General features: G+C 43.0%; 190 protein-coding genes, 3 tRNA genes and 1 pseudogene (2 of these 194 only partly in view). 119 read left to right on the top strand and 75 right to left on the bottom strand.

The window, feature by feature from the left end; genetic code table 11:
• Positions 1 to 216 carry the start of an ArsO family NAD(P)H-dependent flavin-containing monooxygenase gene (locus JMY00_RS01200; protein ID WP_201578792.1) on the bottom strand. The gene continues 891 nt to the left of window position 1, outside the view, so 216 of the gene's 1,107 nt are visible here — the first part of the coding sequence; it begins with the start codon at positions 214 to 216; its stop codon lies off the left edge, out of view.
• Between the two features lie 123 nt (positions 217 to 339).
• A complete protein-coding gene (gene uvrA / locus JMY00_RS01195; RefSeq protein ID WP_201578791.1) occupies positions 340 to 3,234 on the bottom strand; it encodes an excinuclease ABC subunit UvrA in 2,895 nt (964 codons plus the stop codon).
• A gap of 669 nt (positions 3,235 to 3,903) precedes the next feature.
• Between uvrA and JMY00_RS01190 the strand changes: the two genes are divergently transcribed.
• The 11 genes from JMY00_RS01190 to JMY00_RS01140 all read left to right on the top strand — a co-directional run bounded on the left by JMY00_RS01190 (position 3,904) and on the right by JMY00_RS01140 (position 16,897).
• On the top strand, positions 3,904 to 5,268 hold the full coding sequence (locus JMY00_RS01190; protein ID WP_201578790.1) for an MFS transporter: 1,365 nt from the start codon (positions 3,904 to 3,906) through the stop codon (positions 5,266 to 5,268).
• Positions 5,269 to 5,397: 129 nt separating this feature from the next.
• Positions 5,398 to 6,009, top strand: a complete 612-nt coding sequence (locus JMY00_RS01185) for a DUF3833 domain-containing protein (RefSeq protein ID WP_201578789.1) — start codon at positions 5,398 to 5,400, stop codon at positions 6,007 to 6,009.
• A gap of 309 nt (positions 6,010 to 6,318) precedes the next feature.
• A complete protein-coding gene (gene ssb / locus JMY00_RS01180) occupies positions 6,319 to 6,942 on the top strand; it encodes a single-stranded DNA-binding protein (protein ID WP_101204383.1) in 624 nt (207 codons plus the stop codon).
• Between the two features lie 1,078 nt (positions 6,943 to 8,020).
• Positions 8,021 to 8,344: an H-NS histone family protein gene (locus JMY00_RS01175; RefSeq protein WP_101204384.1), complete on the top strand. Its 324-nt coding sequence runs from the start codon at positions 8,021 to 8,023 to the stop codon at positions 8,342 to 8,344.
• Between the two features lie 229 nt (positions 8,345 to 8,573).
• The gene (gspN, locus tag JMY00_RS01170) at positions 8,574 to 9,401 is read left to right on the top strand and encodes a type II secretion system protein N (RefSeq protein WP_201578788.1); all 828 of its coding nucleotides are present in this window, start codon (positions 8,574 to 8,576) and stop codon (positions 9,399 to 9,401) included.
• Complete coding sequence (locus JMY00_RS01165) at positions 9,402 to 10,307, top strand: type II secretion system protein N (protein ID WP_201578787.1); 906 nt, start codon at positions 9,402 to 9,404, stop codon at positions 10,305 to 10,307.
• A 77-nt stretch (positions 10,308 to 10,384) separates the two neighbouring features.
• Positions 10,385 to 12,628 (top strand): type II secretion system secretin GspD, encoded by a 2,244-nt coding sequence (gspD, locus tag JMY00_RS01160; RefSeq protein ID WP_201578786.1) that lies wholly within the window; start codon positions 10,385 to 10,387, stop codon positions 12,626 to 12,628.
• Positions 12,629 to 12,832: 204 nt separating this feature from the next.
• Entirely contained in the window at positions 12,833 to 13,009 is a 177-nt protein-coding gene (locus JMY00_RS01155) for a hypothetical protein (protein ID WP_201578785.1), read from the top strand.
• A 161-nt stretch (positions 13,010 to 13,170) separates the two neighbouring features.
• On the top strand, positions 13,171 to 14,103 hold the full coding sequence (locus tag JMY00_RS01150) for a TatD family hydrolase (protein ID WP_201578821.1): 933 nt from the start codon (positions 13,171 to 13,173) through the stop codon (positions 14,101 to 14,103).
• A 100-nt stretch (positions 14,104 to 14,203) separates the two neighbouring features.
• The gene (locus JMY00_RS01145; RefSeq protein WP_201578784.1) at positions 14,204 to 15,064 is read left to right on the top strand and encodes a tRNA threonylcarbamoyladenosine dehydratase; all 861 of its coding nucleotides are present in this window, start codon (positions 14,204 to 14,206) and stop codon (positions 15,062 to 15,064) included.
• A 30-nt stretch (positions 15,065 to 15,094) separates the two neighbouring features.
• Positions 15,095 to 16,897: a GAF domain-containing hybrid sensor histidine kinase/response regulator gene (locus tag JMY00_RS01140; RefSeq protein WP_201578783.1), complete on the top strand. Its 1,803-nt coding sequence runs from the start codon at positions 15,095 to 15,097 to the stop codon at positions 16,895 to 16,897.
• Between the two features lie 157 nt (positions 16,898 to 17,054).
• On the opposite strand, the gene efp is transcribed toward JMY00_RS01140, so the two are convergent.
• Complete coding sequence (gene efp / locus JMY00_RS01135; RefSeq protein ID WP_160022040.1) at positions 17,055 to 17,627, bottom strand: elongation factor P; 573 nt, start codon at positions 17,625 to 17,627, stop codon at positions 17,055 to 17,057.
• Between the two features lie 160 nt (positions 17,628 to 17,787).
• On the opposite strand from efp, the gene epmB reads away from it, so the two are divergent.
• From epmB to JMY00_RS01095, 8 genes are all read left to right on the top strand, one after another.
• Entirely contained in the window at positions 17,788 to 18,795 is a 1,008-nt protein-coding gene (epmB, locus tag JMY00_RS01130) for an EF-P beta-lysylation protein EpmB (RefSeq protein WP_201578782.1), read from the top strand.
• A gap of 389 nt (positions 18,796 to 19,184) precedes the next feature.
• A complete protein-coding gene (locus JMY00_RS01125; protein WP_201578781.1) occupies positions 19,185 to 20,942 on the top strand; it encodes a hypothetical protein in 1,758 nt (585 codons plus the stop codon).
• 322 nt (positions 20,943 to 21,264) lie between these two features.
• A complete protein-coding gene (locus JMY00_RS01120) occupies positions 21,265 to 23,352 on the top strand; it encodes a GGDEF domain-containing phosphodiesterase (protein ID WP_201578780.1) in 2,088 nt (695 codons plus the stop codon).
• Positions 23,353 to 23,440: 88 nt separating this feature from the next.
• The gene (locus tag JMY00_RS01115) at positions 23,441 to 23,875 is read left to right on the top strand and encodes a c-type cytochrome (protein ID WP_240990611.1); all 435 of its coding nucleotides are present in this window, start codon (positions 23,441 to 23,443) and stop codon (positions 23,873 to 23,875) included.
• 42 nt (positions 23,876 to 23,917) lie between these two features.
• Positions 23,918 to 24,943: a MoxR family ATPase gene (locus JMY00_RS01110; protein WP_201578778.1), complete on the top strand. Its 1,026-nt coding sequence runs from the start codon at positions 23,918 to 23,920 to the stop codon at positions 24,941 to 24,943.
• Between the two features lie 253 nt (positions 24,944 to 25,196).
• Entirely contained in the window at positions 25,197 to 26,213 is a 1,017-nt protein-coding gene (locus tag JMY00_RS01105; RefSeq protein WP_201578777.1) for a DUF58 domain-containing protein, read from the top strand.
• The gene (locus tag JMY00_RS01100) at positions 26,210 to 28,474 is read left to right on the top strand and encodes a DUF3488 and transglutaminase-like domain-containing protein (RefSeq protein ID WP_201578776.1); all 2,265 of its coding nucleotides are present in this window, start codon (positions 26,210 to 26,212) and stop codon (positions 28,472 to 28,474) included. The genes JMY00_RS01105 and JMY00_RS01100 overlap by 4 nt, the downstream gene beginning before the upstream one ends.
• Positions 28,475 to 28,569: 95 nt before the next feature.
• Complete coding sequence (locus JMY00_RS01095; RefSeq protein ID WP_201578775.1) at positions 28,570 to 28,857, top strand: DUF4031 domain-containing protein; 288 nt, start codon at positions 28,570 to 28,572, stop codon at positions 28,855 to 28,857.
• A gap of 89 nt (positions 28,858 to 28,946) precedes the next feature.
• Here the strand turns inward: JMY00_RS01095 and JMY00_RS01090 are convergent, their stop codons facing one another.
• Both JMY00_RS01090 and JMY00_RS01085 read right to left on the bottom strand, forming a co-directional pair.
• Positions 28,947 to 29,465, bottom strand: coding sequence for a DUF302 domain-containing protein (locus JMY00_RS01090; RefSeq protein WP_201578774.1), 519 nt, complete (start codon positions 29,463 to 29,465; stop codon positions 28,947 to 28,949).
• 111 nt (positions 29,466 to 29,576) lie between these two features.
• Positions 29,577 to 30,497, bottom strand: coding sequence for a LysR family transcriptional regulator (locus tag JMY00_RS01085; protein ID WP_201578773.1), 921 nt, complete (start codon positions 30,495 to 30,497; stop codon positions 29,577 to 29,579).
• A gap of 292 nt (positions 30,498 to 30,789) precedes the next feature.
• Here JMY00_RS01085 and JMY00_RS01080 point away from each other — a divergent pair, with 292 nt between their 5' ends.
• On the top strand, positions 30,790 to 31,920 hold the full coding sequence (locus tag JMY00_RS01080; protein WP_057761290.1) for an S-(hydroxymethyl)glutathione dehydrogenase/class III alcohol dehydrogenase: 1,131 nt from the start codon (positions 30,790 to 30,792) through the stop codon (positions 31,918 to 31,920).
• 123 nt (positions 31,921 to 32,043) lie between these two features.
• Here the strand turns inward: JMY00_RS01080 and JMY00_RS01075 are convergent, their stop codons facing one another.
• Together JMY00_RS01075 and JMY00_RS01070 are read right to left on the bottom strand one after the other, a co-directional pair.
• A complete protein-coding gene (locus tag JMY00_RS01075) occupies positions 32,044 to 32,739 on the bottom strand; it encodes a haloacid dehalogenase type II (protein WP_201578772.1) in 696 nt (231 codons plus the stop codon).
• Positions 32,740 to 32,783: 44 nt separating this feature from the next.
• Positions 32,784 to 33,437 carry a DsbA family oxidoreductase gene (locus JMY00_RS01070; protein WP_057761286.1) on the bottom strand — a complete coding sequence of 218 codons (654 nt, stop codon included), beginning with the start codon at positions 33,435 to 33,437 and terminating at the stop codon, positions 32,784 to 32,786.
• Between the two features lie 391 nt (positions 33,438 to 33,828).
• Here JMY00_RS01070 and nfsB point away from each other — a divergent pair, with 391 nt between their 5' ends.
• From nfsB to JMY00_RS01035, 7 genes are all read left to right on the top strand, one after another.
• Entirely contained in the window at positions 33,829 to 34,485 is a 657-nt protein-coding gene (gene nfsB / locus JMY00_RS01065) for an oxygen-insensitive NAD(P)H nitroreductase (RefSeq protein ID WP_201578771.1), read from the top strand.
• Between the two features lie 335 nt (positions 34,486 to 34,820).
• Positions 34,821 to 35,492 carry a 2Fe-2S iron-sulfur cluster-binding protein gene (locus JMY00_RS01060; RefSeq protein WP_201578770.1) on the top strand — a complete coding sequence of 224 codons (672 nt, stop codon included), beginning with the start codon at positions 34,821 to 34,823 and terminating at the stop codon, positions 35,490 to 35,492.
• On the top strand, positions 35,489 to 36,481 hold the full coding sequence (locus JMY00_RS01055) for a xanthine dehydrogenase family protein subunit M (protein ID WP_201578769.1): 993 nt from the start codon (positions 35,489 to 35,491) through the stop codon (positions 36,479 to 36,481). Before JMY00_RS01060 ends, JMY00_RS01055 begins: the two co-directional genes overlap by 4 nt.
• Positions 36,482 to 36,483: 2 nt before the next feature.
• Positions 36,484 to 38,922 carry a xanthine dehydrogenase family protein molybdopterin-binding subunit gene (locus JMY00_RS01050; RefSeq protein WP_201578768.1) on the top strand — a complete coding sequence of 813 codons (2,439 nt, stop codon included), beginning with the start codon at positions 36,484 to 36,486 and terminating at the stop codon, positions 38,920 to 38,922.
• Between the two features lie 111 nt (positions 38,923 to 39,033).
• Positions 39,034 to 40,347, top strand: coding sequence for an XdhC/CoxI family protein (locus JMY00_RS01045; RefSeq protein ID WP_201578767.1), 1,314 nt, complete (start codon positions 39,034 to 39,036; stop codon positions 40,345 to 40,347).
• On the top strand, positions 40,344 to 41,048 hold the full coding sequence (locus JMY00_RS01040) for a nucleotidyltransferase family protein (protein WP_201578766.1): 705 nt from the start codon (positions 40,344 to 40,346) through the stop codon (positions 41,046 to 41,048). The genes JMY00_RS01045 and JMY00_RS01040 overlap by 4 nt, the downstream gene beginning before the upstream one ends.
• Positions 41,049 to 41,075: 27 nt before the next feature.
• Complete coding sequence (locus tag JMY00_RS01035; protein WP_201578765.1) at positions 41,076 to 41,651, top strand: GNAT family N-acetyltransferase; 576 nt, start codon at positions 41,076 to 41,078, stop codon at positions 41,649 to 41,651.
• A gap of 19 nt (positions 41,652 to 41,670) precedes the next feature.
• Here the strand turns inward: JMY00_RS01035 and JMY00_RS01030 are convergent, their stop codons facing one another.
• From JMY00_RS01030 to JMY00_RS01005, 6 genes are all read right to left on the bottom strand, one after another.
• The gene (locus JMY00_RS01030) at positions 41,671 to 42,351 is read right to left on the bottom strand and encodes a histidine kinase (protein ID WP_201578764.1); all 681 of its coding nucleotides are present in this window, start codon (positions 42,349 to 42,351) and stop codon (positions 41,671 to 41,673) included.
• A 419-nt stretch (positions 42,352 to 42,770) separates the two neighbouring features.
• Positions 42,771 to 43,385, bottom strand: coding sequence for a hypothetical protein (locus tag JMY00_RS01025; protein WP_201578763.1), 615 nt, complete (start codon positions 43,383 to 43,385; stop codon positions 42,771 to 42,773).
• Between the two features lie 140 nt (positions 43,386 to 43,525).
• A complete protein-coding gene (locus JMY00_RS01020; protein ID WP_201578762.1) occupies positions 43,526 to 44,149 on the bottom strand; it encodes a hypothetical protein in 624 nt (207 codons plus the stop codon).
• Between the two features lie 138 nt (positions 44,150 to 44,287).
• Positions 44,288 to 45,037, bottom strand: coding sequence for a PhnD/SsuA/transferrin family substrate-binding protein (locus tag JMY00_RS01015; RefSeq protein WP_201578761.1), 750 nt, complete (start codon positions 45,035 to 45,037; stop codon positions 44,288 to 44,290).
• Positions 45,038 to 45,040: 3 nt separating this feature from the next.
• Positions 45,041 to 45,535 (bottom strand): PAS domain-containing protein, encoded by a 495-nt coding sequence (locus JMY00_RS01010; protein ID WP_101205202.1) that lies wholly within the window; start codon positions 45,533 to 45,535, stop codon positions 45,041 to 45,043.
• 177 nt (positions 45,536 to 45,712) lie between these two features.
• Positions 45,713 to 46,075, bottom strand: a complete 363-nt coding sequence (locus tag JMY00_RS01005; protein ID WP_010201036.1) for a roadblock/LC7 domain-containing protein — start codon at positions 46,073 to 46,075, stop codon at positions 45,713 to 45,715.
• A 622-nt stretch (positions 46,076 to 46,697) separates the two neighbouring features.
• On the opposite strand from JMY00_RS01005, the gene gdhA reads away from it, so the two are divergent.
• Positions 46,698 to 48,044 carry an NADP-specific glutamate dehydrogenase gene (gdhA, locus tag JMY00_RS01000; protein WP_201578760.1) on the top strand — a complete coding sequence of 449 codons (1,347 nt, stop codon included), beginning with the start codon at positions 46,698 to 46,700 and terminating at the stop codon, positions 48,042 to 48,044.
• 114 nt (positions 48,045 to 48,158) lie between these two features.
• On the opposite strand, the gene hutI is transcribed toward gdhA, so the two are convergent.
• The 4 genes from hutI to hutU form a co-directional block, all read right to left on the bottom strand.
• Positions 48,159 to 49,499 (bottom strand): imidazolonepropionase, encoded by a 1,341-nt coding sequence (gene hutI, locus JMY00_RS00995; RefSeq protein WP_201578759.1) that lies wholly within the window; start codon positions 49,497 to 49,499, stop codon positions 48,159 to 48,161.
• A gap of 47 nt (positions 49,500 to 49,546) precedes the next feature.
• Complete coding sequence (gene hutG, locus JMY00_RS00990; RefSeq protein WP_201578758.1) at positions 49,547 to 50,611, bottom strand: formimidoylglutamase; 1,065 nt, start codon at positions 50,609 to 50,611, stop codon at positions 49,547 to 49,549.
• Between the two features lie 23 nt (positions 50,612 to 50,634).
• On the bottom strand, positions 50,635 to 52,197 hold the full coding sequence (gene hutH, locus JMY00_RS00985) for a histidine ammonia-lyase (RefSeq protein WP_201578757.1): 1,563 nt from the start codon (positions 52,195 to 52,197) through the stop codon (positions 50,635 to 50,637).
• Positions 52,198 to 52,259: 62 nt separating this feature from the next.
• Positions 52,260 to 53,978: a urocanate hydratase gene (gene hutU / locus JMY00_RS00980; RefSeq protein WP_240990610.1), complete on the bottom strand. Its 1,719-nt coding sequence runs from the start codon at positions 53,976 to 53,978 to the stop codon at positions 52,260 to 52,262.
• 347 nt (positions 53,979 to 54,325) lie between these two features.
• Between hutU and JMY00_RS00975 the strand changes: the two genes are divergently transcribed.
• The 4 genes from JMY00_RS00975 to JMY00_RS00960 all read left to right on the top strand — a co-directional run bounded on the left by JMY00_RS00975 (position 54,326) and on the right by JMY00_RS00960 (position 58,126).
• Positions 54,326 to 55,099 (top strand): UTRA domain-containing protein, encoded by a 774-nt coding sequence (locus tag JMY00_RS00975; protein ID WP_201578756.1) that lies wholly within the window; start codon positions 54,326 to 54,328, stop codon positions 55,097 to 55,099.
• Between the two features lie 447 nt (positions 55,100 to 55,546).
• On the top strand, positions 55,547 to 56,383 hold the full coding sequence (locus JMY00_RS00970; RefSeq protein ID WP_057761253.1) for an amino acid ABC transporter substrate-binding protein: 837 nt from the start codon (positions 55,547 to 55,549) through the stop codon (positions 56,381 to 56,383).
• A gap of 14 nt (positions 56,384 to 56,397) precedes the next feature.
• On the top strand, positions 56,398 to 57,141 hold the full coding sequence (locus tag JMY00_RS00965; RefSeq protein ID WP_057762590.1) for an amino acid ABC transporter permease: 744 nt from the start codon (positions 56,398 to 56,400) through the stop codon (positions 57,139 to 57,141).
• Between the two features lie 241 nt (positions 57,142 to 57,382).
• A complete protein-coding gene (locus JMY00_RS00960; protein WP_201578755.1) occupies positions 57,383 to 58,126 on the top strand; it encodes an amino acid ABC transporter ATP-binding protein in 744 nt (247 codons plus the stop codon).
• 113 nt (positions 58,127 to 58,239) lie between these two features.
• Here the strand turns inward: JMY00_RS00960 and JMY00_RS00955 are convergent, their stop codons facing one another.
• The 5 genes from JMY00_RS00955 to JMY00_RS00935 all read right to left on the bottom strand — a co-directional run bounded on the left by JMY00_RS00955 (position 58,240) and on the right by JMY00_RS00935 (position 62,746).
• Positions 58,240 to 59,193, bottom strand: a complete 954-nt coding sequence (locus tag JMY00_RS00955) for an EamA family transporter (protein ID WP_201548183.1) — start codon at positions 59,191 to 59,193, stop codon at positions 58,240 to 58,242.
• Between the two features lie 298 nt (positions 59,194 to 59,491).
• Positions 59,492 to 60,238 carry a lysozyme inhibitor LprI family protein gene (locus tag JMY00_RS00950; protein ID WP_201578754.1) on the bottom strand — a complete coding sequence of 249 codons (747 nt, stop codon included), beginning with the start codon at positions 60,236 to 60,238 and terminating at the stop codon, positions 59,492 to 59,494.
• A 6-nt stretch (positions 60,239 to 60,244) separates the two neighbouring features.
• Complete coding sequence (locus JMY00_RS00945) at positions 60,245 to 60,892, bottom strand: aminodeoxychorismate/anthranilate synthase component II (RefSeq protein ID WP_201578753.1); 648 nt, start codon at positions 60,890 to 60,892, stop codon at positions 60,245 to 60,247.
• A gap of 72 nt (positions 60,893 to 60,964) precedes the next feature.
• Positions 60,965 to 62,383 (bottom strand): anthranilate synthase component I family protein, encoded by a 1,419-nt coding sequence (locus JMY00_RS00940; protein WP_201578752.1) that lies wholly within the window; start codon positions 62,381 to 62,383, stop codon positions 60,965 to 60,967.
• Positions 62,384 to 62,470: 87 nt separating this feature from the next.
• On the bottom strand, positions 62,471 to 62,746 hold the full coding sequence (locus JMY00_RS00935) for a Trp family transcriptional regulator (RefSeq protein WP_201578751.1): 276 nt from the start codon (positions 62,744 to 62,746) through the stop codon (positions 62,471 to 62,473).
• Positions 62,747 to 63,241: 495 nt separating this feature from the next.
• On the opposite strand from JMY00_RS00935, the gene JMY00_RS00930 reads away from it, so the two are divergent.
• The 3 genes from JMY00_RS00930 (at position 63,242) to JMY00_RS00920 (ending at position 70,027) form a co-directional block, all read left to right on the top strand.
• Positions 63,242 to 65,329, top strand: a complete 2,088-nt coding sequence (locus JMY00_RS00930; protein ID WP_201578750.1) for a TonB-dependent receptor — start codon at positions 63,242 to 63,244, stop codon at positions 65,327 to 65,329.
• 899 nt (positions 65,330 to 66,228) lie between these two features.
• On the top strand, positions 66,229 to 68,532 hold the full coding sequence (locus JMY00_RS00925; protein ID WP_201578749.1) for a FepA family TonB-dependent siderophore receptor: 2,304 nt from the start codon (positions 66,229 to 66,231) through the stop codon (positions 68,530 to 68,532).
• 163 nt (positions 68,533 to 68,695) lie between these two features.
• Complete coding sequence (locus JMY00_RS00920; RefSeq protein ID WP_201578748.1) at positions 68,696 to 70,027, top strand: PepSY-associated TM helix domain-containing protein; 1,332 nt, start codon at positions 68,696 to 68,698, stop codon at positions 70,025 to 70,027.
• A gap of 433 nt (positions 70,028 to 70,460) precedes the next feature.
• On the opposite strand, the gene JMY00_RS00915 is transcribed toward JMY00_RS00920, so the two are convergent.
• The 4 genes from JMY00_RS00915 to JMY00_RS00900 all read right to left on the bottom strand — a co-directional run bounded on the left by JMY00_RS00915 (position 70,461) and on the right by JMY00_RS00900 (position 74,710).
• Complete coding sequence (locus JMY00_RS00915) at positions 70,461 to 71,231, bottom strand: ATP-binding cassette domain-containing protein (RefSeq protein WP_057761234.1); 771 nt, start codon at positions 71,229 to 71,231, stop codon at positions 70,461 to 70,463.
• 77 nt (positions 71,232 to 71,308) lie between these two features.
• The gene (locus JMY00_RS00910) at positions 71,309 to 72,394 is read right to left on the bottom strand and encodes an iron chelate uptake ABC transporter family permease subunit (RefSeq protein WP_201578747.1); all 1,086 of its coding nucleotides are present in this window, start codon (positions 72,392 to 72,394) and stop codon (positions 71,309 to 71,311) included.
• Between the two features lie 96 nt (positions 72,395 to 72,490).
• The gene (locus JMY00_RS00905) at positions 72,491 to 73,429 is read right to left on the bottom strand and encodes an iron chelate uptake ABC transporter family permease subunit (RefSeq protein ID WP_101211980.1); all 939 of its coding nucleotides are present in this window, start codon (positions 73,427 to 73,429) and stop codon (positions 72,491 to 72,493) included.
• 228 nt (positions 73,430 to 73,657) lie between these two features.
• Complete coding sequence (locus tag JMY00_RS00900; RefSeq protein ID WP_201578746.1) at positions 73,658 to 74,710, bottom strand: ABC transporter substrate-binding protein; 1,053 nt, start codon at positions 74,708 to 74,710, stop codon at positions 73,658 to 73,660.
• A gap of 484 nt (positions 74,711 to 75,194) precedes the next feature.
• Between JMY00_RS00900 and JMY00_RS00895 the strand changes: the two genes are divergently transcribed.
• From JMY00_RS00895 to JMY00_RS00885, 3 genes are all read left to right on the top strand, one after another.
• On the top strand, positions 75,195 to 76,154 hold the full coding sequence (locus JMY00_RS00895; protein WP_201578745.1) for an energy transducer TonB: 960 nt from the start codon (positions 75,195 to 75,197) through the stop codon (positions 76,152 to 76,154).
• Positions 76,155 to 76,262: 108 nt separating this feature from the next.
• Positions 76,263 to 76,952, top strand: coding sequence for a MotA/TolQ/ExbB proton channel family protein (locus tag JMY00_RS00890; RefSeq protein WP_201578744.1), 690 nt, complete (start codon positions 76,263 to 76,265; stop codon positions 76,950 to 76,952).
• A gap of 141 nt (positions 76,953 to 77,093) precedes the next feature.
• Positions 77,094 to 77,495: a biopolymer transporter ExbD gene (locus JMY00_RS00885; protein ID WP_201578743.1), complete on the top strand. Its 402-nt coding sequence runs from the start codon at positions 77,094 to 77,096 to the stop codon at positions 77,493 to 77,495.
• 225 nt (positions 77,496 to 77,720) lie between these two features.
• Here JMY00_RS00885 and JMY00_RS00880 read toward each other — a convergent pair whose 3' ends face one another.
• Positions 77,721 to 78,260 carry a DUF2799 domain-containing protein gene (locus tag JMY00_RS00880; protein ID WP_240990608.1) on the bottom strand — a complete coding sequence of 180 codons (540 nt, stop codon included), beginning with the start codon at positions 78,258 to 78,260 and terminating at the stop codon, positions 77,721 to 77,723.
• Positions 78,261 to 78,617: 357 nt separating this feature from the next.
• Here JMY00_RS00880 and JMY00_RS00875 point away from each other — a divergent pair, with 357 nt between their 5' ends.
• On the top strand, positions 78,618 to 79,214 hold the full coding sequence (locus tag JMY00_RS00875) for a hypothetical protein (protein ID WP_101205178.1): 597 nt from the start codon (positions 78,618 to 78,620) through the stop codon (positions 79,212 to 79,214).
• 283 nt (positions 79,215 to 79,497) lie between these two features.
• Positions 79,498 to 82,164: a type I DNA topoisomerase gene (gene topA, locus JMY00_RS00870; RefSeq protein WP_201578742.1), complete on the top strand. Its 2,667-nt coding sequence runs from the start codon at positions 79,498 to 79,500 to the stop codon at positions 82,162 to 82,164.
• Between the two features lie 226 nt (positions 82,165 to 82,390).
• Here the strand turns inward: topA and JMY00_RS00865 are convergent, their stop codons facing one another.
• From JMY00_RS00865 to lon, 3 genes are all read right to left on the bottom strand, one after another.
• Positions 82,391 to 82,948 (bottom strand): superoxide dismutase family protein, encoded by a 558-nt coding sequence (locus JMY00_RS00865; protein WP_201578741.1) that lies wholly within the window; start codon positions 82,946 to 82,948, stop codon positions 82,391 to 82,393.
• A gap of 195 nt (positions 82,949 to 83,143) precedes the next feature.
• Complete coding sequence (locus tag JMY00_RS00860) at positions 83,144 to 84,274, bottom strand: META domain-containing protein (protein ID WP_201578740.1); 1,131 nt, start codon at positions 84,272 to 84,274, stop codon at positions 83,144 to 83,146.
• Positions 84,275 to 84,416: 142 nt separating this feature from the next.
• The gene (lon, locus tag JMY00_RS00855) at positions 84,417 to 87,020 is read right to left on the bottom strand and encodes an endopeptidase La (RefSeq protein ID WP_240990607.1); all 2,604 of its coding nucleotides are present in this window, start codon (positions 87,018 to 87,020) and stop codon (positions 84,417 to 84,419) included.
• Positions 87,021 to 87,454: 434 nt separating this feature from the next.
• Here lon and JMY00_RS00850 point away from each other — a divergent pair, with 434 nt between their 5' ends.
• Positions 87,455 to 88,816 carry a Na+/H+ antiporter NhaC family protein gene (locus JMY00_RS00850; RefSeq protein WP_240990606.1) on the top strand — a complete coding sequence of 454 codons (1,362 nt, stop codon included), beginning with the start codon at positions 87,455 to 87,457 and terminating at the stop codon, positions 88,814 to 88,816.
• Positions 88,817 to 88,914: 98 nt separating this feature from the next.
• Here JMY00_RS00850 and JMY00_RS00845 read toward each other — a convergent pair whose 3' ends face one another.
• Together JMY00_RS00845 and JMY00_RS00840 are read right to left on the bottom strand one after the other, a co-directional pair.
• Entirely contained in the window at positions 88,915 to 89,169 is a 255-nt protein-coding gene (locus tag JMY00_RS00845; protein WP_201578739.1) for a hypothetical protein, read from the bottom strand.
• The gene (locus JMY00_RS00840; RefSeq protein WP_240990605.1) at positions 89,169 to 89,909 is read right to left on the bottom strand and encodes a 5-formyltetrahydrofolate cyclo-ligase; all 741 of its coding nucleotides are present in this window, start codon (positions 89,907 to 89,909) and stop codon (positions 89,169 to 89,171) included. Before JMY00_RS00840 ends, JMY00_RS00845 begins: the two co-directional genes overlap by 1 nt.
• A 212-nt stretch (positions 89,910 to 90,121) precedes the next feature.
• Between JMY00_RS00840 and fumC the strand changes: the two genes are divergently transcribed.
• Positions 90,122 to 91,525: a class II fumarate hydratase gene (gene fumC, locus JMY00_RS00835; RefSeq protein WP_102092240.1), complete on the top strand. Its 1,404-nt coding sequence runs from the start codon at positions 90,122 to 90,124 to the stop codon at positions 91,523 to 91,525.
• A 262-nt stretch (positions 91,526 to 91,787) separates the two neighbouring features.
• Positions 91,788 to 92,462 (top strand): tetratricopeptide repeat protein, encoded by a 675-nt coding sequence (locus JMY00_RS00830; protein WP_201578738.1) that lies wholly within the window; start codon positions 91,788 to 91,790, stop codon positions 92,460 to 92,462.
• Positions 92,463 to 92,597: 135 nt separating this feature from the next.
• On the opposite strand, the gene JMY00_RS00825 is transcribed toward JMY00_RS00830, so the two are convergent.
• From JMY00_RS00825 to JMY00_RS00805, 5 genes are all read right to left on the bottom strand, one after another.
• A complete protein-coding gene (locus JMY00_RS00825; RefSeq protein WP_201578737.1) occupies positions 92,598 to 92,873 on the bottom strand; it encodes a hypothetical protein in 276 nt (91 codons plus the stop codon).
• A 111-nt stretch (positions 92,874 to 92,984) separates the two neighbouring features.
• Positions 92,985 to 93,797, bottom strand: a complete 813-nt coding sequence (locus JMY00_RS00820; protein WP_114700496.1) for a MipA/OmpV family protein — start codon at positions 93,795 to 93,797, stop codon at positions 92,985 to 92,987.
• Between the two features lie 147 nt (positions 93,798 to 93,944).
• Positions 93,945 to 95,030 carry a rhomboid family intramembrane serine protease gene (locus JMY00_RS00815; RefSeq protein WP_201578736.1) on the bottom strand — a complete coding sequence of 362 codons (1,086 nt, stop codon included), beginning with the start codon at positions 95,028 to 95,030 and terminating at the stop codon, positions 93,945 to 93,947.
• A gap of 163 nt (positions 95,031 to 95,193) precedes the next feature.
• A complete protein-coding gene (locus JMY00_RS00810; protein ID WP_201578735.1) occupies positions 95,194 to 96,393 on the bottom strand; it encodes an alpha-hydroxy acid oxidase in 1,200 nt (399 codons plus the stop codon).
• A 56-nt stretch (positions 96,394 to 96,449) separates the two neighbouring features.
• The gene (locus tag JMY00_RS00805; RefSeq protein ID WP_201578734.1) at positions 96,450 to 96,758 is read right to left on the bottom strand and encodes a glutaredoxin family protein; all 309 of its coding nucleotides are present in this window, start codon (positions 96,756 to 96,758) and stop codon (positions 96,450 to 96,452) included.
• Between the two features lie 297 nt (positions 96,759 to 97,055).
• On the opposite strand from JMY00_RS00805, the gene mtgA reads away from it, so the two are divergent.
• From mtgA to JMY00_RS00775, 6 genes are all read left to right on the top strand, one after another.
• On the top strand, positions 97,056 to 97,745 hold the full coding sequence (mtgA, locus tag JMY00_RS00800) for a monofunctional biosynthetic peptidoglycan transglycosylase (RefSeq protein WP_201578733.1): 690 nt from the start codon (positions 97,056 to 97,058) through the stop codon (positions 97,743 to 97,745).
• A 185-nt stretch (positions 97,746 to 97,930) separates the two neighbouring features.
• A complete protein-coding gene (ppk1, locus tag JMY00_RS00795; protein ID WP_201578814.1) occupies positions 97,931 to 100,129 on the top strand; it encodes a polyphosphate kinase 1 in 2,199 nt (732 codons plus the stop codon).
• Between the two features lie 316 nt (positions 100,130 to 100,445).
• Entirely contained in the window at positions 100,446 to 100,616 is a 171-nt protein-coding gene (locus tag JMY00_RS00790) for a hypothetical protein (RefSeq protein WP_185156594.1), read from the top strand.
• 63 nt (positions 100,617 to 100,679) lie between these two features.
• Positions 100,680 to 100,937: a hypothetical protein gene (locus JMY00_RS00785; RefSeq protein ID WP_240990604.1), complete on the top strand. Its 258-nt coding sequence runs from the start codon at positions 100,680 to 100,682 to the stop codon at positions 100,935 to 100,937.
• Between the two features lie 67 nt (positions 100,938 to 101,004).
• Positions 101,005 to 101,331, top strand: coding sequence for a hypothetical protein (locus JMY00_RS00780; protein ID WP_102092250.1), 327 nt, complete (start codon positions 101,005 to 101,007; stop codon positions 101,329 to 101,331).
• A 72-nt stretch (positions 101,332 to 101,403) separates the two neighbouring features.
• The gene (locus JMY00_RS00775; protein WP_102092251.1) at positions 101,404 to 101,604 is read left to right on the top strand and encodes a hypothetical protein; all 201 of its coding nucleotides are present in this window, start codon (positions 101,404 to 101,406) and stop codon (positions 101,602 to 101,604) included.
• A gap of 177 nt (positions 101,605 to 101,781) precedes the next feature.
• Here the strand turns inward: JMY00_RS00775 and JMY00_RS00770 are convergent, their stop codons facing one another.
• Positions 101,782 to 102,579, bottom strand: a complete 798-nt coding sequence (locus tag JMY00_RS00770) for a tRNA-(ms[2]io[6]A)-hydroxylase (RefSeq protein ID WP_240990603.1) — start codon at positions 102,577 to 102,579, stop codon at positions 101,782 to 101,784.
• A gap of 551 nt (positions 102,580 to 103,130) precedes the next feature.
• Here JMY00_RS00770 and JMY00_RS00765 point away from each other — a divergent pair.
• From JMY00_RS00765 to JMY00_RS00715, 11 genes are all read left to right on the top strand, one after another.
• Entirely contained in the window at positions 103,131 to 105,329 is a 2,199-nt protein-coding gene (locus JMY00_RS00765) for a malate synthase G (RefSeq protein ID WP_201578732.1), read from the top strand.
• Between the two features lie 610 nt (positions 105,330 to 105,939).
• Positions 105,940 to 106,992 (top strand): porin, encoded by a 1,053-nt coding sequence (locus JMY00_RS00760; protein WP_201578731.1) that lies wholly within the window; start codon positions 105,940 to 105,942, stop codon positions 106,990 to 106,992.
• A gap of 195 nt (positions 106,993 to 107,187) precedes the next feature.
• On the top strand, positions 107,188 to 108,822 hold the full coding sequence (locus tag JMY00_RS00755) for a CTP synthase (protein WP_201578730.1): 1,635 nt from the start codon (positions 107,188 to 107,190) through the stop codon (positions 108,820 to 108,822).
• Between the two features lie 215 nt (positions 108,823 to 109,037).
• The gene (gene kdsA, locus JMY00_RS00750; protein ID WP_201578729.1) at positions 109,038 to 109,913 is read left to right on the top strand and encodes a 3-deoxy-8-phosphooctulonate synthase; all 876 of its coding nucleotides are present in this window, start codon (positions 109,038 to 109,040) and stop codon (positions 109,911 to 109,913) included.
• A 36-nt stretch (positions 109,914 to 109,949) separates the two neighbouring features.
• Entirely contained in the window at positions 109,950 to 110,207 is a 258-nt protein-coding gene (locus tag JMY00_RS00745; RefSeq protein ID WP_201578728.1) for a heavy-metal-associated domain-containing protein, read from the top strand.
• Between the two features lie 268 nt (positions 110,208 to 110,475).
• Entirely contained in the window at positions 110,476 to 110,700 is a 225-nt protein-coding gene (locus JMY00_RS00740; RefSeq protein WP_201578727.1) for a cation transporter, read from the top strand.
• Between the two features lie 236 nt (positions 110,701 to 110,936).
• Positions 110,937 to 113,294, top strand: a complete 2,358-nt coding sequence (locus JMY00_RS00735) for a cation-translocating P-type ATPase (RefSeq protein ID WP_201578726.1) — start codon at positions 110,937 to 110,939, stop codon at positions 113,292 to 113,294.
• A gap of 326 nt (positions 113,295 to 113,620) precedes the next feature.
• Positions 113,621 to 114,937, top strand: coding sequence for a phosphopyruvate hydratase (gene eno, locus JMY00_RS00730; RefSeq protein WP_201578725.1), 1,317 nt, complete (start codon positions 113,621 to 113,623; stop codon positions 114,935 to 114,937).
• A gap of 166 nt (positions 114,938 to 115,103) precedes the next feature.
• The gene (locus tag JMY00_RS00725; protein WP_201548212.1) at positions 115,104 to 115,412 is read left to right on the top strand and encodes a septum formation initiator family protein; all 309 of its coding nucleotides are present in this window, start codon (positions 115,104 to 115,106) and stop codon (positions 115,410 to 115,412) included.
• Between the two features lie 167 nt (positions 115,413 to 115,579).
• On the top strand, positions 115,580 to 116,308 hold the full coding sequence (gene ispD / locus JMY00_RS00720; RefSeq protein ID WP_240990602.1) for a 2-C-methyl-D-erythritol 4-phosphate cytidylyltransferase: 729 nt from the start codon (positions 115,580 to 115,582) through the stop codon (positions 116,306 to 116,308).
• A gap of 431 nt (positions 116,309 to 116,739) precedes the next feature.
• Entirely contained in the window at positions 116,740 to 117,348 is a 609-nt protein-coding gene (locus tag JMY00_RS00715; protein ID WP_201578723.1) for a BLUF domain-containing protein, read from the top strand.
• 239 nt (positions 117,349 to 117,587) lie between these two features.
• Here the strand turns inward: JMY00_RS00715 and JMY00_RS00710 are convergent.
• The 3 genes from JMY00_RS00710 to pyrC all read right to left on the bottom strand — a co-directional run bounded on the left by JMY00_RS00710 (position 117,588) and on the right by pyrC (position 120,217).
• Positions 117,588 to 117,663: transfer RNA gene (locus JMY00_RS00710), tRNA-Glu, on the bottom strand.
• 533 nt (positions 117,664 to 118,196) lie between these two features.
• Complete coding sequence (gene rnt / locus JMY00_RS00705; protein WP_179797889.1) at positions 118,197 to 118,856, bottom strand: ribonuclease T; 660 nt, start codon at positions 118,854 to 118,856, stop codon at positions 118,197 to 118,199.
• A gap of 290 nt (positions 118,857 to 119,146) precedes the next feature.
• The gene (gene pyrC / locus JMY00_RS00700; protein WP_201548215.1) at positions 119,147 to 120,217 is read right to left on the bottom strand and encodes a dihydroorotase; all 1,071 of its coding nucleotides are present in this window, start codon (positions 120,215 to 120,217) and stop codon (positions 119,147 to 119,149) included.
• Positions 120,218 to 120,552: 335 nt separating this feature from the next.
• Here pyrC and JMY00_RS00695 point away from each other — a divergent pair, with 335 nt between their 5' ends.
• On the top strand, positions 120,553 to 121,791 hold the full coding sequence (locus JMY00_RS00695; RefSeq protein ID WP_057761167.1) for an argininosuccinate synthase: 1,239 nt from the start codon (positions 120,553 to 120,555) through the stop codon (positions 121,789 to 121,791).
• A 144-nt stretch (positions 121,792 to 121,935) separates the two neighbouring features.
• Here the strand turns inward: JMY00_RS00695 and JMY00_RS00690 are convergent, their stop codons facing one another.
• Complete coding sequence (locus JMY00_RS00690; protein WP_201578722.1) at positions 121,936 to 123,204, bottom strand: hypothetical protein; 1,269 nt, start codon at positions 123,202 to 123,204, stop codon at positions 121,936 to 121,938.
• A 140-nt stretch (positions 123,205 to 123,344) separates the two neighbouring features.
• On the opposite strand from JMY00_RS00690, the gene JMY00_RS00685 reads away from it, so the two are divergent.
• Entirely contained in the window at positions 123,345 to 123,860 is a 516-nt protein-coding gene (locus JMY00_RS00685; RefSeq protein WP_201578721.1) for a L,D-transpeptidase, read from the top strand.
• Between the two features lie 148 nt (positions 123,861 to 124,008).
• On the opposite strand, the gene JMY00_RS00680 is transcribed toward JMY00_RS00685, so the two are convergent.
• Positions 124,009 to 125,595: a CYTH and CHAD domain-containing protein gene (locus JMY00_RS00680; protein WP_201578720.1), complete on the bottom strand. Its 1,587-nt coding sequence runs from the start codon at positions 125,593 to 125,595 to the stop codon at positions 124,009 to 124,011.
• 153 nt (positions 125,596 to 125,748) lie between these two features.
• Positions 125,749 to 127,335 carry an isocitrate lyase gene (locus JMY00_RS00675; RefSeq protein WP_101206309.1) on the bottom strand — a complete coding sequence of 529 codons (1,587 nt, stop codon included), beginning with the start codon at positions 127,333 to 127,335 and terminating at the stop codon, positions 125,749 to 125,751.
• A 683-nt stretch (positions 127,336 to 128,018) separates the two neighbouring features.
• Between JMY00_RS00675 and JMY00_RS00670 the strand changes: the two genes are divergently transcribed.
• Complete coding sequence (locus JMY00_RS00670) at positions 128,019 to 129,008, top strand: LysR family transcriptional regulator (RefSeq protein WP_102078583.1); 990 nt, start codon at positions 128,019 to 128,021, stop codon at positions 129,006 to 129,008.
• A 402-nt stretch (positions 129,009 to 129,410) separates the two neighbouring features.
• Complete coding sequence (locus JMY00_RS00665; RefSeq protein WP_201578719.1) at positions 129,411 to 130,784, top strand: NAD-dependent succinate-semialdehyde dehydrogenase; 1,374 nt, start codon at positions 129,411 to 129,413, stop codon at positions 130,782 to 130,784.
• A gap of 161 nt (positions 130,785 to 130,945) precedes the next feature.
• On the opposite strand, the gene purN is transcribed toward JMY00_RS00665, so the two are convergent.
• Together purN and purM are read right to left on the bottom strand one after the other, a co-directional pair.
• Positions 130,946 to 131,638, bottom strand: coding sequence for a phosphoribosylglycinamide formyltransferase (gene purN, locus JMY00_RS00660; protein ID WP_201578718.1), 693 nt, complete (start codon positions 131,636 to 131,638; stop codon positions 130,946 to 130,948).
• Complete coding sequence (gene purM, locus JMY00_RS00655) at positions 131,638 to 132,699, bottom strand: phosphoribosylformylglycinamidine cyclo-ligase (RefSeq protein WP_201578717.1); 1,062 nt, start codon at positions 132,697 to 132,699, stop codon at positions 131,638 to 131,640. Before purM ends, purN begins: the two co-directional genes overlap by 1 nt.
• 497 nt (positions 132,700 to 133,196) lie before the next feature.
• Between purM and JMY00_RS00650 the strand changes: the two genes are divergently transcribed.
• The 3 genes from JMY00_RS00650 (at position 133,197) to JMY00_RS00640 (ending at position 136,212) form a co-directional block, all read left to right on the top strand.
• Complete coding sequence (locus tag JMY00_RS00650) at positions 133,197 to 134,303, top strand: AI-2E family transporter (RefSeq protein WP_160022555.1); 1,107 nt, start codon at positions 133,197 to 133,199, stop codon at positions 134,301 to 134,303.
• A 328-nt stretch (positions 134,304 to 134,631) separates the two neighbouring features.
• Positions 134,632 to 135,435, top strand: coding sequence for a DnaA regulatory inactivator Hda (gene hda, locus JMY00_RS00645; RefSeq protein ID WP_102093670.1), 804 nt, complete (start codon positions 134,632 to 134,634; stop codon positions 135,433 to 135,435).
• Between the two features lie 72 nt (positions 135,436 to 135,507).
• Entirely contained in the window at positions 135,508 to 136,212 is a 705-nt protein-coding gene (locus JMY00_RS00640) for a DUF2057 family protein (RefSeq protein ID WP_201578716.1), read from the top strand.
• Positions 136,213 to 136,331: 119 nt separating this feature from the next.
• On the opposite strand, the gene JMY00_RS00635 is transcribed toward JMY00_RS00640, so the two are convergent.
• Both JMY00_RS00635 and JMY00_RS00630 read right to left on the bottom strand, forming a co-directional pair.
• Positions 136,332 to 136,817: a Dps family protein gene (locus JMY00_RS00635; RefSeq protein ID WP_201578715.1), complete on the bottom strand. Its 486-nt coding sequence runs from the start codon at positions 136,815 to 136,817 to the stop codon at positions 136,332 to 136,334.
• Positions 136,818 to 137,073: 256 nt separating this feature from the next.
• Positions 137,074 to 137,733, bottom strand: a complete 660-nt coding sequence (locus JMY00_RS00630; protein WP_201578714.1) for a YcxB family protein — start codon at positions 137,731 to 137,733, stop codon at positions 137,074 to 137,076.
• Positions 137,734 to 138,218: 485 nt separating this feature from the next.
• Here JMY00_RS00630 and serS point away from each other — a divergent pair, with 485 nt between their 5' ends.
• From serS to JMY00_RS00600, 6 genes are all read left to right on the top strand, one after another.
• A complete protein-coding gene (serS, locus tag JMY00_RS00625; RefSeq protein WP_201578713.1) occupies positions 138,219 to 139,505 on the top strand; it encodes a serine--tRNA ligase in 1,287 nt (428 codons plus the stop codon).
• Between the two features lie 13 nt (positions 139,506 to 139,518).
• A complete protein-coding gene (locus JMY00_RS00620) occupies positions 139,519 to 139,899 on the top strand; it encodes a hypothetical protein (protein ID WP_201578712.1) in 381 nt (126 codons plus the stop codon).
• A 93-nt stretch (positions 139,900 to 139,992) separates the two neighbouring features.
• Positions 139,993 to 141,990 (top strand): transketolase, encoded by a 1,998-nt coding sequence (tkt, locus tag JMY00_RS00615; protein WP_201578711.1) that lies wholly within the window; start codon positions 139,993 to 139,995, stop codon positions 141,988 to 141,990.
• Positions 141,991 to 142,237: 247 nt separating this feature from the next.
• Complete coding sequence (locus tag JMY00_RS00610) at positions 142,238 to 142,657, top strand: hypothetical protein (RefSeq protein WP_201578710.1); 420 nt, start codon at positions 142,238 to 142,240, stop codon at positions 142,655 to 142,657.
• A 54-nt stretch (positions 142,658 to 142,711) separates the two neighbouring features.
• Positions 142,712 to 143,110, top strand: a complete 399-nt coding sequence (locus JMY00_RS00605; protein ID WP_201578709.1) for a hypothetical protein — start codon at positions 142,712 to 142,714, stop codon at positions 143,108 to 143,110.
• Positions 143,111 to 143,183: 73 nt separating this feature from the next.
• Positions 143,184 to 144,230, top strand: coding sequence for an NERD domain-containing protein (locus JMY00_RS00600; RefSeq protein WP_201578708.1), 1,047 nt, complete (start codon positions 143,184 to 143,186; stop codon positions 144,228 to 144,230).
• A gap of 27 nt (positions 144,231 to 144,257) precedes the next feature.
• Here JMY00_RS00600 and JMY00_RS00595 read toward each other — a convergent pair whose 3' ends face one another.
• The 8 genes from JMY00_RS00595 to JMY00_RS00560 all read right to left on the bottom strand — a co-directional run bounded on the left by JMY00_RS00595 (position 144,258) and on the right by JMY00_RS00560 (position 154,483).
• Positions 144,258 to 145,229 (bottom strand): peptide ABC transporter ATP-binding protein, encoded by a 972-nt coding sequence (locus JMY00_RS00595; RefSeq protein ID WP_102093680.1) that lies wholly within the window; start codon positions 145,227 to 145,229, stop codon positions 144,258 to 144,260.
• Entirely contained in the window at positions 145,226 to 146,293 is a 1,068-nt protein-coding gene (locus JMY00_RS00590) for an ABC transporter ATP-binding protein (RefSeq protein WP_201578707.1), read from the bottom strand. The genes JMY00_RS00595 and JMY00_RS00590 overlap by 4 nt, the downstream gene beginning before the upstream one ends.
• Position 146,294: 1 nt before the next feature.
• On the bottom strand, positions 146,295 to 147,209 hold the full coding sequence (locus JMY00_RS00585; protein ID WP_057761128.1) for an ABC transporter permease subunit: 915 nt from the start codon (positions 147,207 to 147,209) through the stop codon (positions 146,295 to 146,297).
• Positions 147,210 to 147,342: 133 nt separating this feature from the next.
• Entirely contained in the window at positions 147,343 to 148,359 is a 1,017-nt protein-coding gene (locus JMY00_RS00580) for an ABC transporter permease subunit (protein WP_057761126.1), read from the bottom strand.
• A 195-nt stretch (positions 148,360 to 148,554) separates the two neighbouring features.
• Positions 148,555 to 150,195 (bottom strand): ABC transporter substrate-binding protein, encoded by a 1,641-nt coding sequence (locus tag JMY00_RS00575; RefSeq protein ID WP_201578706.1) that lies wholly within the window; start codon positions 150,193 to 150,195, stop codon positions 148,555 to 148,557.
• A 459-nt stretch (positions 150,196 to 150,654) separates the two neighbouring features.
• A complete protein-coding gene (locus tag JMY00_RS00570) occupies positions 150,655 to 152,283 on the bottom strand; it encodes a GMC family oxidoreductase N-terminal domain-containing protein (protein WP_201578705.1) in 1,629 nt (542 codons plus the stop codon).
• A gap of 190 nt (positions 152,284 to 152,473) precedes the next feature.
• Entirely contained in the window at positions 152,474 to 152,800 is a 327-nt protein-coding gene (locus tag JMY00_RS00565) for a DUF779 domain-containing protein (RefSeq protein ID WP_201578704.1), read from the bottom strand.
• Positions 152,801 to 152,956: 156 nt separating this feature from the next.
• A complete protein-coding gene (locus JMY00_RS00560; protein WP_114700459.1) occupies positions 152,957 to 154,483 on the bottom strand; it encodes an aldehyde dehydrogenase family protein in 1,527 nt (508 codons plus the stop codon).
• A gap of 326 nt (positions 154,484 to 154,809) precedes the next feature.
• Here JMY00_RS00560 and JMY00_RS00555 point away from each other — a divergent pair, with 326 nt between their 5' ends.
• The 3 genes from JMY00_RS00555 (at position 154,810) to JMY00_RS00545 (ending at position 158,238) form a co-directional block, all read left to right on the top strand.
• Complete coding sequence (locus JMY00_RS00555; RefSeq protein WP_201578703.1) at positions 154,810 to 156,747, top strand: AAA family ATPase; 1,938 nt, start codon at positions 154,810 to 154,812, stop codon at positions 156,745 to 156,747.
• A gap of 159 nt (positions 156,748 to 156,906) precedes the next feature.
• Positions 156,907 to 158,055 carry a glyceraldehyde-3-phosphate dehydrogenase gene (locus JMY00_RS00550; RefSeq protein ID WP_240990612.1) on the top strand — a complete coding sequence of 383 codons (1,149 nt, stop codon included), beginning with the start codon at positions 156,907 to 156,909 and terminating at the stop codon, positions 158,053 to 158,055.
• 92 nt (positions 158,056 to 158,147) lie between these two features.
• Positions 158,148 to 158,238, top strand: a tRNA-Ser gene (locus JMY00_RS00545).
• Positions 158,239 to 158,343: 105 nt separating this feature from the next.
• Here the strand turns inward: JMY00_RS00545 and JMY00_RS00540 are convergent.
• The 3 genes from JMY00_RS00540 to JMY00_RS00530 all read right to left on the bottom strand — a co-directional run bounded on the left by JMY00_RS00540 (position 158,344) and on the right by JMY00_RS00530 (position 159,993).
• Entirely contained in the window at positions 158,344 to 159,075 is a 732-nt protein-coding gene (locus JMY00_RS00540) for a hypothetical protein (protein ID WP_201578702.1), read from the bottom strand.
• A 322-nt stretch (positions 159,076 to 159,397) separates the two neighbouring features.
• On the bottom strand, positions 159,398 to 159,727 hold the full coding sequence (locus tag JMY00_RS00535; RefSeq protein WP_057761113.1) for a hypothetical protein: 330 nt from the start codon (positions 159,725 to 159,727) through the stop codon (positions 159,398 to 159,400).
• Between the two features lie 190 nt (positions 159,728 to 159,917).
• A tRNA-Asn gene (locus tag JMY00_RS00530) sits at positions 159,918 to 159,993 on the bottom strand.
• Between the two features lie 488 nt (positions 159,994 to 160,481).
• Between JMY00_RS00530 and JMY00_RS00525 the strand changes: the two genes are divergently transcribed.
• From JMY00_RS00525 to JMY00_RS00455, 15 genes are all read left to right on the top strand, one after another.
• The gene (locus JMY00_RS00525) at positions 160,482 to 160,826 is read left to right on the top strand and encodes a multidrug efflux SMR transporter (RefSeq protein WP_201578701.1); all 345 of its coding nucleotides are present in this window, start codon (positions 160,482 to 160,484) and stop codon (positions 160,824 to 160,826) included.
• Position 160,827: 1 nt separating this feature from the next.
• A complete protein-coding gene (locus tag JMY00_RS00520) occupies positions 160,828 to 161,406 on the top strand; it encodes a TetR/AcrR family transcriptional regulator (RefSeq protein ID WP_240990601.1) in 579 nt (192 codons plus the stop codon).
• Between the two features lie 117 nt (positions 161,407 to 161,523).
• The gene (gene betB / locus JMY00_RS00515) at positions 161,524 to 163,026 is read left to right on the top strand and encodes a betaine-aldehyde dehydrogenase (RefSeq protein WP_201578700.1); all 1,503 of its coding nucleotides are present in this window, start codon (positions 161,524 to 161,526) and stop codon (positions 163,024 to 163,026) included.
• A 118-nt stretch (positions 163,027 to 163,144) separates the two neighbouring features.
• Entirely contained in the window at positions 163,145 to 164,845 is a 1,701-nt protein-coding gene (gene betA / locus JMY00_RS00510) for a choline dehydrogenase (protein ID WP_201578699.1), read from the top strand.
• A gap of 292 nt (positions 164,846 to 165,137) precedes the next feature.
• Positions 165,138 to 167,183 carry a choline BCCT transporter BetT gene (betT, locus tag JMY00_RS00505; RefSeq protein WP_201578698.1) on the top strand — a complete coding sequence of 682 codons (2,046 nt, stop codon included), beginning with the start codon at positions 165,138 to 165,140 and terminating at the stop codon, positions 167,181 to 167,183.
• 221 nt (positions 167,184 to 167,404) lie between these two features.
• A complete protein-coding gene (locus tag JMY00_RS00500) occupies positions 167,405 to 167,893 on the top strand; it encodes a M48 family metallopeptidase (protein WP_057761101.1) in 489 nt (162 codons plus the stop codon).
• Between the two features lie 432 nt (positions 167,894 to 168,325).
• Positions 168,326 to 168,748 carry a tetratricopeptide repeat protein gene (locus tag JMY00_RS00495; RefSeq protein ID WP_201578697.1) on the top strand — a complete coding sequence of 141 codons (423 nt, stop codon included), beginning with the start codon at positions 168,326 to 168,328 and terminating at the stop codon, positions 168,746 to 168,748.
• 131 nt (positions 168,749 to 168,879) lie between these two features.
• Complete coding sequence (locus JMY00_RS00490) at positions 168,880 to 170,034, top strand: FAD-dependent oxidoreductase (RefSeq protein WP_201578696.1); 1,155 nt, start codon at positions 168,880 to 168,882, stop codon at positions 170,032 to 170,034.
• Between the two features lie 78 nt (positions 170,035 to 170,112).
• On the top strand, positions 170,113 to 171,051 hold the full coding sequence (locus tag JMY00_RS00485; RefSeq protein ID WP_201578695.1) for a DMT family transporter: 939 nt from the start codon (positions 170,113 to 170,115) through the stop codon (positions 171,049 to 171,051).
• A 212-nt stretch (positions 171,052 to 171,263) separates the two neighbouring features.
• The gene (locus JMY00_RS00480; protein WP_201578694.1) at positions 171,264 to 173,024 is read left to right on the top strand and encodes a potassium transporter TrkG; all 1,761 of its coding nucleotides are present in this window, start codon (positions 171,264 to 171,266) and stop codon (positions 173,022 to 173,024) included.
• Between the two features lie 89 nt (positions 173,025 to 173,113).
• Positions 173,114 to 173,815, top strand: coding sequence for a TrkA family potassium uptake protein (locus tag JMY00_RS00475; RefSeq protein ID WP_057761091.1), 702 nt, complete (start codon positions 173,114 to 173,116; stop codon positions 173,813 to 173,815).
• A gap of 44 nt (positions 173,816 to 173,859) precedes the next feature.
• Positions 173,860 to 174,402, top strand: coding sequence for a DUF3124 domain-containing protein (locus tag JMY00_RS00470; protein WP_201578693.1), 543 nt, complete (start codon positions 173,860 to 173,862; stop codon positions 174,400 to 174,402).
• Between the two features lie 62 nt (positions 174,403 to 174,464).
• Positions 174,465 to 174,878, top strand: a complete 414-nt coding sequence (locus JMY00_RS00465; protein ID WP_201578692.1) for a PaaI family thioesterase — start codon at positions 174,465 to 174,467, stop codon at positions 174,876 to 174,878.
• Positions 174,879 to 175,477: 599 nt separating this feature from the next.
• Positions 175,478 to 176,455, top strand: coding sequence for an OmpA family protein (locus tag JMY00_RS00460; RefSeq protein WP_201578691.1), 978 nt, complete (start codon positions 175,478 to 175,480; stop codon positions 176,453 to 176,455).
• Positions 176,456 to 176,546: 91 nt separating this feature from the next.
• Positions 176,547 to 186,905, top strand: coding sequence for a VCBS domain-containing protein (locus JMY00_RS00455; protein ID WP_201578690.1), 10,359 nt, complete (start codon positions 176,547 to 176,549; stop codon positions 186,903 to 186,905).
• A gap of 169 nt (positions 186,906 to 187,074) precedes the next feature.
• On the opposite strand, the gene JMY00_RS00450 is transcribed toward JMY00_RS00455, so the two are convergent.
• The 10 genes from JMY00_RS00450 to JMY00_RS00405 form a co-directional block, all read right to left on the bottom strand.
• Positions 187,075 to 187,695, bottom strand: coding sequence for a cytochrome c (locus tag JMY00_RS00450; protein WP_201578809.1), 621 nt, complete (start codon positions 187,693 to 187,695; stop codon positions 187,075 to 187,077).
• A gap of 171 nt (positions 187,696 to 187,866) precedes the next feature.
• On the bottom strand, positions 187,867 to 189,468 hold the full coding sequence (locus JMY00_RS00445; RefSeq protein ID WP_201578689.1) for a flavin monoamine oxidase family protein: 1,602 nt from the start codon (positions 189,466 to 189,468) through the stop codon (positions 187,867 to 187,869).
• 70 nt (positions 189,469 to 189,538) lie between these two features.
• The gene (locus tag JMY00_RS00440; RefSeq protein WP_346764992.1) at positions 189,539 to 190,912 is read right to left on the bottom strand and encodes a cytochrome c; all 1,374 of its coding nucleotides are present in this window, start codon (positions 190,910 to 190,912) and stop codon (positions 189,539 to 189,541) included.
• Between the two features lie 123 nt (positions 190,913 to 191,035).
• Positions 191,036 to 191,650, bottom strand: coding sequence for a YceI family protein (locus JMY00_RS00435; RefSeq protein WP_201578687.1), 615 nt, complete (start codon positions 191,648 to 191,650; stop codon positions 191,036 to 191,038).
• A gap of 272 nt (positions 191,651 to 191,922) precedes the next feature.
• The gene (locus tag JMY00_RS00430) at positions 191,923 to 192,747 is read right to left on the bottom strand and encodes a PAP2 family lipid A phosphatase (protein WP_201578686.1); all 825 of its coding nucleotides are present in this window, start codon (positions 192,745 to 192,747) and stop codon (positions 191,923 to 191,925) included.
• A 118-nt stretch (positions 192,748 to 192,865) separates the two neighbouring features.
• Positions 192,866 to 193,339 (bottom strand): diacylglycerol kinase, encoded by a 474-nt coding sequence (locus JMY00_RS00425; protein ID WP_201578685.1) that lies wholly within the window; start codon positions 193,337 to 193,339, stop codon positions 192,866 to 192,868.
• A 177-nt stretch (positions 193,340 to 193,516) separates the two neighbouring features.
• Positions 193,517 to 194,863 (bottom strand): HAMP domain-containing sensor histidine kinase, encoded by a 1,347-nt coding sequence (locus tag JMY00_RS00420; RefSeq protein ID WP_201578684.1) that lies wholly within the window; start codon positions 194,861 to 194,863, stop codon positions 193,517 to 193,519.
• Positions 194,864 to 194,990: 127 nt separating this feature from the next.
• Positions 194,991 to 195,686 (bottom strand): response regulator transcription factor, encoded by a 696-nt coding sequence (locus JMY00_RS00415; protein WP_201578683.1) that lies wholly within the window; start codon positions 195,684 to 195,686, stop codon positions 194,991 to 194,993.
• Between the two features lie 106 nt (positions 195,687 to 195,792).
• Positions 195,793 to 197,511: a phosphoethanolamine--lipid A transferase gene (locus JMY00_RS00410; protein ID WP_201578682.1), complete on the bottom strand. Its 1,719-nt coding sequence runs from the start codon at positions 197,509 to 197,511 to the stop codon at positions 195,793 to 195,795.
• Between the two features lie 141 nt (positions 197,512 to 197,652).
• The gene (locus JMY00_RS00405) at positions 197,653 to 198,342 is read right to left on the bottom strand and encodes a Crp/Fnr family transcriptional regulator (protein ID WP_201578681.1); all 690 of its coding nucleotides are present in this window, start codon (positions 198,340 to 198,342) and stop codon (positions 197,653 to 197,655) included.
• 85 nt (positions 198,343 to 198,427) lie between these two features.
• On the opposite strand from JMY00_RS00405, the gene JMY00_RS00400 reads away from it, so the two are divergent.
• The 3 genes from JMY00_RS00400 (at position 198,428) to JMY00_RS00390 (ending at position 201,631) form a co-directional block, all read left to right on the top strand.
• Positions 198,428 to 199,219: a class II aldolase/adducin family protein gene (locus JMY00_RS00400; RefSeq protein ID WP_240990600.1), complete on the top strand. Its 792-nt coding sequence runs from the start codon at positions 198,428 to 198,430 to the stop codon at positions 199,217 to 199,219.
• Between the two features lie 7 nt (positions 199,220 to 199,226).
• On the top strand, positions 199,227 to 200,099 hold the full coding sequence (locus tag JMY00_RS00395; protein ID WP_201578680.1) for an alpha/beta fold hydrolase: 873 nt from the start codon (positions 199,227 to 199,229) through the stop codon (positions 200,097 to 200,099).
• 578 nt (positions 200,100 to 200,677) lie between these two features.
• Positions 200,678 to 201,631: an Imm49 family immunity protein gene (locus JMY00_RS00390; protein ID WP_201578679.1), complete on the top strand. Its 954-nt coding sequence runs from the start codon at positions 200,678 to 200,680 to the stop codon at positions 201,629 to 201,631.
• 309 nt (positions 201,632 to 201,940) lie between these two features.
• Here JMY00_RS00390 and truC read toward each other — a convergent pair whose 3' ends face one another.
• On the bottom strand, positions 201,941 to 202,714 hold the full coding sequence (gene truC / locus JMY00_RS00385) for a tRNA pseudouridine(65) synthase TruC (RefSeq protein ID WP_240990599.1): 774 nt from the start codon (positions 202,712 to 202,714) through the stop codon (positions 201,941 to 201,943).
• A 268-nt stretch (positions 202,715 to 202,982) separates the two neighbouring features.
• Between truC and JMY00_RS00380 the strand changes: the two genes are divergently transcribed.
• Positions 202,983 to 203,921 (top strand): pirin-like C-terminal cupin domain-containing protein, encoded by a 939-nt coding sequence (locus JMY00_RS00380; RefSeq protein WP_201578678.1) that lies wholly within the window; start codon positions 202,983 to 202,985, stop codon positions 203,919 to 203,921.
• A 228-nt stretch (positions 203,922 to 204,149) separates the two neighbouring features.
• On the opposite strand, the gene JMY00_RS00375 is transcribed toward JMY00_RS00380, so the two are convergent.
• Positions 204,150 to 204,428: a peptidylprolyl isomerase gene (locus tag JMY00_RS00375; protein WP_102078430.1), complete on the bottom strand. Its 279-nt coding sequence runs from the start codon at positions 204,426 to 204,428 to the stop codon at positions 204,150 to 204,152.
• Between the two features lie 273 nt (positions 204,429 to 204,701).
• Positions 204,702 to 205,337, bottom strand: coding sequence for a TetR family transcriptional regulator C-terminal domain-containing protein (locus tag JMY00_RS00370; protein WP_240990598.1), 636 nt, complete (start codon positions 205,335 to 205,337; stop codon positions 204,702 to 204,704).
• A 499-nt stretch (positions 205,338 to 205,836) separates the two neighbouring features.
• Here JMY00_RS00370 and rutA point away from each other — a divergent pair, with 499 nt between their 5' ends.
• The 9 genes and pseudogenes from rutA (at position 205,837) to JMY00_RS00325 (ending at position 214,070) form a co-directional block, all read left to right on the top strand.
• Positions 205,837 to 206,940 (top strand): pyrimidine utilization protein A, encoded by a 1,104-nt coding sequence (gene rutA, locus JMY00_RS00365; protein WP_201578676.1) that lies wholly within the window; start codon positions 205,837 to 205,839, stop codon positions 206,938 to 206,940.
• Positions 206,941 to 206,954: 14 nt separating this feature from the next.
• The gene (gene rutB, locus JMY00_RS00360; RefSeq protein ID WP_201578675.1) at positions 206,955 to 207,674 is read left to right on the top strand and encodes a pyrimidine utilization protein B; all 720 of its coding nucleotides are present in this window, start codon (positions 206,955 to 206,957) and stop codon (positions 207,672 to 207,674) included.
• A gap of 75 nt (positions 207,675 to 207,749) precedes the next feature.
• The gene (rutC, locus tag JMY00_RS00355; RefSeq protein WP_057761062.1) at positions 207,750 to 208,133 is read left to right on the top strand and encodes a pyrimidine utilization protein C; all 384 of its coding nucleotides are present in this window, start codon (positions 207,750 to 207,752) and stop codon (positions 208,131 to 208,133) included.
• Between the two features lie 132 nt (positions 208,134 to 208,265).
• Positions 208,266 to 208,847, top strand: coding sequence for an NADH-dependent FMN reductase RutF (rutF, locus tag JMY00_RS00350; protein WP_191114002.1), 582 nt, complete (start codon positions 208,266 to 208,268; stop codon positions 208,845 to 208,847).
• A 35-nt stretch (positions 208,848 to 208,882) separates the two neighbouring features.
• Complete coding sequence (locus tag JMY00_RS00345) at positions 208,883 to 210,241, top strand: solute carrier family 23 protein (RefSeq protein ID WP_201578674.1); 1,359 nt, start codon at positions 208,883 to 208,885, stop codon at positions 210,239 to 210,241.
• A 39-nt stretch (positions 210,242 to 210,280) separates the two neighbouring features.
• Complete coding sequence (locus JMY00_RS00340; protein WP_201578673.1) at positions 210,281 to 211,780, top strand: CoA-acylating methylmalonate-semialdehyde dehydrogenase; 1,500 nt, start codon at positions 210,281 to 210,283, stop codon at positions 211,778 to 211,780.
• 109 nt (positions 211,781 to 211,889) lie between these two features.
• Positions 211,890 to 212,507, top strand: a pseudogene (gene ribB, locus JMY00_RS00335) (3,4-dihydroxy-2-butanone-4-phosphate synthase); the annotation flags it as partial.
• A 171-nt stretch (positions 212,508 to 212,678) separates the two neighbouring features.
• Complete coding sequence (gene rutD, locus JMY00_RS00330) at positions 212,679 to 213,455, top strand: pyrimidine utilization protein D (protein ID WP_201578671.1); 777 nt, start codon at positions 212,679 to 212,681, stop codon at positions 213,453 to 213,455.
• Between the two features lie 18 nt (positions 213,456 to 213,473).
• Entirely contained in the window at positions 213,474 to 214,070 is a 597-nt protein-coding gene (locus JMY00_RS00325; RefSeq protein ID WP_201578670.1) for a malonic semialdehyde reductase, read from the top strand.
• 328 nt (positions 214,071 to 214,398) lie between these two features.
• Here the strand turns inward: JMY00_RS00325 and JMY00_RS00320 are convergent, their stop codons facing one another.
• Entirely contained in the window at positions 214,399 to 214,830 is a 432-nt protein-coding gene (locus JMY00_RS00320) for an Lrp/AsnC family transcriptional regulator (RefSeq protein WP_057761040.1), read from the bottom strand.
• A gap of 168 nt (positions 214,831 to 214,998) precedes the next feature.
• Between JMY00_RS00320 and JMY00_RS00315 the strand changes: the two genes are divergently transcribed.
• The 5 genes from JMY00_RS00315 (at position 214,999) to map (ending at position 219,828) form a co-directional block, all read left to right on the top strand.
• Positions 214,999 to 216,093: an ornithine cyclodeaminase gene (locus tag JMY00_RS00315; protein ID WP_201578669.1), complete on the top strand. Its 1,095-nt coding sequence runs from the start codon at positions 214,999 to 215,001 to the stop codon at positions 216,091 to 216,093.
• Between the two features lie 29 nt (positions 216,094 to 216,122).
• A complete protein-coding gene (locus JMY00_RS00310) occupies positions 216,123 to 217,139 on the top strand; it encodes an arginase (protein WP_240990597.1) in 1,017 nt (338 codons plus the stop codon).
• Positions 217,140 to 217,235: 96 nt separating this feature from the next.
• Positions 217,236 to 218,639 carry a YjiH family protein gene (locus tag JMY00_RS00305; RefSeq protein ID WP_201578668.1) on the top strand — a complete coding sequence of 468 codons (1,404 nt, stop codon included), beginning with the start codon at positions 217,236 to 217,238 and terminating at the stop codon, positions 218,637 to 218,639.
• Between the two features lie 216 nt (positions 218,640 to 218,855).
• A complete protein-coding gene (locus tag JMY00_RS00300; protein WP_057761037.1) occupies positions 218,856 to 219,062 on the top strand; it encodes a ParD-like family protein in 207 nt (68 codons plus the stop codon).
• A complete protein-coding gene (gene map / locus JMY00_RS00295; RefSeq protein ID WP_201578667.1) occupies positions 219,055 to 219,828 on the top strand; it encodes a type I methionyl aminopeptidase in 774 nt (257 codons plus the stop codon). Before JMY00_RS00300 ends, map begins: the two co-directional genes overlap by 8 nt.
• Positions 219,829 to 220,015: 187 nt before the next feature.
• Here map and JMY00_RS00290 read toward each other — a convergent pair whose 3' ends face one another.
• Positions 220,016 to 221,674: an isovaleryl-CoA dehydrogenase gene (locus JMY00_RS00290; protein WP_201578666.1), complete on the bottom strand. Its 1,659-nt coding sequence runs from the start codon at positions 221,672 to 221,674 to the stop codon at positions 220,016 to 220,018.
• Between the two features lie 107 nt (positions 221,675 to 221,781).
• Between JMY00_RS00290 and JMY00_RS00285 the strand changes: the two genes are divergently transcribed.
• Positions 221,782 to 222,585, top strand: coding sequence for a PaaX family transcriptional regulator (locus tag JMY00_RS00285; protein WP_240990596.1), 804 nt, complete (start codon positions 221,782 to 221,784; stop codon positions 222,583 to 222,585).
• A 476-nt stretch (positions 222,586 to 223,061) separates the two neighbouring features.
• Here the strand turns inward: JMY00_RS00285 and JMY00_RS00280 are convergent, their stop codons facing one another.
• Positions 223,062 to 223,730 carry a GntR family transcriptional regulator gene (locus tag JMY00_RS00280; RefSeq protein ID WP_201578665.1) on the bottom strand — a complete coding sequence of 223 codons (669 nt, stop codon included), beginning with the start codon at positions 223,728 to 223,730 and terminating at the stop codon, positions 223,062 to 223,064.
• A 299-nt stretch (positions 223,731 to 224,029) separates the two neighbouring features.
• Here JMY00_RS00280 and madL point away from each other — a divergent pair, with 299 nt between their 5' ends.
• The 9 genes from madL to mdcH form a co-directional block, all read left to right on the top strand.
• The gene (madL, locus tag JMY00_RS00275) at positions 224,030 to 224,437 is read left to right on the top strand and encodes a malonate transporter subunit MadL (protein ID WP_201578664.1); all 408 of its coding nucleotides are present in this window, start codon (positions 224,030 to 224,032) and stop codon (positions 224,435 to 224,437) included.
• 67 nt (positions 224,438 to 224,504) lie between these two features.
• Positions 224,505 to 225,263: a malonate transporter subunit MadM gene (gene madM / locus JMY00_RS00270; protein ID WP_201578663.1), complete on the top strand. Its 759-nt coding sequence runs from the start codon at positions 224,505 to 224,507 to the stop codon at positions 225,261 to 225,263.
• Positions 225,264 to 225,284: 21 nt separating this feature from the next.
• Complete coding sequence (mdcA, locus tag JMY00_RS00265; protein ID WP_201578662.1) at positions 225,285 to 226,940, top strand: malonate decarboxylase subunit alpha; 1,656 nt, start codon at positions 225,285 to 225,287, stop codon at positions 226,938 to 226,940.
• A gap of 27 nt (positions 226,941 to 226,967) precedes the next feature.
• The gene (gene mdcC, locus JMY00_RS00260; RefSeq protein WP_201578661.1) at positions 226,968 to 227,285 is read left to right on the top strand and encodes a malonate decarboxylase acyl carrier protein; all 318 of its coding nucleotides are present in this window, start codon (positions 226,968 to 226,970) and stop codon (positions 227,283 to 227,285) included.
• Positions 227,278 to 228,165, top strand: coding sequence for a biotin-independent malonate decarboxylase subunit beta (locus JMY00_RS00255; RefSeq protein ID WP_201578660.1), 888 nt, complete (start codon positions 227,278 to 227,280; stop codon positions 228,163 to 228,165). Before mdcC ends, JMY00_RS00255 begins: the two co-directional genes overlap by 8 nt.
• 4 nt (positions 228,166 to 228,169) lie before the next feature.
• Positions 228,170 to 228,886, top strand: a complete 717-nt coding sequence (gene mdcE / locus JMY00_RS00250) for a biotin-independent malonate decarboxylase subunit gamma (protein WP_201578659.1) — start codon at positions 228,170 to 228,172, stop codon at positions 228,884 to 228,886.
• 65 nt (positions 228,887 to 228,951) lie between these two features.
• Positions 228,952 to 229,686: a malonate decarboxylase holo-[acyl-carrier-protein] synthase gene (mdcG, locus tag JMY00_RS00245; RefSeq protein ID WP_201578658.1), complete on the top strand. Its 735-nt coding sequence runs from the start codon at positions 228,952 to 228,954 to the stop codon at positions 229,684 to 229,686.
• Positions 229,610 to 230,500, top strand: coding sequence for a triphosphoribosyl-dephospho-CoA synthase MdcB (gene mdcB, locus JMY00_RS00240; RefSeq protein ID WP_240990595.1), 891 nt, complete (start codon positions 229,610 to 229,612; stop codon positions 230,498 to 230,500). Before mdcG ends, mdcB begins: the two co-directional genes overlap by 77 nt.
• Positions 230,478 to 230,686 carry the beginning of a malonate decarboxylase subunit epsilon gene (gene mdcH, locus JMY00_RS00235; protein WP_201578656.1) on the top strand. Its footprint extends 715 nt past the window's final position, so 209 of the gene's 924 nt are visible here — the first part of the coding sequence; its start codon is at positions 230,478 to 230,480; its stop codon lies off the right edge, out of view. Before mdcB ends, mdcH begins: the two co-directional genes overlap by 23 nt.

Genomic DNA, 230,686 nt, shown 5'->3' with positions numbered 1-230,686 from the left:
ACCGGGTAATGAGCTGACTGTTGCTGGCGAGAACAGGCGTAATGATGGCCAAAAGTGTTGCCAAGCGCCACCGCTCTTGGGTTGCTTGTCTATGATAATAAAGTCGAGGGTTTGTTTTCGGTTGGCACGTTTCAGATAGTAGCCAACCGCTAAGCCGGCTTGACCGCCACCGATGACGATGACGTCGAATATTTTAGTGGCTGGTTTGGATGACATGGTTACCTCATATTTATTATTAGATATCACAATAATCTAACACGAATAAAGCAGCTTTCTAACCCACAAAAAAGGCCCTCCCACAAGGACGGCCTTTTTATAATTTAAACACTCAAACACAATTTACGACGCTCTCTCAAGCATTGGCTTTAAGAACTCACCAGTATATGAGCCTTTTACTTCCGCCACTTCCTCAGGCGTACCTTCAGCGATAATCAGTCCGCCACCTTTACCACCTTCAGGGCCAAGGTCAATCACCCAATCCGCCGTTTTGATAACGTCAAGATTGTGTTCGATGACCACGATGGTATTACCTTTATCGCGTAGAGTATGCAAGATATTGAGCAGCTTATCGATATCATGGAAATGCAAACCTGTGGTTGGTTCATCCAAGATATAGAGCGTCTGTCCCGTATCACGTTTGGCAAGCTCACGCGCCAGTTTGACACGTTGCGCCTCACCACCTGATAGCGTTGGCGCAGACTGACCCAAGCGAATATAGCTCAGACCGACATCCATCAATGCTTGCAGGCGACGATAAATGGCTGGTATCGCTGAGAAGAACTCAACGGCATCTTCAACGGTCATATCAAGCACGTCGGCGATGGTTTTGCCTTTATAGTGAATCTCTAGCGTCTCGCGATTGTAGCGCTTGCCCTCACAGGTATCACATGGCACATACATATCAGGCAAGAAATGCATCTCAACTTTGATGAGACCATCACCTTGGCACATCTCACAGCGTCCGCCTTTCACGTTGAAACTAAAGCGACCAGGCTTATAACCGCGGGCACGCGCTTCTTGCGTCTGGGCAAACATCTCACGCACAGGGGTAAACACGCCAGTATAAGTTGCTGGGTTTGAGCGCGGTGTACGACCAATTGGGCTTTGATCAATATCGACCATTTTGTCCAAATGCTCAAGACCGCTAATGCTTTCAAATTTATCGGCAATCAGCGTTGAGGCGTTGTTTAACTGAGTCGCTGCCAATGGCATAAGCGTACGGTTAATCAACGTTGATTTACCCGAACCTGAGACACCCGTCACACAAGTCATGATACCAACAGGAATGGTCAAATCCACATCGTGTAGGTTGTTACCTGACGCGCCTTTCAGCTCGATGGTCATCGGTACTTTCTTGGCTTTGGCTTTACCCTTGACTTCGACATCAATGGTTTTGGCTTTATGGCGGACAGTTGGAATCTCGATTTTCTTCTTACCAGACATATATTGCCCAGTCAGCGATTCTTTGTTTGCCATGATGTCATCGACCGTACCTTGAGCGATAATATGACCACCGTGTACGCCTGCACCGATACCGATATCGATGACGTGATCTGCTTGGCGAATCGCATCTTCGTCATGTTCTACGACCAGTACCGTATTGCCCAAGTCACGCAAGCGCGTTAGGGTTTTGAGCAAGCGATCATTGTCACGCTGATGCAGACCGATTGATGGCTCATCAAGTACATACATCACGCCCATTAGACCTGCACCGATTTGGCTCGCCAGACGAATACGCTGTGCTTCACCGCCTGATAATGTCTCGGCAGAGCGAGCAAGTGTTAGATAGTCCAGTCCAACGCTGACGAGGAAGTTTAAGCGCTCATTAATCTCTTTAAATATTTTTTCTGCGACTTCACCTTTATGACCGCCAATCTTTAGCGTTTTATAATAATCCGCCGCATCACCGATAGACAGCTTGACGATTTCTGCAATGGTCTGGTCATCAACACGGACGTTACGTGAGATTTCATTCAGACGCGCGCCGTCACAGACGTTACAAGTGGTATCGGCTAGATACTTGGCCAGCTCATCACGGACTAGATTGCTTTGGGTCTTAGCATAACGACGCTCAAGATAAGGCAAGACCCCTTCAAACGGTATGGTTTTATTGGTTTTGCGCCCGCGCTCATCGGTAAAGTTAAAGGTTAGCTTCTCTTTACCTGAGCCTTGCATAATCAGATCTTGCTGCTCTTTTGTCAGCGTTTGCCAAGGCGCGTCCATATCGATTTTGAAGTGCTTGCAGACGGTAGAGAGCAGACCGAAGTAATAAGCATGACGCTTATCCCAACCGTTTATCGCACCTTGATTGAGTGATTTTTCATGATGGGTAATCAGCTTTTCAGCGGCGAAGTATTGACGCTTACCAAGGCCATCACAGCTTGGACATGCACCATATGGATTGTTAAAACTGAACATGCGTGGCTCAAGCTCAGGCACCGCGCGATCACAGACAGGGCATGAATGCTTGGCTGACATCACTTGATTGTCGCTGCCATCTTCCTTTGGATTACCATCCATAAAGTGTAGGGTCACTAGCCCTTGACCAAGGCGTAACGCAGTCTCAAGACTCTCCGCCACACGGTTGCCCAAGTCATCACGGACTTTAAAGCGATCGACTACGACCTCGATAGTATGCTTTTTCTTTTTATCAAGCGTCGGTAGCTCATCCGTATCGTAGACATCACCATCGACACGGACGCGGACAAAGCCCTGACCAATCAGCTGCTCGAGCAATACGGTATGCTCACCTTTACGCTCACGTATCACAGGCGCTAGGATCATCAGCTTAGTATCAGCAGGTAGCGACATGACTTGATCGACCATTTCAGTCACTGACTGGGCGACCATGGGCTCATTATGCTCAGGGCAAAAAGGCGTGCCGATACGCGCATATAATAGACGCAAGTAATCGTAGATTTCGGTAATCGTACCAACGGTCGAGCGTGGGTTATGGTTGGTTGATTTTTGCTCGATAGCAATCGCAGGGGATAGACCCTCGATACTATCGACGTCAGGTTTCTCCATTTGCGAGAGGAACTGACGCGCGTATGCCGATAAACTCTCGACATAACGACGTTGCCCTTCGGCATATAGCGTGTCAAATGCCAACGAAGATTTACCAGAGCCAGATAGGCCAGTAATTACCACGAATTTATCTCGTGGAATGTCTAAATCGATGTTTTTTAAATTATGAGTACGTGCGCCGCGTATTGCGATATGGTCATGTGCCATCGGTTACAGGTTTCCTATTTGCTAAAAGGGGATTGGGAAATATCTCAAGTCAAAAAGTAAATATAGATCAGTAAAGTGGTTGGTTAAAACGTGAATAATTCTAAATTTATGATGTTGTTATAAGTAGTGTCGTTATAAAAGGTACATACATTGATAAGGTAAAAGTTATGCCAGCCTAGCTATTCATTTTTTATTATTGTTTGGCTTTATGTTGCTTGTCGCTCCTACCACTGTTTTTTATAGGACTAAACAAATCTAAATCAAATCAGTGTTAAGTAACAGGCATCGTTTGTTATGGTTTTGACCAAAAATGTCATTTTATAGAAGCGTTCATCGTTACGTAGATATGGTGAGTGAGCCGTTAATTGTGCTGACAACGTTTTACTTTATTGTCATGGTGACAGCATTATTCAAGGTGTGACTGTGCATCTGATGCACTTGGTAACAAAATAATCTCGTAATATGAATGGCTTGGGTTGAGGGCGCATACGTTACTGCACCAGTAAGACAAAAGTCTCGGCAACCAAACGGCGAATGTCTTATACTAGGGGGCTTGATTTATAGGCCAATGCCTTGATAAACCAGTAGTGATAAATCATGGTATGGCGCAAGTGTTAGTCGCGAAAGATAGCAATGAGCAACCAGCAATGATCAACCAGTGAGGCAAGTATGAATAGCGTAGAGAAACGGGCAATCCTCGGAGTCGGTGGCATCTTTGCCTTACGTATGATTGGCTTGTTTATGATTGTGCCGGTATTTTCTGTCTACGGTGACAATTATGCACACGCGACGCCATTTTTGATTGGTTTGGCCGTTGGTATTTATGGCTTAGGGCAGGCTATATTTCAGATACCGATGAGTTTGGCTGCTGATAAATTCCCGCGTAAGCCTATTATCTTTTTGGGATTGATACTGTTCGCTGTCGGCGGCATGATTGCGGCAAATGCGACGGATATTTATGAAGTCATCATTGGTCGAGCGCTGGCGGGTAGTGGTGCGGTCTCTGCTGTGCTTATGGCGTTACTGGCTGATGTGACTCGTGAAGAGATGCGTACCAAAGCGATGGCCACGATGGGTCTGACGATTGCGACCTCTATTATGCTTGCCTTTGCTTTTGGTCCATTGTTAGTCGGCTCGCTCGGTATCTCTGGGCTGTTTTGGCTAACATCAGGGTTTGCTATTTTGGCGATGCTGCTATTGGTGGTGGTACCGACGCCTATGCGCGTGCTCAAGCACAACCTAGATAACAAAACCATCGGTCAACAGTTAGCGACTGTTCTCAAGATTGGTGATCTTAACCGCTTACATATCGGTATCTTTGCGCTACATCTGACGATGACGGCGATATTTGTGATATTGCCGCACCAGCTCAGTGACGTACTTGGCTTGTCAGTACGTCAGCAAGGCATGGTTTATTTGCCGCTGTTATTCATTGGCTTCGCCATCGCGATACCTTTTATCATCATCGCTGAAAAGAAACGCAAAATGCGTCAGGTGTTTTTGGGTGCGATTGCGTTAATGACCGCCGCTTTAGCATTGCTAGCGCTTGGTAGTCAGGTCGGTGTTGGTATCATATTGGGTTTGCTACTGTACTTTATGGGCTTTAACTTACTTGAGGCGACGATTCCCTCATGGATATCTAAGCGCGCACCAGTCGCCAATAAAGCGACCGCGATGGGGCTTAATTCCTCTAGTCAGTTCTTTGGAGCATTTGTAGGTGGTGCAATGGGTGGTCTGTTATTAAACCAGCCTAATTTGTTGGCATGGGGCATACTGGCTATTATTATGGGTGCCGCACTGCTTATCATCATTCCCATTTCTCAACCACCTTACCTATCGAGCACGACGGTTACTATTCCTAAAGATATCAATATCCAAGACTGGTCACGACAAATGCTGGCAGTAGATGGTGTTGATGAGTTGGTCGTAATGGCAAAAGAGCAAGTCGCCTATTTGAAGTTAGATAAAACACAGTTGACGGATGATTCTCGTCAACAGCTATCGAGTTTGGCGCAAAGTCCGCTAGATATATAGCAGCTTTATACTTGTAGTTGTATACGGAAGTGAAGCCAAATAGCAAAAATTGCACAGACAGCAATTTCATAAACCATCAGTATCAATAAGTAGAAACTAACTATTTATCTCTATTTAAAAGGAATTAATATGAGTAAATTTAAGATGTTGTCTGGTAATGTCATCGAAGGTAGAAAGAAGGTGCATCGCTCAATAGCCAAGTTAACCGTAGGTCTTGGTTTATCAGCCATGCTATTAACTTCTGGTTGTGCTACGCAAAATATTCAGGCGTATCAGAACACCACACCGACGCTCGACATGCATGAGTTTTTTTCGGGTCAAATCGATGGTTGGGGTATGTTCCAAGGTCGAAATGGCGAAGTCAAAAAGCGCTTTTATGTTGATATTGATGCAACCCATGAGGGAGATGATGTCATTGTCTTAAACGAGAAGTTCTCGTGGGCAGATGGCACGAAATCGCAACGTATATGGCGCCTGACTGAGCAGGCAGATGGTAGTTGGAAAGGTGTGGCAGGTGATGTCATTGGTGAGGCAACAGGGCAAGTGGTTGGCAATACGTTGCACTGGAATTACTTATTAGAGTTACCTGTCGAGGACAAAACCTATAAAGTGACGTTCGATGATTGGATGTATCTTATCAATGAAGATGTCATGCTCAATCGCTCAGTGATGAAAAAATTCGGCATAGAGCTGGGTAGCGTGACGTTAAGTATGCATCGTAAGCCTTCTGATGCGAACTAGAAATCACTTAATAATAAGTAAGGTGCTATGCAATATCGATAAAGGTAGACGGTGTTCTTTAGCGTCTTAAAATGGCAAAATAGCAGCATATTTATCTATTACCTGTTATTTATTGGACTCTATAATATCGACTAGTATATCAAGATAGAGTATCTAAGCGACATAGACTGACGTGCACCATAGGTAGCCTATAGATATTTCGATAAAAATTGGTTAAAGTAAAATTATACAATTGATAGTGTCAAATGATGCTATCAGATAATGATTAAAACAGTTTATTAAATTATTCATAAGTAAAAGGACGGTATCATGCGCGGAGTCAATAAAGTTATCATCATCGGTAACCTCGGAGCAGATCCTGAGGCACGCCAATTCAGCAATGGCGGTAGCGTAACCAATATCTCGGTTGCGACATCAGAGCAGTGGACAGACAAACAAAGCGGCGAAAAAAGAGAAGCGACAGAGTGGCATCGTATCGCACTTTTTAACCGTCTAGGTGAAATCGCAGCGCAATACCTGCGTAAAGGCAGCAAAGTCTATATCGAAGGTAGTTTGCGTACACGTAAATACCAAGACCAAAGTGGTCAAGACCGTTATATTACTGAGATTCGTGCTGAACAAATGCAGATGCTCGATGGTCAAACTGGCGGCGGTCAGGGTGGAGATAGCTTTGGTGGTCAAAACCAAGGTCAGAGTGGCGGCTATAATAATCAAGGTGGCCAAAACAACCAGAATAACTTTGGTCAGCAAGCAAATAATCAAATGGCACATCAAGGCGGCTACAACCAACCAGCGGCTCAAGGTGGTCAGAATAGCTTTAACAATCAGGCGCCTGCTCAGCAAAACCAGTTCAATCAGCCAGCACAGAAACCTGCACAATCTAAGCCTACAGCAATGCCAGATGGCCCTGTAGATGATGACATTCCGTTCTAAATCATATAAGAAAGAAAGTGTAAAGGTGTATTGATATTTATTATCTTATAACTCTTTGATAGCAAGCATTAAAAAAGCCCTGCAACTGCAGGGCTTTTTTAATGCTTGCTATAGTTGATTCAATTTAAAAGAGATACAGGGCAACTGAGTGCAGATGTAACTGTGATACTTCAAACGAGGTTAAAACTGTAGCTCTTTTATAGAGGATTAACTATATCCAAAATATAATTCAGTTAATACTTTTTAACGTAGCTAAACTAATTTTTTATTAAAAATTTTTTTAATTTATTTAGTATGCTCTTAATCTGTAAACGATTAAACTTAAGTTTAATCAGTATTGGTTTAATACTATTAATTTTTACATTAGTTAATATGCTTACTACCTTCTATACTCTATATTGACCGTTTATACCAAAAAATAATTATGATTAGTGACGTTTGGTTTTAAAAATTGCTATACTGAATCTATATGGCGTATAGTTAATATATATTGATCGTCTCTAAATAAAATAAATTTCGATGATAATAGCCAAAGTTTTACTTGTTTCTTATTAATAAATCGAAAGCTATTTGGATAATAGATCTTTATATGAAATGGTTATATTCTTCGGAACGTACCATAGGAACAACATAGCAAGTTATAGAGTTAATGCAAAACTATCTCCAAGATTAGCAGTATTTGAGAGTATAGTGTACGAACTTACTACTCTATTATTTTAACAGTAGATTTTTGTCGAAATATTATTGTGAAATTCTAGCACTAGTCAAAATACTAGATTTTTTTTTATTAGAAACTGCTTTCAAAGCTATAATAGCAATATATAAAGCATGGTGACTTATGTGTTTAGATTTATCTAAAACTAATTTTATTTAAAATGGATACAATGAGCATCTATCACTATATGTTTTCTATTTATAATAGATTGTTCGGGTTGTTATTAGAAATTAAATACTCTTTAGAATTAATTATATTTTATGAATAGTCTTAATTGCTAACGAACGATTTGTTCTCCGCATATTTTCACGAAAAACAATACCTCAATAGAGGCCACACTCTTATTTTATAATTGGATTTATTATGAGCAAAAATAACGCAATTGATTTAGAAAATTTGAACGTAGATGAGTTACGTGCTATCACTGAAAACGCTCAACAACTTATCGCCAAAAAACAACATCAACGTTTGTATGATGCCTATATGCAGTTCGAGCAGATTGCAGAAGATAGCAATGCAACGATCGAAGAGATACTGAAAGCTGGTGAAAAGTTAGAGAAAAAACGCAGTATTAAATATCGTAATACTGATGACCATAGTGAAACTTGGACTGGCCGTGGTCGTAAGCCAACGTGGTTGGTTGAAGCGCTAGCAGCAGGTCGTGATATCGAAGATTTTGCTATTTAATTAGCTGTTTTCTTATAAAGTTAATTTCTGTGAGCCAGCTTGAAATTGCTATTGATAATGGTGTATTTACAACCATTTAGCGATAGATAGAGCTGTTTTTCAGAAATTAAAAGCCAGTATCTTTACTGCCAGTATTTTGGCAAAAAGATACTGGCTTTTTTTCTGTCATCTATATGCAATTGTTTGTTATGATAATGACGTTTTTGTCTTATATAAGAGTTGTACGACTGTGGCCCAAGTATCTGAGTTTTCTCATAAACGTCCCCGTAAGCTCTGGTGGCTAGTTGGGTTTGTGTTGTTTGCGCTATTTGCTGTGTTGCAAATGCCAGCAGCATGGTTACTTGAGAAATACGCGCCAGATACGCCTTATGTCCAGCATGTATCTGGCAATGTATGGCAAGGTGCTGCCATTTGGCAATTGCCTATGTCATCGTCGTCGCTTACAGGTATGGCAGAATGGTCATGGCAGCCTTGGCAGTTACTCATAGGTAAGCTAGGTGCGGATGTTAATATCCACTCAGCACAGACACGCCTGAATGGACAAGTTAAACTTGGTCTGAGCTCATGGCAAGTTGACAACATGAGTGGAAAAATTGCACCTGAGACGCTAGCGAGTGTGGTCAATTGGCAGCTGCCGAATACCCCTATTCAGGTAAATAATGTATCGCTAACGCGTCAGGCTAATAAAAGTGACGCATCTAGTAGTGAGCCTGCTAAAAACGCTGGCGGATTTAGTGCAGCAGATGGCCAATTGACTTGGGTTGGTGGCGAAGTAGGCTATCCTAGTGGTGGCAAAGTTTTTTATATTACGATGCCTGCTCTAAGAGCTGAGCTTAGTACAGAGCAAAAAAACAATAGAGATCTGCTCCATATTAATTTGCTGAATAATCAAGATAAGCGTTTGGGAGATCTGTATCTCGACAGCGATAATATGCTCGATGTCAGTTTGACGCAGCGCTTGCTAGAGAATATGCCTGAGTATAAAGGACAAGCCCCCCAAGATACGCCAGTTGTCAGTGTTCGCCAGCCATTGTTAGCTGGTTTGGGGGCGAACTAAATGCTTAATATTGCCGCAAGCCTAAAACCTGTTATCAATACTCTCAATCGCTTTTCAGGTTGGCTATTGTTGTTAGCCATTGCTTGGCTATGTTGGACAGCGGCCCGCCTTTTATGGCTATTGCTAGCAGCGCCTTTAGCACCTGCATTGCCTTTAGCAACTCTACAGAATAGTGCCAAATCTACCAACGATTATAGTGGCTTGTTTGCAATCTTTGCTGATCCCGATCCTGTTACCGCAGCCGTGCAACCACCTCCCAACATTGAGCTCAAAGGCGTCCTACTAGCCATACCTGAGAGCATGTCTTCCGCCTTATTGAATGTCAATGGCGAAGTCAAAAATTACCGCATCGGTGATGGGCTAAAGGACAGCGATTATACGCTCGTCGCTGTTGACTGGAATTCAGTTATCATCGCTGATGCTAACGATAAAGAAACCGTTATTAAAATGCCAGAGGCGATGCCATTAGACCAAAGTGATATGCTAGCAAGCGGAATAAGTAACCAGCGTTTGCCAAACAATAGTATGTTGCCTACAGCGCCCCAGCCAGTACAAAATGCTGTTCCTGAGGCAGAAGGGACAACTGGCGCAGACACTTCAAGTAATCCCCAGTCGGCTATCGAAGAAGCAGTTACGGCTTTGCAAGAAAACCCCGCCAGTTATCTAAGTAGAATGGGGGTGATGGCATCAGGTGAAAGTTACCAAGTCACAGCGGCGATGCCTGCTGGCCTACGTAATCGTTTAGGGCTAGAGCCAGGCGATAAGGTACTGACTGTCAACGGACAGAGCGTGGGTAATAACCCAGCGCAAGATGCTGGTGTACTTCAGCAAGTACAGCAAGCAGGTGAAGCGCAGATAGAGGTTCAACGTGGTGAGCAAGTTATTACGATTCGCCAGCAGTTCTAGCAAGGTAGGTTTTTAGCAAAATTGCTCCTTAAAAATTCAGCACATAGTAAGCAATATCACTGTAGGTAATCATCAATATGGTAAGTTTTCAGAATTTTTCAGCCACGCATTTGTACCGTAGCCTGCAGCGTTTGATGCGCCTGTGTCGTCCACTTTGTCTGGCAGTGCCATTATGGGCTGCTGGTGTTGGTCTTGCCAATGCTGAGAGCTGGAAAGTCAATTTACAAGACGCTGATATCAAAGCTTTTATCAATGAAGTTGCGACCATCACCGATCAAAACTTTGTTCTTGATCCACGTATCAATGGCAACGTCACAGTCATCTCCAATAAAGCCCTGTCCCGTGATGAGATTTATCAGTTATTTCTGAGCGTGATGCAAGTGAATGGTATTGCCGCGATTGAATCGGGAACGACGACAAAACTGGTGCCAGATAATATTGCTAAGCAATCTGGTGTGGCAGTTGATTTACGCGGTGATAGTGTGGGTGAGTCGCTCGCCACTCGAGTTATTTATTTGACCAATACCCAAGCTGCAGAAGTATTAGGAGTTATTCGCCCATTGATGCCGCAGTCGGCTCACGCGGCCGCTGTACCTGGTGTCAATGCGCTAGTGTTGTCCGATCGAGCAGACAGCCTTAACCAACTGACAGCCCTTATCCGTGATTTAGACAGTAATGTAAATGACAGTTTGCAAGTGATACCACTGCGTCACGTCGATGCCGAGCGTATGATGGAGTTGATTAGCGCCTTAGTCTCAAGTGCGGGTAGTGGACAAGCACAAGGTGGCAACAATCAGCTAAAGGTGATTGCTGATACGTCGAGCGATAGACTGTTGGTCAAAGGCAGTCCTGAAATGATTGCTAAAGTCCAAGAAATGGTCAATCAATTGGATACCACGCCGACCAGACGTTTAAGTGGTCTCCGTGTTTTTCGATTAAAGTATGCTAGTGCGGGTCATATCGCCGATATGTTACGCGGCTTGCTCGCTAATCAATCCATTAATAGTGCTGGCGCGACCTCGACACTAGAATCAGCTTCGCTAAATGATGTAAGTAGCACAGGCGCCGCAATTAATAATGCAGCCAGCGATAGCCTAGGTAGCAGTGCGGCTGCTGTGTCGACTAGCAGCACAAGTGGAACAAGCACAGGAGTGGGTGGTCGTCCGTTTAGTATTATCGCTGATGAAACTCAAAATGCCGTTATCGTCAATGCCGCACCTGAGCTAATGTTTGAGATTGAAGACGCGGTCAACCAGTTAGACAGTCGCCGCGCACAAGTATTGATTCAAGCGGCTATTGTTGAAGTGTCAGGCGACGATGCCACCCAGCTAGGCGTTCAATGGGCGTTAGGTAACGCCAATAGTGGCTATGGAGTGGTCAATTTTAATAATGTGGGAGCCAGCGCGACGACACTTGCGGCGGCTGCTTTAGCGGGGACGAGTACGGCAGGCATTAGCGCTGCTGCCAGCTCTATCGCAGGTGCATTGATAGGTATTGGAGACAGTCGCAAAGACAGTCAGGGCAATACAGAGTTTTATGGCGCTATTTTACAGGCGCTTGACTCTTCTACCAGCGCCAACTTGCTGTCCATGCCATCGATTTTGACATTGGATAATGAAAAAGCCAGTATCTTAGTCGGTCAAAACGTACCCTTTGTCACGGGTTCCTTTACCACCAGTGGCAATAATTCAAACAACCCATTTCAGACGATTGATCGCCAAGACATTGGTATTAATCTGAATGTCATTCCCCACATTGGTGACAATGGCACAGTACGATTAGAGGTATCGCAAGAAGTCTCGTCAGTCGTACCAGGTAGTACGGGTAATGCCAGTGGGCTAATTACCAACAAAAGCCTTATTAATACGACCATTCTAGCGGATGATCAGCAGACAATTGCCTTGGGCGGCCTGATGCGTGACAACACCACTACACGTCAACAGAAAGTTCCTGGGTTGGGCAATGTTCCTGTTATCGGTAGACTTTTTCGTTCTGACAACGACAGCACCCAAAAGAGCAATTTGATTATCTTTTTACAGCCGACTATTTTACGTGATGGTGGCGCGGTAGCGAGTGTGACTGAACGCAAATTCAATCAAATGAGAGTGTTGCAGCTGGTCATTGATAAAAACGGTACGATTAAGCAATTACCATTGAGCGGCACTGAAGGTTGGAATGGTAATGTCAGTGCAGATTATGAGCTTATGCCGCTCAATCCCCTTATCCCTAAACGTGATCAAGCGCCAAAATCTACTTCGCAAGGTTTTACGAGAGTAGATAGTCCTAATAGCGGTATCACGACCTATCCTCTTAATCGCTAAAATATTAGCCTTATACATAACGGTTAATATGATTCAACTGACATAAATTAATGTACGATGTGATAGATACTAGTTACATCGTACATTAGCTTGCGTATTCATAACACAGATAAACATAGCCGCTTTTATATTTGGGTATATTAGTTACTAATAGAATAATGAGTTACGTATCTTGCTTTCCACCACAGTAAATCAGAAACTAAAATGAAAGATTATAATAATACAAAAAAATGGCTTTTACTAAGTGTGGCTGCAACTGCGCTATTGCTCATTCCTAGGCGCAGTAGTCGAAAGGACAATACGAAGACAGTAAATAACCATGATACCGTATCTGAGGGTAGTGATATTGATGATGCTCACGAGAATACAGCTAATAAATAGAAGTTAGTAATTAGAAAATAAAAGCTCAGCAATGCGTTTATAGTAATATTCTTCTATAAAAATATTTATATAGGAAAAATTGCTCAGCGTTTATTACTTAGTTTTATGTTTTAAAAAGTTAGTTTTGGAGTCCATTGATGTGTGGCAGAAAATCAGCGACTATGGCTGAGAGAACAAACACTAGAGAAGCTTTAAAAAATGTCTATCCTCTTATAGATACGCATACACATTTTGATGCTCCAGTGTTCGACAATGATCGCAGAGAGCAGGTAGAGCAGGCTTATAGTCAAGGTATCCGTCACTTAGTGCTAGTAGGTTATCTATATCAGTATTTTGATCGAATGTACGATACTCAAGGTTTCATCAATAACATGTCACAATCGTCTGTGACAAAGGTGGATAATGAAGATAAGTGTGATGTTGCAGCCTATATCGCGCTAGGTTTACATCCTTTTTATATTGAGCAGCATACCGATGATCATTTGATACAACTTGAACAAATGGTGATAGAGCGTCGTCCGTTAGCTATTGGTGAGATTGGATTAGATACCTTTACCAATACAATGAAGCAGCCTGATGTATTTGCTAAACAAAAAAGGTTCTTTGCGGCGCAGTTGGATATAGCAGTGGCCCATCGACTGCCAGTGATGCTGCATATTCGTAAAGCGCATGCTGAAGCGCTCGCAATATTAAAAGCGCATAAATACGATGCGCATAAATTAGGCGGTATTGCCCACAGCTTTAGCGGGGGTGAGCAAGAGGCAAAGGCTTTTGTAAAATTAGGGTTTAAGCTTGGTGTCACGGGTCAGATTACCAATCCGAAGGCCAAAAAACTGCGCCGTGCTATTCAAGTAGCAGTTGAGAGTCATGGCATCGAATGCTTGGTCATTGAAACGGATTGTCCAGATATGACACCTATTATGTGTCAGACAACGGATGATACTGATTCACATGATAGAAATATACCAGCCAATCTGCCATGGGTATTAGCAAGCTTGAGTGAGCTATTAGAGATACCACATGATAAACTTGCTAAGCAATTGTGGCAAAATAGCTGTGATGCTCTGAAAGTAGACTGGGCTTATCCAATGTAACTGTGCTACTTATAAGAAAAGCATCGTTGTAATTAGAAGCTAAAAAGTACTAGCCAAATAAATGACAACCAAAATATTTGAAAAGAGAATTTGATCTGTTATGAGTGACACGCGACAATTTGAACAACTAGAATCCGTCGAAGACAGTCTTGCACAAGACGAATCGCGCCAACAAGATGAGCAGTACGATCGTCGTTTTCAAGGTACACGGACACTATATGGTACCTCTGCGGTTAATACTTTTTCGGCAGCTCATGTCTACATTATTGGTGTAGGAGGGGTGGGCTCTTGGGCAGCAGAGGCGCTGGCTCGGACAGCAGTGGGAACGATTACGTTGATTGATTTGGATGTATTGGTTGCTTCTAATGTCAATCGCCAACTGCCTGCATTGGACAGCACATTTGGTCAAAGTAAAATTGAAGCAATGGCAACTCGTATTAGAGAGATTAATCCCACAGTAACCTTAAATTTGGTCGATGACTTTTTGACAGTAGATAATGTCGCCACACTCTTACCAAGTCGTGAAGCGGTCAAATCCGCTACTGCTCAGGGTAGACCGATTGTTATTTTAGACTGTGTAGACGATATGAATGCGAAACTAGCAATCGCTTTACACTGTCGTTTTAATAAACTAAAGTTGGTCTGTGCGGGCGGTGCAGGTGGTAAGATAGATCCAAGTCAGATTAGAGTAAGTGATTTGCGTGACTGTTATCAAGACCCACTACTTGCAAAGTTACGCAACAAGTTACGCCACGAAAAAGGCATTAACAGTGCTTTAAAAGAGAAATTTGGTATCAAATGTGTCTATTCGACAGAGCCGCCAATTGTAGATAAAAGCTGTCAGACAGGTGGTCTGCAGTGCGGTGGTTATGGCTCAGCAGTGGTCGTTACGTCAGTAGTGGCGATGATTATGGTGAGTGAAGCATTACAATTATTAATAAGACAGACGAGTCGTAACTAATACGTCTGATATTATTTAACGGAGTTTACCTTGTCTATATCTAACTCACCTCAGCAGAGCTACCCTGTCGCGGTAGATGAAATAGAGCGTATCAATAAGCTAAGAAAGTATCAGGTACTCAATGAAGATGAGGAGCCTGCGTTTGATCGGCTTGTTGAACTCGTGAAGCTGTTTTTTGATGTGCCTGTAGTCACCATTACTTTTATGGATGAGGAAACCCAATATTTAAAGCCAGCCTGCCAATTCGATAGTGAAGATGAGGCTGTAAGCAAAGGGCCACGTAACACGGCTTTTTGTAATTATACAATATTGTCTGATGATGTATTAATCGTGCTAGACACCTTTAAGGATAGTCGTTTTAGCCAAAGTCCGATGGTCACAGGCGCTCCGTATCTACGATTTTATGTTGGGGCACCTATTATCTTGAATGAAGACAACAAAAGGTATCGTCTAGGCACCTTATGTCTTATGGATACTGAGCCACATCAGAGTTTTAGTAGTCAACAAGAAAAGATATTGGCGCAGTTTGCAATGATGGCCGCAGATGCGTTGAAATTACAAGACAAACAACGCGATGCTAAGCGTGCTAATGAGATGAAATCAAGCTTTTTGGCTAATATGAGTCATGAGATTCGTACACCGATGAACGGTATTATCGGTATGGTAGAGATGTTAGGTGATACCGAACTCAGTAGCGAACAGCGTGACTATGTTGATAACATTAAAGTCTCCAATGAGCATTTAATGGTCATTATTAACGGTATTTTAGACTTATCGAAGGTTGAGTCTGGAAAAATGACGATTGATTCTATTCCATTGAATTTATCTAGTTTATGTAATGAAGTCGTCAGTTTATTTGCAATAAAGGCACGTCAAAGAGGTGTAACCTTAGATTATCATTATACTGAAACACTATCACCTTATGTAAACGGCGACCCTGTACGTCTAAAGCAGATTATCGCAAACTTGGTCAATAACGCGATCAAGTTTACACGTGAAGGTGGTCAAGTAAGTATCGATGTTAAACATATGGACAATTGTTACTGTCCAAATAACATTGACGAAAAATTCGTGAGTACGAGTCAAGAAAAAGAAGCAAACAAAATAGAATGCGATAAAACTGGTCAGAACATGACTTTGTGTATAGAAGTAAAAGATACGGGTGTTGGTATCAAAGAGGAGTCGTTAGAGGCGATATTTGACGCTTATGACCAAGCAAATAAGTTTACTCATCGTATTTACGGTGGTACTGGACTTGGACTGTCTGTTTGTAAGTCCCTAGTCGATTTGATGGGTGGTCACATTCACGTAAACAGTGAAGTAGGGGTTGGTACGACATTTAGTGTTTTATTACCGCTGACTACTATTGATGAAAACAAGTATGAGACATGGCAAGACTCTCACGATACGACTATGATTGAACCTACGCATGAGCGGTCTGGCCATATCTTGTTGGTCGAGGATGATGCTGTCAATGCGATCATAGCCAAAAAATCACTAACCAGCAGCGGTCATACTGTCACCCATGTTACGGATGGTCAGCAAGCAATTGAGGCTTTTGCTTTATTTCCTGACCGTTATGATGTGATATTGATGGATCATCATATGCCGATTATGGATGGAGTGCAGGCAACTATCAAATTGCATGAATTGTATGATCCTCAAGTATTGCCGCCCATTATAGCCCTGACTGCCAATGCAATGGACGGCGAGCGTGAGAAGTATCTGAAAGTTGGTATGCAGGATTATTGCACCAAACCTTTTAAGCAAGAGCAGTTGAATGCCTTAGTACAGTATTGGCTGATACAGAAACAATCATTGGAAGAAGAGTAACTTACTAGATATTAGTATTAGCACCATTGATTAGCATTTCGATTAACCATGATCGATAAATATAAAAAAAGCTTAACCGCCTATATGGTGGTTAAGCTTTTTTATTGATGATAGAGATATCAGTAAATATCAACTATCAATCATGTTCGGAGCGATATTAGTTCACGCGAGTTTGGTAGTCGCCAGTACGCGTATCAACACGTACCACTTCACCTTGTTGCACAAATAATGGTACACGTACAACGGCACCTGTCTCTAATTTAGCAGGTTTGCCACCACCGCCTGAAGTATCGCCGCGTACGCCAGGATCTGTTTCTACGATTTCTAACTCAACGAAGTTAGGCGGCGTGACTGACAGAGGAGCGCCATTAAATAACGTAATGGTACATAGAGCATTGCTGTTTTCTTTTAACCACTTGATTGAGTCACTCATTGCGTTTTTGTCCGCTTGAATCTGCTCAAAGCTCTCAGGATGCATAAAATGCCAAAACTCGCCATCGTTGTATAGATAGTTCATTTCAGTATCCATCACATCAGCAGCTTCTAAGCTGTCACCTGATTTGAAAGTTTGTTCCAGTACTTTGCCACTACGAAGGTTGCGCAACTTAACACGGTTAAAGGCTTGACCTTTACCAGGCTTAACAAACTCGTTTTCAAGAATGGCACAAGGGTTGCCATCAAGCATCACTTTTAGACCAGCTTTAAATTCATTAGTAGAAAAACTTGCCACAAGAAACTCCTAGGGGTTGTAAATATAATAGTAAGACATAGGGCTGACTGTACCAAAATTTTCTGTTATGCCAAGTATTTACGGATTAACGAGGATACTTTGATAGGCTAGACACTAAGGGCGTATAATATCGGATTTTGGGCACAGGTAATAGGCTGTCATGATAAACCATTTAATCACACAAAAAAACTGGCAAACGCAATTATCGGAAGCTATTACATCTGTTGATGAGCTATTGAGTATCCTACAGCTTGAATCAATGCGTGCAGAAGTTTACGTACCTAAGCATTTTGAACTGCGTGTGCCGCGTGGCTTTGTGGCAAAAATGGCTATTGGCGACCGTAATGATCCCCTGCTTAAACAAGTGTTGCCAGACCAGCAAGAGCAGATTAACGTCACAGGCTACGTAGCAGATCCGCTGAGCGAAAACACTCAAAACCCTGTAAAAGGTTTGCTCCATAAGTATCAATCAAGAGTGTTATTAACGATTACAGGCGCGTGTGCTATTCACTGCCGTTACTGCTTTCGCCAGCATTTTGACTATAGTGCCAATATGCCGACTGCTGATGCAAAAGAAAATATCATCAACTATATTAATGCAAATTCTGAGGTAAATGAGGTAATTCTGAGTGGTGGTGACCCACTAAATGTGACCAATAGACGTTTGTTTTTATGGTTAGATACTTTGGAGTCTCTTCCGCAGATTACTACCATTCGGCTGCATACGCGTTTGCCATTGGTGATACCCGCACGCTTGGACGCTGCATTGCTAGAAAGGCTATCTCAAAGTCGCTGTCATATTGTCATGGTCATTCACTGTAATCATGCCAATGAGCTAGATGCACCAACTACTGAATACTTGCAACGTGCGAGAGCAGCTGGGATTACTCTATTAAACCAAGCCGTGTTGTTAAAAGGTGTCAACGATACTCTTGACGCGCAAGTGCAGCTTAGTCAGCGTTTGTTTACTTGTGGCGTGCTACCATACTATTTACATGTGTTGGACAAAGTGGCTGGCGCGGCACATTTTGATAGTAGTGAGCAAGCAGCGATTGAGCTTTATTGGTCATTGTTAGCATCATTGCCAGGTTATCTTGTTCCTAAGTTAGTCAGAGAGTTACCGAATAGACCTTTTAAAGTGCCGATTGATATTTACAGCAATAGCTAATATAGGGCACTATAACAATTTAGGAGAATTAGTAAACAAAGAGAGGCTCTTAAAAAAGATACGGATAGTATCTTTCAAAACTAAAAACTAAAAACTAAAAACTAAAATCTAGGATTTATACTTTTGTATAAGTATATATAGATATATGATTGGAGCAGAATATAGACTGTCAGTATGTAAGCTAACTTAAAAATATACAATTTTAGATGTAAGATTTTGACAGTATGTAGGTATTGTCAGAGCGTACTGCTAGATTTAGGCTTACAATAAATAGATATCATCACTTTTCTATAGTCTAGCTTAACAAACATTTTTTATGCCATACATGTATTTGTACTGCTGCATATTACTGATTGCTTCGGAGTGACTAATAGAGAGTAAAGATACTGATGATAACGTTATCAATGTTTCGAGAGCATTTAGATTCTACAGAGCCACTACCTCCGCTATCTAATCGCTCAGTAAATGGTCAAGAGCGTTACTTGTTAAAGATGTTAGCAACGCTACCTACGCTTACCCAAGAGCAGCAAACAGAGCATTTAGAGAGTCTACTGACAGTATTACGTGAATCCAATATGGATGAACAACAGCGTCTTAAATTAATGGCAACAGTCATTGATGCCTCAGACCGACTGATTGCAGATTTTAGGCAGCACTATATCTATGAGACAGGCGCGCTTAGTCAGGATCAGATGTCTTATATCGCTCAAATGCAATCGCTGCATTATTTAATTATTATGGTTTATGACAAAGTCATACGTCGTGAGACGCAGTTGTCACAAGCCTCCTTAAACCAATTTTCTGGTAAAGGTTGGCAGCGTTTTTTTGGTGCTGAGACTAAACCTGATAGCACTCTTGCTATTGCGATTTATCAATCACTATTAAGATACCAAAAACTATTAGCAGAAGAAACACTGTGCTATCGAAAGCCATCAAATTACCTGTGGTCTAAAGTCAATCAGTTATATTATCTTGCTCATCAGAGAAAAGTGGCTGATATTGATTTAAGTCTACATACTGTCATGAACCAAACAAACAGTATTCATCAGTTATATTGCCAAATGTGTTTGCATCACTTGTTAAATTTGCGTGCTATGAGGCGCCCGAATATCTTACTCGTACAGCGTCTATTGCCTGATTGGGCTAAACACATGGTCGCGACAATGGAGCCTGCCACCGAGACAAAAGTTTTCGTTGATCTTCATAGTAGTAATCCGCCAAGCTATCTAACAGTCAACTCTCATATCAACCCCTATGAAGATCGTCATGACTGTCTATTTATAGAACTGACACCGATAGTTGAGTATTTTGAGTCACGTAAAAAAGACTTTATCGAGGAAGGTGGTACAGTAGAATATAGTCTGCTTAATGCTATTTCGATGACCATCAGCTACCGCTATTTGCAGCCGCCACTTACCTTACCAACCAAATATACTATCAAACAGCAGGCAAAGTTAATCACCAATTTTAACGATATACACTACCATATAGGTCATTCAAAAACTTTTGCCAACTTGATCGCTATCAAACATCTACGAGAAGAAGACAGACCTTTATACGATACATTTGATAGCGAGCGTAGCCGCAGTAGCGTTATAAACATTGAGATATTTGACGACCATGACAGTTCTTCAGCATATCGCAGACTGCATTTGTTGCCAAAAGCTGGTAAGCCTAATGAGAATGTTGTCGACGAAAGTATTCTCAATAAAGAAGAGCTTATTGTAGAAAAAAATGACTCTGATCTTTCTAGGACAACACCGCAGCCTTTGCATATCATGAGTCTGATTTTGGTCTATGGATCTGAAAATACAGAACAACCTAATTGGTCAATAGGGGTGGTACGCTGGTTAAATGTCGATACTAAAAATCCAGAAGTGGAATGGCAGATACTCGGGCTTAAAATTGTAGCATGTGGACTACGTTTAGAAGGCAGTAAAACACGAAGTCACCATTTTGTACCGGCATTTATTCTCGGTAAGGATGAACAGCTACAGACGAGCGGCACGTTAATCGTATCACCTTCGTACTTTCAAACTGATGATAGAGTCGTCATGCGTATTGGTAATAAACAAACTTCTTTACGATTAGGACGCAGGCTGATGATGACTGATAAGTTTAGTCAATATGAGGTGGCGCAGTTATAGCGCTTAGGGACATCTGTACATAACAGGTGTTTTAGGCCATAACGAAGCATTTATACAGATTTCTGTCAGTAATATAGTAGTCGACAAAGGTCATAAGTTAATCTGCAGTTGGTCTAATTATTGTCTATAATGATAAATATTGTTACTCTGATTTTTATGATATCTCTAACAATAAAGTAATTATCATGGTGAAAGCTCAGTCTATACTGATAGGATTCATAGAATATTAACGCTAGCGTGTTTTATGTGCTAGGTTAGTTTTAGACAAAGATGTAAAGTAACAAAATAATAGATAACAATACGTACGACTAAAAGGCTCCTTATGCGCTCTCAATCTCTTTTAAATTTGTTGGTGATCAATGATGATCAGCTCTATGCTGAACGTCTTGTGCAGTTATTGAGTCCTTATTATGATAGTGTGAATTTGGGGTTTTTGGACGATAAAGAAGAGCTATTAAAACTTCTGCGCCAACCGTGGGATGTACTGGTATTTGGCAAAGCTTATAATATGAGCTTTACAGATGTGGTGAGCATCGTACAAGAGCAAAATATCGATCTGCCAATGATCTGTTTAACGAATGAAGAGATAGCGTCGACTGCCTACAATGAGTATGAGCTACCGACTGTGATTAGTGGCACGATGATCAAAGCGCTTGAAATGGATCAAGAGATGCCAGTGGTAATGGCCATTTGTTTGCAACATAATAGTTTGCGCAGTCGTCGTGAGCTAAAAACCTTACGTCAAGTGCTTTCTGAAGCAGAACAACGTGCCAATGTGTTGATTAAGAACTCTAAGAGCGCGGTCGCTTATATAGACGAGGGTATTCATATATTTGCTAATGATCCCTATCTTCAGCTATTCGGCTTTAAATCGATGAATGAAGTGGTAGGCGTACCTATTATTGACCTGATTTCAGGTAGAGATAATGTTCAAGGGTTTAAACAGTTTTTACGTCAGTTTGACAAAGGCAGTCGCCAAGACGTTGAGTTTAATTTTGAAAGTGTACGGACAGATGGTAGTACTTTTGAAGCGAAACTACAATTGGCATCAGCCACACTAGAAGGCGAGCCAGTCATTCAGATTATTATTCAGCAGAATAGTAACAATAGTGCGGAGGTTGCTAAGCGTTTAGCTGAAGCTGAACGTAAAGATAATTTAACTGGCTTAGATAATCGTCGTGGTTTTGAAGATCAGATGATAGCAATACATCAGCAGGCGACGCAAGGACTAATGACCGCAGCCCTGCTATATGTACAGGTTGATAATGTAGGAAAAATAAGAAGTAGCTTAGGTCTACAAGGAATAGATGCAACAGTCAAACAAGTTGCCCACACGTTGACTGAGCTAGTACCTGATGGGCATGTGAGCCGTTTCAGCGATACCGCATTCACGATATTAGTAAAAAACAAGACGACGAGTGATATTGAAGAGCTTGCTAAACATATCGGTTCGTCAATAAAGGGTATGTTTATTGAAGTTGATAAACGTACAACCAATACAACAGTTAGTATTGCTATTGTCAAAATTGAAAAAAATACGGTAGAGCCTGTCATTATATTAGAACGCGCCATGGATGCTATCAGCCAAATCATGGTAGAAACTTCTAACAGTGGTGGATCTTACCGTATATATGACCCAAGCGAACATGCCAATAGCGATGATCATGCGCTTGCTGAGTCATTAGTGGATGCCATTACTAATAACCGCTTTGAGCTATCATTTCAGCCGATATACGACATCAACAACGATCGTAGCGACTTCTTTGAAGTGTATCTACGGTTACCGCTGTCAGATGCTGACAATACGGTATTAACCCCTGATCAATTTATGGCGGTGGCTAAAAAACATCAACTGTTAGAAAAGATTGATCGATGGGTGCTTATCAATGCCTGTAAGAAAATCAATGACGTCCGTAAGGTTCATCCTGAAGCCAAATTGTTAGTACAATTAACTAATGCTTCACTGGTTGATAAAAAACTGCCGATTGTCGCCAGTCAATTGATAAAAGCGGTAGGCGGCGCAGCTGGTGTATTGACACTACAGTTCAATGAAATAGATATCTCTGATCACTTAACCGTCGCCAAATCTCAATTTTCCGCACTCAGCGATGTTAGCTGTCAACTAGGTATTAATAATTTTGGCTCTTCTGTCAAATCTATTGAAATTGCCAATTTTGTCCAGCCTGATATGGTACGCTTGGCGCGCAGTTATATCCAAGATATTGGTTCAGCAGAAAATCTAGAAACGGTTAAATCTCTTATTGCGCGTACTAATGACATTAAAGTCGATGTGCTCATGCCTTATATTGAAGATGCAGCAACGATGTCAGTCGCTTGGAGTGTGGGTGCGCGCTATTTGCAAGGGTATTATTTAGAAGAACCTAGTAGCACAATAAAGGTAGCGAGTTAAAAGGCCAATACATCATATCGTTTATGTTATGGCGATGATATTCCTCAACCAAAGATTGCTAAAAATGTCCCTTATCAGTAGATATCAAATGAGCAGCCTTTTGGCTGCTGTTCTGTTGCTCGCAGCTTGTGAGAAAACACCACCTGACCACCGTGCTCCTGTGACTCTGCCCTTATATACCGATGGAGATGCGGACAACGGTTCGATAATTTATAAAGATGCTTGCGGTCAATGCCATCAACGTAATGCAGGTTTGAATAAAAAGGGCCCACAATTAATGAATATATATGGTGCGCCTGCTGCCGAGTTAAAAGACTATACCTACAGCAAAGGGCTAGAAGATTCAGGTTGGGTATGGGATGCAGAGACACTCGATCCATATATTGCAGATGCCCAAAAAGCCATGCCAGACTCCAAAATGCTGTCTGACCCGATGCCAGATGCGAAAGAGCGTGCCGATATCATTGCTTATTTATCTACGCTCCGTGCCGCTGCACCAACCGTTACAGCTGATGTAAACTGACTTATCATCGTTATGACCTAAAAAATGAGCCAATAACCTACTATGACCCATGCAGCTAACGATAGATCATTATCCATCTCTCAGAGAACAGCGAATCCGCTCAGCCAGCCCATACCTAGTACGTCTGATTTTCAACGCAACCAGCAGAAAATTGCACAGCTGTTAGCGAAATTAAATCAGATTGTATTGGACAAGCCGCAAGCAGTTAGGCTAGCACTCAGTTGTATCTTAGCAGGCGGTCATTTATTATTGCAGGACTTGCCTGGTATGGGTAAGACGACTTTGGCACAGGGCTTGGCACAGTTGTTAGGTTTGAGCTTTAGCCGAGTGCAATTTACCAATGATATGTTGCCTGCTGATATTTTGGGTATGAGCATCTATGACCAAAGTAAACAGCAATTTGAGTTTCGTCCGGGCCCTATCTTTACTCAGTTATTACTTGCTGATGAAATCAACCGTTCCAGTCCTAAAACGCAGAGTGCTCTACTTGAAGCGATGGAGGAGCGACAAGTCACGCAAGATGGCCAGACTTATCCTTTGCCACAGCCATTCTTTGTCATTGCCACCCAAAATCCATTGCAACAAGCAGGTGTCTATCCGCTCCCAGAGTCGCAGTTAGACAGATTCTTGTTATGTTTGTCATTGGGTTATCCATCGCCTGCCGCAGAGCGTGAGCTGCTAAAAGGTAAAGATCGTCGCGAGCTGCTCAAAGATTTGAATACGGTACTTGATACTGAAGCTGTACTATTGGCTCAGCAGGGTGTCAGGCAGGTTTATGTAGCAGATACAGTATTGGATTATTTGCAGAGACTGGTTGCAAAAACTCGTGCAAGCCAAGAGTATCATGGCTTATCGCCTCGCGGCGTGTTGTCGCTACAACGTGCTGCCCAAGCGCATGCCTATGTATCGGGATATATGGAAGTGACCCCTGAAAATATCCAAGCGGTGTTTGCTGCGGTCACTGATCATCGCCTCGGTCAGCGTTTCGTACCCGCGCATGTGACTGGTGGGCAGGCAACAAAAACCATTGCCCAACGTATCCTAGCAGAAGTGTCAGTCGTTGCTTAGCAGCTGGCAGACTGTTTGACCCTATTGATTAACTACATCGCTGAAATATAGTTCTACACGTAGTCAAATCTATATAACTTAGAAAAAATATCAAAGTCACTCAGTTCACTATTTACGGTATTCTCGCCCGCTTTTCTTGTATTCGAATTGTCCTGAATCAACTACATCGTTCTATTCGTGAGTTTGCTTGTCAGTCAGATATAAATACAAATGATGACAACATTGTCAATCAGATGGTAATAATAGGGTAGTCATGAGCTTGTTACCAAAGGCCTTAACCGCACCAATAAAATCAGCTCTGAGCCGCTGGTTTGCCGCGCGCGCACCTAAGAGTGACAGTGCTACGCTTAATTTGCGCAATGTCTATATTTTCTTTAGTCGTGAAGGAATGCTATTCGCCGTATTGTTAGTAATTACCTTTATCGCAGGTATCAACTATGGCAACAACTTAGTGCTTGGTTTGTGCTTTTATCTGGTCAGTATTTGGCTAATTAGTTTTCATGTTACTTTTGCTCATATATCTGGTCTACAAGTGCGTCTGCTAGAAGTCATTATGACAGAAGCAGGCTCGCCTGTTTGGGTTGCACTACAGTTGAATAGTGATAGTCGCCAACCACGGCGCCAGTTGCTATTTGAATTTGAGCAGTTAGCCAATAAGAAAACCAAAAATGGTATAAATGCGCAAAGTTCAGTGCTTATCACGCGATTACAAGGTGAGCAAGTCATTCGACTGCCTATTCAAACCAATACTCGTGGTCAGCTTGAACTGCCGCGGTTAAAAATAAAAACAGTTTATCCTCTAGGTATCATGCGTGCATGGTCTTACGTATACTTTGCGCGTACGGCGTGGGTATATCCAAAACCTGAAGTTTTTGATTGGCAAGCAAAATATGCAATCGCAAGCTTAGAGGATTTACCAACAGGTGGGCAGTATAGACAGGGTCAGGACGACTTTGAGCGATTAGATAACTATGTCGAGGGTGAGTCATTGGCCCGAGTCTCTTGGGGGCATGTAGCGCGGGGACAAGGTATGCTGACCAAGCACTTCGCTGATCCGGTCGGTCATGAGCAAACGCTTGATTATGCAGATATGCCAGCTGCACATCACGAGCAAAAACTTGCACAATTGGCTTATGGGGCATTGACGCTAGGTCAGCTAGGCTTGCCGTTTCAAATGCGTTTACCTAGTGATGTTCCTGCTACTGCGGAGATGGGTAACGGAGAATCCTTTGCGCAAGCATGCTTGCTAAGGCTTGCGAAAGCACCATGACCAATTCTAAACGCTTATCTTCTGCTGATGTTGATACACTGTCCACAGAGTATTCTGCGGTCGATGCTACAAAAACGGCAAGCTTTGAGCAGTTGGCTTTGAGTCAAAAAGTCTCAATTCGACCTGAGCGAAATGACGCTAAATGGTATCGTAAATTATTTGCACTGCCAGCTTATTATTGGGTATTAATTGCTCAAGTCGTCGTTGTGTTACCGCATGCCGCACATTTACCATTATGGCTGATAGGGTTTGCCGCCGTTAGTATCATCGCTCAATTGCCTTATATCAAAGCTAAATTCAAAAAACTATCGCACCTAAAGCGTATTTATCAAAGTATGCAAATGCTAGGCTTTCTGCTGGGGCTACTAGGTCTGTGGCTAACCTACAATACAGCGTTTGGATTGGATATGGGTGTGGCATTTCTAGTGCTATGCCTAGTTAGTAAGCTATGGGAGCTATATAAGCGCCGTGATGCTTATGTAGTGTTGAATCTATCATTGTTCGTACTTGCAGCATTATTTTTGATGGACCAAGGTTTACTGACTACTTTAGAAGTGATCGTTGGCGCAGTCATTGTGTTGCTAGCATTTATTGCGCTTAATGATGATAGCAATGCTAGCGGTGACGGACGCTTGCGTACATTGGGCGTGTTAGGGGTTGGCGCGTTACCATTATTGGTGGTGCTATTTTTATTTTTTCCGAGACTGCCACCGCTGTGGTCCGTACAGCTCTCAGGTCAGCAAGCCGTTACAGGTGTGTCTGATAGCATGTCTCCTGGTGATTTTGCCAATTTAGGGCAGTCGACTGAGCTAGCTTTTCGCGTAGAGTTTGCTGATGAGCGCCCACCACAACAGCAGCTGTATTGGCGCGGTTTGGTATTTAGTGATTTCGATGGTGTCACATGGCGTCCGGCTTCCCAAAAGAATCAATGGTCGTCGAGATTGCAAGCACCTGCATGGATTCAAAATGCCTTTGCTACTGTACCTGATGAATCAAGGGCGGCACCTGTCAATTACAAGGTTATCTTAGAACCCACTCAGCAAAACTGGCTATTTGGTCTTGATTATCCGTTCTCCCAGCAGCCAGATATCAATACTACCTCTGAATTTACCTTATCAAAGGACCAACCTGTTACGCAGCAACTTCGCTATGATGTGTTGCAGTTCGCCCAGATGCGTATTGATCCGGTTCTAACAGAGGCATCAAGACGTGAAAATCTTGCCTTGCCTAGTGAAGGTAATCCACAAGCACGCGCGCTTGCTAAGCAGTTATTTGAGCAGTCAGGTTCAGATCCTGTTCGCTACATCGCTGCTATTGAGCAATGGATTAATCGAACAGAGTTTCGCTATACATTGTCGCCACCAAGGCTCAATACTAATCGCATTGACGAGTTTTTATTTGAAACCAAAGCAGGGTTCTGTGAGCATTATTCGTCAAGCTTTACCTTTATGCTACGCGCCGCTGGTATTCCTGCACGAGTAGTAGCTGGCTATCAAGGCGGTGAGCCGAGTCGTAATGGTAACGTATGGGAAGTGCGGCAAATGGATGCGCATGCATGGACTGAGGTTTGGCTTGAGGGCCAAGGCTGGGTGCGTGTGGATCCTACAGCATTTGTGGCACCTGAGCGAGTAGAGCAAGGCATGAATACGATGACCGAGCAGCAAGGGGCGGCTATGTTTGGTAATGGTGCCAGTGCGCAAATCAGCTATCAGCAGTATCAAATGCTACAAACGCTACGCCGATTATCAGACCAAGCGAGCTACTACTGGCAAAAAGACGTAGTCGGCTATGACCAAGACAAACAGGCCGACTCGCTACTCAAATGGTTCAATATCAGCTCAATCCTGCAGCAAATCATTTGGTTAGCCATCAGTGCGGTTTCCGTTATGGCGATCTTAGTGTTTGTCATTTGGTATCGCCGCCGTAAGCGCTGGCACCCAGCAGACTTACCTCTTGCTCAGCTTTCAAAACGTGTTGCCAAACATGATAAATTATTAGCTCGCAATGATAATGAAGGGCAACTAGCTTGGTTGGAACGTTTGGCATCGGCTATTGATAGCCGTCAGGGTGGCAATGCTCATTCTGCTACGAGTCAACTAACAGATAGTAGTGATCCAATCGTTATTCAAACAAAGCTTATTGAAATTAGACAAAACTACCGTCAGTTACGCTATGGACGACTGAGTACATTTGATAGCAGTCATAGCGAGTATCAAGAACGACTCAAACAACTTAAAAAAGACGTACGTGCATTGTTATAAAGGTTTTTGATAATAGTGTTATTAAGTTGCTAAAGTATTTTGAGCTAACGACAAGTCAGATAAGCGAATCAATGAATAAGTAGATAGGTGGTTGTATGGCGATATATGTAGATTTTGTGCAGATAAAATTCAAAGGCCATAAGTGGTGTCATATGCTGGCGGATAGCTTACAAGAGCTGCATGATTTTGCGGCGTTTATTGATGTGGATGCGCGTCTATTTCATCGTAATGCCAGCTACCCTCATTATGATATCACGGTTCAAATGCGTGAAATCGCTATTGCGCAAGGTGCTATTCCTGCCGATAGAAAAAAGATTATCGAGTGTGCAAAGAAATTAAAAATAGAGTTGAATGACCAGATAGAGCAATCTAGTCATTCTTAATATCAGTATTTTCAAGTAGATAAGTAATGTTTCAATTGTCTGTTCACTTATCTACTCGAATGTATATTTATTCAACTATACTGAGCACATTATTTTGCTGTGGCTGCAGTGCTGATCGCGTTAAGTGCTTTTGAGATATTGGCAATCTCGGTATCACAACCTTTTATATTGTGGCGTGTCTTGAGGTAGTCAGGGTTGTTATATGACAGCCATACTTTCTTATCGGCATCTTCGCTAATTAAGATTTTTTGCGGCAAATCAATGGCAACAGTTTGCTCACAGTTCATTAATGGCGTACCTGCTTTAGGGTTACCAAACATAACGACTTGCGTTGGTCTCAATGATAAGTCGGCACTCTGTGCATTTTTCTGATGATCGACTCGCGCAAATATTTTCATACCCTTGCTTTCGATAACTGAAACCAGTTTGTCTGCGGTATCTTGGACGGAGTGATTGCTCTGTAAAGTTACCAAGCCTTTTTCAGCATTGATAGAGGTTGTTGTGTCTGTCATAGCACCAGTGCTATTGGTTTTATCCAGCAGCGTATCGATACTGGCACAAGAGGAAACGGCCACTGCTAGCGCAGCGATAGAGACGATTTTAATCATAATGATACCTATAAGTTGTCTGTAGTATGGTCAGTCTTAACTATAATGAGCAACATCGAATATTCATTGTGCGTAATCAGGTTTGTGATTGCAATACGTCTTAACAGAACGTTAAACCAAATGTTCTGCCAAGTAATCTACGAGCAGTCTAATCTTTGGTGATAAATGACGGTTATGTGGATAAATGGCCCAAATGCTTTCTTCGGGCTCTCTATAGTCATCAAGTAAACTGACCAACTCCCCAGACGCTAGGTATTTTTGCACATAATAATCTGGCAGCTGGACGATGCCCAAGCCTTTTAGCGCAGCATCGACCAGACTATAGCCGCTGTTATATTGCACCGTACCAGAGACACGCAGGTTCCTTTCTACACTTGCTTGTTGGTTGTCCGTCTTAGCATAAGTATTACTGTTCTCTTTTGCTTTAGCAGTATCTATAAAGTGCCAGTAGTCACGAGTACCTAGTAGGCAGTTATGTTGACTTAAATCACTCAGTTGGTGTGGTATGCCGTGTTTTTTTAGATAAGAGGGCGCCGCGCAGACAAAGTTAGTACGCAGGCTAAGTTTCTTTGCCATCATCGTCGAGTCATGCAATTTACCAATACGAATCGCCAAATCATAACCCCCTTCAATCAAGTCAATTTTCTGATTACTCAAAAAAGCAGTCACCTCGATATCGTGATACTGCATCATAAAATCATTGATCAGTGGTAATAACTGCTGCTCACCATAAGTAACGGGCGCTGTTAGTTTTATCCTGCCTTGAGGCTTTGATTGTAAGTTGGTTACGGCTTGCTCAGCGGCATCCAAGCCATCGAGCACACTGCGGCAATGCTGATAGAATACACGGCCTTCTTCAGTCAGTGAGACCTTGCGTGTGGTTCGATATAGCAGCTTTATATTTAATCGTTTCTCTAACGCGCTGATCTGACGGCTGACTTGTGCAGTCGAGATACCTAGCTCTTTTGCACCACGTGTAAAGCTCTCATATTCTGCGACATAGACAAACTCACTAATTCCTTCCCAGCGCATGATTATTACCAATATGTAAAAGATATTTGCAAATATAGCATATTGTTATCCGCCCAGAAATAAATATAATGGTTAGTATCAATGTAAATAGATGGTGTTTTACTGTCATCGATGCTTGCCTATAGAGGGCAGGCAAGATAAGCTCAGCCTATCTTTATTTGTTTTAACTGTGGATATAGTGACTGCTAAAATCCATAAGATGCGCTAGCAAACTTTCAAAACTACTTGTACTTATAACAAAACTGTTATGTCGTCACCCATAAATAACAATCAATTAAAAAGAGAGATTTTTATGTCGGATAAATTTATTAAATCAAAAGCCGCCATCGCGTGGGGTCCAAAGCAGCCACTATCTATCGAAGAAGTGGACGTCATGCTACCGCGTAAAGGTGAAGTGTTGGTAAAAATCGTTGCCAGTGGTGTCTGTCACACAGATGCTTTTACCTTATCTGGTGAAGACCCAGAAGGCGTGTTCCCTGCGATTTTGGGCCATGAAGGCGGCGGTATCGTTGAGCAAGTTGGTGAAGGCGTGACCAGCGTTCAGGTCGGTGACCATGTCATTCCGTTATATACAGCAGAATGCGGTGTTTGTAAAATGTGCCGCTCAGGAAAAACCAATCTTTGCTCGGCAGTACGCGAGACTCAAGGTAAGGGCTTGATGCCAGATGGCACCACACGTTTTTATAAAGACGGCGAGCCTATCTACCATTATATGGGTTGCTCAACTTTCTCTGAATACACAGTCTTGCCAGAGATTTCTTTGGCGAAAGTCAATAAAGAAGCGCCATTGGAAGAAGTTTGCTTGCTTGGTTGCGGCGTGACTACCGGCATGGGCGCGGTTATGAATACTGCAAAAGTCGAAGAGGGCGCTACAGTGGCTATCTTTGGACTGGGCGGTATCGGACTGTCAGCAGTGATTGGTGCTGCCATGGCAAAAGCCAGCCGTATCATTGCGATTGATATCAATGAAAGCAAGTTTGAGTTAGCCAAAAAACTCGGTGCAACTGACTGTATCAACCCGAAAGATTATGACAAACCAATTCAAGAAGTGATCGTTGAATTGACCGATGGCGGTGTGGATTATTCGTTCGAATGTATCGGTAATGTCGATGTTATGCGTTCAGCGCTAGAGTGCTGCCACAAAGGTTGGGGCGAGTCGGTCATCATCGGTGTCGCTGGCGCTGGACAAGAAATCTCAACCCGTCCATTCCAGTTAGTGACTGGTCGAGTCTGGAAAGGCTCAGCATTTGGCGGTGTAAAAGGTCGCACAGAACTACCAGGTTATGTCGAGCGCTATCTAGCAGGCGAGATTCCTTTACAGGACTTCATCACTCATACGATGCCAATAGAAGACGTCAATGAAGCGTTTGACTTGATGCACAAAGGCGAAAGCATCCGTACGGTTGTACACTTCTCAGAGTAATCAATGAAGGTAGGAACGACGTTATTGTCTTAGAAATACTGTATCCAAAATAAAAAGGCTGCTTCGATATTGAAGCAGCCTTTTTTAATATTATTTTCACACATAGCTTAATGATTGAAAGTCTCAAGCACTCTTTTTGCTAATGATTTGATCCGCTAGTGTCGATAAATCTGATGCGGTCAAATCTGGAACTGGTACGTTGGGCGCGTTCAGCATCGCATTATAGGGACGGGTCAAAAATGCACCGCGACAACCAGCCGCTTGTGCGCCTATAGTATCCCAGAGATGACAGGCGACAAGGCATAAATCTGACGTATCAACAGCTAGCGTATCAGCCACCAATTGGTAAGTATCAGGTGCTGGCTTGAACTTGCTAACAGCCTCAATGCTAAAGTGCTGCTCAAAGAATTGACTGAGACCAGCTTTTTCTAATGGCGTTGGAGACGCACTGCTTGCTGAATTGGTCAGCGTGACCAGTCGAAACCCTGCATCACGCAAACGAGTCAGTGCTGGTGCAGCATCAGGATGGGCAGGTAATGCACTCATTCTTTCTTTAAACTCATTGATATCGTCGTCTGTCAAAGTAACTTGTCTGATGTTAGCAACCATTTGCAATGCACCAACCCCAAGCTCGCCAAAAGGCGTATAGAGGCCGGACAACGTCATAGTTTGCGAGTACAGTACTAGCTGAGCGAACCATTCTCTCAGCACTCTTTGCTTACCAAAGACGCGCATGAATAAAGGCGTTAGCGTGTCGATATCGAGCAATGTTTCATTGACGTCGAACACAATAATCGAGGGAAAGCGTTCAGAAGACATAAAGTATCCTTTTATAGAATGACATTTTTATAACGTCGTATGGTTTACTCAGTCATGTTGGCCAATTGCTCTAAGATACTGATATAGTTCTCGACCCCTTGAGCACCGCTGACCAGATGACGCTCATTAAAGATAATCGCTGGTACACTTTGGATGCCTTGCTGTTGCCAATGCTGCTCTTCTGCTCGTACTTCTTTTGCAAAGAATTGACCTTCCAACACTGCTAATGACTCACTACGATCAAGCCCAGTCTCTGCTGCAATATCGGCAAGCACATTGATATCTGAGATATCTCTGTTATTGGTGAAATGCGCAGCAAACAAGGCTTGCTTTAGCTCATGCATGCGGCCTTGCTGATCAGCGAAATGTAGCAGCTGATGCAAATTAAATGTGTTATGCATACGTGTGTCATCATTGAAATTAAATTCAAAGCCAACTTCCTGTCCAGCTTCAGTCATTCTGACTCGGCTAGCATCTGATTCTTGCTTAGTAGAGCCGTACTTCTCGATGATGTGCTCACGTAGGTTTTGACCTTCGCTTGGCATATTTGGGTTTAGCTCAAACGGATGCCAGTGGATAGTGTGAGCGGTATTGGTTTGCTCAAGTGCTGCTGCTAATTGGCGATAACCGATAACGCACCAAGGACAGACGACGTCTGACACGATATCTATTCGGAGTGGTTTTTCTGATGTGCTCATATTTCCTCGCGGGTATTATTATGTATGTTTTATTTGAGATGTATAGATAGAGGCATATCAGTTGGAATCAAGCAGATATACCTAGTTATCAGACAACTATAACTAGTTACCATATATCAAGTCAGTTCATACTAAGAGAATGACTAAGTGATTACAATGTAGTCTGCGCAGTCGGCGTCGCCAATTCGGTAGCGTAATTGTAACCATTACTAATAAGAAAGTAGGCGTTTTTGCAATACGCTGACTCAGTCATAACAAAACCTACGAATACTTAACCAAGCAGGTATGGTCATAAAATAGCTTTTTATTTAAAGTGGCTTCGTCGAAATGATAGTTGAAAAAGAAAAATTCTAAGCAAGAATAAAAATTAATATCAATAACGGAGTCACAGATGAAAAATATCACTGAAGCAATGAACTGGCGCTACAGCACAAAAGAATTTGATACCAATAAGAAAATCTCAGCAGAAGATTTCCAAAGTCTAAAGGATGTTTTACGCTTAAGTCCTTCAAGTACCAATATCCAGCCTTGGCATTTTGTCATTGCTGATGATGAAGCTGGTAAAGCCCGAATCGCAAAAGGCACGGAGGGCATGTACGAGTTCAACGATGCCAAAGTAAAAAGTGCCTCGCACGTCATTGTATTCTGTAGCCGTGTCTATTCAGATGATGAGTTTTTGGATGACATCTTAGAAAAAGAAGATGCAGATGGTCGTTTTGCAGAGCCAAAATTTAAAGAGCAAATGCATCAGACGCGTAAAATGTTTTTGGACATTCGTCGTTATGAGCAAAAAGACGAGCCACATTGGTTGATAGAGCAATTGTATCTCAATATGGGCGCTTTGCTACTAGGGGCTGCAACTTTGGGTATTGATGCGGTGCCGATGGAAGGGGCGGATTTGAAAGCACTTGATGAAGAGTTTGATTTACGTAGCAAAGGCTACACCGCTGTGGCAGTCGTATCACTTGGTTATCGTAGTAAAGATGACTTTAACGCTGAGCTGCCAAAATCACGTTTTGATGAAGAAACGATTATCACGAAAGCCTAGCCAGTTATTAGCTAAGCAAAGAACGGATTTAATAGACATATCTACTAAATACTATACGTAAAAAGTCTATTTAAGAGCCTCATAAACTGACCGTTTATGGGGCTTTTTTTATCGATATTTCCTTTGAAATAACGTTAAAAACTGATGATAAAAAACATACCATCTATTAGCAGCGCTAACATTTCGATACTCTTGCAGATTAGAAACTACACTGAAACCCCTACAAAGTAAAAACAAAACAACTGTTTTCATACGTCATAATAAATTTATTGACGCTGTCATTTTGAAGCGTATTTCACCATTCTATTATGTTCATCTGCCAGCGAGAAGCCAGCATGTCTACTTTGACCTTAACAATCAATAAGCAAGATTATCAGCTCGAGAATCTTGACGCTCGTACGACACTGCTCGACGTCTGTCGTCAGCACCTACAAATTACTGGACCCAAAAAAGGCTGCGACCACGGTCAATGCGGGGCATGTACCATGCTCATCAATGGACGACGGGTCAATTCCTGTCTGACACTCGCTGTTATGCATGATGGTGATGACATCACAACGATCGAAGGCATTGGAATGCCAGAGTCATTATCGGCATTGCAGCAAGCGTTTAAAGACAATGATGCCTTTCAATGCGGATATTGCACGCCAGGTCAGATTTGCTCAGCTACCGCCTTGATAGAAGAAGTAAAACAAAATTGGCCAAGCCATGTCAGCACCGACTTAAAAAATCCTGATGGTCGCCTTGTACAAGAAATTGCTGAGCGCATGAGCGGTAATATCTGTCGCTGCTCAGCTTATCCAAATATTATCAAAGCCATTTCACAAGTGCTTGAGAGTCAGGTATCAGAGAGTCAAATACAAGAAGCTAGTACTCAAACAACAGACAATACAGTGCAAAATTCAAGCGTGACAGGTATCTGGTCACCTCCACCGAGCGAGGCGCAACTTGGTAAGACCTCAGCGAATAACAAGACAGCAACTGCTACAACAGGAGGCCGCTCATGAAACGCTTTGAATATAGCCGTGCTGATGCACCAGAGCAAGCGGCAATATCTGCCAGTACCAAAGATGCGTCATTTATCGCAGGTGGTACCAACTTATTAGACTTGATGAAATTGGAGATTGAAACGCCAATTAAACTGGTCGATATTACTCGTCTAGAGTTAGAAAAGGTCGAAACCACTGCCGACGGAGGTTTGCGTATTGGCACGCTTGTGACCAATAGTGATTTAGCAGCGCATCCTGAAGTTATTGCCAATTATCCCGTATTATCCCGAGCGATTTTGGCAGGAGCGACTGGCCAGCTGCGTAATAAAGCAACGACTGGCGGTAACTTCTTGCAGCGCACCCGTTGTTATTATTTTTACCAGACAGACAGTGCCTGCAACAAGCGTGAACCGGGCACAGGTTGTCCTGCTATCAATGGCGAGAACCGTACGCTGGCTATTCTAGGTACGAGTGATGCCTGTATCGCTCAGCACCCATCTGACATGGCAGTGGCGATGCGCTTGCTGGATGCCACTATCGAGACAGTTAAGGCGGACGGTTCGACTCGTTCTATCAATGTGAAAGACTTTTATTGCTTACCAAAAGATACGCCGCATATCGAAAACGTATTAGAGGCAGGCGAGTTAATTACTCACGTTGTATTACCTGCACCTATCAAGGGTATGCACACCTATGACAAAGTTCGAGATCGCGCCTCTTATGCTTTTGCACTCGTATCCTGTGCAGCAGTGATAGACGCTGATGATAACGGCAATCTAAAGACGGTACGATTAGCATTTGGTGGTATCGGTACTGAGCCATGGCGTAATGAAGCGGTTGAGGCACTATTGACGGATACCAATGGCAATAAAGACGTTATCGCGCAAGCTGCCGATCTGTTATTGAATGATGCCAAAGGTAATGGTCAAAACGACTTTAAGATACCGTTGACGCGTCGCCTACTAAAACAAGTCATTCAGCGCGCACTAGCGGGCGAGGGAGCATAATCATGTCATTATTTGAATCAATCACTCAGTCAGAACCGACCAAAAAAATGACCATGGATGAACCTGTTGAATCTTTATTTAGCACAACAGCGAGCAAACTGGTTGGTAAGCCAATCAACCGTGTTGACGGCTCGCTAAAGGTTAGTGGTCAAGCGCCTTACAGTGCTGAAATCCATTTAGACAATAAAGCGTACGGTGTTTTAGTCGGTGCGACTATTGCTAAAGGGCAAGTCCAGAATATCGATAGTAGTTCTTTAGATGGCATTCCCAATATTATCAAGGTCGTGACAGATCCTAAGCACTTCTTGCGTAATTCTCAGCAAGGCGGATTGAAAAAAGCGCCAAAGCAGGGAGCGACTGAGATTTTTTATCATGGTCAACCCATCGCTGTTGTAATCGCTGAAACCTTTGAAGCAGCAACAGAAGGGGCAAATGCGCTTAAAGTCACTTATAAAGATGAGACTGACCAAGCGGCATTAAATTTTACTAAAGAGTTGTCTAACGCCCATGAAGTTGATGAAAAAAAAGGCTCTGACAAAAATTATGTCCAAGGCGATCCTGAGCAAGGATTGGCTAATGCTGAAGTAACACTTGATCGCTTTTATCATACGCCAAGTCAAAACAGCTCTGCGATGGAGCCACATGCGACATTGGCACATTGGGAAGGGGGTAAGCTCGTTCTTTATACGGCAAATCAAATGCTTGCGTCTTGTAAGCAGCAAGTCATGGATGCGCTAAACTTAAACAAAGATCAAGTTCAGCTAATTGCACACTATGTTGGTGGTGGGTTTGGTAGCAAGCTCGGTATTGCGCCTGAATCTATTGCCGCTGCTATTGCGTCAAAAGATCTTGGTCGTCCAATATTGATTACTATGACCCGTCCACAAGTGATGGAAGCAACTGTCAGACGATCAAACACTCGTCAGCGTATCGCAATCGGCTGCGATAAAAATGGCGTTATCGATACGTTGATTCACGATACCATTTCTAGCAATTTGCCAGACGAGGCGTTCTTTGAGCCAACTGCCTTGTCTACGCACTATCTATACAGTGGTAAAAACCGCCGTGTAAATTATGAAATGGTCGACATGAACCAAGTATTGTCAGGCTCGATGCGTGCACCTGGCGAAGCGGTCGGTATGATTGCCGTTGAGTGTGCGATGGATGAATTGGCTGCGCAATTGGACCTTGATCCTATAGAGCTGCGCCGCCGTAATGAACCAGAAAAAGACCCTAGTAAAGACATTCCGTTTTCGACGCGCCAGCTAATTGCCTGTATGGAGCAAGGTGCTGAGCAGTTTGGTTGGAGTCAGCGTAACACAAAGCCTGCCAGTCAATTAGAAGGCGACTGGTGGATAGGAACGGGCATGGCTGCTGCCGCACGTGGTAATCAGTTACAGTCTTCTGAAGCGCGCGCAACGCTGCAAATCGATAAGTCAAAAGCGCTCGGTGTCAAAGCAGTCATTGAGACAGATATGACAGATATCGGTACAGGGTCTTATACGGTGTTTTCTCAGGTAGCTGCAGATTTACTAGGACTACCCATTGATCATATTGAGATGAAACTAGGTGATAGTGCCTTACCATCTGCATCAGGTTCCGGTGGTAGTTGGGGCGCTGCGAGTGCAGGTAGCAGTGTCTACCTCGCTTGTGAGCAGCTGCGTGAAATGTTAGCAGCAAAAGTTGGCCTGTACCCTGATACGATTCAGCTAGATAACGGTCAAATTAAGCAAGTAGGTAAGCATGATCTGACTGCGGTAGAGGCAGCCAAAGAGAACGGTCAAGCGTTTGCCGATAGCACTATTGATAAAATATCAAAAACTACAGGAGTCACATTTTCAGAGAATGTATTAGAAGAACAGTCAGAATCAGAGAAATATGATTTTAAAAATTCAGAATCATATGCGCTTGCTGACGTGATCGCAGGCTATGAGGATCAAAAAGTTAGTGCCAAAGGACAGATAAAACCAGGAAAAAATGGTAAAAAGTATCGTCAGTCTTCTTTTGGTGCAAACTTCGCTGAAGTGGCCGTGCACAAAGTCACGGGTGAGATCCGAGTCAAACGCATGACAGGCGCATTTGCCGCAGGTCGTATTCTTAACCATAAGACAGCGACTTCGCAATGCTATGGCGGCATGGTATTTGGTATTGGTTCAGCGTTAATGGAAGAGGTCATCCACGATAAACGTGACGGTCGGCTATGTAACCATGATCTTGCTGAATATCATGTGCCGGTCAATGCCGATGTACCACAGTTAGATGTGATATTGGTCGAAGAGGATGATCCTTATACCAACCCAATGCATATCAAGGGTATTGGTGAGACAGCTATTGCTGGTGCTGCCGCTGCGATTGCTAATGCTGTATACAATGCCGTCGGCGTACGTGTTTATGATTTTCCGATTACGCTTGATAAATTGCTTTACGAGATGCCAGAGTAAATTTTTAAGTCATATGTACGACAGGAACCCGCTTAATGAGCGGGTTTTTATAACTCACTCAGCAGTATATTTCGTCATTATCAAGAAAATAACTATCAAATAAGAGGCGTTATGAATCAGGTCGCTGACATTCTTAAGCTGGCAATCAAAGTTAAGCAACAAGGTATTGATGCTGTATTGGCAACGGTCGTACGTACTGAAGGCTCAGCATATCGCCGTGCTGGCGCGATGATGCTCATCTGTGAGGATGGTCGTTCAGTTGGAATGATTAGTGGTGGTTGCTTGGAGCCGCATATTATCAAACGTGCCTTTTGGCTTACTCGTAACGGTGCCAATGTGCAAGTTTATCAGACGGGTGATGACATTCAATATGCTGACGATGGCCAAGCGCAAGCAGGTGTGAAGCGAACTAAGTCTGATATATATGATGGATCGGATGGCGGTTTAGATGACGCGGACTTTGATGAGCTAAATTTTGGATTGGGCTGTAATGGGCGAGTGCATGTATTGTTTGAACGACTAACGACAGCAACACCATTGTTAGAGACAATCCGTAATGTTCGACGCACTCAGCAGCCGATTACTGTAGCGACTTTGATTCGTGCTAACGACTATCAGCATCAAGGTTCTATATCGCAAAACAGAGATGATTTGCGAACTGGGATGAGGATTAATTTAGATGAGTACCGCAGTTTGGGAAGTGTTTCTGCACTAGGGAAAACAGCTCTTTCAAGCATAATTGCCAATACTGTAGAAGAATTAGCAGAATATAAGCTGTCTGATAAAAATGCCGAATATCTGACGGTAGAAAACGGCAAGGTAACAACAGAGTGGCTTGTGCAACGTTTGCAACCACAAGTTCGTCTATTGATTTGCGGCGCAGGGAATGACGTGATGCCACTGGTGACCATGGCTAAACTACAAGATTGGCATGTGACAGTTATAGATAGTCGCGCGCAATATGCGACGCGTATGCGGTTTCCTCAAGCGGATGTTGTAATGTCGCTACATCTAGATGACAGCGAGACTTTGCTTAAGCTAAGCAATAATGCAGCAGTTGCTTTGATGTCACATAGTTTGAGTCAGGATCGCGCTCGCCTAGCGATACTGCTCGAGCATTCAAACAATTATAAATACTTAGGACAATTGGGGCCACGCTATCGTACCGAACGCTTAATTAGTGAGATTAGCATGAGTATTAGCAATCCTGCTATGTTAGAAGTTGGTATCCATAAGTTGCATTATCCGATTGGTTATAAGCTGGGTGGAGATGGCCCTGAAGCACTGGCGCTTGGCATTATGGCAGAGATAAATGCCGTCATGCACAATCAAACCGTTTCAGTAGATGGATCGCATAACAATCTCTTAGATATAGTAGCGGAGAATAGCGATACAGATCCTGCTATCGTACAGAGTGTCGTATGAGCAAGAGTGCATTTACAGAAAGTACTGAACGACAGCGCCAAAACCATGCGGTCATCATCTTGGCAAGCGGACTAAGTCAGCGTCTCGGACAACCTAAGCAGCTGCTTGTTAAACATGGCGAGCCATTGATTACTTATATGACTCGACTGGCAACAACTACCAATCCGCAAGTTATTGTCATTGTCATTCCTGATAACCATCGTTTGATTGCCAGTATGATGACAGAGTTGACCAATCAATATCCAACGGTTCAGATAGTGGTGAACCCACAAGCTGATACTGGTATGGCGCATAGTTTGAGTCTGGGTATTGAGACAATTGCTGCTCTTGAATCGACTTCAATCGATCGAGTGCTCATCATGGGAGTAGATCAAGTATTATTAGATGAGCCACATTTAACAGCTTTGCTAGCGGGCCAGCAGACAGTAGTGGCCAGTCGTTATCACAGCTGGCAACGTTTAGAAAAACATCAAAATCTAGATGAAAAGGTATCTGATATCATAGGTCTGCCTTTAGCAATTAATTATAAATTGCTTAGACAGTGGCAGTCAGAACTGATAGGAGATAAAGGGCTTCGTCACCTCATTAGAGGGTTGCCCGCTGATCAAGTAGGTGAGGTCGATAATGACCAACTTAGCTACGATATTGATACGCCCGAGCAACTAGCATTTGCCAAACAACAAGGCTGGCTTGATAGCTAACCTGATTAATTTATTTTGAACAACGAAATGCGAGAGAGTAAAATTATAAATACGATAGAAACCGAACGACTGTACCTACGACAGTGGCAAGCGAGCGACTTTGCGCCATTCGCTGAGATGAATGCTGACCCTGAAGTAATGGAATACTTTCCCAAGTTATTAACTACCTCCATGAGTAATACTATCGCCAAAAAATGCCAGTCGCTGATTGATGATAATGGTTGGGGTTTTTGGGCGGTGAGTCTAAAAGAAACAGATACTTTTATCGGTATGGTTGGGTTAAATCATGCGCATGCCGATATGCCGTTTTCTCCTGCTGTCGAGATTGCTTGGCGCTTACATAGTGATTATTGGGGACTAGGGTACGCGACTGAGGCGGCAAGTGCTTCATTGAATTTTGCATTCAATACATTAGGACTAGATGAAGTCGTTGCCTTTACGGCTGTTATCAATAAGCGCTCACAATTGGTTATGGAGCGCCTTTGTATGACCAATACACAGGAGAATTTTTTCCACCCTATGCTTGAGTCTAATCATCGACTGGCTGAGCATGTGCTATACAAAATCACTCGGCAGCAGTGGCAGGATACTATGCTCACTTAGTTGTATTGATGGCTGTCTTTTACTCTGTTTGAATACTATTATCTCGCGAAAACGTCAAAATATGCCCTTTAAATGGTAAGTCTAGGTAAGTAGTGTTCTCAGGTTTGACATGCTTACTACTAAAGCCAAACTCAGTCATCTTGTTGGTTAGCTTGTTTTTGCGACCGCGACCAGGATCGACCACGATGACTTCGCAAGTCGGCATAGCATGACGGTCAATGAACTCGGCTAATATGTCAATGTGTTGGTCTTCATAGAGCAAGTCACTGCCGATAATCATATCAAACTTGCCAAGATGGCTATTGTCCTCTGCCCAATCTAAACGCTCAAAATTAATTTCTTTGTTATTATTCAGCGTGGTATTCCTATCAAGGAAATATTCAACCGTTGGATGATAGTCAGTCGCTGTAATGTCAGCATGCCTATGATTCAGTAAAAGACTAGAGAGCGCCATACCGCAGCCAACTTCCAAGATACGTTTGCCTGCAATATCGTAATCAAGCATATGATTGGCCAGCACCAAGCTTGACGGCCATATCACCCCAAACATCGGCCAAGAAGCAGAGCAGATGCCAAGGTTTAACGCTTCGTCGTCAGGGTCACTAAATTGTTGATTGTCACGCAAAGTACAAATATGAATGTCGGTGTTGCCAATTTCAATCGTTTGATAACGCACGCGCACAGTGGTCAGCGAAGTCATAAACTGTCCTAAAAAATAAGCAAGAATGCAAGGTTTGGCAGGGGTTGCCGATTTCGGTAGGGTACAACGTTGGAAAAGATAATTAAAATATTGGAAGCTGTATAGATGTTTGAATAATTAGAGATTTGTGGCAACTTAAGTCGTGGCAAGAAAATACTTAAATGTGTGAGGAGAGTATGACCTAAATTTTGACAAGTTATTGTTAATTCTGAGAGTATTGTTATTGCTGCGTAGAATTAGCCGATACTAGAGAGTGATATAGGTAAAGATGGTACGAAAAAGATTTATATGGGAATAAGCAGTGCGCTTAATTTGAGCTAAGCGCACTGCTTATTTTTGTGTAAAAGATAGAGCTTGAGCCTTAAATCAGTCGATGCAACGGAATGAATTAAGCGAGTTAAATCAGTTAAGAAACCTCCTTAGTTAAGAAATCTCAATCCAGAGGTTTTGAGTGCCCATACCAGCTCTACAAAGGCACGACTGTTGGTCAGAGGTTCGCCATCGATGATGAGAACGTAGCCTGCATTATCTATCCATAAAAACACAAAGCTGGTCTCAGGAATGAGTAGGTCGACCTGTTGAAAAAACGAGATTGCCTGACTCTCTACTGCCCACCCACGTTGCTTTTGGCGGAGCATAAAGCCTGAAAAATCAGCGGCGGCGACACTGAGCATGTCCGCTTCTTCTTGACTATAGCCAACTCGCGCTAAACAAAATCCTTCATCAGAGCCGATCGCGGCTCGGCGTTTACCAGATAAGCTCGCCACGACATAAGGCAAAAACTGGTCCAATGGCAAGTTAGGCGCTGGTAAAAACAGTGACAGCTTTTCAATCCAGCCTTGTTCTATAAAACTCTGTAGCCAGTCATCAGAATAACGCTGAAGCCAGTCAGCAGCGAGCAGTGTCTGATCATAAGACAGCAAATCCTGTAATGCTAGCTGCTCATTAGTCGGTTCGTTCTGTGAAAACGCCTCAAAAATACCAGCTGGCGTCAGGGTAAGATAGGTTTTATCAGCATTTAAGTAAGAAGACATAGTAATTACCATTATGATAAAAGTGATTAATAAGTAATAAATTAAGCTTTCATATCGTTGAGTTCAAATAATTTTGATACAAGGAAACCGAGCGTAAGTTATACATTAGTATGCTTAGCGAGGATGACGATGTAGCGGATTTATATGGATTTGACTGTAGTTTGATCGAGATGTTGTTGGCAGTTGTCCCAGCGCGCATCGAACTGCCAATCACTTCTACCCAAGCGAAACCATACTAGCGAAAACGCAAGGCGATCATTGCGCGCAGTACAATGGGCAAAAAACTCATTTTCGATTTGCTCGATCGTACACCAGTCTTCGTCATCACGCGCTTGCATCAGCTCAGTGGTGATGTCTTTAGCGATTTCTCGGGCATCATCGCTGCTGATACGCAGTCGTTGCTTTTGCTCATTGAGAGAAGGAGATATCAGCACACTCCAACGAGTGGCCAACATACTATTGCGCTGGATGTATCTTTTTTTATCAATGCAATCGCGAAAGCCCTGTTGGACATGAGGATACAAACGATCTTTGATACGAGTAAATAGGTTGTTTACATCGTATGGAATATCAAACCAGCACCCATAAAAAAAGTCAGCCACTGCACCCTGTAGCGGTTCTTTCTCCGTCAATAACAAAGCTGCATTGATACGCTGCTCATGAAAGTGACGGTTGTTGGGTGCCAAAAACACTTTACGAGAGTAAAACCGAAATACTCGGTGCACGACTCTTTCATTTTCTTTGATAAGGTCTGAATCAGACATAATAATACCCTCCTGTCATCGCTATTATTACGACAAAGCTTGTACAACAAAGCCTGCTTCAGTGATAATGATGTCATACGACAAGCGATGATGTAATCCAGAGAAATAGCGCTTGATATCAATATAATGATTGAGCGACTAATCCAATAAAGTCTGCATCAAATCAATCATAAATTCGGCATCTTCTTCGCTCATTGGCTCAAATCCTTGAGGCATGCCAAGCTCAGCCAAGGCTTCTTTACCATCGTCATCGTTGTGCAAATTGAGGATGGCTTCTAGAAAGATTTGTGCATCGGGAAAGTCTTCTTTGACTAGTAACACATGACTGATATCAGCCAAGTCACTTTCGATAAGTACTGACAGCTGAGTCTTGGTCAAGCGTGAAAAGCTATGAAATATCTCTGCCAAAAAAAATGCGACTTGGGCCTCACCTTTGATGACTTTGCGGGCAGCCGCTTGATAGGTCTCGGTCACATCCCAGTTGAGATCAGATTCTTCGATATCAACGGCTTCTAGCAATCGCAAACCAATCAGTTTGACATCTCGGTTGTCAGCCATCGCGACAGTAGCCCCTGCTTGAATGTCTTCCAAACGGCTGATAGTGCTATTGGCAGCGGCTGCAATGATCATCTCGTCAGACTTGCCGATAGGTCGGGCAATGGCTCGATAGCCTTGCTCTCGGATGAGAGTGGCTGCATCAAAAGGGTTGGCATAAATGATTTGAATGTCACCAGCATCAATGACCTGCTCTTGCTCAGCGTGAGAGGCAGGGATATTGAGATGCATGTTTAAGTTGGCACGTTTTTGAATCAGCGTATTGAACATGTGCCAGCCAGCAAAGCGCTCAGGCGAAAAATCAGGGGCGATTAACATATTGTGTGTCGTCATGAGTTAGCCTTCCTCATCTTGTTTCATTTGGGCATATTGAGTCATCGCCGCTTCAATTTTGCTGCGTGATGGTTTGCGTCGTACCGAGGTGTAGCCGACGGTTTCACCGCGACGCACGTTAGGCACCACAGTGGCATAGACCCAATAATGACTGCCGTCTTTGCATAAGTTTTTGACATAGCCATGCCATTTTTGTCCAGACTCGGCAGTACTCCATAAGTCTTTATAGGCAGCTTTTGGCATATCAGGATGACGCAAAATATAGTGCTGTTGGCCAATCAATTCATCTACATGATAGCCACTGATTTCGACAAAGGCGTCGTTGACGTGAGTGATGATACCGTCGAGATTGGTACGCGAGACAATCAGTTTGCCATCTGGGTAGGGGCGCTCTATACCAGTATCATAGACAGTCCGTGACGTGCCATCATGATAAGTCATCGTGATTTGCTCAGCAGGCATATCGGGTTTGTGTGCATCAGGGATTGGAGAACCCATGGTCATCTCCTTCGTTGATCGTTATATCGTCAATCCTCTATAAATTGAACACGGTGTCAGCCTTGCTTAGTCTACTACTTGTAGTACTCTCACTCGGCTTTCTTGTGTTCAAATTATATTGAACCGACTATGTTTATAGTGATTAAAAAGCTAATAAGTTCGATAAGCAGTCGCTAATCAAATGAGCTTTGCCAATGCTTCTGAAGCACGCTTAATATCTAGGAATATCAAGCCAAGCTTGGCGTTGGGTTTTGCCATGATGGTAAGTACGGCTTCATCGCCTGATGAGGTCATGATGACGTAGCCTTTCTCGCCTTGAATCATAATGCGATCGATACTACCGCGTGCCAACTCGCGGCCTGCACGGTCACCTAATGATAATAATGCTGCTGACATAGCACCCACACGATCTTCATCCACGCCGGTTGGTAGAGCTGAAGCAATCATAAGACCATCGTTAGAGATTAGCGCAGATGCTTCAACATCTGCTGATGAACTGTTTAAGTCTTCCAATATCTGCTGAAATGAATCTGTACGCATATCGCTTTCTCTGTACTGGTGATTGGTTTTTTATTTATGAACTAATGAAGTTAGTCAAAAATATCCTTGTTTAAAGAAAGGTATTATAATTCCTTCCTAATAATATTGATATACATTTGCCCAATTAAAAGTAAATTTTTTGGACTTTTATGCCTTTTGTCATCAAATCATTACCCTTTATCTTTATTTTTTCGAGGAAAATGGTGGTTTTTTATTATGTCTAGTCGATGAGCGGTTGAAGACCTAGCAAGATCCTTGGTATTTTTTTGAATAGAGATATTCTTTGTAACTATAGATTAATGTCCATCATTGCTATCAAACGGAGCCGCTGAAATTTAGCTAATAAAAATCGCTTATAGATTCTTATGATGAAGATATTTACTAGACTTATAAGTCTCAAAAATGATATACAGTCATGAGGGGATAAATGTTGACACTTCTAAATGCGTTATAAAAATACAAATTGAGTCAGCTTTTTTGATCCTATCAGTCTCTATACATAATCTTGTATAGGGGCGATTTCAGTTTTACATCAACGTTTATAGCCCTTTCGTTTACTCAATATGTTGTAGCGTCGATGTAAATAATTACTATCACCAGTTTTATCCTAAGGAAGAAATACATGAGCATCAGTGAAGCCATCCAAAAAGTCGAAGCACGTTATGCCCATCAGCCCGAATTCATTCAAGCAGTAAAAGAGGTGGCAATTACGATTCAACCTTTATACGATGCGCATCCTGAATATAGTACGTTAAAGGTATTCGAGCGTTTGGTAGAGCCTGATCGGGTATTTGGCTTTCGTATCAATTGGGAAGATGATCAAGGCGTGGTACAAGTCAATCGTGGTTGGCGTGTGCAGTTTTGCAATGCTCTAGGCCCTTACAAAGGCGGTCTTAGATTCCATCCTACCGTCAATCAATCCGTATTGAAGTTCTTAGGCTTTGAGCAAATTTTTAAAAATGCCTTAACTGGCTTACCGATTGGCGGCGGTAAAGGTGGGTCAGATTTTGATCCTAAAGGTAAAACAGACAGTGAGATTCGCCGTTTTTGCTACGCTTTCATGCGTGAGCTACATCATTACGTGAGCAAAGATATGGATGTGCCTGCCGGTGACATCGGCGTCGGTGGTCGAGAAGTTAGCTATATGTTTGCGATGTATAAGAATTTAACGCGTGAATCAACAGGGGTTATCACTGGAAAAGGCGTGGGCTTTGGTGGCAGCTTGATGCGTACAGAGGCGACTGGCTACGGTGCAGTCTACTTCTTAGAAAACATGCTCATCGCTCAGAACGATACGCTTCAAGGCAAAAGGGTGCTGATATCAGGGGCGGGTAATGTCTCATTGCATGCTGCCGAAAAGGTGAGTGCGCTAGGTGGTATGGCAATAACTGTCTCTGATTCACAAGGGACGTTGCATGATGAAAATGGTCTCAATCAAGAAAAAATTGATTGGCTCAAAAAACAAAAGCAGCAAAACAAGCCTTTAGCAGAGTATGTTGATGTTTATGGTGGCGAGTGGCTTGCCAAACAGAAACCGTGGCAGTTTGAAGCTGATATTGCGATTCCATGCGCTACTCAAAATGAAGTCAATGAAGCTGATGCCAAATTGTTGGTCGAAAATGGCGTGAAGTATGTGGTGGAAGGCGCTAATATGCCACTCACTGCGGAAGCAATTGATTATATCCGTTTGCACCGTGTTCATTATGCACCTGGTAAAGCTGCTAATGCGGGCGGGGTAGCAGTATCTGCGCTTGAAATGTCGCAAAACTCTGTCCGTCAATATCAAACCTTTGAGCAAGTCGATGAGCGTCTAAAAGGTATTATGAAAGATATCCACGACAGTGCTGCGAATGCTTCAGAACAATATGGTCAAACTGACAATGGTTATGTCGATTATATGGCTGGTGCCAATATGGTTGGCTTCAAACGTGTGGCTGATGCGTTGGTCGCTTTTGGTATTTTGAACTAGTCTTACTTATAAGTGGTAAACAAGCCTTAGTGGTTGGTTAATATGGACAAATAGCAAAGCCCCAATCATTGAATGGTTGGGGCTTTTTAATTGAGATAAACAAAGGTAGATTGATTATATTGTGTCGCGCCATTTCCCTTGAATCATAATGCCTTGAATAGGATTTAACCCCATTTGATAGGCCAAGTCAGCAGGGCGTGTGATATCCCATAGCGCTAAATCAGCATCACAGCCGACTTCTATTTTTCCTTTATTAGGTAGACCCAATGCTTGTGCTGCGTGAACAGTAACTCCTGCCAAAACCTCTTCAGTGGTTAAGTAAAATAGCGTACAGCCCATATTCATCGTCAATAAAAGCGACGTTAACGGTGAGGTGCCAGGGTTACAGTCGGTTGAAATTGCCATAGGGACGTGATGCTTGCGCAAAGCTTCAGTCGGTGGCAACTTAGTGTCACGTAACGTATAAAACGCCCCTGGCAATATCACGGCAACGGTATTGCTAGCCGCCATTTTTTTGATGTCTTCTTCTGACAAGTGCTCTAGATGATCGCTCGATAGGCCTTTATACTCAGCAACTAAGGCACTACCACCTATATCGGACAGCTGCTCAGAGTGCAGTTTGACTGGTAGATCTAAAGAGCGAGCTACCTCAAACACTTGTCTGATTTGTTCTGTACTAAAAGCGATATTTTCACAGAAACCATCGACCGCATCGACTAAGCCTTCTGCATGTAGAATCGGCAGCCACTCGCAGACTTGTTCAATATAATCGTCCGCATGGTCTTTGTACTCACTAGGTAGGGCATGCGCTGCTAGATAAGTGGTGCTCACATGAATGTCGTATTTTTCACCCAGTTGGCGAGCGACCGTGAGCATTTTACGCTCAGTGTCCAAGTCCAAGCCGTAACCAGACTTGATTTCGATACTGGTAACGCCTTCTTTCATAAGCGCGAGTAGACGTTTTTCACTTTGTGCGAATAGCGATTCAATACTGGCGGCGCGGGTGGCAGTGACCGTCGCGACAATACCACCGCCTTGTGCTGCAATGTCTTGGTAACTGACACCTTGCAATCGCGCTTCAAATTCATTGCTACGGTTGCCGCCATAGACGATATGCGTATGGCAATCGATAAGCCCTGGGGTTATCCATTTACCATCTACATCTGTGATTTGGCTAGCTTGATATTTAGGCAAGTGAGCAGTGATTTGATCCTGTGTACCAACCCAAGCGACTTTGCCACTTTTAATACCGATAGCCGCGTTTAGTAGTTGTCCGTATGGGATGCTATCAGCGTGTTCATCTCCATCATCACTTGTCTCAATATCAAATCCGTATTGCGCTGAAAAGGTGGCGATATTGGCATTAATAATAACGTGATCAAAAGATGTCGTAGTAGATTTGTCGAGCGTCTGTTCTGTAGGGCTTTTCAATACAGAATTCTTTGATTCATTCATAATATGCTCCTGATTTTTGTGAAGTCGGTGATCTTTGTTGGCAAGATCTAAGCGCTAAGTAAGTGCTGCTCTATAATAGTGGCTAGTAAGCGCGCAGCAACTTTGCAGCTACGACTATCAACGTCAAAAGCAGGGTTAATCTCAGCAATGTCTGCCATTTTTACTTTGCCTGATGCCATGATGGTTTTGACCATACGCTCAACGAAACCCAGCTCAATGCCAAAGGCGGCAGGTGCGCTCACACCTGGGACGACACTAGATGGTAAGCAGTCCATATCGATGGTTAGATATATTGTATCGACCTGATCTACAAAGCTTTTGACCCGCTCAGCAAGTGTATCCCAAGGCTGATAATGACAGTCTTCATCACTGATGACATGCACACCCAATTGCTCAGCACGATCAAAGAGAGCTGCCGTATTAGAGAACCGACTGACGCCAATACAGCAATAATGAAAGGGTTGACCATGTGCGTCAAGATGCTCGGCAATCTGGCGAAATGGTGTCCCAGAAGTCGCTACATCCGACTGACGAATATCAAGATGAGCATCAAAATTAATAATCCCAATAGTAGGCGCTGTGTTTGTGCTGATAGCTGTATCGCTTGTATTTTCTAAGGCCTGCCATAATCCCAAAAAACTACCATAAGCAATGGCATGACCACCACCAAGTCCGATGGGTAATCCACCTTGCTTGACGATAGTGCTCACTGCATCAGCATATTTAATCTGAGCTTGCTCAAGGGTGCTCTCGGCAAGGCCATCATTATCATCACAATGAATGTCACCAGCATCACCCAATAAAGTTGATAATTGACTATCAAAACGTTGTTGTAAATCAGCGATGACTGGCAGCGTAGCAAAAGCTCGACGAATCAATGGCGGAGCAGCTCTAGCACCCATGCGGCCTTGATTACGTCTGACCCCTTGGTCACATGCAAAGCCAATTAGCCCAATATTTTGATCCTCGTAAGGCTGAGCAAGTTGATACCAATAGCGGGCACGCACAGTCTCAAATGGCTCTGCACGTCCTGTCCACTGGGTCATATCAGCAGGTGTATAGCTAATACGTGTGGTATTCGTTGTTGTTGTTGTTGTTCTCGCTATTGTCATCACTGCTCTCCGCCCATCTATATTTATTTAGACTCGTACCAATCGCTGCGTAGTTCTTGCCAATGTTCAGCAAGCGTACCGTCTAATACCAATTGCTTAGCTGCTTCGATATCAGGGGCTAGATAGCGATCTTTATCGTAGAAAGTCACTTGCTCACGTAGTTTTCGATGCGCCACAGTCAACGGCTCTGAGGTCTCTAGTCCGCGATGGAAGTCGATGCCTTGACCAGCAGCTAATAACTCAATGCCAATGATGGTCGCAGTGTTTTGCGCCATCTCATATAGGCGGCGTGCGCAATAGGTCGCCATAGACACATGGTCTTCTTGGTTGGCAGAAGTCGGGATGCTATCGACGCTACCAGGATGGGCGATAGATTTGTTTTCTGACGCCAGTGCTGCGGCGGTCACATGAGCAATCATAAAGCCTGAGTTGACTCCAGCATTATCAACCAAGAATGGCGGCAGACCACCTGATAGCGTCGCATCGATCAGCAAGGCCACACGACGCTCAGACATAGAGCCAATCTCAGCGATTGCCAAGGCTAAAATATCAGCGGCAAAAGCGACTGGCTCAGCATGGAAGTTGCCGCCTGATATGGCGACGGGCCCATCTTCGTTATTAAATATAAGTGGATTGTCAGTTACGGCATTGGATTCGATTAATAAGGTTTTACCTGCTTGGTTGATGATATCAAGGCAGGCACCCATGACCTGCGGCTGACAACGCAGGCAGTAAGGATCTTGCACTCTATCGTCTTGCTCGCCATCGTGTGAAGCACGAATAGCGCTACCTTTGATTAATTGACGGTGTGCTTTGGCGATTTCAATTTGGCCGTGATGGCCACGTACTTCGTGAATACGCGCATCAAATGGTGAGTCCGAGCCTTTTGCTGCATCAATCGACAGTGAGCCGACAATGGTGGCGGTCTCAAGCAAATCACGCGCTAAAAAATAACCCCGTAATGCCAATGCGGTTGATACTTGCGTACCGTTGATCAGTGCAAGGCCTTCTTTGGCTGCAAGAGTAATAGGCTCAAGTCCATGCTGGGCTAGAGCGTCAGCGGCAGGCATTTTTTTACCGTCAACAAACACATCACCTTCGCCCATCATTGCAAGTGTCATATGTGATAATGGCGCTAAGTCACCAGAGGCACCAACTGAACCTTTGGCTGGGATATTGGGTGTGATTTGATTGTTGATTAAGGCAAGTAAACTATCAACCACTTCGCGGCGTACACCAGAGACACCTTGCGCCAGACTGGCGACTTTCATCACCATAATCAGTCGCACCACGCCGTCTGGCAACGCTTCACCAGTACCCACTGAGTGAGAAACGATCAGGTTACGCTGAAGTAGCTCAAGTTGATCATCACTGATACGTGTCTTAGCAAGTAGGCCAAAACCAGTATTGATACCATAAGCGCTTTTGTCTCGTGCAATGATGGTACGTACATCTTCGTGCGAGGCGTCTATCGCTTCATAAGCACTCTCAGGCAGTGTCAATACGACAGGCTGCTCGTAGATATCACGTAGCATTTTAAAGCTAAGCTGGCGAGGATGTAGGGTTAGTTTTTTGATGTTGTTCATAGGGGTAATCCTAGTTGCATAGTTATCTGGCTATTTATTTTTATAAAGTAGAATGTTTCGAATTATTTGATCATTGGCAGATTTAGACCATAGTCTTTCGCTGTTTTAATGGCCAACTCATAACCTGCATCGGCGTGACGCATGACGCCTGAGCCGCAATCATTGACAAGTACTCGCGATAAGCGTTTGGCCGCGGCGTCCGTGCCATCCGCGACGATGACCATACCTGAATGCTGCGAATAGCCCATGCCGACACCGCCGCCATGATGTAGTGATACCCAAGTTGCGCCGCCTGCGACATTGAGCATACCGTTCAATAGCGCCCAATCAGATACCGCATCTGAACCATCTTTCATGCTCTCTGTTTCGCGGTTTGGACTAGCGACAGAACCCGTGTCTAAGTGATCACGACCAATAACGATCGGGCCTTTTAGCTCGCCGTTTTTGACCATTTCATTAAATGCCAAACCTGCTTTGTCACGTTCACCAAGCCCTAACCAGCAGATACGGGCAGGCAAACCTTGGAATTGAATACGTTCCTTTGCCATATCTAACCAGCGATGGATATGTTTATTTTCAGGGAATAGCTCTTTAATTTTTTGATCAGTCTTATAGATATCTTCTGGATCACCCGATAGCGCTACCCAGCGGAATGGACCTTTACCTTGGCAAAATAGCGGACGAATATACGCAGGGACAAAACCTGGGAAATTAAAGGCATCTTTGACCCCTTCATCAAAAGCGACCTGACGGATATTATTACCGTAATCAGTCGCTGGAATGTCCATCGCTTGCAAGTCTAAAATCGCTTGGACGTGTACGGCACAAGACTGAGCAGCGGCTTTGGTCAGTGCTGCATGTTGCTCTGGATCTTCTTGAGCAGCTTTCCATTCCTCTACTGTCCAACCGCTTGGTAGATAGCCATTGATCAAGTCATGCGCTGAGGTTTGATCGGTGACCAAGTCAGGCTTCATACCGCCAGCATTAGCACGCTTGACCATCTCAGGCAAGATATCTGCGGCATTACCAAGTAGAGCAATAGAGACGGCTTCGCCCGCGTCCGTATGTTGTTTGATTAACTCATAAGCATGGTCAAGATCGTCTGCTTGCTTGTCGACATAACCCGTGCGCAAACGGAAATCGATGCTAGACTGCTGACACTCGATGTTTAACGAAGTCGCACCTGCAAAGGTAGCAGCTAATGGCTGTGCGCCGCCCATACCGCCTAGACCAGCGGTCAAAATCCAACGACCCGCCCAGCTACCGTCATAATGCTGACGACCCGCCTCCACAAAAGTCTCATACGTACCTTGAACGATGCCTTGCGTGCCGATATAAATCCAGCTACCTGCAGTCATTTGACCATACATAAATAGGTCTTTGCGATCGAGCTCGTTGAAGTGCTCCCACGTTGCCCAGCGCGGTACAAGGTTGGAGTTAGCAATCAAGACACGCGGTGCGTTTTCGTGTGTTTGAAACACGCCGACTGGTTTACCAGACTGTACTAGCAACGTCTCATCATCTTCTAATTCTTTTAGTGATTCTAAGATTTGATCATAGCTTTCCCAGTTACGGGCTGCGCGTCCGATACCACCGTAGACGACCAGGCTTTTTGGGTTTTCTGCCACATCAGGATGCAGGTTGTTTTGCAGCATACGATAAGGTGCTTCGGTCAGCCAGCTTTTGCAATGTAGCGTGCTACCAGTAGGCGCAGCAATATTACGGCTCTCATCACGGCGAGTCAGCTTAGTCTCTTTGTTGGTTCCATTGTCAGTAGTCATGATCATATCCTTGTGATAGCGAATAGGGCGATAAAGTCATCAGAGTAAGTGTCTTACAGTCAGTCTAGATATTCATTTACTAAGTATTTATCTACTACTAAGTATTCATCTAAATTCATAAAAATATCGAATCGATAAAGCAAATTTTCTAGCACTGCTGTAAAGTTGTATATACAAATTATCAAAGATACTTTTTTCATGCAAGGTTTTTTTATTTATGGACGCATTATTTTTGTTATTCACTCGGTCGAGACTAAACGCTCAGACATTTTGACTAAGGCTTGCACGGTGGTCTCGTGATATTATGTGGTCATTCCTATTAGCAAAACTGACGGTTAAAGGCGGATATGACAAAGACAATTCCGGCGTATCAACGCATAAAAAACGCCATACTAGACAATATTCATTCTGGTAAGTGGCAGGCAGGCAATGCGATTTCGACAGAAATGGCACTGGCTGAAGAATTTGGTGTGTCACGAATGACGGTCAACCGTGCGCTAAAAGAGCTGAGCGAGGAGCGGGTACTAGAGCGTCGACAAGGGTCGGGCACGTTTGTCGCGCAGCAGCAGTTCAATCATACCTTTGTTGAGGTACGCAACATCGCTGAGGATTTAAAGTCTGCCAATCGTGATTATGAGGCACAGGTCGTGAGTAAGCGTGCTATTACGGCTGATATGCTCGATAATGAGCTGCGTCGTAAGTTTGGTATTGATAAAGGGGTTGTGATTGATAAAGAGTCTGTGCCTGTTAACGCAAGTGCTCAGACAGACGCTAGTGATGAAGCTCTTCTGTATGAAGTAAAAATCATTCACTTTGCCGATGGTCAGCCCATACAGTTTGAAGAACGTTGGGTCGATGCCAAAAAAGTGCCGAAATTTATCGACCAGGATTTTAGTGTGGTCAATACCAGTGATTATTTAATTGCCAAAAGTCCTCTAGAGAGTGGCAGCTATACCATCCGAGCATTGGCAGCCCCTGATGAGATTGCTGAGTTTTTGCAAATTGCGCCGCAGTCACCAACGCTTGTGCTGCGTCGGCAGACCTATTCAGCTGGCCAAGTTGTTACTTTCGTCAAAATGTGGCATGCGGGAGATCGCTATCAGTTCTCAGGCGAGTTGTAGCAGATATAGTCAAGCCTATATAAATCCGCTACATCGTCATCCTCGCTAAGCATACTAATATATAACTTGCACTCGGTTTCCTTGTATCGAAATTATATTGAACTGACTATAGCTTACGTATGCTCACTGATTTTGTACGTTTTTCTGTCTAAAGTGAGATACTATATCCATAAGCTGCTATTTAATAAGATAGCAATTAGCGTTAATTAAACTCGCCAGAATATTTGAACAATCGTTAAAAATTAAAATATAATATAGAAACAGTATTGAAAAATAGCCCAAATAGCCTCAAATCGGGCAACCAAAGCCGAATATCATAGAGGAGCTTATATTGTTCTTCTGTGTCGGCTTGCCCTATTTATTAGCACCGTATATTTTATTAGTGCTGTGTGTCTTATTAACATTATGCGTTTTTACTTTATTCATTCACTCTTATAAGGACGTCTTATGAAACGTCGTACTCTTTTAGCCCTTGCCGCCAGCACCATGTTCCTTGCCGCTTGTGGTCAATCTACTACCAACGAAGCCGATACCAGTGCAACTGACAGCGCTGCAACAGGCGGTTCTGATTTGCTACAACGTATCAACAACGGCGGCACTATCAACGTCGGTACAGAGGGTACTTATCCTCCGTTCACATACCATGATGAGAGCGGCAAACTAACGGGTTATGATGTTGAAGTAACGCGTGCAGTAGCGGATAAACTGGGCGTAGACGTTGAGTTTAAAGAAACCCAATGGGATGCGATGCTGGCTGGTTTGGATTCAAAACGTTTTGATATGGTGGCTAACCAAGTTAGTTTGACCACGCCTGAGCGTAAAGCAAAGTATGACAAAGCAATGGCTTATAGCTGGTCAGGTGCGGTTGTATTGGCACCTACTGATGACAACCGTTATAGCTCGTGGGAAGGTCTAAAAGGTCTACGTACTGCGCAATCACTTAGCAGTAACTACGGTGAGCTTGCAGAGCGTTACGGTGCAGAGATCGTTCCTGTCGATGGTATGGCGCAAGCGATTCAATTAGTAAAGCAAGATCGTGCTGACTTTACGATGAATGACAATCTGGCGGTATTGGATTATCTAAAGAAATTCCCAGATTCTGATCTTGAGATTAAACTGACTGCACCTGCTAGTGAGTTACGTGGTTCAGGCCTAGTGCTTATCAAAGGTGATGATGAAGTTGTAGCGAAACTGGATGAAGCGATGGCTGAATTGGCGGCTGAAGGCACGCTAACTAAGCTTAGTGAACAGTTCTTTGGTGCTGATATAAGTCAACAAAAATAATGTCAGTTTCTATCATGTCAGCTTCTGTAATGTCTACATCATGGTTCGCGGACTTATTGGCAGTATTGCCATTTATGAGTCCTGATCGAGCGCAGATTGTCATCTCGTCGTTTTGGCCAATGCTCAAAGGCGGTATCTATTATTCGATACCGTTGGCATTGATCTCATTTGCGATTGGTATGGCCATTGCACTGACAGTGGCATTGATTCGTATCATTCCGCGTGCTACTTGGTTTCATGAAATCATCTATCGGCTCGCTCGCGTCTATGTGTCCGCCATTCGCGGTACACCGATGCTGGTTCAGCTGTTTATTATTTTTTATGGTCTGCCAAGTGTCGGGGTGAAGCTGGATCCCTTTCCCTCAGCGATTATTGCATTCTCATTGAACATCGGTGCGTATGCATCGGAGACAGTGCGTGCTTCGATTTTATCAATACCAAAAGGGCAGTGGGAAGCAGGCTCAACGGTCGGCTTGACGTATCTACAGACTTTTCGTCATGTGATTTTACCGCAGGCGCTTCGAGTGTCGGTGCCGCCGTTGTCTAATACCTTTATCAGTCTGGTAAAAGATACCTCACTTGCTTCACTGGTACTGGTCACTGAGCTATTCAAACAAGCGCAGATTATCACAGCTCGTAACTATGAGTTTATGCTGGTCTATACAGAAGCGGCGATTATCTACTGGGGTATCTGTCTGTTCTTGACCTTTATCCAAGGCAAGCTTGAAACTCGGCTAGACCGTTATGTGGCAAAATAAGCTACGTAGTAAAATAAGTTATGGCTCAATAGACACTCGTAAATATAGACTAGGGCGTGTCATCATTTAGATAGCTAGGCTTAAAATGAGATAAATAGTAGTCAAATGAGGAAAAAACTGTAGAGAATATAGGTATATTCACAATATTTTTGACGATATTTGATAAGATTTAGCCATTTTAAGACCGTTAAATGATTGAATGGGCTAATTGATGACACGCCCTAGTACAACAGGAATTTTTATGATCAAAGTCACTAATATTCATAAAGCCTTTGGTGGCAATCAGGTGTTAAAAGGCATCGACTTGACCATTAACAAAGGCAAAGTGGTCGTAATATTAGGACCTTCAGGATCGGGTAAAACCACTTTTTTGCGTTGTTTAAATGCGTTAGAGATTCCTGACCAAGGTGTGATTGCTTTTGATGACGATAGCTTGAGTGTCGACTTTGCGACTAAGCCAAGCAAAAAAACGCTATTAGCCTTACAGCGTAAGTCAGGTATGGTGTTTCAGTCTTATAATTTGTTTCCACATAAGACAGCCATAGAAAACTTGATGCTTGGGCCTACAGTGGTACAAGGGCAGAGCAAAGTACAAGCCCGTGAGCAGGCACTGGTACTACTTGAGAAAGTTGGACTGTCGGACAAAGCGGATCTCTATCCTTTCCAGCTATCTGGTGGTCAGCAGCAGCGTATTGGTATTGCTCGTGCGCTGGCTATTGAGCCGTCATTGTTACTGTTTGATGAGCCAACCTCTGCGCTGGATCCAGAGTTGGTACAGGATGTGCTTGAGACGATGAAGCAGCTCGCCTCTGAAGGTTGGACAATGGTCGTGGTGACACATGAAATCAACTTTGCTCGTGACGTTGCCGATCATGTTGTACTGATTGAAGATGGTTATGTGGTCGAAGAAGGCAGTGCCAAGCAGCTGTTTGAAGACTCAAAGCATCCTCGTACGCAGGCATTTTTGCAACGTATTGAGCAGTAAAAACGCTTGTTTTTAAGTAAACGAAGAAACAAAAAATCCCCAATCATGATGCCATGGTTGGGGATTTTTTTATCGAAATAAATGGGACGTATCTCAAATGGACAGACAGTAAACTATGCCCTTTGTCGTTGTTTTAACCAGCGAGGTACACGAGTAGCAGTACCGTTTAACACAGCATTTAATAAAGCCGCCAGCAAAATAAGCGCTACGCCTAGATATTGAATCCAAGACAAAGATTGATGTAGTAATAGCATCGCGAGCGCAATCGCAGTTAACGGTTCGAAAATCGTAAATACCGATGCACGAGTGGCGGGCAGCTTTTCCAATGCTTTCATATATAGCCCAAATGGCACGACGGTTCCCAGCAGTGATAATCCTAAAACGTAGCCCCAAGTCATTAAGGGCAGACTCAATAGCTGCTCATAAGTGTTATAGGTTTCAGGTAAGAGCAGTAGTACGCCAGCACTAATGATAATGGAAGTGAAAAATACCAGAGGGGCAGGGTGAGCGTAATGCATCGCACGCTTACCCAATACGCCATATAACGAATAACACATCCCTGCTGATAGACCGAGTAAAATCCCCCAGTTAACTTTTGCTTGCTCACCTAACATGGTCAATCCCACACCAAACACCGCCATCAATGCCAGTAACACTGATTTACGAGTGATGGACTCACTCAGTAAGAACTTCGAGAACAATAAACTAAATACGGGTGCGGTATAGAGCAATGCAACGGCAGGGCCAGCACCAACATAACTGACCGCAAAAAAGTAGCAGACCGACATGCCAAGGACACCTATCAATGACTGCATCGCCAGTCCAAGCCACTGTTTTGGCTGTAATTTGATAAGGTGTGGCCATAGTTTTGGTAGCATGGCTAAAATGATAAAGGCCGCCGTGACGATGCGTAATATGGTTACTTGCCAACCACTAAATCCAATTTGGTTTAGGTAAGTCGAGAATATACCCAACGTACCCCAGCAAATAGCAGCCGTAATGATTTGAATGGTGCCTAGCCATGATTGATGCGAATGGTTCGTCATTCCGTTGTCAATGTTTGCCATACTGTTCTCTTCTTACGATCTAAGTGACACAAGGTTTTTTAAGATTGCTATTGATACAATCTCTCCAAGCAATACTGAAATAAGAAAAGACAACCTGATTAAAGGCTGTCTTTTGTTTGTTCTTTTGAGTCTATCACTAAAAGATAATAAGTGGCTACTAGGTCGTGTGCTAAATTCAATCAATAGTTATTCAAATTGCTGAAAAATGGCTAGCGTTTGCTAAATAACCTAAACAATATCGAATAATTGGCTCATATCATATTCGTGTTCGCACCATTTTTTCTTTCTATAGTCTCTGTTAATCAATCCATAAAAAGAATGTTTGCTCTCGGAGAGCATTTCGCTGAATAAAGCACACTTTTTCCACTTGGGTTCTTGGCAGGTGATCCGTATCAGCTCCGCAATTTTTTGAGCGCTGTTTTATCCACTGAGTCTGCTCTTTTTTAAGATCAGCCGCCATATCTTCACCGTACAGGCGTCTGACTTCATTTCGCGTTACTCTGTAGCTTTCATTCAATGCTTTATCAGACGTTTTATATATCTGATCAATCAGAGCAGCTTGTGAAGCTAATGGCAGATAAGTCTCGTTTTCTTTGTAGGTAGCACTATAGGTATCGACTGTCCATTTACTTCTTATAGATATTTCATGGTTTAATGTATTTATAAACCCATCAAAATCTTCGCCCTCAAAGGTATAACCCTGAAATCGACACGGGGTTACGCCATCTTTACATAAGCTATGCTTGGTTTGCGCAGAGTAGTATTTGACAGCATAGGGCAACTTACTAGGTTCTGGTGTTGTTTGCAATAGTCGTACTAAATCGGGAGCGACCAGTAGCATATTGTTGCAAGTGACGCTCCCTTCTGCACAGCTCTCATAAAGGTTAAGACGTTGGCCTTGGATGTCCATGCCCATTGTAAAGTTTGCCTGTACAGGTGCTACAGCCGAGCTGACAGACGTCACTAGCGTTAAGCTCAAGAGCAATGCAGTATGTCTGAGTAAGCTGGAAGTCTTTAGGCTTGAGCTAAATATGGAGACAGACATATAGATTTATACCTGTAGCAAGAAATTACTCAGCAATCGCTTAGCGCCTTCAGTGGCAAAAGACTCAGGGTGAAACTGTACGCCTTGGATTGGGTACTCTTTGTGCGCCAGTCCCATAATTTCATCACCAGTCAACGCTGATTCAGCAAAGCTCAATTCAGCACGGCTGTCATTGGAGACTACTGAGGTAATCGTCAGACAGCTTGGGATGGTGTCGGCTTTTACCACCAGTGAGTGATAGCGCATGATCTCAAGCTCTTGTGGTAAGCCTTGATAGATACCTGAGTTATCATGGCGAATCGATGAGACTTTGCCATGCATCGGCACACTGGCGCGTACCACATCACCGCCAAATACATGAGCAATGCCTTGCATACCTAGGCAGACGCCCAGTAGTGGCACTGTTTTGCCTAGTGTTTCAATGACCTCTGCACAGATGCCAAAGTACGCGGGATCGTCAGGGGAGCCAGGGCCAGGTGAAATAATGATTCTATCAAGATTCATCGCTTGCACATCTGTTAGGGTTATTTCGTTATTGCGCTTAACGATGACGCTGGCTTCTTTATCACTGTCTAAGGTTTGCAAAATCTCGCCCACGTATTGGTAGAGATTAAAGGTAAACGAGTCGTAGTTATCAATAATTAAAACATTCATGGGTCATAAACTCTTTTGTAAAAATAGTGCTAGGTAAAATATGGTCAATTTATGCAGTACGTTTGGCTTCAATTATGATTGCATAAAGCTATCTAACACGACTTTCATCGCCGATAGTTTACGCTGAATCTCTAAGTACTCATCAGCTGGGTTTGAGTCGTAAACGTTACCACCGCAAGTTTGGGCGTAAGCAGACTCGCCATTGATAAACAGACTGCGAATTGGAATGGCAAAGATACAGTCACCATTGAAATTGAACGAGCCTAATGCACCGCCATAAGCACCGCGACCATCTGGCTCTAGCTCATTAATCACCTTAATAGCTTCTACTTTAGGTGCGCCTGATAGAGTACCAGCGGGGAAATTGCTGGCAAGCGCACTAAACATATCTTCGTTAGGATGCAGGATACCAACGATCTCAGAAGAAATATGCTGCACGTGAGAGAAGCGTTTGATATCCATCAAGCTACGTACTTTTACCGTACCAAATCTTGCCACACGGCCAATATCATTACGATGTAGGTCGACCAGCATATTGTGCTCGGCAATTTCTTTGTCATCGTTGAGCAAGGCGCGGGCAAGCTTACGATCCTCTATCACATCGACGCCGCGTTTTGCAGTGCCTGCGAGTGGATAGGTTTCCATTTCACCTTGGCGCAAGCGGAATAATAACTCAGGAGAAGCGCCAATGATGCACTGCTGAGCAAATTTCATAAAGTACATATGCGGCGATGGATTGACGGCACGCAGCTTTTCATAAATCGGCATCTTGTCACCGGCAATACGATATTTAGATTTAAAGCCTACCTCGCATTGAAAAATACGCCCAGCGATGATGTCTTCTTTGACTTGCATGACGACATTGGCATGCTCTTCTTGGCTCATACCGTCACCTAAAAATTCAACTTTAGGCGCTTCATAACTAGGCGTTGGCTCATCGAGTAGGGCTTTGATTTGCTCGATGCGGTTTTCTTGTTGAGCAGTTGGGTAATAAAAGTAGAAAATCTCCCCAGTCATCTTATCTAGGGTCAATCCATCTAAATACACGCCAAATTTGAACGGCTCAAAGTCTTCACTGGCTTTGGCTGTCAGGCTTTGCTCAAAAAAATTCACGCAGTCATAGCCCAAATAACCGACGAGACCACCGCTTTGATCGCGAGCAATGACGTGCTGCGGCGTGATGGCGCGAAGCAATTGATAAGGATTGTCAGTTTGATAACGAGTCGTTTCAGCCGTTCTGTTATCAGTAATAGCGAGCGTATTACGGTCAATAGCAGCGATGGTGGTCACAGGATCAAAGCCTATAGCATGATGGCGTGAGATATGACTGTCTTCGCCCAATGACTCGAGCAAATAACAGGTGTCGGAAGCGCTTTCGATACGTTTGAATAGCGCAAAAAAATCAATATCCTGCGTGAGCTTGATGCGCTGCGGTTTGCTAGGGATATCGATAGGCGCAGGTTGGGTATGTAAGGGCGTACTAGCAGTCATAATAAAGTCCAAAATAGTTCAAATATGTGTCAATCAACAATTAATAAAGTAATGAGGAAAAGGGTAGAAAGTATTGGGATCGAAGGTTTAAGCGCGTTCTCTATGGGTCGCAAGCAATGCACTCACATCATGGCTGTGCATGGCTCTAGCACCGCGAGAGACAGTAGCAATACCAACGCCTAGTTGCTCAGAGATGTCACGCTGCGTGATACCTCGATCAAGCAAGTCAAAGATACGAATACGGTTAGCAATGTCGTGCTGTTCTTTATCCGTCAGCAGGGCACTGAGTAGCTTTTCGATATCTGCGCTATCAGTACAATTTGCCAGATGACTCAGTAAGCTGTGATAAGGGTCGGTACTCATAATTTGTCGTCTTAATCAAAAATAGCCAGGGTAGCCATGAAGCTCTCGGCTTGTATCAGCATTCTAGTACAGTAGTACAAGAAATACAAGTGATGAGCTAAGTTAATAGCAGGCTGCTATAGACGTGATGATTTTTAAGCTTTGTTTATATAGATTCAACTCGTGGCCAGCGTCATATTCGATAGCATATTTATAGTTAGTACCAAGCGTTGCTGCGTTGTATTGCTACGTCCACTTGGCGTACTAAGTACTAGAATTGAGAATGTATGATATTAATTATTGCCAAATTGTTAATACTTAGTTATTATGCCTCTCTTTATTTAAACGCTAATCATTATTATTAGCATTAATCATGTTATTTGCACGGTATGATTGAGTGTTTTTAAGGTGTTGAATCTTCTGATAGGCACTATTTTAAGGGTTTTCGATGATAGCCCTTAAAAATAATTCTAAACATTCTAATTTCTGACAGTAAACAAAGTGAGTAAATGTGTTATGCGCGAAGTAAAGTTATCTAGTCAATTGACAGTATTGTCTATCGGTGTCGCCGCTGTATTGTGGACTCAAGCTGCCAGTGCCGCAACGGCAGCAGATATGCCAAACACGACATTGCAGACGATCACTGTAACAGCGAATAGCTCAGTACGTGACGCTGTACAAGAAGACTCTGTCTACATAGATGACTACACCCCAGCTGCACAAGCCAGCCATTTGAGCGATTTTCTGGACGTTGTGCCAGGGGTAAGCGTGGGTGGTACTTCATCGGTCAACCAACGTATTCGTGTACGTGGTCTTGATGATACCAACCTAAAAGTTACGATTGATGGCGCACGTCAAGAAGGCGCGTTGTTCTACCATATGGGTGATGTCACTATTGATCCAGATCTGCTAAAACAAGCAGAAGTATCAGTGGGCAATAACTCAGTGACGCTAGGCAATGATGCTATCGGCGGTGCGGTTGCTTTTGAGACAGTCGACGCGGCAGATTTACTCAAGCCAGGTCAAAAGGTAGGTGCTAAGCTGCATACAGGTTATGCTAGCAACAATGATGAACTGCTAACTTCAGCTACTGTGTATGGTGCGCCAACAGAAAATATTGATTTACTGGCTTATTATGGCAAACGCAATGCGGACGCTGGTGAAGACGGTAAAGGCCGTAAAATCCAAACGGAAGATAGCGAAGGCGAAAACATTCTATTAAAAGCCGGTGCTTATGTCGGTAGTGACCATCATGTAGGCGCTAGCTTTAGCCGTACCGAAAACAAAGGCAAGTTCCCATTACGTCCAGATTTTCCTGCTGGTGGCTGGAACCCAATCATCCCGCAGGAAGTCAAACGCGATACCTATGCGCTTGACTACGCTTACAGTCCTGCCAACCAATTGGTCAATGTAGACGCCAATGTATATCAGACCAGCACGCAGATTTTGCGTAACTCTGATGGCGTACCTGGGTTTGAGTTTGATGCAGAAGTCAAAACCACAGGCGCAAAAGTACAAAACACCAGTATTATCGATAGCAGTATCATTAACGGTGTACCAGGGGTTCATAAGTTAATCGCTGGGGTTGAGCATTACAAAAAAGAATCTGACTATAGCAGTGTTCAACGAGGTACAACTATACCAGTTGCTGGTACAGATGAAGCAACCAATACTTCTGTGTATCTAGAAGACCAATGGCAAATGGGTAAGCTTAGCTTAACGCCAGGCATCCGTTATGACCGTTATGAGTCTCCAGAGTATGTATCAGCTGGCAAGACTTATGACAATGTCGTTGGCGCATTGGCTGCTAGCTATGAGATTGCACCGCGCACCCAACTATTTGCGAGCTATACGCAGTTATTTAACGGTCCAGATCTTAGCCAAACGATTTATAATACCGATGGTGTTGGTACATATGTGAACAATGACCTGAAAGCAGAAGAAGGTGACAATGCAGAGGTCGGTATTGCTACAACATTGCGTGGTCTGACAATGGCTGATGACTCTCTGAAACTAAGCGCTAAGTACTTTGAAACCAATATCGAAAACTATATCGAGTTTGTACGTGCCGATGGTGACCGAGTCGGTTTGGACTGTGAAACAGGAAAAACAAACGGCAGCTGCCAAGGTGTCATTAATAATGACGAAGATTTCAAAATCAAAGGTGTAGAGCTATCAGCCGACTATCGCGCAGATAACTTCAACATGGGTATAAGCTATGCTCGTGCACGTAGCAAAGGCGAGGATACGGGTTACAATATCTCTTCTGTGAGTGGTAGTAGCTCTGAGTCTGGCGATAAGTACATGGTCAACTTGGGTTACGCTCCAACCAATACTACTGAGCTTGGCTGGCGTAGTACTTACGTCGCTGATGTGACACCGAATACCGCTGGTGATGACAACGAAAAACCAAGCTATGACGTGCACGATATCTTTATGACTTATACGCCAACTCAAATCGAAGGTTTAAAAGCTACACTAGGTGTATACAATATCTTTGATGAGACTTATGCGAGCCATGCGTCACGCAACTCTATCAATGATGATCGTACTGACTTTGAGATGGGGCGTAATATCAAAACGTCTTTAACTTATCAGTTCTAATCTAGCTTATCGAATTTAAGTCTAATCGTACTTATAAAGTCAGCTGTCTTACACGGGAGCTGGCTTTTTTTACGAGATTTTTGAGAGTGCGATTTATCTAAGAGTAGATGTTAAGTTGCTCGTTTGGTAGAAGGTGAGGCTACCGTATAAATAGCATATGAGTTAAATCGTATGCGAGTCGTATGCGAGCACTATGCCAATACTCTAAACAACAGCGAGATATCATCGGAGCTCATTTATCTCTCTCAAATTATCAGGAAATAATTGTGAGTGAATACGGGCATAGAGTAAGTAAACGTCGAACTTTTGAATCTGACACATAATGTTTCTAACTGGCCGAGTTATCATATTGGAAATATCGACAAGGTTTGACAGTGTAGCGCTTATACAACTGAAACTATCAGGCATTTCTATAAATATATTGAGCATTAATTCAACCGTTAACTGAACCGAATATAAGAATGCAAACATTAATGATAATTATTATCATTAATGTTTGCATTCTTATATGTATCTTGCTAAAGTGTGTTTCGTTCATTACAGAACAGTTAATGACCCTTTGCTCTATTCTATTTATAGAGACTTTTTTACGCTAAATATTTAATTCGTTGGCTAATGACAGTTACAGCGTCATCAAACTTTTAACCCTACTTAGTAGATACCCTTATTCGTTTACTCTCAATAGCTAAGCCTCTTGGCGATATTTTAGTCATGTTTTTATAACACATATATTTACGGACACGTCTATCCGACCATCGTATGTCAATTTTAGACGTTTATTTATGTGTACTTGCACCGAGAATGCATCCGAAGCATTGCATAAAAAGTGGCTAAAACCATTCACTGACGATGAGATAAACAGGTATTAACGAAATTGTGCGCTTCAAGGAATATTACTTATGTCAAACCAATCAGGTTGCTCTGATTTCTCAGTCATCACTTCTCCAAAAAAACTTCAACGCGTCGTGACTGGTAAGCTTTTACTAAGTATCGCTGTGACTTCTATTCTTAGTAGTACCGCTTTTGCTGCCGAGGGTGATGAGGTAGCTGTGCAAGGGGCGACCGACCAAGAAGCTGTGCCTACAGCTACATTGGATACAATTGTGGTGCGGGCAGCAAGGGACGAGCTAGAACAAGCAGCAGGGCTGTCTATTATTAGTGAAGAAGCCATCGAAAAAGCATCAGTTTCTAATGATATTTCAGAGATTGTACGTAAGATGCCAGGTGTGAATTTGTCGGGTTCATCAACGTCAGGTCAGCGTGGTAACCAACGTCAAATTGATTTGCGCGGTATGGGGCCAAACAATACACTTATCTTAATCGACGGTCGTCCTGTCACTTCTCGCAATTCCTCACGACCTAGTCGTGGGAGTGAGCAAGACACGCGTGGTGACTCGCAGTGGGTACCACCAGGCGCTATCGAAAGCATCGAAGTATTGCGTGGTCCAGCAGCAGCCCGTTATGGCTCTGGTAGTATGGGCGGTGTGGTAAATATCATTACCAAGAGCCCGACTGAGCCAGAGTTTTCTATCAGTAGTCACTATGAGGCACCAGAGAGCGATTTAGAAGGCAGTAGCTGGCGTACCAATATCAATATGGCAGGTGCATTGACGGATAAACTTTCCTCACGTACTACCCTTGGCTATCATGATAGTGAAGCTGATGACCCTTCTATTAATGCAGCAGAAGCGCTAGATGACTCAGTAGCAGCAGGTACTGAAGGTGTCGAAAATATCGATGTGCGCCAAGTGTTTGAATACGCGATGGATGCGATGAATACGGTCGGTGTTGAGGTCAATTATAGTCGTCAAGAAAACCGCTGGGCGGGTGATTCATTGTTCCAAACCGTGAATGAAACGTTGATAGATGAGTTAGAAGGTGAGACCACCAATAAGATGCAGCGCTATGGCGCGGCGATCACCCATCGCGGTGAGTACGATGACGCTAGTAGTAACAGTTTCGTCGAGTACACTCGGACAATTAATGAGCGCTTGGGTGAAGGTAGTGCGGGTGGTGGTGAAGGTCAGATTGTCATACCTGACGACGGCGAGGAGTTTGAGTGGACAGAGGCGACTTACGATACGTTAAATGCTAAGTCAGAGTGGGATGTTTATTTTGACCGTCATACCTTGACGGCTGGTGCAGAGTTCCGCGGTGAAAAGCTGGATAACCCTGTGGTATCTGATATGACATTTGAAGATGGTTTTGAGTTTGGTGATGTAGAGACCGATCCTGACAAGCGCGATCCGACCTCAGATGCCTACCTCGTCGGTGCTTATTTAGAAGATAACTATGAGATCACGCCTGATTGGTATGTCACGCCAGGCTTACGTTTTGACTATCATAGTGAAGCTGGCAGTAACTGGTCGCCTAGTATCAATACTACTTGGCATTTTAGCCCTGATTGGTCAGTGAAGGCGGGTGTCAGTCGTGCATTTAAAGCGCCATCGCTATACCAGCTTGACCCAAATTACATTTACTACACTCGTGGTTATGGCTGTCCACAATACGTGAAAGATGAAAACAGAGGTGGAGGGTGTCATGTTTTGGGTAATTCTGATCTAGAAAATGAAACTTCTTGGAACAAAGAGCTGACCTTTACTTATGATGATGGTACTGGATTGAATGCTGGCTTGACTTATTACCACAATGCCTATGATAACCGCATTGGCGCTGGTACGGATCGTGTGGCGGTAGATACGGCGACAGATCGTTCTATCTTTCAATGGGACAATCAAGGTGAAGCAATTGTTGAAGGTTTAGAAGGCTTTGTACAAGTACCAGTCACTGACAATGTAAGATGGTCTTCTAATATCACTGGTAACATCCGCTCAGAGCGAAAAGACAATGGCGAGCCATTATCGCTCATTCCTAAGTTCACTGTGAACACGGGTGTGGATTGGGATATTACGCCTCGCTGGAATGCCGACTTTGATGTGAGCTACTATGGCACGATTGAAGCCCCAACGATTTCAGTTACGACTGGAGAAGATAGTGGTGACCCGTTGCTTGATCGCGAACCGTATGCCATTGCCAATGTGAGCACTCGCTATGATCTGACAAAATCGATTACGGTTGGTGCTGGTATCAAAAACTTGTTTGATGAGGGTGTTTATCGTGAGGGTACCGCTACGAACGCAGGTGCACGTACGTTCAATGAACCTGGTCGTACTTATGTGTTCGACGTTAGCGTTGATTTTTAGGAGGTAGACACAGAGTTTGTTAAATTAGAAAAAGGTCTGAGCTATTTGCTTAGACCTTTTGTGTTGTTAGGGCAGGTTCTCATTTTCAAAATAAGCCCATGCCCCCGTAAATATTTTTAATAATTCAATAACTTACTATCACCATATAACAGCAGATTTATTTATGTCATTTAATTTTCGCTATAGCTGTCTTTGGCTCCATCGTTATACTGGGCTTGCCATGGCAGCTTTTTTAATTATCACTGGTATTACTGGCACGTTATTGGCATTTCATGACGAGCTAGACGATGTCTTCAACCATAAACTGGCTCAGGTTGAGAAGCAAAATGCATCACATCTGCCTATTGCAGAGCTTCATGACAAGGTCATTAGTGCGTATCCTCAATATGCTTTTTCTAGTATGCCAACCTCGATAGCTGCAGAGAGGTCAGCCGTATTTTCGGTAGATAGAGCACGAGGAAAAGCCGCCCAAAACCAACCGAAAGCACCGTTTCAACAGGTTTATGTCCACCCTTATACTGGCGATATCATTGGTACTCGTGATAGAGATGAGTGGGCATGGCACAACACCATGTGGAAAGTGTTTTGGTTACATCGCGATTTATTACTGGGTGATATTGGAAAATTGCTACTAGGGATTGTCGCGCTCGTGTGGACGATTAATTGCTTTATTGGCTTTTACTTAACGTTTCCTAGAGCGCTCAAGAAAAAAGCACAGAATCAAACCTCGCCTAAAAAACGTGCCTCCTTTTTTAAACGTTGGTTACCAGCGTGGAAAATCCGCCGCAAAACCAATCTCTTTAAGCTCAACTATGATCTACACCATGCCTTTGGGCTGTGGTTATGGCTCATACTGTTTGTCATCGCGTGGTCGAGTGTTGGTTTTAACCTAAGAGAGGTCTATCAACCTGTGATGCATACTGTCGTAGGTCTTGAAGGCAGAGAGGAAAGACAGGAGAACTCAAGAAAGCCATCAGAAAAAGCAGAACAGGCTTCTGGTGCAGAAACAGCGACTAGGGTTAAGGCTGTAAACAATGAGGTTGTCGATGTCGAGTCTGTTGATGTGGTCAACAAAGCCAATAGCATTGCCTATTTAAGTGAGCAGGCAAACACCGCTGCCCAAAGCAAGGGTATGCTAGTACGAGAGTTTTTAGGCATACGTTGGATTGAGGATGAGGGTCAATGGCAGCTGCGCTTTAAGACAGATAAGGACATTGGTAAAAAAGGCGGTGCATCATCCATCACGGTCAATGCAAAAACGGGTAGCGTTGAACAGGTAAACTTCGGCTACCAGAACTCATCATTCGGTAGCAAAACCAACAATTGGTTGTTGACCTTACATATGGGTCATATTAGCCATGGCATCGGCCACTTACTGTATCAAATATTTTTAGCATTGGTAGGTTTGGCTGTGACAGTGTTGTCTATTACTGGTGTTTATCTATGGTGGAAAGGGCGTCAAAGTCGATTGAAGGCGTTGCAAAAGGGTAGGTAATATTGCCAGATTTCTAAGGTAGGCTTTTAATTCGGTAAATAGCTATGTACTGCATTAAAGGCATGCCCTAGTTATCACTTGAATTGCAAAAATATTGTGTATGCTATCAAGACAGTAAAAATAAAGGAAGAAAATCTCTCACCTAGCATCACCCATTTATGCCATGTATTATTTTCATCGTAGTTCTTTATGTAGTCTACTGAAGAGATGTTTTGAGTAAAATCCATAGGAATAACCACCAATCTTAAAGCATATAAAGTGATTCCTAACCAAAAAAAGGTATTTGATATCTCTTTATTTAAAGCATTAAAAATGAATAAGCAAAAGCTAATTACTAAAATTAATAGAGATAGGTTCTTGTAGTTTATCCATCGATTATTTAATAGCGCTCTATGCATCTATAACTTCTTTTATTATTTGCAAAGTTCTTTATTTAAACCGTATCAACAATCACTGGACGACCCTGATGGCTTAGGACAGTGACATCGACGTTGTATAAATCTTTCATCGTTTCTTTAGTAATAACATCAGCAGGGCGACCAACAGCCGTCACTTCTCCTGCTTTCATCGTAACCACTGTATCTGCAAACTGTGCCGCTTGGTTGATATCATGCAGGACTATTACCACGGTTTTTTGCTGATTGTGGCTAAGCTGACGTAGCTCACGCATCAGCCGACCAGCATGATACATGTCTAGGTTATTTAGTGGCTCATCGAGCAATAGATAGGGCGTATCTTGGCAGACAATCATGGCGATCAGCACGCGCTGACGCTGTCCACCGGATAGCGTTGACAAGAAACGCTCGGCAAGTGGCTCAAGCTCAAAGCGTTCAAGGATTTCTTGCACTTTTTGCTGATCGTCTGCGGTTGGTTGTCCTTGATGATAAGGATAACGACCAAACATCAGTAGCTCATGTACGCGTAGGCGTCCTTGCACATGATTGTCTTGCCCAAGCATCGCGACCGTCTTGGCCAGTGTCCGCGCCTGACAGCTGACAATATCACGCTCTTCATTATCTACAGCGAAGCTCACCTGCCCAGATTGTAGCGGCTGCAAACGGGCCATGACAGAAAACAACGTAGACTTCCCAGCGCCGTTAGGCCCAATTAAAGCAATCACCTGCGCCGTTGGTAGGGACAACGTAATATCATGCAAGATTTGTTGTTTGCCAATATGGTGAGAGATATTATTCAGTTTAATCATAGTCAGTCTTATTTAAAAAAGTCTTAGGTTTTTCTCTATCAACAGCATTGGCTAAACAAACAATGTCAGCTAAGTAGTTATAACGAACGACGCTGGGACATAAATATCAATGCTAAGAACATCAATCCGCCCGCTAGCTCTATCACCACGGACAATACGCCTGCCATATCTAGCACTTGCTCAAAGATAGTCTGACCCAGTACTAAGCAAATCATAGCGACCAAACTGACCAATATCAGCCGCTCGGTGTGATACATATGTCGTGCGATACGATTGGTCAATGCGCAAACCAATAGACCAAAGAAAGTCACTGGACCGACCAGTGCAGTGGCCGTGGCAACCAGTACAGCGATGACAGTTAATAGACCAAATGCCAGACGCTGATAGTTGATACCAAGGTTGACGGCCTGTGCTTGTCCGAGCATCAACACATCGCATTGGTAACGCCAGCGCCACACAAATATCGCAGTGATGGCACAGATAAATAAGCTGATACCTAGTAGCTGAGGGTTGACTGTATTAAACTGCGCGTAGCTAGCGGACTGTATGACCACAAAATCATCAGGGTTTATCAGCCGTGCAATGAGTGCTGATAAACTGCGAAACAACACGCCAAAAATAACACCCACCAATATTAGCCGCGTCAGATCCTGACTGCTTTTAGAAAACAATAGCTTAAATAATAATAAAGATGCCCCAAACATCAGGACAATCTCTAGCGTAAACTTAGCAATAGGATCGAGACTGGTAAAGCTAATCGCACCTAAAAAGAAAACCAGCAGGCTCTGCAACAGAACATAGAGTGAATCAAATCCGAGTAGGGAGGGCGTTAGAATTGGATTGTGAGTCAACGTCTGAAACAGTAACGTCGACACGCCAATTGCATAGCCAACCACCATCAGTGCCAGCAGTTTTTTGCCGCGTAATGGTAGCGCAAAGTCCCAATAGCCATTGACATTGAGTGTCATAAACAAGGTCATCGAGATCAGTAGAATAATAGCTGCTATGGATTTTGGATGGGCAGCTATCCATGCCCAAAGCTTTGCCAAATGACCTTGTGCAGCGGCTGAGTACTGACCATCTGCTGAAGATGAATTATTTACCGCTGTGCTGGTTCTGGTAGCATCAGTCTTGGTGGAAGTAAGCTTAGTTGATGAGAACATACAAAAATCCTATGGTGCCAAGCTTATCTAATAAGGCAAAAAATGAACGACGGTAAGCGAGTGTTGAAAATTAATACATAGTTAGTGAACATGGTGCTACTGCTCAGCTGGCGCACGTAATAACAGCCATAAAAACAGCACCGTACCAACCACACCAAAAATAGTGGCGACCGGTACTTCAAATGGATAGCGAATAGAGCGCCCGATAATATCGCATAGCAGTACGGCTGAAGCACCAAGTAGGGCCACTGCTGGCAAGCTGCGACGCAACTTATCTCCCATTAGACGGCTCACAATGTTTGGTACGACCAGCCCAATAAAAGGAATCATGCCCACAGTTACGACCACGACAGCGCTCATCATGGCTACCATACCCACGCCAATCCAAGTGACTTGACGCTTACTAATACCCAAGTTTAAGGCGATATTGTCACCCAAACCAACGATGGTCAGCTTGTCAGCAATAATATAAGCCAGCACACACAGTCCACCCGTGAGCCACAACAGCTCATAGCGCCCTGCCAATACGCCCGAAAAATCTCCAAACTGCCAAACACTCAGCATCTGTAGTGATTCGGTTTGATAGGCGATAAAGGTAGTGACGGCTTCAATAATGCCGCCAAAGACAATGCCAATCAGTGGAATCATCAAAAAATCAGTGGGCGGAATACGGTGAATGAGCAGCATAAATAGCATCATGCCAAAAACGGCAGCGATGGTTGCCACGCCCATTTTGACAATGAGCGCACTAGCAGGGAACAGTAAACTAACCACTAGCAAACCAAGTGCAGCGCTCTGAGTTGCACCAACCATAGATGGCTCTACAAAGCGGTTTTTTAGTACTACTTGGATAATCATCCCAGCCACTGCCATCGCAATACCAGTCAAGATAATGGCGATGGTACGCGGTATACGGCTAACCAATAACAATGAGCTATCGGAGTTGGCACTCTGAGTCAGCAGGCTCTGCAAGATACCTGACCACGAAAAGTCGGCCACACCAATAGATAAGCTCAATAACACCAAAAGCCCCATAAGAATGAGGCTTGCTGTATTGATGAGCCACGGTGGTATGACAGTACGTCGATGTAACGCATTGCCAGTACCGCTCTGCCAGCTTGACGCTGATGGAGCAGTACTGGATTTGAGCCTAGCATGAGTACGGGGAGAAAATAACGACATAATCTCTACTGGCTTAAAAATGAGCAGGGTTAACGGTAATAATATTTACTTGTGCAATAATCGTTTGTCTAGAAAACGACATTATTTAGCGTTAGTAAAAGCATCTTTGATTGTCGTTAGATCCTGCATCCATTGGTAATAACCGCCAAATGCTAAGTAAGAATCTGGGCTCAGATAAACCACTTGCTGCTTGCTCCATGCGTTGCTTTGAGCAACCAATGGATTGTCTAATACGGCCTTGGCACCAATACCGTCTTCACCAATTGCAGCACTACGGTCGATGACAAATAACCAATCAGGATTGGCTTTTTGGATGTATTCAAACGATATTGGCTGACCATGAGGCGCATCGGCAATTTTGTCATCTGCCATTGGTACCCCTAATACAGTATGGATAAAACCATAGCGAGACTTGTCACCATAGGCTGACATTTTATTACCATTGACCATGACGACTAGGCCAGTGCCTTTATTTTCTTTTGTTAGACTCTTGGTCTCAGTGATGAGTCCATCGATGTTCTGTTGTAACTTTGCGGCTTGATCGCTTTTACCAAACAGTGCACCTAAATCATGCAGGCGCTGCTTGCTTGATTCGTAAATGTTAGCTGTATCAATACTCATGTCCAATGTCGGCGCGATACTTGATAGCTCGTCGTATTTTTCTGCCATGCGTGAACCGACCAAAATAGCTTGCGGCTGCATCGCATTCAACGCTTCAAGATCTGGCTCAAACACAGTACCTACCGATTTTGGATCAGGTTGCGTCTCTGAGTGTAGGTTCTTTAGTAATAGACCACCAGGCATACCATCGACTGCCACATCTAGCGCGGCCAAGTCTTGCATCAACGTCATATCATAAACGACAAGTGGTGATGGGTTCATAGCAAGCTCAACATCACCTTTCACGGTATTGACCATGATTTTCTCAGCAGATACAGCGTCGTTATTAGCAACGTTCTGTGATTCATCAGCCGTTGGGTTTTCAGTTTTGGCGTCTGCTGGCTCAGAGTCATTAGATTCAGGCGAGCTACATCCTGCCACTACCGTAGCTAATAACGCTGTCATGGCAGCAGTCAATAATGGACGTTTGAAAAAAGAGGCGGTAGGTCTGCTAGATAATAAAGGTGTCGGCATAATGAACTCGGTCTATCAAAAAATGTTTAAGCAATTGTCTAAAATAATTGCAAATGAATGACGCTAAAAATATTAAGTCTGAAAGATGCTGAGATAAAAGCATAAAATAAATAGTCTACTTAGTACCACTCACTAATTTTTTATACGAATAGTTTTTATAAAAATAGTATGAGTTGACAGGACAGACGTTATAATAAAGTAGTTGAGACTCATTATCAATATAAATGATAATGGTTTTTATTAACAGTACTTGCTATATTAAACGCAACGTATCATTTGATAAAAAGATAAGTTTCATAGTAGTGAGGTATAAAGGTAGGCAACGTTCATGAAAATGAGTGTTGCGATAGGTAAAACTATTAAGCAATATTACGTGTCAGAGATGTATTAAATAGCAAAAATATTGTAAATTATTATTGATAATAATTATCGTTTGCATTATTATCTACGCCATTCTACTCTGAGTAATAAACATTAGGCTGTTATGAGTTCAACGGATTTAGACGCGCCACCACTTAAGTCGTTATTGCTAGCTATTGTTGCAGTACTAGGACTCCATGTGCTTGCCGCAATTGCACTAGTGGCAATAAAAACGCCTGAACTCAAACCTGAGCCAAAAAAAGAGATGTCACCACTTGAGATAAAGTTTGTGTCATTACCGGCAAAAACGGTCTCAACTGAAGTAGAAAAACAAACAGTCACAGCCAAAAAAGAAGTACAGCCTGAGGTACAAGTTCAGCCAGCGCCGCAACCTGAACCAAAGCCTAAAGAGCCGGTTAGAAAACCAACAGAGACACCAGTAAAACCAAAAGAGCCTATTGTAAAAAATGTAGAGCCGAAAGTGACGCCTGTGATAGCGTCAGAAAAGCCTCGTCCTGATACCAGTCAAAAAGTAGCCCCAAAAGAGCCGCTACCGAAACCAAAGGTTGATAATTCAGCAGCTGAAGCACAGCGCAAAGCAGCTGCCCAAGCTGAATCAGAGCGACAAGCCAGAAAAGCTGAGCAAGAGGCGCAAGCTAGGGCAGAGCAAGAAGCCAAAAGAGTCGCTGATGCCAAAGCTGCCGCTCAAGCGAAGGCTGCTGCAGAGGCCGCCGCTGCACAAGCAAGAGCTGAGGCGGAAGCAGCAGCTGCTTTAGCACAGAGTAATGAGCCTGTGAGCTTCACTGCTAGCTCAGCCAACTGGGCATCTGCGCCAAACTTTAGTTTCCCTGAGCGCGCCGCACGTAGAGCCCGTTCTGGTGATACGCTCAACGTTGTCTTGGTATTACGAGTCAACAAACAAGGCGGCATCGATAACGTGCGAGTTGCTCAATCATCAGGTAATCCGCTACTAGACAAAGAAGCCAGACGTCAAGTGCGATCTGGCAAGTTCAAACCCTTTACTAAGAATGGCGTACCCGTGGTAGGTGATGTGACCCTACCGATCAGTTACGCAGTTCCTTGATAACTCATACTTTATAACAACGTATTTATTCATCATTTTTCATTATAAAACTAAACATGATATTTACCTCAGTATCATGTAATGGCATTACACATTAAGGAGTCTGACATGGACTTTATGCAATACTGGCAGATCAGCGACATGGTGACAAAAACGTTGTTCTTTTTGTTGCTTGCGTTATCTATTCTCTCTTGGGTGACAGGTATCGTCCGCGTATTGCAAAGCCGCAAACTGGCGACCAATGTAGCAGATGATTTGAGTCAGCAATTACAAGCCAGACAGTCTGATTTGGCAGGTTCTGATGCTGCCACTCGCCGTTTGGTGACTGAGCAGACTTTGCTCAAGCACATCGGTCGCTATCGCTTTGCTAGTGAGCGCGGTCTGCCAATTCTTGGCACGACGGCAGCGATTGCACCGTTCATTGGCTTGTTTGGTACGGTATGGGGTATTTTCCATGCCTTGCACAACATCGGTATGAGTGGTCAGGCAGGGTTGGGACAAGTTGCAGGGCCAGTCGGTGAAGCACTGATTATGACAGGTCTCGGCATTGCAGTAGCGATTCCAGCCGTGGTGTTTTACAACCTGGCAGTACGTATCAATCGCCGCATAATGTATCAAGCCAACGACAGAGCGCATGATCTATTGGCGCAATCAACGGGTCTTTTGGATACTACTAAGGTAACTGCGAGCCATGCTGCTAGCGCCTCACAAGTGCACGCTGCAACAAGCAGTCGTTCAACGACGAGCGAGACTCAGCATACCAATAACTACAGTAATTCTGTGCCAAAGCAGCTATAGATAGTATTAATTCTACAGATACTGATTCTGTAAAGGCTAGGTCTGTAAGTGATAAGTCTATAAAGGCTCAAACCACAAGTCGAAAAACCGTCAAAAAGCGGCTTGGCTGTGTGAAAATAACCAAAAGCATTGAGAGTAACTATGGCATTTCAATTGGGTGATGATGACGTACGAAGCATGGATGAGATGAACCTTATTCCGCTTATCGATATCATGCTGGTATTGATGATTATATTTTTATTGACAGCGACCGTGTTGAATCCGACGGTGCCTTTAGATTTGCCAGAGACCAGTGCCGCGCTCAATGAAACGCCGCCAGAAGCGATCCAAGTCAGCATTGATAAGGACGCGGGGATATTCTGGGATAGTGATCCAATCAGCATGGAAGAGTTGGAGAAACGCTTGCAGCAACAAGGCGCGACTGGTAAGAATCCAGCGGTACAGTTACGTGCGGATAAAGAAGGCAAGTACGATACGGTCGCTCAAGTTTTGGCAGCGGCAAGCAACGCTGGACTGACCAAAATCGCATTTGTGAATGAGTAGCTTAGTAGCTAAATACTGAATAACTTAAGCATTGAATAGTTTAGGCATTGTGAGTCAGTGCTAGTAGCTTTAATTTTATATTAGAAAACTGGCTAGATAAACCAATAGCCCAACCAGCAAGACAATTAGCACCATTATAATAAAAACAATTAAAATAATAAAATTTTCTCCAACCTCATTAACTACTTAAACCTCAAATTAAGTCGTTAGTGAGGTTTTCTTTTTTTACCAGCCGTAGCCAAACGGACGATAGCCGTAACCAAAACCTGCATGTCTGTAGCCAAATGGGTAAGGTGAGCGTAAGTAGTCGAGATCGCGCTGACGGATATAATAGTAGCGCCCTTGAGAGTAAGCTTCTTCTAACTTCTCAATACCTTCTAACGGACAGACAGGTTGCCAGTCATAGCCTTCGCGACCGAGCTTATAAGCATTCAATTCAGTACAATAGTTTTTGAGACCCTGTTGACGGCCTTGCTCCCATTGGATACGGTTAGGACTAGCACCGCCTATACTGGCGCAGCTATTGGTATAGTGACCGAAGTAGGCACCTGAACGCCCTTGCGAGCCATCAGCGTAGCCAACTTCTTGCCAGTTACTGCTTTGACATTGCTGCGGCGTTAGGCTCTGAGTCGTGGCACAGCCTGATAATGTCAGTACGACCGCGCCAAGTAGCGATAGACTCATGCCTGTTTTGCTAATGACTCTACTCATCAGCTTGCGAGCGTGATAAGCGCCCGATGAGTTTGACTCAATAAGATAATTCATAATAAACCTGCGCGCGTTTAAAATTATGGTTTATCATAGCACTTTTTTGAGCTGACCACTTTTCGTATCTGGTTTTTATAGCGTACTGTGCTCGGTAAGTTTATATACGCTAAATAATTGATTTAATAGCGTAACTTGCTAAATTGTCATATGCTTTAAAAGCACCTGTTGTACCGCGATTGGACGACAACGCTTGATTTTTAATGGTTCGTGCTCATTATAAGCCCTTATATATCGTTGTTTATTATCCTGCTAATCGCAAATCTATATGTACTATGTATAAATAACGGTTCATTAGCGATATTTACCTATATCTCTATTAGTATCTTTTTCATTTAGTCAAAAGGCCAGACCATCATGGGAACATTGATTGGCGTTATCATTGTACTATTCGTATTAGGGAGTATGATGGCGCTCAAACCGAACGGTATCGATCAGCGTTTGGATAAGCTGCGTATGACCGCGCGTCGTTTACAGCTCAATCCAAAACTTGTTTCGTGCCCTGATTGGATCAAAGGTCGTGATAATGAGTATGGCCGCGGTATGCTTGGACAGTACTGCCTGATATTTGAAGACACTAAACTGCCGCATACTCGTTATCAAGTGATTGATGGACAGTGGCGACCAGACAGCAGTTTTGTTGATACCAGTACAGATGATAAAACGCTTACTATTCCCAGTGCGATTCGTTCTAGTCAAATCAGCAATAATCCAGTAGTCAAAAAAACTGATTTTAGCTTGGATCAAGTGCCGTTAGAGCTACCAGTAAGTATCGAGCCGTTTGTTAAAGGTCTATTGACCAAGGCCAATAGCATTATTATTTATTGGGAAGATATTGCTTATGTACGTCCAGCATCTAACCCAACGTACCATCAAAAACGGATCGAAGCGGACTTATTAGTGCTCAAAGAAAACCTTGAGAAATGGGCGCTACAGATGCAAAAACAAGCATAAACCTAGTAAAGCGTTTTTTCGTCTCCATTAAAGGGCAATATGCAAGCGGTTTGTCATATTCAAATTATTTAAAGTTGACAGTTTAACGCTTAGCAGTGTAACGTCTTTATAACTATATCTTTATTTTATGGTTATTATTTATTTTATAACCTTTTTTATCAGCAGCGATTATTACTATAAATAGCTAAACCATGGTCAAACCATGAGTATCTGCTTCCATAAATTGCCGTGCTGCTGAATTTAAACTTACTTTTAATTTACTTATATTATGGTGTCGTCAAACATGGCAAAAACCACAACCAAAAAAAGTCCAGTACCAGCTGCTGACAGCCCAAAGGGTAAGTCTTTGGTGATCGTAGAATCACCAGCCAAGGCAAAAACGATTAATAAATACCTTGGTGATGACTTTATTGTACGCTCAAGTATCGGTCACGTCCGTGATTTGCCGGTCAGTGCGAGCAAAAGCGCAAAGAAAGCAACGACCGCTAAAAAAGATGACAGTCTGACCAAAGAAGAAAAAGCGCAACAAGCACTGGTACGCCGCATGGGTGTAGATCCAGAGCATGACTGGGCGGCAGTTTATGAAGTACTGCCAAACAAAACCAAAGTCATCAAAGAGCTCAAAGCACTAGCCAAAGACGCTGACAAAATCTATCTAGCAACGGATATGGATAGAGAAGGGGAAGCGATCGCTTGGCATTTAAAAGAAGTCATCGGTGGCCCTGATAGCAAGTATCAACGTGTGGTCTTCAACGAGATTACCAAGTCAGCTATCCAAAGTGCATTTAAGCAGCCTTCGAAATTAGACATTGACCGCGTGAACGCGCAGCAAGCGCGTCGGTTCTTGGACCGTGTTGTTGGCTTTATGGTATCGCCATTATTATGGCAAAAGATTGCTCGCGGACTGTCGGCAGGTCGTGTACAGTCAGTCGCTATGCGTTTGGTCGTCGAGCGTGAGCATGAGATTCGCGCATTCATCCCAGAAGAGTACTGGCAAATCCATGCGGACACGCACATTGCTAATGGCAAAGCCAAAAAAACCTCAGACGCTGAGCAAATCGGTATCCGCTTAGAAGCGACCAAGCAAGGCGGTAAAACCTTAAAGCTTGGGAATAAAGAGCAGACCGATAAAGTCCTAGAGATACTCAAAGCAAGCGATTTTATCGTCAAAGAGCGTGAAGAAAAACCAACGCAATCACGTCCAAGCGCGCCATTCATTACTTCGACCTTGCAACAGGCTGCTAGTACCCGCTTAGGTTTCTCTGTTAAGAAAACCATGATTTTGGCGCAGCGTCTATACGAAGCGGGTCATATTACTTATATGCGTACTGATTCGACGTTCTTATCAGGCGACGCGCTTGCTGCTGTCCGTGGTCATATCGAAGACAGCTATGGTGCAAAATACGTGCCAGAAAAACCAAATTTCTATGGTAACAAGCAAGGTGCACAAGAGGCGCATGAAGCGATTCGTCCTTCTAATGTCAATATGAAATCAACGCAGCTCAAAGGTGTTGAGCGTGATGCGATACGTCTATACGAGCTAATCTGGCGTCAGTTTGTGGCGTGTCAGATGTTACCTGCAAAATATCTGTCAGTGAACCTGTTTGTAGGCGCAGATGATATCGAGCTAAAAGCGCGCGGTCGTACCATGGTGTTTGATGGCTACACAAGAGTGATGCCACCAGCCAAGACTGACGATACCTTACTGCCTGACGTCAAAAAAGGCGATAAGCTGAATCTAGATAAGTTAGATCCGAGTCAACACTTTACTAAGCCTGCGCCTCGCTATACTGAAGCCAGTCTAGTAAAAGAGCTTGAGAAAAAAGGCATCGGTCGTCCATCGACGTATGCATCCATTATCTCAACCATTCAAGATCGTGGTTATGTGAAGTTAGAGAACAAACGTTTATTTGCTGAAAAAATGGGTGATATCGTCACTGATAGATTGACGGCTAGCTTCCCAGATTTAATGGATTATACCTTTACTGCTGCGCTTGAAGACAAGCTCGATCATGTCGCCGAAGGTGAGCAAGACTGGAAAGACGTGCTTGATAATTTCTATGGTGAGTTCAAAACTACTCTAGAGCGTGCCAAAGAAAAAGACGGTATGCGTCCAAATGATCCGACCGATGTACCAGACGTCCATTGTGATATCTGTGATCGTCCTATGCAGCTGCGCACAGGGTCAACAGGTGTATTCTTAGGTTGTACGGGTTATAACTTACCGCCAAAAGAGCGCTGTAAAGGCACCAAAAATCTAATGCCAGTCGAAGCATTCGCCAATCTAGATGATGCGGAAGGTGATGACGAAGCGGCAGAAGTTAAAGATTTGATGGAGAAAAAACGCTGTCCGAAATGTGGTACGGCGATGAATGGTTACATCGTGGATGGTGGCCTCAAACTACACATTTGCGGTAATAACCCTGATTGCGATGGTTATATCCTAGAAGAAGGCAAGTTTGAAGTTCCTGGCTCAGATGCACCAACTATTGACTGTAATAAGTGCGATGGGCAGATGGAGCTTAAAACAGGACGCTTTGGTCCGTATTTTGCTTGTCAAAACTGTGATAATACGCGCAAGGTACTAAAAACTGGTGAAGCAGCGCCGCCTCGTATGGATCCAATCCATCTGCCAGAGCTAAAGTCGACCAAGCATGATGATTATTTCATTTTGCGTGAAGGGGCGGCTGGGATGTTCTTAGCAGCGTCTAAGTTCCCAAAAGTGCGTGAGACACGTCCGCCAAAGCTGGCTGAGCTACGAGAAATTAAAGACAAGATGGAGGACAAGTTCCAGTATCTGTTTGCAGGACCAGATGAAGATCCTGAAGGTAACCCAACCATCTTGCGCTGGTCACGTAAGAAAAAAGAGCAGTATATCGGCTCTGAGAAAAACGGCAAGGCCACACGTTGGGGTGTTTACTGGCGTAATGGTGAATGGGTAGAGGAGTAACTATTAGTTAAGTCCAATACAGTGCTTTTATGGCGTCAGACTCATCTGATGTACTACAGGTACGATTTACATTGGTCTTTCTTGTATTGGCTTAAACAAACCTAATAGTTACTTTCAACAAAAAACCCTCTTATAATTTAAGAGGGTTTTTTTTGTGCTCATAATATTTCTTTTAAGCTATTTCTATATTTATAGAATCAACTTAAATTAATAGGTTTGGACAGTATTAGTTTTTTACGATGATACCGCAACCGATACGATCGCCTGCATTACCTGAAGGCTGACTGGTGTAATCATCAACGCCAGCATGTACGATAAAGGCCAAACGATTTACGCTGTATTTACCTGCTTCAGTCGCTGCGATTTTCTTGTTCACATAATTGATAGTAGCAACACCATCTTCATTGGCAGTTAAGTTTGGCAAGTCACCAGCATGACCATTCATGTCATCTGGATTAGCGTGTGGCTTGTTGTCTGGGTTGAAGTGACCGCCTGCTGCTTTACCCATGACGTCACAGCTACCTGTTTCGTGGATATGTAATGAAACAGTTCTACCTGGCTGTAGATTAGTGAGTTTACCGTAAACTTGGACGCCGCCATCGACTGGACGTAAGAAAACTTGACCAACTTCTTTCTTCTCACCATCTACTGTTTGTATGGTTGATTTTAGCGTTGGCTGTGCTAAAGGATTGCCTGTTTGCATTTGGCTTTCTACGGTTTGACAACCAGTCATTGCTAACGCTGAACCGCATAATAGGGTACTTGCAAGTAATGTCTTATTCATTATTATCTCCAATTGTTTGAGTTGTTATTTTTAGTATTTGTTAAAGCCACGAATATCTATCTTATTGTTCTATAAAAATGGGCGTCAATATTCGTTAACATCGGAGTCAGTATAGCCAAGCTAACTCTATAGTTATTCATCAAATGCGCAACAATCAGTTAATAAATGTAAGTAACGTATGGGTTTGAAAATGTATTAGAGGGTTTTCTTTGGCTCATTTTTCCAAATTAACGTTTCACCAGAATCTAAAGTTTGGGTGAGTAAGTAGTTTGGCTCTGACTGCTCTGTAATTGTCTTCGCCTTATTATCCCCATATTTTAAAGTCAATTGACTCTTACTATGGGTCATCATACGTCGAAGCTGTGATTCGACATCATCAAGAGTATCGCCACAGCTCATCATAGTAGAAGGAAAACTGCCAGTAAGTAAACTTTGATTGATAGAGAGGGCGTAAGGCCCACTAACGCCGTTGCAGCCAACAGAGATACCAAAGCTTTGACCATATATACCTGACTCAAAGCCATTTTGTTCGTCACTCTCATCACCACCATAGTTATCCAAACCATAGGAAAGCATAATAGGTTCTTCTATTTGCGTAAATTCACTCAAGATTACGTCTGCTTTGTCCGTCACTTGTACTAGCTGCCAGCGATAGCGCTCTAATAATTCATTGGTGAGTGGTATGCCAGTCACGGGGTATTTAGGTTTGGGTGTGCCCGAAAAGATAAGTGTTTTCCCCTTGCTGGTCTTTAAAGCGAGCTGTTTTTCTATGGCTTTATAGACCTGTATGGACTGAATCATCACAGGATTAAATATGAAATTTGTTCCTGCGTAGCGCCCAAAAGTCGAGTTTAATAGAGATGCTGTATCACTAGGGATGATTTTATTACCACGCCAGTCTTGGGTAGTTGCTTGATATATCGCTGTGCAGTCAGCAGCCTTGATTGGCGATTTAGTTGTATCTTGTACTGATGCATCTGTATAAGGATAAGGTAAGGGCAGCCACATATCAAAGGATACGAGATGTCGGTAGCAGCCGTCATCAAAGGTTAACAGGTCTGGGCGAACGTGCATAGTTAGGAGTGGCTGAAAAGTGACACGTATGAGTCTGCCTTTATCATTGCTAACATGCGTTAGTTGCCAGTCGTATTTGGTGATCGTTTGAAACAGTCTGGGTTTTAGTGTTGTCGCTGACCAGTTTTTATCGTCGATGACGGTACTGGTTTGCGCTGAATGATTAAGGCTGTTTGTTTGGCAGCCTAACAAAGCGACTGGTAGTAATGCACTTATTATCGCTAGAGACATCCGTAAACGATTTAAAGTCATAAACTTTCTACTAGATAAACATTTGTCTGAAATATAGCACAAGGCTGTAGAGAGATTGTTGTTTATTATTGCCAATAAAAAGTCGCCCATCATTGTGATAAGCGGCTTCTTAATCTATAGGAGGAGTTTAATAAAAATTCAATTAATTATGCAGTGCTTTACCAGAGGTTTTATCAACGGTCACTTTGGCAGGCTTAATTGGTGTTGGCATACTGACCAAAGCAACCTTTAAGATTTCCTCAATCGTGGCAACTGGCTGAATGGTTAAGCCTTCTTTCACGTTATCAGGGATGTCAGCCAGATCACGCTCATTGGTCGCTGGGATCAATACATGCTTGATACCGCCGCGATGTGCCGCAAGCAATTTCTCTTTGAGACCACCGATACGTAGGATCTTACCGCGTAAGGTAATCTCACCTGTCATCGCAATATCTGGACGGATAGCGATACCTGTCAACGCAGAGACTAGCGCTGTCGTCAGTGCACCACCAGCTGATGGGCCGTCTTTTGGCGTGGCGCCTTCTGGCATATGCACATGGACGTCTGTTGTTTTAAACGTCTCGTAATCGATACCTAAGCTGTCACCGCGAGCACGAACCACGCTCATGGCTGCGCGAATCGACTCTTTCATCACATCGCCTAGTGAACCGGTAAAGCTAAGCTCGCCTTTACCTTTCATGCCGACCGCTTCGATGGTCAATAGCTCACCGCCGACCTGAGTCCATGCAAGACCAGTGATACGACCAATCTCAGGCTCTTCTTCAGCCAAACCGTAGTCATACTGGTGTACACCTAGATAGTCATCGATGTTCTTGTCATCGACTGTCACTAGCTGACGTTCTGCTTTTTTCGGAGCGCGAGCACCATGAGTTTCAACCGAACCGCGAACCACTTTGCGGCAGATTTTGTTCACTTCACGCTCAAGGTTACGTACACCTGCTTCACGCGTATAGCTACGGACAATGCTGTGCAATGCGGCTTCAACAATCTCAATTTCGCCTTCTTTGAGACCGTTTTGCTTAATCGCTTTTGGCACGAGGTATTTCTGTGCGATATTAACTTTTTCTTCTTCGGTATAACCCGGCAAGCGAATAACTTCCATACGGTCAAGCAGCGCAGGCGGAATATCCATGCTGTTGGCAGTACAGATAAACATCACTTGCGACAAATCTAAGTCCATATCTAAATAATGGTCGTTAAACGTATCATTCTGTGATGGATCCAATACTTCAAGCAATGCTGACGCTGGATCACCGCGGAAGTCTTGCGCCATCTTATCGATTTCATCTAATAAAAACAGCGGGTTTTTGACTTCTACTTTTGCAAGTGATTGAACGATTTTACCCGGCATTGCACCGATATAAGTACGGCGATGACCACGAATCTCTGCTTCATCACGTACGCCGCCGAGTGCCATACGCACAAACTTACGGCCAGTAGCACGGGCAATTGATTCACCTAATGAGGTTTTACCGACACCTGGAGGACCGACGAGACATAGAATCGGGCCACGAAGCTTTTTCACGCGTGATTGTACGGCTAGATACTCTAAGATGCGGTCTTTTACATCTTGCAAACCATAATGATCTTCGTCTAACACCGTCTTAGCTTTGTCTAGATTGATAGATACTTTGGTCGTCGCATTCCACGGCGTGTCCAAAATCCATTCAATATAGTTGCGTACCACTGACGATTCGCTTGATGCAGTTGGCATCATTTTGAGCTTTTTGAATTCCTGCTCAGCTTTTTTGCGCACGTCTTCTGGTAGGTCAGCATCTTCTAAACGCTGCTCTAGCTCAGCGACATCATCTTCACCATCGAACGCGCCGTCATTCATATCTGACAGCTCATTTTTAATGGCTTTCATCTTCTCATTCAAGAAGTATTCGCGCTGATTGTCTTCCATTTGCTGACGGACAGCATCTTGGATGTCCTGCTCGATGTTTTGCTCAGCACTTTGCTTGACTAAATATTCAGTCAAAGTGTTGATATGCGTTTTGATATCGTCTTCTTCTAGGAAAGACTGTTTGATATCAAGGTCCATCGACACACGAGTTGAGATGAAATAAACCAACTCAAGCAAGTCGTCGATACGCTTAGCCACACGAGTCAGCTCACGTGCATTGCGAAGTCGCGCATCTGCATAGCTTTCGAATAATGTGGTTAACGCTTGAATGGTATTTTTCTGTTGGCTCTCATCCATGCTGACATCGAGGTCGGCACGTTCAAATCTCGCCATTAATAAATCATCATGACCTTCTATATTGTCAACACGAGCGCGGTATTGACCTTCGATCAATACTTTAATGCAGTTCTCATCGCTGTCATGTGGCATGGTGCTGACGATGCGGCACACCGTACCGTACTGATACAAGTTATCTTGATCAATATCTTCGGTCAGTGAGTCTTTTTGCGCGACTACCAGTACTTTGTTGCCATACTCAGCCTGTGCCAACTCAACCGCTTTCACCGATGGTGCGCGTCCCACAAACAATGCAATCTGCATATGTGGATAGACGACAACGTCGCGTAATGCTAGCAGTGGCAGATAGCTTTCATCTTCATTGTCTTTGACAGTGTTGGATGAGGCATTTAACGCATCCGTAGATGCGCTTTCTGTCTCATTATTCGCGTCAGCACTGATGTTAGCGTCAGTGTCAGTCTTTGCATCAGACGTCGTGTCAGTGTTCAGGGCAGATGATACATCGATGTCGATGTTGTCTTTATCAATATTATGTTCACTCATATGTTTTTCCTCGTTCCCCAGACTTGTAAAGTCAAGTTCGTGGTTCATGTTTAGATAAATGGTGCTCAGGAAAAAAATTGCAAGGCTGAATGGTGAAGTCGTTTGCTTATCTTTGTTAAATAGTTGTCTGAGTGCCCAGTTATTAATGCAATCAATGTTACCAATGACATGTCGTCAACGGTATAACTGGTCTATGAAGGATAAAGACAGTCAGAAATTATAGAAGAGGGTTTGAATGTATAGGTGATATTTGGCTACCTGTATTGATGCCTAATCGGTTCTATACGTAGGCTTTATACCCAAAATAAGGTAAACTGGCGCGCGTCTAAAACAGGCTCTCATATTGAGACGTTTTAGACAACAGGGCAATATTCATTAGTTTCAATATTCATAGGTCTCAATAAGACCAAAGTATAAAGAACAAGGGGCAACACATGGCCATCAATGCAGTATTGCTAGCAGTTATTATTATGCTAGGACTGTCACTTTCGCGAGTGCACGTGGTGCTCAGTTTATTAATCGGGGCGCTGGCAGGTGGATTACTAGCAGGGCTTGGTATTACTGATACGCTCAACGCTTTTCAAGAAGGCATCCGTAATGGCGCAGAGATTGCGTTGTCATATGCCTTACTTGGGGCGTTTGCGGTAGCGATTGCTCATTCGGGCCTGCCGCAATCGTTGGCAGGCGCGGTCATCAAGCGTATTGATGCTGCGGGTACGAGTGGCATGATTAAGTACATGCTGTTTGCAGGCCTTATTACCATGAGCTGCTTTAGCCAAAACTTAATCCCTATTCATATTGCCTTTATTCCATTACTGGTACCGCCACTATTATTAGCATTCAATCGAATGCAGATTGATAGACGCCTGATTGCTTGTCTGATTACTTTCGGGCTGGTCACCACCTATATGTTTATTCCTTATGGCTTTGGTGATATCTACCTCAATCAGATTATGCTAAAAAACGTGGGTGAAGCGGGTATCGATGTTGCCAATATTTCTGTGGTGCAAGCCATGGCGATTCCTGCATTGGGTATGCTAATTGGTTTGCTGGTTGCTGTATTTATTAGCTACCGTAAGCCACGTGCGTATCAGCAGATTGCAATAGATCAGCAAGCGCATGATGCAGTAGTAGAAGGCGATGCATTAAGCAAAACTGCCGCTGGCGCACAGTCGCAGAGCAAGCTAAAGACATTGGTTGCTTTGGCAGCTATCGTGACTGCTTTTGTCGTGCAGTTATATACTGATTCGCTACTACTTGGCTCAATGTTTGGCTTTGGTGTCTTTATGGCAACTGGCGTGGTGAAGTGGCGTGATGCTGATGGCGTCTTTAATGATGGTATCAAGCTGATGGCGATGATTGGCTTTATTATGATTACCGCGCAGGGCTTTGCTGAAGTGATGAAAGCCACTGAGCAGATTCAGCCGTTGGTCGATGGCGCAGCATCGCTGTTCGCTGGTAACAAAGCGATGGCCGCATTTATCATGCTATTGATTGGTTTGATTGTGACTATGGGTATCGGCTCGTCATTTTCGACCATTCCTATTTTGGCTGCGATTTATGTGCCGCTGTGTATCTCTTTAGGATTTTCGCCATTGGCTACTGTGGCGATTATCGGTACGGCTGGCGCACTGGGAGATGCAGGTTCGCCTGCGTCAGATTCGACATTGGGGCCAACCTCTGGTCTAAACATCGATGGACAGCATGACCATATCAAAGACAGTGTGGTGCCGACATTCTTGCATTACAACATGCCGCTACTGGCGTTTGGTTGGATTGCCGCGATGGTGCTTTAATAAAGCTTGAACAGTTAGGTTTGGTATAAAAGGCGAGTATAGCTATAAGCTATGCTTGCCTTTTTTAGTTTTTATCGATTACTAAATCGATGCGAGACTCAATAATCTTCATCAAAATCTTTTATCTCACCATTAATACTACTCAAAAACGCATCACTTTGCGCGAGCAAAGCATTTAAGCGATCTTCATTGACGAGCCGTGTCATCTCATCAGAGCTAAACGGTTGTTCTTGACTGTAGTAGTGCAGCTCTCTAGCGTCCTCATTGCCCAGTGTTTGCAAATATTCATCCACACTATCTGCACTGGAATCAGCAGCGCTAGAGTCTTTTTCAAATTGTTTATCGTCTTTCATTAAAACCACCTTATGCCGTTTGGCGTAATTAAACCATCTAATGGCACATCCCACGGTTGACGCGCTAATTGTTCAACCACTTGAAAATCATAGCACCAACCTATCTTTAACGGCCTTGAAGCCCCTGAACGATAACTTTTCCCAAGGGTCGTATCATAGAATCCACCACCCATGCCTATACGGTTACCGTTTAGGTCTACCGCCACGAGTGGACAAATAATCACATCCAATTCCGACGCCCAAAGCAGGGCGCGGCTGTGGTTTTGTTTCATGCCTAATTGGTGAATGCGAGTGGGGATATTGACCAGTTTTGAATGATAAACAGGTACAAAGCGCAGGTGTTTATTATCATTGCCATTGCTAGTACGACCAAGTGAACCAACAACTGGCAAATAAGGTAAATAGCCTAAGCGCTGGCACCAGTCCAATAATGGCTGAGTAGGTAGCTCACCAAATCCATCATAATATAGGCCAATGCGTGCATGTATTGGTAAGCGCTGCTGTAGCTTAGATAGATGTAAGCTTGCAGACTGAGCAAACTGTCTGCGTGCGCCATCAGTTAACTGGCGACGCTGGCGAGTAAAGTGCCGTCTAGGCGGATTGCTGATGACAGGTTCGGATAATTCAGCGTTTTTTGAGTCCGAATTATCTGAATCAAGGTTGTTTGGATCAAAGTTGTTTGGGTTAAGGTTATTTGGCTCAGGTCGTATTGGTTTAGGGTGCATAATTTCAGAGTGCATAGGTATCTTATCCAATGAAGTAACAGATTGGCGATGACAGGCGTTTTTAGGCATTCGTTTTTAGGCATCGCTCAAGGCTATTTGTGAATATTCAACACGCCTTAGTCATGCTATCATAACGCCACTTTACATCGTATTTCCGTTTATGTGCAGCAGCTGTTGCACTTTTTATCGTTCAGTTATCTAACAACAAACCAGTAAAGAGGGTAGTTATGTCGACACAGAATCAGGCAACTCGTACCGAAAAAGACACCATGGGCAACGTAGAAGTCCCAGCTGATGCTTATTGGGGTGCGCAAACTCAGCGTAGCCGCGAAAACTTCAAAATCGGTGGCGAGACTTTGCCGCGTCCAATGATTGAAGCGATGGCACTGGTCAAAAAAGCCGCTGCGATTACCAATGCAAGCCTAGAGCGTATCGAAGGCGATAAGCGTGATCTCATCGTACAAGCCGCTGACGAAATCATCAATGGTGGTCTGGTCGATCAGTTCCCATTGGTTGTATGGCAGACAGGTTCTGGCACCCAGTCAAACATGAACATGAACGAAGTACTCGCCAACCGTGCTAATGAAATCGCTGGTTCTGAGCGTGGCAGCTACACGCCAATTCACCCAAATGACCATGTAAACCATGCACAGTCTACCAACGACAGCTTCCCAACAGCGATTCGTGTGGCTGCTGCGCGTCAAATCAACAGCTTACTGATTCCAGCGGTAAAAGCACTACGCGATACGCTAGCTGCAAAAGCCAAAGAATTTGATAGCATCGTAAAAATCGGTCGTACGCATTTACAAGATGCGACGCCTTTGACCCTAGGCCAAGAGTTCAGCGGCTATGTGAGCCAACTTGACCATTCATTGACTCGTATCGACAACGCGCTACAAGGCCTATATGAATTGCCACTAGGCGGTACTGCGGTTGGTACTGGTCTAAATGCCCACCCTGACTATGCAGTAAAATCAGCTGAGCAATTAGCGACTTTGACTGGCTTGCCATTCGTTACGTCACCAAACAAATTCGAAGCGCTAGCGGCTCGTGATGCAGAAGTATTTGCCTCAGGCGCACTAAAAACACTAGCGGGCAGCCTAAACAAAATCGCTAACGACGTACGTTGGTTGGCATCTGGCCCTCGTTGTGGTCTGGGCGAATTGACGATTCCTGAAAATGAGCCAGGCTCTTCTATCATGCCGGGTAAAGTAAACCCAACGCAGTCAGAAGCAATGACCATGGTTGTCGCTCAGGTCATGGGTAACGACACGACTATCAGCATGGCTGGCGCATCAGGTAACTTTGAGCTAAATGTGTATAAGCCAGTTATCGCGTTTAACTTGTTACAGTCTATCAAACTGCTTGGCGATGCTTGCAACAGCTTCAACGAAAACTGTGCTGTTGGTATCGAGCCAGTAAAAGACAAAATCGATGACTTCCTGCACAACTCATTGATGCTAGTAACGTCATTGAACCGTCATGTTGGTTATGAAAATGCGGCTAAAATTGCTAAGACGGCTTATAAAGAAAACAAAACGTTGAAGCAAGTGGCGGTCGAGCTAGAGCTACTAACTGAAGCGCAGTTCGATGAGTGGGTCATTCCTGCTGATATGGTACATCCTAAGTAAGCAGTAGACCAAATAATGACCTGCTACGGCGTCAGACTCGCTTAACGTACGATAGGTACTATTTGCACTCGTCTTTCTGGTAGCAGCATCATATTTTTTTCACTGAGAATTTAGAAATAAAAAGACCTTGTCGTGTGGCAAGGTTTTTTACTATTTCATATGGTGAGATGCTGGCCTTTACGCTATGATCACTCAACCTCATATCACAATTTCTTTAAATCTTGAGAGATAGATTATGCATTTAAAGCAAAAGTTCACCAGTATGGCAGCAGGTTATTTATGCTTAATAGTCTCTACGGGTATTAGCTGCTCAGTATTAGCAAAGGATGCGATCGTCGACGAAAATTCTGTAGCGAGTAATAAAGGTTATTCACAAGATGATTTTTCTCAAGTATATGATTCAGAGGTTAATACTACGTACAGTGACGAAGAATCCACTAGTGAACTTTTAGAAGCTGCAAATAACGGCAGCGTAGAAGTACAGTATCATCTTGGTGCTATGTATTTTGAAGGACTAGTAGTCGATAAAGACTATGTTGAGGCTAGAAAGTGGTTTTTAAAAGCTGCGAATCAAGGAGATGCAAATGCTCAGTACGTTTTGGCTTCAATATACTGCTCAGGACTAGGTACAGATGTTAATTATATTAAAGCAGCCAAATGGTTTAAAAAATCTGCTGAGCAAGGCAATATTAATGCTCAATTTTTCATAGGTTTACTTTATTTTGAAGGTAAAGGTGTTGAAAAAGACTATCTTGAAGCTTTTAAGTGGTTTGAACTGGCTGCCGATCAAGGTGATGCAAAATCCCAAGTAAATTTAGGCTGGATGTATATGAACGGGTTAGGTGTTGATTTCGATCATATCAAATCATTTAATTGGTACAAAAAAGCTAAAGAACAGGGAGATAACTCATCTCTCCATCCTCTTGGCGTCAGGTAAGTATAACGGGTAAAAGATATAGTAATGTACGACATAGTTTAAAGGTTAACGAACTTAGAAGAGCCATACGTTACTAAGGCGTGTTTCTATTTTAAAAATGGCGATAAACGTTTGGATCAAGAATATGTCCTAGACTCATTTAAATACAATGCTTAATAAGGATTGGAACCAACTATTCGAAACAGAGTCTTTCTCAATTCTATTTTTTTCAGCCATCAATCGTTTTTCTAATTCGTTCGATTCTAACGCTAAAGCGTATTCTTTTGCTGCTTTCATAGCAATTTCAAGACCAGCATAAGGAAAGTCGTATTTTATTTCGCCCAATTGTTTGTATGCAATATTAAAAGCTTCAATACCATACTCTGTGCGGTCAGTCAGCAAGCTAAATTCAAAAATCTGCTCAATAGTCATACAACCTACATCTTATGAGTATTCAAAATAACTTTTTATGGTTTAGCTCATTTTAAAATAAAAAAGCCGAGCAAAATGCTCAGCTTTTTTATATTAAATCTATCGAAAACTCTAGAACTTATAAAGTAAACCAAGTGTCGTCGCTGCTTCAGTACGTGAATCGACCATTGGGCTATCGTACTGCTCATTTGGTACATAGCTCACGCTTTGATTGGCAAATCCTGCCCAGCGCTCATTAAAGTCATAGTTAGCGCTAATGTTGATATACGGATTCAGGCTTGAGTTAGATTTATAAGCGTCAACGCCCGTTTTAGCAGCCTCTTTTTCACTGACACCATAGTAGTATTCATTGTAGTCAGCATCATGATATTCAAAGCCAATACTTGGATAGACCGTTAGCTTGCCTTTAGTGATTCTAGAAAGATAGGTCAAGCGAGCTGTGTTACCACCACTACGATCTAATACATCAGCACCTATCTGCGCGCGGATGCCGCCAATAGCCGTACGACGCTGATAGCTTAGACCTGCTTCTGCTGATGATTTACGCTCATCCAAGCCTTGAAGTGCGCCATTGGCATCATCAGGTTCAAACTCAGAACCCGCAAGCTTGGCATAGGCAGATAACTGATTGACACCATCATTGATCAGATACGCACCAGCTTGCGCACCGCGTACATAGACTTTGTTATTGTCATAAAATGCACCTGGTAGCACGCGCACTTCAGTACTGTCTTCGAGATCATAGGCTGATTTGACTGCCATGACATTGACCCCAACGCTGAGCTCAGCATCTTTGTCAGTCGGCAAATTGTCATTAAAAAGTGCGGCGTTAGACAGGCTAGCCACACTAAATAGTGCAGTAGCTGTGAACGCGCTAAACATAGTACGTGTAGAGATATTAGGTAGCGCTGCAAGTTTTAACATAATTGGATCTCGTAAGTGAGTATAAATAACTGAGTGGTGCGATTAGGCAAAACGTGTTCAAAAGGGCAAGCAGTAAAATGAAACAGTAATGTTGGTCAGTATGCTGTTTTTGGGAGCTATATAGCAATGATAGATAAGTATGAGCATTTACTCAATGGCTTTTAGTACTTGTAGTAATTGTTGATGAATATCTTGCCACCACCAGACAAAAACAATGCCAATAAGTAACATCGCAAGCCATGGTAATAGCTGCCAGATAATAGAAGGTTTTTTAAGTGCTTTGGGTTCAATACTATTATGAGTAGTGCCATTGTTTAACGATGAATTGATAGTATTAACGCTATCGGCACTATTGTTAGCATTTATATCAGACACATTCGTTTCATTGTTAGCAAAAGTGGTATCTTGCTCCTTCGAATCCATCTCAAAATGAGGTGACTGTTCGATAGGAGTGGCGTCATACGAGCTGTGATTATCGTGTTGGTCATGAGATTGGCCACTATACTGACTGTTATATGATGGGTTATCGTGAGCGCTGTATGAATAGTTGGTTTGATAAGTGTTGAATGTGCGCTGCTGCTGAATCGCTGCATTTTGCAGCGCGACTGCTAGACGCTGACGGTAGCCAATGGCAAAAGCCAATGCAATCACTAGTCCTGTGATTGCGCCACCGATATGACCAGCATTATCAATACCCGGTACGGCAAACCCATAGACGAGGTTGATGCCCATAATAAATATCAGGCTTTTAAGATTGAGTACCATGCCATTGACCGATATTTTAAATAGTGCCGCGATTAATAATGCCGCACCAATACCCATGATACCGCCTGATGCGCCAGCTGATAGTCCAGGCTGTCCCGTACCATCCAAGATACTTTGCCACGTCACATAGCTATTGAGCAAGTTACCACCGATTGCTGCCAACAAAAATAACGCCAAAAATTTGGCTGAGCCAAACATCGGCTCGGCAATCTGCCCAAAGAAATACATGGCAAACCCATTAAACAATAAATGCATCAAACCAATGTGCAAAAACGCACTGCTGACCAAGCGCCAAGGATCGTCACCCATAGTAAAAGGTAATGCATTGGCACCCCATTTGAGTAGCGCTTCAGTTGAAGGGTTATTGGCATCGACGCCCGTTAGTATCTGCATAATAAATAGCCCGATAAAGCTGGCTAGTAGCAGGGTAGTGACGGGCGCAGTTTTTAATAGTTGCTGAATAGTCATAAAAGCGAGATATCATCAAAATATTGTATATATAGTATAAAGGGTATGGTCAGATAATGTTATGTATCCGCAGATCATCATGGTACAAGTTTTCATAATCTTTATGACTGATAGCTTTTAAAACTATATAGCTCTTAGAAAAAGTTCTTAAAAATGAATAGCTCTAAAAATTACCAACTTTAAGATTCTCGTAAGTACCTTTTACCAAGATATCATCCGTAACTTTATTGATATCGGTATGACCGCAGAATGCCATTGAGATATCACACTCTTTATAGATGATTTCGAGCGCACGGCGTACCCCATCTTCACCATAAGCGCCCAATCCATAGAGGAAAGCGCGACCAATCATTGTGCCCTTTGCACCCAATGAGATGGCTTTTAGCACATCTTGACCGGAGCGAATACCACTATCTAACCATACCTCGATATCGCTATCCTCAGCATGGACAGCTTGTACGATGTCAGACAGCGCAGAAATAGAAGACAGTGCACCATCCAATTGACGGCCTCCATGGTTTGAGACGACCAGTGCATCGGCACCGCTACGGGCAGCCATGATGGCATCTTCAGGTTCCATGATGCCTTTGATGATAAGCTTGCCGCCCCACATATCTTTGATACGCGCCACATCATCCCAGCTCAAACGTGGATCAAACTGCTCTTCTGTCCATGAGCTCAATGATGACAAGTCTTCAACGCCTTTGGCATGACCGACGATATTGCCAAAGCTACGACGTTTGGTGCCTAGCATATTCATACACCACTGCGGCTTAGTCATTAGATTCATGATGTTGGTAAGTGTCGGTTTAGGCGGTGCAGACAAGCCGTTTTTGATGTCTTTATGACGCTGACCCATGACCTGCAAGTCGGCAGTTAATATTAGGGCTGAACAATTGGCATCTTTGGCCCGTTGAATCAAATTTGCCATATAGTCTTGATCGCGCATGACATATAACTGAAACCAAAACGGTTTGCTGGTATGAGTAGCGATATCTTCGATAGAGCAGATGCTCATGGTCGAGAGCGAGAAGGGCACGCCAAATTTTTCAGCGGCACGCGCGACGTGAATTTCGCCATCTGCCCACATCATGCCAGTGAACCCAGTTGGGGCGATGGCGACGGGCATATTGACGGACTCGCCAATCATTTGTGTCGCTAGACTGCGATTGTCCATATCGACCAATACTCGCTGGCGCAGTTTGATACGGTCAAAGTCCGTTTCATTACTACGATACGTGGTCTCAGTCCATGAGCCTGAATCGACATAGTCATAAAACATACGCGGTACTTTACGCTCAGCGACACGGCGCAGGTCTTCAATCTCTGTTATTTTCTTTAAGACAGGTTTTAAATCTTTCATGATTTCTCACCACTTTATCATCGTAATAGGGCGTCTTTGTTATAGGTCTAATGCTATTAAGCGAGCAGCTGCTGCAAATCCACCACCGAAAACGGATAGTTTAATCGTTTGGATGGCGTCAAAATCACAGGAATAGTGGTGGCAAATTCCATCATAAGCGCCTCATCAAAGTCTGCAATATCGACATATTGGTAACTAATAGGTTGTACGGCCTGAAACTGAGTGATTATTTGCTCAGCGATATCACATAAATGGCAGCCCGAGGTACCGAGTAGCCACCATTGATTGTTATTTTCAGTGCTGTCTAGGCTTGAATTTGCTGCAATAACACGCGCTCGTAACACTTCTATATTATCATCGTGCATGGGTAATCTCTTATCTTCATACTGATTGCAAAGCGCTGATGCTCAGTACGCGCTTATTTAAAATATAAAATACTTTAACGGTCATTACATCATAAAGAAGTGGGGTAAATAATGACAGCGATTGTGAGATTAGGTAAGATGACCTGCTATTGATCGTTATTAATGACTAATGCTCAACGGTCGATGATCGGCTATAAATAGCCCGTTTACAATTATTGATTCTTAGTTGATGTTTTATAGTCATTAATAGAGTATCTATCTTATCTTATTACTTTTTTAACCACTCGGATATCGCGCATGGCAAGTTTTGGCACATTTATCAAACGTCTGTTATTGGCAATTATGCTATTGGTTGTCGCATTCCATATATTGGTCGTCGGGCTATTATTAATTTGGAAAACACAGCCAATTAACAACAGCATGTTTATGTTGACGCATCGCCTAACGGGTGGCACGGTCACTCAGACATGGGCTGAATATGATGCGATTGCCAAGTCTGCCAAGCAAGCGGCGATTGTGAGTGAAGACTCGACGTTTAGTCAGCACAATGGTTTTGACTTTAAAGGTATCAAAGCCGCGCAAAAGAAAAATGAAGAGACAGGCAAAATGTCTGCTGGCGGCTCAACGATTACTCAGCAATTGGCAAAGAACTTGTTCCTCACCTCGCATCGCTCCTATGTGCGTAAAGCTGAAGAGGCTGTCATCACTGTGATGATTGAGACGCTATGGGACAAGCAGCGAATTATGACCGCTTACCTGAATGTGGCGGAGTTTGGTAATGGTATCTATGGTATCGATGCAGCAGCGCATCATTATTTTGATAAGTCTGCGGCTAACCTAAACCGAGATGAGTCAGCACTTCTGATTGCGATGCTTACCAATCCAAAGTACTACGAAGACAATCAAGGCGATAAGCGTTTACGTAACAAGCAACGTATTATCAAAAAACGCATGAAAAATGCCGTATTACCGCAAGCAGCTTCGTAAATATAAAACATTAAGGGTGGGTTAGATTATAGGATCGAATGTTGTAGGCTCGGCTATTTCGAATAAAACTAGGGCATGCCCTAGAAAAGACAGAACGATAAAAGATGATGGCGTATCGATAACGCAAAAGGAGTAGTGACGTGGTAGAGATGACTAGTAATCAGGGCAGTGGTGATGTTAAAGATATGATTGACGTTAATAATGTTGAAGATGGCGCTAATGACAATATTGATAAAGACATTAGTGTAGATAATAGCCCAAATAACTTGGCAGAAATCGAATGGCAACGCTCAGCAGATGGCAGCTATTCACCGAGCAGTTATATCAATCGTGATTTGTCTTTATTACAGTTTCATCTGCGAGTATTGGCGCAGGCATCTAGTTCGCGTCACCCACTGCTTGAACGCTTATTTTTCTTGATTATTTTTTCATCCAACCTTGATGAGTTTTTTGAGATTCGTGTCGCTGGCATCATGCAAAAGCTCAACATCGGTGATGTATCGACCAGTGCTCATGGCATGCGTCCTAGCGAAGTGCTAAACGAGATATCTATCATTACTCATGCCGCAATCAGTGAGCAGTACCGTATTCTCAATGAGGATATCCTGCCAGCACTTGCGCTTGAAGATATTCGCTATCTCAAACGTGATGAGCTAAACGCTGAGCAGTCTGCATGGATGAAGCGTTATTTTACGGAGCAAGTCGTACCTGTATTGACACCGATTAGCATTGATCCGGCGCATCCATTCCCACGTCTCGTAAATAAAAGCTTAAACTTTATCGCTACCTTGGAAGGTAAAGACGCCTTTGGACGCGATATCAACTTAGCGATTGTGCCTGCGCCGCGCAGTCTGCCGCGCGTGATTCGTCTGCCAGATGAGCTAACTGGTGGCAAAGAGCATCATGTGATGCTATCCGCTATCATTCATGAGCATATCGGTGAGCTATTCCCTGGAATGAGTGTGACAGGTTGTCACCAATTTAGGCTGACACGTAATGCCGATTTAGATTTGGCCGATGATGTCGAGGATATTGCCAAAGCACTAGAAGGCGAGCTTGAAAACCGCCGCTTCGGTGATAAAGTGCGCCTTGAGGTCACAACCGATTGCCCAACGCATATCAGTGAGTATCTGCTCAATGAGTTTGAGTTGCATGACAATCAGCTATACCGTGTCAATGGCCCAGTCAATCTAACGCGCTTGCTATTTGACTTTAATATTCCTGCGCTGCGCTATCAGCCATTTACTCATGTCGTGCCAAAGGCATTTCGCCGAGAAATGGATAAGTCAGATAAATCGACCAGTATGTTTGCTGCCATGCGTAAAAGCGATGTGTTGGTTCATCATCCTTTTCATGCCTTTTCTCCGATTATTAATTTACTTTGGCAAGCAGCCAGCGATCCTAAAGTATTGGCGATTAAACAAACGCTATATCGCTCAGGTACCAATTCAGAAATTGTCAAAGCACTTGCAGCCGCTGCTCGTAATGGCAAAGAAGTCACGGCTGTTATCGAGCTGCGTGCGCGTTTTGATGAAGCGTCTAATATCGCAGTTGCCAACTATCTACAAGAAGCAGGCGCGGTCGTGGTCTACGGTATCGTCGGTTACAAGACCCATGCCAAGCTCATGCTCATCGTGCGCCGCGAGGACGACCGAATCCGCCGTTATGTCCATTTGGGTACGGGTAACTATCACGCGGCAAATGCTAAGGTCTATACGGACTATGGTCTGTTTAGCGCTGATCCTGATATTTCAGAAGATGTTCACAAAATATTCCAAGAGCTAACCGGCATGGGCAAGCCTGCCAACCTCAAAAAACTGCTACATGCACCGTTTACTTTGCATGAGAAGTTGATGAGCTTTATCGATGATGAAATTGCTCATGCCAAAGCGGGCAAACGTTCTCATATTATTATCAAAGCCAATGCGCTCACTGAGCGCCGCCTCATTGATAAGTTATACGATGCTTCGCAAGCAGGCGTTAAGGTTGAGCTGATTCTACGGTCTATGTGTTGTCTACGTCCACAAGTAAAAGGACTCTCCGAAAACATTACTGTGCGCTCTGTTATCGGTCGGTTTTTGGAGCATACGCGCGTTTATTATTTTTATAACGATGGTGATGAGCGTCTATACTGCGGTAGTGCAGACTGGATGGATCGTAACCTATTCCATCGTGTAGAAGTGGCGTTCCCGATTGAGAATAAAAAGCTATTTAAGCAGATTTATCAGGATGGCTTAATTAGCTACTTACAGGATAATACGCAAGCGTGGACACTTGATGGCACTGGCGTTTGGCAGCAGCTACAGCCAGCAGCAGGTGAGGAGCCACATGTCGCACAAGAGCATTTACTAAAAACAATTAATCGTGTCGAGGAATCTAGCTAATCCGTAAAAGCACCTTTAGGTGATAATCAACTATTCGATTATCTATCTAACCAAGCACTGGTAAATACTGGTGCTTGGTTTTTTTGTGCTTACCAATTGCAAAAGTTACAAACTGACTTGCAACCTCACAATTATTCACATATTGATACGGCAGTACACTGGTGCATTACCCAAGGTCATACCTATAATTAATATCAATTATGACGCTACTTGATAAGTATTGGTTACTCATTTGGGCGTTAGTATAAGTTCAAAATGTATATCTATTTGACTGTCTAAAGCCGTCTAATCAAATCACAAGAATAGGAAATAAACCATGAGTACTACTAACGATGACAATTCAGATATCAAGCAAGCCGCAGAGCAGGTAAATGGTCAGGAAGTTGAGAAAAACTTAGCAGAGAATAAAAAAGTCGACGCCCCTGAATCATTAAGTGAAGAAGAGCAAACGCCTTTTATCGATGATGATCTACGTACTGATAAGTAATCTATAACATCGAACATCGACCCAATAATTAATAATAACCAATAATAAAGCGAGGGACGCGCCATGACTATGCAAGAACCAGTAGTAACAGACACAGAAAAAAAAGTAATCGTGGGTGACCCTGCTGCTAACGAATTAGAAAACCCTAAAGATAGCTACGCAGGGCGCAAGCACAAGCCTGAAATCGATGGCCCTGAGCAAGACTCACAAGAGACCGACGAAGTTTATGCCGATCCACGTAAAGAAGAAGACCTTCCAGCAGGTGGCAAGAACGCAGCAGAACTAAGTGCCTACGACTTGAGCCAAAAAGGTAATGAGTAAAGGACTATAGATAACAGCGGGCTAACTAAATCTACAAAATTATAAATATAAAAAAGAGGATATGATAATGCAAGCCAAAGACTCAGCAATAGACAAGACAAAGGTACTAGGATCTGACGATCATAGTGCAATTGAAAGAAATACTACTGAGAACAAAGGGACTGATACTTTTGATGAATCTGTGGTCGACTCAGAACACGTAAATGATAATGACAATCCAGCGCGCCAACCAGATCGCCGTGATCAAGAGGGCAGTACCGCGTTTGATGACAATATCAATGAAGATACTGTCGGTAGTGCAGCACCGAAGAGTGAAGGTATTAATGATCTAAATCGTTATGCCAATATCGATAACGCACAGACTCGTATTTTAAATCCTGATGAGAAAGATTAAACAGGAGTAAATTTCGAAAGGTATATAGTGTTCCTTGGGTTAGACGAGTAATTATTATAGTAGGGAGTACCAATGAATAACTCAAATAATGAAAGCGTCAATAGTGATCATAACTTAAAAGATGCAGATGACAATAATGGTATTGTCCCTGATGATGCATTACAAAAAGCAAATCCAGCCGCAGCAGAAAAAGCTACGGAAGATCATGATCCGCATAATGTCGCTAAAAGTAATAAACAGTATGACAGTCCATTGATGGAAGATAAAAAGTAAAAACTCACTACATCAATAGCTATTAGTATTTGTACATAAATACGCATTTGTATATAAATAGAAAGGCACTGTGTTTGGTAAGAGTATACAACTCGTATCAAATACAGTGCCTTTTTGCTTACTATGTTTTTACTTTCTACATTATATAGGTAGACATATTTAGGTAAGGCGTGGGTTTTAAGCAGGTGTACCACTATGAAAGCGTAGCTCAGCATCTGGGCTACTTATTAATTCAGCCTCTACTTCCTTAAAGAAAGCAACTCGCTCATCGATATTCTCATCTGATAATGATTGAGCGAGTGCAAGATAATCTTCAAAATGACGGCTCTCTGACTTGAGTAGATAACGATAATACTTCGCTAAGCGTTCATCATTGATGACCTCGGCCAACGCTGCAAAACGCTCACAAGAGCGCGCCTCAATAAATGCCCCAATTATTAATACATCAACCATCGCTGCTGGCTCGTAAGTGCGTTTATGCTTCAACATACCTTTAGCATAGCGTCCAGCACTTAGATATTTCCATTCCTGCCCACGCTCATTCATGATACCCAGTACTTGCTCGTAGTGCAGCATCTCTTCTCGTATCAGCTGTGCAAGTTTACGCTGCAAGTCATACGAGAACTCATAACGAAATATCAAATTCATCGCAGTACCAGCGGCCTTTTTTTCGCAGTTGGCATGGTCTTGAATGATCATAGGTAGGTTTTCAATCGCGGCATTTACCCAAGCTTGCGTGGTTCGAGCACCTAAAAAGTTATAAACAGGAGATAGGTCTACCTCTATAGGAGTGCGCAGATGCGTAATATCGATGCTATCTTCTTCAGGCAGCTCTTTTTCGATTAGATCTGCTTCAGCACTATTATTTACAGTTTGCGAGATGTTTTCTTCGACAGACTTTTTCTCAATGTCCTTGTCATCTATAGTATTTGCTGTTGATTGTAATATTGCGAGGTCTTGTTGATTGATAGTCATAGTCTAAGAAAGCTTTATTTATGAATGGTAATACTAGTAATTATATCGTTAGTTTGGCCTAGATACGATGCTAAATATCTGACAGTCATCAATAGGTGTTTATTAATAGATAACGGTTAAGCATAATTAAAGGTATTAATGATTACTTACTGTTTATATTAACGTTGCTGCACCTATTTCCCAGATGATGATTTTAGCTCCTAGAGTAGGCCACTTATACACTATCATTATTAAACAGCCTAAGTATTTACTTAGTAAATGGTGTTTCCTTGTTAATTTTATTATTTGATAGTAGGATGAGATTTTGCTCTTTAAGCATTTTGTTTTACTTTTATGATTCGCTCTTAGTAAAGATTAAGTCTAATATTAATAGGTCACCTTTTATTAGAACATAAAAATTGTAGATATATCTCCTCAGAAAAATTAGAGAATCAAAGATTCCACAACGAATGAAATATGAACGTTTAAAACCTCACAAGATTAAAAAATCTTAAACAGTTACTGTCACAACTCAGTATTAGTACCCCTCACGAACAGATAAGGATAACAATATGAGCCAGTCTTCTAACACCAATCGTATTCAAAAAGGCAGTCTTGCCATCGATCAGCAGTTATATGACTTTATTGAAAACGAAGTACTACCGAAAGTCGGTGTGGATTCAGACGATTATTGGTCAGGTTTTGAAAAGGTTATTAAAGAATTTACCCCGCGCAATAAAGCGCTATTGGAAACTCGTGACAAGATTCAAGCACAGATTGACCAGTGGCACCTAGATAATCCTGCAAAAGATGGCGAAATCGACTATCCAGCTTATAAGACATTCCTACAAGAAATTGGTTATTTGCTACCTGAAGGCGAAGCATTTACGGTTGATACCAAAAACGTCGATGATGAAATCGCGCACATCGCAGGGCCGCAGCTAGTCGTACCAGTTCGTAATGCTCGTTATGCGCTTAATGCGACCAACGCACGATGGGGTAGTTTATACGATGCTTTGTATGGCACCGATGTTATCAGCAGTGATAATGGCCAAGAAGCGGGTGGTAGCTATAATCCTACTCGCGGCGCTGCTGTTGTCGCTTACGCTAAAGCGTTCTTAGATGAGCACTTCACACTAGCATCAGGTTCTTACAATGATGTGACTGGCTTTAAGGTAGTCGATGGCAAGCTAGAAGTCGTACAAGGTGATAGCAGTACTGAGCTAAAAGATACGGCTAAGTTTGTCGGTTTTGTCGGTGACGCTGAAGCTCCTACAGGTGTGCTGTTAAAGAACAACGGCTTGCATGCTGAGATTCAAATCGACAGTAGTCATCCAGTGGGTAAAGACGATCCAGCAAACATCAAGGACGTACTGCTTGAGTCGGCCATGACAGCCATTCAGGATTGTGAAGATTCAGTCGCTGCTGTAGATGCAGAAGAAAAAGTCGAAGTTTATCGTAATTGGCTTGGCTTGATGAATAGCGACCTACAAGAAACCTTTGAAAAAGGCGGCAAAACGCGTACACGTAAGCAAAACCCAGATCGTGAATATAACACGCCAGATGGTGGCAAGCTGATCTTGCCAGGTCGTTCGCTATTATTGATTCGTAACGTCGGTCACTTGATGCAGAACCCTGCCATCTTAGTCGATTTGGGCGAGGGCCAAGAGCAAATATTTGAAGGCTTAATGGATGGTTTAATCACGCCACTATTATCACTTAATGATATTAAAGGCAAAAACGAGCTATCAAACTCACGTCAAGGCTCAATGTATATCGTGAAGCCAAAAATGCATGGCCCTGAAGAAGTGAAAATGGCCAATGACTTATTTAATGCGTCAGAAGACCTGTTAGGTCTAGAGCGCAATACGCTCAAAATCGGCATCATGGATGAAGAGCGCCGTATGACGGTTAACTTAAAAGAAGCAATCCGCCAAGCCAAAGAGCGCGTTATCTTCATTAACACAGGTTTCTTAGACCGTACGGGTGATGAGATGCATACCAGCATGAATGCAGGTCCGTTCGTACCAAAAGGCGAGATGAAGTCACAAGCATGGCAGCCTGCTTACGAGCAGTGGAACGTCGATATCGGTCTAGAGACAGGCCTACAAGGTCGTGCGCAAATCGGTAAAGGTATGTGGGCTAAGCCTGATGAAATGAAAGAGATGATGGATACTAAGGCTGCTCATCCTAAATCTGGCGCTAGCACTGCGTGGGTACCATCACCAACGGGCGCTACCTTGCATAGCATACACTACCATCAAGTAAGCGTAGCTGATGTACAGGACACGCTAAAATCACGCGAGCGTGCTAGCTTGGATGACATCTTGACCATCCCATTAGCAAAAAATACCGACTGGACTGACGAAGAAAAGCAGAAGGAGCTTGAAAACAATGCTCAAGGTATCTTGGGTTATGTCGTACGCTGGGTAAATCAAGGCGTTGGTTGCTCTAAGGTACCTGATATCAATGATGTAGGTCTCATGGAAGATCGTGCTACTTTACGTATCTCAAGCCAACATATTGCTAACTGGTTGCATCATGGCGTGGTTAGTGAGCAGCAAGTGATGGATACGATGAAACGCATGGCCAAGGTCGTCGATGAGCAAAATGCAGGCGATGATGACTATCAATCAATGGCAGATAACTTCGATAGCTCTTATGCATTCAAAGCCGCCTGTGATTTAGTCTTCAAAGGCCGCGCACAGCCTAGTGGTTATACTGAGCCATTGTTGCATCAAGCACGTTTGGATCTTAAAGCAAACGCTTAGAACAATAGACTAAATATGACAGGTATTTGAGCATACTTGATGAGCAAGTATGCCACTCAGTCTTGCTCATTTGTAACTGATAAATTTGCTCAAATAGATTATTAACTTCTTAATTAGCGCTATTTATTTTTTAGTAAATAGCGCTTTATTTTGGACTATTATTCGATGTTTATTATAAAAATTTAAGAATATTAGTAATCATATTAACCAATATTATCCGTATCTAATTGAGTAAGTAGAAGTTTTTTCACAATCGTTCAAATAAAATAAAGTATCTGTTATTTGATAATAGATGTATCGAAAAGGCAAAAAAATATGTTGCAAATTATGTCAAAGTTGTTATGCTTGTACTCGAAGTATGAGTTTGGTAACGGATGTTACGCAATAGAAGGATAAAAACTAAAGATTACATGGCAGTTACTTTTTTAATCCCAGTTATGTAAATCATGGTTTTTTTCATCTTACTGTAATAGAACTTCGCCACACTTGTTTCTGACTAATCTCGGTAGCCAGTTACACATTATATCTTTGAGGATTTGTGACGATACCATTATGGGCGCCAGCTAATAATAGCTTGCTCATTACTACAATTGTAAAGTGGAGATACCCCATGAAAAAACTACTTTTAGCTACAGCAATCGCAGCCCTATCTGTATCTGCAGCCAATGCAGCACCAACTGTTTATGGTAAAGGCTTCTTAACTTTAGATTTGAACACAGGCGATACTGATGTTACTGTTACTGATACTGTGACAGGTGTATCAACTAAAACATCTTTTGATGCTGATGGTCGTAGCCAATTAAACTCAAACGCTTCACGTATTGGCTTGAAAGGCTCTGAAGCACTAACTGCAAACACTGACTTAGTTTATCAACTAGAGTACGGTATCGATATTGACGCTGGTGATGCTTTTGTAGATGCAGACGGTGGCCGTATGGAGAAGTCTGATCAGTTTTACTCACGTGACACTTATCTTGGTTTGAAAAACGCTCAGTACGGTACATTGCTTGGTGGTCGTCTATCAGCTATCGATGATTACGTAAACTTTGCTAACGTGACTCAAGGTGGCGTACTAGGTGGTGATGTCGTACTTGCAAGCTTTGACGCACCGCGTACTAACAACACTTTTAACTACTTCTCGCCTAACATCAATGGCATGCAGTTCATGGCAATGTACGCCATGGATGAAAACAACAATACTGATACATTAGGCCGTGATGCGTTTGGTGTTGGTGGTAAATACGAAGCAGGTCCAATGAACGTTGGTGCTACGTACATCCAAGCAGGTGATGATTTGAAAGTTGCTCGTGTTAGTGGTAACTATGCTATCAGCCCAGTAGTGACACTAGGCGCTCTATATCAAAACACTGATTTTGATGAAGATGACAACGAAAATGCATTCACTGTTAGTGGCGAAATGAAAACGGCTACTCCTTGGACTGCCTATGCGCAAGGTGATTTCGTAAATAACTATCTTGGTGCAGACGATGCTGAAAGATTCCGTGCGGTAGTAGGCGGCAAATATGCATTTAACGCAGCAACAACTGGCCACCTATATGGTGCTTATCTAAGTGAAGAGGCAGAAGAAACTGTTGCAACTACTAGAACTAAAGTAGAGTTTGACGGCTTTGGTATCGGCGGCGGTGTAGAATACAAATTCTAAGTCAGATTGTCTTATACATTATTTATAAAAACTCATCCTTCGGGGTGAGTTTTTTGTTGTGTAGCATTTTAATAATAGAAAAATGTTTGCTACCAACACGAAAATATAAGAGTTTCAGACAGTTTGCATTTTTGCCCTATATTTTATGGCGTATTTTTAGTAAAATCCTTCTTTACCAATTACCGACAGAGTACTATGACCAAGTTTATATTCGTGACCGGTGGGGTAGTGTCCTCACTAGGAAAAGGTATCACCGCAGCTTCTCTTGCAGCGGTCTTAGAAGCACGTGGCGTGACTGTCACGATGACCAAAATGGATCCGTATATTAACGTTGATCCAGGTACGATGAGCCCGTTTCAGCATGGTGAGGTATTCGTCACCGAAGATGGCGCAGAAACCGATCTAGATTTGGGTTATTACGAGCGCTTTTTACGTCACTCAAAAATGAGTAAGAGTAATAACTTCACCAGTGGCCGTATTTATCAGAACGTGTTGAATAAAGAACGCCGTGGTGAATATCTAGGCGGTACTGTACAGGTTATTCCGCATATTACTGATGAAATCAAAAACAAAATCCTTGCCAGTGGTGAAGGGTATGATATCGCTATCATCGAAATTGGCGGTACCGTTGGTGATATCGAATCACTTCCATTTATGGAAGCCGTACGTCAGATGCAGGTAGAGCTTGGTCGTAATAGAGCCATGCTAATGCATCTTACTTTAGTACCGTATATTGCTAGTGCTGGTGAGACCAAAACCAAGCCGACACAGCATTCAGTGAAAGAGCTACGCTCTATTGGCCTACAGCCTGATATCCTAATCTGCCGCTCTGACCATCATATTTCACAAGACAACCGTCGTAAGATTGCGCTATTTACCAACGTTGAAGAGCGTGCGGTCATCATGTGTGAAGATGCACAAAGTATCTATCAAATTCCGCGTACATTACACGAGCAAGATCTTGATGATCTAATCTGTGAGCGTTTCGGTCTTGATGTGCCTGAAGCTGATTTGAGCGATTGGGACAAAGTGGTTGAAGCTCAGTTGAACCCAGAAGGAACAGTGACTGTTGCGATGGTTGGCAAATATGTTGAGCTTCCAGATGCTTATAAGTCTATTAACGAAGCATTGCTACATGCAGGTATCACTCATAAAGTAGACGTGAAGATTGACTATATTGACGCTGAACGTCTAGAAGATGACGACAATTTACTTGCGCAGCTAAACGATGCTGATGCCATCTTAGTACCAGGCGGTTTCGGTGAGCGCGGTACGATGGGCAAGATAAAAGCCATCACTTATGCTCGTGAAAACAACGTTCCGTATCTAGGCATTTGTCTTGGTATGCAGTTGGCTGTGATTGAGTATGCGCGTAACGTACTTAACATTAACGCCAACTCTTCTGAGTTTGATCGTAAGACAGCTGAGCCTATCATTGGTCTGATCACTGAGTGGTTAGATGAGCGCGGCGAGCTACAGATTCGTAGTGATGATTCAGACCTTGGTGGCACGATGCGTCTAGGCGCACAGCAAGCAGAGCTGGTTTCTGGTAGTAAGCTAAGCCAAATTTACGGTGCGAGCAATATCACTGAGCGTCATCGCCATCGCTATGAGATGAATAACCGTTATATCGAGCCGTTAGAGCAAGCAGGTATGACCATCTCTGGTTATTCTGCCAAGCAGCATTTGGTAGAGTCGGTTGAGATTTCTGAGCATCCATGGTTTGTTGCTGTACAGTTCCATCCTGAGTTCACTAGCTCACCGCGCGGTGGTCATCCACTGTTTAACAGCTTTGTAAAAGCGGCTAAGAACCACAACGAAGCAAAATAGTTCTCAAAATGTAATCTATATTGAAAGCGTTTATTATAAAAAAGACTGATCTCCGGATTGGTCTTTTTTTTGTTCAATTCAGGCTGTTTGTTGTTATTAATCAGCAATCATCTTTACTAATGACGTCTAATTACGCTTGCATACTTTTTTTCATCAGCCTATCGGTTACAATATGGGACAGACATATTTATAACAAAATAAGAGGTAATGCCTTCATGGAAAACTTATTGACCGCACAATCACATATCACGCTCAACACTCCTAACAACGATACGATTAAAATTGGTAACGACCAGCCTTTTGTATTGTTCGGTGGTATGAATGTTTTAGAGTCTAAAGAGTTGGCATTTGAGATTGCTGAGCAGTATGTTGATATTTGCCAGCGCTTGGGTATCGGCTATGTTTTTAAAGCGAGCTTTGATAAAGCCAATCGCTCAAGTCTGCATTCGTATCGTGGGCCCGGTTTAGAGCAGGGTATCGATTGGCTAGGTCAGATCAAAGAAAAATTCCAAGTACCGATTATCACTGATGTGCATGAACCACATCAAGCAGCACCAATCGCTGAAGTGGCTGACATTATTCAGCTACCTGCATTTTTGTCGCGTCAGACAGATCTAGTGCATGCGATGGCAAAAACAGATGCCATTATTAATATCAAAAAGGCGCAGTTTTTAGCCCCGCACGAGATGCGCCATATCGTCAATAAGTGCCTTGAGGGTGGAAACGATAAGCTGATCCTTTGTGAGCGCGGTAGTGCCTTTGGCTATAACAATCTGGTCGTCGATATGCTTGGGTTCGATACCATGAAGCAGATGGATATTCCGGTATTCTTTGATGTGACGCATAGTTTACAGCAGCCGGGTGCGCGTAGTGATAGCGCGGGCGGACGTCGTGAGCAGATTACCACGCTTGCACGTGCAGGTATGGCAACAGGACTAGCAGGGCTATTCTTAGAAGCGCATCCTAATCCAGAAACTGCGAAGTGTGATGGCCCATGTGCCTTAAGAACCAGTCAGTTAGAGCCATTCTTGCGTCAGCTTAAGCAGATTGATGATTTGGTCAAAGGCTTTGAGGTGTTAGATACTCATTAATGCAGTCAATGTGGTAAATGATAAGAGGGTAAGATAATGGCCATTCAAGTTGCACAAGTCAGTATCGAAAACATCGATGACGCTGAAGGTCTAGAGAGTGTAATGACCGCGCTTAAGAATATCACAGGGGTGACTGCGATTGAGCTTGATCCTGATCATGATGTTGCTACCGTCAGCTACGAGGATACCGATACCAGTATTCATGCCTTAACTGCCGCGATTAGCATGGTCGATTATGTCACCCAGCCGTTTCCGGTTGATGCCCCGCAGAACCCGCACCATAACGATTTATAATCACAAATAGCTATTGCTATAAATTTGTCGACGCGCTCTTTTACGTTTTTATTAATAAGTTCCTGCCTCGTTAATAACATCTCGTTAATAGCATCTCGTTAATAAAGCAACAACCAAACGGCCTTGTTGTCGAGGATAATAGGGCTTATGCTTATTTAATGTAGCTTTGATAGTTGCTCTTACTTTGATAACTTAAAAAATATCAAAGTTATTATTAACAGAATCACTATTGGAGTTGCTCATTACTAATAAAAATAAGGAGCCCAATATGGCAGATCAAACACGTATTATTAAAATTGACGGCATGACTTGTGGCGGATGCGTAGCAAGCGTACATACAGCAACAGCCGATATTGATGGATTAGAGACTATTACTGTTGACCTCGCTGATAACCTAGCGACGATAACCTTTGATGATAGCAAAACCAGTGCAGAGGCTATTGCTTCAGTTATTGACGATGCGGGATTTGAGGCGACAGTTGCTAACTCATAAATCTCATCACTTATTTATAGAGCCAGCTAACATGTTATTACACGCATGATAGCTGGTTTTTTAATGATTAACGATTATGAGTCTGCAGTCTCGATACTTTGATACATTGCTACTTTGTCTAAAATACTCATACTGAATACGATATTACCCAATTGCTTTATTTGAATTTCTTGCCCACCCACTGATATTTTATCGTGGTTCCTACAAATTTATAGGCACCATGACGAGTTTTGTTTATGAACGATACCACCCGTACTACCAAAGATGAGTCTTATGATGTCGAAACTGATGTTGAGTCCAACACGCCACTGACACCGCAACGCGCGCATTTGCAATTGGCGATTGATGGCATGACTTGTCAGGCCTGCGCCTCAAGAATCGAGAAGGTGCTTAAAAAAAAGCCTTCGGTGTACGAGGTAAGTGTGAGTTTTGCTGGCGAGACTGCCAATGTTGATTATGATCCAACCCAAACGACGCCCGAACAGGTGACGGAGTGGGTGAATAAAACAGGCTTTGTGGCTAATGTGCAGGCAGCCGATAGCTTATTTGGTCAGACTGACGAAGATACCGCCACTCAATATCCATGGCGTTTGATTGGATTATGGGTTTGTTTGGTGCCATTTTTGGTGGGTATGGCAGGTATGTTGGCGGGTTTGGGTATGGCGTGGATGCCGCCAGTCTGGGTGCAATTTATTTTAGCGACTGTAGTACAGTTTGGCTTAGCGTTACCGTTTTATAAGAGCGCATGGGCATCTATAAAAGGTGGCCTTGCCAATATGGATGTACTGGTGGTCATTGGTACAGTGACGATATGGGCATATTCGACTTACCTTTGGCTCACGTATGGCGATGGTACTTTAAACAGTCTATTGCAAAGTGGGCATTTGGGTGGACACGGTGCGAGTAATAGCCCAGCCGTATATTTTGAAGCAGGGGTGATGGTCATTGCCTTTGTGCGTACAGGTAAATATCTTGAGGAACGTACCAAGAAGCACAGCCTAAACAGTATTGATTTATTATTGTCACTGACACCTGATGAAGTAGAGCAGCAACAGCCAAATGGTGAATTTCATAATATTGCGTTATCTGATGTGCAAGTAGCTGACGTCCTACGTGCAAAGCAAGGCAGCCGCGTCGCTACAGATGGTACCGTCATAGAAGGCAGCGGTTGGTGCGTGGAGAGTCATTTAACTGGCGAGTCGGTAGCTCTCAAAAAAGAACAAGGTGATGGATTGCTGGCAGGCGCTTTGGTAGAGAATGGCAGTATGCTATACCGTGTCAGTGCGAAGGGCAGCGACACGAAACTCGGCGATATGGTACAAGCGTTAAGTGATGCACAAGGCTCAAAAGCCAATCTAGCGCGTCTCGCTGATCGAGTAACGGCTATTTTTGTACCTGTAGTGGTAATGATTGCGTTGGTTACTTTTGGGATCACATGGTGGCTAACAGGTATGGTTGATACTGCTTTAATGCACGCAGTATCGGTATTGGTCATTGCTTGTCCTTGTGCACTTGGTTTGGCCACGCCAGCGGCAATTATGGCGGGTATGGGCGTTGCTGCGCGTCATGGTGTGTGGTTCAAGGATGCGCAAAGTCTTGAAGCAGCAGGTAATATCGATACGGTAGTACTCGATAAAACAGGCACATTGACTATTGGTAAACCTACTATCGTCGATCATGTCATGGTGGATAAATCGCTTGCTGTTGATGACGTATTGCAGATTGCCGCCAGTGTCGAGGCGCATGCCAGTCATCCATTAGCAACGGCTCTGGTAAATACAGCTAAAGACCGTCAACTAAATCTATTTAATGTGACTGACATCAGTGTGATAAAAGGCGCTGGTATACAAGCAAATATCGAAGGTCTTGGGCTGATAAAAGTGGGTACGGCAGAGTTTGCGAACTTGACGTTGCCAAGATTCATGCCAAAAGTATGGCAAATTGCCAGTACCGTTGCGATTAGTATCAATGATGAGCCACTAGGTGCGTTTGCACTAGCCGATGACTTAAAGGCAGATACGCCACAAGCAATCAATGCACTACAAGATGCGGGTATCAATGTGATCTTGATGAGTGGTGATAAGCAGTCCGTCGTCGATCATGTGGCAGGGCAGTTGGGTATTGATAAGGCTTATGGCAAGATGAGCCCGCGTGACAAGGCCAGTCAAATTGCACTATTGCAAACTGCTGGTCATAAGGTAGCGATGGCAGGAGATGGCGTTAATGATGCGCCAGCGATGGCTACTGCTGATGCCAGTTTTGCGATGTTTGAGGGGACTGATGTTGCTCAGCATAGTGCCTCTGCACGTCTAATGGGTGAGTCGCTCATGCATATCGATGCGGCACAAAAAATCGCTCAAGCAACGCTACGCAATATTAAACAAAATCTATTTTTTGCCTTCATTTATAACTGTCTCGGTATACCGCTTGCCGCGTTTGGGTTTTTGAATCCGATGATTGCGGCAGCAGCGATGGCGCTTAGCTCCATCTCAGTACTTATGAATGCACTACGATTGACACGGTTTAAGACAGAGGTTGAGCTAGATAATACGGTATCCATCTCTCATACGGATAATAAGCGCATAGCGAAATAGTAGCTATCATATTTGCTTAGGTATTCTACAAATATAAAACAGATAGCCATCGCATATATGTATTTCTAAGATTGTTTTTATGACGGCAAGTCGGTGTAAGATAAGGGAAGTTTGGTAAAATATATGCTATGATGCCAAGCACTATAGCCGACTATTAATCTGCTTTATATCCCTCTAATTGCTAGGTAACGATAGCCACAAGATAGAAAGGTATAAAGGGTTTTTAAGACTACGCGCTATATGATATTTTGCTTTATCTTTTTTGTATGCTAGCTGCCGTTATTTATCTCACAAACTTGGCATGACCAAAGGAATTAACAGACATTATGTACGCTGAAGAAACCAACAACGTCACCGCAATTAAAGACATTCGCGCTCGTGAAATTTTAGACTCGCGCGGCAACCCAACTATCGAAGCTGATGTTATCTTAGCTGACGGTACCGTCGGCCGTGCTGCTGCTCCAAGTGGCGCATCAACAGGCTCACGTGAAGCGCTTGAGCTACGTGATGGCGACAAGACCCGCTTTATGGGTAAAGGCGTCAAAAAAGCCGTTTCTAATGTCAATAGTCAAATCCGCAGCGCCTTGATTGACAAAGATGTGACTGAGCAACAGGCCATTGATGATGCCATGATTGCGCTAGATGGTACAGAAAACAAAGGAAACTTGGGTGCTAATGCCATGCTAGCGGTGTCACTTGCGACAGCAAAAGCAGCAGCCAAGTCACAGAATCTGCCATTACATCAGTACATTGCCAATCTACGTAATCAAACGTCGTTGACCATGCCTGTACCGATGATGAACATCTTGAACGGTGGCGAGCACGCGGACAACACGGTTGATATCCAAGAGTTTATGATTGAGCCAGTTGGCTTCACAAGCTTCTCAGAAGCGCTACGTGCTGGTACAGAGATTTTCCATAGCTTAAAGTCAGTATTGAAATCACAAGGTTTAAATACTGCCGTTGGTGATGAAGGTGGTTTTGCACCTAACCTACGTAGTAACGAAGAAGCTATTACGGTTATCATGCAGGCGATTGAACAAGTCGGCTATAAAGCTGGTGAAGATATCCACCTTGCGCTAGATTGTGCAGCTAGTGAATTTTACAAAAATGGTCAATACGTCTTGGCAGGCGAAGGTAATAAAGCCTTCGATAGCCAAGGGTTCTCAGACTACCTAGTTGGGCTGGCACGTCAGTATCCTATTATCTCTATCGAAGATGGTCTTGACGAGTCGGATTGGGATGGCTGGAAATATCTGACCGAGCAGATTGGCGATAAAGTCCAATTGGTTGGTGATGATTTATTTGTTACTAATCCTGCAATCTTGCAAGAAGGTATTGATAAACACATTGCCAATGCTATTTTGATTAAATTTAACCAAATTGGCACTTTATCAGAAACGCTAGATGCGATTTATATGGCTAAGAAAAATGGCTATGCAACTATCATTTCACATCGTTCAGGTGAAACGGAAGACAGCACCATTGCAGACTTGGCAGTTGGTACCGCTGCTGGCCAAATCAAAACTGGCTCACTATGCCGTTCAGACCGCGTAGCGAAGTACAACCAATTGCTACGTATCGAGCAGCAAGTACGCGCAAGCTATCGTGGCCGTGAAGAGTTTATCGGTCTACGTGGCTAAGTGTCTGACTGGCTCTTTGGCGCGTAATATGCGTTAAGTAATGTACGCTAAAAAGCCTAGACTCATCAGCTGAAGTCAATACTTAGGCGATATATAATCATTTGTATATCGCCTAATCAGCTTAAACTTTACTATCTCCTTTTATACCGTTTGGCGTTATCACCTTATGAAATATTTTAGCCAATTTATACTACTTGCTTTAGCCGTTGCAGTGCTTTTAGGACTGCAATATCAGTATTGGTTGGGTGAAAATGGCCGTTTTGAACACAATAAGTTGACGGCTCAAATCGAAGAGCAACAACGCTTGAATGACAATCAAGTTGGGGCAAATAATCTATTACGCACCGATGTTCAAGATTTAAAAACGGGACTTGAGGCTGTAGAAGAGCATGCTCGCTTAGATTTAGGTTTAATCAAACCCAATGAGACTTTTGTCCAAGTATCCACCGCACCCACCACGCACAGCAACTATTAGCTTTATAAATACACTAGCTTTCACGAATACACTAATTTTTACGACATGAATTAATTTTCATGATGCAGCACCATAATGTTGTTATTTGACACCATTCATCACACTTAACACCTGCTTTATTCCTCTTTACATATACTGTCATGGGCTCAAACCATGAGTACACTACTATGAATACAACCCCTAATATACATGCCATGATCGTCGCAGCTGGTCGCGGCAGCCGTTTTGGTGCGTCTATCGCCAAGCAATATACAATGCTAGAAGGTCAGACGCTGTTGCAGCATAGCGTGGCACGACTTGCTTGTAACGATTACATCGATAATTGTCTATTGGTCATATCAGCCGATGACAGCACGGCTCAACAATTAGAGTTTGCACTTCCTATAAGCTATGCAGTCGGCGGAGCAGAGCGTTGGCAGTCAGTACAGGCAGGTGTTGAAGCGATTAGTCAGACAGGTGCTGATGATTCAGATTTGGTGCTTATTCACGATGCAGCACGTCCTGCTGTACCAAGTTCAGATATCGATCAAGTGATTGAAGCCGCGATGCTGGAGCCTTACGGCGCTATCTTAGCGACACCAGTAGCGGATACGTTAAAAGCTTCCTATCAGCAAACTACATCTGCAGAAGAGAGTCGTCCACATTCTTATACCAAATCTACCATTGATCGTAGCAACATGTGGCAAGCACAAACCCCGCAAGTATTCCGCTTAGGTCAATTAAAAAAAGTCCTAAATCATGTGTTTGAACATCAGCTAAGCATCACAGATGAAGCCAGTGCTTTTGAACAACTAGGTTTTCCAATACGCTTAGTTTCTGGCAGCCGCCAAAATATAAAACTGACCTATCCTGATGATGGGGTACTGTTAACAGCGATCATGGCGCTTCAGTCTTAGACTCAATTCCGCTTCCGCTAACGAGCATCAGTTTTACTCCTTTTATATTTAATAGTAGCCATAATAAGAATTATGGCTTCAGTAGCCACTATATCCTCATTGAACTTTTCTGTACTATTCTTAAAAATTAATGAATCCAAAAATGAACTATTACTAAAATCTATACCGAGAATATATATAATCTACTTTGGAATATAATATGGTTATTACATATATTTTTTGTGTCTGAGCGGGCCTATGTCCAGTAATAGGTTGCTTTAATGACCAAACTAACCTATGATGTAACTAACTTAATACAATTAATATAAAAACTTATAAAATCAATAATATATCAGACCGATTCATTACGCTTAGTTATGTTGTCTCTATATTTTTTCTGAAGTTAGTATGATTGTTTTAGCGACATTTACCTGATAATAGGGAGAAGCTGATTGTCAACAATCAACGATTCAACAAATCCAGTAACGACAGATCTCTGCCAGCTTGTGTATATAAGCCGGATTACCTCTACTGGTCTTTCAAGTCCTAGCACGCTTAATGATATCTCAGAGACCGCGGTTGAACGCAATCAAATAGATAATGTCACGGGTATTCTTTGCTATGGCAATGGCTACTTTTTACAGTGTGTCGAAGGATCAGAGCAGGCACTAACCAATCTAAAAAATCGTTTGTTGGTAGATGATCGACATAAAGAATTAAAGATTTTAGATTTTTCTGAAATTACCAAACGCCGTTTTTCCGGTTGGTCATTACGTTCGATTACCCTTGAGCGTTGGATGACTAAAGAGCCTGAGCTTAAAAAGTTAATGCCATTTAAGCCGTATGAATGGGATTCTAATGAGTGGCAGAAGTTCTTAGACATATTGCAAGGCTACTATGAAGAGCAAACGAGAACAGGCAACGTCGATACGCCTCCTGTCAAATACAGCACGCTAGGGGTGACTTTAAGTAAGGTTGTAGGGCAGCATCAGGCGTTCTTTTTGATCCAGACGATATTGGGATTAATGATAGTTGCTACGTTGCTATGGTTGCTGCTGTAATCGATAGAAATGATTAAAGTTCCCATTAAGCCAAGCTATATTTATAATTAATAAGACAACCAAATAGAAAAAGCCAGCATTCAATTGATGCTGGCTTTTTTATTTAAAAAAATAAGTTAGCTTTTAATAACAGGTATAAAAAAACCCAGTTCATAATTTATTATGAACTGGGTTTTGGTGGTACGCTTGTTAGTCTAATCTAATGCTAAGCAATAGTGCTAACAAGTGACGCCAAATAGTGGCGTCCCCAGGGGGATTCGAACCCCCGTTACCGCCGTGAAAGGGCGGTGTCCTAGGCCTCTAGACGATGGGGACTAGTAACAACACTTCAACTGCTTTCACCATTTATGCTGAAGTGGTGCGTATTTTAATAGTGTCGGCGCTTCCTGTCAAGCCTTTTTCTACGTCTTTTTAAAATTAAATATCTTTTTTTAATTGCGCGACGTGGATGTAGGTCATTTCGCTTCAAATGATAGCGAATCCATAAAGAAGTACAGGCACTAATCGTCAATGCGAGTAGCATATAGCCGAGAATGGTGCCCCATAACTTGAGCTGTGGATCCATAATAAAGTCCCTCCTATTAATCTTGATAATACCTACTATCAAGACAGTGTGAGCAACTTGAACCATCTATAGGATATAACTACATCGCTTAGGAGTGATATTTTATCATCAGACAGTTATTCGTATCGAATAGAACAACTATGTCTGTAATCACGAAAAAATAGTTCCGTCTATATATTATGATATCAATCATATCCCTATTGATTGCCAAATCAAGATGTCAAAGTCATCAAGTATTACAAATAGCACTATTATGTATGATTGGCAATATAGAATATGTGACTTATTGACTGTCGCTATCAGTTGACTCTTCTTTCGCGTCTTCATTATGCAGCGCATTGGCCAACATGGGATAGTTATTCAGTATATGACAGAATAGTTCAGCAGTCTTTTGAGTGTCATACAGAGCTGAGTGAGCATTCTTACCATCAAACTCTAACCCTGCTGCTTTACAAGCGCGTGCTAGGACGGTTTGACCAAATGCTAATGCTGATAAGGTAACGGTATCGAATACTGAAAAATTATGAAATGGATTGTGGTTTTTGCTATTGGTTCGTAGCACAGCTGCATTCAAAAAAGCCAAGTCAAAATGAGCATTGTGCCCAATTAAGACACATTGACGGCATTCTTCGTCACGGCGTACGTCTTTTAACCCTTTAAAGATGCGGCGCAACGCTGTTTTTTCATCTTCAGCAATAGCTTTACGCATTGGGTTTTTAGGGTCAATACCAGTAAAGGCAAGCGCACTTGGCTCTAAGTTTGCGCCTTCAAAAGGCTCAATATGAGCGTTAAAAGCTTCACCTGGATAAAATACACCTTGCTCATTCAGTAAGACGGGAATGCAGGCAATTTCTAACAGTGCATCGGTCTGAGCGTTGAAACCTGCTGTTTCCACGTCGACGACGACAGGCAAGAACTTGCGAAAGCGGTCTTTTAAGGCCATAGGCGCCTGCTCATCCGTCGCTGAAGCTGCATCTTTCGGGGAATTGCTTAGAGTAGCATCAAGACTAGCAGATTTAGGGTTTGATAAGTCTTCGTCAGGCAAGGTCGCTATGTTTTGATTGGTCATATAAAGTTAAATCACTTTTATCAGTCGTACTAATATATTGAATAAGAAATAAGCATCCTATGATATTAACTGCACCTTTAGTACAAAGAAATCTACTACAAAGGTATCATTAATATCATAGGATAAAATAATAGGTCATTTTTGAATACTAAGCTTTGTGAGCATTAAGCCTTAATCGACCAAGGTAGCGTCTCACCTGCCATCAAGGGCGTCAATGATGCACCATCAAAATAAGGATAGTCAGTCGGTACTTGCATAGGTGTGTTGACAAGTGTGATCGTGCTTTCATTGAGAGGTAAACCGTAGAACTGAGCACCAAAACGACTGGCGAAACCCTCTAACTTATCTATCTTTCCAACACTGTCAAAGGCGGTCGCATACAAAGGCAGCGCCGTGGCTGCACTATAGCAACCTGCACAGCCACAAGCGGCTTCTTTCTTGTCTGTCGCATGTGGCGCAGAGTCAGTACCCAAGAAGAACTTTGGATTACCACTAGTAGCTACATCTAATAGCACTTTTTGGTGGCTCTCACGCTTCAAAATAGGTAGGCAATAAAAATGCGGTTTAATGCCACCAACCAATAAATGATTGCGGTTAAACATCAAATGCTGCGGCGTAATAGTAGCAGCAACATGGTTGCCTTGTGACAATACAAAATCTGCCGCATCGCTGGTAGTGATGTGCTCTACTACTATTTTCAACGTAGGGAATTTCACGATAATTTGTGCCAACACTTCATCTAAAAAACGCTTTTCGCGATCAAAGATATCTATATGGTCTTGAGTAACTTCACCATGGATTAGCAATGGCAAATTATATTTTTCTAATGCTTCAAAGACATCGACGCAGGCATTGATGTTGGTGACGCCGTCTGCGGAGTTGGTAGTCGCCCCAGCAGGGTAGAGTTTGACTGCCTGTACGATACCTGACTGCGCTGCCAACTCGATATCTTGGGCAGTGGTATTATCCGTTAAATATAGAGTCATACGCGGATCGAAAGCTGACTTGCGCTCAAGACTTAAGTTACTTGCTGCTAATTGCTCCATGATACGTGCACGATAGGCAATCGCATCCTGCGCATTTTTGACCGGGGGCACAAGGTTTGGCATACAGATGACACGGTTAAAGCTGCTTGCTGCATGAGGTACGGTCGTGCTCAAGGCTAGATCGTCACGCAAATGAATATGCCAGTCATCTGGCTGAAGGATGGTCAATTCTCTAATCGAATCAGTCATAGTGTCAAAGCGCTCTATATCGTCAAATAAAGGAAACAAAAGGGAGTAATACTGTGGGTCTATCATAACAGATTTGCCCACTTGACTAAATATAAGGCTAGATATCTGTACATAATTCATCGAGCTAAGATTAATATCTTGTCGTTAAATGATGTTTAAATCCTAGTGGCAAAAATGAGGTTGACTAGAATTTAAGTCAAAAGCGCACGCCTTATGGCAGTTAGACTTTTGCCCATAGTAAATATGATGTACACTGAGCAGGTAATTATCGTTCGACTTGCTTTCGATTTGATCGTCGCCTTTTCTAAAACTATATTTCATAATGGGAGTTCTTCATGGCTCAACTTGATCCAAAAAATATCAATAAAATCGTCTTGGCTTATTCAGGTGGTCTTGATACCTCAATCATCGCTAAATGGCTACAAGAAACTTATGATGCGGAAGTAATCACCTTTACCGCTGATATCGGTCAAGGCGAAGAAGTTGAGCCAGCACGAGCCAAAGCTCAGGCAATGGGTATCAAGCATATCCATATCGAAGATTTGCGCGAAGAGTTCGCTCGTGATTACGTATTCCCTATGTTCCGTGCTAACGCCATTTACGAAGGTGAGTACTTACTAGGTACGTCTATTGCTCGTCCATTGATTGCCAAGCGTTTGGTTGAGATTGCTAAAGAGCATAACGCCGATGCCATCAGCCATGGTGCGACTGGTAAAGGCAATGACCAAGTTCGTTTTGAGCTAGGTGCTGTTGCTTTGTCACCAGACGTAGTCACCATTGCTCCTTGGCGCGAGTGGGATCTATCAAGCCGTGAAAGCTTGATGAAATATGCTGAAGAGCATGATATCGCAATCGATTATGCGGGCAATAAGAAAAAATCTCCTTACTCAATGGATGCTAACTTACTACACATCTCTTATGAAGGCGGTGTCCTAGAAGAACCATATACTGAAGCAGAAGATGATATGTGGCGCTGGTCTGTCAGCCCAGAAGAAGCACCTGATGAAGCACAGTACTTAGAATTAGAGTACGAAAAAGGCGACATCGTTGCTATCGATGGTGAAGCACTTAAGCCTTATGAAGTCATGATTAAGCTGAATGAAATCGGTGGCAAACATGGTATCGGCCGTTTAGATATCGTTGAAAACCGTTACGTCGGTATGAAATCACGTGGTTGCTACGAAACGCCAGCGGGCACTATTATGCTAAAAGCGCATCGCGGTATCGAGTCGCTAACGCTTGACCGTGAGGCGGCACACCTAAAAGATGAGCTCATGCCACGCTACGCAAAAATCATCTACAATGGCTATTGGTTCAGCCCTGAGCGTATGATGCTACAAGCATTGATTGACAAATCACAAGAATACGTCAACGGTACTGTACGTGTCAAACTGTATAAAGGTAGCGTGAGCGTCGTTGGTCGTAAATCTGATGATTCGTTATTTGATGAAAAAATCGCCACTTTCGAAGATGATGCGGGCGCTTATGATCAAAAAGACGCAGAAGGCTTTATCCGTCTAAATGGCTTACGTCTAGCTATCGAAGCTAGCCGTGGTCGCGATTTATCTAAGTAAGTTTTTTGGCTACTGATAGCCAATTCGTAACTTAGATCGCACAAAAAAAAGAGACTCTATGTTGATAGGGTCTCTTTTTTTATGGCTAATAAATGATTGCTAAAACCATCACTTTTAGAATAGCTGTCTTAATAGTAAAGCTTTTTATTCAGCTTTTTCTGTCTTTGCAATGTCAGGTTCATCTTCATCTACCATGACGATGGCTACATCTTGCTGTTGGCGCTCATCAATGGCATCTTGTTCTAATACTTCTTCAGTTGCCAGAATCGCACCGTCAGACTTTTGCGATTGGTATTTCAAGGTAGCGAGTGCACCAAGGACACCAACGACAAGTATGATGATAAGAATGACCGGATTTTTCCATAGCGGTGTGGAAGCCTCATATTCGATAGGCTTTTCACTAGTGGTGGTTGGCGTATTGTCGTTATTGCCGCCGATTAGTCCCAAACTTACTAAAGGCGGTTTAGGTGGATTGGCTGGTTCAGAGTTAACGCGTAGTCGATTTCGACTGAGATAGATATCTGATATTTTGGCTAATTGTAGCAGCCAGCGTTGATGTGGTAAGGCAACGGCATGCATCTCGGTAAATACTAGCATATCGTTGTGACGACCTTGCTGTAGATTGTCAGGTGAACGCCCAATGGCTTTTAAGTAATTGCCTGTTGCCATTTGCATATCTTGCACAGGTTCATAGTTTTCAGGTTTGAATCCGGACAGTTCATACCAGTAAGGATCAAAAGGAGGTGGAGTGCTTGATAACTGCTCAGCATTTAGTAACGTACGTTCCGCATTATTCTCTTGGTTGTTCTCTATCGCTTCAGCAGCTTCAGTAGTTGATTTGAGCAGGTCACTATTGCTTTCTGTCTCAGCAGATGAGGTATGCGTATGCTCTGGGCTAAATCGGGCCGCTGATAAAAACTGTGGTTGTAGTGCAAACCATTTATTGATCTCATCACTGTCTAGTTGACTGTATTCTGTCAGGATAGCCAATTCACGCAGCACAATCACGCATAAAGAGGTGAGTAGAGTTTGAGCCTGCTGCATCGTTGCATCGATCTTCTCGGCGATATGTTCGCTTGCTTTTATGACACGAGCATTATCGCTAAATACAGCATCTGCTGCATCGTGACGATGGTAAAGTGTGGCGCTAATGGTGGCAAAGTTCATTGAATTATACTGTCGTAACTCTTTGACAGCACCACGACCAAACAGCTTTTTGCTGACTGCTTGTCCCTGATGACGCTGCTGATAGGCAAGCAATGCACTTACGATGGCTTGTAGACTGGCATCCATCCCTAAGCGAGCTTGCGGTAGAGAGAGCTGTGCCGCATCGGCCAAAAGTGACAGCATAGGCTGGGTATCATGATATAAAAAATCATACATCGACACACGTGTCGGTGAAATAGTCGTCATAATCTGCTAGCATCAAAAAGTGTGCCCCTATATTACGGTGCCAAATGTCTTGATACAATCCCTTGATAATAGAAATTTTCAATCATTTTACTAATAACCTTAATAGTAATCTGATGAATGACAGATAGTCGGAAGCATTTATGACCAATAATAAGACGCTTGATAAACAACTCGTGATTAATATCGCTGAACAAACATTGACGCTGTACCAGCAGAAAACTGAGGTTGCGAGATACGTAGTCTCCACTGCAAAGAATGGTATTGGTAGTCAGCAGGATAGCGGTTGCACGCCGCTCGGTAGGCATATCATTGAACAGAAAATAGGTGGTAGTGAGCCTATGAATGCGGTATTTGTTGGGCGTGTGCCGACAAGTGAGATATACGATGCAAATCTTGGTGAGCTACATCCCAAGCGTGACTGGATATTGAGCCGCATTCTTTGGTTAAGGGGTCTTGAAGAAGGGTTAAACAAAGGTAGCAATAGCCAAGGTGGTTGCGATACTTATGAGCGCTATATCTATATTCACGGTACACCAGATACTGAACCAATGAGTATTCCGCTATCACATGGCTGTATCCGTATGCGTAATGAAGATATTGTAGAATTATTTGAGCAAGTAGAAGAGGGGATGCCTGTTACGATTGTGGCTAATTAGGACATGTTGCACATTTAGCCATGGCGCTGACAGAAACTATTTCAACACAATAAAAAAAAGACAGCCTGTTATATAACAGGCTGTCTTTTTTATGAAGTGGTTTTACTTTATGAAAGCAGTATCCGTCATAAACATAATATTCCTACTTCTACCAAAACGTTGAGCTGTCCGCAAATTTTGCTAAACGTGCATCAATGTGACTCTGGTCATCAGTCAGTATGGCCGTAAACCAACCTGCACCATATAAAGCATTAGCATCTGTCTTTGATTTCAATTCATAAAACTGCTGATATTGATTATCATCGTTCAGTTGTTCTAACGCTTTTTGCGCTTTTATCAGCCTTTTCAGCCAACGTTTGGTTTGCTTTTTAGCTTTTTTCTTACTTAGTAAAGATGTAGAGAATTCACTGATGTGACGCAAATCTCGTAACTGATTGAGCAGCTCGATTTCAGGTTGGTCATTATCAGGAGTGTTTGTGCTTACCTCTACGTCATCGCTCATAAGCTCAGTAACACTTACTTCGTCAGCTTTTTTATTGGTTTTAAGACATTTTTTATATTGTTTAGAAAGGACTTTCGTTAGCTTGTCGCGGGCAAGCTGATCAGTCTGAGGTTCAATGCTTGGGTCGCTCATGGTAAAAGCAATCAGCTCTAGCAAGGTTATCTGAAAGTCATTGGCTTGCAGCGTATTGATGGGTGTGATTTTTATGTCTTCGATATCTGTTGTCCAGTCAACGGCAGGCGCGCCACATGCTTGTAGTTCAGGTTCGATCTGTGTATTGATATAAGCAAGTTGATAGTAGTCGCTAAGCAAGGATGCAGTTTGCTTTAGTATCGGCAGCCATTCAGGGTTAATCTCATCAGAGAATTCAGCAAATGCTTTCAACGCAGTACGCAAGCGATCAATACCAATCCGCAACTGTAGAATATGATCGTCATCTATACTGCCAGCGACGATAGCACTGCTGTTTGGTAATATCTGCAATAAGCAATTATGTACGACTACACGTATAAAGGCAGGTGCACTACTGTCTTTGTCTATTTGCAATTGACTTAGGTTTGCGTTGACCGCTGGACTGTGATTTTGTCCGTTAATAAGTAAGCTACCGTTTTCAGCTTTGGTAACGGTAGATAGACACAGCTTATAGCGCTTGCACCATGTTTTGGCAGTCGTAAATAGAAAATCTAAATCTCCTGACACCAGTTCAAACTCTATCTCTTGAATAGCTTTGCGTAGCGAGTCATCAGTACCATGAATAATCTCTCCTTGATCATAAGCCATTTCGATACAGTTATCGGTTTCATCCTCATTACTTTCTGTTAGCAACCGCGTAGTGCGCTCGACGTCAGTAATATAAAGTCGTGTTAGCGTCTTCGCTAACTTTTTGAGTTTAAAGTCAGTCAATGCTGCAGCGATTGGAGTGTCTTCATATATTGTCAAATCAGGCATCAACTCATTATTATCGAGCATCGTTTGTACTTGCTCATTATCGAGTACGGCATTGTGCTCCAAGCGTGCCGCGATACCATCACCACCAGCTTTAATGGTTTGTACCCATGTATCGCCTTCTTTGCGAATACGCAGACCGATACCTGCCTGTGCAAGCTGTTGGTCAGGCGTATCGTAATAATGTGCAGCCAGTTGCGTCACTTGTGAGGATTTAACGTGCGTTTGACGCATTAATCCCTTTAGTCGTGACTCTGGTACCAAAAACTTCAGCTCTATCTCTTGCATATTAGCTCCTAATAATTCTGACTGATGGCTCTGATCGGTAGTTGTGATAAACCATTATTAGTCTACCATTCTCTGATTATTTAAACCGCAATAAAAAACCGCCCTACATGATGTAGGGCGGTTTTTTGATAAATACTGCTAGTCTGTCGGTTATTAGAACTGGTTCATCGTGTTCTTGCCGCCGCCAGCTTTCAGAGCGTTATCGCCTGAGAAGATTTCTTTGTGGTCATCGCCAAGGTCAGAACCAGCCATTGCTTGGTGCTTAACACAAGAGATACCTTCGCGGATTTCTTTACGCTGTACGCCAGCTGCATAAGCAAGCATGCCTTCTTCACCGAAGTAACCTTTAGCAAGTTCATGAACGCTAAGAGCAGTCGTGTGGTAAGTCGGTAGCGTGATTAGGTGATGGAATACACCAGCTTCACGTGACGCATCACGTTGGAAGTTCTTAGCGGCTACGTCAGCGGCTGCATCAAGTTCAGTACCGTCGTAATCAGCACTCATCAAGTCATCTTTATTGTATGCAGAGATGTCTTTGCCTTCTTCTTCCCACTGAGCGATAACTTGCTTACGGAAGTTAAGCGTCCAGTTGAATGATGGGCTGTTGTTGTATACAAGCTTGGCTTTAGGCTGTTGCTCTTTGATACGGTCAACCATCATTTTGATGTGTTCTACGTCTGGAGTCGGTGTTTCGATCCATAGTAGGTCAGCGCCGTTTTCTAGAGCAGTTACGCAGTCAAGTACAACACGGTCAATGTTGGTCTCTTCACGGAACTGATATAGACCGTTAGGTAGACGAACTGGGCGTACTAGTTTGCCATTGTGCTTAAGTAGGCTGTCATTTTCTTGAGCATTTTCTAGCGTTACTTCTTCCATTTCGATGAAATCGATGTATTTAGAAGCAAGGTCACCTGGCTCATTTGATACTGGGATTTTTTGTGTTAGTGATGCGCCCTCGCTATCAGTACGAGCGACGATAACGCCGTCTTCAACACCAAGCTCTAGGAATGCATAACGAATAGCGTTTAGCTTAGAGATGAAGTCTTCATGCGGTACAGTTACTTTACCAGCCTGGTGACCACATTGCTTAGCGTCAGATACTTGGTTTTCAACCTGAATGGCACAAGCACCAGCTTCGATCATTTGCTTAGTCAATAGGTAAGTGGCTTCTTCGTTACCGAAACCTGCATCGATATCAGCGATGATTGGCACAACATGTGAATCAAAGTTTTCGATTTTTTCTAGGATAGCTGAAGTGTCTTGGCCAGCTTCTTCAGCAGCGTTTAGCTCACGGAAGTAGTCGTTCAATACTTTAGCATCTGCTTGACGTAAGAAGGTGTAGATTTCTTCGATTAGTTTAGGTACTGAGGTTTTTTCGTGCATAGATTGGTCAGGTAGTGGACCAAACTCAGAGCGTAGAGCAGCTACCATCCAACCTGAAAGGTAGATGTAAGTCTTAGAAGTCGTACCGAAATATTTTTTCTTAGCGTACATAGTTTGCTGTGCAACAAAACCATGCCATGCACCTAAAGACTGCGTGTACTGAGACGTATCATTGTCATAATCTTCCATGTCTTGACGCATGATTTTTGCAGTATATTTTGCGATATCCAAACCCGTTTTGAAACGGTTTTGTGACATCATACGTGCAGCATCAACTTCGCTAATGTTCTGCCAGTTGCCGTGCTTTTGCTTTAATTCACGTACTAAGTCGATCGCTGATTTATATGCAGTTGACATCTATAGTCTCCTTGGTGGGGTGTAAAAACAAATAAGTTAATTGTTAAAATAATGGGTCTGTCGCTTTACTAAAATCTTTGTACTAAAAAATAATATTCAAAATTTGTTCTATCGTTTATCTATCGAAGCTCTATTTACCCTAAACAAACCGTTAGGCTATTACAAGAAGTTTGCTGAACTCAACAGTTGAAAATAATTGCTGGTTTATAAATATTTATTTATTCTCACTATATGTCTAAAAGGTATCTGAATACTTAATAGCCAGTGATGTCATAATTGGTAGCAAGAGATGTTACAATAATGAGGTCAATTAACCGTATTTAACGACTGATAAAAACCAGTAATATATTACTTAGCGATAATATTTAATCGGATAAAAGCAGCTTATGAACCTAAGGTTCGTCCTCTATGCTGCAAATCCTTTATAGAACTCACTATAACCACCTTACTGAGATTTATCTAATTTATGATAGTTATCTTTGGTATTTCTGTATGATATAATGTATATATAACAGGGTTTTACGATAGGTTGAATGAGTTATAATGCACATCTACCAGAAAAAACTAGAACCAAATTAGTAAAAAATAATGAAATTATGCTGTTATAGCGCACAAATCACCGTAGCAGCACTACAAATGCCAGCCTTAATACGGCGTTTATTCAAAAGCCAAGAGAACCAAATATGAATTTGCAGCGGGTTGATTTAAATTTATTAGTCCATCTAGATGTGTTGCTACGAGAAAAAAACGTTACTCGCGCAGCCGAGCAGCTTGGAATTACTCAGCCTGCTATGAGTAATATCTTGCGCCGTTTGCGTAAGCTGTTTAATGATCCATTATTGGTACGCTCATCCGAGGGTATGACGCCGACTGAACGCGCCCTTGAGCTACAGCCACGTATCCGCGAGATACTCGCTGACTTGACTCAAGTATTGGAGCCACGTACCGAATTCCGTCCTTATAGTACCTCTCGTGTGTTCCGTATCATGACATCGGATTATGCTGAAGCAACCCTAGTACCTAAGCTAGTAAAAGCACTACGTTCTGAAGCACCTAATGTGATTTTGGACTTTTTGACTCCATCAGACGTCTCTTACCGAGATATGGAGCAGGGACGAGTTGATTTAGCAATTAACCGTTTTAATGAGATACCTCAAAGTTTCCATCAGGTTCTAGTATGGCGTGATACATTTAGTTGTTTGCTGTCGTCTGAAAGTCCTTATGCCAATCGTTTTAATCTGAAAAACTACCTTAAAGCACAGCACGTATGGGTATCTAAAACAGGGATGGGCGTGGGATTTGGAGTTAACCCAGAAAAATCAGGTGGACTAGGATCTATCGATCAAGCCTTGCAGCGCCTTGGTCAAAAACGCCAAATCAGTGTCTTTACTCGACATTATCAAATGCCTGCTATGCTTGCAGCAAATAAAGATTTGATAGCGACTTTGCCCACGCGTGTGGCAAGAATGCAGGCAAACAATGACAGTATCATGATGGAAGATCCGCCGTTTTTTATTCCTGAGTTTGAGCTTACGATGGCATGGTCTCCTTTGTTGCAGCATCACCCAGCCCATCGCTGGTTACGTCAGTTAATTATGCATGTGGCACGACAAGTCGTTGCTGAAGAAGAAAATCCACCACAAGAGATACCGGTTATCAATCATTTGTTTTGATTGGTTTGTGTGAGTTGAATCTATCTTTTATTAAAGCGAAATATTCCTAATTATCTGAATTTTCAATAAACATATTTTCCTATATCTCCCACTATATATAGTTATTAGACCAGCCACTAGGCTGGTTTTTTGTGTTCTAGCGTTTAATAGTTAGTATATGATATTTAGTTATACTTAATAAGTCAGTCACACTATTAACATCTTCAACACACTTCACAATATATTGTAAAACTCTTCATCAAATAGCTTGTTAAGATAACGGCAGATAGAGAACGAGCTACCAATAGATTGTGCTATCGACGTAAATTTCATAATTAAAACTGTCACAGCAAAATAACTACAAGTGGCAATAAACCCGATTATAAATCCCAAATATAAATTCGAATAATAAGGACGGTAACTATGTCAGACATTACTACTATTAACCCAACCACGGGCGAAGAAATCAGTAACTATAATTATATGAGCAACGACGAAGTCAACAATATTGTCGATGCTTCACATAACGCATTTCTAGAATGGCGTACAGTGAGCCACGAAGAGCGTGGCCGTGTCATCAAGTCTATCGGTGATAAGCTGATGGAATACAAAGAAGAGCTGGCTAAACTGATGACTGAAGAGCGCGGCAAGTTACACAGCCAGAGCATGCAAGAGATTGATCTCTGTAAAGCTATCTGTGATTACACTGCTGAAAACGGCGTTGCTTCTTTGGCTGATGATGTGCGTGATATCGAAAGCATGAAAAAAGGGTTAGTGACGTATCAACCTATTGGTATCATCTATGGTATGCAGCCTTGGAACTTCCCAGCGTATCAAGTATTCCGTTACACCATTGCAAATCTAATGGCGGGTAATAGCGTCCTGTTAAAACACGCATCTAACGTTACAGGTTCTGGTCTATTGATTGAAAAAATTCTTCACGAATCTGAATTACCAAGTGATTTGTTCCGTACGATTATCATTGATCATGACCAGTCAGAAGCATTGATTGGCAACGACAAAGTACGCGGCGTGACATTGACAGGTAGTGACAAAGCAGGTGTAATCGTTGGACAACAAGCAGCTAAGGCAATTAAAAAAGCTGTATTAGAACTAGGTTCAAACGATGCATTTATCGTATTAGAAGATGCAGATATCGAAACTGCTGTAGAAACCTGTACTCAAGCACGTCTAATTAATAACGGTGAAACCTGCGTAGCAGCCAAACGCTTTATCGTAGTCGATAGCGTATATGACGAATTCCGCAAGCGTATTGTTGAGAAATTTGAAGGTACTAAAGCGGGTGACCCAATGGATGATAGCTCAGATATCGGTCCATTAGCACGTGCAGATCTACGTGAGCAGCTACATGAGCAAGTAGAGCAAAGTGTGGCTAAAGGTGCAACGATTGCTGTTGGCGGTAAAGTACCTGAAGGTAAAGGTAGCTTCTATCCAGCAACTATCCTAGAGAACGTTGAAAAAGGTCAGCCTGCATACGATGACGAACTATTTGGCCCCGTCGCTTCACTAATTCGTGCAAAAGATGAAGATGACGCAATGCGCATCGCTAACGACAGTCGTTATGGTTTAGGTGGCGCGATTTTCTCAAAAGACGAAGAGAAAGCTGTTCGTCTAGCACGTGAGCAGTTCGATACTGGTATGGTCTATATCAATGGTTATGGTCTTGCCAATCCTGCACTGCCATTTGGTGGCGTGAAAAACTCAGGCTATGGCCGTGAGCATGGCGGCTTCGGTATCAAAGAGTTTGTCAACATTAAAGCGGTTCATGTATTCTAAAAATGAACTAACTAGACGAATTAGCTAAATAGATAACTAGTTGCGATTTTAAATGATAAATAGTTATCAAATAAAAAAGCCCAGTTGCTCGTAATGAGTAACTGGGCTTTTTATTGCGCTATATAAAGTGGTATTAAAATCAACTTAATAAGCTGGAATTCTTATCCGTCTATAAGCAATTGCAAAGGCAACGTCGGCAAGTAAGTTTGTGTTTGCGATGATGTATTATTTACTTCAAGTGATAATACATTTTTTGCTAGTAGTAAAATCGTCCAAGGTAGTAGTTGATGTTCAAGCTTCTGTACCCGTGACTGTAAACTCTCTGCGGTGTCGTTGATATCGACATTCAATACGGCTTGAGTCAACACCTGACCTGCATCAAGCTCTGCTGTCACTTTATGAATACTACATCCGTGACGACGTTCACCCGTTTGTATAACTCGTTTGTGAGTATCTAAACCCTTATAAACCGGAAGTAGAGAAGGGTGAAGATTAATCATGGGCGCTGGTACATTATCAATGAATGAGCCACTTAGTACACGCATAAACCCAGCTAAGACAATCAAATCAGGTTGCCATGCTATTAGCTGCTCGTTGGCATGGGTTTCAAACGTCTTGATGCCCATACGTTTGCCATTAGCAACGTGTGATAATACCGCAACTGGAATATTGGCATCTTTAGCACGTGTCAATGCATAAGCATCTTCACGATTAATAATGACACCAACGATTTCAATCGGTAGCGCACCTGCTTGCATTGCATTGATTAACACTTGCAGGTTGCTACCACTTCCTGAGACTAGAACAGCAATACGCAATGGTTTGATAGGCTGACTTGCGTTATCAATTGACATTAACGGTACACCACTGCATCCGCCTGGTCATCAGTGCTGCGTTTGACCATTTCACCTATTAGCCAAGCTGTCTCGCCTACATCAGTCAAGGTCTGGATAGCAGCATTTGCTTTGTCTTTTGGCATAACGATGACAAAACCAACGCCGCAGTTAAAGGTACGGTACATCTCGCTCTGCGCGATATTACCTTGGGTCTGTAGCCAAGTGAATAGCTCTGAGAACTGCCAGCTATTGGTATCGATGCTAGCCGCTAAGTTATCAGGTAGTACACGTGGCAAGTTATCCGTTAGACCACCACCTGTGATGTGTGACATCGCATGTAAGGCTGAGCTACCAAGCGTGTCTTGTAATGCCTTGATGGCTTTTACATAGATACGGGTAGGAGCCATTAAAGCGTCTTGAATAGGCTGACCGTCTAGTTGCTCATCGCTACTCGTAACATCAACACCGCTAACTTCGATGACTTTACGAACCAATGAGTAGCCGTTTGAGTGTGCGCCACTTGAGGCAAGTGCAATCAGTACGTCGCCTTCTGCGACATTTTCACCAGTGACAACTTCTGCTTCTTCAACCACGCCTACACAGAATCCAGCTAGATCGTAATCGTCGTCTTGATACATGCCCGGCATTTCAGCAGTTTCACCACCGATAAGCGCACAGTTAGCTAATTTACAACCATCACCAATACCAGTCACGACAGTCGCAGCTACATCGACATCCAGCTTACCAGTTGCATAATAATCTAAGAAAAATAATGGCTCTGCACCGCAAACCAATAGATCATTGACGCACATCGCGACCAAATCAATACCAATCGTGTCATGACGGTTCAGCTGTAGCGCCAGTTTTAGTTTGGTGCCGACGCCATCAGTACCAGAAACCAATAATGGTGAGGTATAACCTGTTGGGATACGGCATAACGCACCAAAACCGCCAAGTCCACCCACGACTTCAGGACGAGTAGTGGCTTTTGCAACGGACTTGATTCGCTGAACCAAAGCATCGCCTGCATCGATATCAACACCGGCATCTTTGTAGCTTAAAGAAGGCTTGTCACTCATAGTCATCTCACAGTTGGGATAGATAATTGGGATTAGAAGGTAAAGTAATTGAGCACGCAAAAATCAGCGTTATAAAGTTCAAAAGCAAAGTTTAAAGACAGTGCGCGCATTATACCCAAAAACAGACCGTACTCGCAAAGCAACTTGCCAATATTTGACTAAGATTTGCATTAAGTGGCAAATAAGCGGTTAAGAAACAAAAAATGACTGATTTTTTGTTGTACTCTGCGATAATAGAACGCTAAATTTATTGCCAATAATGGCCTTAATACAAGTCCAAATGTGATTGACAGAATAAAAACTAATAAACATAAATTTATTAAGAGTCAGGCTTTTTAGGAACTTTGATACGTCTCAGTTTAGCTAGCTAAAACTAATGAGAAGAAAGCAATTCGCCTAGTGATACATCGTGATGGCTGTAGTTATATCATTTAGAAATCGCTATTACTGACTCCCTGTCACTTTTTTAAGCTCGTCCAACTATAGGATTACTTGCCATGATGAATCAACCAATAGATCCTTTTTTTCGGCGTTTATTTATTGTCGTGGCGTTAGTTGTGGCTGTGTTTCTTTTGTATTTAATGATGCCCGTCATCGTACCTTTCGTTTTTGCCTTTATGCTGGCTTACCTATTCAATCCTCTAGTCAAGCGCCTATCAAAATACATCAAGCGCTGGGTCGCGATTATTATTGTCTACTCGACAATTACTTTGGGGATGGCGTTATTATTATGGTGGCTGGTACCGACATTGTGGCATCAGTTGCAAGCGGCGTGGGATTATTTACCAAAGATATTTAATTGGTACAATCAAGTAGTACGAGAGTGGTTCAATAGTAATACTCGTATCAAATTGCCCCAATTAGAGTCGAAAGAGTTTTCCGATACTCTCGTCGATTACATGCAAACGAACTATAAGTTCGCTGATGCTAGCACCATGATGAGCCAAATACTGACCTCAAGTATGAACTTCATCAATAATGCAGGTCTCATTGTATTGGTGCCTATTTTGACCTTTTATTTTCTATTTAATTGGGACCAGCGTTTGCATAACTGGAAAATGGCGATACCAGGTGCTTACTGCCAAAAAGTGACTGAAATAGCTAAAGAGTGTGATCTGGCATTGATGGCATTTATCAAAGGGCAATTACTAGTGATGGTATTGCTAGGCGCTATTTATGCTGTACAGTTACAGCTCATTGGATTAGAGCTTGGGCTTATCATTGGTATGGTAGCAGGCATTGCCAGTTTTGTGCCGTATTTAGGATTTGGTATTGGTTTTATCGCGGCTATTATCGCCTGCCTATTTCAATTCGGATTGGACTGGACGTATTTGTCATTGGTCGTAGGTGCGTTCTTGATTGGACAAGCTGCAGAAGGTTATATTCTACAACCATTGCTGTTAGGTGATAAGATTGGTCTATCGCCATTGTGGGTCATATTTGCTGTATTGGCAGGTGCCAGTTTACTAGGTTTTGTCGGTATGTTAATCGCCTTGCCAGTGTCCGCTGTCTTAAATGTCCTATTCCGCCACTTATACAGCTATTATCGAACCACTGACTTTTATAAAGGTCGTAAACAACTGGCACTGTTTGAAAAAAGATAATTATCTTATTATTGAACATACTAGATAAATATTGATATGCAATATCAAGATAGGAACGTAATGATTGATAAGGCTTAATGGGTAAAAGACTTGTCAGTCATTTTGTAAATATGTTATATATAGGCGCAGTGTTGATAGTATCAACCTTTTTGGTACCAGTTTTGCTAACGTTGTTTTCGACAAAGTGACTGACCGATTTTTGCAAAGGCTATAGGGCCATTACTTACAGCTGTATCGGCTGATATTGATAGTAATGAATACAGCTCAAAGTAACCTATCTTTTTTATTATATTTTTCCATTGCACTACGCAACACGAGTTGATGATTCATGGCAGAAGCACAGCTAAGTCTCAATCTGGACATTAAGCATGATGCAAGTCTCAGCGACTTTGCCGGTCCCGGTTGGATGTCGATTATTGATGCAGTACGACAGTTACATGTCGGCCTGATCGGTCAACTATATCTGTTTGGTAGCCCTGCTACAGGTAAGTCTCATTTGCTGTCTGCTATTTGCGAGTCATTTATCGAGATGGACAAATCGGCTATTTGTTTGTCCCTTAACGAGCTGATTCATACAGATGTCCACGTACTATCATCTTTAGAAAACTTTGATCTGATTGCTATCGATGATTTGGAAGTGCTTGAGCAAAGCAGCCAGTGGCAAGAAGCTTTATTTCACTTGATAAATCGTAGTCGAGAAGGGCAACGCCAGTTATTGTTTGCCGCTAATAAACCAGCCGATGACTTACCATTCCAGTTAAGAGATTTAATGACACGTTTGGCACAAGCACCGACCTTTAAAGTGCCTACTGGTCATGATTTAGCAGATAGACAAGCATTATTACAGTCTATTTTGCGTCGACGTGGATGGCAGTTTGACGATCGAATTATTGATCATTTATTGACCGATGGACCGCATCGTATCGGTGCGATGATGGAAGTACTTAATTATATTCAACCAATGTTCTCTAACCTTGGTCGCAGTAATATCTCAAAAGCGGTCATAAGTGATGCTTTGCGTACCATCGATGAGCAGACGCTTGCCGCGGAACTGGCGGATATCGCTCAAGAGACACAAGTGGATAATGACACGCCTGATCAAGACCAACATACGATGCCACTTGATTTTTAGCAGCAAAAAATGAATAACCGTTAGAATACGAATCTTTTGTCCAACTCGCTTTTACTATTAATGGAATAACTTATGAAATCGAATGCTTCTTTGCTAAAAAAATTAACGATAGGTACGTTGTTGGCAGGGGCTGCCTCGGTCTCTATGTTGTCACAGGCAGCAGTAACCCTACAGGTTGATGACCATATCAAAGTCACTGCTATTAATGGGCAGGAAATTCAGCAGAGCGCTTTTCAGCCGCTGCAGAAAACATTTACGTTACAGCCTGGACAACACGCTATTACTGCTAAGTATGACCGTCTATATAACTTGCCTCGTGATCAGCACGACTATTTGCGTTCAGGTAATGTCAGTGTGACGGCACAATTGGCCGACAATCAAACATATCGTTTGACTATGCCTAATCAACCAGAAGCATATGAAGCTGCTAAAGACTATGCCAAGCAGCCAACACTCGCTGTGCAACAGAATAATACGGTCATTGCTAGTCAGCAAAGTATGGTCGGTAACCAAGGCGGCATATTCTCAGGCATTGGTAAAGCACTAGGCGGCGTGTTCGGCGGTGCAGGTGATGCAGAGTTACAGAATCAACGTGCTATCGCCTCTTTAGGTCAACCAGCAGTAAATACTACTAGCAACGTCAACGCTAGCACGACCACTGTTAAGCAAGCTACTAGTGTGAACACTTCTACTAGCACGCTAGACACGTTTATGCAAGTATGGCTACAAGCCACACCTGCTGAACGTGAAAAAATGCGTCAATGGATCGAAAAATAAATTAATATCCTATGAAAGATAGACAATAAAAAAAGCACCTAATTAGGTGCTTTTTTATTGTCTAGAGTTTGATAATCATTAGGCTGATTAAAATTTAGCCTAGTAGGATCTAATGATTTTTAACCCAAAAACGCGTTATACATCCATACCAATTTCTCTTGCTCTTGTACGTAAGCATCGACTAAGTCAGCTGAACCTTGGTCTTCACTCTCTTCTGCTAACGCTGATACTTGACGCTGTTCTGCAATTAACGCTTGTAATCCAGTGACTACGCCTTTGACGCAGCTTGTACCATCTTTGACATTTTTGTCTTCACTGATACTAGTATGCTGCGTAAAATCGCTGTAAGCGTGAAGTGGTGTACCACCCAGAGTTAAGATACGCTCAGCGATTTCGTCAATTTGGAGTTGTAATGACGTATACAGTTCTTCAAATTGCGGATGCAAAGTAAAGAAATGCTCACCTTTTACATTCCAATGATAGCCACGTACATTTAAATAAAAAACATGATACGTTGATAGCAGATTGTTTAATTGAGCGATAACTTCGCTCATGTCAGCTTTTTCTAGACCGATCTGGTTAGTAGCGTTATTAGTATTACTCATAATATTGTCCTTATAGTGTGAGTGTTGTTATATGAAATTGAAGAAAGCCGAGTAGTAGTTAATTAATATAGAAATAAAAATGTCTTAACTGTTATTAATATCTATATAAGCTCTAGCTCTTCCTTTGATGCTTATAATAATAGCAAACTATCATTAATAAGTTAAATATAATAAATGCAATTTTACGATTGATTTTATAAAACTATAATTGAGTCTCTCTATCGTTTTTCTAAACGATAGAGAGAGCTAATAGCCATTATGCTGGCGGCTGCAAGTTTTCAGGGTTTAAGCCTTTAACCGGAACCACTTCTTGTAAATGTTGACGTACCGTATCGATAGGGAATTTTTGCGCTTGCAAACGTTTCGGAAGAATTTGGCTACCTTGTTGACCTTTCATCTCAAACATCATAAAGATATAGTCGTCAGTCTCATCCCAGCTCTTGATAGCAGTCCACGGAATAACCGCTTGCTGGGTCGCACCTGCACGCATTTGCATACCGCGCATTTGCGAGTTTTTCATCATCTCAGGCTGGTTGCTTGGCATTGCCATGACCAGACCATGTTTTTGTACACCTAGCTTCATTTGGCGCATTTCATCTGGCATCTCTTGATCAGCAATTTGTTTTTCAAACTCTCTTTTTACATACCATCTAAAACCTAAAGTACGCGCCAATAGATAAATCACCACACCAACGAGCATTAACCAAAAAATGATGGTTGAGTAGCCTGTTACAAAGATCAGTCCTGCAATAGCGAGTACCACAACCACAGCCATAATGATCCATTCTTTGGACTTAAAGCTCGACAGACCAAAAGAGGGGCTGGCACTGGCGAACAGTTCATATTGGGCTTGAAGGAATTCAGCTTCAGTCAGGTTTAAGGCGACAGGTTGGAGCGTGTAAGGATACAGGGCCATAAAGGTTTCTCAGATGCTTGTGTTAAAAGTGTTGGGTTTACATCGCCAAAGCCAAGTCGTGATGTACTACTTGGCTGTAGGTAAATAAAGGTATGCGCTTATCTTACCGAAAAGTACTCCTAAATGAAACATATAAGCGGTTCTGTTCACTGATAGCGGCGATATTAATGGCTTTAATAAAGGTAGATGAGCCTTATTAAAGTAAGTTGAACTTTAGGATATGTATTTCGGGTAAGTATAACTGGCTATGGATAATGAAAGTAGTAGCCCAAAATCACGCTAAAAGCGCTCAAAAAAGCTCAAAGCATGGTCAAATCTGCTGGGTCTTGGTATGATAGCGGCACCCATATAGTTTGATAAAAAATATGGCAGCATGGCAAGGTAGTTATTGCGTTATCAAGCTTTGCAATAAGTATAAGCTGACCAATAATTATACTAATAATGTTTAAACTTCTTATTCACTCTTAGTGTTACAGGCAACTATTATGATTGATCCAAAACTCTTACGCGGCGATTTAAGCGATTTACAGCAACAGCTGGCCACTCGTGGCTACGCGCTTGATATGGAGTTTTGGCAGTCGATTGAATCCGAGCGCAAGTCTCTACAAGTCAAAACAGAAGAGTTGCAATCGCGCCGTAACGCTGGCGCTAAGCAAGTCGGTGCCCTAAAAAAATCCGGCGAAGATGCCAGTGAGCTATTGGCTGAGATGCAAAGCGTTAGCGGTGAGATCAAAGCTGCTGAAGACGAGCTACGCACCTTACAAGAGCGACTCACTCAAGCGGCGCTACAGATTCCAAATATTCCAGCGGCAGATGTACCAGTGGGTACGTCAGAAGACGATAACGTAGAAGTGCGTAAATGGGGCACGCCGCGTACGTTTGATTTTGAAATTCAAGATCATACTCATATCGGTGAGACGCTTGGTATGCTGGATTTTGAAGCAGCAACAAAGTTGACAGGTAGCCGTTTTAACGTGCTAAAAGGTCAATTGGCGCAGCTACACCGCGCACTGATCCAATTCATGCTCAACACCCATACGATGAAATATGGCTATCTTGAGACCTATGTGCCTTATATCGTCAATAGCGACAGCCTAAAAGGAACGGGTCAGCTCCCTAAGTTTGAAGATGATTTGTTTAAGCTAAGCAATCACACCAATAATGATGAGATGGATTTTTATCTTATTCCAACGGCTGAAGTGCCGATGACCAACTTGGTGCGCGGCGAGCGTTTGGATATCAAAGAACTGCCTTTAAAGTTCACCGCGCATACGCCATGTTTCCGTAGTGAAGCCGGTTCGCACGGGCGTGATACTCGCGGCTTGATTCGTCAGCATCAGTTTGAAAAAGTTGAAATGGTCAATGTCGGTACTAGCGATCAGTCTGATGATTTGCTAGAAGCGATGACAGGGCAGGCCGAATATATCTTGCAGCAGCTTGAGTTGCCATACCGTACGGTACAACTATGTACGGGCGATATGGGTTTTGCCGCACAAAAGACCTATGACATTGAAGTATGGCTACCAAGCCAAGACACGTACCGCGAAATCTCTAGCTGCTCTAACTGTGGTGATTTCCAAGCGCGCCGTATGGGTACGCGTGTCAAAGATGGCAAGCAAACCAGCTTAGCTCATACTTTAAATGGTTCAGGTCTAGCAGTTGGTCGTACGCTACTCGCCGTAATGGAAAATCATCAAAATGCGGATGGCAGCATTACGATTCCAGAAGTATTGCGTCCGTTTATGGGCGGTGCTGAGCGCATTGAAATCTGAGAGTAATGACATCATGAATGCTTTGTCTATAGTTGATGAACTAAATTACTCACAATTTCTCATCTATGGTCAAAGTACAGGCGACGATTTGTTAGGCTTTGAAATAGATGCCAATGTATCTTTCTGTTGTATGGAAAATAATGTTGGCTGCGATTTTCTTGATCAAGAACGCCATGATGATACGAATTGCATGCTTACGTTACGCTGCAAATTTGCAAATAACGTAAGCTATCAGCAAGTGGCAGATTATTTAGAGAAGCAATGGCTTCAACATGTCTGCTATCGAGAGTTTGAGAAGCATCATATTGAGGTCGTTAACGACCAATTGATTTTTTATTATGTGACCCGATCAAGTCGTGGACTAGGAGTAACAGGGAAAATTGTTGCTACTTAGTTTATAATGAGCCACCTATTTAGATATCTAAGCAAATTCAGTTCAATAACCTTTTTCATTCAAATAAACTTTCCTTTAATATTAGGACACGCTATGCCCACCCCAATTAACGAACGTAAACTAGCCAATGCCATCCGTGTACTGTCGTTTGACGCGGTTCAAAAAGCCAACTCTGGACATCCGGGTGCGCCAATGGGTATGGCTGATATTGCCGAAGTTTTGTGGCGCAAATTTTTGAAGCACAATCCAGCTGATCCTAATTGGCACAACCGTGATCGCTTTGTACTATCAAACGGTCATGGCTCGATGCTTATCTATTCATTGCTACATTTATCAGGTTATGACGTGAGCGTTGATGACCTAAAAGGTTTCCGCCAGTTGCATTCAAAAACCCCAGGTCATCCTGAACTTGGTTACACGCCTGGTGTAGAGACGACGACTGGTCCACTAGGACAAGGTATTGCCAATGCGGTTGGTTTTGCAATCGCAGAAAAAACTTTAGCCGCACAGTTCAACCGCGACGGTCATAATGTCGTCGATCATCATACCTACGCATTCTTGGGCGATGGCTGCTTGATGGAAGGTATCAGTCATGAAGTGTGCTCGCTCGCTGGCACGTTAGGTCTTGGCAAGCTGGTCTTCTTCTATGATGACAACGGTATCTCAATCGATGGTAATGTTGAAGGGTGGTTCACCGATGATACCGAAGCACGCTTTGAGTCTTACGGCTGGCAAGTTATCAAAGTCGACGGTCATGATACTGATGCCATCACCCAAGCGACTGAGCAAGCGATTGCAGAGACTGGCAAGCCAAGTCTAATCATCTGTAAAACCACGATCGGTGCTGGTAGCCCAAATAAACAAGGTTTAGCGGCCAGTCATGGTGCTCCACTTGGTGATGATGAAATTGCCTTGACTCGTGATGCATTGTCTTGGAAGCATGCCCCATTTGAATTAGCTGACGAAATCTATGAAGCGTGGGATGCTAAAGCCAAAGGCGACGTCCAGCAAAAGAACTGGGACGCAGACTTTGAAACGTATAAAAAAGCTTATCCAGAGCTTGCAGCAGAACTCTCACGCCGCCTAAATGGCGAATTGCCTGCTGACTTTGCTAGCCAAGCGCAAGCCTATGTTCAGCAAACTCAAGAAGCGGGTGGTGATGTTGCTAGCCGTAAAGCCAGCCAAAACGCTATTAATAGCTTGCAGCCATTATTGCCAGAATTGCTAGGCGGTTCAGCGGATCTTGCTGGCTCGAACCTCACGCTATTTAAAGGTGCTAAAGGCATCGAGAAAGACGCTGATGGCAACTACATCTATTATGGCGTACGTGAGTTCGGTATGACCGCGATTGCCAATGGTATCGCACTACATGGCGGCTTTATCCCTTACGTAGCGACGTTCCTGATGTTTATGGAATACGCACGTAATGCGGTACGCATGGGCGCACTGATGAAGCAGCGCGTCATCCACGTCTATACGCATGACTCTATCGGTCTGGGTGAAGACGGCCCAACGCATCAGCCAGTTGAGCAATTGACGAGCCTACGTACCACGCCAAACCTACGTACATGGCGTCCTTGTGATGCGACTGAATCTGCTAGTGCTTGGGTAGAAGCAATCAAATCAGAAAGCAATCCATCAGCATTGATCTTTAGCCGTCAAAGCTTGCCACATCAAGCACGTGACAGCGAGCAAGTCGCGAACATCACCAAAGGTGGTTATGTACTGGCAAAAGAACAAGGCGAGCTACAAGCCATCATTATCGCCACCGGTTCAGAAGTTGGCCTAGCGATGGAAGCGTATGAGGCGTTGAGCGCAAATGGTATTGGCGTCCGTGTGGTGTCTATGCCATGTGCTGAAGTCTTCGTTGAGCAAGAGGCGAGCTATCGCGAAGCGGTATTGCCCGCCAATATCCGTGCTCGCGTCGCAGTAGAAGCCGCGCATGTGGACTACTGGTATAAGTTCGTTGGTCTAGATGGCAAAGTCATCGGTATGACCACTTATGGCGAATCTGCTCCAGCTAGCGACTTGTATAAAGAGTTTGGTATCACGACTGATGCTGTGGTTGAAGCGGTAAATAGTTTGGTGTGATTGGCCTGACTTAGTTAGCGTTTAGAAAAAGAGCTGCTAGAGAAATCTGGTGGCTTTTTTTTATGCTAGGGACAGTGTTTTGTTGCTTTTTTCTCACGGTCAAAATATCTTTTAAGACAGAAGTTTTTGCTAATAGGGTATAAATATAAGGTAATTTGAGATATTAATAGGGTGAATTTTAATTATATGTTTCACACTGTGTTTCCCCGTGCTATTAATAAACTCAACCGATACAATGGAACCTAACATGAAAATAAAATCTGATGTGCTAACAGAAAGTGAAAAAAATCTCTTTATAGAAAAAATGCTAACACATTACCACGAGCGAGATGCTAAGCGTTTTACTGAACAGTTTGAACAAAGTTCAGAAGAAAGATTGAAATTAATAATTGCTAGAATTGATGATGGATTTGCTGTATTAGCTCACTATGGAAGTATCATGACTCATGGTAGATTTTATGTGTTAAAAAATAACGATTTTTATAGGATCGGCTCAGCTTTGATAGAGGGTTCGAAAACCCATGAGCGTGCTGGGACACGTGTAACATTGATTCAAGTCAATGGGTTTGAAAAAGTTACTGATGAAAATATCAGATCGAACTTTGAAGCAATTAATCAGTTTTTTGCACTGCAGGCGTGGAACGATGCTTTAGGTATCAAGTCATAAATATAGTATTAGTCATACATTTGATACCAAGAATTATAAAGGCTGGACATAAGAATGGATTTTGTGCATAAAAAAGTAGCTATCTATAACAATAAGGTTAAAGAAAACGCCGAATTGATGTTTGAGAGTAATATTTCTTCTTCTGAAGGTGTTAGATTAACTCTTGTTTTTAGTCAATCTGATACGTATGACTATCAAGACAGCGATTTCTATAGAGCGCTATTGGAGCCTAAAAACATTGTCATGTATATCAACGGATGTCGATTAGATTTTGTCTGCTCAAGTATGGGTCAGCAAATGTCACAAGGAAAAGTTGGCTATATTCTTGAAATGGGGAAGCGAGCAACCAATAGGGCTCGAACCTTTGATCGTTGTGATGATGAAAGTAAATTAACCACAATAAATAAGCAAATGGACTATATCAGACAATGGAGTGAGTCGCTAAAAGGTTAGTTTACTGGTTATATTAAATGAATATTTGATGTGAGTGCTAATTAAGTAAATTCTATCGATAGAGTAAGAAACAATGTCCCTAAAATCCTCCTTCAAAGGTTTCCTAGGTGAAACCGTCATCAACGTTGCCATGTGGCTAAAGCTTGAAAAAGATATTTACCACCGATTAAACGGTATTACCTTACCGCGAGATAATGGCGGCAGTACACAAATCGATCATATTATCGTCTCTGTATATGGCATCTTTGTGATTGAGACCAAAAACTATAAAGGCTGGATATATGGTAGCGAGAACCAAAGACAGTGGACACAAGTTTTCCAAAATGGAAGTAAATTCAAATTCCAAAATCCATTGCGCCAAAACTACTTGCACATTAAGACGCTCGTAGATTTATTAGGCTTAGAGCTGAGCTACTTCCATTCGATGATTGCTTTCATCGGTGAGTGTGAGCTGAAAACTCGTGATGAGTTGCCCGAGCACGTATTGACGAGTGGGATGGTCTCGTATGTAAAGAAAAAGCAAGATAAGATACTCACTGAAGATGAGGTTGCATCTATCGTTGAGCAGATTAATAGCAATAGATTTAGTAAGTCTTGGCGTACCAATAGAGAGCATAAAGCCTATCTAAAAGACAAGCATAGCAATCCAAGCCAAAATACGAATAAGCAGCCTAGCGGTAACGCTAATGATAAACCAATTGCTAAAGTGGCTAATAAGCCTATATCCGAGCCGATAGTAAAAGAGACCGCTAAACGAGCTATTCTAAAAAGTAGAGAAGTGCATCGATGGTCTGGTCAGACTGAAGTTGAATCTACCGAGTTACCAATTGATAGTATGGACACTCAGCAGGCAGTCACTCAGCATACAATTACATCGCACGATATTGCTGATAAGGTTTTTCTTACGCCGTTTGAAGTTATGGATCCTGAACTAGCAGCGAGTTCCTCTGCGACAGTTGAGGTGATAGACCATACAGCTGATTTAATTCAAACACCAACCTGCCCAAGGTGTAACGGTGAGATGATAAAGCGTGTGGCAAAAAAAGGCCTGAATCAAGGTCAGACCTTTTTTGGTTGTAGCCAGTTTCCTAAATGTTGGGGTGTGGTGAATATTGATTAATCGTTAGTTACCTTAATCTTATTCACCTTAACCATATATCTCTTCTAAACGTAAACAAGCAACCAATCGACCGTCCCATTCGCGCAGTTGTGGCTCTACCTCGCTGCATTGCTGCTTGGCATAGGGGCAGCGTTTATGTAGCGCACAGCCACTTGGTGGATTAAGCGGACTTGGTAGCTCACCTTGTAGGGTCAAATCATTTTTATGACCGTTTACCGTTGGTGCCGCAGCCAATAACGCGATGGTATAGGGATGCTTTGGCGCATTATAAATCGCTTCTTTGGGGCCGTGCTCGACCGCTTGACCTAAATACATCACCATCACATCATCAGCGACGTGGCGCACGACGGACAAATTGTGCGAGATAAAGACGTAAGCGGTGCGATACTCATCCTGCAAATCCATAAATAGATTTAAGACTTGCGCCTGAATCGATACATCGAGGGCGGAGGTCGGCTCATCAGCGACGACAATTTTAGGATTGAGCATCATCGCGCGGGCGAGGGCAATACGTTGGCGCTGTCCACCCGAAAACATATGCGGATAACGACCAGCGTGTTCTGGACGTAGACCGACATGTCTCATCATCTCGTTGATTTTGTCGCGCTTTTCTTCTTTGGACAGTTTGGTATGGATATCCAATGGTTCTGTCAATTGATAGCCAATGGTATGACGCGGGTTCAAGCTACCATAAGGATTTTGAAAGACCATTTGAATTTCAGTACGCAGCTCTTTTAGTGCCTTTCTGCTATAGCCAGTGGTGCCTTCATCGTTGATAAATAGCTCACCATGTGTAGGTGCTTCGATCAGTGTCAACTGGCGGGCAAGGGTGGATTTGCCGCAGCCCGACTCACCAACGACGGCCAATGTCTTGCCAGCTTCAAGCTCGAAAGAGACACCATTGAGCGCTTTTACGTAGGCCTTTGCTTTGCCCAGACCTTGTGATACTGGGTAGTGCTTGTGTAGATTGTCTGCTTTTAGGACCACTTTATTACTCATACTTGGGACTCCAAAGTAGCAGCGTGAGAGGGGCGAGAGGTAATATTAGAATCAATACAACGTACCTTGCCAGTAGGTGTATCTAATATAGGTGGCGGTACTTCGCAAGCAGGTTCTTTATACGGGCAACGAGGAGACAGTAAGCAGCCAGCTGGTCGATCGTATTGACTGGGTACGACACCGGGCAAGCTGTTTAGACGGTCTTGACCGATAGCCAGTTCAGGGATGGCTTGTAGCAATGCCTCGGTATAAGGATGTGCAGGATTTTGAAAAATCTCTGGCACGGTACTGGTTTCCACCACTTGTCCCGCATACATGACCGCGACATCACGTGAGTTCTGTGCGACCAGTCCCAAATCGTGGGTAATTAATACCATGGCCATTTGTTTTTCGCGTTGCAATCGGCTGAGCAAATCCATGATTTGCGCCTGTACGGTGACATCCAGAGCCGTAGTCGGTTCATCTGCGATGAGCAGTTTTGGTTCGCAAGCAAGCGCCATTGCAATCATAACGCGCTGGCTCATACCACCTGATAGTTGATGCGGATAGACTTTGAGTCGATTTTTGGCATCGGGCATCTCGACCAGTTCTAGCAGCTCTAAGATACGTGTTTGTACGGCTGCGCCTCGTAAACCAAGGTGCTTGCGTAGCACTTCACCTAGCTGCATTTCAACAGTAAAGCTTGGATTTAGGCAAGACATCGCATTCTGAAAAATCATAGAGATGTCTTTACCAATGATGCCGCGTCTCTCTTTGGCTGACATACTGAGCATGTCTTTATTGTCAAAGACCACTCGCTGTGCGCGAACGGTCGCAGAGGGAGGTAATAGACCCATCAGCGCCATCATCGTGACCGATTTACCTGAGCCAGATTCACCCACGACAGCGATGACCTCACCTTGGGTAATCTTTAAAGACACATCATCGACTGCGCGAAAGGCACGCACTCCTTGTCCGAAGGTGACAGATAGATTTTCAATATCTAACAGCAACGGTGAGTCTTTTGTCGATGCGCCATTCATAGACGTGTGAGTGATAGGCGTATTAATTAATGGTTCAGTCATCTTAGGTCACCTGCTTTAATTTGGGATCGAGCGCGTCACGCAGGCCATCACCAGTCAGGTTAATCGATAGTGCAGCCAAGAAAATAGCGACACCCGGCCAGATTGCTAGCCAAACATTACTTTGAATATATTGACGTGCCGTACCTAGCATCGCGCCCCATTCGGCATCAGGTGGCTGTACGCCAAAGCCTAAGAAACCAATCGCACCTGCTTCTAAAATAGCAGAAGAAAAAATCATCGTTGCCTGTACGATAAGCGGTGCCATACAGTTGGGCAAAATGGTGATAAACAACAATCTGAGCACGCCAGCGCCCATCACTTGTGAGGCAATAAAATACTCACGTTGTAGCTCTACCATTGCTGTGGCACGAGTCAGACGAATAAAAGGCGGTGTACAGACCAGTGCGATCGTAATAATCGTATTGGTCATAGATGGCCCTAAGATAGCGGCAATGATAATCGCCAATAGCAAGCTCGGATATGACATCAGGATATCATTGACCAACATGACCGCTTTGCCCCAGACCTTTGGCCAAAATGCTGCACTCAGACCTAAAGAAATACCAACCAACATCGCTAGAGTTGTCGCGCTTAGACCGATAAACAACGAATAACGCGCGCCATACATCACTCGAGACAATGTATCTCGGCCTGCATCATCAGTGCCTAGCCAAAACATCGCATTGCCGCCATCTAAAAAGGCAGGTGGCAATTGCTCTTGACCGGTGAACAGCTCATAAGGATCGTGAGGGGCAATAGCAGGCGCAAGTATGGCAACTAGAACCATCAATGCCAGTACGATAAAACCAATCACGGCGCCTTTGTTTCGGCAGAACGTCGATAAAAATAGCTGCCAAGATGACGGCGGTGTGGCTGCCATCAGATTGACATCAGAGGGGAGAACAGAAGGCTTCATGAGCATTTCCTATAGTGGCTAGCGCAGTGACATTTTTTAGAATCTTATTCATAAAAAAGTACTAAGCATTGCTAAAACTTCACTTGAGCGCTAATCATCACTATTTATAATGTGAGTATTTATTAATGTTAAATTAAGAAGTATGGCGAATACGTGGATTGATCAGACCATACAAAATATCAATAAATAAACTAACCAAAATCAGAGCGGTGGCGACCAATAAAATACCATTTTGTACAATAGGGTAGTCACGAGTGAAAAACCCATCGAGTAGCCAATTACCAACGCCTGGCCAACTAAAGATAGTCTCGGTAATAATGGCACCTGCGAGTAATGTCGCCATCTGTAGGCCAACGACGGTAACCACAGTAATCAAGGCGTTACGCATGACATGAACCAGTATTACTCGGCGTGGAGATAAGCCTTTGGCTCGTGCTGTACGCACATAATCCTCATCTAACACCTCTAGCATCGCAGAGCGTGTCATCCGTGCAATCATCGCTAACGGAATGGTCGATAAGGCTATAGAGGGCAATATAAAGTGTTTGACCACGTTCCAAAACGCGCCAGGCTCTCCTGAGCTTAGTGAGCCGAGTAACCATGACCCATACAGTGGTTGCACATCTAAAAACTGTGCGACAGATATCACCCCAGCGACGGGCAGTAGACCTAAATAATGAGCGAAGATACCAGTCAGGATGGGACCTAATAAATAGATAGGCATAGAGTAGCCTGCCAACGCGCCTGACATGAGGGTGTAATCAATCCATGTACCACGGCGCAAGGCAGCAAAGATGCCTAAGCTAACACCAATGACACTAGCGATGACAATAGCGCATAATGCCAACTCTAAAGTCGGAACAAAGTGGGCAAAAAAGTCTTGTAATACGGGCGTACGAGTACGAAAGGACTGACCAAAATCACCTGTTAAGATACCAGTCAAATAATCCCAATACTGGGCAACGAGCGGTTTGTCTAATCCTAGCCTTTCTAGGGCACGAGCATGTAGCTCTGGATCGACCATACGCTCACCCATCATAATTTCAACCGCATCTCCAGGTACGAGACGAATCAGAGTAAAAGTGGATAGCGTTAAGCCAAGATAGACGGGTATTAAAATGGCAATACGACGCAGAATATAAAGTAGCATGGGCTGCTCAATAGTTGTGGTTCAATGATTAGAGTATTAGCGATGATCAAGAGATCCGTGACAAAGCGCTTAATTCATATTGTTCATATCATTCATATAAGTGCGGCTGGAGCAGAGTATCTGACCCAGCCGCACTTATATGAATGAATAAAATGAATAAATCGCGAATATCGTAACGGAATTAATCAGTCAAGGTTATTCAACTTTTACACCATCGAAGCGTATTGAGCCAAGTGGGCTGATTTTATAATCGACCACGTTTGGTGCGGTGAATACGGTCACTACCGAGTGTGCCATTGTTGTCCAAGGAAGCTGTTCTTTGAATATCTGCTGAGCTTGCTCATATTCGCTGACACGCTCATCTTGATTGTTAATCTGACGGGCATTGGTCACTAAACTATCGAAGTCTTTATTACACCAGCGCGAGTAATTGTTACCACCGACCGCGTCACAAGACAATAACGAACCAAGCCAGTTGTCTGGATCACCATTATCGCCAGTCCAACCTGCTAGAATGACATCAGGCTCGCCTTTAGCAGCGCGCTTGAGGTACTCGCCCCACTCATAAGTCACAAGCTTGGTATCGACGCCAATCTTCGCCCAATCTGCTTGCAGCATTTCAGCCATTAGCTTGGCATTTGGGTTGTATGGACGCTGAACTGGCATATACCATAGATTGATAGAAAGGTTATCCGCGCCAGCTTCTTTGATCAGTGCTTTTGCTTTTTCAACATCGTAAGGCGCATCTTTAAGTGACTCGTCATAGCCCCACTGCGTTGGCGGCATTGGGTTGGTTGCTTTGAGGCCTTCGCTCTGATAAACCGCGTTAATAATAGCGTCTTTGTTGATCGCCATATCTAATGCTTGACGCACTTTAAGATCGCTCAGTTGAGGTTTTTCTACGTTGTAACCGACATAGCCGACGTTGAAGCCAGGCTGATCCAGAACGGTGGCTTTACCTGATTTTTTGACAGATTCGATTTCGGCAGGTTTTGGATAAGCGGACACATGACATTCGCCAGCTTGCACTTTCTGAGCACGAACTGCTGAGTCTTTAGTAATAACAAACACTAGGTTGTCGATATAAATGTCGTCTTTGTTCCAATAATCTGGGTTTTTGGTATAACGAATTTGCGCATCTTTTTGGTACGAGGTAAAGACGAAAGGTCCAGTACCGACGGGCTTAGTATTGATATCAGCAGCATTACCAGAGGCTAGCAATTGATCTGCGTACTCAGCAGAACCAATATAAGCAAAAGGCATTGCTAGGTTCTGTAGGAACGGTGCATTGGTTTCGCTAAGGGTAATCTTTACCGTATAGTCGTCAACCTTTTCAATATTAGAGATGATATCAGGTAGTCCCATGCCGACCGAATATGGGAATTCAGCAGGATAAGCTTTGTTAAATTCAAAGTCTGGGTCAGTGATACGTTCTAGCGTAAAGACAATGTCATCCGCGTTGAAATCGCGAGTCGGAGTAAAGTAATCAGTTGTACCGAATTTAACCCCTTTGCGTAGATTAAAGGTATAAGTCTTGCCGTCTTCGCTAATATCCCAGCTCTCAGCTAACCCTGGTTGAATCTCAGTTTCCGCTCTTTTGAATTCTACCAAGCCATTATAAATAGGGAAGGCACTCGCATCAAAATCCGTACCTGAAGTATATTGCGCTGGATCGAATCCAGCAGGGCTACCTTCTGAGCAATAGAGCAATGTTTTGGCGGCTTTAGCGTCTGAGCTAGCAGCAGAGTCGTCGGTAGTTTTGTTGTCTCCACTACAGGCGCTGATACCTAAGACAAACGTCGCCAACATCGTAAGTTTGAAGAGTGATTTTTGCATTATTACATCCTATGTAATGGTAGGTAGGTACTCATGTATCCATATGTTCGTACTCGATCATGAATACGATGAGAAAGCGTTTAGTGACCTCTAAAGTATCTATCTATGCAGTATTTTATATATACAAAATAAAACATATTAAAGCTTGTTATAACTTTAAATTATATAGATAGAAACTAAAAATATAAATAAGTCGTTCGAATATACTCTCTTAATCTGTGATAATGCAAGCGATAAATAGACTAATTTTGATAAAAATTGCACAATTTTGCCGTATTTAGCATCAATAAGATATTAAATACTAAATTCTATGGCTTTATGTTTATTCACTCTAAGTAGCAAAGAGACACACTTTTAAATTGCTAACCAGTTACAATTTTACTAAGTGTAAACAATTAGAAATAATAAAGTTATGTCTCTTTGAAGTAATTAACTATAATCTGTTTGCCCAACGCAGCATTAAACAGGGCTATGATTCGCCTTAATGAGATCGGCTATTTTTTCGGCAATCATAATAGTTGGCGCATTGGTATTGGCGCTAATAAGCGTTGGCATCACTGAAGCGTCGATAACTCGTAGTCCGCTCACACCTCGTACCTTTAATTCCAAATCAACCACAGAACTGTCATCTGAGCCCATGCGGCAAGTGCCTACTGGGTGATAGATGGTATCTGACTTATTTCTGATATAGCCGAGCATGCCGTCTTTTTCGAGGTAAGGGGCAGGGTAGTCTTCAGTAATGTATTTAGCGAGTGCGGACTCTTGCATGATGGCTCGAGTACGCTCGGCACCAGCTACCATATACTCTACGTCTTTTGGATGCGACAGATAGTTTGGATCGATCAAGACAGCATCAGAAGGGTCGGCTGAGTCCAACCTGACAGTACCTCGACTTTCAGGTCGTAAGTAGCAACTGTGACAAGAGACAGCAAATCCGCGTCTGAGATCGCGACCGTGCTCGATCACGCGTGAGATGACAAAGTGCAGCTGAGTATTTGGCCACTCTTTTGGGTCATCACCGACGCTAAAGAAAGCACCTGCCTCTGCATAGTTTGTTGACAGCAGCCCTGTACCGTCCTTTCTCCACTGCCGAATACTTTTGGTCAATGTCGAAATCGATGCCATGCCAATACCGATGACGTCAGTAGTATTGACCTCATAATCAAAGACGACGTCTAAATGATCCTGCAAATTACCACCGACTTCAGGTGCATCTACCACCACATCAATACCATGAGACTGCAAATGCTCTGCAGGGCCGATACCTGAGAGCATCAGAACTTTGGGTGAACCAAACGCGCCACCTGATAGTAGGACTTCATGACGCGCCGTGACAGTATGTTCGACACCGTCTTTTTCGTAGACGACGCCTGTCGCTTGATTGTCTTCGATAATGACGCGGTTAGCCTGCGCATGAGTGATGACAGTTAGGTTGGAGCGGTGTTGTACGGGATGTAGATAGGCGGCCGCAGCAGAGCAGCGTTGGCCTTGTTTTTCGCCATGGAAATGAGTGACTTGATACAATCCTGTACCGTCTTGCTTTTCGCTATTAAAGTCGGTGTTATGATCTAGGCCATTGGCAATCGCAGCTTCTACGAATGCTTTGGAGATGTCTCGTGGACTGAGTAGGTCGCTAACATGCAGCGGCCCGCTATCACCATGTAGATCATCGCTACCACGAACGTTGTTTTCAGCTTTGATAAAGTAGGGCAGTACATCGTCAAATCCCCAGTCAGTACAGCCTTGCTCTACCCAGCGCTCATAATCTAGCTTACTACCACGCGTATAGATCATGGCATTGATAGCTGATGAGCCGCCCAGACATTGTCCACGTGGCTGAAAACCTTTACGGTTATTAAGGTGCTCTTGCGGGGTGGTGTGAAAGCACCAGTTATTCAATTTAAGTGGTTTGCCAGGAACCATCAGAATCAGTCCGGCAGGCACACGTACTGCTAGATCTTTGCCATCACCGCCGTACTCTAATAAACAGACACTGATATTTGGGTTTTCAGTGAGACGGCTGGCAAGCACGCAACCTGCTGATCCACCACCGACGATGACATAGTCAAATGTTGTGTCAAATTCCATTTCATATTCCTTATAGCATCCATGCTAATTAAAATAGGGTACGCTTTACAGTAACTATTATTTTGCTGAAATAATAAAATAAAAATGACTCTGCGGTATCTGTTTGCGCCAATATAATAGGACAAGCTAAGACTGTTATATTCGGTACATTATTTAAAATTAATGCTACCTAGTTTTGCACCAAACGTCCTTATATCGCACAGATTTCTGAGCGTACGATAAAGCGTTTGCCTTCAGGGATTTCTAACGAAAAGCTCGCACCGCGACCATTGACGACATCAATAGTGAGATCGGTATGCTGCCATAAATTGTACTGTGCCTTACCCATATAAAATGGACAGCCAGCAAGCTCACCAACCAACACATCCTGACCACCCACTTTGAACTCTCCTAATGGATAGCACATGGGTGAGCTACCATCGCAGCAGCCACCTGATTGATGAAACATCAGCTCACCGTGCTTGGATTTCAATAGCTCAATTAACGCTTTACAAGACTCTGTTGCTGTAATTTTCATACTCAACTCCTATGCTATCAGTGTCGAAAAACATACTATTCTAAAAAGCTATTATTCAAAACGTGGCTTTTTACGACTTCTTAAAGTGAAAATGCAACCTATCTTGCGACAGATTGCATTTGTTTTCTAAGTACTGTCATGCGTTCACAGGTTAGATTAGAAGAAACCCATTTTTTTAGGGCTGTACGAAACCAGCATGTTTTTGGTTTGCTGATAATGATCGAGCATCATCAGATGGTTTTCGCGGCCGATACCTGATTGCTTATAGCCACCGAATGCAGCGTGTGATGGATATAGGTGATAGCAGTTGGTCCATACGCGGCCCGCTTGGATACCACGTCCGAAACGATAGGCTTTATGTACACTACGTGTCCAAACGCCAGCGCCTAGACCATATAGGGTATCGTTGGCAATTTGCATGGCTTCTTCGTCGTCTTTAAAGGTGGTGACAGCGAGCACAGGTCCAAAGATTTCTTCTTGGAACACGCGCATGTCATTGGTACCTTCAAAGATAGTTGGCTTAACATAATAGCCGTCTGCTAGGTCGCCATCGTGTTTGGCTTGATCGCCACCGACTAGGACTTTTGCGCCTTCTTTTTTACCGATATCAAGATAAGATAAAATCTTCTCTAACTGATCTGAGCTGGCTTGCGCGCCAATCATGGTCTCAGTATCTAGTGGGTTACCCATTTTGATGGCTTCGACACGAGCGATACAGCGTTTGATAAATTCGTCATAGATGCTTTCGTGTACGAGCGCACGTGATGGGCAAGTACAGACTTCACCTTGGTTTAAGGCAAACATGACTAGGCCTTCGACCGCTTTGTCCAAGAAGTCATCGTCTTCGTCCATGACATCAGCAAAGAAGATATTTGGGCTTTTTCCGCCAAGCTCTAGCGTCACTGGAATGATGTTTTCGCTGGCGTACTGCATGATAAGACGACCCGTTGTGGTCTCACCAGTGAAGGCTACTTTGTTGATACGAGGGTTTGAGGCAAGTGGTTTACCAGCTTCGACACCAAAGCCATTGACGATGTTTAACACGCCCTTAGGTAAAATGTCAGCGATACCGATTGCTTCTAACATATATAGTATAGAGGCAGGCGTTTGCTCAGCAGGTTTCATGACGATACAGTTACCAGCGGCTAGAGCAGGGGCGATTTTCCATACTGCCATTAGAATAGGGAAGTTCCATGGGATAATCTGCCCGACAACGCCAAGCGGCTCATGGAAATGATAAGCAACAGTGTCTTCATCAATTTGGCTTATACCGCCTTCTTGGGCGCGGATGGCACTGGCGAAATAACGGAATTGGTCGATGGCTAGTGGAATATCTGCCATTAAGGTTTCGCGCACAGGCTTGCCGTTTTCGTAGCATTCAGCAATAGCGATCGCTTCTAAGTTAGCTTCCATGCTATCTGCGATTTTTAATAATAAATTGGCACGTTCAGCGACGCTGGTTTTGCCCCAAGCGTCTTTAGCAGCATGCGCGGCATCTAGGGCTTTTTCGATATCTGCTTCTTTTGAACGGGCGACTTGGCAAATGGTTTTACCATCGATAGGGCTTGGGTTGTCAAAGTACTCGCCATCGACAGGAGGGGTCCACTCACCATTAATAAAGTTATCGTATTTTTCGCGGAATTGGACGGGACTGTTTTCAGTATTGGGATAAGCGTATAACATTAACCACTCCTTGTTGTGTATTATGGTTATTTAAAATATGGTTACTTACGTATGACCATTTAAAAATACATTCTTGGTCTTCCTAACCAAGTTATCATCCTATCGTACTGAGCTTTTTAGCAGAACGATAATGACTTTTTATAATGATATATTTTGTATCGTATAACTTTAAGTTATGTGATATGAGTCGGTTAAAATGGTTCGCAAACAGTATGCAGCTGTTATAATTGTGAGCATCTACTTTGGCTTGCTATGGTTACTGGATTAATCATGGCGGCTTTCTTTTTGTACTATTTCTTCTTCATAATATTGGTTGGTTTGGATCTATGCGTCAATCTTCTGCTCTTGATATCCTAAAAACAGGTCAAAACGTCTTTTTGACCGGCTCAGCAGGTTCAGGTAAGACTTATACTCTCAATCAATACATCGATTATTTACGCGCCCGCCGTGTCCCTGTTGCGGTGACCGCCAGTACGGGTATTGCCGCAACGCATATGAACGGCACGACGATTCATAGCTGGTCAGGTATCGGTATCAAAGATGAGCTGACTGATCGAGATTTGTCCACCTTATCACGCAAGCAGTTTTTAGCAGACAGATTGAAAGATACTGCAGTTTTGGTCATCGATGAGATTTCGATGCTACATGCCAAGCAGCTCAATTTGGTTAGCCAAGTGCTCAAGCATATTCGCAAAAATGACAAAGCGTTTGGCGGTATTCAGGTCGTCGTCGCAGGAGATTTTTTTCAGTTACCGCCGATTGGCAGTAAAGGTGAGACGAATCGTGAAAAGTTCGCGTTTATGTCTGAGGCGTGGCTCGATGCCAAGTTCCATATTTGCTACTTGTCTGAGCAGCATCGTCAAGTCAGCGATGCAGCCAATGGCGGTCTCGATTTGGATGACATTCTTAATCAAATCCGCCGTCAGGAAGTGACCTTTGAGGCGATTGCTGCTTTAGAAGCGACTTATGACCAAAGCGTCGATATCAAGCGTACGCGTCTATATACCCACAATCTCAACGTTAATAAAATCAATGACAAAGAACTGGCGTCTCTAGATGGCGAGATGATGCGTTTTGAAGCGACGGCGACAGGCGATAGTAAGCTAGTTGAGACACTAAAAAAGACCGTGCGTACCCAAGACGAGCTGATTCTCAAAGTCGGCGCCAAGGTAATGTTTATCAAAAACAATGCCGAGCTTGGTGTCTCTAACGGGACGATGGGCGAGTTGATTGGTTTTGCTGCTGTCAAAATAGACGATAAAGATAGTAATGATGCGTTAATCGAAGACGATAGCAGCGATGAAGTTGATGAGGATACTGCTGGTGAGAAAACAACAAAAGGTAAAAAGTCCGCTGCTAAGAAAGATAAAGAAAAACCAAAGTCGAAGAAACCAACGACTCAAAAAATGCCTGTCGTGCGGCTTAATTCAGGACGAGAGGTCATCGCTGAGCCTGAAGAATGGATTATCGAAGATGAAACGGGTGATGTGCTAGCAAGTTACTTACAAGTGCCGCTCTGTCTGGCATGGGCGATTACCATTCATAAATCGCAGGGCATGACCCTCGATGCGGCTGAAATCGATTTGTCGCGTACTTTTGAATTGGGACAAGGCTATGTGGCATTGTCACGCCTCAAGTCGCTATCTGGGCTACAGCTGCTCGGTATGAATGACATGAGTCTGCAACTTGATCCATTGGCACGCGGCGCAGACAAGCGGTTTTTGGTACTGTCTGAAGAAGCGGATGCCAACTATGCGATGCTAGATGAAGAAAGCATGCAGCAGGCACATGAAAAATTCGTCCTGAAGTCAGGTGGGACATTGAGCAAGTCGGTAATCGATGCTTACGCCACGCTACAAAAGAAGCGCCGCGAACAACAGCAAGCGAAAATCGATAAAAAACAGAAATTAGGCAATCAGGTCTCTGACAAATCAGACAGTACTCTACTTGCGACCAGAGTGTTGTTAGAAGAGAGTTTGACCATTGCAGAGATATCACAAGCGCGTCAGTTGTCACAGTCGACCATCATGCGTCACATTGCTGACCTAAAATCACAAGATCCGAGTCTTGCCTGCGATCATCTGCGTCCAGATGATGAGGTGATGACAGCCGTAGGTAATGCCTATGTCGCCATTAAAGTCGCCAATAATCCAAATGACTTCAATGATGACGGTAGCATCAAGCTGCGTCCGATATATGATCATCTCAAGCAAAGCATTGACTACAATACCATTCGCCTCGCATTGATTTTTATCACCCCATAGTTTTGCTGCCTATAATTTTATTGCCTATAACTTTATTACCATTAGTTTTATAGGCTTTATTTTTGCTATTTCTTAGTATTTAGCAATCATTAGCGCACTCAACGTGATAACGCTCAGTTTTTACCCCCATTTATAGCGATACCCTTTATGTCCGATGTTATGCCTGATTTTTCGAGCGCTACTTATCAATTGACCTCTGACCCGATAGCGGCGACGTTCCGTACTACTGGTGAGCACACACAGCCACTGAGAGTCGCTATCAATGGCTTTGGTCGTATAGGGCGCAATGTACTTCGTGCTTTGCTAGAGCGCTTTGAAGTATTAGGCCGTGCGATTCATGTGGTGGCAATTAATGACTTAGCGCCAGCGGATATATTGCTGCATTTACTCAAGTTTGATAGCACACATGGCCGTCTCAGTCGATTAGGCGTAAATGCTGAGATTGTAGAGAGTGAGTCAGGTGATACAAGCAAGACTGAGCTCTGTCTGACTAAAAACAATCTGACTTACTGCATCAATATGCTATCAGAGCCTGATCCTAAAAATTTACCTTGGCAGGTGCTGGGTGTCGATGTGGTTTTAGAATGTACTGGGCACTTTCGCTCGTATGAGCAGGCGACGCTACATATCGATGCTGGCGCGCAGCAAGTAATCATCGGTGCCGCGCCATTTGATGATGTGGATGCCTGTATCGTGATGGGCGTGAATACCGATGCGCTCACGCTTGAGCTACCGATTATTTCTAGTGTTTCTTGCACCACGCAGGCATTGGTACCGTTGATTGATACGTTAGATAAGGCGTTCGGTGTGCAGTCCGCCATGATGACCGAGATTCATGCAGTCACTGCTGATCAGACGGTATTGGATCAAGCACATCGAGATCCAAGACGGGCGCGCGCTTCTGGCTATAATATTATCCCAACGACATCCAGTAGTATCGCTGCGACAGAGCGGGTGCTACCAGCCATGGTCGGCAAGATAAATGGACACTCGATACGGGTGCCAACTATCGATGTGGCTGCGATTGATGTCACCTTTGTATTTGATACGCCAGATGTCGATGTAGAGACAGTACGAGAGGTACTTAAAGCTGCCAGTCAGGCGCATTTGCATGACATCATGGCTTATACCGATGAGCCATTGGTATCTAGTGACTTTATCCATCAGACTGAGTCGCTTATCATTGATGGTCAGCAACTTATGCAAGTGGGTGGTCAATATAAGGTTTTTGCATGGTACGATAATGAATGGGGTTATGCCAATAGGTTGCTCGATATGTGCTTACATCTGGCCTCAAGCAAGCGGTAATGTACCAATTTACAAGTATTCGAAAATTAATTGAATTTTTTTAGTTTAGGGGCTTGCATTATAAAATGATATCTATATAATGATGCACCAATGGAGACGTGGCAGAGCGGTTGAATGCACCGGTCTTGAAAACCGACAAGGGTTAATAGCCCTTCGAGAGTTCGAATCTCTCCGTCTCCGCCAAATTCGAAAAAGCCCCAATCATTACTGATTGGGGCTTTTTTTTATGGTATTGATAAAAGTACTAATTAGTACCTTCTATAAAATCCTCAATAGTAGGTTATACAGCTACTTCACTAACGAATTTTCAAATTCGATTGTCTGATCATCTATTAAGGTAAGCGTACCTTTATTAATCTCGATAGTGATGCCACTAGCATTTTTGATAGCGCGCATGACATTGATATCTTCAATGCTGCTTTCAATAATGATCTTGCCAGACTGTTCTGGTGCGATAGGTGGGTCAAACGTCGTCAAAGGCACATTAAAGTTTTTGCCCTTTGTCAAGTTGGCATCCTTCATGGTCAGCGTCCCTTTAAAGCTTTTTATCGCGCTTTTGCCATGATTGGATAGCATAAACTGCATTTTGACCTGATTTAAGCTATCGCTATCACTGGTTTTCACAGGTAGTAGGGCGACAGGGTACATCTGTGCAGTAGCATTAGCTGCCTGACCTTTAACGATAGGGCTTTTCTTACCCGTTGGGTTGTTTGGATGCAGACGTTCATATTCACGCTGTTGTATCAGCGCTTGCTTGATAGTGGTACGCGGCATGGCTCCTGATTCATAGGCATCGCTCAATTTCATGCGCAGCATATATCGGCTGAGTACTTGTTGATCGGCCTCAGACAATTGCTCAAAAGTTTGTCCTAGCTTTTTTTGCCATTGGTCAGAATCTGTCGGTATGGTTGTTTTACTTGGATCAGTCTGCGGTGATGAGCAGCCAGTCGCAATCACTAGCATTGCTACCGTCATGGTTGAAAACAAAGTTTTGTTGAAACGCTGATGTAAGCCCGTCATCGTACCCCTCCTTACAGATCTTTATTATGTTGAAACCTTATAAATAGTCGCGACTATATGCTTAATATACCTTGTTTAAATATCTGTTGTGTTTAATTATGGCTAACTACAGTCGCAAATATATCGGAGTACCTAGAAACATATTTACTATGGATTAAATAGAGGAAGGGCATAACAAGAAGAGAGTTAGAGAGAGATCAGTAATGCTTTAACTTTTACAACAGCCACAAAAAAGACCAAGCTCGCGTTAGCAAACTCGGTCTTTTTATTTTAATACTATTTAGCAGCGTTACTATTAATTAGCAACGATATTATTAATTGTTTAATCGTTGTCTTGTAACTCAGATAGCGGATGAGTGATGTTGTTATTATGCGTCACTACAATCGCTTCATCAATAATATGCTGGCTAACGCCGCGCTTACGTAGCGTTTCGATGAATACTTCATCATGGGCGAGCGTATAATCCTGATGGTCACGATCCAAGCCCTGACGAATATAAAGACGAATAAGCCCTTGAATGCGCTTAAAGCCCAAGTCTGATGACGTCGTTTCTAATAGACCAATCATTTCTTCAGACAAACGAATACTAATCGGGCGCATGATTTTTTGCGGATGATCAGAAAACTTATTTTTTATACGTACAGGTATCATAATAAACCATTACTTTTAGTGAGTAAGAGCGAAGCACTCAAACAAAAACGAACCCAATCAAAACTAATCTTACCATACAACAAAAATGTCTAAAAGAACACCACAGCCGTGCTAATATTATTAGAAGTAAATATAAAAGACGCAGCAATAAAAAAACCTCCATCAAATTATGATGAAGGTTTTTAGTATATGGCTCTCCAACCTGGGCTCGAACCAGGGACACACGGATTAACAGTCCGTTGCTCTACCAACTGAGCTATTGGAGAATAGCTGGTCATAACAGCAAGTTATTGACGCTTTATATTAAAGCAGTTAATTAGCTTGTTTGCGTTATGTGGGGCACATTTTAGCCAAGTCACTACAGGCTGTCAACCTTATTATGCGTTTAATTATAAATATTATCGCAATTATTGAAAATTAACGCCTATCCCTTATCAGATAGGCTATTTCAAGGCAGAACTCAATAGAAAATGACGATAAATGTGTTTTAGAAATAAAAAATATTTTCAGAAAATTTTTATATGGCACATAGGACAAACGATAAAAATATACAACCAGACGTCGATTCGGCAAAGTAAAACTGAATTTGGTGCTTTGTATTTTCGAATATTAAGGTCGTGCGATACCGTTTGACACAATAAAGTTGCAAGACAACCCTTCACATTGGCAGTAGAGTTCTATAAAATACCGACCATGTGGTTTCTTTGCTATGTTTTTTCATAGCATGCGTTGAACAAAAGCGGGTGTTCTAAAGATGAGTCCTACTACGATTGCTTACGGTTATCTGACTATTGCCATTATATGCGAAGTGGTGGGTACGACTTTTTTGGTAAAGTCAGAACAGTTCACCCGTTTGTTGCCAACATTGATGATGGGCGCGCTCTATGCGGTTTCATTTTATCTATTGGCTCAGACGCTCAAGACCATACCGCTAGGCATTGCGTACGCGCTGTGGGGCGGGCTTGGGATTGTACTGACATCACTTGCTGGTGTGGTGCTATTCAAGCAAAATCTTGATACAGCAGCAGTGGTCGGTATCGCGATGATCGTCGGCGGTGTTGTTGTGATGAACTTATTGTCTAATTCTGTGGTGCATTGATATGGAAAATGCTTATAAGCGTAAAAAACAGCCAGAAGTCATTCGTCGTGCGTTGTTAGATCAGGCAGCACGTATCACGTTAGAGCAAGGCTTATCTAAAGTGACGTTTCAGGCAGTCGCTGATGCGGTTGGAGTGACAAAGGGTGGGGTGATGCATCATTTTTCTACCAAAAACGCACTCGTGCTAGAAGTCTTCAATGATGCAATGGCTAAGTTTGAGGCAGAAGTAAACGCAGCAATGTCTGATGACCCTGTTAAGTACGGTTCATTTACCCGTGCTTATATAGATGCCACTATCAGCCTCGGCGAGCAAGGTCAGGAAGAATACGATAATCAAGCGACCTTATATGTGTTGATGCTAGGCGATAGTGAGCTGCGTGAGTTGTGGGCTAAGTGGGCGAATGAGCAACTCAAAAAACATGCAGCAACGGATAATACCGAGACATTATGTATGGTTCGCCTCGTCGCTGATGGTATTTGGCTCTCAGACTTTTCAGGTATCGACATCGCAGACAAACAGTCATTACGCGATCGCTTGATAAAAATGACGCAGCGTGATTTTGATACGAGTTCGAACTAATCAACATTTAATCAATGAAAAACTACGAAAACTATATTCACAAAACTAAATAATGACGACATTATGTGATAAGAGCCTTTATATAGCGGCTTTTGCATATTGTCCCAAGGAGAATTTATGACTGATATTAATAATTTGACAGATATTATCGATTTAGACCAAGTACAAACAGCCTATATCAACGGTCGCTATCTAGCGGTTGATGAATCGCTGACGACTTTTGAAGATATCAATCCAGCCACTGGTGAAGTATTGGCAACGATTCAGCAAACCAGCAATGAGCAGATTGATGAAGCCGTAAAAGCCGCACATAAAGGTCAAAAAGTTTGGGCGGCGATGACAGCGGTCGAGCGCGGTCGCATTTTATCAAAGGCTGTTGAGATATTGCGCGATCGCAATGATGTGTTGGCACTACTTGAGACCAAAGACACAGGTAAAGCCTACTCTGAGACGAAGTACGTCGATATCGTTACTGGCGCTGACATTGTTGAATACTATGCAGGTTTGGCACCGATGATTGAAGGGCGTCAGATTCCATTGCGTGATACTAGCTTTGTCTATACTCGCCGCGAACCACTTGGCGTGGTCGCAGGTATTGGCGCATGGAACTATCCGATTCAAATCGCGATGTGGAAAGCAGCACCTGCACTGGCTGCTGGTAATGCGATGATTTTTAAACCATCAGAAGTGACACCATTGACGGCATTAAAACTGGCAGAGATATTGACAGAAGCTGGTTTACCAAACGGTGTGTTTAACGTCGTACAAGGTAACTATGAAGTAGGTCAGGCGCTAACTGAACACCCAAATATCGCAAAAGTATCGTTCACAGGTGGTGTACCAACTGGTAAAAAAGTCATGTCGAGCGCGGCAAGCTCATCTCTAAAAGACGTAACTTTAGAGCTTGGTGGTAAATCACCTTTGATCATATTTGATGACGCAGATATCGATACCGCTGCTGACATCGCTATGATGGCCAACTTCTACAGTACTGGTCAGGTATGTACCAACGGTACGCGCGTATTCGTCCCTAAAGCGCTACAAGCTAAGTTTGAGCAAGCCATCTTAACTCGTGTTGAGCGTATTAAGCTAGGCGATCCGATGGATGAGAACATCAATATGGGTCCACTGGTTAGCTTCCCGCATATGGAAAGAGTGCTTGGCTATATCGAGCAAGGTAAGAAAGGCGGCGCACGTCTGCTAACAGGTGGCGAGCGCGTTACAACAAACGATCTTGCAAACGGCGCATTTGTCGCACCGACAGTATTTACTGATTGCACTGATGATATGACTATCGTACGCGAAGAAATCTTTGGTCCCGTGATGTCGATATTGACCTATGAGACCGAAGAAGAGGTTATTCGCCGTGCCAATGATACTGATTATGGCTTGGCAGCTGGGGTTGTGACTGCAGATCTAAAACGCGCACATCGAGTCATCGCTCAGATCGAAGCTGGCATCTGCTGGTTGAACACGTGGGGCGAGTCGTCAGCACAAATGCCAGTAGGCGGCTACAAGCATTCTGGTATCGGCCGCGAAAACGGTATCGAAGCGCTCGAACACTATACTCAGACCAAATCTATCCAAGTAGAGTTGGGTGCGTTTGAATCTGTCTTTTAATCAATCTTATTGAGAAAAACGAAGCCGGTAAGGTTTCTTATCAGCTTTAATTTAGCTTTTTTAGGACGCCTTACTGACCCTAAACGATTTATGTTTTTTCAATATTATGGAGTATGTTATGACATCAACCACACCTGAGTATGACTATATTATTGTTGGAGCAGGCTCAGCAGGAAATGTGCTGGCCACGCGTCTGACCGAAGATGCCAGTATTAAAGTACTGCTGTTAGAAGCAGGTCGTCCAGACTATCGTTTTGACTTCCGTACCCAAATGCCAGCTGCGCTTGCCATGCCGCTACAAGGGACGACTTATAACTGGGGGTACAAGACAGATCCTGAGCCATATATGAATAACCGTGTCATGGACTGTGGCCGCGGTAAAGGGCTAGGTGGCTCATCGCTGATTAACGGTATGTGCTACATCCGTGGTAATGCGCTAGATTTTGATGATTGGTCTAAGATAAAAGGCCTATCAGACTGGACGTATTCGGATTGCCTGCCTTATTTTAAAAAGCTAGAAAACTGTGACGCTGGTGAGAATGACTATCATGGCGTGGGCGGACCTGTTGAAATGACTACCTCAAAGCCAGGAGTCAATCCACTGTTCCAAGCTATGATTGAAGCGGGCGTACAAGCGGGCTATCCACGTACCGAAGATCTAAACGGCTATCAGCAAGAAGGTTTTGGTCCGATGGATCGATTTGTGACACCTAATGGTCGCCGTGCATCAACGGCTCGTGGCTATCTTGACCGTGCCAAACCACGTAGCAATATCACGATTTTGACCGGTGCATTGACTGACGTAATTTTATTTGACGGCAAGCGCGCTGTCGGTGTCAAAGTCGAGCACGAAGGCCAGACCAAAAATTTCCATGCCGCTCGCGAAGTGATTGTCTCATCTGGTGCGATTGCCTCACCACAACTACTACAGCGTTCAGGTATCGGCCCTGGTCAGTGGTTAAAAGACGCTGGCGTGACTGAAATATTGGATCTACCAGGTGTTGGTAATAACCTACAGGACCATCTAGAGCTGTATATGCAGTATGAATGCAAACTGCCAGTGTCAATCGCGCCTGCCAATAAATGGTGGAATAAGCCTGCGATTGGGGCAGAATGGTTATTCAATGGTACAGGCCTTGGTGCGTCTAACCAATTCGAAGGTGGCGGTTTTATCCGTACCGATGAGAAGTTTACCCATCCAAACATTCAGTATCATTTCTTGCCACTAGCTGTACGCTACGATGGCCGCAGTGCTGTCAAATCGCATAGCTTTCAAGCACACGTCGGCTCACTACGCTCTCCAAGCCGTGGCCGCGTCAAGCTAAAATCACGTGACCCGAAAGCGCATCCAAGTATCTTGTTCAACTATATGTCGCATGATCAAGACTGGCAAGAGTTCCGTGCTGCGATGCGTATCACGCGTGAGATCATGCATCAGCCTGCACTGGATCCTTATCGTGGTCGTGCGATTGCACCGACCGATGATTTGGTCACCGACGCCCAATTAGATGAGTATGTGCGCAACCATAGTGAAACGGCTTATCATCCATCTTGTACCTGTGCGATGGGTGAAGATAACGATTCGGTAGTGAATGGCGAAGGTCTGGTCCATGGTATCGATGGCTTGCGAGTTGTCGATGCGTCTATCATGCCGAATATCATCAGTGGTAATCTCAATGCCACGACCATTATGTTGGCAGAAAAAATCGTCGACAAGATGCGCGGCGTACAGCTGCCACGTTCAACGGCAGATTATTATGTGGTCAATGGTGCACCACTGCGCTCAGAGCCAATGCGTGATTATTTCTCGTCGGTATAGGCTGCGATATAAGCCTGCATACAGGATACTGAATAAATAACGATATGAGAAAATTTTAACCAAAAGGCCTTTCCAAGTAGAGGCCTTTTCTATCAACGCTAACGTATTAGAATGATGAATACCGTTCAGGTTGAACTTGTTTATAATTTTATTAGCTTTTTATTTATTGGTACTGCTTTGTCCGTCATGCGGTTGGTTCCACCTTATACGGTTATAGATCATCAGTCTACTATTAGACGATGCCGGACAAAGCAATATCGGACCCTGTTTAATTTACTTATTGAGGTCTTTTATGTACAGTTCGCCATCAAAAGATGTGACGAAACCTCTGACCCTAAACAAAACCGTGTTTATGGGCTCAGCTATTATTTCTATTTTATTGATAATCTGGACCATCGCTTTTCCAGATTATAGTGAGGCCTTGTTGAGCGCGAGCATGACTTGGGTATCAGACAAGTTTGGCTGGTATTATATGTTGGTGGTTGCCGCTTATAGTATCTTTGCGTTGTTTGTTGGTTTTTCTAAGTACGGCGATATAAAGCTTGGTCAAGACCACGAAAAAGCACAATTTCCGTTTTTAGCGTGGGCGGCTATGCTGTTCTCAGCGGGTATTGGTATTGACCTGTTGTTCTTTGGTGCCTCTGAGCCTTTGATGCATTATTTGACCCCGCATACAGGCCTAGAGCCTGCTAGTACTGAGGCCATGCGCGAAGCACTTGCTCAGACTTTCTTGCACTGGGGTCTACACGGTTGGGGGATTTATGCACTAATCGGTATGGCGCTGGCTTACTTTGCTTATCGCAAAAATATGCCACTCGCGCTACGCTCGCCGCTGACACCGATATTTGGTGAACGCTTAATCAAAGGTTGGTTAGGTGATGGTATTGATACCTTTGGCGTCGTCTGTACGTTGATGGGTATTGCGACCAGTTTGGGTATTGGGGTATTGCAGGCCAATGCTGGCTTGACCCATGTGTTCGGTATCGAATCTAGCAAAACGGTTCAGGCGCTCATCATTGTGGGTGTTGTCGCGGCGGCGGCTGTCTCTGCGATGACAGGTGTCGAAAAAGGCGTTCGTCGTCTATCTGAATTCAACATGTTGTCGTCAATACTGTTGTTGCTTGCCATATTGGTAATGGGCAATACGGTGTATCTATTAAATACCTTTACTCAAAATATCGGTCAATATTTCCAAACCATCGTTTATAAAACCTTTGATGTTTATGCTTATGACGGTGCTGCTGGTGCCGAGTGGAAATCTTGGTGGACAATATTTTTCTGGGCATGGTGGGTTGCTTGGGCACCATTTGTAGGTCTATTTATTGCACGTATTAGCCGTGGCCGTACGTTGCGCGAGTTTGTATTTGGCGTGATGTTTATTCCGCTTGGGTTTATTTTTGCATGGTTCTCTATCTTTGGTAATTCAGCGATAGACTTGGTTGCCAATGGCGCAACAGAGCTTGGCGAAATCGCGGTCAATGATGCGGCAATGGGTATGTTTGCGCTGTTTGAGTACTTCCCTTACAGTGAAGTATTGTCATTTGCTGGTGTGGTTATTGGTCTTATTTTCTTTGTGACTTCTGCTGACTCAGGCGCGTTAGTACTAGCGAACTTGAGCTCAAGAGGTATGACCAATGATACCGATGCTCCTGTTTGGTTACGTCTGTTTTGGGCAGCAGCGACTGGTCTTATTACGTTAGGATTATTGTTTGCAGGTGGTTTTGCCTCATTGCAATCTGTCTCTGTCATTGCAGGCTTGCCATTCTCTATCATTCTTGTGCTTTACATGATGTCTATGTGGAAGTCGCTAAAAGAAGAAGGTAATAAGCGTAAAGCCAGTACAATCGGTACGGCAAATGTATTGGACAGTGGAAAGAGCTGGAAAGCGCGCTTGCAACGTATTGTGAGCTTCCCAGGACATGCACAGGTCGAAAAATTCCTGCATACGGTCGTGATGCCAGCGATGTCTGAGGTCGAAAAAGAGTTTAAAGCAGGTGGTCTCAGAACCTCGTTAGATACCAAAAACCTTGCTAGTATCGGTGAAGGTATCGATGCAGGCATGGACCAACACAGTGGTCAGGTAGATGGTCTAAAACTGCGTGTCGGTCATGGTGACGAAGATGACTTTATTTATGAAGTTAATCTGATTAAAGCTCATCGTCCTAACTTTACATTGAGCACATCTACCAAGCACGCAGAGTACTACTACCGTGCGGAAGTGTTCTTAAGTGAAGGCTCGCAAGAGTATGACTTGGTTGGCTACTCAAAAGAGCAGGTATTGGTTGATATCTTAAATCAGTACGAACGTCATTTGCAGTATCTGCATTTAGAGCGTTAATCAGACACACTTTCTAAGTAAAACTATTAGTAAAAATGTCCCCATAAGTTGCACGCAGCTTATGGGGTTTTCTTATGGATAACTATTTGTAAATAACTGTCGTTTAAGTTGAGGATATATCCCAAATAAGTGTCAAACAAGTACCGCAAATATAAGGTAAAATTCATTAAGATTAAATTGATCGATTGATACGCTGCAACGTATTAGCAAAGGATACATTTGTGACCAAATTAAAGTACATAGCGCATTACTCAGAGCAGATTCAAACTCAAGCTGCTCAGCTTATAACTGATGGTAGGTTGGGCGAGTATCTGGAAAAAAAGTACCCAACTCAGCATCAAATCCAAAGCGACAAAGCGCTCTATCAATATATAAATGAGATAAAAACCCAATACATGCGTAAGATTGGTCAGCTATCAAATGTCAGCTATAGCAGTAAGCTCAAGGTTTTAAAACATGCACTGGGTATCCATACGACGCAATCGCGCGTACAGGGCAGTAAGCTCAAATCGCACAATAGCATCACGGTAGCTAGCCTATTTAAGGATGCGCCGCCAGAGTTTTTGCGCATGATTGTTGTGCATGAGCTCGCTCATTTTAAAGAACATGATCATAACAAAGCTTTTTATCAGTTATGTTGTCATATGGAGCCTGAGTATCATCAATTTGAGCTGGATACGCGACTGTGGCTGCATTGGCGCGAGTTGTAGCCCTAATATAGTCAAGTCTATATACATCCGCTACATCGTCATCCTCGCTAAGCATACTAATGTATAACTTGCACTCGGTTGCCTTGTGCTGCTTTTAAATTGAATCGACTATAGTATGAATAGCAACCTTAATAAGGTTCATAGTAATTTTAATAACAGCCACATAAATATCGTGTTCTTCTCTGTAGCAATCATCTGAGCCGCTAGGGCGTGTCCTCAATTCAATTGATTATATCTAAACGGGCTAAAAATGGCTAAATTTTGCCAAACATCGTTAAATAGCTGGTTAATATCCCGATATTATCTACGCTATTTTCCTTGTTTGACTGCAATTTATCTCATTTTTATCACCATTTTTAAAATGAGGACACGCCCTAGAATTACGTTATAATCCTAACCACACACGATATATTCTATAAAAGGTTGTAAACAATGATCAATACCAAAATATACAAAGCCATTTACACCTTAGCCGAAGAATTATTAGAAGCGGATCGCAGAGGCAATCAAGAGAAATTTGATTCGCTGTATGCTGAACTAAACGCCATTTGTGCCGATAATGAAGGCACTGACAAAGACCACCCAGAACAATGGGAAACGCTTGCTGACTTTACTGAAGATTTGGACGCAGCACTGGTGATTTATGACAAAGCACTGGCCAAGGCTACTGCAATTAACTCAAAAGACCATATGTCATCGATTGCTTTTTCTATGGCGGTGCTACAGCTTGAGACAGGTGAAAAAGAAGCCGCTATCCAAAGCCTACAAAATGCCAAAGTCACAGCCAATAAGATCGAAGATAAAGAGTTCAAGGTTGAGATTGATGAGATGCTTACTAAGCTATTGGCAGAGTAGTTTGGTTTATAGTCAATCCCCTATAAATTGGGGACGGCGTCAGTCTCGATCAGCCTACTGCTTGTACTACTTTCGCTCGGCCTCCTGATATCCAAGTTAAGTTGAACCGACTATAAATAGGGTAATCCGATATGCAAGACATACCTGTGGTAATCGTTGGTGGTGGGCTAAGTGGATTATATGCTGCCTTCTTATTAGAGCAAAAAGGTATAGCGTATAGACTGCTAGAGGCGCGTGATACCTTGGGTGGTCGCATTGCAGTTGCTAAATATCTAGATGCGCATGCTACTAATAACAGTACTGATATCGACCAAGCAGAATCAAGCGCGACATTTGATTTAGGGCCGTCATGGTTTTGGCCTGATTATCAGACGCAGTTAAGCACACTTATTGAGTCGTTAGATTTATCACGTTTTGCGCAGTTCGAAGAAGGCGATATGATGGTTGAGCGGGCTGCCAACCAGCCACCTGTACGTATGCAAGGTTACAAAAGTGCACCACCTTCTGTGCGGCTAGTCGGTGGTATGGCCGCTTTGATTGAGGCGCTATATGCTCGCTTAGATGCCAGTTGTATCATGACTGGTCAAGTTGTACAGCAATTAAATAAGACATCTCAATATATTGAAGTACAGAGCGAAGACAGCTCTGGGCATGTGACCGGACATGTGATGACGTTCCGTGCGCAGCATGTGCTACTTGCGTTACCGCCTCGATTGGTAGAAGGCCAGGTAGTATTTCAGCCAGCGCTACCGCAAGACTTAAGTGAACAGTGGCGCGACACAGCCACTTGGATGGCGCCCCATGCCAAATACGTCGCTGTTTATGAATCACCATTTTGGCGAGATGCTGGTCTCTCGGGTGCCGCGCGCAGTGCGATAGGGCCGCTTACTGAGATACATGATGCCTCTACGCTAGAAGGCGATGGGGCATTGTTTGGTTTCTTTGGCGTTCCTGCTCAAGTACGTCAGAGCGTTTCTGATACGGTGCTAAAAGAACATTGCCGTGCCCAGTTAGTGCGACTATTTGGTGAGCAGGCGAGTAACCCAAAAGCTGAATATCTCAAAGACTGGGTAAAAGACCCATTAACAGCGATGCCTGCTGATGCTAGCGGCAACGGTCAGCATGCAGTAGCACCGGCGTCCAAGCCAAACACAGGCGTGTGGCAAGACTGTCTAACAGGTTGTGGTAGTGAGTGGTCAGCGCAATTCCCTGGCTATCTTGCTGGAGCAATTGATGCAGCAGCCGTCGCTGTAGGAAGCCTACCTGCTACCATTTTGCGCCAGTAGCTATTAGGGTGCTGTTATACGTTATTATAAAAGCCATCAAACATGATTAAGAAAATTCGTCATCCAATAGGATAGTCGATGAATGACTCGCTCAAGCAAACCAGTATTCACAAAACCACTTGGCTGTTGCCTTTCGTTTGTCTACTGGCAGGTGGCGCACTCACTGGTATTTCGACCAATGTGGCAAAGTACGCTATCGATGTCGGTCTGACCCCATTAGGGTTTTTGTTCTGGTCGATTACTGGCGCTGCTGTTATTTTATTTATGATAGCGCTCATCAGAAAAGAACTCCCTCCTCTTAATGCGCGCAGCTTAGAGTATTATTTCGTCGCGGCGCTTGTCAGTGTCGCGGCCGCCAACTTACTGTTATTTTCTGCTATTCCTCATGTGGGCGCAGGTTTCGTCGCCTTAATCCTCTCATTGCCGCCACTGCTAACTTATCTTGGTACGCTGATACTACGTATAGAGCAATTTTATATTGTCCGTGCGCTTGGGGTCATCGCAGCACTCATCGGGGCAGGAGCATTAGCCATACATAAATTCTCTGCGCCAGATTCTAGTGTGTTTTGGATTTTAATCGCGCTTTGTGGTCCAGTGCTACTTGCTATTGGTAACATATATCGGACATTACGCTGGCCTGATAATGCGTCTTCTGGCGCACTCGCTCCAGGTATGTTGATTGCGGCAGCGCTGCTGCTAGGCTTATTTAGTATGATGTCAGACTTCTCTATTGCTGTACCTTTAGAGAATTGGCTACCGCTAAGCATGATAGCTATACAAGCAGGCGTATTTGCTGGACAGTTTTTACTGCTATTCCTATTACAGAAGACAGGTGGGCCCGTGTTGCTGAGTTTGTTAGGTGCGGTAGGGGCCATTGTCGGCGTACCCGTTGCTATTTTTTTGCAAGGGGAGAGTCCTCCAGAAGGTTTGTTTTTAGGTGCTACCTTAATTGCGATTGGCGTGGCATTGGTGACATGGGGCGGTGTAAAAATAGCAAAAGTAAAAGAAGAGGTTTAATAAGTGTGTATAGGCGATAGCATTAAACTATAGAGTTATTAAAACCGTTACTTCCTAATGAGCATTTCTTATCTCGCTCGGATTATCAGTATCTAACTTATCAATAGCTACTATGACTCAATAATTGGTTACGATTAACTTAAATCACTTTTTGTGGATACGACAAAAAAGGAGTATAAGTATCGTGGTTATTGTTGTCATGGACTCAGGCTATGAATGCAGCCACGCGTTATCGATTATTAAACAATTTTACGATTCTCATTAGTGTCATCGGGGTAGCGATTGCCTTGTTAGATAGTGGTTTTACACTACCGACGTGGCTCCAGCAAGTATTCCACATCTTCTATTTGGTCATTATCTTTCTTAGTTTTATGGTGACCGCTGGTCGTTACATCTATACCAAAAAGCCATTAACCTTCAATAAAGTCGCTGTCTTTGACGCACTGACTAGCATTGCCATTATCGTTTTATTGACCGCACATTTCACAGACTTAGTACGCTCGGGCCTGTCCGCTGCCGTTGATGGCTTTGTCGCGATAAAGATAGCGGTGTTTGTCACCTTCGTCCGCGAACTCTCCGATCATAATTTCAATCTCAATCGTACCTTTCTACACCCTGCGCAGTTTTTTATTCTAAGCTTTTTAGTCGTAGTGCTGGTTGGAGCATTGCTATTGATGATGCCCAATGCGACGACGCAACCACTGTCTTTTGTTGATGCGCTTTTTACTGCGACTAGCGCGGTTTGTGTGACAGGGCTTATCGTAGTGGATACTGCCACCTATTTTACGACTTTTGGCCAAGTCATTATTATGGGTCTGATACAAATTGGCGGCTTAGGTATTTTGACCTTTGTGACCTATTTTAGTTATTTTTTTAAGGGTGGTGTCAGCTATGAGACACAAGCCAGCATCAGCGAGATGTCTTACATGCGCGGTATGGGTGATGTGGTGTCGACACTCAAGTCTATCTTATACGTCACATTTGCTGTCGAGGCGGTAGCGGCTGCGCTGATTTATATCAGTATTTATGACATACCCAATATGGATTGGTCTGAGCAGCTATTCTTTTCTGTCTTTCATGCGATTTCTGCTTTTTGTAATGCTGGATTCTCTACATTCAGTGCTGGCTTGTACGATGATTCGCTACGTTTTAATTATTCGCTACAGCTGATTCTGGCGATGACATTTATCTTCGGTGGTATGGGTTTCACCATCGTGGTCAATGTGCTTAGATATTTACGTTATCGTGCTCAGCGGCTGATAAATCGCCATGACCAACGCTACATCTATCAGCCTTGGTTACTTAATATTAATAGCCGTATTACTTTGATTACCACAGGCGCATTACTGCTAGTCGGTCTGATTGGGGTGATGATATTTGAATACAATAATGTGCTCGCTGACCATACCAGTTTTCTTGGGAAGCTAGTAACAGGGTTCTTTACGGCTGCTACCCCGCGTACGGCAGGATTCAATGTGATTGATATGGGTGAGCTGACGTTTCCAACGGTAATGCTGACGATATTTCTGATGTGGATTGGTGCGTCACCAAACTCGACAGGTGGTGGTATCAAGACCAGTACCTTTGCGATTGCGCTATTAAATACATTGAGTCTGGCGCGTGGTCAGACCAAGATAGAGGTATTTAAACGAGAGATTGCGGAGATTTCCGTTCGCCGCGCATTTTCTATTATGTGGTTGTCGCTATTGGTCATTGGTACGGGCGTAACGCTCATTAGTTATGATCAGCCAGAACTTGATTTGATTAAAGTGGTATTTGAGTGTTTCTCAGCTTATAGCACGGTGGGCCTAAGTTTAAACCTGACAGCAGACTTATCAGATTTTAGTAAAATAGTGGTTTCGGTCATTATGTTCGTTGGCCGCGTCAGTATGCTAACGATATTTATCGCACTGCTAAAAAATATGCGCCAACGCAATTATCGCTATCCTACGGAAGAGATTACGATTAACTAATCCGTCGTAAACAGTTAAATAAACCGTCGTAAACACACTATGTCGTTCTTAATAAATAGCAAAAAATATTAAAAAAGGTTGTTTAAGTTATGAAGTACATCATCGTAGGACTAGGGAATTTCGGTGCATCGTTAGGCTCGGCATTGACTAGTCAAGGTCATGAAGTGATTGCTATTGATAGTAGTATGCAACGGGTTGAAGCTTATAAAGAAGTGATTTCGCATACGCTGTGTATGGATGCCACGGACGAGTATACGGTTAGTGGATTACCAATCGTTGATACTGACATCGTCATCGTGGCGATTGGTGAAGATCAAGGGGCCAATGTCATGGCAACGGCGTTATTTAAGACGTTAAAAGCCAAGCGTTTAATTAGCCGTAGTATCAATCCGCTACACGAAAAAGTCCTACAAGCCATCGGCGTAGATGATTTGATTCACCCTGAAAAAGAAGCGGCCAATCGCTGGGCCAAGCGTCTGTCACTACGCTATTTTGTTGATTCGTTTGAGTTAAGCGATAACTTCAGCATGGTAGAGATTAAGATTCCAAATGTGCTGATTGGTAAGACTGTCGACGACTTACAGTTAGAGCAAAAGTTCAATATCCGATTGCTTAGTACGTTACGCTATGAGTATTATGAAGACAGTTTTGGTCGTACGCAGAGCAAGCCTAGCATTCAAGGTTTGGCGACGCCTGAGCAAGTACTGCAAGAGCGCGATGTACTGGTGATCTATGGTGCCAACAAACACATCAATCAGTTCTTACGTAGTGTGGGTGTGAAAATAAAATAGCAGCTTGCTATCGCAGTGATACCAGAAGGTATAGGGAAATGATTATGAATACACGTAATATGTCTGTCCTACTGATCGCTATAATGGCATTACTGTCAGGTTGTGATCAATCAGCGCAAGATCCGAACGTTCTTCTGTCCGAGCGCCAACAAGATCCGATTGAAGCGTTAGAGGTGACCTCCGATGTAGATCGCAGTCAGTTCAGTTATAAAGAAACCTTTTATGTGCCAATTTATTCTGATATTTATACCGATAGAGACAATCGCAAAGTGCTACTATCAGCGACACTGAGTGTGCGCAATACCACGCTAAAAAAATCACTGTACATTAATAAAATTGATTATTACGACACCGATGGTGCACTGGTAAAATCGTATCTAAGCAAGCCCATTGAGCTACCAGCAATGGCTACGCTCAACTATATCGTCGAAAAAGAAGAAGATAAAGGCGGGTCGGGTGCTAACTTCATTATCGAGGTCGAAGGTATCGATGAAACCGTCAGACCAGTTATCGAAGCGGTCATGATTGGCAATTTTAGCAATAAAGGATTTGCATTTAGTACGGAAGGTACGCCAGTAATACATTAAAGGAATGTATTCAGTGAAGTAATAAATAACAAGGAAAGTTTAATTCAACTCAAGGAAGCGTTATGTCTGCAACAAAAGAAGAAATCAGCGCCTTTATGGCGTTAGAGTTTCCACAAACCAAATGCATCGTCGAAGCAGTCAGTGAAAACGGTGCAACCTTATCGCATGATATTGGCATAGATGAGTTACGTCCTGGCGGCACAGTATCGGGACCTGTCATGATGGCCGTCGCTGACGTCGCCATCTATGTCGCGATACTTGGCAAAATCGGCATCGTACCATTAACGGTGACGACGAGTCTGACCATCAATTTTTTGCGTAAACCGTCAGCGGATGCACGTATTATCGCTGAATGCACCTTACTCAAAGTAGGGCGAGCCTTGATAGTAGGCGAGGTGTCTCTATATTCAGAAGGTTCAGATGAGGTCGTGGCTCATGTAGTCGGCACCTATTCTGTACCGCCTAAGTGTATTTAAACTTTTACTTCATAGTATATATTGCTTGAGTAATAAGTCTTTTATCGTTAGATTAGCACGCATTGAACATCATAGACTCAGAGATCAAGATCATTATATGAAAACATTAGATCTCATCGAGATGACTTATCGCCATGATTTAATCGTTACCTTTGAATTATTGGATGACAGTCATTAGCGTAGTAATTACTATAGAATACTCTGTACAAAATAAACCTCGCCAAGCATAACAGCTTGCGAGGTTTATTTTATAGTAGTACGAATTTATAAGAGTTGGCATTCATTTTGCAGTATTTAAAGAACTAGTAATTATTATTTCTGTAAATAATAAATGAACAATAGTTTTTTAGCTGTGAAATGGATTTCTATGTAAGGTAGTAGTTGGCTTGCTGTATAAAAGTTTTTTGTACAACAAGGAATTTTAGGTAGTTGATTTAAATAAAAAAATTAAATGTCTAAGGTGTATGTTCATAGGTAAAAAGCGATAGACGGTCATTTGGATGGTTTAACTGTACTAGTATCTACGTACAAAGGTAAGTAGCATATATACATATTCATGGTTAATTTAAAAAACCAGCTAAGGAAGCTAAGGAAGAGTCATGGGAAATATAATCAGAAAATCTATCAATATTATTGTGTTGCCAGTAATGCTATTAGGGGTGACAGCGTGCGCTGTGACTGGTAACAATAGTATTGATAACGACGGAGACAGTCGCCATGTGAGTAAGGTTGCATGGAATAACCAAACTGATGCTGATATTAATCGTATATTAGATAGAAGCGTATCCGCTGATAAAACCCGCTTAGTCTTTATTAGACAAAATGATGGTCATCCTGAACAAACGAGTGCCAACATTGCAGTAAATAATAGGTTTCAAGTGAGTCTACATGCAGGCAACTATACGGTGGTTGAATCATGTGTCGGTATAAATCAATTAAGTGCTCATGCCACAGGATTTAAAGACAATAACTTGCTCGCAAATAAAAAAGATTACGAGCTAGCTGGCGGCCAAACTTACTTTTTCCATGTGAATATGACTGAAACAGGTCAAAGTACCTTACAGCGAATCACTGCTGATAGTGCATTGCAACTACTGGCAAAAAAACGTTATCAATCTCATCAAATTAGCCGTGTTGTTCCTAATTGTCCACTACCTATCGTAGCCGCACCACCAACCAACCCACCTACCGTGATAAAGACCCCAACACCAGCTTTGTCCGAAAGAATGACTATTGATCTTGAAATATTATTTGAGACAGATAAAGCTGTAGTACGTCCAGAATACTATTCAAAAGCCACTGAATTAGTAGAGTTTATGCGACAGTACCCAAATACAGTGGTGACCATTGAAGGACACACCGATAGCCGAGGCAAAGATAACTATAACCAAGATTTATCGCAGCGCCGAGTCGATGCAGTGAAAGACGTGCTAATTACTGAGTTTGGTATTGATTCTGACCGTATAAGTGCTATTGGCTATGGAGAGTCGCAACCACGAGCAAGCAATGATACCGTAGACGGTCGTCAACTTAATCGCCGTGTTGTTGCTGTAGTTGAAGAGCGCGTACGTAACTAATAATGGTATTACTCTGTGGCAACCAAACCTGCCTAATATGAATATATCAATCTATATTATTTGAATTAAAAAATCGAAGGTAAAGAAGCATATGAATACTATTATTGTTAAAACTAACGATGCGACTCAGACTGTAGCTCAAGTACAAGTGGTGACTAAAGATGGTAAACCGACCATTATTAAAGCTATGGATAAAGTGAATTATGAGTTTCATGATGCGGCAATCGGTCGTGCACCCAATCATATTATTACCAAACGCCTAAAAAATGATTTACACATCTCATTCGAAGAAGATGGCAAAGAGAGTGATCTTATTATAGAAGGCTTCTACGACGAAGCAGACAGCGCATTGCTAGGTATCGCTGAAGATGGTGAGTACTATTACTATATTCCAGATACTGGTGAGACTTACGATTATGTCACGCAGCTAGAGACAGGAGATGTCGAAGGTCAGGCACTAGGTGGAACTGAATATATAGCAGCGGCGATACCTTGGTGGATACCTGCAGCTGCCGGTCTTGGTTTGGCTGGTTTGGTATTGGGTCTCAGTAGTGGAGGCGGTGATGACGATGATGATGGTAAGCCTATAGAACCTGCTCCTATCATCAGTCTTAGTGGTGTTACGAGCTTGAGCGAAGCCAATGCTGCCAACGAAGCAAATACTGCGCTATATACGGTCACCCTTGATAAAGCAAGTGCGACGGACACTACGGTAACGGTCACGATTACACCTGGATCTGCTGAAGGTGATGACTTTAGAGCGCCAGTCACACAAACAGTAACGATTCCGGCTGGGCAAACCTCAATAGATTTTGGCATACCAATTGTTAATGATGATATTTATGAAGGGGCTGAGAGTTTTACAGTAGCTATCACAAGTGTCAGCTCTGGTAGAGCAGCTATTGATACTATTGAAAACATGGTGACCACAACTATCTATGATGATGGTACTACTGATGGTAGTACGCCTGTTGATCCTAACAATCCAACGACAGGTAGTGACATCCCAGTGGTTAGCATTACGGCCACCGACTCGCAATCGATTGAAGGGGTTGACAACGGACTAGTCTTTACTGTATCACAAGATAAAATTAGTAACTTCGACACGTTAGTTGATGTAAAACTTAGCGATACTAGTAGTATTGAATTGGCAGATATTATTTCTATTAGTTACGTTGGCATTGATGGCGTTACTGTATTTCTAAGTAATCCAAATGATATCCAAGGTTTTATAACCAATGGAGCAAGTGTCAAAATACCAGCAGGACAGAGCTTGGCACCAGCCATCAATGTCACAGTGGCCAACGACACTATTTACGAGCAGTCAGAAAGTATAGTGCTTGATATTGTCATTAATGCGAACAGTCTAACTCCTGCTACTGTTAGTATGAACAGTGCCACCGGCACCATCTTAGATGAATCAGATGACCCACAGAATCCAGCTGCCAACACCGACGGTGACAAACCGACCCTAACCGTTGGCAATGCGAGCGCGACAGAAGGGGACAATCTGGTCCACCAAGTCACAGTGAATGGCACCACCCAAGCGGACGTCACTTATGAGTTTGAGTTAGCAGGTGTCACCGCTGTTGCAGGCGTAGACAATGACTTCACCAATGCGCCAACCTTTAGCAACGAAGTCATCGACAATGGTGATGGCACCATCACGGTACCAGCTGGCGTTACGGGCTTCACAGTTAGCTATCCGACGTTAACTGACACTATTCTTGAGAATAATGAAACCACCGAGCTTACCATTGATGGAGTGGCTGGTACTGGTACGATTAAAGATGCTTTAGATGCCATTCCTGTAGTCAGTATTAAGACTGCAGATGGAGCTGACACAGCTATTGAAGGTGTTGATGATGACACCATCGTCTTTGAGATCTTTCAAACAGGCGCAACGGACAAAGACAGTACCGTAACCGTCAAGCTTGATTTGCCAGGCGGCATTGGCGGCGCAGTAGCAGCGGACATTCTCGATCAAGAAATCATCTTCACAGACGCTAAAGGCTTAGAAACCACCTACACAGTGGCCGAAGCCCTTGCTGGTATTGAAGTGACCATACCAGCAGTTGGTGCTACTAACAACCCAACGTTCACCATTACCCCAACCAACGATGGTTTCTATGAAGTCTCAGAAGTATTGGGTATGAGTATCACGGGCGCGGTAAATGCGACAGTAAACACCGATCCTACTTTAAATAGCGCCACCGGCACCATCTTAGATGAATCAGATGACCCACAGAATCCAGCTGCCAACACCGACGGTGACAAACCGACCCTAACCGTTGGCAATGCGAGCGCGACAGAAGGGGACAATCTGGTCCACCAAGTCACAGTGAATGGCACCACCCAAGCGGACGTCACTTATGAGTTTGAGTTAGCAGGTGTCACCGCTGTTGCAGGCGTAGACAATGACTTCACCAATGCGCCAACCTTTAGCAACGAAGTCATCGACAATGGTGATGGCACCATCACGGTACCAGCTGGCGTTACGGGCTTCACGGTCAGCTACCCGACGTCAAATGACCTTATTCTTGAGAACAATGAAACCACCGAGCTGACCATTGGCAATGACAGTGGCACGGGTACGATTCTTGATAACGATATTGTGCCTACATTAACGATTAATGATAATAGTGTGACTGAAGGAACAAGCGCTATAATCACTGGCACTATTAACATCACCAATCCGCAGAGCGTGACAGCGCTGACTGTTGGTGGTGTAGATGTAACATCAGCATCTAGTACGCCTGGGGCAGAGGTTAGTATTATCATACCAAATAGTAATTTTGGGACACTTGTAGCTACTAATTACGATGCTGTTACAGGTATATTAACTTATGAATATACAGAAGATGGCAATGCAAAAGATCATGATGTATTGAATCGTGAAGTAGTCGAGCAGTTCAACGTAGTATTAACCAATACAATTGGTGGCACAATCAATGATACTTTAGATATTGAGATCATCGATACTGTACCTGTTGCAAATAATGACAAGAATAGCGTTACTGAAAATGTAAATGTAGATGAGCAATCTAACAAAATTATAGCAACGGGTAACGTAATATCTGGTGCTGCGCCCACTGAAGCTGATGACTTAGGTGCAGATGCCACCACCATAGTAACAGCAGTAGAGTCATCAGGTGGTGATGTTGGTATTGTTGATGGCATAACTCTAGGTAATTTTGGCGAGCTGACGCTAAGTCCTGATGGTGCCTATACCTATAGTGTTGATAACGCCGCTATAGAGTTTTTAGCAGCAGGCGAACAGCGAAAAGAAACGTTTGAGTACACCATTACTGATGCTGATGGTAGTACTGATACCGCTAAGCTTACTATAACTATTATAGGCACTAACGATCAGCCAACTATTAAGACCAGTTCTAATGGCTTGATTGCTTCAACCCAATTTATTGAACCGACAGATGATACAAAGCTCACTCAAAATGGCATTATCAGTTTTAATGATAAAGATACGACTGATGGTTTAACCATTAGCTATTTAGAAGATGCCAACACTACAATCACTACTTCTTCAGGTCTAAACTTTACAGAAGATCAAGAGGCTGTGCTCAGAGGATTGTTTGAGATTGATCCGGCGACAGTAACAGATACGACAGCAGATTGGGATTTTGAAGCACGAGCTGATTATATCGATTTTATTCCAGCTGGCACAACCGTGACCATCCGTTACGCGGTACAAGTTAACGATGATAAAGGTGTCACTACGGCTGCTAATGGTAACGAGCTGAGCAAAAGTGAGGTTCGCTACGTTGAAGTCACTATCACTGGTACCAACGATGGCGGTATTGCACTTGCCGATAATAGTATTACTATCGATGAGAATGGCACGACGACCTCAGGTGTTGTGCTTGCTACTATCTTTGATGAAAATGACACTGATGATCCGGATATTGGTGAAAAATTAACTGTAGAAAGCTTCCAGATTAGTGGTGGTGCTATACAACCTCTCGGCAAAGCTATTGATGTTACTGTAGTAGATTCTAATAATGTTACTCAAATTATCGGTAATATTACCTTTAATAGTGATGGCACTTATGAATATGTGGCGACTAGCGATTACAGTGGTACGCTACCAATTATCACTGCGAATGTCTCAAACGGTGTTACTGGTGCAACTCGTGAAGAAACAAGTCAAAAATTGACTATTACTGTCAATCCCGTATCAGATAAGCCAACTATAGAAATTGGTAATGCTGAAGTCGAAGCTGGAAAGACAGGAGTCATAACCACAAATGAAGACACCACAGTTGACCTAGGATTATCAGTAAAAATCACTGATAATGCTGATCTTGATGGCACAGGGAACGATACCGACAACCCTGAACGTATTGGCTTAATCACCTTGACAGGCGTCAACGTACCAAATGGCGCAATATTAAATTATAAAGATGGAGGTGTTGATAAAACCATAGCCATAGATGGTGGCGCGGTGACTATTTTCTTAACCGATATTAATATGTCACATGCTGGCATTACTGAAGCTTCTGCTAATCACTCAATGACCAGTGCTGAATTTGAAGCAATGACCCTTACGCCACCTGAAGATGATGCTACAAACTTTGATATTCAAATGTCGGTAACAGAGTATGAAGTGGATAATGACGGCAATATATTGGCAGGAGTAGAGGGTGCAACTTCTAATACAACTATCAAAGTTGATGTCCAAGCCGTAACTGATAGCGCAGATAAAAATGATCCTAATAATCTAGATAATCCACATGACGATAATGATGGCTTTAGTGAGTTTGGCTATACTACAGGGACAGTGGTCTCTATCGATGGGAAATACGAAGTTAGTGCCAAAGAAGGCGACTCTGTTGACTTACCGATTGCCATCAATTTTGGTGATTTAGAAGGCAATAATATAAATCGGGAGACTTACGGTTTTGTTATTACTGGCTTACAGCCAGATGCTGTGGTTGAACTGGTTGATGCTAATGGCAATGTCATTGCACCAAGTGCTCCTATAGATGACAATGGATCAACTACAATAGGGGCTACAGTTAATAAAGATGGTAGTGGCAACATTACCCTAGTTAATGACCTTGCCACTGTCACTGGTACAAGTGAGTTTGTATTTGATACCAGTGCTGGTCAACCTACAATACGTATCAAATCAGGAGTCAATAACTCGCTCGATATGGAGAACATTACCGTATCTTTATATACTCAAGATCATGATGCTGACTCTGATATCGCTGATACTTCTGTTGAGCTAATCAATACGGTTACAGTCGATATGACGGTTACTCCAGTCGCTGGTCGAGTAGCAGCCAATAATGTTAGTACTACTGAAGATACTACTTTTTCACTTGCTGAGTTTAATTTCCGAGTCGGTGACAACCTGTCGGGCAATGAAACTATTCCAGAAATTGTTACTGAAATTACGTTCGAGTTACCAGCAGGTTGGTCATATACCGATACCGATGGCATAGCTATAGTAGCTCCTGATAACACAATTACCATTAATATGACTAACTCACCTGATCTAAGTGGGTTTTTACTCACGCCAACTGCACATTCTTCAGCAGATACTAACATCGAGTTCAGACTGACTAGTACAGATTTTGATGATGATGGAGGTACTCCAAACCTCGTTTTTGATACCAACATCACAACATTGACCAAAAAGGTAACAGTTACACCAGTTGCTGAAGTCGTTGGTGACGGTGTTGTTTCAGATACTGATGGTGATGGCATAGCCGACCTAACCATCAATCCAGACCGTGTTTATACCGCTACCGCCCAAGAGGACGCTGCCTTTAATCTTGGTAGTGGTATTGATGCCAATACTAGTACTACGTTTAACCTAATAGATGGCTGGTTTAACCAAGATCTCTCTGAAGAAACCTACGCCCATATGACCTTTGGTTATAATGATATAAATGGATTTCAGTCGGTATCAGGGGCAGTGTTTAAGTATGAGGACGACGACGGTGTTGTTAGCTTAACTGATAGTGGTAATGGCGTTGATATTCCTATTGAGTATCTCGATACACTTACTATCACACCACCACAAGACTATAGCGACTACACCGCCAAATCACTATCGAATGATTTAGATGCTAAAACAACTATCAAAGTCGAGGCCAAAACGGTCGATGTTGATGAAGATGGTGGTGCTAGTGTGACAGCAACCAGTGGCGAGAGTTACTTAACTTTCACAGTTGCAGGTGTTGCTGACCCAATTACATTGGGCGTTAATCCAGCCTTCGGCTTTGAAGATCAGGCAATTAGTGGCGGTAATAACCGTGATGGATCATCAGCTGCAGTCATTAATCCTACCGCTGGCATTCCGCTCAGTATTCGCCCAAGCTCGCGTGATGATGATGGTTCTGAAGTCTATAACGTCACCATTACTGAAATACCAGTAGGTGCGCAGCTATATGCTGTCAATGCATTAGGTGTTTCAACCTTAGTACCTACTAGCACGGTTACGGACATCGGTACTGGTAAGGTCACCGAGACAGCCACTATCGATAACTATACCAATGACGTGACTAGCCTTTACTTCATTCCTGCTGAAAACTATAGCGGCACGGTCAATCTCAAAGTGTCAGCCGTGAGTGTAGAGAGTGATGGTGATACCAGCGATCCTAGTCCTAATCCACCACTGAATCTATCGATCAAGGTCAGTGGTCTAGCAGATCTTATCTTAAACGATGATCTGGCTGTTGACCGCGAAAATGTAAATTACACTAAAGTAATTGCCGAAGACCAGCCCAATTCTGAAGGTTTGAGTACCAACAGTATCGCAGTATCAGACTTCTTTGATAATGCTATGTCAATAGCGCCTTATGATAGTGGCTCACCGCAACCTGAAGCGATAAGCTATAGCATAACAGGACTACCTGAAGGTTTTAATATCGTAGGCGCTGGTGTGGTGTTCTTAGGAGGTAGTGGTGCGGATCGCGTGTGGTCAGTGCCGCTTGCTGCTATTCAGAATGGTGGTGCTATGTTGACCACCCCAAAGAACTTTGCAGGTGATGTTAGCTTTGATATTACAGGTGCTACCACTGAGCGTGTATCAGGCGATAGTGTTACGCATTCTCCTAAAACAGTTTCTATCTTAGTCATTCCAGATGCTTCTGATGGAGTCGTCAATGACCCGAAAGTGCTCGCGACAGAGGATGTGTGGGCAACTATTAACTTCGCTGCAGCGTTCACTACGAAAGATCTGGGTGCTCTAACGACAGGTCAAGAATCACTTAAGAGTGTGATTATTGAAGGGCAAAACCTTATCAATGATGGTCTCATGTTGAAGGTGACAGAGGCTGATGGTACGGTAACTGTCTATGGTGATCGCAATAACTCAAATTATGCTGATGAAAATACGAATCTAATCGAAGAGCAGCTAGCAAATCAAGACTATGTCTTTGATGCTACTGATAAAGTAGAAGTCAAGTATGGCATTGAACACCTAGACACTCCAGTCACCATACCTTTTGATTACACTTATACTGACACAACTGAATTAGCAGACGGTTCGACAGTTACTACAACGTCATCACCTATAACAGGTAAAGAAGTCAAAGTCACTTTCCAAGCAGTCACTGATAATCCAACGATTACTCTAGATGAAATAGATGTGAGTATTGATAACAGTGGAGACAATGAGATTGCGACGGTTACCGTCTCTTTGACCTCGCCTGACCAAGACGGTTCAGAGGTGTTTACTCGATTAGAGGTTAGCGGTGTGCCTGATGGTATTATCGTACAAGGTGGCATCTTATCCAATGGTGTGTGGTATGTGAATGTACCTGATAAACTCATTACTACAGGGGTTAACCCAGAGGGTGAAGCAAACTATACTTTAGTACTGGCGCGTGATAATGGCGCTAATTTCTCTGTAGGTGATATACCTATTACTGTAACAGGGGTTACTCAGGATATTGATGGTCAAGGCATAGATGGTATAGAAGAGCGCGATAGTCAAGACTTTCTCTTAAAGCTGACACGTATAGGAGAGGGTAACAATCCCCCACCTGTTATCTTAGTTAATGAGTTGGTTATTAAGTCTATTACTCCTGATGAGGATGGCAGTTTTATTCTAGGTGATGTGATTGATGCTACGCTGGCAGATATCAGTGATAGTAGTATGACTTCTTATAATATCTCGCTAAGTGGTGCGCCAGAGGGCGTGAATCTGTCTATAGATCCGAACTTTTCAAGCCAAGTGAGTGCTGTATTAATTGGAGACCAGTGGATCATTAGCGTGAGTAATGCTAGTGCGCTGACGCCAGAGGAGGCGCTTGATGCGATAAATGTTTCGCTGCTAGCAGACTTTAGCACTAATGAGACCGGTCAAGAGCTAAGCTTTGACGTAACCTTTACTTCGCGCGATAATAAAGGGCGCGAATATGTATCCACGACTGAGAAGGTTGCTATTACGGTCAAACCCGTCACTGATGCCTTTGATAACGATGGTCAGACTTCAGTCGTTTCAACCGATGAAGATATAGCAGTGGATATTGTCATTGATCTCACCAACAGCGCAGACGGTGATTATGTGTCACTAGTTGGTGGTAAGTTGTATATTAAGATTGATGAAACAGAATTAAAGACAGGATCAGGCACTGCTGGCGTATTGACATATAACGGTATAACATTGACACCAGACGGTAACGGTGATTATGTAGTCGATCTGAACAATGGCGCAGGAGACTTAGTTAATCCTCCTGATAGCGTTACTGTTCAATATACCCCTGCTGCGAATGCTGATGGTAGTGCCACCATTATTGTAAATGCTTCTCATAAAGAGGTAAGCGATGTGGCTGACGATGGTGCTGTGGTTGACTACGAGTATAAATATAATGTCGAAGTTGCCGCCCAACCTGATGCGCTTAATATCTTTAAACCTGGTACCGAAGAGACTACTGCTATAGTAACAGGTGCTGAGGATACCAAGATCGCTATTCCTTATGAGACTGGTTTAATTGATATCCAAGGTGACAGCGATGTCAGTGGAGGTTCAAATACTGTGAAGGATAGTGCCGCTGCTATCAGCCTAGATAATGTACCCAATGGTTATTTAGTCTATTATATAGACATAAATAACAATGAGGTTTTGGCCAGTAACAACGGTAATCTCAACGGCAATGGTAATCTATGGACGATTGATGCCACTGATTTAAATGGTAACCCCAACAGCATTCTCATTCAGCCGCCAGAGAACGTAAGTGGCATAGTGGGTAATATTATACCTATTCAAATGAAAGTCGTTAGTGATAGTGGCGTGGTTAGCAACTCATTAGATATTACTCTTGATGTGACGCCAGTTGCTGATGCTATCGAGTTCAAACCTACCGCTGTGCTTGGTTTTCAGGGTAAGTGGACAGCACTTAATTTGAATGCCGCTATGGTAGACATTGATGGTAGTGAAACGGTAAATGTGAGACTGACGGGAGCTAACCTAAATGGTGGTGTGCTCGACGTTAAAACCAAAAGTGGCACTGTTATAAGCGATGTTACGTTTGAGTTTGATGAGGGTGCAGGCACTGGCACTTATACCATTAAAGGTGTCACGCCAGCTCAACTGAACGAATTGCTTGTGAAATCAGCCGTGCCATATGAAGGTAAACTAGAGATCAGCCTACAAACGGTTGAATCAGCTGATACTGATATTGTTGGGACCCCTATTGTAAGAGAGATACCTATCGATATTGCCTCAACGTTGATTTTCAACGGTACTCCTGACGATGATACTTTGATTTCAGTCAACCAGACGTCTGCGCTTAGATATACTGGCGGCGACGGTAATGACACCTTTATCGGTGGTAGCGGTAACGATACCCTGAATGGCGATGCTGGCGATGATGTTTTAACTGGCAATGCCGGTAACGATACCATTACTGGTGGCGGTGGTAATGACACGATTAGTGGCGGTGCAGGTAACGATATCCTCAACGGCGGTGCTGGTGTTGATACGATTAATGGCGGCATTGGCAATGATACAATTAACGGCGGCGCGGGCGCAGATACGATTGATGCCGGAGCGGGTAACGATACGATAGTATTTGATGCCGACGATCTAGTCATCAATGGTGGCGATGGCAGTGATACTTTGCTTATTAACATTTCAGGAACGACAATCGACTTTGGTACTTTTGATTCAACCAAATTTGAAAGCATTGAAGTGATCGATATGACAGGCAATGGCGCTCAGTCACTTATCAATCTGTCCACTAGTGATGTGCTGGATATCATTAGTGAAACAGGAGTCAATGATAAAGATTTGATTATCAAAGGCAATGGCGGTGTTAATGGTGATTCAGTCACATTAACTAATGAGTGGAATGATACAGGTACTACTGTATCGCAGGGTGGCAACAATTATGATGTTTATAGTTTCTCTGATGTTGCTACTGGTACTCATGAGCTGCTCATACAGACTGATATCGCTACGACTATTCTATAGGATCATTCGCCTAGTATAGGATTTGACTTTTATTTTACATAAAACGCCATTGGATTGAATCCAGTGGCGTTTTTTTTGGCTTCAATATCATGTCTTTTTAGACTTCTTTGACTATATAAGCTGATACTTGGTGTATAAATAGCATGTCTGAAAAACTCAACAGACTCGTTTATTCACTAGGATCAGATCCGGGTGGAAACTCATGACGCAGCTGTGCGACATTAGCAGCAGTCACTATATCTGTGAAATTATTTAGATCGCTATGCACGTATTGCGTGACGGCTGCTATTTGCTCGTCATTCATCATGCGATGAAAAGAGGGCATACCGCGCAGGCCATTGATAACGACACTGATAATATAATACTTTGATTGCATCTTGCTGTTGTTGGCCAGTGGTGGATAGTAGCCTGCGCCTTGCGCACCTTCGCCTTTTTGCATGTGACAACCTGCACAAGAATCATCGTAGAGCTTTTTGCCATTGGTGGTCAAAAACCCCGTTTTGCCTTGTGTACTGCCTTCAAACTTGGTGAGCCACTGCTGCAAGCTGGCGTCATCGAGCATTTTTGGTATTGACTCTGCATCGACGATGTTGGTAGCGGGCTTCGCCAAGGCTTCTTTTGACATATAGACACCGCCCCATGCACCCTGATTGCGACTGGCCTGATTGTCAAACCGGTTGTCAGACACCATTGGCGCTGTTTGCTGACTGGCAATGGTAACGGCGTTCTCCGCTTTATATTGACTACAGCCTGAGAATAATACTGACCCACCAATAACTATGGCTATCATGGCCTTGTTTGAGCTGAGTGGCCTAAATAGTTTGATTGAGTTTGATGTCACGATGTTTATGGTTTCCCGCGATATGCCTAATGTTCTTACTTTCATTATCATCATCCTTGCTTGTACGGCAGATTTTTTATCTAAAAACATGTGGCTCAAAGCTCATTACTCAAAAACTGGCTATCCAAGTTTTTTGGCCTTTTGATGCAAGCGTTTGGCAGCATCCATACCAGATAGTATCGCGCCTTCTTGCCACGCAGGAATATGTGAGCAGTGCTCACCTGCTAATACAATCCGGTGGTCAATCTCGCAGAGTGTGTCGTAATACTGCTCACGACTGGACTCGCTCCAGATACCGTAGCAGCCAAGCGACCAAGGGATACGGTGCCATGCGACAGACGTGCCCGAACGGAACTCTTTGGTATATTGCGGATGAATCTGTTTGCCATAGGCGAGCGCGGCATTGATACGTTCTTTGGGGGTTAATGAGTTAAATTTGTACGAGGTTTCCCCAAATCCATACGCGCCAAGTAGCACGCCCGAGCCTGTGGTAAACATATCTTGTGACGGGTAGGAGATTTGCGAGATAGGCATATCGGTGTAAGTGATGCCGCCATAGATCCATTCATCCTCTTCCCAAAACCGCCGTTTGAACTCTAAACCCACTTTGTAAGAGCTGTCATAAGGAACGGCTGTCATCGCTTGTTTCATTGGCGCGGAGACATTGATATCCATCTGCGTCAATATTGACAAGGGGATGGTGCAAATACACCAATCTGCGCGCACTGTTTTGGCTGCACCGTCAGGGCTATTGCTATCGACATAGTCAACGGTTACGCCAGTCTCGTCTTGATTGATTTTGGTGACTTTGGTATTGAAGGTAATCATCTCACGACATTCACGCGTGAACGCATCACCGATTTTCCCCATACCGCCGACAGGCTGAAACATCGCTGGTTGATGGACATGGACGGTATAGTTGGTATAAATGTCCGACCACATGCCTGAGTCTAATAATTTGTCCATCGGTATGGGGGTTGATGGCTTGGCCTCAGGCATTAGACCACCACCTGGATATACACTATAGCCACGATGCTTACCAGTTTCATGGCTTTTGACATAGCGATAATTGTTATCCAAAACACCCCAGCCCTTGAGACCTTCGAGGAGTTTTTCTTTGTCCTCTTTACTGACCGTACTATCGAGACTGCCTTTATTGACGGCTTTGGATAATAACTCTGATACGTAACCGCGAATATCGCTCTGTACTTCGCCCAAGCGTTGCGGAGCCCCATCGAAGTGATTGGTACGGTGTAGATAAGCACGATCATTGGTTTGGATAAAAGGCTGCAGTGCCACACCGAACTTTTTGCAGTAATGAAAGACCGCATAATGGTGGATGGGCAATCGCCATGGACCGCCATTGAAGTAATTGCCTTTTTTAAAGTTGCACGTGACCTCAGCGCCGCCCAGCTCTGTATACTTGTCACCACTATTGAGTGTCCAGCTACGTCCACCGCCACGGTTTTGGTACTCAAGCACGGTGACTTTATAGCCTGCTTTGCGCAGCTCATAGGCAGCAGTTAGACCACCCAATCCTGCACCCAATATCACGATGCTTGCACCAGCTGGTGCGCCTTTGAGATTCATTTCTTCTTTAAAGCTCGACTCAGATGCAAACCCCAACGTGGTCATCGCTTGATACATAGCGGTCGCGCCTGCCGTTTTGCCTATCATGGAGAGCAATTGTCGCCGAGTAGGGGATTGGAGCAGGTCATTCATAGGATTATCCTTATCGTGCTGAGTCTTTGCGTTATTATCAAAAATAGTAATTTAGGCTTATTCTTTATAGCTAGCTTTTTTCTTTTATCACGCGTATCACATCAGCCGCGCTGACATCGCTGTTAGATAGACCACCAAAGGTGACTCGTACATAGTTAGTAATATTAGCAATCTGTGAAGGGCTTAAATCTTCTGAGAACCCGGGCATTTTTGGTGCTGTGTTAAATGCACCTTTTGCCCCAAATGCAATGACGCCAATGAGTGCATCAGGTTTTACGCGGCGAATACTACTCAAACCAACGATGGAGGCGTAGCGTGCATCGGGCTGGGCGTAACCGTCGACGCCATGACAGCTAGCGCAATGTGTTAGATACAACTCTTTTGGCGTGTTGCTGTTCAAGCTATTATTGCTGGCACTGCTGACAGTATTGGTTTTGGCACGCGCCAGATAGTCTTTTTGCTCAAGTAAGTCGTAAGTAATCGAGTTACTGAATGGTTGCGGTAGGCGAGAGACATTGACTGGTATCAGATAATCATCGGTCTTAATGGCTGGGACGACTTTTAAATAATCAGCCATCGCGATCAGATCTTCATCAGTGAGATAACGCGTACTATGTGCCACGGCTTCTGCCATCGGTCCACCCGCATAAGCGCGTTTATCAAGCGTTCCTGTACGCAGGTAAGTCACGATATCCATTTCGCTCCAACGACCGATACCTGTGTCGTTGTCAGGGGTGATATTTGGTGCAAACCATTTACCGAGTGGCGCACCGGATAAGTAACGGTCTTTATCAAGGCCTTGTGTTAGATTGCGCGGCGTATGACAGGTGCCGCAATGCTCTAAATTATTGACCAGATATTCACCGCGTTGCTGGGTTTGCGTGAGTCCTGAGCGGTTTTCGGTAGAAGGCACATTGATGACATTCCATGCCAGCATTAAGCTACGAATATTTAACGGGAAAGGCAAATGAGTGGTTTTTTCAGGTGGTTTGTCTACGATAGGAACGGTCTGAAAGTACGCGAACAAGGCGCTGATATCTGCATCTGTCATGCCATGATAAGATGGGTAAGGCATGGCAGGATAAAGCTGATGATTGGGTGCACGACCTTTTTGCAAAGCCTTTTTGAAGTCAGATTCAGTATAGTTGCCGATGCCATAGCGCGTTGACGGTGTAATATTGGTCGAATAGATATTGCCAATCGGTGTCTCAATTGGTACGCCGCCACTATAGTCTTCACGGTGGCAAGCCATACAGTCAGCGGTACGCGTCACGTAAGCGCCGCGATTGGCAAGCGCACTATTAGCAGGGCTAACATTTGGTAGGGTTATTGGACTGGGCAAAGTGTCCATTGGCAGACTGACAGTATCTGCCATCACGACGGTAGACACTAAGCTGAGTACTAGTGTCAGTGTTATTACTGAAGAAAACGACAATGATGGCATGATCGCCAAAAGTGGTTTTGCAATGCTTTTATAATACTGATGAAACATGTCTAATTCCTTTTTAAGCTTTCTGCAAATCACTACCAGAGTCTATTGAAAATCAGTGGCTAAACATTAAAAATACTATAGTCTGGCGGCTTCGACCTTGATACTTAAGTCAAGGTTCTTGGTCAGTCCGAACCAAGCGAATTTATTGATATTCCATTTTGTACGATTAATCGTAGCAGTGAACTCGCCACCGCAAACATCTTTTCTGATGCTTGTGTTTAGATAACAATCGAACTTAGTCGCGGTTAGGCTAATTGGGTGGGTCTCGCCATGCAGTGTCAATTGTCCATCTACCCGAGTGACCTGCGGGCTTTTTTTATCTTGATTGAAATGCCATTTTGTCGATTCAAAATGTGCTGAAGGAAATCTCTGCATATCAAAAAATTCAGGCCCCGTTAGACTATTATTGAAAGAAGGATTGCCTGTATTTAAGGAGTTTATCGGTATGATTAATGAGATATCACCTGATCTTAAGTTTGGATCGTATTGCAATTGACCTTTGATATTGTAAAAGCCACCAGTCGTGGCTGAACTCTTAAAGCGTTCGATAGAAAATCGAATATGAGTGCTGGCAGGATTAATAGCGTAACTGGCAGCTTGACTGCTATTTGCAGTGCCTACGAGTAGCAATGGAATGGTCAAAGAAGAATAGATATGTGATGGTTTTGGCCTAATAGACAACAAGCGCATAGCCACATTCCTTTACCGGCTATTGATATAGAGGAGCTTATTCACAAGCGCTATCCGTGCGTTTGTTTAACAATAAGCCAGTGATTGTTTATTATTTATACAGGGTTTTTCAAATACTTAGTAGTGCTATTTTAGTAAAGAGATAACGAACAACTCTGTCATGCCCGAACGTCAATTCCAAGTATTGATGCTAAGTACTGATACCTAATTATTGAAGCTGAGTACTGATGCATAGGTACTGATGCATAAGTACTGAATGCTAGGTGCTGACTTTAAGTGTTAGAGTGCTCAATGCTAGACAAGCTAAGACCAGTATGTCTTTTATCATCCTTGGTGCTGTGTGCTTCATTTTTAATCGATTGTTTGAAAAATAGGGCTGCGAGCGCACAGGCTATGGTTAATGACAGCAGCATTGAGACCAATGTATGGCTAAAGAAGTGATCACCAAACAGCATCTTATACAGTCCCATTGTCCAGCCCAAAATAGTTACTGATATGACTATTTGATAGCGGTATTTTCTCAATGTCGGTAAAAAAGCCAATCCATATAAAGAAAACCCTGCGCTGGCGTGAGCTGCTGGGAAGCATCTGGCAGGCGTTGTTGCTACGATGTTTTGCCAAAGATTGAGGTAGGGCAAATCCCCATTAAAAATAACCAAGTCATTTGGGCAACTAACATGGGTGACGCCTTTGAGCGTGGCAATAGTAGCAGGTACAATCGCCAGTATAATCAGTAGGTAGCCAATCTCGCGCATAGGTAAAGGAAGCAGAAACTGATCAAGCTTATTATGACTGAGCTTACTGCGATTTAGCTTATTGCAGTTTAGGGCAGTAGCATTAAGCCTTGACTGTCTGTACTTGATGATTAAAACCGCTATGAGATAGACAGCCAATAGAATCAATAATACTTTGGGCAAATCATAAAAGATAAATGCATAAGGCTGCGCGTCTTTTTTGAGTAGCCAGTGTCCATTGTTATAAAAAAGCTCACTGATGCGTACATCTAATTGACTGTGGACAAAAACCAAGGTGGCCATGATGGTCACGCACAGTAGTTTTAGCCAGTTCCAAGTCATTGCATTGTTTTCTGAAGTCATGACTACACCTGATAACGTATATGCGATGTTGATAGATCCTAATACGACCTTCGTTTTATTATTTTTCTAAAATAATGCTAGCAGCGTGTTGCGCTGTTATGCGAGTGCTCGTCGTGTTTTAATAAAATAGAACAGACAACGCCATTACCCATAAAACCATTAACAAACATAAAGATAAAAACTGTGCCGCAGAGCCGACATCTTTTGCGATTTTTGCGAGCGGGTGTTTGGCGGTCGAAGTATGGTCAACACAGGCTTCGAGTCCTGTATTGAGCAGTTCAACAATCAACGACAAAAAAGAAGCGACGACCAGCATCATTTTTATACCAAGCGCAAAAGGCATAACGATGACAGCCGCTAGCAGTACAAGATTGAGCCACACCACTTGTCTAAAAGCCGCTTCCAATTTATATGCGGCTTTAAAGCCATCTATAGAGTAGCCAGTGGCTTTTACGATGCGGTAAAGCCCTGTTTTACCTTTGGCATGACTTGCAAAGCTATCAGCTGCGAGTGCATTATCATGCGTCGTCTGATTGATAGAACTATGCTCGGCTGATGGGCCTACAAGGTTGGTATGAGTGATTTGCTTCATAGGGCATTCTTAATGGTCTATTAAAATTAAGATAGCCTGAGTATAAGATGGGAGAGGTTAAGAAAACGTTAAGAGGATATATAGGAGCGAGAATAAAGCATAATGGGTGTTTAAATTTTCATTTCCCAATCAGTAATTATGATTAGGAAATGAATATGTCTTTGAGCTATCACGAGGTTATTTATAATAAATACTAAAGGTGCTGCCACCTGATGAGTTGGCTTGATGCGTTAGCTGCCAGCCCATATGTGACATGATGCGCTGTACGATACTGAGCCCTAGACCTGAGCCTTCAACTTTGTGATTGATATCATGCTCTGGCGACAATGTTTTGCCTGTCCCCTCGTCTTGATAGTCATGCGTCAATCGCTCAAACCGTTCATAGAGTAAAGGCATCATCGCCTCAGGAATACCTAAGCCAGTATCAGCCACCGTGATTTTTTCGTCATCGATAGTAATGGCTACTTCACCATCATCGGTATATTGAAATGCATTTTTTATGAGGTTGCCTAGTGCCATTTTTAGGAGTTCGGGCCGTACGTAAGCAATATATTCCTGCTCAGCAATGATCTGACAAGTGACAGATTTATACCGCAGCAAGTACTTTAGGCGCTGCATTTCTGCTAAAGCGATATTGTTGATAGAGGTTTGCGGTGCGTCTAACTTTTCAGGCGCGCGCGATAGTAGAAGCAGGGCAGTGATAATCTCAGAAGTTTCTTTAGCAGTAGTACTGATGCGATTGGTAAATTCATTTAAGTGGCTGTCAGCGTCTAATTGCGAGGCCAAGACCTCGGAAGCCCCCATGATAATAGTCAATGGCGTGCGCAGCTCGTGACTGACATCACCAGTAAACAGTTGCTCACGTTTGAGGTATTGCTCTAACTTGTGGTTTTTCTCATCGATAGCCCGTGCCAAGACACCGACCTCAGATGGCAAGTGTGTCAAATCGCTTAAGTTATGATGGTCAGTCTCGACGGCTCGCTTCAAATCTAATAGAGGCTTGATGATTTGTTTGGAAGACAATTGGGAAAAAATAGCGGCGATAAGTAAGCTTAAAATAACGGCTACTTTTAACGTATCTGCAAATATGTCTTCTAGGTGCTCAAATATCGCCAAGACTGGATAATTTTCCATTACCATTTCTGTATTTTCTAGGTAAGTCAAAATATAGGTTTGACCGTCTTGGGTGTAGGCGAAAAGATGCAAGTTGGCATGACCTGCTCCAGAGGCTTTATTAACAGTGACAGAAGTCTCTTGCACTGTGTCATTGGCTATCGCTTGCAAACTTGCAGGTGCTTTATCATAGCGATAAATCTTGATACCTGGGTCAGCGACATAGATAGGCTGGTCACCGTATTTTTCTTGACTGAGTTCTAGCTGCTGCAATAGGCGAGCCTTGACCAAATCTTGCTCTATTCGGCTCTCTGCGTACAAGAAAATGCTGACAAAAGCTGCGCACAGTAATAACGCGAATATGAAGTAAGACAGTCTGAATTTATTGGCTATCGAGTCTATATTGAGCATGGCGTAGGACAACCTAATAGAAGAAGGCGATATATAACAGAGCTATATATAACAGAGCAATAAATACGATACGGTCAGTCAGTTAGTAAATTGGACAAGGTTTATTCAATTCATCCTGCAATCATGACTACGCGCTTGCTGATTTATTAGGGTCAATAACTTGATAACCTACGCCAGGTACTGTGACTATCATAGGTGTGTCAAATGGCTTATCAACCTGTGCACGCACGCTGTGCATATGGGTGCGCAGTGCATCACTACTGGGTACGTCTAGTCCCCATACCTTTTCTTCAATCTCAGTTTTACTGACGACTCTAGGCGCTGCACTCATTAGAATGTGCAATATTTTAAAGCCAGTGGGGGTAAGCTTCAGTGATTGTCCCTCACGCATAATAGTATGCTCACTATTGTTTAAGGACAACGCTCCGACCGCAATACTGTGGGCAAAATGATCGTCCTCATGGCGACGTATGAGCGCTTTGATGCGGCACTCTAGCTCAACCAATGAAAACGGCTTGACCAAATAATCGTCAGCACCGCTATCAAAACCAGCGACTTTATCCAAGATTGTGTCACGAGCCGTGAGCATTAGTACGGGAGTCTTGTCATGCAACTCTTCTCTGAGTTTTTTGCACAGCTGCGTGCCATCCATACCGGGTAGCATCACATCTAGCAATATCACATCATAACGATTGTTTGAGGCGAGTGTTAGCCCGCTATAGCCGTTGTGCGCGTTGTCCAACTCAAACCCTTTTGGCTCAAAAAACGCGTAAATATTGGCCACGATATCGGGGTTGTCTTCAATAACGAGTATCTTGTACATGATGCTGACCTAAAAAATAGTAATTACCTAAAAGGACTGAGTAATATAAAAACGAATGTAGAGAGCTGTTTTAATAAATTATTTGGAATAACTCACTTTTAACCACTCAATTAGAATTGGCCAGTTTGAAAAAAGTTGCTTCACCTTTGACTTCATCGGTCGTAATACCGAAAAAGCTAAGCAACGTCGGCGTAATAAAATCGTGCGACACTGGCTGATTGACCATACTAGAAAGACTTTCAATATCGATACTATTGCTATTAGGCGACCAAACTATCGTAGGCACGTGTTTTTGGGTATCTGGTGCGAACTTATAGGGTAAGCCGTGCAGGTAGATATTATTTTCACCCAAACTCTCCCCATGATCACTAATATATACCATTACCACATCATAATCTTGCTCATAAGGCTTTAACGTATCAATCACATTACTCAAAAAGTGATCAGTATAGCGAATCGCATTATCGTAACCATTTATCACAGACTGAGCATCGCACTTAGATAGCTCATTGGTCATGCAAACAGGATTATATTTTTCAAATGCTTTGGGATAGCGCTGATAATAGGCGGGGCCATGATTGCCCATTTGATGCAGCAAAATAAGTGTGTCTTTCGGCATCTCTTTCTGTGAGCTGCCTGACTTTACAAGTGCATCAAACCCATCAAGCATACCGATATCTCGGCATTCGACATCACAGTTCGGATTGGTATCAGCCGTTTTGTAGTCCTCAAAAGTAACACGATCAGCCACGCCTTTAGAGCTAGAGTTGTTGTCCCGCCAAACGACATTTATCCCTTGCTTGCTGAGCGTATCTAGTACGTTCTCATTATACTTGGCTGTATCGATATCGTAGTCTGCTCGATTTGCATAGCTAAACATGCAGGGTACGGAGTAGGCCGTAGAAGTGCCGCAGGAGACGGCATCTTTAAAGCTATAAAGGTCTGTCTGCTTTGAGAGCAGCGGTGTGGTGTTACGCGCATAGCCATTTAAACCAAAATGATCCGCTCGAGCCGTTTCACCAACGACGAACACCATCAGTTTTGGTTTAGCATTGCCATTAACACTATTAGCAGGGGCTACGCGCTTTGCATCTGTCGCATGTAGCGTGAAAGTATCAGGACGCCGCAGCTCATTGACATAGTTTTCGCCAAGTTTGATCGTAGAGTAAATAGGCGTGATCGGGTTAGCATAAGAACGGACTTGTTTATGCTGACGAAAGAAGCTGGCGTACTGGTCACCAAATGGTAAAAGACACGCTGCGATCAATGCGATAGACAATATCAACGTGGCTGTTTTTTGTAGAATACTGCGTTGCCAAGTAAAGCGTTTTAGACGAATTTTGCTAATGATAAATGCTGGCAACACGCCTAATATCAGCAGTCGAATGACCATGCTGGGGGCAAACAATCCCATTGCCTCTGCTTGATCGGTCTCCAGGCTGTTGATCAGCATGTTGGTGTCAAATATCGTCCCATAAGCATCGGTAAAATAACCGCATATGGCGGCAGTAATCAGTAGCGCAATCAATACTGGTTTGGCAATTGGGCGATAGCAAAGCAGTTGCAATACCAGCCACATCAGTCCGAATAACAAGCCAGTAATAGACAGTATAAAGCCCATATTTGTGCTAAATGGATAGACCGCCAGCACCTGCTCAAAAAACCCAATATTGGCAGTCGCTACCAAATATAAAGCCACAATGAAAATAAGATAACTGAGACTTATCTCACGATCATAGAGCTGACTAAGGTAGCTGGTCTTTGTATTGGTATTGGGTGCGTTGATTTTGAGCGCATTGGTTTTGATGACTTGAGGTATGGACATACAGATACTTCTCAACAGATGGTAGGAAACGTCATTCCTTACCATAGCAAGTGGTCTGTTAAGAAGATGTTAAGGCGATTGATGCTAACTATAATAAGTTAGATGCTGAGGTGTTTTCTGAGATTATTTTATATATTTAAGTTAGGCAGGATTCATCATTGCCATTAACTGGGGCTTGTCCTTTATAGTGATAAAACCATAATGCATATCAATAAGGTGCTGCTTTTGCCATGATTGAATAATTTTATTGATAGTTTGTCTAGTAGTGCCAAGCATAAAGCCTAGCTCTTCTTGCGATAAGCGCAGATCTATTTTGATATCGTCTCCTATTTGCTGTCCATAAGTGTCGATCAGTCCAATCAGCATGCTAGCCAATCGCGCTGAGGTATTGAGTGAGGTAGCATCGTCAATCCAATCAAATGCTCGGCGAATCCGCTGGCAAGTTATAAGCGCCAGATGCTTGTATAAAATAGGATGCAACTGCGCTGTCTGAATGACTAGGTTTCTTGGGATTGAGATGAGCGTTACTTTGTTAATCGTCCACGCATCATGGGTGCGAGGATTGTCATCTATGATAGATATCTCACCAAACCACTCACCACTAGATAGATGCGCCAACGTCATGGCATGGCCACTAGCGCTCACGTTACAGACTCTAATCGTACCCGACACGACAAAGTGTAGCGCCGCATCATCGCTGTCACCGATAGCATGAATCATTTGACCTTTTTGGTATACCTTTAACACCGCATCGCCTGCCAATAGCGGCTGCACAATGGCTGGCAATTGACTAAACCATGGGTCGTTATTTAAATAATGATTGATATTCATAAGTGTAATGTTTTTGACAGATTTGGTTTTATGAAATGGTGTAAAGTAATCATTCAGGATATCTAACACAGTAAAGGAATACACCATGCAAACAACTATGCAAACTGCGACATCAACGGATTCAACCTCGAGTGTACACCATAATATGAGCGAACAAGAGTGGCAGATGCGCGTAAATCTTGCCGCCTGTTATCGAATGATTGCCTCTTATGGCTGGGACGATTTGGTATTCACTCATATCTCTGCGCGCGTACCAGGTACTGAGGATGAGTTTTTAATCAATCCATACGGAATGTTATTTGAAGAGATTACCGCCTCTAGTCTAGTCAAGGTCAATAAAGCAGGCGAAAAAGTAGCGCCATCAGAGTTCGACGTAAATCCAGCTGGATTTATCATTCATAGTGCTGTGCACGAAGCTCGTGATGATGCGCATTGTGTTATTCATTTGCACACAAATGATGGCGTTGCCGTCTCAGCGCAAGAAAAAGGCCTGCTACCTATCTCGCAACAATCATTGTTTCCGCTATCTAACTTGGCATACCACGACTACGAAGGCGTCGCATTAAACCCTGAAGAAAAGGTTCGTTTGGTTGCTGATTTAGGCGATGCTCACTTTATGATTTTGCGTAACCATGGTCTGCTCACCTGTGCCGATACGGTTGCCAATGCGTTTTTGTACATGTATATCATGCAAAGAGCGTGTGAAATTCAAATCAAAGCGCAGAGCGGGGGCGGTGCCTTGACACCAATATCAGCACAAATATTGGCTGGTATCCAAGCTGCCTCAGAGCAAGTCACACGTGGGGCAAATGGCGATATCGCATGGCCTGCATTGTTGAGAAAATTGCGCCGTACTGACCCATCATTTGAGGAGTAAATCTCTAATGATAACTCTTGATGAGTGGCAACGGCAGGGCCAGTATGAATCCATTCATGGGCACCAAATCTTTACTCGGTATGCAGGGGATAAGAGTGCGCCTGTATTGCTATTGATTCACGGTTATCCTAGTGCCAGTTGGGACTGGGAGGGCATGTGGGATGCGCTAACCGAGCACTATTATGTTATCACCCTCGATATGCTGGGGTTTGGGTTGTCAGATAAACCCAAAAACGCGCGCTATCTAATCAGTGAGCAGGCCGATATTTATCAAGCGGTTTTAGAAAAACTGGACGTCAGTGATTATCATATATTAGCACATGACTATGGTGATACGGTGGCTCAGGAATTGCTGGCAAGACAAGTGGAAGGGAGTGCTGAGCGACACATTGCTAGCGTATGCTTTTTGAACGGTGGTCTATTTCCTGAGACGCATAAACCTATCTTGGTACAGAAGCTACTGCTATCGCCATTGGGTCCTCTGGTATCAAAGCTGATTAATAAACAGAAATTTGCGGGCAGTCTACAGCGGATATTTGGCCCCGACACGCAGCCCACAGTAGAGGTGATAGATACGCTATGGCAGCTGTTAAATCACAATGATGGGTTGGGTGTGATGCATAAGTTGATTAACTATATGCCACAGCGTCAGCAGTACCGCGAGCGATGGGTAGGCGCGATTATCAACAGTACTGTATCAGTGAAATTGATCGCAGGTGCCAAAGACCCTATCTCAGGTCAGCATATGATTGATCGTTATCGTCAGCTGATACCCAACGCTGATATAACCAATATGCCTATGTTAGGTCATTATCCGCAGATAGAGGATGCAGCGGAAATCACAGCGGTTTATCTACAATTTAGACGCAGTATCCTGTAGATACAGTTCAATCCAACAAACGCAGGGCATCAAGTGGTGCTCTGCGTTTTTTTGTTCTCTTATCATCTTCTAACTCTTAAAAAAATGCATAAGTCTAAATGAGACTAACATCCGTGAGCGCAGTCACAGAGCTGTGCAAAAGGTTTTTGATAAAATGATCACTAACAAATGGCTAATTATCATTAAATGGCCTATATACATAGTGCTATAGTCGAGTCTATATAAGTCCGCTACATTGTCATCCTCGCTAAGCATACTAATGTATAACTTGCACTCGGTTTCCTTGTATCGAAATTATATTGAACTGACTATACAAGATACTGATGACTTGATAAAAAGGTATTTTAAAAAACTTGAGGTTTTGGAGCGTAGGCTAAGAGACTATCTTTTAAGTTTATTATGAGAATATAAAGTAATCGAGTAAAGCCTAACAGATATAACTGTTCTTAAAAGCTGTTATAAGTGGTTCCATTATACCAGTCTGTTATAAGTGGTCTGTTAATAGGTTTGAAGGGTAAGACAATTGGTTTCGTTGGGGTATACCTATATTAAAAATTAATAAAAAAGTGAGAACTCAAATGACTAACAACTATAAAGTATATTTAGGTAGTGAGTCAGGAAGAGATTATCAAGAAAGTTTTGAGCATGTTATGGGCATAGCTAATTTTATTATTAACCCAAGTGAAAATGAGGACCTTTCAGGTTCAAAACGTAAATTAAAAATTATTGAAACTTTCGAAGGTAATCCTTTAGCCTGTATGCGTGGTTTAGGTGTTTATTACGAAGCAAAAGCCTCCTCTGACTTACTACTACATGCTGATATTGATGCATTTAAGCAAGATGCTTATATGGCAGCCAAACTGCAAATGATGGGTAAAGAAGAAATCTATTGGGCATACAATGGCTATAATACTAATAACTTTTTTATAGCCATCATGTCCGATAATCTTGATTTAATCAGATTTTTGATTGAGCACCGAGATGAGGTTGTTGAAGTTAATGAGCTATATGATCGCAAAGATACCCGTTCCTATTTTAATAAGAACACCTTACTTGCACTAGCAGGAGAATGGACTGCATTAAAAGGACGTAGCTTGGTTTTTTTAGAAGATGATAACAAGGATAAACGAGATATCATAAGAATACCTGATCATGAGTTTTATATTGCTCTATGTGATAAAAACATAAAAGCTATGCAAATGGCACTAACTAAACTACTTGAACTTAAACTAGCAAAAAAGGCAGCTTATGACGCGAATACTTGGTTTGACTTTTATCTTCAGATACAAGTGCTGTTATATGCCAAGATTGCAGCAATACATGGCTATGATTTAGGTATAGATAGTCCAATTGCACCGAAAGAGCTGATAGAATTTAAACCTTTATCAAGCTACTCTCAACCTTATGATTTTATGACAGAGTTTAATTATAACCAACCGCAACAAGACTGGATTAATATGTGGCAAGAACGTATGAGAGTAGCTAGTGAGAAAAAGAAGAAAAAAGGACTATTTTCTTGGCTAAAGAAATAGTTTGCTTATAACAAGCGTAGAGACTATTTTGCCAAACTATCCAGTATGCTCCGTTCTTACCGAGGAAAGAAGCACAAGCCTAACTGTTAAAAAAAACTTTGCTTATTGCCCTTCTCTATTCTTAATGAACTCAGACATAGAGGTTATTGAAAAATCTAGTATATGTACACTATGAAGTACACTGTGATCGTTTCAGTATTTTAAATACTCGATACCATTAGCCTATAGCCAAATGTTCAAGTCCTCACTAGGGAACCGAACCTTTAGCAGCCGTATTTTGGCTTTTTTCACTGAATATTTTAGATAAGTTTAGGCTTTAGCGCTGTCTACCCAAGAGAACTCTTCTAGGATACGCATCCATTGATCGTCTAATCCCGCTTTTAGTACTAGTGGCTCACCAGTGACGGGGTGGCTGAGTGCCAAAGTCTGAGCATGCAGCAACATACGCGTGCAATCATAGTGAGTACGAAAAAATCGTGTATGACGTATATCGCCGTGACTGGTATCACCCACGATGTGATGGAATACATGTCTCATATGCCGACGCAGCTGATGTTTGCGTCCAGTTTCAGGCGTTAAGCGTACCAGACTATAGCGGCTAGTGGCATGCTTCTTTGATACTGCAAATGGCAGCTCAATTTGTGCCAAACTTTGCCAGTGAGTCACCGCTTCTTGAGCAGATTTATCTAAGTTGGCAAATTTATCGGCAATGGCATCAGGCTTAAAGCTAAGCGCATAATCAACAGTACCTTGCTCAGACATAAATCCGCGCACCACGGCCAAATATTGCTTGGTTACTTTGCGTTCAGTAAATGCTTCGGTAAGGCTACGTGCCACGTCTGAGCTCTTGGCAAATAACAATACACCTGATGTAGGTTTGTCTAACCTATGTACTGGAAACACATGACAGCCTACCGCATCACGTGTGAGCTGCATGGCAAAGCGTGTCTCACCTTTGTCCAGCCAACTGCGATGCACCAACAGACCAGCTTCTTTATTAATCGCTACTATATACTCATCTTCATAGATAATTTCTATTTGATCAGCAGTATTGCCTTCGATATCCATGTTTTTAGTGCTCATATTTTAGATGCGTCAATTATATATTCTTTTTATTGTACCTGTAGTGGCATAATAAATTTAGATAGTGTTGCAGAGAAAGTAAGCAGTAAAACTACCGCACCGATGTTTATCTCTTTGCCATTAGCAGCAGCGTTAATATAAATAGTAAAACGCTAAATGATAAGATGTCAGCTGCCGATGTATTGAGCATGAAAGTACCAACAACCATTTAATACTTCTCTATGCTCATTGTTTGTAATATATAAAGTATCAAGAAAGGAGTAGATTCATGAGTATTCAAACGTTTGAGCCAAAACTGGCTACTGTCGGCGGTATTCCAATCGCACGTTTACTACCTAACAAAGGCAAAAAACCTATCGGTGCGTGGTGCTTTTTAGATCATGCAGGTCCTGCTGATTTTGGTGTAGATGATGCAGGGATGCAAGTGGGACGCCATCCGCACATTAACTTGCAGACTTTCAGCTGGATGCTAAATGGTGAGGTGCTACACAAAGACAGTTTGGGCAATGAACAGGTTATTACCAAAAACCAAGTCAATGTCATGACCGCAGGTACAGGTCTGCACCAAGGCATCAGTCATACAGAACAAAGTGTCTTTCCAGATACGGGTGGTTCAGAAAATGCCGCACGTGGTATCAGTATGGTACAGCTATGGATTGCGCTTCCCACTGACCAGAAGATTGAGCGCAGTTTTCATCATTATCCTGAACTACCGACATGGAGCGAGGGCAACGTAGAGATGATACTGACGACAGGTAGCTATACCAATACATCAGGTGAGACATTTGAAGCGCCTACCATTCAGTATTCTAAACTGGTCGGTATAGATGTGTACTTCAAGCAAGATGGCGAAGCGACATTGAATTTAGAGCCAGACTTTGAGTACGGTATTTTGGTTTCAGAAGGGGAGGCAGAGTCTGAAGGCAAGGTCTGTCAGCAAGACCAGTTATTCTGTTTTCATGATATCGATGTCGCCAATAGTAAAAGTATTAAGCTGGTTGCCAAAAAGGGCACACGTATCATGTTCATCGGCGGCGAACCGCTGAATAACCAAGTGCTAATGTGGTGGAACTTCGTTGCTGATAACAAAGCTGAGATTGAACAATCTATTGTTGATTGGAATAATGGCCATGAGCGTTTCGGTAATGTTGACTCTGATATGAAGCGCTTGCCTGCACCTGAATTACCTAGGGGCTTTAAAGGCTGATTACAACTTGTCTCGCCACCTCAATATTTGACCTTAACTCGTAGAAAACTGCTTAAGTAAAATACTGCTTAAATAAAATAAGGGTAGTTTGACGTAAGGATTAGAAGGTGTAAGTCGACCAAATACCAAGTCCTGATTCACACATAATTATCACGATGTTAAATCACATATGAATCAGGACAACATTTGAGGCATACTCCAGTCGGCTTACAATCAAAACGCCAATGCTTAAGTTCTATAAAGGACTTTTACGACATGCCAGCCAAATTTGGTCTTTACTAGATGCGGAGTAAATAGTTCGCCGGTAAAGCAAACCTTATCGAATGGCCCTACCATATCACCTTTGCCAAACTCACCTAAGCTGCCACCTTTTTTACCTGATGGGCAGGTTGAGTATCGCTTGGCCAGTACATCAAACTTAGCGCCTTTTTTAAGCTTGGCAATAATGTCCTCAGCTTGTTCTTTATGTTTTACTAAAATGTGCAATGCGCTAGCGGTACGAGCCATAATGTAACCCTTTTATAAAATATCGATTATCAGGACATTATATCACTACTTACCTTGGTTGCTAACCTCACTTGTAGGTGCTGATTTCTCCCAAGTCATCCTTATACAATCGTGACTATAGGGGTTAGAGAAAAGAAGTTTTAGTCATGTAATGTTTTATTTAAACTACAGTCTTTATTTAAACTACAGCCCTTAAATGATGGACATAAAAAAAGCCTCAATCTTCAGATTGGGGCTTTTCGAATTGGGGAACTGTACTTTACTCATATCAAATCACGGAATCAAACTATCTACCAGAAGTTGAATACTAGTATTTAATGCCTCATTAGCGAACTTTTTATTTCTCAAGCTATGATTACACACCGCTTCAGTTTGCGTGGAAAAGTCAGAATAGTGCTGAGTGACTGCCCAAATATGAAAAATCAAATGGATGGCAGACACGGACTTAATCTTGTTATCTGCAATCCAGCCATCAATCACTGCCACCTTTTCACGAACCAAAGACCTCAAAGGGCCTTTTAATACGGCCATCAAATGAGGTGCCCCTTGTATAATCTCTAACGCATACAGTCTCGATGCTGCAGGTGATTTTTTTGAGATTTTATACTTTTCTTCAATATAGGTCTTAAGGGCAACCCTTGGGTCTTGGTTGGCGTTAATTTCACTCAAAGGCGATAACCACTTACTCAGCACCTTTTCTAAAACAGCAACATACAGAACTTCTTTACTTTGGAAGTAATAAAATATATTCGATTTAGATATATCAGCTTCGTCGGCAATTTGCTCCATTCGCGCGCCATTCAATCCCTCTTGGGAAAATACGATCAATGCAGCATTGATGATATGTTCTTTCTTTTTTAATATCTTTGCACTCGTCTCTGTCTCTTCTTTTAGTGCGTATTCTTTCACTATATTTTCCCTCATCGTAAAGCCATATGAACCTAATTTTAAATGATAGTTGATTCAATTTAGAAAAGGGTAGAAGTAACCAGATGCAGATGCAGATGCAGATGCTACTGGTTAATAAAAACAGATATGCCAACTACTCCAACAGCGAGCAATACCATATCGGTTTACAGGTTCACCGACTAAAGCAACCTGCTGTTGAACAGTCTTTTCTGCTGCTCATTCCACCTTATCTCCATTCAAACCACCATCAAAATATACTTATAAATAATTTATACATTTGTGCACTATTTTATAACACTTTGCACCAATTTATAACAGCCCGCACTATTTTTCTGCATATTTTTAGACCATATGGTTTAATAATTTTTGAATTAAAATAATATAAGTTATTGATAAATAGAGATTAATTAATTTGGCATAAATTATGCTATATAAAAAACATGAAATAATCTTTATTTCTTTTATCGCTCTTTTCTTCTTCAAACGTATAGGTGAAATCATGGAAATAGGTATTTTTTGTCCGATTGGCAACAACGGCTGGTTAATTTCAAAAAACGCGCCGCAGTACAAGCCAACATTTGAGCTAAATAAACAGATTGTGCAACGTGCTGAGCACTATGGTTTTGATTTTGCGCTCTCAATGATCAAGCTACGCGGCTTTGGCGGGGAGACGGAGTTTTGGGATTATAACCTCGAAAGCTTTACTTTGATGGCAGGGCTTGCGGCAGTCACGTCCAAAATAAAAATCTATGCCACATCAGCAACGTTAGTCATGCCGCCCGCAATCGTAGCGAGAATGGCATCGACGCTTGATAGCATCTCAAACGGACGTTTTGGATTGAATGTCGTGACTGGCTGGCAAGAAGCAGAATATGGACAAATGGGAATGTGGCCAGGCGACGATTATTTTGGTAAGCGCTATGACTACCTATCTGAATATGTCCAAATTTTAAGAGATCTGTGGGCGACAGGCCAATCTGATTTGAAGGGTGAGTTCTTCCAGATGGATGACTGTCAAGTGAAGCCCATTCCAAAAGCGGATATGAAGATTATCTGTGCGGGTCAATCAGATACAGGGTTAGCGTTTTCTGCAAAACATGCTGATTACAACTTTGTTTTTGGTAAAGGTCTAAACACACCTACCGCTTATGCTGGTATCAATGACCGATTAAAGGTACACACGGATAAGACGGGCCGTAATGTTCCGACCTATGTTCTCTTTATGGTCATTGCAGATGAGACCGATGAAAAAGCCCAAGCAAAATGGCAGTCATACAATGACGGTGCGGATTTCGAAGCCATTGATTGGTTGCAGTCACAAGGCGGTAAGGACAAAACATCAGGCAAAGATACCAATATTCGCCATATGGCCTCAAGCGTCTCGCCAGTCAATATCAATATGGGTACGCTGGTCGGTTCTTTTGAAAACGTAGCCAGCATGTTAGACGAAGTCGCTGAAGTACAAGGTACTGATGGCGTCTTACTGACCTTTGATGACTTCGTACAAGGTGTTGAGGATTTTGGCAGTAAGATTCAGCCCTTGATGCAGAGCCGCATCAATGTCGATACCCCAGTTGCCAGCCAAGCTGTCAGCGAAGCCTAATAAAAGGAGTGGATATGAATTCGGTTAATACCATTTGTGCAGACTTTACCAAGGAATCCTCTCCTGTCTTAGAGTCGTTGCCTGAACCTATCAAGTTAGACCCCTCACAGACGGCACTGATCGTCGTGGATATGCAAAACGCTTATGCCAGCCAAGGCGGTTATCTAGATTTGGCTGGGTTCGATGTCACAGCAACCAAACCCGTCATCGATAAAATCAAGCAAGCGGTGGATATTGCGCACCAAGCTGGCATACAAGTCATTTACTTCAGAAATGGTTGGGACAACAAATATGTAGAAGCGGGTGGTAGTGGATCGCCCAATTATCACAAATCAAATGCCCTAAAAACCATGCGTAAGAATCCTGAAATTGAGGGAACGCTATTAGCAAAAGGGGGCTGGGATTATGAGTTAGTTGACGAGCTTAGCCCTGCGCCTCAAGACATCGTTATAGATAAACCTCGTTATAGCGGCTTTGCGAACACCAACTTCGATAGTGTATTGCGATCACGTGGCATACGTAATCTATTGCTCACAGGTATCGCGACTAACGTCTGTGTTGAATCTACGCTTCGAGATGGGTTCTTCCTTGAGTATTTTGGGGTGTTATTAGATGACGCTTGTTATCAGGCAGGACCAGTAGAGGCTCATGAGGCCACACTATATAACGTAAAAACCTTTTTTGGTTGGGTGTCTGATGTTGCCAGCATGCAGCAGTGTTTTTCAGATAGCTAATATTTTACCTAGCCAGTTTTTAGAAATCTAAACCAAGCGTTTCATACTTAACCTAACCGCAATAGGAATGTAGATATGTCTAAACAAGTGATTATCCCTGAAGGCACCAGCAAACCGTTAGCCCCTTATGTACCAGCGACTAAGGCCGACAACATCGTTTATGTCTCTGGAACCTTGCCCTTTGATGAAAACAACGATGTCGTACATGTGGGTGATGCCGCTGCTCAAACCCGCCATGTGTTAACAACGATTCAAAACGTTATTCAGACCGCTGGCGGCGATATGGATGATGTGACCTTTAATTCGATCTTTGTAAAAGATTGGGCAGATTATGACGCGGTCAATCAAGTCTATGCAGAATTTTTTCCCAATGAAAAGCCAGCAAGATTTTGTATCCAATGTGGATTGGTGAAACCAGACGCCCTCGTCGAAATCGCGTCCATAGCGCACATTGGATAAAAACCTGTTTAAAAATAACTGCATTTAGTGAATTTAAAGTTACCTGACATCTAACCCCCTAGTATTGGACTGTAGTAGGGCGCTTTAGTTGACTACACATGTGGCGGAATATTGTTTAAAAGGAAATGACAGATGAATACAGTAATTAAAGAAAGCCAAGTAACGCAATCCTCATTAATGAAACATAAGTCTAAAGAATCATTCACCTCTACGGCAGGAAACTTAACCGACATGCAGCAGTCTTTTAGAGATGCGATGAGCAAGTTGGCGGCTGCCGTGAACATTATTACCACTGAGGGTCCAGCAGGGCGCGCAGGATTTACCGCCTCAGCAGTATGCAGTGTCACTGACGAACCGCCAACCCTATTAGTGTGTCTAAACCGAAGCGCTTCTGTATACAAGTTTTTTAAAGAAAATATGGTGCTATGCGTCAACACACTTGGTCTTGAACATAAAGACTTAAGCGGTGTGTTCGGCGGTAAAAAGGCGCTGGAAGAAAGATTTGAGCAAGGCAACTGGTCTACGCTGTCAACCGGATCGCCTGTATTAGAGGATGCCAGTATCTCTTTTGATTGCAAAATCAAACTCATCAGCTCGGTGGGGACCCACGATATTCTTATTTGTGAAGTATTGGATATCAAACACAAGCCTGATTGCGAAAGTCTCATCTATTTCAATCGAGACTACCATCAATTGAGTAAGTGCAAAAACTAAGTATCACACCTCTACTTTTTTTAAGGATATTCAAAATGGATAAATGGTTTGTGAAATGGCGTCCCTACACCGGGAACCTAGAAACGACACCGGTAGGTATCAATGAATACTTACCAATGGGTAAAAGTGTGGTGTTAGGCGCACAGCACTCATTCGCAATGTTCGGTGCGACAATCTTAGCTCCCTTACTGATGGGCTTTGATCCTAGCTTGACCATGCTGATTACTGGTATAGGCACGATACTTTTCTTTCTTATTACTGGTGGTCACGTACCAAGTTATTTGGGCTCTAGTTTTGCATTTATCGGAGCGGTTGCAGCAGTAACAGGCTATAGCGGTACTGGTATCAATCCAAATATTGGCATTGCGCTTGGGGGCACACTGGTCTGCGGGGTCTTATACGCATTGATGGGTCTGCTGGTGATGAAGACAGGTGCAGGATGGATTGAGAATTTGATGCCACCTGTGGTCACTGGGTCCATTGTGATGATTATCGGGTTGAACCTAGCGCCTGTCACCATACAAAGCGTCATTGGCAGTAGTTTTGATTCTTGGATGGCGTTAGTCACCGTGTTGTGTATCTGTTCAGTCGCCGTATTCACCAGAGGTATGGTCAGACGCTTGCTACTGTTAATCGGGCTAGTTGCCGCCTATTTTATTTATTTCCTATTAACGAATGTGATGGGTATGGGCAAGCCTATTGATTTTAGTCCAATTGCGAATGCTGCTTGGTTTGGTCTGCCAACACTATATTCTCCTGTCTTTGAGACCAGTGCCATATTAGTCATCGCACCCGTCTTTATCATCTTAATTGCTGAAAATCTTGGTCATTTCAAAGCAGTAGAGGCCATGACTGGCAAAAGCATCTCACCTTATATGGGTAGAGCGTTCTTTGCTGACGGCCTTTGTACCACGCTTTCGGCTTCGGTAGGCGGCACTGGTATGACGACTTATGCAGAAAACATCGGCGTCATGGCAGCGACCAAAATTTACTCTACAGTTGTCTTTGTCATAGCAGGTGTTTTTGCAATCTTATTGGGTTTATCCCCTAAGTTTGGAACCTTGGTAAGTACCATCCCAGTGCCTATTTTGACCGGTGCTTCAATCGTTGTCTTTGGCTTGATTACGATAGCTGGTGCGCGTATTTGGATGAATGCAAAAATTGATTTTAGTAAGAATGGCAATATGTTGGTAGCCGCCGTTCCAGTCATCCTAGGCACTGGTAACTATTCATTAAACATTGCTGGCTTTGATTTAGGTGGTATCGGTACCGCTACTTTTTTAGCCATTCTTATGAACCTCGCTTTCAATTTTAAAAACAAACAAAAAGAGATGAGCGTGACCACTGAGAGAGAAATTGCTACATCAGAGCCGCTCTTAAAACTCAATCCATAAATTTAAACCCTATTTGATATTACCTTAAGGAATCGTGTCATGACTGCAGAACTACGTAACGTACAACAATTGATAAACGGCGAATTTACCGAGTCAACTACCATAGAATGGATTGATATCACCAATCCAGCCACTCAAGAAGTTATCGCCAAGGTACCACAATCAACACCTGCGGAAATCGAGCAAGCTATCAAAACGGCATCTGAGGCTTTTCAGAGTTGGCGTGTCACACCTATCAGTAAACGAGCTCGTGTTTTCTTAAAGTATCAACAACTGATACGTGAAAATATGGATGAGCTGGCAGCGCTACTGACTGAAGAACAAGGTAAGACACTGGCAGATGCTAGAGGTGATGTATTTAGAGGTCTTGAGGTCGTAGAGCACGCATCAGGTATCGGCAACTTGCAACAAGGTGGCTACATCGAAAACGTCGCCAGTAGTGTTGATATGTATACCGTTCAGCAGCCAATAGGCGTCTGTGCAGGTATCACCCCCTTTAATTTTCCTGCCATGATACCGCTATGGATGTTTCCAATGGCCATCGCCACAGGCAACACGTTCATCTTAAAACCCTCTGAACAAAACCCAATCGTTACCATGAGATTGGTTGAGCTGGCGCTTGAAGCGGGTATACCAAAAGGGGTATTAAATGTGGTTCATGGTGGCAAAGACACGGTGGATGCGCTGTGCGATCACCCTGATATAAAAGCGATATCTTTTGTTGGTTCAACAGCAGTTGGTAAGCACGTATATGACCGAGCCGGTCAGGCTGGTAAACGTGTGCAATGTATGATGGGTGCGAAAAACCATGCCGTTATCATGCCTGATGCCAATAAAGAACAAAGTCTGAATCAGTTAGCAGGCGCAGCATTTGGTGCAGCAGGTCAGCGATGCATGGCACTGTCTGTCGTGGTGTTGGTTGGGGAATCTAAACAGTGGGTTGATGAGATTGTAGAAAAATCAGCACAGCTAGTAGTGTCTGCTGGCAAGGATGATAAAGATTTAGGTCCGCTAATATCTAAGCAAGCCAAAGCCCGTGTCGAGCGCTTAATCCAAGCGGGTATAGATGAAGGTGCGCATCTAAGACTAGATGGGCGCGGTTGTCAGGTAGCAGGTTACGAGGATGGTAACTTTGTTGGTCCAACCATCTTGGACAATGTAACAGCTGATATGAGCTGCTATACCGAAGAGATCTTTGGTCCTGTCCTATGCATTATGTATGCCGACACGCTTGAGGAAGCCATTAAGATTATCAATACCAATCCGAATGGTAATGGTACCGCAATTTTCACCCAGTCTAGCGCCCATGCACATAAGTTCCAACAAGATATCGATGTTGGACAAGTTGGTATTAATTTACCAATTCCAGTACCGCTACCGATGTTTTCGTTTACAGGGTCTAGAGCCAGTAAGCTCGGTGACTTAGGTCCTTACGGCAAGCAAGCGGTGCAGTTTTATACGCAGACTAAAACAGTGATATCACGCTGGTTTGATGAAGATGCTAGTGAAGGCGTAAATACCACTATCTCTATGAAGTAGCTGTACGGCCATATCAAACGTAGGACGTTATGTAGAGCGTGTGATCAATTGACAATAGGCTCTACATAACAACATATAAAAGTAAATATAAATGTAAATGGTGGGTTTTATGAATATCAATACAATACCAGAAATCATTGAAGATATTAAAGCAGGCAAGATGGTCATCATTATGGATGATGAGGATAGAGAAAATGAAGGTGACCTGATCATGGCAGCCACTTTAGCCAAACCTGATGATATCAATTTTATGATCACTCATGCCAGAGGTTTGGTTTGTTTGACCTTGACGTCCGAGCGTTGCAAAAAATTAAAATTACCCCTGATGTGCAAAGACAATAAGGCACCTTACAGTACAAATTTTACTGTTTCCATTGATGCGGCAAAAGGGGTAAGTACTGGAATATCAACGGCAGACAGAGCTCAGACTATCAAAACTGCCGTGTCTCCAGACGTTACCTTTGATGACGTCGTAACCCCAGGACATATTTTCCCACTAATGGCTAAAGAAGGCGGTGTCTTAGAGCGGGCTGGGCATACGGAGGCAGGTTGTGACCTAACGAGACTGGCTGGCTTTGAGCCTGCTTCGGTTATTGTAGAAATTATCAACCAAGATGGTGAAATGGCTCGTAGAGACGATCTGATGAAATTCGCTGATATTCATAACCTAAAGGTCGGCACTATAGACGCGTTAATTAAATATATTAAATCTCAAGAGGCTGTCGAGAGTAAAGGTGAAAACGAAGTCGAAAACTTCGAAGAAACTGTAACGTATGAATATGATGAAAGCGATGAGCGTACCGTTGAGTTGATTTAGTAAACTTAATTTAACTTTACTTTATAAGCTATTAGATACTTTTACCGCAATTTGAAATTTACTAAAATTGGATGAAACCCTATGTTAGTTAAAAAATATCCTTGTAAGAACGACACGTCAGAAACGGTCGTATTTAGTTCAGGTTTAGGCGGGCATGCTGATTTTTGGTTACCTCAAATTGAGAGTTTTACCGAGTATTATAATGTGATTTGCTATGAACAAGAGGGCGTATCGCCTGATAGTGATCTCTTACCCGATGACTATTCTATGCAAGATTTAGCAGAACAATTAATTGAAATATTAAAACAAGAAGGGCTGTCTAATTGTCATTTCGTCGGTCACGCGCTTGGCGGATTTATCGGTATGGAAGTCGCTTATAAAGCGCCAGAATTGTTAAATAAACTGGTCATCTTAAATGGTTGGGAAAGCCTCGATCCTCACACTATCAAATGTTTTAGGATGCGAACCAGTTTGCTACAAGATACAGGTATAGAAGCATTTGTGCGCGCCCAAGCGATATTTTTGTACCCGCCAATATGGATCTCAGACAACATAGACGCACTCACGCAAAAAGAAAACAAAGCCATCGATCACTTTGCGCCAGTCGAGAACGTCTCAACGAGACTAAAAGCCTTGCAGGCTTATCAGCCCCTGATAAATGCCAAGCATATCAAAAATAAGACGTTAGTCTTAAGCAATCTTGATGATGTGTTGGTGCCATGGCAACGCGGTCTGGCGCTAGCCGATAGTATGCAAAACGCCCAGTTTGAGTTAATGGTGACGGGTGGCCATGCCAGCACAATCACAGAGACCTGCTCAACCAATAGCAAAATTCTTCAATTCTTATCCAAAATTTAATATCAATAAGGAAATGTTATGACTGACTCCCTATCGTTATCCTCAGAAGGTCTTGATCAGCTGTTTGGTAAGGCCAGATCCTTTAACGCTTGGCAAAAAAAAGACGTGCCAGATGTACTACTTGAAGAGATCTATCACTTGGTTAAAATGGCGCCTACTTCGGCTAACTGTTCACCGGCGCGGTTTGTATTTCTCAAATCTGATGACGCTAAAGCACGCTTAGAGCCAGCATTGTCATCAGGTAATATCGAAAAAACAATGACGGCACCTGTCACAGTGATTGTCGCTTATGATAATGAGTTTTATGATCAGCTTCCCAAATTATTCCCACATACGGATGCCAGATCGTGGTTTAACTCTAGTCCTGAACTTATAAAAGAAACGGCGTTTAGAAACAGTTCTATGCAAGCAGCCTATCTAATTTTGGCTTGTAGAGCCTTGGGTTTAGACACCGGCCCTATGTCTGGATTTAATAATGAATTAATAGATAAAACTTTTCTTAAAGATAGCAAATGGACTTCAAATCTACTCATCAATATAGGTTATGGTCAAGAGGATCAGTTATACAGCCGTCTGCCAAGATTGGACTTTGATGAGGCTTGTCAGATTTTATAAGAAACAAGTACTTCAACCATATGGAAAGGTAGCGGCTTTCGACTGGGTTATTAAGTGAACCATGATGACGCTTAATAACCATTTTTGATTACAGTGCTCTGAAACCAAAGGTTTTTCGCTACAGCTCTTTTATTGCAGCCCTGAAAAAAGCCCCAACCTTGAGATTGGGGCTTTCTACATTTGGGAAGTATAAGCAGACTCAGAGCTGATGGTAAATGTGACTATTTTAATGAAAACAAATATTGACATCACTAGATCACAGTCCAAGTAGGGCTAGAGCATTGTATTCTTAGACTGTGCTGAACATACTTCTCTAGATAAGGTCATATTACAAACTCGACAGCAGAACACTTGTTTCGCTATTCAAAATGCCATCAATCTCTCTGACTTGACGCAGCACTTCATCAAATTCTCTCAAGCTTGTCGTGTGTATCTCTCCTACCAAGTCCCATGCCCCATTGGTCGTATGTAGCTTAATCAATTGCGGGATACCCCGCAGTTTCCTAATCACTTGTGAAGTAGATTTTCCTGTTACCTCAATCATCATCATCGCTTTAACTGTTTCTTTATCTAATGCTTCATGCACTCGAATCGTAAATCCTAAAATAGCACCGTTGTGAATCAGTCTATCCAATCTGTTTTGGACAGTGGCACGAGAGACTTTGAGTTTTTTAGCCAGGTTTGAGATGGTTGCTCGACCATCTTGTCGAAGTTCAGATATCAGTTCGCTATCTAAAGAGTCATAAGTGTAATACGCCATAAAAATGTTTCCTTCACTAGATTTTGACATTATGCTAAGTAGCACCTAACAATGTGTCAAAAAAATATCCATATTTGGTAAGTTATTGACATTTTAACTGACAATTATAATTGGTAGCATATTAATTGTCGGTTAAATAAATAATATTCATGGAATGGAGCAAAATTAATGTCTAAATTTATCGTATCACAGAAACAAGGTGTGCCATTTGTTAGCGTACAGGCGATGGCTGAGATCATTAGTAATTATGGTATAGAGCAGACGATAAAAGAATTGGTAGATGCTTTAGAACAAGATTTTTCTCGTTGGGATAGTTTTGAAAAATCCAGTCGTTTTGCTTCTCATTCCAAAGACGGTGTCATAGAGTTGATGCCTGTCAGCGATGGTGAAATGTTTGCGTGCAAATATGTCAATGGCCATCCTATCAACACCAAGCGCGATTTGCAGACGGTAGCCGCTTTTGGCTTATTGTCTGATGTCGATACCGGCTATCCCATTCTGCTGACAGAGATGTGTATCTTAACCGCCCTACGCACTGCGGCGACTTCTGCATTGGTTGCCAAACATTGTGCGCCCAAAAACGCCCAGACTTTAGCGCTTATCGGTAATGGTGCTCAGGGTGAGTTCCAAGCAATGGGTATGAAAGCAGTCGTGGGTATCTCAAAAGTACGTTTATATGATGTCGACCCAGCCGCATCTGAAAAAGTAGCGCATAACCTTGCCGATTCAGGTCTAGAGATTACTATTTGCAAAACGGTAGAAGAAGCGGTCGAAGGTGCAGATATCATCACCACTTGTACCGCAGATAAGAAAAACGCCACCATCCTCCGTGATGATATGGTCAAAAAAGGCGTCTATATTAATGCCATCGGTGGTGACTGTCCTGGCAAAACAGAGCTAGATGCCAACATCTTGTTAAGAGCCGATCACGTGATTGTGGAGTTTGAACCACAAACCCGTATTGAAGGCGACATTCAACAGCTTTCTCAAGATTTCCCTGTGACAGAGTTTCACCGCATCGTAAATGGTGAAAAAGAAGTACGCACTAGTGAGGATAACTTGGTTGTATTTGATGGTGTTGGTTTTGCCTCAGAAGATTTTACGGCTTTGGTATTTTTGCGTGATTTGATCAAAAAGCAGGATGCATATGAGTTGCTTGACTTGATTCCTCAGCAACAAGACCCTAAAAACCTCTATTCGGTCGTCAAAGCTCATAGTAAAGATCATAGCCTAGAGACGGATGAAGCGATGGCCGTATCATAAGTCATTTGAATATAGAAAATAGAAGTTCAATGCCAGATGTGGACTCAAATGATGAAAAAATTGTTTTATTTAATAGAGACAAAATAATGAATGATTTAATGAAAAACGTGCGAATAGTAGAAGTTTATTCAGATGTTGCAGGGCATAAAAAAGGCGCGTCACTAGGAATTGATGCATTGCGCGCGTCATCAAAAGAGATGAACGCAGACTACTATGAAAAATTGCAACTTGATAGTATAAAAAATGAATATATACATGAAGAAGAATCGTCATTTAAGCATGCAAAATACGCCGATGTAATTGAACCTGTTATTTCTAAATTGGCGCATAAAATCAAAGATATAAGAAATGAGAATCAATTTCCTATTGTTATTGCAGGTGATCATTCTAGCTGTGCAGGCACCATGCACGGTCTAAAAATGGCACATCCTGATGCTGAAATCGGCGTGGTTTATATAGACGCACATGCTGATTTTCATTCACCATATACCAGCGGATCAGGAAATATGCATGGCATGCCTTTGGCAATGGCTTGTGCCATTGATAATTTGGAATGTCAGCGTAACGAGCTTTCTGAAAAAGAAAAAGAGTATTGGGAAAAGTTGAAGTTTATGGCATCGAGCGAGCCATCAATTAAGCCAGAAAACGTGGTGTTTTGTGCGGTTAGAGATTATCAAGAAGAAGAGATGGCTCTAATTAGAAGACATAAAATCCCTTTATATAGCGTGGCTGAGATAACCCAAAAAGGTATCAGTTCTACCGTAGAGGAAATCTTCAAAAAACTAGAATATTGCGATCATATTTATGTGTCGTTTGATGTTGATAGTGTTGATCCTTTATATGTGCCAGGAACCGGTACGCCTGCAATGAATGGCCTATCATACGAACAAGCGATGCAACTTAACATAGAGTTAATTAAGAATAAGAAAGTATGCTGCTGGGAAATGGCAGAGATAAATCCTTTGTACAATAACTCAAAAGATGACTCGACCAGAATATTTAAAATTTTAGAGAAAGTGACCCACACACTTTTGAGCAATTACTAGTATTAAATATTCAAAATAAGTAAAAGAATCTAGCCTAAAGGGGTTTGTTAAAACTTTCTTTAGGTTGGTTAAAAAGGGACTGCGAGTAAAAATAATATGGACATTATTAAAGCCAGCGCTGCAAGTCGAGATGTTAGCGGTATCAATATCAGACAATTTTTGAAGTTCTTTATCCCATCTATTATAGGTTTGATGCTTTTCGTATTTCCAATTCCTTATGTGGACGGTCAGTTTGTCACCTATGCAGAAGGATTTACCATTCCTATATCTGTATTGAAGGATTACATACAGGGTTATATCGGTGACCTTCTGCCGTTATTGGTTGTCACCTCAATCATGATTACCTTGTGTTGCACCTTATATACTAAAATCATGAAACCTGCATTTATTCTGAATAATGCGTTTTTAAATAACTTATTAAACGTTACAACACCATGGCTTGTTATCAGAATGCTTGGTGCATTTTTCGTTGTCGTGACCTATTTTAAATTTGGGTTTGAAGCAATATATTCAGACAATATTGGCGGCTTAATATTATATGAGTTAATGCCAATACTTTTTATTGTATTTTTCTTGGCTGGATTGCTGCTACCGTTATTGCTTGATTTTGGCTTATTAGAATTTTTTGGGGTTCTACTAAGTAAAGTAATGAGACCTTTATTTGGCTTACCAGGTAGGTCATCTGTAGATTGTTTAACGTCATGGTTGGGTGATGGCACTATCGGTGTGTTATTAACCGATAAACAATTGGAAGGTGGGTTCTATACCAAAAAAGAAGCGGCAATTATTGCTACAAGTTTTTCAGCAGTGTCGATTACATTCTGTTTGGTTGTCATCTCTCAGGTTAAGCTCGAGAGCTACTTCATCAATATGATTGGGGTCGTTGCTTTATGCGGCATTGTTTGTGCGCTAATAGTACCAAGGTTATTGCCCTTATCTAGAATTGAAGATACTTATACTATCGAAAACAGTGATAGAGATCACGAAACCATTCCCGAAGGAAAAACGTTATTCACCCACAGTTTGCATAAAGCTGTCCAAAAAGCAGACAAGAGCCCAAGTTTTCTTACTTTCTTAAGAGATGGACTAAAAAATATTTTGGATATGTGGATTGGGATATTGCCTGTCGTTATGGCAATCGGCACTATGGGTCTAATCGTTGCAGAAGAAACACCTGTATTTGATTATTTAGGTATGCCGTTTATTCCATTCTTAGAGTTATTGAACATACCTTTTGCTGCAGAAATGTCAAAAACGATCATGGTAGGTTTTGCAGACATGTTCTTGCCGGCTATTATCGGTTCTTCAATCGAGTCAGAATTAACGCGATTTGTTATCGCTTGCTTGTCAGTGTCTCAATTGATCTATATGTCAGAAGTCGGCGGATTGATTTTAGGGACAAAAATCCCAGTGAGCTTTTTTCAACTATTAGTCATTTTTCTACTAAGAACAATCATCTCATTACCGATCATTGCGGTATGTGCTCATATGATTTTCTAAATAGAACTTATTAAAAATTAGCTACACCACGTTTGAACAGAGAGTCAGCAGCAAAAAACCACCTTGATAGGTGGTTTTTTGCTGTCAGTAACAAGCTATAGTTCGATTCAAATAATTTCAATATAAGGAAATCGAGTTCAAGCGATATATTATTTCTTGCAACCATACAAAAATAGATATACGATTTATATACGTTTCGTATATTAAGGTATTTTTATGGGTATTGTGAAAATTGATGATGAACTGCATGAAGATATTCGTAAAGCAAGTGCCGTCATGGTGCGCTCCATTAACGCACAAGCCGAATATTGGATGAAGATAGGCATGCTCGCTGAAGCCAACCCTAATATGTCTTACAACCAAATTATCAATGAGCAAATGAGACAAGCTGATGTCAATGTAAGGAACCTTATAGATGGATAAGGTCATAATTAAAAATGCAGCGGAATTGGAAATCATGCGCGAGTCTGGGCGACTTCTAGCCTCTGTCTTTGATTATCTTGATGAGCAAATTACAGTCGGTACTTCTACGATGGACATCAATAACCTTGCTGAGCACTATATTGTCGATCAGTTAGGTGCACGTCCAGCCAGTAAGGGTCAGTATGGTTACCAATATGCATTGAATACCTCAGTGAATAACGTGGTCTGTCATGGCGTTCCTTCAGAGCAGCAAATACTTAAATCGGGTGATATTGTGAATGTGGATATTACCCTAGAACAAGGGGGTTTTATCGCTGATTCTAGCAAAATGTATCTGATAGGTGAAGTGGCACCACTTGCAAAACGCTTGGTTGATCACACCTATGAAGCCATGTGGGAAGGAATACGAGTGGTGAAACCTGGAGCAACGCTGGGTGATGTTGGTCATGCCATCCAAAGTTACGCTGAGCAGCAAGGCTACTCTGTAGTGCGAGAGTATTGCGGCCACGGTATTGGACGCGAAATGCATGAGGGACCGCAAGTTTTGCATTACGGGCATCAAGGAAAAGGCCTAGTCCTACAAGAAGGTATGACATTTACCATTGAGCCGATGGTCAACCAAGGTAAGGCCAAAGTTAAGGTCAAAAAAGATGGCTGGACTGTAATCACTAATGATAAAAAATTATCTGCTCAGTGGGAGCATACAATTGCGGTTACTTCTGACGGCTATGAGGTTCTCACTTTGCGAAGAGATGAGCTTATTTAAACTATTTAACATTTGAATGGCTATTCGGTAAGGCGCTTCTATAATTCAGAAGCGCCTTTTCTTAGGATGTCATGTGACCGTTATTTAGCCAGTTATGGCTAAGAATAAAGTGACAGACATCAAAGGCAAAAGCCCCTGCTACGTCAACAATCAGTAGCAAAGGACTCTTTGATACATATAAAGATATCTACAGAACTGCTTTGGTCGCGCCAGCCGCCCGTTCGATCAATAAATCCACGGGAGCATCAGGACTTAATGTACCAAAGGCCAGTCCATGCTCATTCCCAATTCTAGAACGACAGAATGCCTGAGCGATCTCTGTATGTTCAGTCTGTAGTAGTATCGAACCCTGTAGCATCAATGCCAGGCGCTCAATCACATAACGACTACGGAACTCCAAGGTTTGCGTATCCTCAAGTCGCTCTATTAGCAGGTGTAATTCTTTATCATAGTCAGCATTTTTCCCTACTGCTTGCTGCAATTCCTTAAACAAAGCTTGCTGAGTTTCTGGCTCCTTGTTCAAGGCACGCAGCACATCTAGACACTGCACATTGCCGCTGCCTTCCCAGATTGAGTTTAGCGGTGCTTGCCTGTACAGACGCGGCATAATAGTCTCTTCGACATAGCCGTTACCGCCCAAACATTCTTGTGCCTCATTGATAAAAACGGGCGCGCGCTTGCATATCCAATACTTCCCAATTGCTGTCGCGATACGAGCAAGTGCGGCTTCATGAGGATCTGTTTCTATCCTATCAACAGCGTGCGCAATACGCATTGTTAGGGCCAAAGCCGCTTCTGACTCTAATGCTAAGTCTGCCAGCACATTACGCATAATAGGCTGGTTGACTAATAATTTACCAAAGGCTTCGCGTTGACTGGTGTGATGAATCGCTTGAACGATCGCTTGGCGCATTTGGGCTGAGGAGCCAATCATACAGTCAAGTCGGGTTAGCGCGACCATCTCGATAATGGTAGGGATACCGCGACCTTCAATGCCCACTAACTCACCGAATGCGCCTTGAAACTCTACCTCGGAGGAAGCGTTTGCCCAATCTCCTAATTTGTCTTTTAAACGTTGAACTTGTACGGCATTGCGTGTCCCATCAGGCCGAAAGCGTGGTACTAAAAAACAACTAGGTCCACTGTCAGATTGGGCCAAGACGAGATGAGCATCACACATTGGCGCTGAGAAAAACCATTTATGCCCAATGATTTCATAAGAGCCATCTTCTTGCTGTATAGCCCGAGTCGTATTGCGACGTAAGTCTGACCCACCTTGTTTTTCTGTCATGCCCATGCCCATAGTACAGCCTAGTTTTTCTTCCATAGGTAAGCTGCGTGGATCATAGTGTTCGGATAACAGCTTGGGCAGCCATTTTTCGGCTAGCACTGGCGAATGACGTAGGGCAGGGATAGCAGCATAGCTCATAGACATAGGACAACCAAACCCAGCCTCAGGCTGTGAGCCCAGATACATGACTGCCGCCCGAGCCACGTGAGCACTATCACGATCTTCATTACGCCAAGCAAAGTTGCTCATGCCGTATTTCATTCCTGCATGCATCAAATCATGGTAAGCCGGATGAAACTCTACCTCATCTATACGCCGACCATAGCTGTCAAAGCTGCGTAGTTTAGGCTTGTTTTCGTTGGCTAAGAATCCACTGGTGATCAGATCTCCACCAGTCAGTGTCCCAAATTCCCTTAAATGACTTTCTGCCCAAGCAGCACCTTCTCTTGCGACCGCTTCTTTGAGCGCTGTATCTGTTTCCCATGCATTATAATTGGCTAAGGCAAAGGGTTGATTCTGCACCTCATGGGTCTTAAATTGATTTACAATTGACATGATGATTATCATCCCTGATGTTAAATGTCATTTACTAAGTTTCAGTAGTTCAGTAATTTTCAAGATCAGTATTACATATAAAAAATAATTACGTCAATAGGTGTAATATGAACAAACCAACGCCTCGTTTATTGCTTTTACGCTTACTTATGGTGGCAGAGGCAAACACACTTAGTGCTTCCGAAGCGGTGCTGGCAGGCTCTATCTTTGGTATGACAGAAAATAGTATACGTGTGACGTTAGCTCGTCTGATCCAAGCGAATCTTGCTGAGTCGATTGGTCCTGCCACCTACAAACTTGGACCCAAAGCTCAAAAATTGGGCGCCGATGTGGCCTTATGGCAGACAGCGGATAAAAGAACGCTAAAATCCGATGGCTCATGGGTAGCGGTGGCTACCGGTGGACTACCCCGCAGTGATCGTAAAGCGTTGCGTGCCCGTGCTCGCGCTTTGTCATTATTGGGGTTTCGTGAACTTGATAAGGGGCTTTATCTACGTCCCAATAATTTATTAGGCGGTGTTGATGTCGTCCGTCAGCGTCTATTGGACTTGGGATTAGAAGAGGAAGCCGCGGTTTTTAAGGCCAATGATTTCGATGAGGTTAGGCAGAAAAAAGCACGAGCGCTCTGGTCAGACATGCATCTTGAAAAGCATTATAAGGAAAAGTCGCAGCAGCTCACCGACTGGCTAAGTGGTTTGGACGACTTACCGTCCCATGTGGCGCTGCGAGAAATATTCATGCTTGGAGATGCAGGTATTCGTAGTGTTGTTTTTGACCCTCTGCTGCCTGCTCCCTTAGTAGATGAGGACGCACGACAAAAGTATTTTGAGACGGTACGGCATATTAATGATGAGGGTAGGCGTTTATGGTTTGCCTTTTTCGAAGAGGCTAAATCGTTAGAATCCGTTTAACCAAGTCATTAGAATGCGCTTAAACAGAATAAAGTGCGACGATAATCGATAACTAGAGTTTAGCAAGGCTAGAATATAGATCACTTTTAATCTTGTTTAAAGCAGCATAATTCAGGTGCTTTTGACCTTCGAAAACCCTGAACTACTAATATCAAATCTGTGTATCAGTACCAACGATATTGATTGAGCATATTTCATATACGTAAAAAGTTCAATAACGCTGGTACGTTTTCGTTCGCACTTCGCCCAGCTACAACCAGCATCGCAGAACCAGGGCTTGCCCAGTCGCCATAACCAAATAATCAAAGGTGTTAAATGAGCAAGTTGCGTCTTAAAGCCATTATTCCAAATAATAGCAGTATTGTTTTGTTGCCTTATAAAGGCGAGCGCAAGACATTATCTTAGTACTCAAGCAAATTTATTACAAAAGCGCGTAATTCATTCGTCACAGATCTTTAAAAAAGACGCTTCTTAATTTAAGAGTTGTCCGGATTCATAGTAGCAACCAAGTCAGTAAAACGCTCTCCTTGGACTGACACATGCGCTTTAATCAGACGTTCAGCCAAATCCTCATCACCATTAATCACGGCATCCACAATGTTTTGATGTTCCTCAAACGAATGCTGCATGCGATTGTTTACCCGCAATTGCAAGCGTCTATATGGATGTAAACGGTTGTGTAGATTGCTGGCTTGTTCGATCAAAAAACTGTTATGACTTAGCTGATATAAGAAAAAGTGAAACTTTTTATTCGCTTCATAATAGCTCTCTGAATTGTTTTCCATTAAGTATTGCTTGCACTGATCGTGCAGGTGCAGCAATTCAACCTTCTCATCTGCATTGATTCGTCTAGCGGCTAATCTTCCGCACATACCCTCAAGATAAGCCATTACTTCGAACATTTCAAACAAAGTCACGATATTCAAAGTAGGTATTATCGCCCCTCTACGCGGCCGAATTTCGACCAAGCCTTCAGATGCCAAAAGCTTCAAGGCCTCACGAATAGGCGTTCTTGACACCTCATACTTTTCACAAAGTGTGGCTTCATCAAGTTTGGTACCAGGTGGAAGACGACCATAGATGATGTCGTCTTCTATTTTTTTGCTTACCTGAACTGATAAAGGTAGATCATCAATTAAACTCATAATTTCTCCAATTGTATACAATATCTAATTTAATAAGTACAATTTTGTTGCCATTTAAAACCAATTGTATTAGATTATATCAAACAAGTCGGTAATACGTGATAAATCATGCTACGGACTTGGAAATATATTAAGGGTTATATCTTCTATAAATAGAGAGGTGGACAAGAACATTCAAGAAAAGTATTTGATTGGTGCCTAAGGATATTTGTTATTGGCACATACTTTTATTTTATACGGCTCATATATCAAGATAGATATTATTGAAGCAGCCGTAATCATAACCAAGGAAGGTTTCTATGATCATATATGGCACTGCTTTATTAGCAGTATTTTATTTACTCGGCGTTTATCTGGGCGGTCTATTAGGGCAGATACTAGGTGTTGACGCTAACATTGGCGGTGTTGCTATCGCCATGATTCTATTAATTGTCGGTAAAGAGATGCTGGCCAAAAGAGGCTTACTGCCAAAGTCTACTCAATTTGGTGTTTTGTATTGGGCAGGCATGTATATTCCAATCGTTGTTGCGATGGCAGCAGGACAAAACGTCGTTGCAGCACTGTCTGGTGGTTTAGTCGCCGCCGTTGTCTCCATTATTGCGCTTACCGCTACGGTTATCGTTGTCCGTTGGCTTAACAACATGGCCGATGATTACGACACCTTTACATGGGATGAGGATCAGCCCGTGATTGACCAGCTGTCCTAAAGGTCATCATCATTTCATTGACCAGACAACGAAACCCACTAATTTAAGCGCAATAAGGAATAATTAAATGGACTTAATTATACAGACGCTCACTAAAAACAGTTTTGTTACTGCCATCGCAGTGACAGGTCTTGTGATGCTGCTCTCTCAAGTACTATCTAAATATCTCACTAAAGGCAAGCTGCAGTCTTCTGCGATAGCGATCACGCTCGGCTTGATTGCTGCCTATTTTGCAGGTCTATATACCACTGGTAGTAAGGGTATTTCTGATATCGAAATTTTTTCAGGCTTCGCGCTCTTAGGTGGTGCGATGCTGCGAGATCTTGCTATCTCATCCACGGCTTTTGAGGTCGATGTTAAAGAAATAAAGAGCGCTGGCAAGATTGGCATGATTGCCTTGTTATTAGGATGTGTTATTCCTTTTGTAGTGGGCGCTGCTGTGGCATGGACACTAGGTTATAGAGATGCTGTCTCCATGACAACAATTGGTGCGGGTGCGATGACTTATATTGTAGGCCCGATCACAGGCACTGCTATTGGTGCAAGCTCAGAGGTTATAGCCTTATCTATTGCCATTGGTTTGATCAAAGCTGTGTTCTTTATGATTTCAACACCATTACTTGCCAAGTTCATGCGCCTCAAAAGCCCGCGCTCTGCCATGATTTTTGGTGGCTTGGTCGGTACGACGAGTGGGGTCGCCGCTGGATTGGCAGGGACGGATGTCAGGCTAGTGCCATATGGTGCATTAGTGGCGACTTTTTATACAGGACTGGGCGCGCTATTGGGGCCATCTGTATTCTTCTTGACCGTCAATGCATTCTTTTAATGATCAGAGAAAGGAAGTCTTATGAAAGCGAATACTGAAGAAAAAATCTGGAACTTACAAAAAATACGCCGTGATAAAAAGCTCGATGCTGCCAAAAGCAAAGGGTTAGAGAAGCTTGTCCCGAACAACCGTGCTATTGAATTACTAGAAACCGTCCTGTCTCCTGAAGATAGAGTATGCATCGAGGGTAACAATCAAAAACAAGCGGATTTTTTGTCTGAGTGTCTGTCTCAGTGCAATAGTGATGTCTTAAACAACTTGCACATATTGCAGTCAGTCTTGGCACTACCTAGCCACATTGATATCTTTGATAAAGGTATTGCTAGTAAAGTTGACTTTTCTTTTGCAGGGCCACAAGCATTGAGACTGGCAAAACTGGTTCAGAACCAAAAAATCCAAATTGGTTCTATTCATACGTACCTAGAGTTATATGGTCGATACTTTATCGATTTAACCCCGAATGTCTGCCTGATTACCGCACACTCTGCGGATGCAGAAGGCAACCTTTATACCGGTCCGAATACTGAAGATACTCCAGCGATTGTAGAAGCGACGGCTTTCAAAAGCGGCATCGTCATTGTGCAGGTCAATGAGCTAGTTGACAGCGTACCACGCGTGGATATCCCCGCAGACTGGGTCGATTTCTTTATCGTGGCACCGCGTCCTAACTATATTGAGCCGTTATTTACCCGCGACCCTGCTCAGATCACTGAAGTGCAGATATTGATGGCGATGATGGTGATTAAGGGTATTTATGAACCATACCAAATCAAACGCTTGAATCATGGTATTGGTTTTAATACCGCTGCCATCGAATTGCTATTACCTACCTACGGTGCAGAATTAAACCTAAAAGGTAAAATTTGTACCAATTGGGCGCTCAATCCACATCCGACAATGATTCCAGCTATAGAAAGTGGCTTTGTTGAAAGTGTTCATAGCTTTGGCTCCGAAGTGGGCATGGACGAATATATAGAAAATCGCTCTGATGTATTCTTTACGGGCAAAGATGGCAGCATGCGATCGAATCGTGCCTTTAGTCAGACCGCAGGCTTGTATGCCTGTGATTTATTTATTGGCTCAACCCTACAGATTGATTTACAGGGCAATAGCTCGACCGCGACGGTTGATCGCATTGCTGGTTTTGGCGGTGCACCCAATATGGGCTCAGATCCTCATGGACGCAGGCATTCTAGCTATGCCTATCTCAAAGCAGGTCAAGAGGCGACAGATGGACGCGTAGTAAAGGGACGTAAGCTGGTGGTACAAATGGTCGAAACTTATCGTGAACAGATGGATTCGGTGTTTGTTGAAGAGCTAGATGCGTGGCAGCTACAAGAAAAAATGGGCAGTGATTTACCGCCTATCATGATATACGGCGATGATGTGACGCATATTGTGACAGAAGAAGGTATTGCAAACTTGCTGCTGTGCCGTACGCCAGAGGAGCGAGAACAAGCGATTCGCGGTGTCGCAGGCTATACACCTGTTGGAATAAAACGTGACCATGAACAAGTGAAAGCGCTAAGAGCGCGCGGGATTATCCAAAGACCAGAAGACTTAGGTATTGATGCCTCAAAAGCGACGAGAGATTTGCTAGCGGCAAAATCCATTAAAGATTTGGTGAAATGGTCTAATGGCACCTACTCGCCACCAAGTCGCTTTAGAAACTGGTAAAACAATACAAAAAATAAGGACACAACGATGAATGTACTTAATTTTAATTTCGATTCACAGCCCATCAAAGACGCCAAAAAAGAGGTGATTTGCGGCGTGGTCGGTTCTGGTAATTTAGAAGTGCTGGTATCACCACTGGCTGATAGCGCCAAAAGTAATTTTATTATCGATACCTCCGTGACAGGCTTCGATCATATCTGGAAAGCGGTACTACAAGACTTCTCTGATCGTTATGCTGTGGGTGGTCTGGAGTTTAAAATCAATGATATGGGGGCGACGCCTGCCGTAGTGAGCTTACGCTTGAGCCAAGCGATTAATATCTTGGAGGACGAATTACATGGATAACTCATATATTCAAAAGAGCTTTTATGAAAAAACGGCGCGTAATCGTATTGCCAGTATCGTTGATCAGAGCAGTTTTCAAGAAATACTGAAACCCGGTAGCATACCAGTAAGTCCAAACCTTGCTTCACTCGATATTGTCGGTAGTTTTGATGATGGGGTGATTATTGGACAAGCAACTATCCAAGATGAACCAATATACATTATCGCTCAAGAAGGGAAATTCATGGGCGGTGCGGTAGGAGAGATTCACGGCGCAAAAATCGTTGGTACGTTACTCAAAGCCATCGAAAATAAGCCCAAAGCCGTGGTGTTTTTTGTGGACTCAGGCGGTGTACGTTTGCACGAGGCAAATGCAGGACTCATCACTATTTCCGAGATTATGCGAGCGATGCTCAAAGTGCGTGATGCAGGCATTCCGATTATCACTGTCATCGGCGGTACAAATGGTGCCTTTGGTGGTATGGGAATCTGTGCATGCTTGAGTACACATGTCATCATGACAGAAGAAGGGCGTTTAGCGCTTTCAGGTCCTGAAGTGATTGAAACCATTAAAGGTGTTGAAGAGTTTGATTCTAAAGACCGCGCGCTGGTCTGGCGCGTGACAGGTGGCAAAACACGTTACTTACTCGATCACGTCGATTTTTTAGTAGAAGATGATGTAGATGATATCAAGCAAGGGATTATGGAGGCATTGGCTCAACCTGCGATAGAGTTGGATTTGGCTTATTTACAGCAGCGCCAAGCCGGATTGCAGCAGCAGTATGATAAATGGTTTGGGCAAAAAGACAGCATACCTATTTGGCAGGCCATGCATATTGATAACCCTGACTCTATTTCCCTACTAAGCGCTCAGCAGATCAGAGACATTAAAAAAGGATAACATCATGCAAACTCAAACCGTTTTAGAGACTCTGTTTCCAAATCAGCTCGATTACCAAATCAATAACTCAATGATACGCGGTAGCGCCGAAACCAAATTGGGTAAAGTTGAAATCATCGGCACAGTCGACTCTGCTGCGATGAACCAGTTCATCGCCATGACGCTGGCCAATGAGATTTTGGATGTCATTGCTCAAGATCAGAAGACACCCATCGTATTTATCGTCGATACCTTAGGACAAGACTCCTCACGAGCAGATGAGCTGTTATGCCTTAATAGAACCTTTGCGCATCTGGCATCTTGTGTCGATTTGCTCAGGCGCCGTGGTCATCCCAACCTCGCCATTGTGTTGGGCGAGGCGGTCAGTGGTGGCTTCTTATCTTATGGTCTCATGACCAATCAAGTGTTTGCGTTACAGACAAGCCAAGTCAAAGTGATGGACCTACAAGCGATGTCACGAGTGACCAAGATACCGCTAGATAAGCTAAAATCCTTGTCAGAGACATCGGCTGTTTTTGCCCCAGGCGTAGAAAACTATCATGCTATGGGCGCTGTCAATGACATTTGGACGACGTTAGATGCGCATTTAGTCGAAAATGCACTAGCCTCACAGATGGGTCACACAGATAGTTTTCTCATAGATGATCGCCGGAAAATAGCAGAAGATAGAGAAGGGCGTGTTTTGTGTAATGAGATCGTCGAAGCAGTTTTAATGGCTTAGTGTGATAGAAGTATATGCTTTTAGTAGGTATGTATAGTTTCAGTTGAGGTATAAAGGAGAGCACCATGCAGCGTCATGATTTGGTTTATTTACAAGCGCATGAATCATACAGTTTTCTGAATGCCTCTCTGCCTGCCTCGGTGACGCTGGCTGTTGACGACATGATTTGCTCTCAGCAGCCACTCACAGTATGTCGACAAGATATGGACAATGTCACCAAAGTCGCGACCAGCTATATCGAAGACGGTCGCAAATATAGGTTGGCGCTGACCTTACCTAAACTACCGCAAGTCGTGACTACACCGCTAGCGCTTACCGCTTTAATCCCTCAATTGCCTACGGCGATTCAACAACACGCACAAAAATTTATCAATTGCTGTACCCGCTTAGAATGCGAGGTATATGCCTATGGCTCATTTGCCAACCAATATTTTACAGGGTTATCCTTTGTCAGACCGACTTCAGATTTAGATCTATTGATCGTTGCCAATAACAATAACATTGCGCCAGTACTATTAGAAATCGCCGCGTTCAATCGTCTTGCGAGTGCTGTGGCTGATTTAAAAATTGATGGAGAGATCAGACTACAAGGAGGTAGTGATATCTCTTTCAATGAGCTTACCTATGCCATTATGTTTGATATCCCAACGGTCTTAGTAAAGACCTTAGATGATATCAAGCTTCAAAATGTAGACGTATTACTAGGATGGAATACCGATGACTATGAGCACTTTGTTAAATCAAACACAGCATCTGCAAGTATCGCAGCGACCTCAGCAGGCCATTTGGCAGCATATTGATGCCTTGGCGTGTGAAGCCCTATATGATGAGCTGAGCTTAGAAAACAAACCTGGTTTGGTCTGCCCATCAAGTAATGGTAGCCATATCGACATGAATCACCAGACGTTTATAGATAGCATCACTTCATTAAAAGGTTATTTTGCGATTTTAAGTCAATTTGGCTATGAAGATAAGCCTTTTGATGACATCAAAAACCAAGGTGTCTATCAAGAAGAAAAGATGCGGCAGGCCACCCATAGTATCAATACCCATAAAGGCGCGATATTTAATCTAGGTTTTGTCTGCGCTGCTATTGGTCGATGCATACAAGTAGAAATACCTTTGACCCCTAAGAATATTTGCGCACAATTGGTGGAGCACTGGCAAGTTGATTTGAACACGCGCCTAGCCCGTGACCCAAATAGTCATGGGCAAATAATGTTCAAACAGTACGGTATTACTGGTGCGATTGAAATGGTTGCTAACGGTTTTGAAGTCATTCAGGATCAGATATTGCCTTGTTTTTACGAGACTGTATATCGTACGCAAGACTTTGAAAAATCTAGCATGCAGACGTTGATGCTGCTGATATCTGTGTTGTCAGATACCAATATTGTCTGGCGCGGCGGCATAGACAGTTTAAGAAATGCACAGCGATTGGCCACGCAATTTTTGCAAGCAGGTGGCGTATATCAGAGCGACTGGCGACAACAAGTAAACGAGATCAATCAGTACTTCATTCAGCATAACCTCAGCCCAGGTGGCAGTGCTGATCTACTCGCGGTCACGATTTTTTTGTATAAGGTAGAAAATGAATTTAATTATCCTATTTAGCGGGCAGGGGCTACAGAGCCAAGCGCATGTCGATGAAATACTGAGTAAGATGTCGAGTGATGAGCAATCTTTATTAGCCTCAGTAGTACCTGAGTTGTTTGCTGACCCAGTTGATGACAATCAATTGCTTGAGAGTCGACTGTTTGACAATCAGGTTGCACAACCATTTATTTATACTTTGCAGTA

The organism is Psychrobacter sp. Pi2-52, assembly GCF_904846705.1.
In the GTDB taxonomy this organism is placed as follows: domain Bacteria; phylum Pseudomonadota; class Gammaproteobacteria; order Pseudomonadales; family Moraxellaceae; genus Psychrobacter.
This window is presented reverse-complemented; position numbering and strand designations above follow the sequence as displayed.

Bases quoted from the DNA above. Each gene is read 5' to 3' on its own strand.
- uvrA (WP_201578791.1), bottom strand. From the start codon at position 3,234: ATGGCACATGACCATATCGCAATACGCGGCGCACGTACTCATAATTTA.
- JMY00_RS01190 (WP_201578790.1), top strand. From the start codon at position 3,904: ATGAATAGCGTAGAGAAACGGGCAATCCTCGGAGTCGGTGGCATCTTT.
- JMY00_RS01185 (WP_201578789.1), top strand. From the start codon at position 5,398: ATGAGTAAATTTAAGATGTTGTCTGGTAATGTCATCGAAGGTAGAAAG.
- ssb (WP_101204383.1), top strand. From the start codon at position 6,319: ATGCGCGGAGTCAATAAAGTTATCATCATCGGTAACCTCGGAGCAGAT.
- JMY00_RS01175 (WP_101204384.1), top strand. From the start codon at position 8,021: ATGAGCAAAAATAACGCAATTGATTTAGAAAATTTGAACGTAGATGAG.
- JMY00_RS01165 (WP_201578787.1), top strand. From the start codon at position 9,402: ATGCTTAATATTGCCGCAAGCCTAAAACCTGTTATCAATACTCTCAAT.
- gspD (WP_201578786.1), top strand. From the start codon at position 10,385: ATGGTAAGTTTTCAGAATTTTTCAGCCACGCATTTGTACCGTAGCCTG.
- JMY00_RS01155 (WP_201578785.1), top strand. From the start codon at position 12,833: ATGAAAGATTATAATAATACAAAAAAATGGCTTTTACTAAGTGTGGCT.
- JMY00_RS01150 (WP_201578821.1), top strand. From the start codon at position 13,171: ATGGCTGAGAGAACAAACACTAGAGAAGCTTTAAAAAATGTCTATCCT.
- JMY00_RS01145 (WP_201578784.1), top strand. From the start codon at position 14,204: ATGAGTGACACGCGACAATTTGAACAACTAGAATCCGTCGAAGACAGT.
- epmB (WP_201578782.1), top strand. From the start codon at position 17,788: ATGATAAACCATTTAATCACACAAAAAAACTGGCAAACGCAATTATCG.
- JMY00_RS01125 (WP_201578781.1), top strand. From the start codon at position 19,185: ATGATAACGTTATCAATGTTTCGAGAGCATTTAGATTCTACAGAGCCA.
- JMY00_RS01120 (WP_201578780.1), top strand. From the start codon at position 21,265: ATGCGCTCTCAATCTCTTTTAAATTTGTTGGTGATCAATGATGATCAG.
- JMY00_RS01115 (WP_240990611.1), top strand. From the start codon at position 23,441: ATGAGCAGCCTTTTGGCTGCTGTTCTGTTGCTCGCAGCTTGTGAGAAA.
- JMY00_RS01110 (WP_201578778.1), top strand. From the start codon at position 23,918: ATGACCCATGCAGCTAACGATAGATCATTATCCATCTCTCAGAGAACA.
- JMY00_RS01105 (WP_201578777.1), top strand. From the start codon at position 25,197: ATGAGCTTGTTACCAAAGGCCTTAACCGCACCAATAAAATCAGCTCTG.
- JMY00_RS01100 (WP_201578776.1), top strand. From the start codon at position 26,210: ATGACCAATTCTAAACGCTTATCTTCTGCTGATGTTGATACACTGTCC.
- JMY00_RS01095 (WP_201578775.1), top strand. From the start codon at position 28,570: ATGGCGATATATGTAGATTTTGTGCAGATAAAATTCAAAGGCCATAAG.
- JMY00_RS01090 (WP_201578774.1), bottom strand. From the start codon at position 29,465: ATGATTAAAATCGTCTCTATCGCTGCGCTAGCAGTGGCCGTTTCCTCT.
- JMY00_RS01085 (WP_201578773.1), bottom strand. From the start codon at position 30,497: ATGCGCTGGGAAGGAATTAGTGAGTTTGTCTATGTCGCAGAATATGAG.
- JMY00_RS01080 (WP_057761290.1), top strand. From the start codon at position 30,790: ATGTCGGATAAATTTATTAAATCAAAAGCCGCCATCGCGTGGGGTCCA.
- JMY00_RS01075 (WP_201578772.1), bottom strand. From the start codon at position 32,739: ATGTCTTCTGAACGCTTTCCCTCGATTATTGTGTTCGACGTCAATGAA.
- JMY00_RS01070 (WP_057761286.1), bottom strand. From the start codon at position 33,437: ATGAGCACATCAGAAAAACCACTCCGAATAGATATCGTGTCAGACGTC.
- nfsB (WP_201578771.1), top strand. From the start codon at position 33,829: ATGAAAAATATCACTGAAGCAATGAACTGGCGCTACAGCACAAAAGAA.
- JMY00_RS01060 (WP_201578770.1), top strand. From the start codon at position 34,821: ATGTCTACTTTGACCTTAACAATCAATAAGCAAGATTATCAGCTCGAG.
- JMY00_RS01055 (WP_201578769.1), top strand. From the start codon at position 35,489: ATGAAACGCTTTGAATATAGCCGTGCTGATGCACCAGAGCAAGCGGCA.
- JMY00_RS01050 (WP_201578768.1), top strand. From the start codon at position 36,484: ATGTCATTATTTGAATCAATCACTCAGTCAGAACCGACCAAAAAAATG.
- JMY00_RS01045 (WP_201578767.1), top strand. From the start codon at position 39,034: ATGAATCAGGTCGCTGACATTCTTAAGCTGGCAATCAAAGTTAAGCAA.
- JMY00_RS01040 (WP_201578766.1), top strand. From the start codon at position 40,344: ATGAGCAAGAGTGCATTTACAGAAAGTACTGAACGACAGCGCCAAAAC.
- JMY00_RS01035 (WP_201578765.1), top strand. From the start codon at position 41,076: ATGCGAGAGAGTAAAATTATAAATACGATAGAAACCGAACGACTGTAC.
- JMY00_RS01030 (WP_201578764.1), bottom strand. From the start codon at position 42,351: ATGACTTCGCTGACCACTGTGCGCGTGCGTTATCAAACGATTGAAATT.
- JMY00_RS01025 (WP_201578763.1), bottom strand. From the start codon at position 43,385: ATGTCTTCTTACTTAAATGCTGATAAAACCTATCTTACCCTGACGCCA.
- JMY00_RS01020 (WP_201578762.1), bottom strand. From the start codon at position 44,149: ATGTCTGATTCAGACCTTATCAAAGAAAATGAAAGAGTCGTGCACCGA.
- JMY00_RS01015 (WP_201578761.1), bottom strand. From the start codon at position 45,037: ATGACGACACACAATATGTTAATCGCCCCTGATTTTTCGCCTGAGCGC.
- JMY00_RS01010 (WP_101205202.1), bottom strand. From the start codon at position 45,535: ATGGGTTCTCCAATCCCTGATGCACACAAACCCGATATGCCTGCTGAG.
- JMY00_RS01005 (WP_010201036.1), bottom strand. From the start codon at position 46,075: ATGCGTACAGATTCATTTCAGCAGATATTGGAAGACTTAAACAGTTCA.
- gdhA (WP_201578760.1), top strand. From the start codon at position 46,698: ATGAGCATCAGTGAAGCCATCCAAAAAGTCGAAGCACGTTATGCCCAT.
- hutI (WP_201578759.1), bottom strand. From the start codon at position 49,499: ATGAATGAATCAAAGAATTCTGTATTGAAAAGCCCTACAGAACAGACG.
- hutG (WP_201578758.1), bottom strand. From the start codon at position 50,611: ATGACAATAGCGAGAACAACAACAACAACAACGAATACCACACGTATT.
- hutH (WP_201578757.1), bottom strand. From the start codon at position 52,197: ATGAACAACATCAAAAAACTAACCCTACATCCTCGCCAGCTTAGCTTT.
- hutU (WP_240990610.1), bottom strand. From the start codon at position 53,978: ATGACTACTGACAATGGAACCAACAAAGAGACTAAGCTGACTCGCCGT.
- JMY00_RS00975 (WP_201578756.1), top strand. From the start codon at position 54,326: ATGACAAAGACAATTCCGGCGTATCAACGCATAAAAAACGCCATACTA.
- JMY00_RS00970 (WP_057761253.1), top strand. From the start codon at position 55,547: ATGAAACGTCGTACTCTTTTAGCCCTTGCCGCCAGCACCATGTTCCTT.
- JMY00_RS00965 (WP_057762590.1), top strand. From the start codon at position 56,398: ATGTCAGCTTCTGTAATGTCTACATCATGGTTCGCGGACTTATTGGCA.
- JMY00_RS00960 (WP_201578755.1), top strand. From the start codon at position 57,383: ATGATCAAAGTCACTAATATTCATAAAGCCTTTGGTGGCAATCAGGTG.
- JMY00_RS00955 (WP_201548183.1), bottom strand. From the start codon at position 59,193: ATGGCAAACATTGACAACGGAATGACGAACCATTCGCATCAATCATGG.
- JMY00_RS00950 (WP_201578754.1), bottom strand. From the start codon at position 60,238: ATGTCTGTCTCCATATTTAGCTCAAGCCTAAAGACTTCCAGCTTACTC.
- JMY00_RS00945 (WP_201578753.1), bottom strand. From the start codon at position 60,892: ATGAATGTTTTAATTATTGATAACTACGACTCGTTTACCTTTAATCTC.
- JMY00_RS00940 (WP_201578752.1), bottom strand. From the start codon at position 62,383: ATGACTGCTAGTACGCCCTTACATACCCAACCTGCGCCTATCGATATC.
- JMY00_RS00935 (WP_201578751.1), bottom strand. From the start codon at position 62,746: ATGAGTACCGACCCTTATCACAGCTTACTGAGTCATCTGGCAAATTGT.
- JMY00_RS00930 (WP_201578750.1), top strand. From the start codon at position 63,242: ATGCGCGAAGTAAAGTTATCTAGTCAATTGACAGTATTGTCTATCGGT.
- JMY00_RS00925 (WP_201578749.1), top strand. From the start codon at position 66,229: ATGTCAAACCAATCAGGTTGCTCTGATTTCTCAGTCATCACTTCTCCA.
- JMY00_RS00920 (WP_201578748.1), top strand. From the start codon at position 68,696: ATGTCATTTAATTTTCGCTATAGCTGTCTTTGGCTCCATCGTTATACT.
- JMY00_RS00915 (WP_057761234.1), bottom strand. From the start codon at position 71,231: ATGATTAAACTGAATAATATCTCTCACCATATTGGCAAACAACAAATC.
- JMY00_RS00910 (WP_201578747.1), bottom strand. From the start codon at position 72,394: ATGTTCTCATCAACTAAGCTTACTTCCACCAAGACTGATGCTACCAGA.
- JMY00_RS00905 (WP_101211980.1), bottom strand. From the start codon at position 73,429: ATGGGGCTTTTGGTGTTATTGAGCTTATCTATTGGTGTGGCCGACTTT.
- JMY00_RS00900 (WP_201578746.1), bottom strand. From the start codon at position 74,710: ATGCCGACACCTTTATTATCTAGCAGACCTACCGCCTCTTTTTTCAAA.
- JMY00_RS00895 (WP_201578745.1), top strand. From the start codon at position 75,195: ATGAGTTCAACGGATTTAGACGCGCCACCACTTAAGTCGTTATTGCTA.
- JMY00_RS00890 (WP_201578744.1), top strand. From the start codon at position 76,263: ATGGACTTTATGCAATACTGGCAGATCAGCGACATGGTGACAAAAACG.
- JMY00_RS00885 (WP_201578743.1), top strand. From the start codon at position 77,094: ATGGCATTTCAATTGGGTGATGATGACGTACGAAGCATGGATGAGATG.
- JMY00_RS00880 (WP_240990608.1), bottom strand. From the start codon at position 78,260: ATGAATTATCTTATTGAGTCAAACTCATCGGGCGCTTATCACGCTCGC.
- JMY00_RS00875 (WP_101205178.1), top strand. From the start codon at position 78,618: ATGGGAACATTGATTGGCGTTATCATTGTACTATTCGTATTAGGGAGT.
- topA (WP_201578742.1), top strand. From the start codon at position 79,498: ATGGCAAAAACCACAACCAAAAAAAGTCCAGTACCAGCTGCTGACAGC.
- JMY00_RS00865 (WP_201578741.1), bottom strand. From the start codon at position 82,948: ATGAATAAGACATTACTTGCAAGTACCCTATTATGCGGTTCAGCGTTA.
- JMY00_RS00860 (WP_201578740.1), bottom strand. From the start codon at position 84,274: ATGACTTTAAATCGTTTACGGATGTCTCTAGCGATAATAAGTGCATTA.
- lon (WP_240990607.1), bottom strand. From the start codon at position 87,020: ATGAGTGAACATAATATTGATAAAGACAACATCGACATCGATGTATCA.
- JMY00_RS00850 (WP_240990606.1), top strand. From the start codon at position 87,455: ATGGCCATCAATGCAGTATTGCTAGCAGTTATTATTATGCTAGGACTG.
- JMY00_RS00845 (WP_201578739.1), bottom strand. From the start codon at position 89,169: ATGAAAGACGATAAACAATTTGAAAAAGACTCTAGCGCTGCTGATTCC.
- JMY00_RS00840 (WP_240990605.1), bottom strand. From the start codon at position 89,909: ATGCACTCTGAAATTATGCACCCTAAACCAATACGACCTGAGCCAAAT.
- fumC (WP_102092240.1), top strand. From the start codon at position 90,122: ATGTCGACACAGAATCAGGCAACTCGTACCGAAAAAGACACCATGGGC.
- JMY00_RS00830 (WP_201578738.1), top strand. From the start codon at position 91,788: ATGGCAGCAGGTTATTTATGCTTAATAGTCTCTACGGGTATTAGCTGC.
- JMY00_RS00825 (WP_201578737.1), bottom strand. From the start codon at position 92,873: ATGACTATTGAGCAGATTTTTGAATTTAGCTTGCTGACTGACCGCACA.
- JMY00_RS00820 (WP_114700496.1), bottom strand. From the start codon at position 93,797: ATGTTAAAACTTGCAGCGCTACCTAATATCTCTACACGTACTATGTTT.
- JMY00_RS00815 (WP_201578736.1), bottom strand. From the start codon at position 95,030: ATGACTATTCAGCAACTATTAAAAACTGCGCCCGTCACTACCCTGCTA.
- JMY00_RS00810 (WP_201578735.1), bottom strand. From the start codon at position 96,393: ATGAAAGATTTAAAACCTGTCTTAAAGAAAATAACAGAGATTGAAGAC.
- JMY00_RS00805 (WP_201578734.1), bottom strand. From the start codon at position 96,758: ATGCACGATGATAATATAGAAGTGTTACGAGCGCGTGTTATTGCAGCA.
- mtgA (WP_201578733.1), top strand. From the start codon at position 97,056: ATGGCAAGTTTTGGCACATTTATCAAACGTCTGTTATTGGCAATTATG.
- ppk1 (WP_201578814.1), top strand. From the start codon at position 97,931: ATGATTGACGTTAATAATGTTGAAGATGGCGCTAATGACAATATTGAT.
- JMY00_RS00790 (WP_185156594.1), top strand. From the start codon at position 100,446: ATGAGTACTACTAACGATGACAATTCAGATATCAAGCAAGCCGCAGAG.
- JMY00_RS00785 (WP_240990604.1), top strand. From the start codon at position 100,680: ATGACTATGCAAGAACCAGTAGTAACAGACACAGAAAAAAAAGTAATC.
- JMY00_RS00780 (WP_102092250.1), top strand. From the start codon at position 101,005: ATGCAAGCCAAAGACTCAGCAATAGACAAGACAAAGGTACTAGGATCT.
- JMY00_RS00775 (WP_102092251.1), top strand. From the start codon at position 101,404: ATGAATAACTCAAATAATGAAAGCGTCAATAGTGATCATAACTTAAAA.
- JMY00_RS00770 (WP_240990603.1), bottom strand. From the start codon at position 102,579: ATGACTATCAATCAACAAGACCTCGCAATATTACAATCAACAGCAAAT.
- JMY00_RS00765 (WP_201578732.1), top strand. From the start codon at position 103,131: ATGAGCCAGTCTTCTAACACCAATCGTATTCAAAAAGGCAGTCTTGCC.
- JMY00_RS00760 (WP_201578731.1), top strand. From the start codon at position 105,940: ATGAAAAAACTACTTTTAGCTACAGCAATCGCAGCCCTATCTGTATCT.
- JMY00_RS00755 (WP_201578730.1), top strand. From the start codon at position 107,188: ATGACCAAGTTTATATTCGTGACCGGTGGGGTAGTGTCCTCACTAGGA.
- kdsA (WP_201578729.1), top strand. From the start codon at position 109,038: ATGGAAAACTTATTGACCGCACAATCACATATCACGCTCAACACTCCT.
- JMY00_RS00745 (WP_201578728.1), top strand. From the start codon at position 109,950: ATGGCCATTCAAGTTGCACAAGTCAGTATCGAAAACATCGATGACGCT.
- JMY00_RS00740 (WP_201578727.1), top strand. From the start codon at position 110,476: ATGGCAGATCAAACACGTATTATTAAAATTGACGGCATGACTTGTGGC.
- JMY00_RS00735 (WP_201578726.1), top strand. From the start codon at position 110,937: ATGAACGATACCACCCGTACTACCAAAGATGAGTCTTATGATGTCGAA.
- eno (WP_201578725.1), top strand. From the start codon at position 113,621: ATGTACGCTGAAGAAACCAACAACGTCACCGCAATTAAAGACATTCGC.
- JMY00_RS00725 (WP_201548212.1), top strand. From the start codon at position 115,104: ATGAAATATTTTAGCCAATTTATACTACTTGCTTTAGCCGTTGCAGTG.
- ispD (WP_240990602.1), top strand. From the start codon at position 115,580: ATGAATACAACCCCTAATATACATGCCATGATCGTCGCAGCTGGTCGC.
- rnt (WP_179797889.1), bottom strand. From the start codon at position 118,856: ATGGCCTTAAAAGACCGCTTTCGCAAGTTCTTGCCTGTCGTCGTCGAC.
- pyrC (WP_201548215.1), bottom strand. From the start codon at position 120,217: ATGACTGATTCGATTAGAGAATTGACCATCCTTCAGCCAGATGACTGG.
- JMY00_RS00695 (WP_057761167.1), top strand. From the start codon at position 120,553: ATGGCTCAACTTGATCCAAAAAATATCAATAAAATCGTCTTGGCTTAT.
- JMY00_RS00690 (WP_201578722.1), bottom strand. From the start codon at position 123,204: ATGACGACTATTTCACCGACACGTGTGTCGATGTATGATTTTTTATAT.
- JMY00_RS00685 (WP_201578721.1), top strand. From the start codon at position 123,345: ATGACCAATAATAAGACGCTTGATAAACAACTCGTGATTAATATCGCT.
- JMY00_RS00680 (WP_201578720.1), bottom strand. From the start codon at position 125,595: ATGCAAGAGATAGAGCTGAAGTTTTTGGTACCAGAGTCACGACTAAAG.
- JMY00_RS00675 (WP_101206309.1), bottom strand. From the start codon at position 127,335: ATGTCAACTGCATATAAATCAGCGATCGACTTAGTACGTGAATTAAAG.
- JMY00_RS00670 (WP_102078583.1), top strand. From the start codon at position 128,019: ATGAATTTGCAGCGGGTTGATTTAAATTTATTAGTCCATCTAGATGTG.
- JMY00_RS00665 (WP_201578719.1), top strand. From the start codon at position 129,411: ATGTCAGACATTACTACTATTAACCCAACCACGGGCGAAGAAATCAGT.
- purN (WP_201578718.1), bottom strand. From the start codon at position 131,638: ATGTCAATTGATAACGCAAGTCAGCCTATCAAACCATTGCGTATTGCT.
- purM (WP_201578717.1), bottom strand. From the start codon at position 132,699: ATGAGTGACAAGCCTTCTTTAAGCTACAAAGATGCCGGTGTTGATATC.
- JMY00_RS00650 (WP_160022555.1), top strand. From the start codon at position 133,197: ATGATGAATCAACCAATAGATCCTTTTTTTCGGCGTTTATTTATTGTC.
- hda (WP_102093670.1), top strand. From the start codon at position 134,632: ATGGCAGAAGCACAGCTAAGTCTCAATCTGGACATTAAGCATGATGCA.
- JMY00_RS00640 (WP_201578716.1), top strand. From the start codon at position 135,508: ATGAAATCGAATGCTTCTTTGCTAAAAAAATTAACGATAGGTACGTTG.
- JMY00_RS00635 (WP_201578715.1), bottom strand. From the start codon at position 136,817: ATGAGTAATACTAATAACGCTACTAACCAGATCGGTCTAGAAAAAGCT.
- JMY00_RS00630 (WP_201578714.1), bottom strand. From the start codon at position 137,733: ATGGCCCTGTATCCTTACACGCTCCAACCTGTCGCCTTAAACCTGACT.
- serS (WP_201578713.1), top strand. From the start codon at position 138,219: ATGATTGATCCAAAACTCTTACGCGGCGATTTAAGCGATTTACAGCAA.
- JMY00_RS00620 (WP_201578712.1), top strand. From the start codon at position 139,519: ATGAATGCTTTGTCTATAGTTGATGAACTAAATTACTCACAATTTCTC.
- tkt (WP_201578711.1), top strand. From the start codon at position 139,993: ATGCCCACCCCAATTAACGAACGTAAACTAGCCAATGCCATCCGTGTA.
- JMY00_RS00610 (WP_201578710.1), top strand. From the start codon at position 142,238: ATGAAAATAAAATCTGATGTGCTAACAGAAAGTGAAAAAAATCTCTTT.
- JMY00_RS00605 (WP_201578709.1), top strand. From the start codon at position 142,712: ATGGATTTTGTGCATAAAAAAGTAGCTATCTATAACAATAAGGTTAAA.
- JMY00_RS00600 (WP_201578708.1), top strand. From the start codon at position 143,184: ATGTCCCTAAAATCCTCCTTCAAAGGTTTCCTAGGTGAAACCGTCATC.
- JMY00_RS00595 (WP_102093680.1), bottom strand. From the start codon at position 145,229: ATGAGTAATAAAGTGGTCCTAAAAGCAGACAATCTACACAAGCACTAC.
- JMY00_RS00590 (WP_201578707.1), bottom strand. From the start codon at position 146,293: ATGACTGAACCATTAATTAATACGCCTATCACTCACACGTCTATGAAT.
- JMY00_RS00585 (WP_057761128.1), bottom strand. From the start codon at position 147,209: ATGAAGCCTTCTGTTCTCCCCTCTGATGTCAATCTGATGGCAGCCACA.
- JMY00_RS00580 (WP_057761126.1), bottom strand. From the start codon at position 148,359: ATGCTACTTTATATTCTGCGTCGTATTGCCATTTTAATACCCGTCTAT.
- JMY00_RS00575 (WP_201578706.1), bottom strand. From the start codon at position 150,195: ATGCAAAAATCACTCTTCAAACTTACGATGTTGGCGACGTTTGTCTTA.
- JMY00_RS00570 (WP_201578705.1), bottom strand. From the start codon at position 152,283: ATGGAATTTGACACAACATTTGACTATGTCATCGTCGGTGGTGGATCA.
- JMY00_RS00565 (WP_201578704.1), bottom strand. From the start codon at position 152,800: ATGAAAATTACAGCAACAGAGTCTTGTAAAGCGTTAATTGAGCTATTG.
- JMY00_RS00560 (WP_114700459.1), bottom strand. From the start codon at position 154,483: ATGTTATACGCTTATCCCAATACTGAAAACAGTCCCGTCCAATTCCGC.
- JMY00_RS00555 (WP_201578703.1), top strand. From the start codon at position 154,810: ATGCGTCAATCTTCTGCTCTTGATATCCTAAAAACAGGTCAAAACGTC.
- JMY00_RS00550 (WP_240990612.1), top strand. From the start codon at position 156,907: ATGCCTGATTTTTCGAGCGCTACTTATCAATTGACCTCTGACCCGATA.
- JMY00_RS00540 (WP_201578702.1), bottom strand. From the start codon at position 159,075: ATGACGGGCTTACATCAGCGTTTCAACAAAACTTTGTTTTCAACCATG.
- JMY00_RS00535 (WP_057761113.1), bottom strand. From the start codon at position 159,727: ATGATACCTGTACGTATAAAAAATAAGTTTTCTGATCATCCGCAAAAA.
- JMY00_RS00525 (WP_201578701.1), top strand. From the start codon at position 160,482: ATGAGTCCTACTACGATTGCTTACGGTTATCTGACTATTGCCATTATA.
- JMY00_RS00520 (WP_240990601.1), top strand. From the start codon at position 160,828: ATGGAAAATGCTTATAAGCGTAAAAAACAGCCAGAAGTCATTCGTCGT.
- betB (WP_201578700.1), top strand. From the start codon at position 161,524: ATGACTGATATTAATAATTTGACAGATATTATCGATTTAGACCAAGTA.
- betA (WP_201578699.1), top strand. From the start codon at position 163,145: ATGACATCAACCACACCTGAGTATGACTATATTATTGTTGGAGCAGGC.
- betT (WP_201578698.1), top strand. From the start codon at position 165,138: ATGTACAGTTCGCCATCAAAAGATGTGACGAAACCTCTGACCCTAAAC.
- JMY00_RS00495 (WP_201578697.1), top strand. From the start codon at position 168,326: ATGATCAATACCAAAATATACAAAGCCATTTACACCTTAGCCGAAGAA.
- JMY00_RS00490 (WP_201578696.1), top strand. From the start codon at position 168,880: ATGCAAGACATACCTGTGGTAATCGTTGGTGGTGGGCTAAGTGGATTA.
- JMY00_RS00485 (WP_201578695.1), top strand. From the start codon at position 170,113: ATGAATGACTCGCTCAAGCAAACCAGTATTCACAAAACCACTTGGCTG.
- JMY00_RS00480 (WP_201578694.1), top strand. From the start codon at position 171,264: ATGAATGCAGCCACGCGTTATCGATTATTAAACAATTTTACGATTCTC.
- JMY00_RS00475 (WP_057761091.1), top strand. From the start codon at position 173,114: ATGAAGTACATCATCGTAGGACTAGGGAATTTCGGTGCATCGTTAGGC.
- JMY00_RS00470 (WP_201578693.1), top strand. From the start codon at position 173,860: ATGAATACACGTAATATGTCTGTCCTACTGATCGCTATAATGGCATTA.
- JMY00_RS00465 (WP_201578692.1), top strand. From the start codon at position 174,465: ATGTCTGCAACAAAAGAAGAAATCAGCGCCTTTATGGCGTTAGAGTTT.
- JMY00_RS00460 (WP_201578691.1), top strand. From the start codon at position 175,478: ATGGGAAATATAATCAGAAAATCTATCAATATTATTGTGTTGCCAGTA.
- JMY00_RS00455 (WP_201578690.1), top strand. From the start codon at position 176,547: ATGAATACTATTATTGTTAAAACTAACGATGCGACTCAGACTGTAGCT.
- JMY00_RS00450 (WP_201578809.1), bottom strand. From the start codon at position 187,695: ATGATAGCCATAGTTATTGGTGGGTCAGTATTATTCTCAGGCTGTAGT.
- JMY00_RS00445 (WP_201578689.1), bottom strand. From the start codon at position 189,468: ATGAATGACCTGCTCCAATCCCCTACTCGGCGACAATTGCTCTCCATG.
- JMY00_RS00440 (WP_346764992.1), bottom strand. From the start codon at position 190,912: ATGCCATCATTGTCGTTTTCTTCAGTAATAACACTGACACTAGTACTC.
- JMY00_RS00435 (WP_201578687.1), bottom strand. From the start codon at position 191,650: ATGCGCTTGTTGTCTATTAGGCCAAAACCATCACATATCTATTCTTCT.
- JMY00_RS00430 (WP_201578686.1), bottom strand. From the start codon at position 192,747: ATGACTTCAGAAAACAATGCAATGACTTGGAACTGGCTAAAACTACTG.
- JMY00_RS00425 (WP_201578685.1), bottom strand. From the start codon at position 193,339: ATGAAGCAAATCACTCATACCAACCTTGTAGGCCCATCAGCCGAGCAT.
- JMY00_RS00420 (WP_201578684.1), bottom strand. From the start codon at position 194,863: ATGCTCAATATAGACTCGATAGCCAATAAATTCAGACTGTCTTACTTC.
- JMY00_RS00415 (WP_201578683.1), bottom strand. From the start codon at position 195,686: ATGTACAAGATACTCGTTATTGAAGACAACCCCGATATCGTGGCCAAT.
- JMY00_RS00410 (WP_201578682.1), bottom strand. From the start codon at position 197,511: ATGTCCATACCTCAAGTCATCAAAACCAATGCGCTCAAAATCAACGCA.
- JMY00_RS00405 (WP_201578681.1), bottom strand. From the start codon at position 198,342: ATGAATATCAATCATTATTTAAATAACGACCCATGGTTTAGTCAATTG.
- JMY00_RS00400 (WP_240990600.1), top strand. From the start codon at position 198,428: ATGCAAACAACTATGCAAACTGCGACATCAACGGATTCAACCTCGAGT.
- JMY00_RS00395 (WP_201578680.1), top strand. From the start codon at position 199,227: ATGATAACTCTTGATGAGTGGCAACGGCAGGGCCAGTATGAATCCATT.
- JMY00_RS00390 (WP_201578679.1), top strand. From the start codon at position 200,678: ATGACTAACAACTATAAAGTATATTTAGGTAGTGAGTCAGGAAGAGAT.
- truC (WP_240990599.1), bottom strand. From the start codon at position 202,714: ATGAGCACTAAAAACATGGATATCGAAGGCAATACTGCTGATCAAATA.
- JMY00_RS00380 (WP_201578678.1), top strand. From the start codon at position 202,983: ATGAGTATTCAAACGTTTGAGCCAAAACTGGCTACTGTCGGCGGTATT.
- JMY00_RS00375 (WP_102078430.1), bottom strand. From the start codon at position 204,428: ATGGCTCGTACCGCTAGCGCATTGCACATTTTAGTAAAACATAAAGAA.
- rutA (WP_201578676.1), top strand. From the start codon at position 205,837: ATGGAAATAGGTATTTTTTGTCCGATTGGCAACAACGGCTGGTTAATT.
- rutB (WP_201578675.1), top strand. From the start codon at position 206,955: ATGAATTCGGTTAATACCATTTGTGCAGACTTTACCAAGGAATCCTCT.
- rutC (WP_057761062.1), top strand. From the start codon at position 207,750: ATGTCTAAACAAGTGATTATCCCTGAAGGCACCAGCAAACCGTTAGCC.
- rutF (WP_191114002.1), top strand. From the start codon at position 208,266: ATGAATACAGTAATTAAAGAAAGCCAAGTAACGCAATCCTCATTAATG.
- JMY00_RS00345 (WP_201578674.1), top strand. From the start codon at position 208,883: ATGGATAAATGGTTTGTGAAATGGCGTCCCTACACCGGGAACCTAGAA.
- JMY00_RS00340 (WP_201578673.1), top strand. From the start codon at position 210,281: ATGACTGCAGAACTACGTAACGTACAACAATTGATAAACGGCGAATTT.
- rutD (WP_201578671.1), top strand. From the start codon at position 212,679: ATGTTAGTTAAAAAATATCCTTGTAAGAACGACACGTCAGAAACGGTC.
- JMY00_RS00325 (WP_201578670.1), top strand. From the start codon at position 213,474: ATGACTGACTCCCTATCGTTATCCTCAGAAGGTCTTGATCAGCTGTTT.
- JMY00_RS00320 (WP_057761040.1), bottom strand. From the start codon at position 214,830: ATGGCGTATTACACTTATGACTCTTTAGATAGCGAACTGATATCTGAA.
- JMY00_RS00315 (WP_201578669.1), top strand. From the start codon at position 214,999: ATGTCTAAATTTATCGTATCACAGAAACAAGGTGTGCCATTTGTTAGC.
- JMY00_RS00310 (WP_240990597.1), top strand. From the start codon at position 216,123: ATGCCAGATGTGGACTCAAATGATGAAAAAATTGTTTTATTTAATAGA.
- JMY00_RS00305 (WP_201578668.1), top strand. From the start codon at position 217,236: ATGGACATTATTAAAGCCAGCGCTGCAAGTCGAGATGTTAGCGGTATC.
- JMY00_RS00300 (WP_057761037.1), top strand. From the start codon at position 218,856: ATGGGTATTGTGAAAATTGATGATGAACTGCATGAAGATATTCGTAAA.
- map (WP_201578667.1), top strand. From the start codon at position 219,055: ATGGATAAGGTCATAATTAAAAATGCAGCGGAATTGGAAATCATGCGC.
- JMY00_RS00290 (WP_201578666.1), bottom strand. From the start codon at position 221,674: ATGTCAATTGTAAATCAATTTAAGACCCATGAGGTGCAGAATCAACCC.
- JMY00_RS00285 (WP_240990596.1), top strand. From the start codon at position 221,782: ATGAACAAACCAACGCCTCGTTTATTGCTTTTACGCTTACTTATGGTG.
- JMY00_RS00280 (WP_201578665.1), bottom strand. From the start codon at position 223,730: ATGAGTTTAATTGATGATCTACCTTTATCAGTTCAGGTAAGCAAAAAA.
- madL (WP_201578664.1), top strand. From the start codon at position 224,030: ATGATCATATATGGCACTGCTTTATTAGCAGTATTTTATTTACTCGGC.
- madM (WP_201578663.1), top strand. From the start codon at position 224,505: ATGGACTTAATTATACAGACGCTCACTAAAAACAGTTTTGTTACTGCC.
- mdcA (WP_201578662.1), top strand. From the start codon at position 225,285: ATGAAAGCGAATACTGAAGAAAAAATCTGGAACTTACAAAAAATACGC.
- mdcC (WP_201578661.1), top strand. From the start codon at position 226,968: ATGAATGTACTTAATTTTAATTTCGATTCACAGCCCATCAAAGACGCC.
- JMY00_RS00255 (WP_201578660.1), top strand. From the start codon at position 227,278: ATGGATAACTCATATATTCAAAAGAGCTTTTATGAAAAAACGGCGCGT.
- mdcE (WP_201578659.1), top strand. From the start codon at position 228,170: ATGCAAACTCAAACCGTTTTAGAGACTCTGTTTCCAAATCAGCTCGAT.
- mdcG (WP_201578658.1), top strand. From the start codon at position 228,952: ATGCAGCGTCATGATTTGGTTTATTTACAAGCGCATGAATCATACAGT.
- mdcB (WP_240990595.1), top strand. From the start codon at position 229,610: ATGAGCACTTTGTTAAATCAAACACAGCATCTGCAAGTATCGCAGCGA.